194 protein-coding genes, 5 tRNA genes, 5 pseudogenes and 2 riboswitches (2 of these 206 running past the window's edge) are annotated in these 230,686 nt (G+C 69.8%); of the genes and pseudogenes, 62 read left to right on the top strand and 142 right to left on the bottom strand.

Annotation, left to right across the window (positions count from 1 at the left end):
• The 5 genes from LK06_RS24640 to LK06_RS24620 form a co-directional block, all read right to left on the bottom strand.
• On the bottom strand, window positions 1-507 hold the 5' portion of the coding sequence (locus tag LK06_RS24640) for an ABC transporter permease (protein WP_039656409.1). Its footprint begins 294 nt before the window's first position; only the first 507 of its 801 coding nucleotides appear in the window; the start codon lies at window positions 505-507; its stop codon lies off the left edge, out of view.
• A complete protein-coding gene (locus LK06_RS24635) occupies window positions 507-1,436 on the bottom strand; it encodes an ABC transporter permease (RefSeq protein ID WP_039656411.1) in 930 nt (309 codons plus the stop codon). Before LK06_RS24635 ends, LK06_RS24640 begins: the two co-directional genes overlap by 1 nt.
• The gene (locus LK06_RS24630; protein WP_234367493.1) at window positions 1,436-2,587 is read right to left on the bottom strand and encodes an ABC transporter ATP-binding protein; all 1,152 of its coding nucleotides are present in this window, start codon (window positions 2,585-2,587) and stop codon (window positions 1,436-1,438) included. The genes LK06_RS24635 and LK06_RS24630 overlap by 1 nt, the downstream gene beginning before the upstream one ends.
• Window positions 2,588-2,592: 5 nt before the next feature.
• Window positions 2,593-3,840 carry a polyamine ABC transporter substrate-binding protein gene (locus LK06_RS24625; RefSeq protein ID WP_039656414.1) on the bottom strand — a complete coding sequence of 416 codons (1,248 nt, stop codon included), beginning with the start codon at window positions 3,838-3,840 and terminating at the stop codon, window positions 2,593-2,595.
• A gap of 83 nt (window positions 3,841-3,923) precedes the next feature.
• Window positions 3,924-5,459, bottom strand: coding sequence for a gamma-aminobutyraldehyde dehydrogenase (locus tag LK06_RS24620; protein ID WP_039656416.1), 1,536 nt, complete (start codon window positions 5,457-5,459; stop codon window positions 3,924-3,926).
• A 210-nt stretch (window positions 5,460-5,669) separates the two neighbouring features.
• Here LK06_RS24620 and LK06_RS24615 point away from each other — a divergent pair, with 210 nt between their 5' ends.
• Entirely contained in the window at window positions 5,670-6,233 is a 564-nt protein-coding gene (locus LK06_RS24615) for a riboflavin biosynthesis intermediates N-glycosidase (RefSeq protein ID WP_039656417.1), read from the top strand.
• Window positions 6,234-6,656: 423 nt separating this feature from the next.
• Here LK06_RS24615 and LK06_RS34530 read toward each other — a convergent pair whose 3' ends face one another.
• Window positions 6,657-6,914 (bottom strand): DUF4190 domain-containing protein, encoded by a 258-nt coding sequence (locus LK06_RS34530; protein ID WP_234367492.1) that lies wholly within the window; start codon window positions 6,912-6,914, stop codon window positions 6,657-6,659.
• 909 nt (window positions 6,915-7,823) lie between these two features.
• On the opposite strand from LK06_RS34530, the pseudogene LK06_RS24605 reads away from it, so the two are divergent.
• Window positions 7,824-8,982, top strand: a pseudogene (locus tag LK06_RS24605) (adenosine deaminase); the annotation flags it as partial.
• A gap of 68 nt (window positions 8,983-9,050) precedes the next feature.
• A complete protein-coding gene (locus LK06_RS24600; RefSeq protein WP_039656420.1) occupies window positions 9,051-9,734 on the top strand; it encodes a glycerophosphodiester phosphodiesterase in 684 nt (227 codons plus the stop codon).
• 128 nt (window positions 9,735-9,862) lie between these two features.
• Here the strand turns inward: LK06_RS24600 and LK06_RS24595 are convergent.
• A pseudogene (locus tag LK06_RS24595) lies at window positions 9,863-10,324 on the bottom strand (hypothetical protein); the annotation flags it as partial.
• Window positions 10,325-10,404: 80 nt separating this feature from the next.
• Here LK06_RS24595 and LK06_RS24590 point away from each other — a divergent pair.
• Window positions 10,405-11,685: pseudogene (locus LK06_RS24590) on the top strand (IS701 family transposase); the annotation flags it as partial.
• Between the two features lie 262 nt (window positions 11,686-11,947).
• On the opposite strand, the gene LK06_RS24585 reads toward LK06_RS24590, so the two are convergent.
• Both LK06_RS24585 and LK06_RS24580 read right to left on the bottom strand, forming a co-directional pair.
• Entirely contained in the window at window positions 11,948-13,141 is a 1,194-nt protein-coding gene (locus LK06_RS24585; protein ID WP_039656423.1) for an ABC transporter substrate-binding protein, read from the bottom strand.
• A 206-nt stretch (window positions 13,142-13,347) separates the two neighbouring features.
• Window positions 13,348-14,787 (bottom strand): gamma-aminobutyraldehyde dehydrogenase, encoded by a 1,440-nt coding sequence (locus tag LK06_RS24580; RefSeq protein ID WP_039656425.1) that lies wholly within the window; start codon window positions 14,785-14,787, stop codon window positions 13,348-13,350.
• Between the two features lie 215 nt (window positions 14,788-15,002).
• Between LK06_RS24580 and LK06_RS24575 the strand changes: the two genes are divergently transcribed.
• The 6 genes from LK06_RS24575 to LK06_RS24550 all read left to right on the top strand — a co-directional run bounded on the left by LK06_RS24575 (window position 15,003) and on the right by LK06_RS24550 (window position 20,694).
• Entirely contained in the window at window positions 15,003-15,521 is a 519-nt protein-coding gene (locus tag LK06_RS24575; RefSeq protein WP_039656427.1) for an Lrp/AsnC family transcriptional regulator, read from the top strand.
• 19 nt (window positions 15,522-15,540) lie between these two features.
• Window positions 15,541-16,905, top strand: coding sequence for an aspartate aminotransferase family protein (locus LK06_RS24570; protein WP_039656428.1), 1,365 nt, complete (start codon window positions 15,541-15,543; stop codon window positions 16,903-16,905).
• Between the two features lie 198 nt (window positions 16,906-17,103).
• Window positions 17,104-17,844 (top strand): ABC transporter ATP-binding protein, encoded by a 741-nt coding sequence (locus LK06_RS24565; RefSeq protein ID WP_039656430.1) that lies wholly within the window; start codon window positions 17,104-17,106, stop codon window positions 17,842-17,844.
• The gene (locus LK06_RS24560; RefSeq protein WP_039656431.1) at window positions 17,826-19,214 is read left to right on the top strand and encodes a hypothetical protein; all 1,389 of its coding nucleotides are present in this window, start codon (window positions 17,826-17,828) and stop codon (window positions 19,212-19,214) included. Before LK06_RS24565 ends, LK06_RS24560 begins: the two co-directional genes overlap by 19 nt.
• 124 nt (window positions 19,215-19,338) lie before the next feature.
• Window positions 19,339-19,746 (top strand): VOC family protein, encoded by a 408-nt coding sequence (locus LK06_RS24555; protein WP_039656433.1) that lies wholly within the window; start codon window positions 19,339-19,341, stop codon window positions 19,744-19,746.
• Between the two features lie 282 nt (window positions 19,747-20,028).
• The gene (locus tag LK06_RS24550; protein ID WP_052270217.1) at window positions 20,029-20,694 is read left to right on the top strand and encodes an LAETG motif-containing sortase-dependent surface protein; all 666 of its coding nucleotides are present in this window, start codon (window positions 20,029-20,031) and stop codon (window positions 20,692-20,694) included.
• Between the two features lie 65 nt (window positions 20,695-20,759).
• Here LK06_RS24550 and LK06_RS24545 read toward each other — a convergent pair whose 3' ends face one another.
• From LK06_RS24545 to rpsB, 11 genes are all read right to left on the bottom strand, one after another.
• Entirely contained in the window at window positions 20,760-21,557 is a 798-nt protein-coding gene (locus LK06_RS24545) for a maleylpyruvate isomerase family mycothiol-dependent enzyme (protein WP_043435150.1), read from the bottom strand.
• A gap of 24 nt (window positions 21,558-21,581) precedes the next feature.
• Window positions 21,582-22,601 (bottom strand): ABC transporter ATP-binding protein, encoded by a 1,020-nt coding sequence (locus LK06_RS24540; RefSeq protein ID WP_039656436.1) that lies wholly within the window; start codon window positions 22,599-22,601, stop codon window positions 21,582-21,584.
• Window positions 22,601-24,202 carry an ABC transporter permease gene (locus LK06_RS24535; RefSeq protein ID WP_043435147.1) on the bottom strand — a complete coding sequence of 534 codons (1,602 nt, stop codon included), beginning with the start codon at window positions 24,200-24,202 and terminating at the stop codon, window positions 22,601-22,603. The genes LK06_RS24540 and LK06_RS24535 overlap by 1 nt, the downstream gene beginning before the upstream one ends.
• A 44-nt stretch (window positions 24,203-24,246) precedes the next feature.
• Window positions 24,247-25,329 carry a thiamine ABC transporter substrate-binding protein gene (locus LK06_RS24530; protein ID WP_043435144.1) on the bottom strand — a complete coding sequence of 361 codons (1,083 nt, stop codon included), beginning with the start codon at window positions 25,327-25,329 and terminating at the stop codon, window positions 24,247-24,249.
• 219 nt (window positions 25,330-25,548) lie between these two features.
• On the bottom strand, window positions 25,549-26,661 hold the full coding sequence (gene rlmN / locus LK06_RS24525; protein WP_039656442.1) for a dual-specificity RNA methyltransferase RlmN: 1,113 nt from the start codon (window positions 26,659-26,661) through the stop codon (window positions 25,549-25,551).
• A gap of 195 nt (window positions 26,662-26,856) precedes the next feature.
• Window positions 26,857-27,303: an SRPBCC family protein gene (locus LK06_RS24520; RefSeq protein ID WP_043407735.1), complete on the bottom strand. Its 447-nt coding sequence runs from the start codon at window positions 27,301-27,303 to the stop codon at window positions 26,857-26,859.
• 197 nt (window positions 27,304-27,500) lie between these two features.
• A complete protein-coding gene (locus tag LK06_RS24515; RefSeq protein ID WP_071659251.1) occupies window positions 27,501-28,634 on the bottom strand; it encodes a phosphatidate cytidylyltransferase in 1,134 nt (377 codons plus the stop codon).
• On the bottom strand, window positions 28,634-29,191 hold the full coding sequence (gene frr / locus LK06_RS24510) for a ribosome recycling factor (RefSeq protein ID WP_039656445.1): 558 nt from the start codon (window positions 29,189-29,191) through the stop codon (window positions 28,634-28,636). Before frr ends, LK06_RS24515 begins: the two co-directional genes overlap by 1 nt.
• Before the next feature lie 129 nt (window positions 29,192-29,320).
• A complete protein-coding gene (gene pyrH, locus LK06_RS24505) occupies window positions 29,321-30,079 on the bottom strand; it encodes a UMP kinase (protein WP_039656447.1) in 759 nt (252 codons plus the stop codon).
• 204 nt (window positions 30,080-30,283) lie between these two features.
• Window positions 30,284-31,120, bottom strand: a complete 837-nt coding sequence (gene tsf / locus LK06_RS24500; RefSeq protein WP_039656448.1) for a translation elongation factor Ts — start codon at window positions 31,118-31,120, stop codon at window positions 30,284-30,286.
• Between the two features lie 160 nt (window positions 31,121-31,280).
• Window positions 31,281-32,201 carry a 30S ribosomal protein S2 gene (gene rpsB, locus LK06_RS24495; RefSeq protein ID WP_043435141.1) on the bottom strand — a complete coding sequence of 307 codons (921 nt, stop codon included), beginning with the start codon at window positions 32,199-32,201 and terminating at the stop codon, window positions 31,281-31,283.
• Between the two features lie 286 nt (window positions 32,202-32,487).
• Here rpsB and LK06_RS24490 point away from each other — a divergent pair.
• Window positions 32,488-33,048, top strand: a pseudogene (locus LK06_RS24490) (M23 family metallopeptidase); the annotation flags it as partial.
• 106 nt (window positions 33,049-33,154) lie between these two features.
• Here the strand turns inward: LK06_RS24490 and LK06_RS24485 are convergent.
• The 17 genes from LK06_RS24485 to LK06_RS24405 form a co-directional block, all read right to left on the bottom strand.
• Window positions 33,155-33,712, bottom strand: coding sequence for a TetR/AcrR family transcriptional regulator (locus tag LK06_RS24485; RefSeq protein ID WP_071659250.1), 558 nt, complete (start codon window positions 33,710-33,712; stop codon window positions 33,155-33,157).
• A 93-nt stretch (window positions 33,713-33,805) separates the two neighbouring features.
• Window positions 33,806-34,648 (bottom strand): RNA polymerase sigma factor WhiG, encoded by an 843-nt coding sequence (whiG, locus tag LK06_RS24480; protein ID WP_039656453.1) that lies wholly within the window; start codon window positions 34,646-34,648, stop codon window positions 33,806-33,808.
• Between the two features lie 321 nt (window positions 34,649-34,969).
• Window positions 34,970-36,145, bottom strand: coding sequence for a DNA-processing protein DprA (gene dprA, locus LK06_RS24475; RefSeq protein ID WP_039656455.1), 1,176 nt, complete (start codon window positions 36,143-36,145; stop codon window positions 34,970-34,972).
• Window positions 36,142-37,767 (bottom strand): YifB family Mg chelatase-like AAA ATPase, encoded by a 1,626-nt coding sequence (locus LK06_RS24470; RefSeq protein ID WP_039656456.1) that lies wholly within the window; start codon window positions 37,765-37,767, stop codon window positions 36,142-36,144. Before LK06_RS24470 ends, dprA begins: the two co-directional genes overlap by 4 nt.
• Window positions 37,768-38,133 (bottom strand): YraN family protein, encoded by a 366-nt coding sequence (locus tag LK06_RS24465; protein ID WP_039656458.1) that lies wholly within the window; start codon window positions 38,131-38,133, stop codon window positions 37,768-37,770. It abuts the gene before it with no gap.
• Between the two features lie 88 nt (window positions 38,134-38,221).
• Window positions 38,222-38,530 carry a DUF2469 domain-containing protein gene (locus tag LK06_RS24460; RefSeq protein WP_018544766.1) on the bottom strand — a complete coding sequence of 103 codons (309 nt, stop codon included), beginning with the start codon at window positions 38,528-38,530 and terminating at the stop codon, window positions 38,222-38,224.
• Window positions 38,531-38,586: 56 nt separating this feature from the next.
• Entirely contained in the window at window positions 38,587-39,111 is a 525-nt protein-coding gene (locus LK06_RS24455) for an NUDIX hydrolase (protein WP_039656461.1), read from the bottom strand.
• The gene (gene lepB / locus LK06_RS24450; RefSeq protein ID WP_039656463.1) at window positions 39,101-39,889 is read right to left on the bottom strand and encodes a signal peptidase I; all 789 of its coding nucleotides are present in this window, start codon (window positions 39,887-39,889) and stop codon (window positions 39,101-39,103) included. Before lepB (LK06_RS24450) ends, LK06_RS24455 begins: the two co-directional genes overlap by 11 nt.
• A gap of 177 nt (window positions 39,890-40,066) precedes the next feature.
• A complete protein-coding gene (gene lepB, locus LK06_RS24445) occupies window positions 40,067-41,104 on the bottom strand; it encodes a signal peptidase I (RefSeq protein ID WP_174673931.1) in 1,038 nt (345 codons plus the stop codon).
• On the bottom strand, window positions 40,992-42,083 hold the full coding sequence (lepB, locus tag LK06_RS24440) for a signal peptidase I (protein WP_039656465.1): 1,092 nt from the start codon (window positions 42,081-42,083) through the stop codon (window positions 40,992-40,994). The genes lepB (LK06_RS24445) and lepB (LK06_RS24440) overlap by 113 nt, the downstream gene beginning before the upstream one ends.
• Window positions 42,076-42,777, bottom strand: coding sequence for a signal peptidase I (gene lepB, locus LK06_RS24435; RefSeq protein WP_039656467.1), 702 nt, complete (start codon window positions 42,775-42,777; stop codon window positions 42,076-42,078). The genes lepB (LK06_RS24440) and lepB (LK06_RS24435) overlap by 8 nt, the downstream gene beginning before the upstream one ends.
• A gap of 45 nt (window positions 42,778-42,822) precedes the next feature.
• A complete protein-coding gene (gene rplS, locus LK06_RS24430; protein ID WP_039656468.1) occupies window positions 42,823-43,173 on the bottom strand; it encodes a 50S ribosomal protein L19 in 351 nt (116 codons plus the stop codon).
• 135 nt (window positions 43,174-43,308) lie between these two features.
• Window positions 43,309-44,142, bottom strand: a complete 834-nt coding sequence (trmD, locus tag LK06_RS24425) for a tRNA (guanosine(37)-N1)-methyltransferase TrmD (protein WP_039656470.1) — start codon at window positions 44,140-44,142, stop codon at window positions 43,309-43,311.
• Window positions 44,142-44,702, bottom strand: coding sequence for a ribosome maturation factor RimM (gene rimM, locus LK06_RS24420; protein WP_039656472.1), 561 nt, complete (start codon window positions 44,700-44,702; stop codon window positions 44,142-44,144). The genes trmD and rimM overlap by 1 nt, the downstream gene beginning before the upstream one ends.
• A gap of 92 nt (window positions 44,703-44,794) precedes the next feature.
• Entirely contained in the window at window positions 44,795-45,034 is a 240-nt protein-coding gene (locus tag LK06_RS24415) for an RNA-binding protein (RefSeq protein ID WP_039656474.1), read from the bottom strand.
• Between the two features lie 5 nt (window positions 45,035-45,039).
• Window positions 45,040-45,459 carry a 30S ribosomal protein S16 gene (gene rpsP / locus LK06_RS24410; protein WP_039656476.1) on the bottom strand — a complete coding sequence of 140 codons (420 nt, stop codon included), beginning with the start codon at window positions 45,457-45,459 and terminating at the stop codon, window positions 45,040-45,042.
• A gap of 372 nt (window positions 45,460-45,831) precedes the next feature.
• Entirely contained in the window at window positions 45,832-46,434 is a 603-nt protein-coding gene (locus tag LK06_RS24405; protein WP_039656478.1) for a hypothetical protein, read from the bottom strand.
• 539 nt (window positions 46,435-46,973) lie between these two features.
• Here LK06_RS24405 and LK06_RS24400 point away from each other — a divergent pair.
• Complete coding sequence (locus LK06_RS24400; RefSeq protein ID WP_174673930.1) at window positions 46,974-47,885, top strand: MDR/zinc-dependent alcohol dehydrogenase-like family protein; 912 nt, start codon at window positions 46,974-46,976, stop codon at window positions 47,883-47,885.
• Window positions 47,886-48,006: 121 nt separating this feature from the next.
• Here LK06_RS24400 and ftsH read toward each other — a convergent pair whose 3' ends face one another.
• The 6 genes from ftsH to nsdA form a co-directional block, all read right to left on the bottom strand.
• Window positions 48,007-49,959: an ATP-dependent zinc metalloprotease FtsH gene (gene ftsH, locus LK06_RS24395; protein ID WP_039656482.1), complete on the bottom strand. Its 1,953-nt coding sequence runs from the start codon at window positions 49,957-49,959 to the stop codon at window positions 48,007-48,009.
• Window positions 49,960-50,050: 91 nt separating this feature from the next.
• A complete protein-coding gene (ffh, locus tag LK06_RS24390) occupies window positions 50,051-51,601 on the bottom strand; it encodes a signal recognition particle protein (RefSeq protein ID WP_039656483.1) in 1,551 nt (516 codons plus the stop codon).
• A 158-nt stretch (window positions 51,602-51,759) separates the two neighbouring features.
• Window positions 51,760-54,273: a [protein-PII] uridylyltransferase gene (locus tag LK06_RS24385; RefSeq protein ID WP_043407717.1), complete on the bottom strand. Its 2,514-nt coding sequence runs from the start codon at window positions 54,271-54,273 to the stop codon at window positions 51,760-51,762.
• A gap of 47 nt (window positions 54,274-54,320) precedes the next feature.
• Entirely contained in the window at window positions 54,321-54,659 is a 339-nt protein-coding gene (locus LK06_RS24380) for a P-II family nitrogen regulator (RefSeq protein WP_039656487.1), read from the bottom strand.
• Window positions 54,656-55,996: an ammonium transporter gene (locus LK06_RS24375; protein ID WP_039656489.1), complete on the bottom strand. Its 1,341-nt coding sequence runs from the start codon at window positions 55,994-55,996 to the stop codon at window positions 54,656-54,658. The genes LK06_RS24380 and LK06_RS24375 overlap by 4 nt, the downstream gene beginning before the upstream one ends.
• Before the next feature lie 407 nt (window positions 55,997-56,403).
• Complete coding sequence (gene nsdA / locus LK06_RS24370; protein WP_039656491.1) at window positions 56,404-57,882, bottom strand: transcriptional repressor NsdA; 1,479 nt, start codon at window positions 57,880-57,882, stop codon at window positions 56,404-56,406.
• A 456-nt stretch (window positions 57,883-58,338) separates the two neighbouring features.
• On the opposite strand from nsdA, the gene LK06_RS24365 reads away from it, so the two are divergent.
• On the top strand, window positions 58,339-59,001 hold the full coding sequence (locus tag LK06_RS24365; RefSeq protein WP_039656493.1) for a bifunctional DNA primase/polymerase: 663 nt from the start codon (window positions 58,339-58,341) through the stop codon (window positions 58,999-59,001).
• A 79-nt stretch (window positions 59,002-59,080) separates the two neighbouring features.
• On the opposite strand, the gene ftsY is transcribed toward LK06_RS24365, so the two are convergent.
• Window positions 59,081-60,286: a signal recognition particle-docking protein FtsY gene (gene ftsY / locus LK06_RS24360; protein ID WP_039656494.1), complete on the bottom strand. Its 1,206-nt coding sequence runs from the start codon at window positions 60,284-60,286 to the stop codon at window positions 59,081-59,083.
• 685 nt (window positions 60,287-60,971) lie between these two features.
• Between ftsY and LK06_RS24355 the strand changes: the two genes are divergently transcribed.
• Window positions 60,972-61,967, top strand: coding sequence for an LLM class flavin-dependent oxidoreductase (locus tag LK06_RS24355; RefSeq protein WP_039656496.1), 996 nt, complete (start codon window positions 60,972-60,974; stop codon window positions 61,965-61,967).
• A 252-nt stretch (window positions 61,968-62,219) separates the two neighbouring features.
• Here LK06_RS24355 and LK06_RS24350 read toward each other — a convergent pair whose 3' ends face one another.
• From LK06_RS24350 to LK06_RS24325, 4 genes are all read right to left on the bottom strand, one after another.
• A complete protein-coding gene (locus LK06_RS24350; RefSeq protein WP_039656498.1) occupies window positions 62,220-63,641 on the bottom strand; it encodes a sugar porter family MFS transporter in 1,422 nt (473 codons plus the stop codon).
• Window positions 63,642-63,904: 263 nt separating this feature from the next.
• Window positions 63,905-67,831, bottom strand: a complete 3,927-nt coding sequence (locus LK06_RS24345) for an AAA family ATPase (protein WP_043435139.1) — start codon at window positions 67,829-67,831, stop codon at window positions 63,905-63,907.
• 244 nt (window positions 67,832-68,075) lie between these two features.
• Complete coding sequence (locus tag LK06_RS24335) at window positions 68,076-68,279, bottom strand: hypothetical protein (RefSeq protein ID WP_023546484.1); 204 nt, start codon at window positions 68,277-68,279, stop codon at window positions 68,076-68,078.
• A gap of 382 nt (window positions 68,280-68,661) precedes the next feature.
• The gene (locus LK06_RS24325) at window positions 68,662-68,943 is read right to left on the bottom strand and encodes an acylphosphatase (protein WP_039656504.1); all 282 of its coding nucleotides are present in this window, start codon (window positions 68,941-68,943) and stop codon (window positions 68,662-68,664) included.
• A 181-nt stretch (window positions 68,944-69,124) separates the two neighbouring features.
• On the opposite strand from LK06_RS24325, the gene LK06_RS24320 reads away from it, so the two are divergent.
• On the top strand, window positions 69,125-70,339 hold the full coding sequence (locus tag LK06_RS24320; protein WP_039656506.1) for a CAP domain-containing protein: 1,215 nt from the start codon (window positions 69,125-69,127) through the stop codon (window positions 70,337-70,339).
• A 117-nt stretch (window positions 70,340-70,456) separates the two neighbouring features.
• Here the strand turns inward: LK06_RS24320 and LK06_RS24315 are convergent, their stop codons facing one another.
• Complete coding sequence (locus tag LK06_RS24315; protein WP_199806363.1) at window positions 70,457-70,852, bottom strand: cupredoxin domain-containing protein; 396 nt, start codon at window positions 70,850-70,852, stop codon at window positions 70,457-70,459.
• Between LK06_RS24315 and LK06_RS34075 the strand changes: the two genes are divergently transcribed.
• On the top strand, window positions 70,851-71,036 hold the full coding sequence (locus LK06_RS34075) for a hypothetical protein (RefSeq protein ID WP_199806364.1): 186 nt from the start codon (window positions 70,851-70,853) through the stop codon (window positions 71,034-71,036). The genes LK06_RS24315 and LK06_RS34075 overlap by 2 nt on opposite strands.
• 10 nt (window positions 71,037-71,046) lie before the next feature.
• Here the strand turns inward: LK06_RS34075 and LK06_RS24310 are convergent, their stop codons facing one another.
• Window positions 71,047-71,334 carry an SHOCT domain-containing protein gene (locus LK06_RS24310; protein WP_043407703.1) on the bottom strand — a complete coding sequence of 96 codons (288 nt, stop codon included), beginning with the start codon at window positions 71,332-71,334 and terminating at the stop codon, window positions 71,047-71,049.
• 378 nt (window positions 71,335-71,712) lie between these two features.
• Between LK06_RS24310 and LK06_RS24305 the strand changes: the two genes are divergently transcribed.
• On the top strand, window positions 71,713-72,105 hold the full coding sequence (locus tag LK06_RS24305) for a winged helix-turn-helix transcriptional regulator (protein WP_039656511.1): 393 nt from the start codon (window positions 71,713-71,715) through the stop codon (window positions 72,103-72,105).
• A 76-nt stretch (window positions 72,106-72,181) separates the two neighbouring features.
• On the opposite strand, the gene mutM is transcribed toward LK06_RS24305, so the two are convergent.
• From mutM to recG, 8 genes are all read right to left on the bottom strand, one after another.
• Window positions 72,182-73,066 carry a bifunctional DNA-formamidopyrimidine glycosylase/DNA-(apurinic or apyrimidinic site) lyase gene (mutM, locus tag LK06_RS24300; RefSeq protein ID WP_043435136.1) on the bottom strand — a complete coding sequence of 295 codons (885 nt, stop codon included), beginning with the start codon at window positions 73,064-73,066 and terminating at the stop codon, window positions 72,182-72,184.
• 93 nt (window positions 73,067-73,159) lie between these two features.
• Window positions 73,160-73,984, bottom strand: a complete 825-nt coding sequence (gene rnc, locus LK06_RS24295) for a ribonuclease III (protein ID WP_174673929.1) — start codon at window positions 73,982-73,984, stop codon at window positions 73,160-73,162.
• Window positions 73,985-73,992: 8 nt separating this feature from the next.
• Window positions 73,993-74,166 carry a 50S ribosomal protein L32 gene (rpmF, locus tag LK06_RS24290; protein WP_003951102.1) on the bottom strand — a complete coding sequence of 58 codons (174 nt, stop codon included), beginning with the start codon at window positions 74,164-74,166 and terminating at the stop codon, window positions 73,993-73,995.
• A 2-nt stretch (window positions 74,167-74,168) separates the two neighbouring features.
• On the bottom strand, window positions 74,169-74,822 hold the full coding sequence (locus tag LK06_RS24285; RefSeq protein ID WP_039656523.1) for a YceD family protein: 654 nt from the start codon (window positions 74,820-74,822) through the stop codon (window positions 74,169-74,171).
• 131 nt (window positions 74,823-74,953) lie between these two features.
• Window positions 74,954-76,018, bottom strand: a complete 1,065-nt coding sequence (locus LK06_RS24280) for a F0F1 ATP synthase subunit B (protein ID WP_039656525.1) — start codon at window positions 76,016-76,018, stop codon at window positions 74,954-74,956.
• A gap of 57 nt (window positions 76,019-76,075) precedes the next feature.
• Window positions 76,076-76,555, bottom strand: coding sequence for a pantetheine-phosphate adenylyltransferase (gene coaD, locus LK06_RS24275; RefSeq protein ID WP_039656527.1), 480 nt, complete (start codon window positions 76,553-76,555; stop codon window positions 76,076-76,078).
• A gap of 26 nt (window positions 76,556-76,581) precedes the next feature.
• On the bottom strand, window positions 76,582-77,166 hold the full coding sequence (gene rsmD / locus LK06_RS24270; protein WP_039656529.1) for a 16S rRNA (guanine(966)-N(2))-methyltransferase RsmD: 585 nt from the start codon (window positions 77,164-77,166) through the stop codon (window positions 76,582-76,584).
• A gap of 58 nt (window positions 77,167-77,224) precedes the next feature.
• Entirely contained in the window at window positions 77,225-79,456 is a 2,232-nt protein-coding gene (gene recG, locus LK06_RS24265; RefSeq protein ID WP_039656531.1) for an ATP-dependent DNA helicase RecG, read from the bottom strand.
• A gap of 198 nt (window positions 79,457-79,654) precedes the next feature.
• Between recG and LK06_RS24260 the strand changes: the two genes are divergently transcribed.
• Together LK06_RS24260 and LK06_RS24255 are read left to right on the top strand one after the other, a co-directional pair.
• Complete coding sequence (locus tag LK06_RS24260; protein WP_071659248.1) at window positions 79,655-81,493, top strand: HSP90 family protein; 1,839 nt, start codon at window positions 79,655-79,657, stop codon at window positions 81,491-81,493.
• Window positions 81,490-84,435, top strand: a complete 2,946-nt coding sequence (locus tag LK06_RS24255; protein ID WP_043435133.1) for a hypothetical protein — start codon at window positions 81,490-81,492, stop codon at window positions 84,433-84,435. Before LK06_RS24260 ends, LK06_RS24255 begins: the two co-directional genes overlap by 4 nt.
• Window positions 84,436-84,460: 25 nt before the next feature.
• On the opposite strand, the gene LK06_RS24250 is transcribed toward LK06_RS24255, so the two are convergent.
• Entirely contained in the window at window positions 84,461-86,143 is a 1,683-nt protein-coding gene (locus LK06_RS24250; protein WP_039656537.1) for a DAK2 domain-containing protein, read from the bottom strand.
• A gap of 258 nt (window positions 86,144-86,401) precedes the next feature.
• Between LK06_RS24250 and rpmB the strand changes: the two genes are divergently transcribed.
• Window positions 86,402-86,587: a 50S ribosomal protein L28 gene (gene rpmB / locus LK06_RS24245; protein WP_003993230.1), complete on the top strand. Its 186-nt coding sequence runs from the start codon at window positions 86,402-86,404 to the stop codon at window positions 86,585-86,587.
• A 125-nt stretch (window positions 86,588-86,712) separates the two neighbouring features.
• Here rpmB and thiD read toward each other — a convergent pair whose 3' ends face one another.
• Both thiD and LK06_RS24235 read right to left on the bottom strand, forming a co-directional pair.
• On the bottom strand, window positions 86,713-87,498 hold the full coding sequence (gene thiD / locus LK06_RS24240) for a bifunctional hydroxymethylpyrimidine kinase/phosphomethylpyrimidine kinase (protein ID WP_039656540.1): 786 nt from the start codon (window positions 87,496-87,498) through the stop codon (window positions 86,713-86,715).
• Complete coding sequence (locus LK06_RS24235) at window positions 87,495-88,460, bottom strand: thiamine-phosphate kinase (protein ID WP_039656542.1); 966 nt, start codon at window positions 88,458-88,460, stop codon at window positions 87,495-87,497. The genes thiD and LK06_RS24235 overlap by 4 nt, the downstream gene beginning before the upstream one ends.
• A gap of 253 nt (window positions 88,461-88,713) precedes the next feature.
• Here LK06_RS24235 and LK06_RS24230 point away from each other — a divergent pair, with 253 nt between their 5' ends.
• Together LK06_RS24230 and LK06_RS24225 are read left to right on the top strand one after the other, a co-directional pair.
• A complete protein-coding gene (locus LK06_RS24230) occupies window positions 88,714-88,947 on the top strand; it encodes an Lrp/AsnC family transcriptional regulator (protein ID WP_039656543.1) in 234 nt (77 codons plus the stop codon).
• A 20-nt stretch (window positions 88,948-88,967) separates the two neighbouring features.
• On the top strand, window positions 88,968-89,486 hold the full coding sequence (locus tag LK06_RS24225) for a DUF3515 domain-containing protein (protein WP_039656545.1): 519 nt from the start codon (window positions 88,968-88,970) through the stop codon (window positions 89,484-89,486).
• 51 nt (window positions 89,487-89,537) lie between these two features.
• Here the strand turns inward: LK06_RS24225 and LK06_RS24220 are convergent, their stop codons facing one another.
• From LK06_RS24220 to LK06_RS24210, 3 genes are all read right to left on the bottom strand, one after another.
• Entirely contained in the window at window positions 89,538-90,695 is a 1,158-nt protein-coding gene (locus LK06_RS24220; RefSeq protein WP_039656547.1) for a D-alanine--D-alanine ligase family protein, read from the bottom strand.
• A gap of 183 nt (window positions 90,696-90,878) precedes the next feature.
• Window positions 90,879-91,889 (bottom strand): NAD(P)H-dependent glycerol-3-phosphate dehydrogenase, encoded by a 1,011-nt coding sequence (locus tag LK06_RS24215; RefSeq protein ID WP_039656548.1) that lies wholly within the window; start codon window positions 91,887-91,889, stop codon window positions 90,879-90,881.
• On the bottom strand, window positions 91,886-92,650 hold the full coding sequence (locus tag LK06_RS24210; RefSeq protein ID WP_039656550.1) for a lysophospholipid acyltransferase family protein: 765 nt from the start codon (window positions 92,648-92,650) through the stop codon (window positions 91,886-91,888). Before LK06_RS24210 ends, LK06_RS24215 begins: the two co-directional genes overlap by 4 nt.
• Before the next feature lie 153 nt (window positions 92,651-92,803).
• Between LK06_RS24210 and cofC the strand changes: the two genes are divergently transcribed.
• On the top strand, window positions 92,804-93,451 hold the full coding sequence (gene cofC / locus LK06_RS24205; protein ID WP_039656551.1) for a 2-phospho-L-lactate guanylyltransferase: 648 nt from the start codon (window positions 92,804-92,806) through the stop codon (window positions 93,449-93,451).
• A 135-nt stretch (window positions 93,452-93,586) separates the two neighbouring features.
• Window positions 93,587-93,790, top strand: a complete 204-nt coding sequence (locus tag LK06_RS24200) for a hypothetical protein (protein WP_039656553.1) — start codon at window positions 93,587-93,589, stop codon at window positions 93,788-93,790.
• Window positions 93,791-93,860: 70 nt separating this feature from the next.
• Here LK06_RS24200 and LK06_RS24195 read toward each other — a convergent pair whose 3' ends face one another.
• The 4 genes from LK06_RS24195 to leuC form a co-directional block, all read right to left on the bottom strand.
• Window positions 93,861-94,532 carry an HU family DNA-binding protein gene (locus LK06_RS24195; RefSeq protein WP_039656555.1) on the bottom strand — a complete coding sequence of 224 codons (672 nt, stop codon included), beginning with the start codon at window positions 94,530-94,532 and terminating at the stop codon, window positions 93,861-93,863.
• A gap of 136 nt (window positions 94,533-94,668) precedes the next feature.
• Entirely contained in the window at window positions 94,669-94,899 is a 231-nt protein-coding gene (locus LK06_RS24190) for an SCO5555 family protein (RefSeq protein ID WP_039656557.1), read from the bottom strand.
• A gap of 298 nt (window positions 94,900-95,197) precedes the next feature.
• On the bottom strand, window positions 95,198-95,791 hold the full coding sequence (leuD, locus tag LK06_RS24185) for a 3-isopropylmalate dehydratase small subunit (protein ID WP_039656559.1): 594 nt from the start codon (window positions 95,789-95,791) through the stop codon (window positions 95,198-95,200).
• A gap of 2 nt (window positions 95,792-95,793) precedes the next feature.
• Window positions 95,794-97,230: a 3-isopropylmalate dehydratase large subunit gene (gene leuC, locus LK06_RS24180; RefSeq protein ID WP_039656561.1), complete on the bottom strand. Its 1,437-nt coding sequence runs from the start codon at window positions 97,228-97,230 to the stop codon at window positions 95,794-95,796.
• Between the two features lie 204 nt (window positions 97,231-97,434).
• Between leuC and ndgR the strand changes: the two genes are divergently transcribed.
• Window positions 97,435-98,151, top strand: a complete 717-nt coding sequence (gene ndgR / locus LK06_RS24175) for an IclR family transcriptional regulator NdgR (protein WP_039656563.1) — start codon at window positions 97,435-97,437, stop codon at window positions 98,149-98,151.
• Window positions 98,152-98,276: 125 nt separating this feature from the next.
• On the opposite strand, the gene LK06_RS24170 is transcribed toward ndgR, so the two are convergent.
• Window positions 98,277-98,801: a DUF4188 domain-containing protein gene (locus LK06_RS24170; protein WP_043435130.1), complete on the bottom strand. Its 525-nt coding sequence runs from the start codon at window positions 98,799-98,801 to the stop codon at window positions 98,277-98,279.
• An 83-nt stretch (window positions 98,802-98,884) separates the two neighbouring features.
• Here LK06_RS24170 and LK06_RS24165 point away from each other — a divergent pair, with 83 nt between their 5' ends.
• Window positions 98,885-99,529 carry a MerR family transcriptional regulator gene (locus LK06_RS24165; protein ID WP_039656566.1) on the top strand — a complete coding sequence of 215 codons (645 nt, stop codon included), beginning with the start codon at window positions 98,885-98,887 and terminating at the stop codon, window positions 99,527-99,529.
• A 60-nt stretch (window positions 99,530-99,589) separates the two neighbouring features.
• Here the strand turns inward: LK06_RS24165 and LK06_RS24160 are convergent.
• From LK06_RS24160 to LK06_RS24120, 9 genes are all read right to left on the bottom strand, one after another.
• Window positions 99,590-99,662, bottom strand: a tRNA-Glu gene (locus tag LK06_RS24160).
• 28 nt (window positions 99,663-99,690) lie between these two features.
• Window positions 99,691-99,762, bottom strand: a tRNA-Gln gene (locus tag LK06_RS24155).
• A gap of 21 nt (window positions 99,763-99,783) precedes the next feature.
• Window positions 99,784-99,856, bottom strand: a tRNA-Glu gene (locus LK06_RS24150).
• A 29-nt stretch (window positions 99,857-99,885) separates the two neighbouring features.
• A tRNA-Glu gene (locus LK06_RS24145) sits at window positions 99,886-99,958 on the bottom strand.
• A 21-nt stretch (window positions 99,959-99,979) separates the two neighbouring features.
• Window positions 99,980-100,051: transfer RNA gene (locus LK06_RS24140), tRNA-Gln, on the bottom strand.
• A 90-nt stretch (window positions 100,052-100,141) separates the two neighbouring features.
• On the bottom strand, window positions 100,142-100,873 hold the full coding sequence (locus LK06_RS24135; RefSeq protein WP_086083489.1) for an HAD family hydrolase: 732 nt from the start codon (window positions 100,871-100,873) through the stop codon (window positions 100,142-100,144).
• 145 nt (window positions 100,874-101,018) lie between these two features.
• Window positions 101,019-102,503 carry a glutamate--tRNA ligase gene (gene gltX, locus LK06_RS24130; RefSeq protein ID WP_071659247.1) on the bottom strand — a complete coding sequence of 495 codons (1,485 nt, stop codon included), beginning with the start codon at window positions 102,501-102,503 and terminating at the stop codon, window positions 101,019-101,021.
• Complete coding sequence (locus LK06_RS24125; RefSeq protein WP_043435127.1) at window positions 102,496-103,281, bottom strand: fumarylacetoacetate hydrolase family protein; 786 nt, start codon at window positions 103,279-103,281, stop codon at window positions 102,496-102,498. Before LK06_RS24125 ends, gltX begins: the two co-directional genes overlap by 8 nt.
• 422 nt (window positions 103,282-103,703) lie before the next feature.
• Window positions 103,704-103,892 carry a hypothetical protein gene (locus tag LK06_RS24120; protein ID WP_039656571.1) on the bottom strand — a complete coding sequence of 63 codons (189 nt, stop codon included), beginning with the start codon at window positions 103,890-103,892 and terminating at the stop codon, window positions 103,704-103,706.
• A 567-nt stretch (window positions 103,893-104,459) separates the two neighbouring features.
• Here LK06_RS24120 and LK06_RS24115 point away from each other — a divergent pair.
• The 8 genes from LK06_RS24115 to LK06_RS24080 all read left to right on the top strand — a co-directional run bounded on the left by LK06_RS24115 (window position 104,460) and on the right by LK06_RS24080 (window position 115,120).
• Entirely contained in the window at window positions 104,460-108,278 is a 3,819-nt protein-coding gene (locus LK06_RS24115; protein WP_174673928.1) for a sensor histidine kinase, read from the top strand.
• Window positions 108,279-108,287: 9 nt separating this feature from the next.
• Window positions 108,288-108,701 carry a roadblock/LC7 domain-containing protein gene (locus tag LK06_RS24110; RefSeq protein ID WP_039656575.1) on the top strand — a complete coding sequence of 138 codons (414 nt, stop codon included), beginning with the start codon at window positions 108,288-108,290 and terminating at the stop codon, window positions 108,699-108,701.
• 110 nt (window positions 108,702-108,811) lie between these two features.
• Window positions 108,812-109,210, top strand: a complete 399-nt coding sequence (locus tag LK06_RS24105; protein WP_039656576.1) for a DUF742 domain-containing protein — start codon at window positions 108,812-108,814, stop codon at window positions 109,208-109,210.
• Window positions 109,191-109,766, top strand: coding sequence for a GTP-binding protein (locus LK06_RS24100; RefSeq protein WP_086083487.1), 576 nt, complete (start codon window positions 109,191-109,193; stop codon window positions 109,764-109,766). Before LK06_RS24105 ends, LK06_RS24100 begins: the two co-directional genes overlap by 20 nt.
• Window positions 109,767-110,170: 404 nt before the next feature.
• The gene (locus LK06_RS24095) at window positions 110,171-113,470 is read left to right on the top strand and encodes a sensor histidine kinase (protein ID WP_174673927.1); all 3,300 of its coding nucleotides are present in this window, start codon (window positions 110,171-110,173) and stop codon (window positions 113,468-113,470) included.
• 10 nt (window positions 113,471-113,480) lie between these two features.
• Window positions 113,481-113,894: a roadblock/LC7 domain-containing protein gene (locus LK06_RS24090; RefSeq protein WP_039658182.1), complete on the top strand. Its 414-nt coding sequence runs from the start codon at window positions 113,481-113,483 to the stop codon at window positions 113,892-113,894.
• Window positions 113,895-113,988: 94 nt separating this feature from the next.
• The gene (locus tag LK06_RS24085) at window positions 113,989-114,558 is read left to right on the top strand and encodes a DUF742 domain-containing protein (protein WP_039658173.1); all 570 of its coding nucleotides are present in this window, start codon (window positions 113,989-113,991) and stop codon (window positions 114,556-114,558) included.
• Window positions 114,539-115,120 (top strand): GTP-binding protein, encoded by a 582-nt coding sequence (locus LK06_RS24080; protein ID WP_043432136.1) that lies wholly within the window; start codon window positions 114,539-114,541, stop codon window positions 115,118-115,120. The genes LK06_RS24085 and LK06_RS24080 overlap by 20 nt, the downstream gene beginning before the upstream one ends.
• Before the next feature lie 265 nt (window positions 115,121-115,385).
• On the opposite strand, the gene LK06_RS24075 is transcribed toward LK06_RS24080, so the two are convergent.
• Together LK06_RS24075 and LK06_RS24070 are read right to left on the bottom strand one after the other, a co-directional pair.
• Window positions 115,386-115,583 carry an acyl-CoA carboxylase subunit epsilon gene (locus LK06_RS24075; RefSeq protein ID WP_039653269.1) on the bottom strand — a complete coding sequence of 66 codons (198 nt, stop codon included), beginning with the start codon at window positions 115,581-115,583 and terminating at the stop codon, window positions 115,386-115,388.
• Window positions 115,584-115,640: 57 nt separating this feature from the next.
• Window positions 115,641-117,236, bottom strand: coding sequence for an acyl-CoA carboxylase subunit beta (locus LK06_RS24070; RefSeq protein ID WP_039653271.1), 1,596 nt, complete (start codon window positions 117,234-117,236; stop codon window positions 115,641-115,643).
• A 763-nt stretch (window positions 117,237-117,999) separates the two neighbouring features.
• Here LK06_RS24070 and LK06_RS24065 point away from each other — a divergent pair.
• Window positions 118,000-118,614, top strand: a complete 615-nt coding sequence (locus LK06_RS24065; protein ID WP_039653273.1) for a GPP34 family phosphoprotein — start codon at window positions 118,000-118,002, stop codon at window positions 118,612-118,614.
• A gap of 94 nt (window positions 118,615-118,708) precedes the next feature.
• Here the strand turns inward: LK06_RS24065 and cimA are convergent, their stop codons facing one another.
• The 5 genes from cimA to ureA form a co-directional block, all read right to left on the bottom strand.
• Window positions 118,709-120,319 (bottom strand): citramalate synthase, encoded by a 1,611-nt coding sequence (cimA, locus tag LK06_RS24060; RefSeq protein WP_039653274.1) that lies wholly within the window; start codon window positions 120,317-120,319, stop codon window positions 118,709-118,711.
• A gap of 471 nt (window positions 120,320-120,790) precedes the next feature.
• Window positions 120,791-121,405, bottom strand: coding sequence for a TetR/AcrR family transcriptional regulator (locus tag LK06_RS24050; protein WP_043404147.1), 615 nt, complete (start codon window positions 121,403-121,405; stop codon window positions 120,791-120,793).
• A 24-nt stretch (window positions 121,406-121,429) separates the two neighbouring features.
• On the bottom strand, window positions 121,430-122,470 hold the full coding sequence (locus LK06_RS24045) for an agmatine deiminase family protein (RefSeq protein WP_039653279.1): 1,041 nt from the start codon (window positions 122,468-122,470) through the stop codon (window positions 121,430-121,432).
• A 50-nt stretch (window positions 122,471-122,520) separates the two neighbouring features.
• Window positions 122,521-124,245: an urease subunit alpha gene (locus LK06_RS24040; RefSeq protein WP_039653282.1), complete on the bottom strand. Its 1,725-nt coding sequence runs from the start codon at window positions 124,243-124,245 to the stop codon at window positions 122,521-122,523.
• Window positions 124,242-124,964: an urease subunit gamma gene (ureA, locus tag LK06_RS24035; protein ID WP_039653285.1), complete on the bottom strand. Its 723-nt coding sequence runs from the start codon at window positions 124,962-124,964 to the stop codon at window positions 124,242-124,244. Before ureA ends, LK06_RS24040 begins: the two co-directional genes overlap by 4 nt.
• Before the next feature lie 164 nt (window positions 124,965-125,128).
• Between ureA and LK06_RS24030 the strand changes: the two genes are divergently transcribed.
• Window positions 125,129-126,571 (top strand): cytosine permease, encoded by a 1,443-nt coding sequence (locus LK06_RS24030; protein ID WP_039653287.1) that lies wholly within the window; start codon window positions 125,129-125,131, stop codon window positions 126,569-126,571.
• Window positions 126,572-126,574: 3 nt separating this feature from the next.
• Here the strand turns inward: LK06_RS24030 and LK06_RS24025 are convergent, their stop codons facing one another.
• The 5 genes from LK06_RS24025 to LK06_RS24005 all read right to left on the bottom strand — a co-directional run bounded on the left by LK06_RS24025 (window position 126,575) and on the right by LK06_RS24005 (window position 132,267).
• Window positions 126,575-127,663 (bottom strand): branched-chain amino acid aminotransferase, encoded by a 1,089-nt coding sequence (locus LK06_RS24025; RefSeq protein ID WP_043432133.1) that lies wholly within the window; start codon window positions 127,661-127,663, stop codon window positions 126,575-126,577.
• Window positions 127,664-127,905: 242 nt separating this feature from the next.
• Window positions 127,906-128,949, bottom strand: a complete 1,044-nt coding sequence (locus LK06_RS24020; RefSeq protein WP_039653291.1) for a 3-isopropylmalate dehydrogenase — start codon at window positions 128,947-128,949, stop codon at window positions 127,906-127,908.
• 103 nt (window positions 128,950-129,052) lie between these two features.
• On the bottom strand, window positions 129,053-129,184 hold the full coding sequence (locus LK06_RS34930; protein ID WP_086083484.1) for a hypothetical protein: 132 nt from the start codon (window positions 129,182-129,184) through the stop codon (window positions 129,053-129,055).
• Window positions 129,185-129,670: 486 nt separating this feature from the next.
• On the bottom strand, window positions 129,671-131,302 hold the full coding sequence (pruA, locus tag LK06_RS24010; RefSeq protein WP_043404153.1) for an L-glutamate gamma-semialdehyde dehydrogenase: 1,632 nt from the start codon (window positions 131,300-131,302) through the stop codon (window positions 129,671-129,673).
• Window positions 131,303-131,340: 38 nt separating this feature from the next.
• The gene (locus tag LK06_RS24005; protein WP_039653294.1) at window positions 131,341-132,267 is read right to left on the bottom strand and encodes a proline dehydrogenase family protein; all 927 of its coding nucleotides are present in this window, start codon (window positions 132,265-132,267) and stop codon (window positions 131,341-131,343) included.
• A gap of 164 nt (window positions 132,268-132,431) precedes the next feature.
• Between LK06_RS24005 and LK06_RS24000 the strand changes: the two genes are divergently transcribed.
• Window positions 132,432-133,646 (top strand): PucR family transcriptional regulator, encoded by a 1,215-nt coding sequence (locus LK06_RS24000; RefSeq protein WP_234367491.1) that lies wholly within the window; start codon window positions 132,432-132,434, stop codon window positions 133,644-133,646.
• Between the two features lie 5 nt (window positions 133,647-133,651).
• Here the strand turns inward: LK06_RS24000 and LK06_RS23995 are convergent, their stop codons facing one another.
• On the bottom strand, window positions 133,652-133,867 hold the full coding sequence (locus LK06_RS23995; protein ID WP_039653297.1) for a DUF397 domain-containing protein: 216 nt from the start codon (window positions 133,865-133,867) through the stop codon (window positions 133,652-133,654).
• Between the two features lie 3 nt (window positions 133,868-133,870).
• Entirely contained in the window at window positions 133,871-134,752 is an 882-nt protein-coding gene (locus LK06_RS23990) for a helix-turn-helix domain-containing protein (protein ID WP_039653299.1), read from the bottom strand.
• 204 nt (window positions 134,753-134,956) lie between these two features.
• On the opposite strand from LK06_RS23990, the gene LK06_RS23985 reads away from it, so the two are divergent.
• The gene (locus tag LK06_RS23985; RefSeq protein WP_052269956.1) at window positions 134,957-135,412 is read left to right on the top strand and encodes an ATP-binding protein; all 456 of its coding nucleotides are present in this window, start codon (window positions 134,957-134,959) and stop codon (window positions 135,410-135,412) included.
• On the opposite strand, the gene LK06_RS23980 is transcribed toward LK06_RS23985, so the two are convergent.
• Window positions 135,381-135,971, bottom strand: a complete 591-nt coding sequence (locus LK06_RS23980) for a TetR/AcrR family transcriptional regulator (RefSeq protein ID WP_039653301.1) — start codon at window positions 135,969-135,971, stop codon at window positions 135,381-135,383. The genes LK06_RS23985 and LK06_RS23980 overlap by 32 nt on opposite strands.
• A 125-nt stretch (window positions 135,972-136,096) precedes the next feature.
• Between LK06_RS23980 and LK06_RS23975 the strand changes: the two genes are divergently transcribed.
• Window positions 136,097-137,626, top strand: coding sequence for an MFS transporter (locus tag LK06_RS23975; RefSeq protein WP_039653302.1), 1,530 nt, complete (start codon window positions 136,097-136,099; stop codon window positions 137,624-137,626).
• Window positions 137,627-137,692: 66 nt separating this feature from the next.
• On the opposite strand, the gene serA is transcribed toward LK06_RS23975, so the two are convergent.
• From serA to LK06_RS23945, 6 genes are all read right to left on the bottom strand, one after another.
• Complete coding sequence (gene serA, locus LK06_RS23970) at window positions 137,693-139,282, bottom strand: phosphoglycerate dehydrogenase (RefSeq protein WP_039653304.1); 1,590 nt, start codon at window positions 139,280-139,282, stop codon at window positions 137,693-137,695.
• A 228-nt stretch (window positions 139,283-139,510) separates the two neighbouring features.
• Window positions 139,511-140,509: a ketol-acid reductoisomerase gene (ilvC, locus tag LK06_RS23965; RefSeq protein WP_039653306.1), complete on the bottom strand. Its 999-nt coding sequence runs from the start codon at window positions 140,507-140,509 to the stop codon at window positions 139,511-139,513.
• 119 nt (window positions 140,510-140,628) lie between these two features.
• The gene (gene ilvN, locus LK06_RS23960; protein WP_030614411.1) at window positions 140,629-141,153 is read right to left on the bottom strand and encodes an acetolactate synthase small subunit; all 525 of its coding nucleotides are present in this window, start codon (window positions 141,151-141,153) and stop codon (window positions 140,629-140,631) included.
• A gap of 26 nt (window positions 141,154-141,179) precedes the next feature.
• On the bottom strand, window positions 141,180-143,030 hold the full coding sequence (locus LK06_RS23955) for an acetolactate synthase large subunit (RefSeq protein ID WP_174673925.1): 1,851 nt from the start codon (window positions 143,028-143,030) through the stop codon (window positions 141,180-141,182).
• A 244-nt stretch (window positions 143,031-143,274) separates the two neighbouring features.
• Window positions 143,275-146,286 carry a putative bifunctional diguanylate cyclase/phosphodiesterase gene (locus LK06_RS23950; protein ID WP_039653311.1) on the bottom strand — a complete coding sequence of 1,004 codons (3,012 nt, stop codon included), beginning with the start codon at window positions 146,284-146,286 and terminating at the stop codon, window positions 143,275-143,277.
• A gap of 398 nt (window positions 146,287-146,684) precedes the next feature.
• Window positions 146,685-147,677, bottom strand: a complete 993-nt coding sequence (locus LK06_RS23945; RefSeq protein ID WP_043432132.1) for a 2-hydroxyacid dehydrogenase — start codon at window positions 147,675-147,677, stop codon at window positions 146,685-146,687.
• Between the two features lie 76 nt (window positions 147,678-147,753).
• On the opposite strand from LK06_RS23945, the gene LK06_RS23940 reads away from it, so the two are divergent.
• Both LK06_RS23940 and LK06_RS23935 read left to right on the top strand, forming a co-directional pair.
• A complete protein-coding gene (locus LK06_RS23940) occupies window positions 147,754-148,752 on the top strand; it encodes an aldo/keto reductase (RefSeq protein ID WP_071659085.1) in 999 nt (332 codons plus the stop codon).
• Window positions 148,753-148,956: 204 nt separating this feature from the next.
• Complete coding sequence (locus LK06_RS23935) at window positions 148,957-150,126, top strand: PQQ-dependent sugar dehydrogenase (protein ID WP_086083480.1); 1,170 nt, start codon at window positions 148,957-148,959, stop codon at window positions 150,124-150,126.
• Window positions 150,127-150,141: 15 nt separating this feature from the next.
• Here the strand turns inward: LK06_RS23935 and LK06_RS23930 are convergent, their stop codons facing one another.
• From LK06_RS23930 to LK06_RS23860, 15 genes are all read right to left on the bottom strand, one after another.
• Window positions 150,142-150,348: a DUF6191 domain-containing protein gene (locus LK06_RS23930; RefSeq protein ID WP_039653313.1), complete on the bottom strand. Its 207-nt coding sequence runs from the start codon at window positions 150,346-150,348 to the stop codon at window positions 150,142-150,144.
• Window positions 150,349-150,385: 37 nt separating this feature from the next.
• Window positions 150,386-153,457 (bottom strand): helix-turn-helix transcriptional regulator, encoded by a 3,072-nt coding sequence (locus LK06_RS23925; protein ID WP_174673924.1) that lies wholly within the window; start codon window positions 153,455-153,457, stop codon window positions 150,386-150,388.
• A 191-nt stretch (window positions 153,458-153,648) separates the two neighbouring features.
• Entirely contained in the window at window positions 153,649-153,843 is a 195-nt protein-coding gene (locus tag LK06_RS23920) for a hypothetical protein (RefSeq protein ID WP_039653315.1), read from the bottom strand.
• Between the two features lie 195 nt (window positions 153,844-154,038).
• On the bottom strand, window positions 154,039-154,668 hold the full coding sequence (locus LK06_RS23915) for a GNAT family N-acetyltransferase (RefSeq protein WP_052269955.1): 630 nt from the start codon (window positions 154,666-154,668) through the stop codon (window positions 154,039-154,041).
• Window positions 154,646-156,877, bottom strand: coding sequence for an MMPL family transporter (locus LK06_RS23910; protein ID WP_043432131.1), 2,232 nt, complete (start codon window positions 156,875-156,877; stop codon window positions 154,646-154,648). Before LK06_RS23910 ends, LK06_RS23915 begins: the two co-directional genes overlap by 23 nt.
• A 203-nt stretch (window positions 156,878-157,080) precedes the next feature.
• Window positions 157,081-157,422 carry a hypothetical protein gene (locus tag LK06_RS23905; RefSeq protein ID WP_039653319.1) on the bottom strand — a complete coding sequence of 114 codons (342 nt, stop codon included), beginning with the start codon at window positions 157,420-157,422 and terminating at the stop codon, window positions 157,081-157,083.
• 127 nt (window positions 157,423-157,549) lie between these two features.
• A complete protein-coding gene (gatB, locus tag LK06_RS23900; RefSeq protein ID WP_039653320.1) occupies window positions 157,550-159,064 on the bottom strand; it encodes an Asp-tRNA(Asn)/Glu-tRNA(Gln) amidotransferase subunit GatB in 1,515 nt (504 codons plus the stop codon).
• A 16-nt stretch (window positions 159,065-159,080) separates the two neighbouring features.
• Window positions 159,081-159,320: a hypothetical protein gene (locus tag LK06_RS23895; protein ID WP_039653322.1), complete on the bottom strand. Its 240-nt coding sequence runs from the start codon at window positions 159,318-159,320 to the stop codon at window positions 159,081-159,083.
• Window positions 159,317-160,816, bottom strand: coding sequence for an Asp-tRNA(Asn)/Glu-tRNA(Gln) amidotransferase subunit GatA (gene gatA, locus LK06_RS23890; protein WP_043432129.1), 1,500 nt, complete (start codon window positions 160,814-160,816; stop codon window positions 159,317-159,319). The genes LK06_RS23895 and gatA overlap by 4 nt, the downstream gene beginning before the upstream one ends.
• A gap of 2 nt (window positions 160,817-160,818) precedes the next feature.
• Window positions 160,819-161,115, bottom strand: a complete 297-nt coding sequence (gatC, locus tag LK06_RS23885) for an Asp-tRNA(Asn)/Glu-tRNA(Gln) amidotransferase subunit GatC (RefSeq protein WP_018531282.1) — start codon at window positions 161,113-161,115, stop codon at window positions 160,819-160,821.
• Between the two features lie 195 nt (window positions 161,116-161,310).
• Entirely contained in the window at window positions 161,311-163,551 is a 2,241-nt protein-coding gene (locus LK06_RS23880; RefSeq protein ID WP_043432127.1) for a putative bifunctional diguanylate cyclase/phosphodiesterase, read from the bottom strand.
• A 259-nt stretch (window positions 163,552-163,810) separates the two neighbouring features.
• Window positions 163,811-165,982, bottom strand: a complete 2,172-nt coding sequence (ligA, locus tag LK06_RS23875) for an NAD-dependent DNA ligase LigA (RefSeq protein ID WP_174674003.1) — start codon at window positions 165,980-165,982, stop codon at window positions 163,811-163,813.
• A 39-nt stretch (window positions 165,983-166,021) separates the two neighbouring features.
• On the bottom strand, window positions 166,022-167,011 hold the full coding sequence (locus LK06_RS23870) for a methionine synthase (RefSeq protein ID WP_039653400.1): 990 nt from the start codon (window positions 167,009-167,011) through the stop codon (window positions 166,022-166,024).
• An 85-nt stretch (window positions 167,012-167,096) separates the two neighbouring features.
• Window positions 167,097-167,795, bottom strand: a complete 699-nt coding sequence (locus LK06_RS23865; RefSeq protein WP_039653330.1) for an SDR family oxidoreductase — start codon at window positions 167,793-167,795, stop codon at window positions 167,097-167,099.
• 7 nt (window positions 167,796-167,802) lie between these two features.
• Complete coding sequence (locus LK06_RS23860; RefSeq protein WP_039653401.1) at window positions 167,803-168,342, bottom strand: LOG family protein; 540 nt, start codon at window positions 168,340-168,342, stop codon at window positions 167,803-167,805.
• 34 nt (window positions 168,343-168,376) lie between these two features.
• Between LK06_RS23860 and LK06_RS23855 the strand changes: the two genes are divergently transcribed.
• Both LK06_RS23855 and LK06_RS23850 read left to right on the top strand, forming a co-directional pair.
• Window positions 168,377-168,700, top strand: a complete 324-nt coding sequence (locus LK06_RS23855; RefSeq protein WP_039653403.1) for a DUF427 domain-containing protein — start codon at window positions 168,377-168,379, stop codon at window positions 168,698-168,700.
• A 37-nt stretch (window positions 168,701-168,737) separates the two neighbouring features.
• Window positions 168,738-169,520: an alpha/beta fold hydrolase gene (locus tag LK06_RS23850; RefSeq protein WP_039653332.1), complete on the top strand. Its 783-nt coding sequence runs from the start codon at window positions 168,738-168,740 to the stop codon at window positions 169,518-169,520.
• Window positions 169,521-169,596: 76 nt separating this feature from the next.
• On the opposite strand, the gene mnmA is transcribed toward LK06_RS23850, so the two are convergent.
• The gene (gene mnmA, locus LK06_RS23845) at window positions 169,597-170,727 is read right to left on the bottom strand and encodes a tRNA 2-thiouridine(34) synthase MnmA (protein ID WP_043404170.1); all 1,131 of its coding nucleotides are present in this window, start codon (window positions 170,725-170,727) and stop codon (window positions 169,597-169,599) included.
• Window positions 170,728-170,792: 65 nt separating this feature from the next.
• On the opposite strand from mnmA, the gene LK06_RS23840 reads away from it, so the two are divergent.
• Window positions 170,793-171,467: an N-acetylmuramoyl-L-alanine amidase gene (locus LK06_RS23840; RefSeq protein ID WP_039653405.1), complete on the top strand. Its 675-nt coding sequence runs from the start codon at window positions 170,793-170,795 to the stop codon at window positions 171,465-171,467.
• Between the two features lie 4 nt (window positions 171,468-171,471).
• Here LK06_RS23840 and LK06_RS23835 read toward each other — a convergent pair whose 3' ends face one another.
• The 3 genes from LK06_RS23835 to LK06_RS33850 all read right to left on the bottom strand — a co-directional run bounded on the left by LK06_RS23835 (window position 171,472) and on the right by LK06_RS33850 (window position 173,303).
• Window positions 171,472-172,641 carry a cysteine desulfurase family protein gene (locus LK06_RS23835; protein ID WP_039653336.1) on the bottom strand — a complete coding sequence of 390 codons (1,170 nt, stop codon included), beginning with the start codon at window positions 172,639-172,641 and terminating at the stop codon, window positions 171,472-171,474.
• A gap of 176 nt (window positions 172,642-172,817) precedes the next feature.
• Window positions 172,818-173,093, bottom strand: a complete 276-nt coding sequence (locus tag LK06_RS23830) for a hypothetical protein (protein ID WP_039653338.1) — start codon at window positions 173,091-173,093, stop codon at window positions 172,818-172,820.
• Window positions 173,094-173,135: 42 nt separating this feature from the next.
• Window positions 173,136-173,303, bottom strand: a complete 168-nt coding sequence (locus LK06_RS33850; protein WP_039653339.1) for a hypothetical protein — start codon at window positions 173,301-173,303, stop codon at window positions 173,136-173,138.
• A gap of 145 nt (window positions 173,304-173,448) precedes the next feature.
• Here LK06_RS33850 and LK06_RS23820 point away from each other — a divergent pair, with 145 nt between their 5' ends.
• The gene (locus tag LK06_RS23820) at window positions 173,449-174,075 is read left to right on the top strand and encodes a TetR family transcriptional regulator (RefSeq protein WP_039653341.1); all 627 of its coding nucleotides are present in this window, start codon (window positions 173,449-173,451) and stop codon (window positions 174,073-174,075) included.
• Window positions 174,076-174,161: 86 nt separating this feature from the next.
• Here the strand turns inward: LK06_RS23820 and LK06_RS23815 are convergent, their stop codons facing one another.
• Window positions 174,162-175,139, bottom strand: coding sequence for a helix-turn-helix transcriptional regulator (locus tag LK06_RS23815; protein WP_039653342.1), 978 nt, complete (start codon window positions 175,137-175,139; stop codon window positions 174,162-174,164).
• Window positions 175,140-175,241: 102 nt separating this feature from the next.
• Here LK06_RS23815 and LK06_RS23810 point away from each other — a divergent pair, with 102 nt between their 5' ends.
• The gene (locus LK06_RS23810; RefSeq protein WP_039653344.1) at window positions 175,242-175,844 is read left to right on the top strand and encodes a TIGR03086 family metal-binding protein; all 603 of its coding nucleotides are present in this window, start codon (window positions 175,242-175,244) and stop codon (window positions 175,842-175,844) included.
• Window positions 175,845-175,852: 8 nt separating this feature from the next.
• Here LK06_RS23810 and LK06_RS23805 read toward each other — a convergent pair whose 3' ends face one another.
• Entirely contained in the window at window positions 175,853-176,716 is an 864-nt protein-coding gene (locus LK06_RS23805; RefSeq protein ID WP_039653406.1) for a thioesterase family protein, read from the bottom strand.
• Between the two features lie 160 nt (window positions 176,717-176,876).
• Here LK06_RS23805 and LK06_RS23800 point away from each other — a divergent pair, with 160 nt between their 5' ends.
• Complete coding sequence (locus LK06_RS23800) at window positions 176,877-178,136, top strand: alpha/beta hydrolase (protein WP_039653346.1); 1,260 nt, start codon at window positions 176,877-176,879, stop codon at window positions 178,134-178,136.
• Here the strand turns inward: LK06_RS23800 and LK06_RS23795 are convergent.
• The 9 genes from LK06_RS23795 to LK06_RS23755 all read right to left on the bottom strand — a co-directional run bounded on the left by LK06_RS23795 (window position 178,045) and on the right by LK06_RS23755 (window position 188,381).
• A complete protein-coding gene (locus LK06_RS23795; protein ID WP_039653347.1) occupies window positions 178,045-178,704 on the bottom strand; it encodes a trimeric intracellular cation channel family protein in 660 nt (219 codons plus the stop codon). The two genes, LK06_RS23800 and LK06_RS23795, sit on opposite strands and share 92 nt — an antisense overlap.
• A gap of 442 nt (window positions 178,705-179,146) precedes the next feature.
• Window positions 179,147-180,451, bottom strand: a complete 1,305-nt coding sequence (locus tag LK06_RS23790; protein WP_039653408.1) for an ABC transporter ATP-binding protein — start codon at window positions 180,449-180,451, stop codon at window positions 179,147-179,149.
• Window positions 180,452-180,474: 23 nt separating this feature from the next.
• Entirely contained in the window at window positions 180,475-181,572 is a 1,098-nt protein-coding gene (locus LK06_RS23785) for an ABC transporter ATP-binding protein (protein ID WP_039653349.1), read from the bottom strand.
• Window positions 181,569-182,567 (bottom strand): ABC transporter permease, encoded by a 999-nt coding sequence (locus LK06_RS23780; RefSeq protein ID WP_039653351.1) that lies wholly within the window; start codon window positions 182,565-182,567, stop codon window positions 181,569-181,571. The genes LK06_RS23785 and LK06_RS23780 overlap by 4 nt, the downstream gene beginning before the upstream one ends.
• 110 nt (window positions 182,568-182,677) lie before the next feature.
• The gene (locus LK06_RS23775; RefSeq protein WP_039653410.1) at window positions 182,678-184,468 is read right to left on the bottom strand and encodes an ABC transporter substrate-binding protein; all 1,791 of its coding nucleotides are present in this window, start codon (window positions 184,466-184,468) and stop codon (window positions 182,678-182,680) included.
• Between the two features lie 70 nt (window positions 184,469-184,538).
• The gene (locus tag LK06_RS23770; RefSeq protein ID WP_039653353.1) at window positions 184,539-185,546 is read right to left on the bottom strand and encodes an ABC transporter permease; all 1,008 of its coding nucleotides are present in this window, start codon (window positions 185,544-185,546) and stop codon (window positions 184,539-184,541) included.
• Window positions 185,547-185,835: 289 nt separating this feature from the next.
• Window positions 185,836-186,633 carry an enhanced serine sensitivity protein SseB C-terminal domain-containing protein gene (locus LK06_RS23765; protein ID WP_275673983.1) on the bottom strand — a complete coding sequence of 266 codons (798 nt, stop codon included), beginning with the start codon at window positions 186,631-186,633 and terminating at the stop codon, window positions 185,836-185,838.
• Between the two features lie 198 nt (window positions 186,634-186,831).
• A complete protein-coding gene (locus LK06_RS23760; RefSeq protein WP_039653356.1) occupies window positions 186,832-187,623 on the bottom strand; it encodes an enhanced serine sensitivity protein SseB in 792 nt (263 codons plus the stop codon).
• A 62-nt stretch (window positions 187,624-187,685) separates the two neighbouring features.
• The gene (locus LK06_RS23755; protein ID WP_039653411.1) at window positions 187,686-188,381 is read right to left on the bottom strand and encodes an AAA family ATPase; all 696 of its coding nucleotides are present in this window, start codon (window positions 188,379-188,381) and stop codon (window positions 187,686-187,688) included.
• A 178-nt stretch (window positions 188,382-188,559) separates the two neighbouring features.
• Window positions 188,560-188,652: riboswitch (glycine riboswitch) on the top strand.
• Window positions 188,653-188,765, top strand: a riboswitch (glycine riboswitch). It abuts the riboswitch before it with no gap.
• A 43-nt stretch (window positions 188,766-188,808) separates the two neighbouring features.
• Between LK06_RS23755 and gcvT the strand changes: the two genes are divergently transcribed.
• The 4 genes from gcvT to LK06_RS23735 all read left to right on the top strand — a co-directional run bounded on the left by gcvT (window position 188,809) and on the right by LK06_RS23735 (window position 193,210).
• Window positions 188,809-189,936: a glycine cleavage system aminomethyltransferase GcvT gene (gcvT, locus tag LK06_RS23750; RefSeq protein WP_043435036.1), complete on the top strand. Its 1,128-nt coding sequence runs from the start codon at window positions 188,809-188,811 to the stop codon at window positions 189,934-189,936.
• A gap of 113 nt (window positions 189,937-190,049) precedes the next feature.
• On the top strand, window positions 190,050-190,427 hold the full coding sequence (gene gcvH, locus LK06_RS23745) for a glycine cleavage system protein GcvH (protein WP_039653360.1): 378 nt from the start codon (window positions 190,050-190,052) through the stop codon (window positions 190,425-190,427).
• Between the two features lie 25 nt (window positions 190,428-190,452).
• Window positions 190,453-191,718: a serine hydroxymethyltransferase gene (glyA, locus tag LK06_RS23740; RefSeq protein ID WP_039653362.1), complete on the top strand. Its 1,266-nt coding sequence runs from the start codon at window positions 190,453-190,455 to the stop codon at window positions 191,716-191,718.
• A gap of 124 nt (window positions 191,719-191,842) precedes the next feature.
• Window positions 191,843-193,210, top strand: a complete 1,368-nt coding sequence (locus tag LK06_RS23735) for an L-serine ammonia-lyase (protein WP_043435034.1) — start codon at window positions 191,843-191,845, stop codon at window positions 193,208-193,210.
• Between the two features lie 182 nt (window positions 193,211-193,392).
• Here the strand turns inward: LK06_RS23735 and LK06_RS23730 are convergent, their stop codons facing one another.
• Window positions 193,393-194,916, bottom strand: a complete 1,524-nt coding sequence (locus LK06_RS23730) for a CHAP domain-containing protein (RefSeq protein WP_052319031.1) — start codon at window positions 194,914-194,916, stop codon at window positions 193,393-193,395.
• Between the two features lie 471 nt (window positions 194,917-195,387).
• On the opposite strand from LK06_RS23730, the gene LK06_RS23725 reads away from it, so the two are divergent.
• A complete protein-coding gene (locus LK06_RS23725) occupies window positions 195,388-196,431 on the top strand; it encodes a phosphatidylinositol-specific phospholipase C domain-containing protein (protein ID WP_039653368.1) in 1,044 nt (347 codons plus the stop codon).
• 121 nt (window positions 196,432-196,552) lie between these two features.
• On the opposite strand, the gene LK06_RS23720 is transcribed toward LK06_RS23725, so the two are convergent.
• From LK06_RS23720 to LK06_RS23690, 7 genes are all read right to left on the bottom strand, one after another.
• Entirely contained in the window at window positions 196,553-196,765 is a 213-nt protein-coding gene (locus tag LK06_RS23720; RefSeq protein WP_039653369.1) for an EF-hand domain-containing protein, read from the bottom strand.
• Window positions 196,766-197,000: 235 nt separating this feature from the next.
• The gene (locus tag LK06_RS23715) at window positions 197,001-198,185 is read right to left on the bottom strand and encodes a YVTN family beta-propeller repeat protein (protein WP_039653371.1); all 1,185 of its coding nucleotides are present in this window, start codon (window positions 198,183-198,185) and stop codon (window positions 197,001-197,003) included.
• Complete coding sequence (locus tag LK06_RS23710; RefSeq protein ID WP_039653372.1) at window positions 198,185-198,973, bottom strand: polysaccharide deacetylase family protein; 789 nt, start codon at window positions 198,971-198,973, stop codon at window positions 198,185-198,187. The genes LK06_RS23715 and LK06_RS23710 overlap by 1 nt, the downstream gene beginning before the upstream one ends.
• A 75-nt stretch (window positions 198,974-199,048) precedes the next feature.
• On the bottom strand, window positions 199,049-199,552 hold the full coding sequence (locus tag LK06_RS23705; protein WP_039653374.1) for an ATP-binding protein: 504 nt from the start codon (window positions 199,550-199,552) through the stop codon (window positions 199,049-199,051).
• A gap of 325 nt (window positions 199,553-199,877) precedes the next feature.
• Window positions 199,878-200,645 (bottom strand): enoyl-CoA hydratase/isomerase family protein, encoded by a 768-nt coding sequence (locus tag LK06_RS23700; protein ID WP_039653376.1) that lies wholly within the window; start codon window positions 200,643-200,645, stop codon window positions 199,878-199,880.
• A gap of 403 nt (window positions 200,646-201,048) precedes the next feature.
• Window positions 201,049-202,284 (bottom strand): L,D-transpeptidase, encoded by a 1,236-nt coding sequence (locus tag LK06_RS23695; RefSeq protein WP_234367490.1) that lies wholly within the window; start codon window positions 202,282-202,284, stop codon window positions 201,049-201,051.
• A 184-nt stretch (window positions 202,285-202,468) separates the two neighbouring features.
• Window positions 202,469-203,692, bottom strand: coding sequence for a L,D-transpeptidase (locus LK06_RS23690; protein ID WP_078859031.1), 1,224 nt, complete (start codon window positions 203,690-203,692; stop codon window positions 202,469-202,471).
• A gap of 221 nt (window positions 203,693-203,913) precedes the next feature.
• Between LK06_RS23690 and glgX the strand changes: the two genes are divergently transcribed.
• From glgX to LK06_RS23665, 4 genes and pseudogenes are all read left to right on the top strand, one after another.
• Window positions 203,914-206,166: a glycogen debranching protein GlgX gene (gene glgX, locus LK06_RS23685; protein WP_174673923.1), complete on the top strand. Its 2,253-nt coding sequence runs from the start codon at window positions 203,914-203,916 to the stop codon at window positions 206,164-206,166.
• A 111-nt stretch (window positions 206,167-206,277) separates the two neighbouring features.
• On the top strand, window positions 206,278-206,784 hold the full coding sequence (locus LK06_RS23680; RefSeq protein ID WP_039653378.1) for a SigE family RNA polymerase sigma factor: 507 nt from the start codon (window positions 206,278-206,280) through the stop codon (window positions 206,782-206,784).
• Window positions 206,785-207,560: 776 nt separating this feature from the next.
• Window positions 207,561-208,250 (top strand): annotated as a pseudogene (locus LK06_RS23670) (dolichyl-phosphate beta-glucosyltransferase); the annotation flags it as partial.
• Window positions 208,251-208,300: 50 nt separating this feature from the next.
• Window positions 208,301-209,512 carry a hypothetical protein gene (locus LK06_RS23665; protein ID WP_234367629.1) on the top strand — a complete coding sequence of 404 codons (1,212 nt, stop codon included), beginning with the start codon at window positions 208,301-208,303 and terminating at the stop codon, window positions 209,510-209,512.
• 22 nt (window positions 209,513-209,534) lie between these two features.
• Here the strand turns inward: LK06_RS23665 and LK06_RS23660 are convergent, their stop codons facing one another.
• Both LK06_RS23660 and LK06_RS23655 read right to left on the bottom strand, forming a co-directional pair.
• Entirely contained in the window at window positions 209,535-211,391 is a 1,857-nt protein-coding gene (locus LK06_RS23660; RefSeq protein WP_043435027.1) for an ABC transporter ATP-binding protein, read from the bottom strand.
• Complete coding sequence (locus LK06_RS23655; protein ID WP_039653421.1) at window positions 211,388-213,214, bottom strand: ABC transporter ATP-binding protein; 1,827 nt, start codon at window positions 213,212-213,214, stop codon at window positions 211,388-211,390. Before LK06_RS23655 ends, LK06_RS23660 begins: the two co-directional genes overlap by 4 nt.
• Before the next feature lie 744 nt (window positions 213,215-213,958).
• On the opposite strand from LK06_RS23655, the gene LK06_RS23650 reads away from it, so the two are divergent.
• Together LK06_RS23650 and LK06_RS23645 are read left to right on the top strand one after the other, a co-directional pair.
• Window positions 213,959-216,013 (top strand): M4 family metallopeptidase, encoded by a 2,055-nt coding sequence (locus LK06_RS23650; protein WP_039653383.1) that lies wholly within the window; start codon window positions 213,959-213,961, stop codon window positions 216,011-216,013.
• A 358-nt stretch (window positions 216,014-216,371) separates the two neighbouring features.
• On the top strand, window positions 216,372-216,893 hold the full coding sequence (locus tag LK06_RS23645) for a DUF1990 domain-containing protein (RefSeq protein WP_039653385.1): 522 nt from the start codon (window positions 216,372-216,374) through the stop codon (window positions 216,891-216,893).
• Between the two features lie 421 nt (window positions 216,894-217,314).
• Here the strand turns inward: LK06_RS23645 and LK06_RS23640 are convergent, their stop codons facing one another.
• On the bottom strand, window positions 217,315-219,933 hold the full coding sequence (locus tag LK06_RS23640) for a glycosyltransferase family 1 protein (protein ID WP_043435025.1): 2,619 nt from the start codon (window positions 219,931-219,933) through the stop codon (window positions 217,315-217,317).
• Between the two features lie 391 nt (window positions 219,934-220,324).
• Here LK06_RS23640 and LK06_RS23635 point away from each other — a divergent pair, with 391 nt between their 5' ends.
• From LK06_RS23635 to glgB, 4 genes are all read left to right on the top strand, one after another.
• Window positions 220,325-222,451 (top strand): alpha-1,4-glucan--maltose-1-phosphate maltosyltransferase, encoded by a 2,127-nt coding sequence (locus LK06_RS23635; protein ID WP_086083474.1) that lies wholly within the window; start codon window positions 220,325-220,327, stop codon window positions 222,449-222,451.
• Window positions 222,448-224,148: a maltose alpha-D-glucosyltransferase gene (gene treS / locus LK06_RS23630; protein WP_043432665.1), complete on the top strand. Its 1,701-nt coding sequence runs from the start codon at window positions 222,448-222,450 to the stop codon at window positions 224,146-224,148. Before LK06_RS23635 ends, treS begins: the two co-directional genes overlap by 4 nt.
• 275 nt (window positions 224,149-224,423) lie before the next feature.
• Window positions 224,424-225,827, top strand: coding sequence for a maltokinase N-terminal cap-like domain-containing protein (locus tag LK06_RS23625; protein ID WP_043432663.1), 1,404 nt, complete (start codon window positions 224,424-224,426; stop codon window positions 225,825-225,827).
• A 46-nt stretch (window positions 225,828-225,873) separates the two neighbouring features.
• On the top strand, window positions 225,874-228,069 hold the full coding sequence (glgB, locus tag LK06_RS23620; RefSeq protein WP_234367489.1) for a 1,4-alpha-glucan branching enzyme: 2,196 nt from the start codon (window positions 225,874-225,876) through the stop codon (window positions 228,067-228,069).
• 112 nt (window positions 228,070-228,181) lie between these two features.
• Here glgB and LK06_RS23615 read toward each other — a convergent pair whose 3' ends face one another.
• Window positions 228,182-230,413 (bottom strand): HelD family protein, encoded by a 2,232-nt coding sequence (locus LK06_RS23615; RefSeq protein WP_052269863.1) that lies wholly within the window; start codon window positions 230,411-230,413, stop codon window positions 228,182-228,184.
• 169 nt (window positions 230,414-230,582) lie between these two features.
• Window positions 230,583-230,686: the 3' portion of a thioredoxin gene (gene trxA, locus LK06_RS23610; RefSeq protein ID WP_039651571.1), read on the bottom strand. It continues 253 nt past the right edge of the window; 104 of the gene's 357 nt are visible here — the last part of the coding sequence; the start codon falls outside the window, past its right edge; it ends in the stop codon at window positions 230,583-230,585.

The raw sequence follows: 230,686 nt of genomic DNA, 5'->3' as shown, positions 1-230,686 counted from the left end.
GGCGGCCTCCTCCAGACGGGGGTCCATCGACATCACCCGCGCCTTGACCGCGGTGACGACGAAGCTGAGGCAGAACATGATGTGCGCGATCAGGATCGTCCAGAAGCCCAGCCGGGCACCCATGTTGAGGAACAGGGTCAGCAGCGAGGCGGCCATGACGACCTCGGGCATCGCCATCGGCAGGAAGATCAGCGAGTTGACCGCGCCACGGGCACGGAAGCGGTAGCGGACCAGCGCGAAGGCGATCATCGTGCCGAGGACGGTGGCGCCGATCGTGGCGTACACCGCGATCTGGAGGCTTATGGACAGTGAGCCGCACAGGCCGGCGACACCGCACGGGTCCTTCCACGCGGCCGTGGAGAAGTGCCGCCACTCGTAGTTGAAGCGGCCCTTCGGCTTGTTGAAGGAGAACACCGTGACGACGACGTTCGGCAGCAGCAGATAGGCGAGTGTCAGAAGTCCCGCGATGACGACGAGATGGCGCTTGAGCCAGGTGACGAAGGGCATCAGACGAGATCCTCCGTCCCGGACCGGCGGATGTAGAACGTGACCATGGCCAGGATCGCGGCCATGAGGATGAAGGAGAGTGCCGCCGCCGTCGGATAGTCCAGAATCCGCAGGAACTGCGTCTGGATGACATTGCCGATCATGCGGGTGTCGGTGGAGCCGAGGAGTTCGGCGTTGACGTAGTCGCCGGCGGCCGGAATGAAGGTCAGCAGCGTGCCGGAGACCACGCCCGGCATCGACAGCGGGAAGGTCACCTTGCGGAAGGTGGTCCACGGCTTGGCGTACAGGTCGCCGGCCGCCTCGTGCAGCCGCCCGTCGATCCGCTCCAGCGAGGTGTACAGCGGAAGGATCATGAACGGCAGGAAGTTGTACGTCAGGCCGCAGACGACCGCCAGCGGAGTGGCCAGGACGCGGTGTCCGGCGGTCCAGCCGAGGACGTTGGTCAGATCCAGGATGTGCAGCGAGTTCAGCGCGTGCACGACCGGGCCGTTGTCGGCGAGGATCGTCTTCCAGGCCAGCGTGCGGATCAGGAAGCTGGTGAAGAACGGCGCGATCACCAGAACCATGATCAGGTTCCGCCAGCGACCCGCGCGGAAGGCGATCAGATAGGCCAACGGGTAGCCGAGCAGCAGGCACAAGAGGGTCGCGGCGGCGGCGTAGACGACGGAGCGCAGGAACTGCGGCCAGTAGTCGCTGATCGCGTTCCAGTAGGTCACGAAGTGCCAGGTGACCTTGTAACCGTGCTCCAGGGAGCCCGTCTGCACGGAGGTGGAGGCCTGGTAGACCAGCGGCAGCGCGAAGAAGATGATCAGCCACAGCATGCCGGGCAGCAGCAGCCAGTACGGGGTGAACCGGCCGCGCCTGCGCGAGGGCTTCTTCTCTTCTGCGGCGGTAGCGAGGGGCGGTGGCGCCTCGGTGACGGTTGACATCAGACGACCGCCTCTTCCTCGGTGCCCGCGTCGATGTCCTGTGCCGCGTCCATGCCGAAGGTGTGGGTGGGGCTCCAGTGCAGCACGACGTCGGCGCCGGGCGCGAGTCGGCTGTCCCGCTCGACGTTCTGGACGTAGACCGAAAGCTCCTCGCAGACCGGACTGTCGATCACGTACTGCGTGGAGACACCGATGAAGCTCGCGTCGGCGATCTTGCCCGTGAGGCGGTTGCGGCCCTCGGGGACGGAACCGGCGTCGTCGGCGTGCGTCAGTGCGATCTTCTCCGGGCGGATACCGACCAGCACCTTGCCGCCGGCCGTCGCCGGGGCGGAGCAGCGCTCCTTTGGCAGGACGAGCTTGCCGCCGCCCGCCTTGAGCACGATGTCGTCGCCATTCTCCGTGTCCACCTCGGCCTCGATGAGGTTGGAGGTGCCGAGGAAGTTGGCGACGAATGTGGTCTGCGGGTTCTCGTACAGGTCGGTGGGCGAGCCGAGCTGCTCGACCCGGCCCGCGTTCATCACCGCGACGGTGTCGGCCATGGTCATGGCCTCCTCCTGGTCGTGCGTGACGTGGACGAAGGTGATGCCGACCTCGGTCTGGATGCGCTTGAGCTCCAACTGCATCTGGCGGCGCAGCTTGAGGTCGAGGGCGCCGAGGGGCTCGTCGAGAAGGAGCACCTTCGGGTGGTTGATCAGCGCACGGGCCACGGCGACGCGCTGCTGCTGACCGCCCGAGAGCTGGTGCGGCTTCTTGCGTGCCTGCTCACCCAGCTGGACCAGCTCCAGCATCTCCTCCACCTGCTTCTTCACGCTCTTGATGCCGCGCCTGCGCAGGCCGAAGGCGACATTCTCGAAGATGTCCAAGTGCGGGAAGAGGGCGTAGGACTGGAAGACCGTGTTGACCGGCCGCTTGTACGGCGGCAGGTGGGTGACGTCCTGATCGCCCAGGTGCACGGTGCCGGCCGTCGGCTCTTCCAGGCCGGCGATCATGCGCAGGGTGGTCGTCTTGCCGCAGCCTGAGGCACCGAGCAGGGCGAAGAAGGAGCCCTGCGGCACGGTCAGGTCCAGCGGGTGTACGGCGGTGAAGGAGCCGTAGGTCTTGGAGATCCCGGAGAGGCGGACGTCGCCGCTGTTGTCTGTCGTCGTCTTCATCGTCGTCACGCCCCTGTGAGCTTCGCGAACTTCTCTTCGTAGGCCGTCTCTTCCTTCTGGCTCAGGGAGCGGAAGGCGTGGGACTTCGCCTGCATGGCCATGTCGGGAACGATCAGCGGGTTGTTCGCCGCCTCCTTGTCGATCTTCGCAAGGTAGGGCTTCACACCGTCGACCGGACTCACGTAGTTGATGTAGGCGGCGAGCGCGGCGGCCTGTGCGGGCTCGTAGAAGAAGTCGATCAGCCGCTCGGCGTTCGTCTTGTGCCGCGCCCTGTTCGGGATCAGCATGTTGTCCGTCGACGTCATGTAGCCGCTGTCGGGGATGACGAAGTCGACGTCCGGGCTGTCCGCCTTGAGCTGGACCACGTCGCCCGCCCAGGCGATGCAGGCCGCGAAGTCGCCCTTGGTGAGGTCGGACGTGTAGTCGTTGCCGGTGAATCGGCGGATCTGCCCCTTGTCGACCGCCTTCTGCAGGCGGGCGATCACCGCGTCGAAGTCGTCGTCGGTGAACTTCGCCGGGTCCTTGCCCATGTCGAGCAGGGTCATGCCGATGGAGTCACGCATCTCCGACAGGAAGCCGACGCGCCCCTTGAGCTTGGGGTTGTCGAGGAGGTCGGAGACCGACTTCACCTCGATGCCGTCGAGCGCCTTCTTGTTGTAGGCGATCACGGTGGAGATGCCCTGCCAGGGGTAGGAGTACGCCCTTCCCGGATCCCAGTCGGGGTTGCGGAACTGGGACGAGAGGTTGGTGTAGGCATGCGGCAGGTTGGACGGATCCAGCTTCTGAACCCATCCCAGGCGAATGAGGCGGGCGGCCAGCCAATCGGTGAGGACGATGATGTCGCGGCCGGTGTCCTGGCCCGCGGCGAGCTGCGGCTGGATCTTGCCGAAGAACTCGTTGTTGTCGTTGATGTCCTCGGTGTACTTGACCGTGATCCCGGTCCGCTTGCGGAAGGTCTCGAGCGTCGGGTGGTGCTTGCCGCTGTCGTCGACGTCGATGTACTCGGTCCAGTTGGAGAAGTTCACCACCTTCTCCTTGGCCGAGTGGTCCTCGGACGAAGTTCCGCCCTGGGTCTTGCCCGCCGGGGGGATTCCGCAGGCGGTCAGCGCCCCGAGTCCGCCGACCGCGAGCGCGCCGCCCGCGGAGGCCCGCAGCAGCGACCTGCGGGTCATGGCGGCCCGGCCATTTCGGAAACTGCGCCGCACGGCGGCCACTTGGGCCGGTGTCAGGCGATCGGGCTCGTACTGCTCCATGCGCGTGGTGCCCTTTCGGGAGGGAGGGGTCGGCCTGGTCGTGGGCCGTATCGTCACACCCGGCGACAGCCGGACTCCGGCTGCTACCGGTCCCCGAAGATGGTGCGGTGCCAGTCCTTGCGGGCCACCGCGGTGTTGTCGAACATTACGTGTTTGACCTGCGTGTACTCCTCGAAGGAATACGCCGACATGTCCTTGCCGAAGCCGGAGGCCTTGTAGCCTCCGTGCGGCATCTCGCTGATGATCGGGATGTGGTCGTTGATCCACACGCAGCCCGCCTTGATCTCGCGAGTGGCGCGGTTCGCCCGGTAGACGTTGCTGCTCCAGGCGGAGGCGGCGAGGCCGTACGGGGTGTCGTTGGCCAGCCAGATGCCCTCGTCATCGCTGTCGAATGGCAGGACGACCAGCACCGGGCCGAAGATCTCCGACTGCACGATCTCGCTGTCCTGCGGGGCGTCTGCGACGAGGGTGGGCCGGTAGTAGGCCCCCTTCTCAAGGTCGCCGCCGGGCGCCGCACCGCCGGTCACCACGCGCGCGTAGGCACGGGCACGGTCCACGAAGCCGGCGACGCGGTCCCGCTGGACGTGCGAGATGAGCGGCCCGAGGTCGGTGTCCGGGGCGCAGGGGCTCCCCAGTCGTACGGTCTCCATCAGGGCGGCCGTCCGCTCGACGAACGCCTCGTAGAGCGGACGCTGCACGTAGGCGCGCGTGGCGGCCGTGCAGTCCTGCCCGGTGTTGATGAGGGCACCGGCGACCGCGCCGTTGACTGCGGCCTCCAGATCGGCGTCGTCGAAGACGACGAAGGGGGCCTTGCCGCCCAGCTCCAGGTGCAGCCGCTTGACGGTGGCGGTCGCGATCTCGGCCACGCGCTTACCGACGGCGGTGGACCCGGTGAAGGAGGTCATGGCTACGTCCGGGTGACCGACCAGGTGCTCCCCGGCTTCCCTGCCGGCCCCGGTGACGATGTTGATCACTCCGTCCGGGATGCCCGCGTCGGTGGCGGCCTGGGCGAAGAGCAGGGAGGTCAGCGGAGTCAGCTCGGCGGGCTTGAGCACGATGGTGTTGCCCGCGGCGATCGCCGGGAGGATCTTCCAGGCGGCCATTTGGAGGGGATAGTTCCAGGGAGCGATCGACCCGATGACACCGATGGGCTCGCGGCGCACGTACGACGTGTGGTCGCCGGAGTACTCACCGGCGGACTGCCCCTGCAGATGCCGGGCGACGCCCGCGAAGAACGCGGTGTTGTCGATGGTGCCCGGCACGTCGAACTCTCGCGTGAGCTTCAGCGGCTTGCCGCACTGCAGGGACTCGGCCCGGGCCAGGTCCTCGGCACGGTCGGCGAGCACGGCGGCGAACCGGTGCAGGGCGTCCGAGCGCTCACCCGGCGTGGCGGCGGCCCAGCCGGGAAAGGCGCTGCGCGCGGCGGCGACGGCCGCGTCGACATCGTCGGTGCCGGCCAGCTCGTAGGTGAACACCTCTTCGCCCTGGGCCGGGTCGACCACGGCATGGCGGCGACCCGAGGTGCCCTTGGTCAGCCGCCCCGCGATGAACTGCGCGCCGTCCGCGAAACGGTCCTGCGCGGGAAACGGTTCCGGGATGGCGGTGCCCGGGTTGTCCATGTCGTTCTCCTCCGCCGTTCGCCCCGTCCCGATGAGGTGGGTGGCGTAGCTCCAGCTCGATTTGAGTGCCGATCCTGACAGAGCAATGGCACCCCAACAAGGGATTCCGTTGTTGCCTTTTGGTTACGCGACGGAATCTGTCGACCAGGTGTCGAGTCGAGATAGGAAAGGGCGGACGGAGTGTCCGTGGTACCTGCCACACTCGCGTGCATGGGAAAGATCGACGGGTTGGAAGCCCTGACCAGGGAGGTCCAGGCAGGCGCTCGCATCCGGTACCTCTATTTCTGGGGGCATCGGCCGCGACATGACGGACGGATCGGCGTGAGCTGTCTGAGCCAGTGGTGGCCGTCACCGTTCGTGGTGGACGGAGCCGCATACGTCACGGCCGAGCACTGGATGATGGCCTGCAAGGCGCGGCTGTTCGGTGACGCGGAGGCGGAGCACCGTGTGCTGGCCGCGAGGCATCCCGCCGAGGCCAAGAAGGCGGGGCGGCTGGTCCGGGATTTCGACGAGGCGATATGGGAGCAGGAGCGCTTCAGGATCGTGACCGAGGGCAGCATCCACAAGTTCGCCGCACACGCCGACCTGCGGACGTTCCTCCTGGGCACGCGTGACCGGGTCCTGGTGGAGGCGAGCCCCGTGGACCGCGTCTGGGGGATCGGTCTCGCCGCGGACGACGAGGCGGCGGCCGACCCCGAGCGATGGCGGGGTGCGAACCTGCTGGGTTTCGCGCTGATGGAGGCACGGGACCAGCTGGCGGGCGCGATGGCCTGACGGGCACGGGGTCTGCCGGAGCGCGGCCAGGAGGACCGGTGCGGGACGGCGGGCTCGAAGACCGGCTCGACCGTCCCGGGCGGAAAGCAGGGTGAAGGGCCCTGCGGGTGCGCCGGGCGGCTACGGAGAGGGGTGGGCGGAGGGGAAGCGCCCCGCGCCGAGCGCACACGGCGCGGGGAAGGGCCGGGGAGAGGCGGCGGTCGGTCCGCGAGTGCGGGCGGGACCGGGCCGTGCGGGCCGGGACGGCGGGGCCAGCGCCGGGCGGGACGGGAGCTGCGGGGACGGCGATCTGGGACGCGTGGTGGCCGGTACAGTCAGCGGCCGAGCCACAGGACGGACCGGTCAGCTCCGACCTGCGAGCTTGGACGCTCCGGTCAGCCCCTCGTACCGGTCGCCGGTCAACTCTCGTCCCGACGGCGCCCGTCAGGCGAACGCCGCAACGGCGAACGCGAACAATCCGAACGCCAGCACGATCCCGGTGGCTCCGCAGATGATGCCTGCCAGGGCCACACCAGGGTTGGTGGCCTCCCCCCGGCGGGCCCGCCCGCGGCCGATCGCCCCGAAGATGACCGCCAGGATGCCCAGCACCACGGCCACCGGCCACAACAGGAAGCCGACCGCCGCGAGGATGCCCAGCGCCAGGGAGGCCGTCCCCATGCCGTCGCTCGGGGCCGGCTGCATGCCCGGCCATCCATAGCCGTTCACAGCCGGCGGAGGGCCGGCGTACGACGGGTACTGCGGACCCGGGTGGGCGTGCGCCGACGGACCGCCCGGATAGCCGTACGGCACCTGTCCCGGTCCGTCCGGAGCGATGGGCGGCGGAGGCACGGGGGCCGACCCACCGTGGTGCGCGGCCGGGGGCATCGGGTGAGCGAAGCGGTTGGTGGTGACGGGCGGGCCCGGTGGAGCGAAGGGGTTGGCGGGCACCGCCGGCGGGGCCGGTGGGGTGAAGGAACTCGTGGGGGGCGCCGGCCGGAGATCCGGGTTCACCGCAGGAGCGGCTCCTGGGGGCGCGAACGGGCCAGCGGGAGTCGGCGTGAAGGCCTCGGCCGGTGTGGCCCGCGTCCCGGGGGCAGCGCCGACGGAACCGTCCGGGGCCCCCGGCGCTGAGAGCTGCGTCTGCTGGTCGTGAACCGCACCACGGCTCGGGGCTGGGGCCACGCCCGGGTCCGGCTCCGGCGGGTCCTGGATCCGAGCCGAGCCCTGGGGTACCCCCTCCCCGACCTCTTCTCCGGATCCCTGACCGGCTGCCGGGTTCCGGGCCGTACCGGTGAACAGCGTGTTCCCATCCCCGGTTCCCTGCCCTGTCGTCGGCGATGCCCAGCGGTGCGTGTCCGCGTTCCGCGTGGTCTCTCGCGGTTCCGTCCCGGAGTGCTCAACCGCCGAGCCGTGCTGCGGCACCCGCGCGGCACCGGTCCGGGCCACCGGCTCCGCCGCCGGTTTGCCCAGCGAGACCGGAGCCGCCGTAGTGGGCCGTTCCCCCGCGGTCTGCTCCGGCGGTATGGACTGCGGCACCTCGTCGGACATGCTCAAAGACCCCTCTGCTGGACGTCCCGCCATGCTACGGGCAGGTCTGGCGGTACGGCCGGGGCCTACGATGATCCCGCTTCGCCGATCAGCCGATCACCGCGCCTGGGCGATGCCTCGCTCCGATGGCGCCCACACCGGGGAGGACCCCATGACCGACAGCAGCACCGCACCCGCCGCACGCACGGCTGACCGTGATCTGCGGTCCTTCATCGCCGGGCTGCCCAAGGCCGAACTGCACGTCCACCACGTCGGCTCCGCCTCCCCGCGCATCGTTTCGGAGCTCTCCGCCCGCCACCCCGATTCCAGTGTCCCCACCGATCCCGAGGCCCTGGCCGAATACTTCACCTTCACCGACTTCGCGCACTTCATCGAGGTGTACCTGTCGGTCGTCGACCTCATCCGCACCCCCGAGGACGTCCGGCTGCTCACCTACGAGGTGGCCCGCGACCTGGCCCGGCAGCAGGTCCGGTACGCCGAGCTGACCATCACGCCCTTCTCCTCCACCCGGCGCGGCATCGACGAGCGAGGCTTCATGGACGCGATCGAGGATGCCCGGAAGGCGGCCGAGGTCGAATTCGGAACCATGTTGCGCTGGTGCTTCGACATCCCCGGTGAGGCCGGACTGGAGTCCGCCGAGGAAACCGCGAGGCTCGCCACGGACGACCGAATCCGCCCGGAGGGCCTGGTGTCGTTCGGGCTCGGCGGACCCGAGATCGGCGTGCCCCGGCCACAGTTCAAGCCGTATTTCGACCGGGCCATCGCCGCCGGTCTGCACTCCGTCCCGCACGCCGGCGAGACGACCGGCCCGGAAACGGTGTGGGACGCCCTGCACGAACTGCGCGCCGAGCGCATCGGGCACGGCACCAGCTCCGCGCAGGACCCTGACCTGCTCGCCCATCTCGCCGAGCAGCGCATCCCGCTGGAGGTCTGCCCGACGTCCAACATCGCCACCCGCGCGGTCCACACCCTGGACGAGCACCCGATCAGGGAGTTCACCCGGGCCGGAGTGCTGGTCACCATCAACTCCGACGACCCGCCGATGTTCGGCACCGACCTCAACAACGAGTACGCGGTGGCCGCCCGTCTCCTCGGTCTGGACGAACGCGGTCTGGCCGGCCTCGCCAAGAACGCCGTCGAGGCGTCCTTCCTGGATGCCGGGGACAAGGCGAGGATCGCCGCGGAGATCGACACGTACACCACCGCCTGGCTCGCTCCCTGAGAGAACCTCCCCTGACACCGCGAGGCGGCGGAACGTTGACCACACCGGGGAGCGGCGACAATGGGGCCATGCAGACCGTGACCGCCGTGGCTCACCGCGGCGCCCCCTACCACTTCCGCGAGAACACGATCGAATCACTGCGTTCCGCGCTCGACCAGGGCGCGGACGCCGTCGAAGTGGACGTACGGCTCACCCGTGACGGTGTCCCCGTACTGCTGCACGACGAGACCCTCCAGCGGCTGTGGGGGCACGACCGCCCCCTGTTCTCGCTGTCCGCCGAGGAGGTGCGCGGGCTCACGGCAGGCAGTGTGCCGACTCTGGCGGAGGCGCTGGCGGCGACCCGGGACAGCCGGGTGATGGTGGATCTGTGCGGGCGGGTCGACCGCCGGATCGCGGACCGGGTCCTGGACGTCGTCCGGCACAGCGGAGCCGGCGACCGGGTGTACTACAGCGCGGGAGCCGAGGAGATGCTCGCAGTGCGCGCCGCCGACCCGGCCGCCGAGATCGCCCTCACCTGGACGACCCTGGCCCCGCCTCGGCCCGCGCTGCTCGAAGCGCTCCGCCCCCGTTGGATCAACTACCGCTTCTCCCTGGTCGACCGGGACCTGGTGGCCCGCGTCCACCGGGACGGCCGGCTGCTGTCGGTGTGGACCCCGGACACTCGCCGCTCCCTGCGCCGCCTGCTGGACCTGGGCGTCGACTCGATCACGACCAACCGGGTCGACGTGCTGCACACTCTGCGCTCGCGGTAGGCACGGCGCGCTCCGCCGGAGGCCGGTACGGCGCCCTTCTCGCACGTCCCTTCCTTGCACCGCTTCGGGGCGCCCCCGCGCCCCTTCGGGCATCGGTGCACCCTGCCTCCCTGCGGACCGTCCCGCTGTCACCCGACGGAGGCCGGAACCGCCCGCGGTGCGCCGAGTGCCTCCAACTGCTTGATCTTCTTCCGTACGACATACAGCGGGACGATTCCGAAGATGCCGAAGGACATGTCGATCAGGCTCCACCAGAAGGGGATTCCCCGGACGGGACCGCAGATGAGGGCGAGCGGGACGATCCCGGCACAGGCAATCATCCCGAACTCGACCACCCAGATGTTGCGCACGGGGTCGCGGTACGGACCGTAGAAGGCAACCGCGATGACGAGATGGGCGAACGCCAGCCAGTCCGTGCCGTACAGGATGAAGGGGTAGTCGGCGTCGACGGTGTCGAGCCCTTCCCGCACCCGGGAGATCCAGGCGGCGAGCCCGGGCAGCTGGTCGGGAACGGACAGGGCACGCAACGCGCTCTCGGTCCACCGTAGTTCGTGGACGAGTGGGAAGGCGGTGGCCCCACTGAGGACTAGTAGTGCTTGGTCAGGTCGTCTTTGGTGGTGCGTGCCCTTCGGGTTGTGTGTCGCGTTGAGGGTGTGTGACTCCGGACGAAATGGCTGCGGTGCGTGATGAGTTGGAGGCGTTTGCTGCGGAGGTGTTCGAGCCGTTCGCGCGCAAGGACCAGCGCCGGTGGGGGCAGGTCTACCTGCGGGGACTGCTGACCGACGGCAAGCGCAAGTCGGTCGAGCCGATGGCCGCTCGCCTCGGGGAGGACGGGAACCGGCAGGCTCTGGCCCACTTCATCACCGCCAGCCCGTGGGATCCGGCCCACATCCGGGCCAGCCTGGCCTGGAGGATGGAGACGGCGATCCGCCCGACCGCGCTGGTCTTCGACGACACCGGCTTCTTGAAGGACGGCACTGCCTCGGCGTGTGTGTCGCGGCAGTACACCGGCACCGCGGGCAAGGTCACCAACTGCCAGGTGGGCGTCTCGCTGCACCTGGCCTCCGATCATGCCTCGGCAGCGGTCAACTGGCGGTTGTTCCTGCCCCGGACCTGGGACCCCGCCTCGCCGGAAGCTGACCCGGGCAAGATCGCCCGTCGTGTCACTTGCGGCATCCCGGAGGATGCCGGGCACGTGGAAAAGTGGCAGCTCGCCCTGGACATGGCCGATGAGACTCGTTCCTGGGGGATCGATGTGCCGCTGGCCATCGCAGATGCCGGATACGGCGACGCCGCGGCCTTCCGTCTCGGCCTGAACGCACGGGGCATGCGCTACGTGGTGGGCATCTCCACCACCCTGTCGGCCCAACCCGCCGACGCGGTTCCGGTGGCCGAGCCGTACTCCGGGACCGGACGGCCACCGGTGCCGAAGTACCCCGAGCCTCCGCGTTCGGTGAAAGAGCTGGTCATCGCGGCGGGCCGGAAGGCCGCACGGCCGGTCCAATGGCGGGAAGGCTCCCGGCCCGGCACCGGCCGCTCCGGCTTCAAGCGGATGTACTCCCGGTTCGTGGCCTTGCGGATCCGGCCCGCCGGGCGTCAGATCCGCCAGGCCACCGAGGGCCCGGAACTGCCCGAGTGCTGGCTGCTGGCCGAGTGGCCCGCGCGCGAGAGCGAGCCGGTCCAGTTCTGGCTGTCCGACCTGCCCGCCGACACCCCGCTGACCACCCTGGTCCGCCTGGCCAAGCTCCGCTGGCGCATCGAGCACGACTACCGCGAGATGAAGCAGGCTCTGGGGCTGGCCCACTTCGAGGGCCGGACCTGGGGCGGCTGGCACCACCACGTCACCCTCGTCTCTGCCGCCCACGCCTTCTGCACCCTGCAACGACTGGCCAGAGCCCCAAAAGACGCGGCGCCGGCCGGAGCCTCTACCAAGTCGTCCGCGAGCTGCAGACACTCCTCGCCACCTGGACCGGCGCCTGCCCCACCTGCCACCGCGACATACCCACGGCCGCACCGACCTGACCAAGCACTACTAGGCACACGACGAAGAAGACCAGCCACACGCGGATGCCCTTGAGCAGGGCGGCTCTGTCGCTCATGGCACGACCCTACGCCTCGAATTGAACGTGTTCAAAAATGACAGACCCTCAGGGGGGTGAGGCTGGTCGCTCGCCTGCCGAGGTGGCGCGACGCGCACTGCCCCGCCGGCCGGCTCAGAGACCCACGATCCTGTTCCACCGCTTCGCGAACCCCACCCGTTCCGAAGAGGTGATGTCCCGGGCGATGGCAAGACGCCTGCGCATCGCGGAGTCCGGGAAGATGAGGGGGTTGTCGGCCAGGGCCGCGGTCTCCTTGTCCTTGGCGGCGCCCAGTACCTCTCGGGCCGCGGGGACGGGGCAGACGTAGTTGACCCAGGTGGCGAGTTCGGCGGCGACCTCGGGGTCGTAGTAGTAGTCGATCAAGCGCTCGGCGTTGGTCTTGTGACGGGCCCGGTCGGGGATCATCAGGGAGTCCGACCACAGCTCGGCTCCCTCCTCGGGGATGACGAACCGGATGTCGGGGTTGTCCGCCTGGAGTTGGATGACGTCCCCGGAGTACGCCTGGCAAGCCAGCACGTCCCCGCTGACCAGGTCCTTGGTGTAGTCGTTTCCGGTGAAGCGGCGGATCTGGCCCCGACGGACCTCCCGCTCCACCTGCTCGCAGATCAGGTGGAAGTCGTCGGCGGTCCACTTGGTGATGTCCACTCCGTTGCCCTGCATCAGCAGCGCGAAAGCCTCGTCCAGACCCGACAGGAGCGTCACCCGCCCCTTGAGGTCCTTCGCCCACAGGTCCGACACGTTGTGTATCTCGCGACCGAGCCTCTTGCGGTTGTACGCGATTCCGGTGATGCCCGACTGCCACGGAACGGTGGATATGCGGCCCGGGTCGAAGGCCGGCGAGCGGAGCAACGGGTCGAGGTACTTGGCCACGTTGGGCTGGTGCGCACGGTCCATCTCCTGCACCCAGCCAAGGCGTACGAACCGGGCGCACATCCAGTCGCTGATGACGATCAGGTCGCGGCCGGTCGGCTGATGGTTCATCAGCGCGGGTGAGATCTTGCCGAAGAACTCGTCGTTGTCGTTGATCTCCTCGACGTAGTCCACGGAGATCCCCGTGTGCTTTTCGAAGGCCTCCAGTGTGGGCCTCTTATTGGGGTTGTCGTCGTCGGTGTCGATGTACAACGGCCAGTTCGCCCAGGTCAGTTTCCGGTCGGCCGTGGACTCATCGGTCACGGACCGGTCGCCGGGCGCGATGTAGGCGGCGGGCACCCCGCAGCCGGCCAGGGCACCGAGCGCGGCGGTGCCACCCAGCGCGGCCAGGAGGGAGCGGCGGGACAGCGCGGACGTACGCGAAGGAGTGTGGGACACGCGGGCAGCATGCCGTCCCGGCCCTCAAGCAGACAATCGACGCTGCGTCGAGCATGCCCGGGTCTGCCCGACACCTTGTCGATCAGCGCCGGAAGGTGTTCGGTGACAGAGCGGCCCCCGGATGGGGAGGTGTCCCGTCCGGGGGCCGCGCCCGCTGTCGTTACGGCCGGAGCGCAGGAAAGCCTGCCGGCCGGCTCACCGAGGGCCTATGCGTCCAGCGAGGTCATGACGTGCTTGATCCGCGTGTAGTCCTCGAACCCGTACGCCGACAGGTCCTTGCCATAGCCGGACTTCTTGAAGCCGCCGTGGGGCATCTCGGCGACCAGCGGGATGTGGGTGTTGATCCACACGCAGCCGAAGTCGAGCTTCCTGGACATGCGCATCGCGCGGGCGTGGTCCTTGGTCCACACCGAGGACGCGAGGGCGTACTCGACACCGTTGGCCCACTCGACGGCCTGCTCCTCGTCGGTGAAGGACTGGACGGTGATGACGGGGCCGAAGACCTCCTTCTGGATGATCTCGTCGTCCTGCTTCAGACCGGAGACGACCGTCGGGGCGTAGAAGTAGCCCTTGTCGCCGACCTGCTGGCCGCCGGCCTCCACCTTGGCGTGTGCCGGGAGGCGGTCGATGAAGCCGGATACCTGCTTGAGCTGGTTCGGGTTGTTGAGCGGGCCGAAGAGCACGTCCTCGTCGTCCGGCTGGCCGGTCTTCGTCTCGGCGGCGGCCTTGGCCAGCGCCGCGACGAACTCGTCGTGGATCGACTCCTGCACCAGCACACGGGTGGCGGCCGTGCAGTCCTGGCCGGCGTTGAAGAAGCCCGCCACGGAGATGTCCTCGACGGCCTTGGCGATGTCGGTGTCCTCGAAGACGACGACCGGGGCCTTGCCGCCCAGCTCCAGGTGGACGCGCTTGAGGTCCTTGGAGGCGGACTCGGCAACAGACATGCCGGCACGCACAGAGCCGGTGATGGAGGCCATCGCCGGGGTCGGGTGCTCGACCATCAGGCGGCCGGTGTCGCGGTCGCCGCAGATGACGTTGAAGACGCCCTTGGGGAGGATCGAGCCGATGATGTCGGCGATCAGGACGGTGGAGGCGGGGGTGGTGTCCGAGGGCTTCAGCACGACCGTGTTGCCCGCCGCGATCGCCGGCGCGAACTTCCACACCGCCATCATCATCGGGTAGTTCCACGGGGCGACCTGCGCGCACACGCCGACCGGCTCACGGCGGATGATCGACGTCATCCCCTCCATGTACTCGCCGGCCGAACGGCCCTCCAGCATCCGCGCCGCGCCCGCGAAGAAGCGGATCTGGTCGACCATCGGCGGGACCTCCTCGGAGCGGGTGAGCCCGATCGGCTTGCCCGTGTTCTCCACCTCGGCCGCGACCAGTTCCTCGGCGCGCTCCTCGAACGCGTCCGCGATCTTCAGCAGGGCCTTCTGGCGCTCGGCGGGGGTGGTGTCGCGCCAGGCCGGGAAGGCCGCGGCGGCGGCCGCCATGGCGGCGTCCACGTCCGGCTGTCCGGACAACGGCGCGGTCGCGTACGCCTCGCCCGTCGCGGGGTTGACCACCTCAGTGGTCCGTCCGTCGGCGGCGTCCCGGAACTCACCGTCGATGTAGTTACGCAGACGACGCAGCTCGGTGCTCACTGCCGGCCTCCTGATCAGGTTCGAGGGTTCGAGCTGTCCAGCCTGTCCAGCCGGTGTCGTTGAGTCCGGCTGTCCACACGCTGAGACACCCCACCCTAGTCGGCAGGCCCACGTTTTCAACACCCCCATCGCCACCACCCCTGCGAAATCCGCAAGACACGGTCTCATAAACAACGGATTTCATTGATTCGGCCTTGCGAAACTGTCGAGACGTCGTGCACAGTGAGGTCGTGGCCAGTCGAAGCGCAGACCAGAGGGACTCCTCCCGCGAGTCCAGGAACGGCACCCCCCAGTTGGACGCCGTCTCCCTCGCCATCATCCAGCAGCTCCAGGAGGACGGCCGGCGGCCGTACGCCGCGATCGGCAAGGCCGTCGGCCTCTCCGAGGCTGCCGTGCGCCAGCGCGTGCAGAAGCTGCTGGACCAGGGCGTGATGCAGATCGTCGCCGTCACGGACCCGCTCACCGTGGGCTTCCGCCGGCAGGCGATGGTCGGGATCAACGTCGAAGGCGATGTCGAATCGATCGCGGACGCGCTCACTGACATGTCGGAAGTCGAGTACGTGGTGATGACCGCGGGCTCGTTCGACATCCTCGCCGAGATCGTCTGCGAGGACGACGACCACCTGCTGGACGTCATCAACAAACGCATCCGGGCCCTGCCCGGAGTGCGCTCCACCGAGAGCTTCGTCTATCTCAAGCTCAAGAAGCAGACCTACATGTGGGGAACCCGATAACCGTGAGGACCCGATAACCGTGAGCAGCAAGGACCTCAGCCGCACCGCGTACGACCACCTGTGGATGCACTTCACCCGCATGTCCTCGTACGAGAACTCCCCCGTCCCGACCATCGTCCGGGGTGAGGGCACCTACATCTACGACGACAAGGGAAAGCGCTACCTGGACGGTCTCGCGGGTCTGTTCGTGGTCCAGGCCGGTCACGGCCGCACGGAACTGGCCGAGACGGCGTTCAAGCAGGCCCAGGAGCTGGCCTTCTTCCCGGTGTGGTCCTACGCCCATCCCAAGGCCGTCGAGCTGGCCGAGCGGCTGGCCGACCACGCGCCGGGCGACCTGAACAAGGTCTTCTTCACCACCGGTGGCGGCGAGGCCGTCGAAACCGCATGGAAGCTCGCCAAGCAGTACTTCAAGCTGACCGGCAAGCCCACCAAGCACAAGGTCATCTCCCGGGCGGTCGCCTATCACGGCACCCCGCAGGGCGCCCTGTCCATCACCGGCCTGCCGGGGCTCAAGGCTCCCTTCGAGCCGCTCGTCCCGGGCGCGCACAAGGTCCCGAACACCAACATCTACCGCGCGCCGATCTTCGGTGACGACCCGGAGGCCTTCGGTCGCTGGGCCGCCGACCAGATAGAGCAGCAGATCCTCTTCGAGGGGCCGGACACCGTCGCCGCGGTCTTCCTGGAGCCCGTGCAGAACGCCGGCGGCTGCTTCCCACCCCCGCCCGGCTACTTCCAGCGCGTGCGCGAGATCTGCGACCAGTACGACGTGCTGCTCGTGTCGGACGAGGTCATCTGCGCCTTCGGCCGCCTGGGCACGATGTTCGCCTGCGACAAGTTCGGCTACGTCCCGGACATGATCACCTGCGCCAAGGGCATGACCTCGGGCTACTCCCCGATCGGCGCCTGCATCGTCTCCGACCGCCTCGCCGAGCCGTTCTACAAGGGCGACAACACCTTCCTGCACGGCTACACCTTCGGCGGCCACCCGGTGTCGGCGGCCGTGGGTCTGGCCAACCTGGACCTGTTCGAGCGCGAGAACCTCAACCAGCACGTCCTGGACAACGAGTCGGCCTTCCTGTCGACCCTGCAGAAGCTGCACGACCTGCCCATCGTCGGCGACGTCCGGGGCAACGGCTTCTTCTACGGCATCGAACTGGTGAAGGACAAGAACACCAAGGAGTCGTTCAACGAGGAGGAGACCGAGCGCGTCCTGTACGGCTTCCTCTCCAAGGCGCTGTTCGACAACGGCCTGTACTGCCGGGCCGACGACCGCGGCGACCCGGTCGTCCAGCTCGCCCCGCCGCTGATCTCCAACCAGGAGACCTTCGACGAGATCGAGCAGATCCTGCGCGCGACGCTGACCGAGGCGTGGACCAAGCTCTGAGCCCGACTCGTCCGATCAGCTGATCAACCCCGGCCCCGGTGCCCTCCGTTCGAGTGAGAACGGCGGCCCGGGGCCGTGTGGTTCCTGGCTCCCGTCCGGGACATGCCTAGCGTGCCAGTGACCGATCGGCCCATGCCTTCGTTCCCCCGGACGGGGGAACAAGCACGGGAAAACGGATCAGAACCGAGGTGTACGCCCATGGAGGCCCCGCCGGACAACGACGTGCTCTGGGCACGCTCCCTGTACTTTCGGCACCCCGACGGCTCGCCCGGACTCGCCGGGGTCTCGCTCGGCGTGCGGGAGGGCGAGATCCTCGCCGTCGGTGGCCCGCGCGGCAGCGGCAAGACGACCCTGTTGCGCTGTCTGTCCGGTCTGGTACCGGTGCGACGCGGTGAGGTCTGGTTCAACAGCGCGCCCGTGCACACCCTGGGGCCGATCGCCCGGGAACGGCTGCGCCGGGACCGCTTCGGCTGGATCGACCCCGAGCCGGTCCTGGTCCCCGAGCTGAACGTCTGGGAGAACGCGGCGCTGCCGCTGATGCTGCGCGGTACCAGCCGCCGCCGGGCCAAAGCGGCCGCACTGGAGTGGCTGGAGCGCCTGGACGTCGGCGACAGGTCCCGCAAACGTCCGCACGAGCTGCAGCACGCCGAACGTCAGCGCGTAGCCATCGCCCGTGCGCTCGCCCCCGGTCCCACGGTCCTGTTCGCCGACGAGCCGACGGCCCCGCTGCACCACGCCGACCGCACCCACGTCCTGCGGACGCTCACCACGGCCGCCCGGTCACACGGCATCACCGTGGTGCTCGCCACGCACGATCCCGGGACGGCCGCCCTCGCCGACCGGACGGTGACCCTGTTGGACGGCCGACGCGTGCATACCGTGCACCTGCCGGACGTCCCCGACCCGGAAGGCCGGGCCGCGTGCTCGCTCTCCGTCTGACCCGCGTCGCCCGGCCCGCCGTCCAGCTGCGCCGACTGCTGGTCACACTGGCCTCCGCCGGCACCAGTTTCCTGCTCTTGTCCTGCCTCGGCTACGCACTGAACCGGCCCGAGGCGGCGGGTGCCGCCGCACTGCGCCTGGCCTGGTGCGGCGTACCGCTCGCCGCCACGGTGTACTTCGCCCTCGCGGTCGCCCGCACCGACCCGGCCACCCAGCCGCGCCCCGGGCTCTCCGCCGTCGGCCTCGGTCCGGCCCGCCTTATGGCCGTCTCGGCCCTGACCACAGCCCTGTCCTGCACCCTCGGCTCGACGCTGGCCCTCCTTGCCTTTCTCCATCTGCGCGGCGATCTGACGGCTCTGCCGTTCGATGGCGGAGCGGGGGACTTCCTGGCAACGGCGCAGCCCCTGCCCGTCCCCGCCGCCCTGACCCTGCTGGGACTGGTCCCGGCGGTCGCCTCGACCACAGTGGCACTGGCCCTGTGCCCCCGCGACCCACGACCTGCCTCCCCGGGCACCCGCAGGTACGGCCGCTTCGGGGCGTACGGCCAGTCGGCGACCCGGGAGACATTCGGCGCGTACGGGAGGTTCGGGGCGCGCCTGAAGTCAGCCGTCCGTCCAGCACGGGCGGGCGCGAACCGTGCGCCCGCCGTACCGGATGCCGCGGCCGGCCCCGAGATCTCTGTGGCGGACACCGCCCCCGTGCCCGAGTCCTCCGCCCAGGGCACCGGCTTGACCGAGGACGTGGCCGAAGAGGGGCAAAGTGCCTCGCCGCCTCCGGTCGGCCTTCCCTGGGGCATCGCCCTGCTCGCGGCCGGCCTTGCCGTACACGCGTACGCCGGCCGCACGACGCCTCCCCCCGCCCCGTCCCTCAGCGCCCTCTCCGGTGGGGCCGTCGCCGTACTCGTCGGCTGGCTGCTCACCACCGCCGGTCTCGTCCTCGCCGCCCCCGGTCTCACTCGCTTGTGCGGCCAGGTCCTCCAGTCCGTCCGGCCGGGTGCGCTCCGGCTGCTGGCCGGCCGGGTCCTCATGGCCGAGGCCGTCCGGATCGGCCGACCGCTCGGCGTGGTCTGTGCGGTGGCCTCTGCCGCCTACGCCGTGACCGCCTTCCACGAGCCCTCGGCCCCCTCTTCCGGCCCGCTGGCCACGCTCGGCGCGCTCGTCGTCGCCGGCTGCACGGTCGCGACCCTGCTGACCGCGGCCGTCGAGGCCCGCCAGTGCCGTGCCGACACCACCGCCGCGCTGCTCCGCCTCGGCGCGCCGGCCATGATGCTGCGCGGTGCCGCCGCCCTCCGCGTGACCGCCCTGCTGGCCGTGTTCGGCCCACTCACCCTGGTGGTCGCCGCGCTGGCGACCCTGCCCCTGACCCGCTGAACGAACCGGCGCGAAAAAACTTCTCCGATCGCCGATGAGTTCTGCGCGGACCGCCGGTCTACCTGACGAACGCGATCAACCGCGTAGCTCCGCACACGACGGAACCCCGACGGGAGAAGCCCTCATGTACCAGCAGATGATCTTCGTCAACCTGCCCGTGGACGACCTGGACGCGTCGAAGAAGTTCTTCACGGCACTCGGTTACACCATCAACCCGCGGTTCACCGACGAGAAGGCGGCTGCCGTGGTGATCAGTGACACCATCGTCGCGATGCTGCTCACCAAGCCGTTCTACGCGACCTTCACCAAGAAGGAGATCTCCGACGCGACCAAGACCAGCGAGGTGCTGGTCTGCCTGAGTGCCGAAAGCCGGGAGAAGGTCGATGAGTTGGCCGACAAGGCGATCGCGGCGGGTGGCACGGCGAGCGGCGAGCCCCAGGACCAGGGCTTCATGTACGGCCGAGCCTTCGACGACCTCGACGGACACACCTGGGAAGTGATGTGGATGGACCCGGCCGCCGTCGGGAGCTGATCCCGCTCGCCCGGACTGCCCTACCGGAGGGGTCCGGACCACTGCGCGTCGGATCGCACCGCCCTCGCCGGTCGGATCTGGCGGGTCATGGACACGGTCAAACGTCTCTGCGGTTAACGAGAGAGTAAAGTCAACAGCCGTTGACGGCATATGCATTGACACTACTCACGGAGCGCTTATAAACCTTTGAGCCTCCTGGGGGTGATGGTGCCTCACCTCTGGTGTCGCCCCAACTCCCCCTCACCCCCCGCAGTTAGCAATCCGCAAAGGACAAACGTGTCCATGACTCGCCGTAGCGTTCGCCGTTCCGCGCATGCCCTGGGAGTTGCCGCCGCCTCGGCCGCGGCGGTACTGGGGCTGTCGAGCTCCGCGCTCGCGTGCGCCATCAGCGACTTCAAGGCCGAAGCCACGTGCGACGGTGGTAAGGGCGACATAGTCGTTACCGACACCGACGCCTCCGGTACTGAGGCCACGGTCACCGTCTTCCTGAAGGGTGACAGCGGTGTCGAGACGCAAGTGGGCGAACAGCAGGTCAAGGGTTCAGCCGAGGGCGTTTCGGTCACCTTCCCGGAGGACTGGAAGCCCAACTCCACCTACCGCATCCACATCAAGGCGGACGGCTCCGTGGACCAGGACATCGACGGTGGCCTGACGACCCCGTCCTCCGCCTGCACGTCCGAGGAGTCCACAACCCCGCCGACGGCCTCCAAGTCGCCGTCCCCGACCGGGTCCGCAGCCCCGACGCCGTCGGCCTCAAAGTCCCGTTCCGCAGCGGCGGGTACGTCGAGCAACGCGCCCTCCCCGGCGGCCGGGGACTCGGACCTCGCCGAGACCGGTGTCAGCTCCAATACCGGCCTGATCGCGGGCGTCGCGGCCACCCTGGTGGTCGTCGGTGGTGGCGCGGTGTTCCTCGGCATGCGCCGCCGTGGGACACGCGACGACGGCTGACGCCGCTTCCGCAGACCGCCGCCGTGGCCCGCCTTGCCTTCCGGGGAGGCGGGCCACGGTCGTGCTCAGCCGAAGACGGGCCGCGACATCCAGAAGTCCAGCACCTCGCGCTCGCCCAACACGTCAAGTCCGGGGGTGTCCAGCGGCAGCCGTCGGTAGAAGGCGAGCAGGACCGAGGTGAGCGGTCCACGCAGGGCGACCGTCGCCTTCTCGTGTCCGCGGCGCCAGCGGACGCCGTCCGCCCCGAACTCCAGGAGCCATTCGGCGTTCAGAGCGGGGTCGGCGTCGGTGGCGTGGAGATGGATCGAGCGGGTCGGTCCGTCCAGCCGGTAACGCTCCTGGTCCCCCCTGCGCTGCTGGAACCACACGGTGAGATCCAGCCATTCGTCCAACGCGTCGGTGGCGACCTCCGGCGCCACCTCGAAAGGCAGCCCGGCGGCGAGGGTGGCATCGGCGCGGTGAACGGTGATCTCGTTGGCCATCCGCCTGGCCCAGAAACCGGACGTCGATGTGCCCTGCCAGCTCCACACCCTGGTGTCCGGTCCGGCCTCGCGCAACGCGGCCACGACCAGTTCGCCGGTCTCGGCCAGCCACTTGTCCAGGGCCGATGCGTCGCCCCGCTGCTCCGGTCCCCCGCGCAGCGGAATCCGGTCGGAGGGGATGTTCTCCTGCGCCCGGTCGCGCACCAGGGCGTCCACCCAGCGCAGGGCACCCCCCATGTGCCGTACGAGGTCTTCCAGCGACCAGTCGGGGCAGGTCGGCACGGTGGCTGACAGGTCGGCACCGGAGGTCACCACGTCCCTCAACTGGACGACCTGACGGGCGATTTCGTCACAGTAGCGGTCATGCGTGAGCAAAGTCATGACCCAACCCTAGGAGGGTGGTGATCAATCGAGCACGACGATTTCAGCCACATCGAATGCGACACCCACCGAAGCCCCGGTATCCGGCGCGTCCCGGAGTGCGCAGGCCGCCTCCAGGAGCGGGCCGTCCCCGGGCTGGAGGCGAACGGTCACATGCGTGCCCTTGAAGGTGCGGGCGGTCACCGTGCAGGGCAGGCCCGCATCGACCGCCACGAGCCTCACCCCGGCGGGCCGTACGAGGAGTGCGCGGCGTCCCTGTGGTGAGCCGTCCGGCACCGGTAGCTTGCCCCACGGGCTGTCGGCGACCGTACCGGCGACGGTCGCCGGGACCACGTTGTCGAAGCCGAGGAACCGGGCCACGAACGCGTCGGCGGGCCGCTGCCAGACCTCCAGGGGCGAACCGGACTGCGCAATCCGGCCGTCCCGCATCACCACCACCCGGTCGGCCAAGGCGAAGGCCTCGCCCTGGTCGTGGGTGACGGCCAGCACGGTGGTGCCCAGCCGGCCGAAGAGTTCCCTCAGTTCGACCACCAGGCGCTCTCGCAGCGAACGGTCGAGCTGGCCCAGCGGCTCGTCCAGCATGAGCAGCCGGGGCCGGGGCGCGAGTGCGCGGGCGAGGGCCACACGCTGCTGCTCACCGCCGGACAGCCCGGCCACAGCCCGCCGGGCGGCCCCCGGCAGGCCGACCAGCTCCAGCAACTGGCTCACCTCGCCATCCCGTGCGCCCTTGGCCACGCCCTGCATGCGCAGCCCGAAGGCCACGTTGGCTCCGACGTCCCGCTGCGGGAAGAGCTGGTGATCCTGGAACATCAGGCCCACACCACGCTTGTGCGCGGGCACGCCCGTTCGATCACGGCCGTCGAGCAGCACCCGCCCACGGTCCAGCGGCTGCAGTCCGGCAACCGCCCGGAGCAGCGTCGACTTGCCGCTGCCGCTCGGCCCGAGCACACACACCACCTCGTGCTCGGCGACGTCGAGGTCGACCGCGTCGAGCACGGCCCGCCCACCGAAGCGCACGGTTGCGGCCTCAAGGCTGAGCAGCATCAGAACTCCCCCGTCCGATCGGTGCGCAGCCGTTCCAGGATCAGCAGAGCCACGGCGCACACCACCATCAGAATGGTTGAAAGGGCCATGGCCTGGCCGTAGTTGAGTTCCCCTGGACGGCTGAGCAGCCGGGCCACGGCGACCGGGAGCGTCGGATTGTCAGACCGGGCGATGAACACGGTCGCCCCGAACTCGCCGAGCGAGACGGCGAACGCGAATCCGGCGGCGACCAGCAGCGCCCGCCGTACCATCGGCAGATCCACCTCGCGCCACACCCGCCAGGGCGAGGCCCCGAGTACGGCGGCCGCCTCCCTGAGCCGCTCGTCCACCGCGCGCAGCACGGGCAGCATCGTCCGTACGACGAAGGGGGCTCCCACCAACGCCTGCGCGAGCGGCACCAAGATCCAGGACTGCCGCAGGTCCAGCGGCGGCCGGTCGAGCGCGATCAGGAACCCGAAGCCGACGGTCACCGCGGACACGCCGAGCGGCAGCATCAGCAGCGCATCGAAACCCCGCACCAGCCGTCCCGCGTCCCGGCGGGCCAGTGCGGCGGCGGCGAACCCCCCGATCAGCACCGCGATCACGGTGGCGGCGAGGGCGTACTCCAGCGAGGTCCACACCGCGTGCACCGGCGCCACCAGCAAGGTACCGCCGTCGGGGTCGGTGAGCGCCCGGTAATAGCCGAAGCCGGGCGCGTCGAGGGAACGCTGGACCAGCACGGCGAGTGGTAGGACGAGCAGCAGCCCGACGGTGGCGAGGACCCCGACGAGCAGCGCCCACTGCGCGGCCCCGCGGGGCCGGCGGGCGGTCACTGATGCGTCAACCAGTCGCAGGGCCGTCTCCCGCCGCCGTAGGGTCCAGGCGTGCACGGCGAGGATCGCGCCGACCGCGACGAACTGCACGAGGGTGAGGACTGCGGCCGTGGACAGGTCGAAGATCTCGGAGGTCTGCCGGTAGATCTCCACTTCAACGGTGGCGAAGGTGGGTCCGCCGAGGATCTGCACCACGCCGAAGGAGGTGAAGGTGAACAGGAACACCATCAGGGCGGCGGCGGCCACGGCGGGCGCGAGCGCGGGCAGGGTGACCTTCCGCCACGCCGTCAGCGGCGAGACGCCCAGCATCCGGGCGGCCTCCTCCTGCCGCGGGTCGAGCTGGGCCCACAGCCCGCCGACCGTCCGTACGACGACCGCGTAGTTGAAGAAGACGTGGGCCAGCAGGATCGCCCACACGGTGGTGTCCAGCCGTACGCCCCAGAGCTGGTCAAGCAGCCCGTTGTGCCCGACCAGCGCCAGGAAGGCGGTGCCGGCGACGACGGTCGGGAGTACGAACGGAATGGTGACGACGGCCCGCAGCAGTTGTCTGCCCGGGAAGTCGAGGCGGGCGAAGACGTAGGCGGCGGGCAGTGCCAGCAGCAGGGTGAGCGCGGTGGAGGCGAGCGCCTGCCAGGTGGTGAACCAGAGCACGTGCTGGATGTCCGGCTGTGTGACGACATCCGCGATCCGCCCCAGTCGCCAGGTCCCGTCGGCCCTGAGCCCGCGCGTGACGATCGCGGTCACCGGCCAGGCGAAGAACAGCGCGAAGAACGCGACGGGCAGGACCATGAGCCCCAGCCGCGCCGCGCTCCCGCGCGCCGCACCCCGCCGGGCTACTTCAGTATCAGCGACGTCCACGACTTGACCCACTGATCACGATGGGTGGCGATGCTGCCGGGGGACATGGTCTCGGGGTCCTTGGCCGGCGGGCCGTACTTGGTGAAGTCCGGCGGTACCTGGGCACCCTTGCGCACCGGGTAGACGAACATCTTCAGCGGCATGTCCTCCTGGAACTCCTTGGTGAGCAGGAAGTCGAGGAACGCCTTGCCGCCCTTGGTGTTCGTCGCGTTGCTCAGCAGGCCCGCGTATTCGGTCTGCCGGAAGCAGGTCCCGTAGGCGACCCCGGTGGGCGCGGTGCTGGGCCGCTTCTTGGCAAAGATCACCTCGGCGGGCGGTGAGGAGGCGTACGACACCACCAGCGGCCGGTCCCCGCCGGCCTTCTTCCCCTCGGAGGAGCCGGAGAACTCCTGGTAGTAGGCCTGCTCCCAGCCGTCGACGACCTTGACTCCGTTGGCCTTGAGCTTCTTCCAGTAGTCCGGCCAGCCCTGGTCTCCGAACTTCGCCGCGCTGCCCAGCAGGAAGCCGAGGCCCGGCGAGGAGGTGGCCGCGTTCTCAGTGACGAGCAGGTTCTTGTACTCGGGCTTGGCCAGGTCAGCGAAGGACTGGGGCGGGGTCAGCTTGTGCTTGCTGAAGTACGCCTTGTCGTAGTTCACGCAGATGTCGCCGGTGTCGATGGGCGTGACGCGGTGCTTGCCCTGGTCGACACGGTACTCCGGAAGGACCAGATCGGAGCCCTTCGCCTGGTAGGGCTGGAACAGGCCGTTGTCGAGGGCCCGGGACAGCAGGGTGTTGTCGACGCCGAAGAAGACGTCGCCCTGCGGATGGTCCTTGGTGAGGATCGCCTTGTTGACGGCCTGCCCGGCATCGCCGTCCCTGAGGACCCTGACCCGGTATCCGGACTGCTTCTCGAAGTCCTTGATGACGTTCTTGGACACGCTCCACGATGCGTGGCTGACCAGGGTCACGGTCTTGGAGTCCGCGGACTTCTTGGCGTCGGTCGAGCCGCACGCGGTGAGCGCGGGCAGCGCGACCAGGCCGAGACCGACCGTCACGGCCACGAGGTTCTTGGTGTGCACTGGATGTCCTCCTGGGGTTGACCAGGAAGAGACGCGGCCCTGCCCGGGCTCCTCGAAGGAGACCAGGCAGGGCGCAACAGCTTGAGCGAAGACCGAACTTCCTACCCAGAATGACCTGGGCGAGGTTCAGAGGGTCTGCGGCCCGGTTGCCGCACTCTCAGCGCTGTGGCGCTCCCCTGTCGGAATATGAAGATGTGAGAATACGTGGACGGAGTCAGGTTACCGCTCGGTGGCCGCGAGCTGACCACATGCCCCGTCGATCTCCTGACCGCGGGTGTCCCGGATGGTGACGGGCACACCGTGCGCCGCGATGGCCTCGACGAACGCCTTCTCGTCCGCCGGCCTGGAGGCCGTCCACTTGGACCCCGGGGTCGGGTTGAGCGGGATGAGGTTGACGTGCACGGGCTTGCCCCTGAGCAGCCGGCCGAGCCGGTCGCCGCGCCAGGCCTGGTCGTTGATGTCCCGGATCAGGGCGTACTCGATGGACAGCCGGCGTCCGGACTTCGCCGCGTATTCGAAGCCGGCGTCCAGCACCTCGCGCACCTTCCACCGGGTGTTCACGGGCACCAGGGTGTCGCGCAACTCGTCGTCGGGGGCGTGCAGGGAGATCGCCAACCGGCACCTGAAGCCCTCGTCGGCGAACCGGTGGATGGCCGGCACGAGTCCGACGGTCGAGACGGTGATGCCCCGCTGCGAGAGCCCGAGTCCGTCGGGAGCCGGGTCCGTCAGTGCCCGAATCGCCCGCACGACCCGGTTGTAGTTGGCGAGCGGCTCACCCATGCCCATGAAGACGATGTTGGACAGCCGGGCCGGCCCCCCGGGTACCTCGCCGTCGCGCAGGGCACGCATCCCGTCCACGATCTGGTGGACGATCTCGGCGGTGGACAGATTCCGGTCCAGCCCCGCCTGCCCCGTGGCACAGAACGGGCAGTTCATCCCGCATCCCGCCTGCGAGCTGATGCACATGGTCACCCGGTCCGGGTAGCGCATCAGCACGGACTCCACCAGCGTGCCGTCGAACAGCCTCCACAGCGTCTTGCGCGTGGTCCCCTGGTCCGTCGACAGGTGCCGGACGACGGTCATCAGCTCCGGGAACAACGCTTCCCTGAGTTTGCCGCGCGACCCGGCGGGAATGTCGGTCCACTGTTCCGGGTCGTGCGCGTACCGCGCGAAGTACTGCTGCGAGAGCTGTTTGGCGCGGAAGGGCTTCTCACCGATCTCAGCCACCGCGTCCTTGCGCTCGGCGGGCGTGAGGTCGGCGAGGTGCCGCGGCGGCTTCTTGGCTCCGCGCGGGGCGGCGAAGGTGAGTTCTCCGGGGGCTGGGCGTGCCACGGTCGGGTGACTCCTCAGGACGACGGGGCCTCGCACCCCCGCGTCGGCGGGGGCCACGGCACAGCGATGCCGGAGCGGGGAGACCTCACAGGGCAGCCCCGCGAGGGCGGGAACGAATCAGGGGCCCACGGCTGGGCGCCACGGGCCCCTCCAGGGTACCCGCTCCCTGTCAACACCGACTCGCCGTGAACCGGGCTACCCTCCGGTGTGCTCCAGGTGCTCCTTGAGCAGACGCTCGTTGTGCGGCAGTTCCTTGCGGACCTGTGGGCGCACGACCAGGGGCACCAGCACTTTGCCGATGCCGTGGCCCTCGAAGTCCAGGTCCATGGTCACGCGGGTGCGGCCGTCGGCGAGCGGTGTGACCTCGCCGTGGACGAGGCCCCGGACCGGGCCGTCGATACCGCGCATGCCCCAGGTGCGTGGGGGTTCGAACTCGGTGATCCGCATGGTCATCGGCATGTCACGGCGGCCGACGTGCCGAGTGATCCGGAGCCGGGACCCCAGAGCCAGCGGGCCGTCGTCCAGCTGCTCGACCGACACCGCGCTCTGCTGCCATTCCGGCAGACGGTTGGGATCGGTCACGTACGCCCAGACGTCACCGGGCGTCCGGTCGATGTCTATCTCCTCGTGGAAGGCGGACATGGCGCCCTCCTTTCAGCTGTCTCCCGAGGCCCCGGCACGGAGACCGGAGGGCCCTGTGCCCAGAATGGTCCCCCTCGTACGACCGTACGACCATCGCGGCCGTGCACACACGCCCGAGTGCGCCGGAGCCGGGACGGCGACGGGCCCCCGCCCTGTGCACAGGACAGAGGCCCGCAAGCCGTACGGAGCGCGGAAACTCACGCGGAGCCGACGAACCCCACCATCAGCAGCCACACCACGGGAGCCGTGGGCAGCAGCGAGTCCAGCCGGTCCATGATGCCGCCGTGTCCGGGGAGCAAGGTGCCCATGTCCTTGATGCCCAGGTCGCGCTTGATCATGGACTCGCCGAGGTCGCCCAGGGTGGCACTGGCCGCGACCGCGAGGCCCAGCAGCAGTCCCTGCCACCAGGTACCGCCGTCGATCAGGAACTGCATGCACAGTGCGCCTGCGACCATCGCGAACAGCACCGCGCCCAGCAGACCCTCCCGGGTCTTGCCGGGGCTGATGCGCGGGGCGAGCTTGTGTTTGCCGAAGCGCCAGCCGACGGCGTAGGCGCCCGTGTCGCTGACGACCGTCAGGAGCAGGAAGGTCAGGACCCGCCAGGGTCCGTCGTCAGCGGCGAGCAGCAGCGCGACGAAGGTGGCCAGGAAGGGCACGTAGAAGGCTGCGAAGACACCGGCCGTGACGTCCTTGAGGTAATCCTCCGGTGGCTCGGTCATGCGCCAGACCAGGACTGCCAGGGCCGTCAGTGCCATGGCCACCCAGGCGCCCTCGGCGCCGCGCACGTAGCCGGCGACCACCATCGCCGCACCACCCACCGCGAGCGGTACCAGCGGTGCCCTGATGCCCTTGCGTTCCTGCAGTCTGCTGGTCAGCTCCCACAGGCCGACGACGACCGCGACCGCTATCACGCCGACGAATACGGCCTTGACGATGAACAGGGACGCGACGATCACCACACCGAGTCCGACACCGACCCCTATGGCCGCGCTCAGGTCACGACCCGCGCTCTTCTTCTGCGGCGCCGGCGGCGGCTGCGGGGCGTCGGGCATGGGCTCCGGATTCTGGGTCTCAGCCGGGACCGGCCGGTCCTGGAAGGTCTCGTCTCGGAACAGGGGACCACTCAGCAGAGCGGCCCCCCGGTCGTCGTCCTGGTCTCCGCCGTATGCGGGCAGGTCGGACGCGATGGGCATGGGGCGAGTCTGCGGCGCCTCAGGCGCATCGTACGCGGGACCCGCCGGGGCAGCCCCCTGGACAGGCCCACCCACGGTGTGCCCCCAGTACCCGGCCTGCCCGGCCGGTGACGGCGCCCCCCAGGAAGAGTCGCTCATCAGACTTCGAGCAGCTCCGCTTCCTTGTGCTTGAGGAGCTCGTCCACCTGGGCGACGTACTTCGCCGTCAGGTCGTCGAGCTCCTTCTCCGCACGACGCCCCTCGTCCTCACCGACCTCGCCGTCCTTGATCAGCTTGTCGATGGCGTCCTTGGCCTTGCGGCGCACGGAGCGGATGGAGACCTTCGCGTCCTCGCCCTTGCCCTTGGCGACCTTGATGTACTCGCGGCGGCGCTCCTCGGTGAGTTCGGGGAACACCACCCGAATGATGTTGCCGTCGTTGCTGGGGTTGACGCCCAGGTCGGAGTCGCGGATGGCCTGCTCGATATTGCGCAGTGCGCTCTTGTCGAACGGCGTCACGACCGCCATGCGCGGCTCCGGCACGGAGAACGAGGCCAGCTGGTTGATCGGCGTAGGGGCACCGTAGTAGTCGGCCACGATCTTGTTGAACATCGCCGGGTGCGCACGGCCGGTGCGGATCGCGGCGAAGTCCTCCTTGGCGACCACGACGGCCTTCTCCATCTTCTCCTCGGCTTCGAGGAGGGTCTCTTCGATCACCACTTGCTCCTGCGTGTCTTGAGTAAGGCCCGGCTGCAGTTCCTGTGTCGGGCGGCGGCCGGCTGCGTCGCGTCTTCTTCCTGCACGGTTCCCGACCGGCAGGACATTGTCCATCCCCCAGCGGGGGCATCAGCCCTGGCTGGCTTGCTCACCCACCAACGTGCCGATCTTCTCACCCTTGACGGCGCGGGCGATGTTGCCCTCCGCGAGAAGCTCGAAGACGAGGATCGGGAGCTTGTTGTCGCGGCACAGCGTGATGGCCGTGGCGTCGGCGACCTTGAGGTCGCGGGTGATGACCTCGCCATAGCCGAGAGCGTCGAACTTCACGGCGTCCGGGTTGGCCTTGGGGTCGGAGTCGTAGACCCCGTCCACACCGTTCTTGCCCATGAGCAGCGCCTCGGCGTCGATCTCCAGGGCGCGCTGGGCGGCGGTGGTGTCAGTGGAGAAGTACGGCATTCCCATACCGGCGCCGAAGATGACCACACGGCCCTTCTCCAGGTGGCGCACGGCACGCAGCGGGATGTACGGCTCGGCGACCTGGCCCATGGTGATGGCGGTCTGCACCCGGCTGTCGATGCCTTCCTTCTCCAGGAAGTCCTGCAGGGCGAGGCAGTTCATCACCGTGCCGAGCATGCCCATGTAGTCGGAGCGGGCGCGGTCCATGCCCCGCTGCTGGAGTTCGGCACCGCGGAAGAAGTTGCCGCCACCGATGACTACCGCGATCTGGGCCCCGTCACGGACGACGGAGGCGATCTCCCGGGCGATCTTGTGGACCACGTCCGGGTCGACGCCCAGGCCCCCGCCGCCGGAGAATGCCTCTCCGGACAGCTTCAGCAGAAACCGGCCGGGTACTTTGCCGTCGTCGCTCTTCTGGGCCTTGGTGGTCATGGGAGATCCCGCCTCTTTCACGTGTTGCACATACGAAGAAGGCCACTGCCGGTGGGGTCGCTCTTCGCTCCCATACGCGGCAATGGCCTCCTCGTCAGATCTGCTGCCGCCCGTCGCACGCCCGGATGTGGCGGCGTGCGTGGACGACTGCGGTCGACCCTATCGGGATTTCTCCACGGTTCGGGTGTCGATCGCGGTACGGACTCAGATGCCGACCTTGATGCGCGCGAAGCGCTTCAGGGTGACACCGGCCTCGTCCAACACCTTCTGGACCGACTTCTTGTTGTCGAGCGCGTAGGGCTGGCCCAGCAGGGTGGCGTCCTTGAAGAAGCCGTTGAGGCGACCCTCGACGATCTTGGTGATCGCGGCCTCGGGCTTGCCCTCGGCGCGAGTGGTCTCCTCGGCGATGCGACGCTCGGACTCGACGATGTCGGCCGGGACGTCCTCCTTGGCCAGGTACCTCGGCGCGAAGGCGGCGATGTGCTGGGCGATGCCCTTGGCGACCTCGGCGTTCGGCTTGTCGAACTCGACCAGGACACCGATCTGCGGGGGCAGGTCGGGCATGGTGCGGTGCATGTAGGCGGTGACGTAGCCGTCGGCGTACTGGGCGAAGCGGTCCAGGACGATCTTCTCGCCGAGGTTGGCGTTGGCCTCGTCCACGAACGCACGGACAGTCTTGCCGGGCTCGATCTCGGAGGCGAGCAGCGCCTCGATGTCGGCCGGGTTCGTCTTGCCGACGTGCTCGGCGATGGCCTTGGCCACGGCCTGGAACTTGTCGCCCTTGGCGACGAAGTCCGTCTCGCACTTCAGCTCGACGAGGACGCCGGAGGAGTTGTCGTCGGCGATGATGGACACCACGGCGCCGTTCTCGGCGGAGCGGCCCTCGCGCTTGGCAACGCCCTTCTGGCCCTTGATGCGCAGCGCCTCGACAGCCTTGTCGACGTTGCCCTCGGCCTCGTCCAGCGCCTTCTTGCAGTCCATCATGCCGGCGCCGGTGAGCTCACGGAGCTTCTTGACGTCGGCGGCGGTGTAGTTCGCCATGAGTCAGTGAGTCTTTCTCGAAGTCTGGAAGATCTTCAGATCCGCACGGTTCGCGATCCACATGGAGCCACGGAACGCGTACGCGATGCCGACCTGCGGGTGAACAGCGGGGGCGGACTTGATGTCACCGCCCCCGCTGTCAAACGCTGACGGACCGGCGTCAGGCCTTCTCGCCCTCGGCAGGCTTCTCGGCCTCGGCAGCCTTCTCGCCCTCGGCGGCCTTCTCAGCCTCGGCAGGCTTCTCGGCCTCGGTAGGCTTCTCGGCCTCGGCGGCCTTCTCGGCCTCGGCAGCCGGAGCCTCGTCCTTCTTCTCACCCTCGAGCAGGTCGCGCTCCCACTCGGCGAGCGGCTCGCCCGCGGCCTTCTCACCCTTCTCGCCGGTGGCGACACCGGAACGGGCGATGAGGCCCTCGGCGACAGCGTCGGCGATCACACGGGTGAGCAGGGTGACGGAGCGGATCGCGTCGTCGTTGCCCGGGATCTTGTAGTCGACCTCGTCGGGGTCGCAGTTGGTGTCGAGGATCGCGACGACCGGAATGTTCAGCTTCCGGGCCTCACCGACCGCGATGTGCTCCTTCTTGGTGTCCACGATCCAGACGGCGCTGGGCACCTTCTGCATCTCGCGGATACCACCGAGGGTCTTCTCCAGCTTGGCCTTCTCGCGGGAGAGGACCAGGAGCTCCTTCTTGGTCAGACCGGAGGACGCGACGTCCTCGAAGTCGATCTGCTCCAGCTCCTTCAGGCGCTGCAGACGCTTGTAGACGGTCGAGAAGTTGGTGAGCATGCCGCCCAGCCAGCGCTGGTTGACGTAGGGCATGCCGACGCGGGTGGCCTGCTCGGCGATGGCCTCCTGCGCCTGCTTCTTCGTGCCGACGAACATGACCGTACCGCCGTGGGCGACGGTCTCCTTGACGAACTCGTAGGCGCGGTCGATGTACGACAGCGACTGGAGCAGGTCGATGATGTAGATGCCGTTGCGCTCGGTGAAGATGAAGCGCTTCATCTTCGGGTTCCAGCGACGGGTCTGGTGACCGAAGTGGACGCCGCTCTCCAGCAGCTCCCGCATCGTGACGACGGCCATAGCCGTATCTCCTTGAATTCCTCGGTTGTGCCGCGTCCACCGGACGGCGGACGCGCCTGACGCCCACTGCGCGCCGTGCCGCGAAGGACCGAGAGGCGCTTGGTACGAACCGTTTCCGGGTGCCGTACCGGGGCGTGCGAAGTCGACCCGGTGACCCGGATCGCCAGAAGAAGTGTACGGGACCGGCAGGGCACCAGGTGACGCCACTGTCCACAACCGGGCAGGCATCCACAGGGTCCGCCCGTGATCGGCCGGGTCACGGGACGGTGTTCGCATGCGACAAGCGATGCGTTATATCTCGTTATGGGCGATCTTCCTGCTGGGACCGGCGGTGGCCGCGCTCACCCCTCTGGCTTGGGCGGCTCCCCGCCCCCCAGCACCGCCGGCACGCGCACAGGCCTCGGTCCCGGCGATCGGCCGCACCTGGCCGGTGGGGTTTCGCCCGCCGATCCTGCGGGGCTGGGAGCCGCCGGCCACGGTGTACGGCCCCGGCCACCGGGGGGTGGACCTGGGAGCACCGACCGGAGCCCCGGTACGCGCGGTGGCACCGGGCCGGGTGCTGTTCGCGGGGCGCGTGGCGGGGAGGGGTGTCGTATCCCTGAAGCTTGCGGGAACCGCCTTGCGGACCACGTACGAGCCGGTGCGCCCGTCGGTGCGGAAGGGGGACGAGGTGACAGCGGGGGAGGTGGTGGGCCTGGTGGAGCCGACGGGCTCGCACTGCGGGACAGCCACCTGCGTGCACTGGGGGCTACTGAAGCACGAAACCTACCTGGACCCGCTGTCCCTGCTGCCGCCCTGGTTACTCCGCAAAGGACCGTCGCGGCTGCTGCCGGTACGGGGAGTGCCGCGAGCGGACGTACCGCGGGAGGCTACGCCTCAGCAGGGGGTACCCAGGGACGGTACGGATCCGGCCCCCGCAACAGCCCGACCAGAAAACGGAGCCGGAACCGGGATCACCCCTTGATCCCCCACAGGGCCATGCCCACCGCAGTGTCCGTGACCACCGCGGGATCCTCAGCCGCACCGAGCTCGATCCGCCGCACCGCCGCGTCCACCACCCCCTGCAACAGCATGGCCGCCAGCTGGGGCTGTGCATGCCCCAGCTCCCCCAGCGCCTCGACGATCATTGCGACCAGCCCTCCGTGGGCCGCCCTGATCTTCTCCCGCGCCCCCGCGTCCAGCTCGCTCGCGGAGATCGCGACGACCGCCCGATGCCGCCGGTCCCCCACCAGCGCCAGCTGCCGCCGGACGTACGCCTCGACCTTGCCTTCGGGAGAGTCGGCGTGCTCCATGGCAGATGCCACTTCCGCCGCCCACAGCGGGAAGTCTGCCTCGCACAGTTCTTCGACCACGGCCGCACGGGATCGGAAGTACTCGTACACGGACGACCGTGCCAGCCCCGTCCGCTCGGCGAGCGCAGGAAAGGTCAGCGCTTCCGTCCCACCTTCGGACAGCAGTGACCGAGCCGCGTCCAGTAGGGCGGCTCGTTGCATAGACCGGTGCTCGGCCACGGAGGCCGCTCGAATCCTTGGCACGTCAACCACTTTACGGACGAGCGCCCGCGCAGGGGAGCCGACTCGACGACCGGCCTGCAGCACGGGCCCTCAGCGCCCGAAACTTGCCAGCTTGGCCCGCAGCTGCAGCACCGACTTGGTGTGGATCTGACTGACCCTGCTCTCGGTGACGCCGAGCACATTGCCGATCTCAGCGAGAGTGAGCCCCTCGTAGTAGTACAGAGTGACGACCGTCTTCTCCCGCTCGGGCAGCGTGTTGATCGCCCGTGCGAGGAACCGCCGCAGCTCCCGGTCCTCGGCCACCTCGACCGGGTTGTCCGCCGCGGTGTCCTCCAGGGTGTCCATGAGACTGAGCCGATCCCCACCCTCTCCGCCGACGTGTAGCAACTCCTCCAGAGCGACCACATTGGCCAACGACAACTGGCTGAACACTGCGTGCAGTTCGTCGACCTCCATGCCCAATTCCACGGCAACCTCACCCTCGGACGGGGTGCGGTGCAGCCGGGCCTCCAGAGTGGCGTAGGCGCGCTCGACGTTCCGTGCCTTCTGCCGGACCGAGCGGGGGATCCAGTCCAGTGCCCGCAGCTCGTCGATCATCGCGCCGCGGATCCGGGTGATGGCATACGTCTCGAACTTGATCTCCCGTCCGATGTCGAACTTCTCGATCGCGTCGATCAACCCGAACACCCCGGACGAAACGAAGTCCGCCTGTTCCACATTGGAGGGCAGGCCGACGCTCACCCGCCCCGCGACGTATTTCACGAGCGGCGAGTAGTGCAGGATCAGCTGCTCCCGCAGCCGGTCGTCCCCCGTCGCCTTGTACGACCGCCACAGTTCGTCGAGCGTCGAGGGAGCGGGCGGCCGCACGCTGCCACCGTCGCGGGCGGCTGGGGGGAGCGCCGCCCGGTCGGACCCGGAGGTGTGCTGGGGCATTCGTCGCCTTGTGCCGTTCTGCCGTGAAGTGCCGTGAAGTGCTGCGAAGTGGGGGTGAGTGGGGATCGTGCGGTGAAGTGGGCTGGCTGGGTGAGCTGTCGGTCTGATGGTGAGTTGACGTGGTCTGCGTCGCCACCTTCGTGAGCGTAGCGTGACTGAGGTGTCGCGGTGTGCGAACAGCGAGGCTCCACCCGTGCGCGGGGCCCGGCGGACGACCGGGGGCGCACGCTCCACGGGTCGCTCTGTGTGACCAGTCGCAGCGCCAACTCCGGGAAACCTCAAGGGCGTCGGGCGTTCCCCCGGACGGCCGAACACGCTCGGTCAGCATGGATCACGAGTGCTCCGGACCGAGGTCATCGCCTGGCGTGTCAACTTCCAGTCATCGCCGTGTCGTTCGACGTATCCAAGTGCTCGGAGTTCGTACAGTCTCGCGATCGCCTCGTCCCGGCTGGTCACTGCGCCGAGCGCGATCTCCCTGACGGGGCCGGCGCGATTGCCGGGCAGGGCGGCAAGGACCGCCTGGGCCGCCGGTTCCAGCAAGTCGCGCGGGAGAACAGGACCCCGCCGGACCGGGGCCAGCTCTCCCATACCGCCCACGAGTTCGATGACTTCCGCCGCGTCGGTTACCAGGACCGCCTCCCCGCGCAGCAGTTCGTGCACGCCGGCGGAGCAACCGCTGGTGACCGGTCCGGGCACTCCCATGGTGAACCGTCCGAGACGCTGCGCAGCCCGCACGGTGGCGAGCGAGCCGCTGCGGCAAGCCGCCTCCACGACGACCGTGCCCCTGGTCAGCGCGGCGATTACCCGGTTGCGGAGGATGAACCGGCTCGGTGTTGGGTGGTCCCCCGGCGGCAACTCGCCCACGATAAGTCCCTGTTCCGCGATCCGGTCGATGAGCGCGGCGTTGCCGGGCGGGTAGACACGGTCGACACCGCAGGCCAGGACCGCGACGGTGGCTCCATGAGCGGCGAGGGCGCCTCGGTGCGCGGCACCATCGATGCCGTAGGCGCCGCCGGACACCACCACCCACCCGTGTTCGGCGAGCCCGGCGGAGAGAGTGGCCGCGACATGGGCGCCGTAGTCGGTGCAGGCCCGCGCACCCACTACGGCGACGGACCGCAGTGCCCACATCCGCAGATCGGGCCGCCCACGCACCCAGAGCCCAATGGGCCTGGCGTCCTTGAGATCGTCGAGCTGGCTGGGCCACTCGGGGTCCCCTGGGTTCACGAACCGCGCCCCGACGGCGTGCGCCAACGCCAGGTCCCGCTCCGGCTCGGCGCGCCGAGCCCGCGCGACGAGCCCGGCCCACCGTGCCCCGCTCGCCCCCGGCAACGGCTCGCCGCCCGCGAGTAGCCGCCGCACCACCTCCCGCACACCGAACTCCCGTACCCACCGCCCGCCGGTCTCGTCACCGGGCTCGATGACCCGGCAGAGGACGACCCTGCCGAGCGGTCCGCCGACGGAGCCGGAGCCCTCGGACGTGTCAGCGGCCGTCATGTCAGTGCCCCGATGGCCATGGGCACCCCTCGGGGGATGCCGGTGCGCAGCTGAAGCGCCAGGGCGACGTCGGTCGCGTCCGGCCGGTCGTGCCCCACAAGGTCGGCGACCGTCCATGCGACGCGTAGCACCCGGTCGATCCCGCGGGCCGTGAGCACGCCCCGCTCCAGGCTGCGCTCGGCTTCGTCCAGTGCGCCGGTGACCGCGTGGTAGCGGCCGCGCAGTTCCCGGCCGGGTACTTCGCTGTTGGTACGCCACGGGGTTCCGGCGAGTCGGACCGCGGCCCGCGCCCGAGCCCGCCGCACCCGGTCTGCCACGGTCGCGGTGGACTCGCCCCGGGCACCGGGTTCGGTGAGCTGGGCCCGGGTGACCGGATCGACCTCGACACGCAGGTCCACCCGGTCCAGCAACGGGCCGGAGAGCCGCGCCTGGTACCGGCGGATCGCCGACGGCGGGCATTCACACGGGGAGTCGCGCATCGAAAATCGCCCGCACGGACAAGGATTGGCCGCGAGCACCATCAGGAAGCGCGCCGGGAATCGGACCACTCCCGCGCTGCGTGCGATCACGACGTGTCCCGATTCCAGGGGCTGGCGCAGGGCATCGAGGCTCCGGCTCCGGAACTCGGGTGCCTCGTCCAGGAACAGCACGCCCCGATGGGCGAGGGACACCGCACCCGGACGTGCGACGCCGGGGCCGCCACCGACCAGTGACTGCATGGTGGCTGAGTGGTGTGGGGCGCAGTACGGAGCGACGTCGATGAGCGGTTTGCCGGGCGGCAGCAGACCGGCCACCGAGTGCACCGCCGTGACCTCCAGTGACTCCTCTCTGGTGAGCGGGGGAAGGACGGCGGGCAGACGTTCGGCGAGCATGGTCTTGCCCGCGCCGGGCGGCCCCTCCAGGAACAGGTGGTGCCCGCCGGCGGCGGCCACCTCCACGGCGGTGCGGGCAGAAGTCTGGCCCACGACGTCCGCCAGGTCGTGCTCATGGTCGTGTTGTGCCTCGCCGACGTGGTGCACGCCGGTCGAAGCACCCGTGCCCGGCATGCGCAGACCGGCCAGGAGGGGGTCCACGCGGCCCTGTCCGACCGGTTCCTCCTCCGGGACGGGCTCGTCGGCCAGCACCGCGACCAACTGCCTCAGGCTGCGGACCCCGAGCACGGAGACGCCTGGGACCAGCGAGGCCTCGGCGGCAGCGCACTCAGGTACGACCACCTGCTCGTAGCCTGCCTCAGCGGCGGCCAGCACCGCGGGCAGGATGCCCCGCACCGGCCGCACCCGGCCGTCCAGACCGAGCTCCCCGATCATGACGATGTCGGCGAGGACCCGGGGATCGATCCGCGCTGCGGCGCCGAGCACCGCACAAGCGACGGCCAGATCGAAGCCCGAGCCGGCCTTGGGCACCGACGCTGGGCTGAGTCCGACGGTGAGCTTCTTCTGCGGCCACTCGCCGCCCGAGTTGACCACCGCGGCCCGGACCCGGTCGCGGCTCTCGGACAGGCTCTTGTCGGGCAGGCCGACCAGGGTGAAGGCCGCGACCCCGGGTTCGAGGTCGGCCTGGACCTCGACGGCCACCCCCTCGACGCCGACCAGCGCCACCGAACAGGTGCGGGCGAATCCCATTCAGGCCACCCCCCGCACATGCTCGACGGACGGTGCGCCCCGGCGGGGCAGAAGGACGCCGAGCAGGTCGATGCGGACGCCTCCCGCTGGGGCTCCGCCGTGACCGTGAACCCATAACTCGGCGAGATGGCGCAGCCTGGCGACCTTCCCCGAGGTGACCGCGGCCATGGGGTGCTCGTAGGAACTGCTTCTGCGGGTCTTCACCTCGCACACGACCAGGACGTCGCCGTCCCTCGCCACGATGTCGATCTCGCCGGTCCTGCCGCAGCGCCAGTTGCGCTCCAGGACCGTCATGCCGGCCCGGGCCAGCCATCGCGCGGCCAGGTCCTCGCCGTACTTGCCGAGTGCACTGCGTGCCCTGCTCATGTCGGCACCACCTCCGGTGCCAACGGTCACGCATCACGTCCCCAATTGTTGATCTTGGTGGACTGCTCAGCGGTTGTGGAAAACTCCGTCACCCGCTGGGGAGCTCCAAGTCGCTCTTATTCAGCTCCTCGATATTCACGTCCTTGAACGTGAGGACCCTCACCTGCTTCACGAAGCGGGCCGGTCGATACATGTCCCAGACCCAGGCGTCGGCCATGGTCACCTCGAAGAACACTTCACCCTGGACCGAGTGGACCTGCATCTCGTAGTCGTTGGTGAGGTAGAAGCGCCGTTCCGTCTCGATCACGTATTTGAACAGACCGACGACGTCTCGGTACTCCCGGTAGAGCTTCAGCTCCATCTCGGTCTCGTACTTTTCGAGGTCCTCGGCGCTCATGGCATGTTCCCCTTCAGCCGTGCGATCCCACCATTGTGCGCCAGTCGCGGGGGCCCTCAGACGATTTCCGTGTTGAGAGTGACGGGACTGGCCGGGGGACCTTCGTCGAGCAGCGTACGCAGCAGCTCGGCGAGTCTGGTCGGATACACCGTCTCATGTGCCCGGGACAGTTCCTGGCACGTCCACCAGCGCGCTCCGGCGACGCTGCGCCGCTCCAACTCAGTCAACCCGGTCGCCGCAACCGCCGTCCGGGTCGTACGGGCCAGGTAGTACCACTCATCCTGGTCCCAACGGAGGCCGGCGAACGGAAAGGAACACCGGCGCCGCCACAGCACGGGACCAAGGTCGACGCCGGTGATCCCGGTCTCCTCGAAGAGCTCCCGCAGCGCGGCCTGCGCGCGCGTCTCGACACCCTCCACACCACCGCCAGGTGTGAACCACCAGGTGTCGGACGGATCATCCGGCTCGTGGCCCCGCAGAAGGAGGATGCGGTCCGCAGGGTCGAGCAGCACCACCCGTGCCACCCTGCGCGGACCACCCTCGGACGGCTCCCCGCCGGCCGGGGTGCTCTCAGCGGGCACCGGTCGGCTCCGGGCGGGTGGTACGGCCTCGGGCGCGGTCCAACAGCTTGACGATCGGGCCGTAGGCTGCACCGGCGAGGATCAGGACGGTACCGGCGGCGATCAGCAGTTCGATCGTGCGCAGCGGGCCGGGCCGGGAGAGGGCGCCCAGGGCCTCGAAGCCGACCGGACGCTTGACCATGCCCTTCCAGGGCCACACGACGGCGTCCACCCGGGCGGACACGGCGTCGCGGGAGACCGTGCCCTTGGCCGCGTCGGTCAGGTGGGCCGTGGAGTCCAAGGAGCCCTGGCGTTCGTCCCCAAGGAGGAAGAGCCGTCCCTTGGGGACGGTCACCGTCGGGAAGTTCGTGATCTCGGCCAGACTGCCCTTGGGCAGGTACGTCTCGTCGATCTGCTTGCCGTTGACGGTCAGTTTGCCGTCGGTGCAGCAGGAGACAGTGTCGCCGCCGACGGCGACGACCCGCTTGACCACCTTGGCGTTGCTGACCCACCTCTTGTCCTCGAAGACGACCACGTCACCGCGCCGCACCTGGCCACCGTCGACGCGCTGGGCGAGCACGCGGTCCCCGGCATCGATGGTCGGGGTCATGGAGCTGGTGGGCACGGTGTACGGCCGGTAGACCACCGCTGCCCAGGCGAATCCGCCGAGGAACAGGCCCAGGCCGAGGGCCACGGCCAGCCCGGACAGCCGCTGTCCGATCCGGCTTCCGCCGGCCTGGGCCCCGCTGCTTGTGCCGCCGCTGCGCGGGGCCGTACGCGTCGTGCTCTCGCCACCCATGGACCCGCACCCTACCTGCCGGTACCGGACCGGGGCAGCCCCTCTTTCACGCCCCGGTCGCGGTCTCCACGAAGAGTCCTTCGGGAACGCAGCTGCGGAATCGGGCCGTGGAAGAAGGCTCCCGGAAACGGAGCCGTAACGGCCGACCGCTGGAGCCGACCCGTGGAACCGACCGGCTCACCGATTCCCGGAGGTCTTCTTCTGCTCCACCGTGGTGCGCAGCCGATCCGCCCTCCTACGCCGCCAGACCACCACCGGCAGCACCGCCGCGACGGCCACGCCCTCCGGGGCCACCGTCAGGGACGCCCCTGCGGAGGACTGCTGGTCGAGGCCGGGCTGGTCGAAAGTGTCGGGGATCGGCAGGGTGCCCCAGCGGTTGATAGGCCAGGCCCTGACGATGGCACGACCGACGACCTTGTTCACAGGCACCATGCCGTGGTTCTTGTCGGACTGGTTGTAGCGGGAGTCCCGGGAGTTCTGGCGGTGGTCGCCCATCACCCAGATGTAGCCCTTGGGAATCTTCACCTTGAACTGGCCGCCCACGTCGTCCACGCTGCACGGTGTGTTGCCCGGGTAGACGTACGGCTCGTTCAGTGCCTTGCCATTGACCTTCAGCGGGCCGCTGTTCAAGCACTCGACCGTGTCACCGCCGACGCCGATGACACGCTTGATCAGGTCCTTCTCATTGGCCGACGGCATCAGGCCGATCCAGCTGAGGACCTTCTGCAAGGGATTGGGGTTCGGCGTGGGCTCGCCCGCGAGCCAGTTGTCCGGGTCATGGAAGACGACGATCTCGCCGCGCTCGGGCTCGGAGCCGAACCACGGGGTGAGCTTGTCGACCAAGACGCGGTCACCCACCTGCAGGGTGTTCTCCATCGAGGCGGAGGGGATGGAGAACGCCTGGACCAGGAAGGTCTTGATCAGTAGCGCGAGGACCAGCGCGATGCCGATCAGGATCGGCAGTTCCTTCCAGAAGGAGCGCTGCGGCTTCTTCTGCTTGCCGCCCTCTGGCTCCTCCGCATCCTCTGCGCCCTTCGAGTCGGCTCCCCCGGCCCGGGGTCGCTGCTCGTCCGCTGGCGTGCCCTCGCCACCGGCCGCCTCGTCATTCCCGGAGGTCATGGCGCCGTCCGGTCGAGGGACGTCCGCTTCCACGGGGTTCCCACGGTGCTCTTCGTCGTCGAATCCCGACCGTGCGCCTACCGCCACGTCCCCCACGCCAACTCCTTACTCTGTGCCGCCGCCTGCAACGCACCCGGCGCAGGCCCACCACTCCCATAACGAGCGGGAGTTCCGCAGGGGTCGGGAGCTGGGTCATTCCGTTCGGATCCGCGGAGCCAACCCTATGCGACAGGTGGGGGCCCGCAGTCGCCCCCGACACGGAGTGCGCAACGCTTGCGAAGGTTTTAGGTTCCTCCAGACGCGTCCAGTGACCGATCGGCCAGCCGATGACCATGGCCCGACCGACCACCGAGTCCTCGGAGACGGTGCCGCCGTAGGGCGTGTTCTGGTGGACGCGGGAGTCCGCGGAGTCGTCACGGTGGTCACCCATCACCCACAGTCGCCCCTTGGGGACGGTGATGTCGAACGGCATGGCGGAGGGTGCGTTCCCCGGATAGAGGTAGTCACCTTCGGTGAGCGGTACGCCGTTGACGGTGACACGGCCCTGTGCGTCGCAGCACTTGACGTGATCACCGCCAACCCCGATGACCCGTTTGATCAGGTCCTTCTCATTGTCGGAGGGCAGCAAGCCGATGAAGGCGAGGCCTTCTTTGAGCTGCTTGATCACGACCGGGTCGTTCTTCTTCGTGGTCTCCTCGTCCCCCAACCAGCCGCCTGGATCGTGGAACACCACGACGTCCCCGCGCTGCGGGGTGGAGCCGAACCAAGGGGTGAACTTGTCCACCAGCACGCGGTCGCCGATCCGGATCGTCTGCTCCATCGACCCGGAGGGGATCACGAACGCCTGGACCAGGAAGGTCTTGAGGACCAGCGCGATGAGGACGGCGACGCCGATCAGAAGAGGAATCTCCCGAACGGCTGAACGCCTGCGCTTGCGCTTGACCCTGCGCTGCAGTTTGCGCCGTTCCGCACGCGTGCGGCCGCCGCCGGGCGTGGAGGTGCGGCGGACTCCGGTCGGCAGCAGGTCGTCGGCGGGGGTGTCGGGCGCCCCGCGTGGCTTTCCGCGGTTACCCATGGGCGTCCTCCGTCGCAGCAGCGGGCACCCGCGCGTAGGCGGACGGCCGTGTCAGGTGTGTCCACCGGTCGTACGGCCATACGATCCAGTCGGCCCGGCCGATGACGTCCCCGACAGGGATCATGCCGCCTCCCGGTGAGCCCAGGTGGTCGCGGGAGTCGCTGGAGTCGCCGCGGTGATCACCGAGGACGAACAGGCGGCCCGGGGGCACGACGATGTCGAAGGGCACTTCGGAAGCGCTGTCCCCGGGATAGAGGAACGCCGTCTCGTCGACCTGCCGGCCGTTCACCTCGATCCTCCCCTCCCTGTCACAGCAGACCACGTGATCTCCCCCCACGCCGACGACGCGCTTGACATAGTCCGCGTCCCCGAAATACCCGGTGCCGTCGAACACGATCACGTCGCCGCGCCGCGGGTGGGCACCGAAACGGTACGCCAACTTGTTTACGAGAACGCGGTCGCCGATCCTCAAACCCTGTTCCATGGATCCGCTCGGAATCTGGAACGGTTGCACCACGAAAGAGTTGAGGAGCAGCAAAAAGACCAGGCAGACGAAGAGGGTGAGGGTGATCCGGCCGCCCGGCAGCCAGTCGGCGAACCGCGCCACCAACGCAGAACGCGACCGCCCCTCCCTGCCCGGGGACTCCGGGCGGGAGGAGCGGTCGCGTTCCGTCGGCTGTGCTTCGGTGTCCATCGGGGCCAGATGCTATACGGCCCCGCTGTGACGCCGGGGAAGCGCTCAGCTCTCGCGCTTCTCCTTGATCTTCGCGGCCTTGCCGCGCAGCTCACGGAGGTAGTACAGCTTGGCGCGACGCACGTCACCGCGGGTGACGAGCTCGATCTTCTCGACGATCGGGGTGTGCACCGGGAAGGTGCGCTCGACGCCGACGGAGAACGAGACCTTGCGGACCGTGAAGGTCTCGCGGACACCGGAGCCCTGGCGACGGATCACAACGCCCTTGAACTGCTGCACACGGGAGCGGTTGCCCTCGATGACGCGGACGTGGACGTTGACGGTGTCGCCCGGACGGAAGGCCGGGATGTCGCTGCGCAGCGACGCGACGTCGACGGAGTCGAGCAGGTGAGACATTTCGTCTGCTTTCTTCGTTGATGCCACAGGTCATCAACGGAAACTAGGTGTACAGGAGGTATGCCGTACGCATCGGAGCGCGCGTCGTGTCCCCCTGTGGCAGGGGCGCACGCCGGCTGGACGCACAGCAGCGGCCTATTCTTCCACGCCCTCGGCGCGGCGCCAAAATCGGCCGTACCGCTCCCCACTGGGATCCGGTTCCCAGCCCAGGATGGACAGCATCTCGCGGTCCTTCTTGTCGAAGGCCTTGGGGTCGCACCGCTCGATGAGATCCGGCCGGTTGGCCGTCGTGCGCCGGAAGGCCTCGTCGCGGCGCCAGCGGGCGATCTTGCCGTGGTGGCCGCTGAGCAGCACGTCCGGGATGCCCCGGCCACGCCAGAGAGGCGGCTTGGTGTAGACCGGACCTTCCAGGAGGTTGGCCATGGCGCCGGGTGCGAAGGAGTCGTCACGGTGCGATTCGGCGTTGCCTAGAACGCCGGGCAGTAGCCGGGCCACGGCCTCCGTGACGACGAGCACGGCCGCCTCGCCGCCGGCCAGCACGTAGTCCCCGATGGAGACCTCGTAGACGGGCATGCGGGTCGCGTACTCGTCCATGACGCGCCGGTCGATACCCTCGTAGCGGGCCGGCGTGAAGATCAGCCAGGGACGCTCGGAGAGCTCAACGGCCAGTTCCTGGGTGAAGGGCCGACCGCTGGGCGTGGGCACGATCAGGGCGGGCGCGTGCGCGCCGGTCTCGTAACCGTCGGCGAGGGCCGTGTCCAGGGCGTCACCCCAGGGCCCGGTCTTCATGACCATGCCTGGACCACCGCCGTACGGCGTGTCATCGACGGTGTTGTGCCGGTCGTAGGTCCAGTCCCGCAGGTCGTGCACGTGCACGTTCAGCTGCCCGCGCGCGCGGGCCTTGCCCACCAAGGAGACGTCCAGCGGGTTCAGGTACTCGGGGAAGATCGTGATGACGTCGAGACGCATTACGACGCGTCCTTCGAGTCCGCCGCGCCCCGGGAGGACGCGATCTCCGCCTGGTCATCGATCAGGCCCGGTGGAGGCGCGATGACCGCCCGCTGCTCCTCCAGGTCGATCTCGGTGACGATCTCTTCCACGAAGGGGATCATCACTTCACTGCCGTCCGGGCGCTCCACGATGAACAGGTCTTGGGAGGGCAGGTGCGAGACCTCGGTGATGCGACCGACCTCCGCACCGTCCTCGGTGACCACGTCGAGGTCGATGAGCTGGTGGTCGTAGTACTCGTCCTCGCCCTCGGGGAGCTCCTCGGGGTCCACCTCCGCGATCAGCAGGGTGTTGCGCAGGGCCTCGGCGGCGTTGCGGTCATCGACACCCTCGAAACGCAGCAGGAGGCGACCGCTGTGGACGCGGCCGGTGGCAATGGTGAGCGGCCCGGTGGAGGCCGGGTCGGTGGCCAGAACGGCGCCGGGGGCGAGCCGCAGCTCCGGCTCGTCGGTGCGTACCTCCACGGTGACCTCGCCCTTGATGCCGTGGGCGCGGCCGATCCGTGCGACTACCAGCTGCACGTGTCCAAGTCTCCTGTCATCTCCTGTCATACGACTACGGGCCGGGGACGGCCCAGTGGCCCTCCCCGGCCCGAGCCGGTTGCGATGAAGCGTCAGCGGACGTGGTCCACGTCGACCAGGTCAACGCGGACACCGCGGCCACCGATGGCGCCCACGACGGTACGCAGGGCGCGTGCGGTGCGGCCGTTGCGGCCGATCACCTTACCGAGGTCGTCGGGGTGGACCCGGACCTCAAGCACACTCCCGCGGCGCAGGTTGCGCGAGGCGACCTGCACATCGTCAGGGTTGTCGACGATGCCCTTCACGAGGTGCTCAAGCGCCTCTTCGAGCATGCTGCTCAGGCCCCGGTCGACTCGGACTCAGCCGCGGCCTCGTCCTTCTTCTCAGCCTTCTTCTTCTGGGTGATCGCCTCACCCTTGCCCTCGCTGTCACCGCCGAGAGCCTCGAACGACGGACGGGCCGACTTCGGCTCGGCAACGAGCAGCGGCGCGGGGGCCGGCTCGCCCTTGTACTTCTGCCAGTCGCCGGTCTTCTTCAGGATGGCGAGGACGGGCTCGGTCGGCTGGGCGCCAACGGAGAGCCAGTACGCCACGCGCTCGGCGTCCACCTCGATGACCGACGGGTTGTAGGTCGGGTGGTACTTGCCGATCTCCTCGATGGCCCGGCCGTCACGGCGGGTACGGGAGTCGGCGACGACGATGCGGTAGTGAGGCGAACGGATCTTGCCCAGACGCTTCAGCTTGATCTTGACTGCCACGGGAGTGGATTCTCCTGGATTTGACGTGGTTGGGCACGGCGCGTCGCCGCGTGGGGTTGCGGTACCCGAGTGCCCGATGGACGCGTCAGCCGGAGGAGAGAGGGGTCCTGTACGGCTGTCGAGTACAGCTAGCCATTGTGCCATACCCCGCGGAGGGCTTCCGGTCGAGGGTGGGTGAGCTGTGCACGGGCACACCTGAGCGGCACCCGGCGTGACGCTGAGCGCACGCCGGGTGCGCCGCCCGGTGCTGTGAAGTTGCCCGCCGCGCCCGCCGCCCGTGCCGCCCAGGGCCCAGGCCCTGGAGAGCACCAGGGGAGGCGCGGCCGCCCGTCGGTTGCGAACCGGCTGCGGCTGCCACGAGCAGCCGCAGTGTCAGCTCGCCGCCGCCCCCACTACCTCGGGGATCCGGAACGGCTTGCCGCAGCCGCCGCAGACGATCGGGGCCTGGGCCAGGACCGACGGGACCACCCGGACGTTGCGACCACAGTCACAGACCGCCTTGACCCGGACACCTCCACCGGAGGAGCCGTGCCGGGCGGCCGGACCGCGGAAGGTACGGGAGGTGTCCGCTGAGGTGGCCGCCGTGTGCGCCTTCAGCGCACGCTGCAGCCTCTCGATGGTCGGGCGGTAGCGCCGCTTCGCCTCGGCGTTGAGCGTGACCAGCGAGAAGCCGCTGCTGGGATGCGGTTCCTCCGGATGGTCCAGGCCCAGCTCCTCGGCGATCGCGAGGAATCTGCGGTTGTGGTAGCGGCCGGCCCGGGAGGTGTCGCGGATTCCGCGGGCAGCGGCGATGCCGTGGACTGCCTCATGGAGCAGTCGCTCGAAGGAGAGTTCGTGACCGCATGCGGACGACGACTCCCCGATCAGGGACTCTGGTGCGGCAAGGTCAGGCAACTCGGGGTGGTACCGCTGAATGTCGGCCCACGCCTGCGCCAGCTCTGCGGCGAGAACAGGTGGTGTCTGTGTCGTGCTCACGTAATGACAACGAGCGGGGGTGCCGCTGTGTTCCTATTCCGGGGCATCCCAAATAATTTGCACGTACCCGTCAGTTGGCACTGATGCGTCCTGACGAGGGCGGGTGCGTTGATCTGCGGATAAGCCACGCAGCTCCTACCAAGCCGGTGCGTAATTGGCGCTACGACACCGCCGAAGGGCCTTGGCACGGCTGTGGCCGGCGAGCGCGCAAGAGGTGTTTCGGCCGCTCTCGGCACGGGGCCTCACCATGCTCAGCGTCCGTGACGGTCGTGACGTTACCGCGTGCTGCGGCGCCCCCCGGCACCGGCCCGTCCACCCGGAGCGGACACCGTACGGCCCCCCAGATTGCCGGGATGTGAAATCTCGCCACCCGGGCGATCGTCCCCCAAGCCGGGCCACACGACCCCTGGACGGCGCCGCGAGCCGGGAGTTACCTGGCTTACGTGGGAAGTGCGCACGCACGGCAAGTGCGCGCACGCACGGCACGGGGGCCACACAACCGGGCACGGCGGACTGTCGTCGGATTGGGGCGCTTACCTATGACACCTACGCTCGTGCGCCAGCACCGGCCACACGCGGACTCGGCACCCCGCATGGACCTGTGCGCACGCGCGCGTGACTGGTCGGAGATCCAGGAGCGGATGCTCGTCCCGCTCTACGAGGCCGTCTACGAACGGCTCGAAGTGGGCCCCACCACCCGGCTGCTGGGCCTGCGCTGCGGTTCCGGGCTCGCCCTGCTGATGGCGGCCGTCAGAGGGGCCGCGGTCACCGGTGTCGACTCCTCCCCGGAGCGGCTCGCCCTCGCGCGCGAACGGCTGTTGCCGGACACACCGCACGGCAGCGGCGTCAGAGACGACGGGCATGGCAGGGGAGGCACGGGCGGCAGGTACACCACGCGCACGCACACGGCCGTGGAACTCATCGCGGGCTCACCCGCGGACGCAGCCGGCACCAAGACGGACGCCTACACGCTGGTGACCGTCTTCGAGCCGGTCGGCTGCATCCCGGGCGACGCCGAGGGACTCGGTGAACTGCTGGTAGAGGCGCTGCCGCTGGCGGGTCACGGAGCCGCCGTGGTGCTGGCCGGCTGGGGCCCCCCAGAACGCTGCGCCACGTCTTCGGTGTTGCGGGTGGCCACCGAACTGGTCGATCCCCTGGGCAGCGCGCACAGTTGGCGGCCCGCCCACCGGGACGACCTGGAGGAGGCCGCCGAACGGGTCGGGCTCCGGCCGGACGGCTCGGGCCGGGTCGTCTGCCCGTTCGGGTACGCCGATCTGGGCAGCGCCGTACGCGGACTGCTGTCAACGGGCCTGTTCGACGCGGCGATCGAAGCGACCGACGCCAAGCAGGTCGACAAGGAGTTGACCGAGGCCTTGCATCCGCACCGGCGCCCGGACGGGACCGTGTGGATGCCGAACGTCTTCCGTTACCTCATAGCCCGGGTGCCCTGAGCCCCCAGCACCTGCTTGGTGGTTCCTCTCTTCAGCGCCTTCTCCGCGGCGGCCTCGGTCCCCGGGCCCCTCGACCCGGGCCCCTCAACGCGGATGTCCTGAACGCAGCAACCCCGCGTGCTTAGGCCTCGTCGTCCGCATCGGTGTCCTTGGTCAGGCGCGTGATGCCCGCGATGCGGTAGGCGTCCGACTCCTCCAGCGTCTCGCTCTCCAACAGCGCCCGGGCGAGGGCGTCCAGTTGACCGCGGTGGTCGCGGAGTTTGCGACGGGCCTCCTCGTAGCACTCGTCAACGATCCGCCGCATCTCGGTGTCGATCGCATCGAGGGTCTGCGGCGCGGCGGCGAGGCCGTAGGCCTGCTGGGCGTCGTTCGGGAGCGCGGACAGGCGGCCGACCTGCTCGCTCATTCCCCAGCGGGAGACCATCCCGCGGGCGATGTTCGTGACCTGTTCCAGGTCGCTCTCCGAGCCGGTGGTGATCACACCGTAGACGACCTGTTCGGCCGCCATCCCGCCGAGCGCGCCGATGATCCGGCCGCGCAGGTACTCCTCGGTGTACGCGTACTTGTCCGCGTCCGGGGTGGAGAGGGTGACGCCGAGTGCCCGACCGCGCGGGACGATAGTGACCTTGCGGACGGGGTCGGCACCCGGCTGGAGCATGCCGAGCAGGGCGTGTCCGCTCTCGTGGTAGGCGGTACGCCGCCGCTCGTCCTCGGGCATGACCAGCGCGCGTTCCGCGCCGAGCTGGATCTTCTCCAGGGCCTCGGAGAAGTCTGACCGGGTCACCACCGGCTGCTTCCGCTTCACCGCGAGCAGAGCGGCCTCGTTGGCGAGGTTGGCCAGTTCGGCACCGGTCATGCCGGGGGTCGTGCGGGCCACCTGGGCCAGGTCCACGTCGGCGGCGAGCGGGATGTCGCGGGTGTGGATCTCCAGAATGGCCTCGCGGCCGCCGCGGTCCGGTGGCGAGACCTGGACGATCCGGTCGAAGCGGCCGGGGCGGGTGAGCGCCGGGTCGAGGATGTCGGCACGGTTGGTGGCAGCGATGACGACGACACCCTCCGCACCCGAAAAGCCGTCCATCTCGGTGAGGATCTGGTTCAGGGTCTGCTCGCGCTCGTCGTGCCCGCCCATCCCGGAGCCGCCCGCGCGGGCCCGGCCGATGGTGTCGATCTCGTCGATGAAGATGATCGACGGAGCGACCTTGCGGGCCTCTGCGAACAGCTCCCGTACCCGGGAGGCACCGACGCCCACGATCATCTCGATGAACCCGGAGGCCGACGCAGAGAAGAACGGCACCCCCGCCTCGCCCGCGACCGCGCGCGCGAGCAGCGTCTTTCCGGTGCCGGGTGCTCCGGCGAGCAGCACACCGCGCGGCATCTTGGCGCCCATGCGGCGATAGGCGTCGGGGTTCTTCAGGAAGTCGACGACGTCGTTGAGCTCGCCCGCGACCTCGTCGATGCCAGCCACGTCGGCGAACGTGGTGCGCTTCTCCCCCGGCACCAGCTCGACCGGCTTCGGTGCTGCCTTGCGCCCCAGCATGCCGCCCGCGCCGCCGAGCCCCGCCCTCATCCGCCGTGCGATGAGGACCCACACGACGACCAGCAGCAGCATCGGTGCCAGTGAGATCAGGAGGTTGGCGAGGAAGCTGCGGTGCTGGACGACGGGCACGGCGGTGACCGTGACGTCGTGCTTGGTCAGGTTCGCCCAGAGGTCGTCGTCCGCGAAGGACGGGCGCTCGGTGTTGAACTTGGTGTACTTCCCGCCGCCGTCGGGGTTCTCCTGCTCCCTCTTGAGCTGGCCCTGGATCGAGTCGCCCTTGGCGTAGATCTTGGCGACGTTGCCATCGTTCACCTGTTTGCTGAACTCGGTGTACGAGATCGTCGGCTCGTTGGCCTGGTCGAAATAGGACAACACCAGGTTGGCGACCAGGTACACGACCAGCGCGGTGAGGATCAGCCGCCACCAGCCGCCGCGCATCCTCCGCCCGCCGGACGGCCGCTGGGACGGTTCCTCGGGCGCGCCCTCGGTACGCCAAGGCTGGTCCGGCGACTTGCGGGACGGCGCGGGGTTGGTCATATCCGGACGGTACGACACCGGTCCAGGACCGGCACGCGCAAGGGCGCCCTTCCGCGCGGAGGACGCCCCTGACGAGGTACGGCGAGCGTGGTCAGCCCATGAACTTCTTGAACTCGTCCGGCAGCTCGAAGTCCTGGCCGCCCTGCTGCGGCAGCCCGAACGCGTTGCCGGCCTGGGCCGCAGCCTCACGACGCTGGGCCGCCTCCAGCTCCTGCTGCTTGCGCTTCATGGGGTTGCCCGAGCGCTGCTTGCCCTTGGCCTTCTTCGGCTGCTTCTTCTGCCGGCCGGGACCGCCGCCCATCCCGGGGATACCCGGCATGCCCGGCATGCCGCCGCCCTGGGCCATCCGGGACATCATCTTGCGGGCTTCGAAGAACCGCTCGACGAGGTTCTTCACCGCACTGATCTCGACGCCTGAGCCCTTGGCGATGCGGGCGCGACGGGATCCGTTGATGATCGTGGGGTCCTGGCGCTCCGTCGGGGTCATCGACTTGATGATCGCGGCGGTGCGGTCGACGTCCCGCTCGTCCAGGTTGTTGATCTGGTCCTTGATCTGCCCCATGCCCGGGAGCATGCCGAGCAGCTTGGAAATGGAGCCCATCTTGCGGACCTGTTCCATCTGGGACAGGAAGTCGTCCAGGGTGAAGTCCTGGCCCTTCTTGGACGCCAGCTTCGAGGCCATCTTGGCGGCCTCTTCCTGGCTGAAGGTCTTCTCCGCCTGCTCGATCAGGGTGAGCAGGTCACCCATGTCGAGGATGCGGGAGGCCATCCGGTCCGGGTGGAAGGCGTCGAAGTCGTCCAGCTTCTCGCCGTTCGACGCGAACATGATCGGCTTGCCGGTGATCTGCCGGATGGACAGGGCCGCACCACCGCGGGCGTCACCGTCGAGCTTGGAGAGGACCACACCGTCGAAGCCGACGCCGTCGCGGAAGGCCTCGGCCGTGTTGACGGCGTCCTGACCGATCATCGCGTCAACGACAAACAGGATCTCGTCCGGGGAGACCGCGTCGCGGATGTCCGCGGCCTGCTGCATCATCTCCGCGTCGATACCGAGGCGGCCGGCGGTGTCCACGATCACGATGTCGTGGACCCTGGCCTTCGCGAACTCGATCGAGTCCTGGGCAACCTTCACCGGGTCGCCGACGCCGTTGCCCGGCTCGGGCGCGTAGACGGCGACGCCCGCGCGCTCGGCGACGACACTGAGCTGGTTGACGGCGTTCGGGCGCTGCAGGTCACAGGCGACCAGCAGCGGCGAGTGGCCCTGCTCCTTGAGCCAGCGGCCGAGCTTGCCGGCCAGGGTGGTCTTACCAGCACCCTGCAGACCAGCGAGCATGATCACGGTGGGGGGCTGCTTGGCGAAGCGGAGCCGCCGGGTCTCGCCCCCGAGGATGGTGACCAGTTCCTCGTTGACGATCTTGAGGACCTGCTGGGCCGGGTTGAGGGCCCGCGAGACTTCGGCACCGAGCGCGCGTTCCTTGACGTTCTTGATGAACGTGCGTACGACAGGCAGGGCCACGTCCGCTTCGAGCAGCGCGATGCGAATTTCGCGGGCCGTGGCGTCGATGTCCGCCTCGGACAACCGCCCCTTGCCGCGCAAGCTCTTGAAAGTCGCTGAGAGGCGATCGGAGAGAGTATCGAACACGGTGGCGTCGGTCCTCGGAGTCGGAGTCGTTTTGGGCTGCCCTCCAGGGTATCCGGCCGCGCAAGCGATTCGTCCCCGCCCGTTGTGTCCAGCGGGCGGGGACGGCGAGCCCGGACCGGCCGGGAGCGCTCACCGTGCGCGATCGCGCGACCGTGAGGTCACGCCCGAAGCGTCTCCTCCAGCTTCCGCGCCACCGCCGCCGCCTCCCCGTCCGGCAGGGGCGCGCCCTCCGCTCCGGTGACGTAGAAGGCGTCCACGGCGTTCGCACCCAGCGTCGAGGCATGCGCGCTGCGCACCCGTACGCGCGCGTCCTCCAGCGCCCGGCCGATGCGGAACAGCAGCCCGGGGGCGTCCTGGGCGCGGACCTCGATCACCGTGGCCAGGCGGGAAGCCGCCGGGTGGACCGTGACGCGCGGCGGGGGCGGGACGACTCCACGACGGCGGGGATAGGCCGCGTCGCGTTCGGCGAGGCGGACCGCGATGTCCAAGGAGCCGTCCAGGGCCCGGACCAGATCGGCGCGCAGTCGGGCCGCCTGGGGCAGGGAGCCGTATTCGGCTGCGACCCGCCAGTTCAGGAGCAGCAACGGAGCGTCGTCGACGGCATCGGGCAGGCGCAGGGTCCGCAGCTCGGCGGTCCGGACGGTGAGACGGTGCACGGCAAGGACTCCGGCGACCGCGGGCAGCACACCGGGCTGGTCCGGAACGGCGATGAGCAACTCGACGCCGAGTGGCTCGGGTGCGCCTGTGGGCTCCTCCGCCGCGACCGGCTCCTTCTGGGCACGCAACGCGAGGACCGGGCCGCTGGTGCGGAACGCCTCGACTGCGAGCCGTTCCTGCTCGGCGGTGGGCGCGACCGGCTCGGGCTCGTCGGGGACGTCCCCGGCGAGGACGGCCGAGACCCGCTTGACCAGGTCGGCGACCAGCGAACCGCGCCAGGAGGACCAGGCGGCCGGGCCGGTGGCCAGGGCGTCCGCCTCGGTGAGGGCGTGCAACAGCTCCAGGGTGCCCTGCGAACCGACGGCCTCGGCGACCGAACGGACGGTAGCCGGATCCTCCAGATCGCGCCGGGTAGCGGTCTCGATCAACAGCAGATGGTGGCGCACGAGCGTCGAGAGCACACCGACGTCGGCGGTGTCGAAACCGATCCGGGCCGCCACGTCCTTGGCGATGATCTCGCCGGCCACGGAGTGGTCGCCGGGCCAGCCCTTCCCGATATCGTGCAGCAGCGCGGCGATCAGGAGGAGGTCGGGGCGGCTGACTCGGCGGGTGAGCTCGGAGGCACGGACGGCCGTCTCGATCAGGTGGCGGTCGACGGTCCAGACGTGCACGGCGTTGCGCTGGGGGCGGCAGCGGACCCGCTCCCAGTCGGGGAGGAGACGGGTGACCAGGCCCTCGGCTTCCAGTGCCTCCCACACCTCGACGGTGGGACGGCCGGAGCCGAGCAGGGTGACGAGCTGTTCGCGGGCCTCGGCCGGCCAGGGAACGGGCAGGGGGCGGGTGGTGGCGACCATGCGCCGTACGGCGTGCAGGGAGAGCGGAAGACCCGCCTGTGCGGCGGCTGCCGCGGCGCGCAACGGGAGTACCGGATCGCGTTCGGGACGCGCGGCGCGGGCGAGTACCACCTCGCCCTCCTGCTCCACCACTCCTTCGGCGAGCGGGGAGCGTTCGGCGGCCGCCCTGCCGCCCCCCGGTGCCCTCCCGTCGCCCGTCACCGCCCTTCTGAGGAAGTCGCTCCGATCCCTCGCCAGCTTGCGCAGGCGCGGACGGACGGCACGTGACCGCAGCACACGTCCCACTTCACGCCAGGTGACATCGCTGGCGTAGGAGATGACACGCGCAGACTCGTACACCTGCCGCAGCAGGGTGTCGGCGTCCAGCAGCCCCAGCTCGGCCGCCACCTGATCCTGCTCCTGCAGGGCGAGCCGGTCAGTGGCGCGGCCGGTGGCCAGGTGCAGGGCGTCCCGTACGTCGAGCAGGCGGCGGCGGGCGTCCGCGAGTCCCTCGCGCGGGGCGTCGGCCAGCCAGGAGGCGGCCACGGCGCGCAGGGCGGTGGCGTCACGGAGGCCGCCCCGGGCCTCCTTGAGGTCGGGTTCCAGGAGGTATTGCAGTTCGCCCTGCCGTTCGGCGCGCTCGGCGCACAGTTCCCGGAGTTCCGGGAGGCGCTTGGGGGCCTGGTTGCGCCAGTCGGCGAGTACGGCGGTGCGCAGTCCGGTGGTGAGTCCGAGGTCACCGGCGAGGTGGCGGGCGTCCAGCAGGCCGAGGTGGACCTTCAGGTCCTCCCCGGCCGTCTTGCGGGCCTCGACGGGTGTGCGGACGGAGTGGTCGAGGGCGAGGCCGAGGTCCCAGACCGGGTACCAGAGGCGGTCGGCCAGGGCTGCGACCGCACCGGTGTCGGAGCCGTTGTGCAGCAGCAGAAGGTCGAGGTCGCTGCGCGGGGACAGCTCGCCGCGGCCGTAGCCACCGACGGCGACGAGCGAGACGCCGCCGCTGACGCCTTGGCTCTCCGCCGCTGCCGTGAACAGTCCGGCGAGCCAGTCGTCGGTCAGTTCGGCGAGGGCGGCACGGCGCGGCGGCCCGGACCGCGCTCCCTGAGTGAGGAGGCGCAGCCGGGCCGCCGCGTAGCCGCTGGGTCCCGAGTCTTCCGTTCCCGTTCGCACATCCGTACCCGTCACCCAGCGACTCCTGTCCTTCTGCTGTTACCTCGGGACGCTCTGCCGTGTCAGAGCGCGTCCGGACCACGCTCGCCGGTGCGGACCCGTACGGCCGTCTCGACCGGCAGGGACCAGACCTTGCCGTCGCCGATCTTGCCGGTGCGGGCCGCCTTGACGACGACCTCGATCAGCTGCTCGGCGTCGTCGTCCTCGGCCAGCACCTCGATGCGGATCTTGGGCACCAGGTCGACGGTGTACTCGGCACCACGGTAGACCTCGGTGTGGCCTCGTTGCCGGCCGTAACCGCTGGCCTCGGTGACCGTCAGCCCGTGGACCCCGAAGGCCTGCAGGGCCTCCTTGATCTCGTCGAGCCGGTGGGGCTTGACGACGGCGGTGATGAGCTTCATGCGTCCACCTTCCTGGTCTGTGCGGCAGCCAGGGCCGGAGCCGCGGCGGTCCCGCCGACCCCGCCGCCTGCGCCACTGAAGTCGTATGCGGTCTCGGCGTGTTCGGCCTGGTCGATACCGGAGATCTCCTCGTCCTCGGTGACTCGCATACCCATGGTCTTGTCGAGCAGGAAGGCCAGGACCGCGGAGGCGATCAGGGAGTAGGCGAGGACCGCGAAGACACCGGCGCACTGCTTCCACAGCTGGGTGAAGGAGTGATCGCCGTAGAAGACGCCCGTGGCAGCGGACTGGCCCTTGCCGGTGGCGAAGAAGCCGATGAGCAGCGAGCCGATGATGCCGCCGACCATGTGGACACCGACGACGTCGAGGGAGTCGTCGTAGCCGAACTTGAACTTCAGGCCCACGGCCGCGGCACAGGCGACACCGGCGATGGCACCCACGGCGATCGCGCCGAGCGGGGAGACGGCACCGCCGGACGGGGTGATGGCGACCAGACCGGCGACCGCGCCGGAGGCGGCGCCCAGCGTAGTGAATGCGCCGTGGCGGATCTTCTCGTAGGCGAGCCAGGCCAACATGGCGGCGGCGGTGGCGACCTGTGTGTTGACGAACATCAGCGCGCCGACGCCGTCACTGTTGCCGAGCCAGGAACCCGCGTTGAAGCCGAACCAGCCGAACCAGAGCAGACCGGCGCCGAGCATGACCCACGGGAGGTTGTGCGGGCGCATCGGGTCCTTCTTGAAGCCGATGCGCTTGCCGATGACGAGGATCACGCCCAGAGCACCGGCACCGGCGTTGATGTGCACCGCCGTACCACCGGCGAAGTCGATCACACCGAGCTTGTAGGCCCAGCCGTCGGCGCCCCAGACCCAGTGGGCCACCGGGACGTAGACGATCGTGACCCACAGGGCGATGAAGAGCGCCCAGGCCGAGAACTTGACCCGGTCCGCCAGGGCACCGCTTATCAGGGCCGGCGTGATGATGGCGAACATCAGCTGGAAGACCATGAAGACGAAGATCGGGATGGTGGTGCCGTCCCAGAGCTCCGTCAACCCGATGTTGCTGAGGCCGAGCCAGTCGGAGTTCCAGCCGATGACGCTGGAGCCGGAGCCGAAGGCGAGTGAGAAGCCGTAGAGCACCCAAAGGATCGTGACGATCCCCAGGCTGATGAAGCTCATCATCAGCATGTTCAGGGTGCTCTTGACCCGGACCATGCCTCCGTAGAAGAAGGCCAGGCCCGGGGTCATGAGCATCACCAGGGCGGAACAGATGAGCATGAAACCTGTGTCGGCGGACGACAACTTGGGTGCGTCCGCCGCAAGCATGATGGCTGGTGCCATCGGCGTCTCCTCGTCGGTTGGTGCGGCCCCGTGCGGGTCGGTGCCTGAGCGGTCCGGTCAGTGAGGGGTGGGCCGGTTATGCGCCACGAGATTGGCGCAGCGCGGTTTCGGTGGGGGCCCCTCGTTGTTTCACCGGGGTGACGAAGACGCCGGGCGTGTTACACGTCCATGAACTGCCAGATGCGGGGCGCGCCGATCGTTATCGTGGCGCAACCTTCGGTGAGGGCACCGCGGCCGGGCGCAGCGGAGACTACGGCGGCGGGCAAGGAGCCGCGAGAGCGGCGTCGTCCTGGGTGCGGACAACGGGCCGGCCGCGGCGGGCCTCTCCGATGACCTGGCATGGGGGAGCCGAGTCGGGCAGTTCGGGAGGACCGGCCGCGGCCGGGGTTCGGGGGCGCCGGGGCGCGTCAGACCGCCTCGGCAGTCTCGGGTAGGTCGACGGCGAGCTGATCGGTGAGATCGACCACTTGGGTGAGGTCGCCGTAGTCACGGACGGCCGCGTCGACCGTCTTTCGGATACGAGTGTTCACACGCTCGGAGCGGACCTTCCTGGCGGTCTCCATGGCCTGCGAGGCGTACTCCGTGCTGCGCTCGGGCTCACGCTGCAGCAGGTGCACCGTGGCCATGCCGATCAGGTTGAGTGCGTACGACCGCTGGTGCTCGGGATCCTTGGCGAAAAGCTCCACCGCCCGCTGCATGAGCGGCTCGGCGAGGGACGCGTAGGCCGGGCTGCGGCCGGCTACATAGGCGAGATCGCGGAAGGAGTGGGAGTTCTCGCCGTGCAGTTCGGCCTCGGAGAAGAAGCGGATCCAGTCCGGGTCCGGCTCGTCCCACTCGTCGACCTCGGCAAAGGTGTCCTCGGCCATGCGGACCGCACGCTTGGTCCTGCCTGGCTGCCCCATGTTGGCGTAGGCGCGAGCCTCCATCGCATACAGCATGGACTGGGTGCGCGGGCTCGCGCAGTCGCGGCTGCCGTACTGGGCCAGGTGGATCAGTTCCAGGGCGTCGTCGGGCCTGCCGAGGTGGATCATCTGGCGGCTCATACTGGAGAGGACGTACGAGCCGAGCGGCTTGTCACCGGCTTCCTTCGCCGCGTGCAGGGCGAGGACGAAGTACTTCTGCGCAGTGGGCTGGAGGCCCACGTCGTACGACATCCAACCCGCCAGTTCCGCGAGTTCGGCGGCAACCTTGAACAGTGTGCGGGTGGTGGCCGCGGGCTGGGACTCCTGGAGAAGTTCGGTGACCTCGTGCAGCTGGCCGACCACCGCCTTGCGGCGCAGACCGCCGCCGCACTGGGCGTCCCACTGACGGAACATGCGCGTGGTGGACTCCAGCAGGTCCAGCTCGGGCTTGGACAGCCGGCCCGGCCCGCGGGAGTGAAGGGCGGACTCGGGACCAGCCGGAACCCGGGCGGTCGGGACGGGGACGAGCCAGCGTTGCATGGGCTCGATGAGGGACGGGCCGGCGGCCAGTGCCAGCGAGGTGCCGAGGAAACCGCGCCGGGCAAGCATCAGGTCGCTGCGCGAGAACTCACTGAGCAGGGCGATCGCCTGCGGTCCGGTCCAGGGGAGGTCGACCCCGGACACGGAGGGTGACTGGCGGGCGGCACGCAGCCCGAGGTCCTCGGTGGAGACCACGCAGCCGAAACGCTCGGAGAACAGCTCCGAAAGGATGCGCGGAATCGGTTCGCGCGGATTCTCCCCGTCCAGCCAGCGCCGTACGCGCGAGGTGTCGGTGGAGATGTGGTTGGCGCCCAGCTGACGTGCCCGGCGGTTCACTTGGCGGGCCAGCTCGCCCTTGGACCAACCGCTGCGCACGAACCACGAGCCCAGCAGCTCGTTGGAACGCTTGGCAGCGTTTGTCCCGCTTCCGCCATTGCCGCTCACTGGAACGCCCCCATCCCTGAAACCACTTGTCGCCGAGTGCGCCAAGCCCTATCAGAATGCCGGTAAATACGGCCGGCCGTCCGCCAGTTCTCACCCTTCGAACGAGCTGGCGACTTGCCTCCGGCATACCCACGAGTGCACACGCCTCCGGGACTGGACACTCACAGTAATCCCACGATCACCCGCCCAGCCACGGCAATCTCGGAAACGCCACCATTCGCCACCCCTTCGAATGAACTCACGATCGCCGCAACGCGATTCACTTGACAGAGGGCGACCGGAAGTGAGCGGAGTGGCGCACACGGGGGCGCACGCCCCACGAAGTGCCACCCGACGTACCCCAAGGCGCTGCACTGGCCTCGCGTCGCCGAGGGCAAGCGGAGCCGTAGCGTTACGTTCCGCTTCCGTCTCGTTCCGTGTCGTAACCACCGGCGCGCTGGACCCGTTGGAGGGGGCATGGGCTTCACGATCGGCGGCATTCGCGAGATCCGCACGGGCACACGTCGGCGCGGCCGGGCCTCGGAGTGCACCGCCGTCGCCGAATTCACCGGACTGTGGGGGTGGGACGTGGTGCCGGGCGCACGGGCCGCGGCGGGCACCTGCTCCTGCGGACACGCCGACTGCCCGGCACCGGGCGCGCATCCGCTGGACTTCGCGCCCCAGGTTCAAGGCGGGGTCACACTGGACGAGGTGAGCCGGGCCTGGGCGGAGTTCCCGGGTGCGGCGGTCATGCTGCCGGTCGGCCGGTCGTTCGATGTCATCGAGGTCTCGGAGTCCGCCGGCCGTCGCGCCCTGGTCCGCCTGGAGCGCATGGGCCTCCCCCTCGGTCCGGTGATCGCGACACCGGACGGCCGGGCCCACTTCTTCGTCGCGGCCGGCGCAGCCGCCGAACTCCCCCGGCTGCTGTACCGCATGGGCTGGGACGATCCCTCCTCGCTGGACCTGCACGGCCTCGGCCCGGGTACGTACATCACCGCGCCGCCCTCCGACCGGGGCGGCCTCGGCCCGGTGCGCTGGCTACGCCCGCCCGCGCTGGACTCGGCGACACGGCCTCCTGCGGCACGGTTGCTGCTGGGCACACTGGCGTATGTGGCACACCGGTCGCGGGCCAGGGCCTGACCGCACCGTACAAAGCGAAGCGCCCGACCCCAACTGCACCGTGGGGCGGGCGCTTCTCGTCGGCCGGGAGTGCGCCCGGTCAGTCGCCGATGAGCGCGTCCACGAACGCCTCCGGCTCGAACGGCGCCAGATCGTCCGCGCCCTCGCCGAGCCCGACCAGTTTGACCGGCACCCCCAGTTCGCGCTGGACCGCGACGACGATGCCGCCCTTGGCCGTACCGTCCAGCTTGGTCAGCACGATGCCGGAGATGTCCACGACCTCGGCAAACACCCGGGCCTGCACCAGGCCGTTCTGACCGGTGGTGGCATCGAGGACGAGCAGTACCTCGTCCAGCGGCGCGTGCTTCTCCACGACGCGCTTGACCTTGCCCAGTTCGTCCATGAGGCCGGTCTTGGTGTGCAGACGGCCGGCAGTGTCGATGAGGACGACGTCGACCCCCATCTCCTTGCCCTCCTTGACCGCGTCGAAGGCGACGGAGGCGGGGTCGCCCTGCTCGGGGCCGCGCACGGTGTAGGCGCCCACCCGCTCGCCCCAGGTCTGCAACTGGTCGGCGGCGGCGGCCCGGAAGGTGTCGGCAGCGCCAAGCACGACACTGCGGCCATCGGCGACCAGGACCCGCGCGAGCTTCCCGGTGGTGGTGGTCTTCCCGGTGCCGTTGACGCCGACAACCATCACGATGCCGGGCCTGCGATCCTCGGGCTCGGTCTTCACCATGCGGTCGACATCGGTGCCGACCAGCTTGAGCAGCTCCTCGCGCAGCAGGCCACGCAGTTCCTCGGGCGTACGGGTACCGAGCACCTTCACGCGCTCGCGCAGCCGCTCGACCAGTTCCTGGGTCGGCTGCACGCCGACGTCGGCGGTAAGGAGCGTGTCCTCGATCTCCTCCCAGGTGTCCTCGTCGAGGTGCTCGCGGGAGAGCAGCGTGAGCAGGCCCTTGCCCAGGGCGTTCTGCGAGCGGGACAGGCGGGCGCGCAGGCGGATCAGCCGCCCTGCGGTGGGCTCCGGGATCTCGATCTCGGGAGCCTCGACAGATGGGGGCTCCTCCACGGCGACCGACGCGGGGCCGCCGCCTGGGAGATCCACCTCCTCGATCGTCCGGCGCGGTTCGTCGCGCGGCGTCTCGGCCTCATCGCCGACGTGCGGCTCGGCCGGGGGCGCGGTGATGTCGGGCGTCTTCGGCGGCGGCGGAGGCAGCGGCTTCTTGCGCCGGCTGCCCACGATCAGCCCGCCGATCGCGCCGAGCACGACCACGGCGATGACTACAGCAAGGATGACGGTTTCCATAACCCGACCAGTATCGGCCATGAAGGGTGGCCAATCGAAGAAGCTGCGACCCCGTGACGGTACGCGTGCAGGCCATCACGCCGTACCCGAGCGTCTCGACCGGAGTCGCTCTTGATCTGCGCCCTTGCCTCCATCAGGAGTGTTTCGGCAGGTCAGCCGAGGCCGTGGCCAGCGCTCGCGCTGCGACTCCACACCGTGGGGTGTTCCGAGGCACCCCACTGCTGACCGGAGGCTGCGAGAGCACGGCGCGCCCCGGTGGCCGGTGCCCGAGGCCACGTGGACGCGTGTCCCGTCACCGGCACGGGCCCTCGACGAACCACGGCGGCCCTCGTGCGCTGAGCCGCTCACACCCGGGTCACGGGCCCGTCGACACCGGTATCCGTCGGCATGCCGAGATGGTCGGGGGCACGCCCTCGGCTGGGCCGCGGCGATCACGAGCTCGGGCCCGCTGCATCCGGCGCTCCGAAGCCCCCCTCGACGGGCTCGGCAGACCTGGTTCAGCCCGCCGAGTCCGCCGGGGGCCGAGCTCCGTGGACGTCTGAGGCGGCCGCCGCCCTGCGGGGCCGGCCGCCGGTGTCGGGCACGGGCCCGGTCACCCCGCGAGCCCGCCGTCCCACCATGGCCATCTGACGAAACGTCAGCTACGGTCCCCTCGGCACCGCATCGCACCGGAGGGGGACTTCCCATGCCCGTCACGGTCGTACGCTTCAACCTCGCCGAGCCCGGCGCGACTCCCGCCTCTCTCGCCGACCGCTACCGGACCGCCCTGGAGATGGCCGCATACGCGGACGAGCACGGGATCAGCACCGTGCAGACCGAGGAACACCACGGAGCGGACGACAACTGGTTGCCGTCGCCGTTCGCCTTCGCCGGGGCGGTGTTCGGCGCGACCCGCCGCATCACGGTGACGGTGTCCGCGGCGATCGGTCCGCTGCACGATCCGCTGCGGCTGGCCGAGGACATCGCCGTCCTGGACCTGCTCAGCGGCGGGCGACTGGTGACCGTGGCCGGAATCGGATACCGGCCCGAGGAGTACGCCCTGTTCGACGTCGACTTCGCGCGACGGGGCCGACTCCAGGACGAACTGCTGGAAACCCTTCTGAAGGCGTGGACGGGCGAGGAGTTCGAGTACCGGGGCCGGAGGGTACGGCTCACCCCCCGCCCGTGCACCCATCCGCACCCCCCGCTGTTGGTCGGCGGCTCCTCGAAGGCAGCCGCCCGCCGGGCCGCCCGGCTGGGACTGCCGTTCTTCCCGAGCGCCCATCTGCCCGAGCTGGAGGCGTACTACAAGGAGCGGCTCGCCGAGTACGGCACGGAGGGCTGGACCATGATGCCCGCCGCCGAGACCCCGCTCCTCCACCTGTCCGAGGAACCGGACCGCGCCTGGGCCCGCTACGGCGAGCACTTCCTGCACGAAGCCCGGACCTACGACTCCTGGCAGCCGGCCCGGACCCGCTCGGCGGTGCGGTCGACCGCCGGAACCCTCGCGGAGCTGCGCGCCGAGGGGGTGTACCGCGTTCTCACTCCGCAGGAGTGCGTGGCACAGGACCTGGAGAGCATGGTGCTGCACCCTCTGGCGGGCGGGATGCCCGTGGAGGAGGGGTGGCGCAGCCTCAGGCTGTTCGCGGAACAGGTACTCCCGGCACTGCGGCATCGAACCGCTCGGCCAGAGCGCGACTGAGCCGCTGCGGTAGCCCGTCCCGGTCGGTGCGCCGTACCGCGCGCCGCGCCCAGGAGGGCCGGCCGCGCGCGGAGGTGCCTGACGGCGCCGGCGTCGGGGGCGGCATCCGGGACCTGCCCGGACCCGGGGCCGGTACGGCACCGCCGCCCCCGGGTCCGGGCAGGTCCCGGGCCGGGGGCGGCGGACGGTACGAGGAGAGGGCAGCGGGGACTTGGCCCTTCTCCCCGGTCTCGGGAAACCCCGCTATGAGGGTCAGCCCATCTCCTCCAGGGTCTTGCCCTTCGTCTCCTTGACGAACTTCAGGACGAACGGGACGGAGAGGGCGGCGAAGACCGTGTAGATCACATAGGTCGCGGAGAGGTTCCAGTCGGACAGCGACGGGAAGCTCGCGGTGATGGCCCAGTTGGCGATCCACTGCGCGGAGGCGGCGACGCCGAGCGCGGCGGCGCGGATCCGGTTCGGGAACATCTCACCGAGCATGACCCAGACGACCACGCCCCAGGACAGGGCGAAGAAGAGGACGAACAGGTGCGCGGCGACCAAGGCGATCCAGCCCTGGGCGGCCGGCAGCTTGCCGTCGACCAGGTGGTAGCTGAACGCCCAGGCCTCCAGCGCGAGCCCCACGGCCATGCCGACCGAGCCGATGATGGCGAGCGGCCTGCGGCCGATGCGGTCCACGAAGATCATCGCGATCACGGTGCCGACGATGTTGATGATCGACGTCGTGAAGGAGTAGAAGAACGAGTCCGCCGGGTCGACGCCGACCGACTGCCACAACGTCGAGGAGTAGTAGAACGCGACGTTGATGCCGACGAACTGCTGGAAGACCGACAGGCCGATGCCGACCCAGACGATCGGCTTGAAGAAGAAGGAGCCGCCGAGCAGGTCGCGGAAGCTGGACCTCTCCTCGCGGTTCATCGCGGACTCGATCTCCTGGACGCGGGCGTCCAGGTCGACCTGCTCGCCCTCGACCTCGGCGAGGATCCTGCGGGCGCGGTCGCGCTTGCCGACGGAGATCAGGAAGCGCGGGGACTCGGGGATCACGAAGGAGAGCAGGCCGTAGAGGAGGGCCGGGATGACCATCACGCCGAGCATGACCTGCCAGACCTCCAGGCCCATCAGGGTGCCGCGCTGCTTGCCGCCCGCGGCGTTCAGCAGACCCCAGTTGACCAGCTGGGAGATGGCGATGCCGACGACGATCGCGGCTTGCTGGAAGGAACCGAGCCGACCGCGGTAGGCGGGCGGGGCGACCTCGGCGATGTAGGCGGGGCCGATGACAGAGGCCATGCCGATGGCGAAGCCACCGACGACGCGCCAGAGGGCGAGGTCCCAGAGCGCGAAGGGCAGTGCGGAGCCGATAGCGCTGATCGTGAACAGGACTGCGGCGATCTGCATGCAGCGGATTCGGCCGATCCGGTCCGCTATCCGGCCGGCGGTCGCGGCACCGACGGCACAGCCGACCAGAGCGATGGCGATGACCTGGGCGAGGGCCGCGGAGCCGATGTCATAGCGGTCGCGGATGGCCTCGACTGCGCCGTTGATCACGGAACTGTCGTAGCCGAAGAGGAAGCCGCCCATGGCGGCAGCCGCCGCAATGAAGATGACGTGCCCGAGATGATGCTCGGGGTGAGTCGTCCTGGCTCCTGTCTGAGGCGCCTGCGCTGTGCTGGTCACGTGTGTCTCCTGGGGCCACGGCAACGCTGCCGCGGGTGGGGGGCGAGCCCTTCGCGGCATGACCGGCTCTCCGCCGGTCCCGGTGGTGCACACACAGGCGCGCCACTCACACCTGAAGGTCAAAGCAACGTTCCAGAGACTATGTCTTCAAGACTCGAAGTCAAGACCATGATCTGTGTGAGCTTTCAGATATAGAAGCCTTAACAATCTTCAAGAAGTGAAGATCCAAGGGCAGGTCATGAGGTTGATCTCGCCAAGGGTTGCTAGCGAAGCCGCTGAGAGATGACCTTTGACACCCCATCACCCTGCATGGACACGCCGTAGAGGGCGTCGGCAACCTCCATGGTGCGCTTCTGGTGCGTGATCACGATCAGCTGCGAGGCCTCCTGCAGCTCCTGCATGATCCGGATCAGTCGCTGGAGATTGGTGTCGTCGAGCGCGGCCTCGACCTCGTCCATGACGTAGAACGGACTCGGCCGCGCCTTGAAGATCGACACCAGCAGCGCGACGGCCGTCAGCGAGCGTTCACCGCCCGAGAGGAGGGAAAGCCGCTTGACCTTCTTGCCCGGTGGACGCGCCTCAACGTCCACGCCGGTGGTGAGCATGTGGTCGGGGTCGGTGAGGACGAGTCGTCCCTCGCCCCCCGGAAACAGGCGCCCGAAGACGCCCTCGAACTCACGGGCGGTATCGCGGTAGGCCTCGGTGAAGACCTGTTCGACGCGTTCGTCCACCTCCTTGACCACCTGGAGCAGGTCCGCACGGGTCTTCCTCAGGTCTTCCAGCTGCTCGCTGAGGAACTTGTGGCGTTCCTCCAGCGCCGCGAACTCCTCCAGCGCCAGCGGGTTGACCTTGCCCAGCTGCTGGTACGCCCGCTCGGCGGCCTTGAGCCGCTTCTCCTGCTCGGCGCGCACGAACGGGCGGGGCTGGTTCCCTGAGCGGGATCCCTCGACGGTGCCGTCGTCGAGACCGGCCTCCGGTTGCTGCCCGTCGTCGGCGCGGAGCGAGGGGGGTACGGGCTGGTCGGGCCCGTACTCCGCCACCAGCCCTGCCGGCTCGACGCCCAGCTCCTCCAGTGCCTTCGTCTCCAGTTGCTCGATCCGCAGCCGTTTTTCGGCACCGAGCACCTCGCCCCGGTGCACCGAGTCCGTCAGTTTGTCGAGTTCGGCCTTCAGCTCACGGCCGGCCGTGCGTGCGGCGGCCAGCTCCCGCTCGCTTCGGACCTTGGTGGCCTCGGCGGCGGTGCGTTCCCGCTCGGCCCGGACGAGGGAAACCTCGACATGCGCGAGCAGCTGACGGGCACCGCAACCCACGGCCTCCGCCACGGCCGCTTCGTGCCGCAGCCGGACCCGGCGCTGCTCGGCACGCGCGCGTGCCTCGCGTTCGGCACGGGCAGCACGGTCCAGCGAGTCGGCCCTCCCGGCGAGGCCTTTGACCCGCTCCTCATGCGTACGGACCTGGAGCCGGGCCTCCATCTCAGTCTGGCGCGCATTGGCCCCGTCGGCGGCGAGCCGGTCCCGCACCGAGGTGTCCGGTTCCTCGTCGGCCGGCGTCTCCTCCGCCACAGCGAGCCGTTCGGCCAGTTCCTCGGCCTCCTGTGCGGCCCGCTCCCACGCCCCCTGCGCCCGCTCGGCCGCCGCGGCGGAACGTTCGGCCTCGTCGGCGGCGCCACGAGCCTGCCCGGCGAGCCGTCCGAGTCGCTGGGCCACGGCCGACTTCTCCCGGTCGGCGGCCCTGCGCCGCTCCTCCAGCCCCTCCAGGAGGGCGACCGCGTCCGTGTGCCGCCCGGCCGCCAGCCGCTGTTCCTCGACCAGCTGGGCGCAGTGCACCTCCAGCTCGGCCAGTTCGGCCACAGCCTCGTCCACGGACGCCTGCACCTCCAGCAGACTGGGCGCCCCAGCCGAGCCGCCCTGCGCGAAGTGTGCACCGAGCAGATCGCCCTCGGCGGTCACCGCGGTCAGTTCCGGATGGGCGTAGACCAGGTCCTCGGCGTCCTCCAGCGTGCCCACGACCACGATCCCGTGCAGCAGCCGGCGTACGGCGGGCATCAGCTCGGCGGGGCCGCGGACGAGGCCTGCGGCGAAGCGGGCGCCGTCCAGGTGAGCGCCCGTCCCGGAGGGGGCGGGCGTGCTTCCGACGCGGTCGACGCACATGCCGCCGGGCAGACCGGCCGCTGCTCCGGCTGCTCCGGACCCGCACGGCTCTCGGCCGGCGCCGACGACACCACGGGCGGCCAGCACACCGTTCGGAGCGGCGCCATCGCCGTGCACCTGCACACCACCCGAAGCGGCGCCATCGCCCTCTGCCTGCGCAGCCACGGTGCTGGGGGCGTTCCTTTGCGCGGGCGCGCTCACGGACCTGTGCGCGGGCGCGCCCGCGGAATCACCGACGCCCCCGCCCACGCCCACGGACGCACCAGCCGCACCACGGGTGTCCGCCGCGCCCGGGCTTCCGTTCGCCTCCGGCGCCTCCAGGGCTCCCGCCAGCAGCAGTGTCGCCCGGCCGCCGTCCTGTTTGCGCAGGAGCCTGATCGCCTCCGCCGCCGACGCCGGTGTCGTCACGGCGACGGCGTCCGCCGCCGCCCCGAAAGCAGCGGCCAGGGCGACCTCGTCGCCCGGGGTGACCGTCAGCAGCTGCGCGGCCGAGCCGAGCACACCGGTGAGGCGGTCCCGAGCGCCGAGCAGTGCTCCGGTGCCGTCCTTCCGGCGCAGTCCGAGGGCCAGAGCCTCGTGGCGGGCCTGGGTGGCGGCGCGGCGGCGTTCGGCCGCGGTGACCGCCTCACGGGCGGCGCTCAGGGCGGCTTCCGCCTCCACCAGCTGCCGTTTGGCCGCATCGTGCTGTTCGGCCAGGTTCGCGTCATCGGCATCGAGGCCGTCGACCTCGACCTTCAGCGTCTCGTACTCCTTCTGGGCGTGCACCGCGCGCTCCTGGGCTTCGTCGCGGGCCGTGGCCAACCGGTCGATCTCGGCCTGGGCGGAGGCAGCACGCGAGCGGGCCGCGTTGACCTGCCCGAAGAGCCGGGCCAGACCCTCGCGGCGGTCGGCGATGGCCCGGGCGACGTCCTTCAGCCGGCGCTCCTCGACAGCCAGCTCCCGTTCCAGTTCGGCGCGGTGGGCGACGGTGTCGTCCAGAGCGTGGCGGGCCGCTTCCAGAGCCGCCTCCAACTCGGCCTCCTGCTCACGGACACGGGCGGCCTCGCGCTCCAGGTCCTCGGGATCACGGCCGCGCCGCTCCTCGGGGGGCGCGGAGGTGGCGCTCTTCACCCGGGCGTCGGCCAGCGAGGCGGTGCCCCGGACGCGTTCGGCCAACTGGGACAGCTCGTACCAGGTCTGCTGGGCGCGCTGGAGACGTGGGGTGAGCTGCCGTACCTCGTCCTCCAGCAGGGCCTCGCGCTGGAGTGCGGCCTTCAGTTCCCGCTCGGCGGTTTCCTTGCGTTCCTTCAGGGCCGCCTCGTCGGCGATCTCAACCTGAAGGGCTTCCCGCAGGCTGACCAGGTCATCAGCGAGCAGACGCAGACGCACGTCGCGGAGGTCGGCCTGGATGACGGCGGCGCGGCGGGCGACCGCCGCCTGGCGGCCCAGGGGTTTGAGCTGGCGGCGCAGCTCGTCGGTGAGGTCCTGCACGCGGGCGAGGTTGGCCTGCATCGCATCCAGCTTCCGCAGCGCCTTCTCCTTGCGCTTGCGGTGCTTGAGAACGCCCGCCGCCTCCTCGATGAAGGCGCGGCGGCCCATCGGATCGGCATGCAGCACGGAGTCGAGCTGCCCCTGGCCGACGATGACGTGCATCTCACGGCCGATGCCGGAGTCGGAGAGAAGTTCCTGGATGTCCAAGAGTCGGCAGGTATCGCCGTTGATCTGGTACTCGCTGCCACCGTTGCGGAACATGATCCGCGTGATGGTGACCTCGGCGTACTCGATGGGCAGGGCACCGTCGGAGTTGTCGATGGTCAGGGACACCTCGGCCCGCCCGAGCGGGGGGCGGCCGGTGGTGCCGGCGAAGATGACGTCCTCCATCTTGCCGCCGCGCAGTGACTTCGCGCCCTGTTCGCCCATGACCCAGCTGAGTGCGTCCACGACGTTGGACTTGCCCGAGCCGTTCGGGCCGACGACGCATGTGATGCCCGGTTCGAACCGGAGTGTGGTCGCTGAGGCGAACGACTTGAACCCGCGGAGGGTCAGGGCCTTGAGGTGCACGCCGCTGGACTTTACCGGCCGCCGCTATCTCACTCCATGAACCCTCACAACCGCGCGGTTTCGCCATTGAACATGTAGGGCAGACCAAACGTTAAAGACAGTGAAAGGATGCGCGGGGAAAAGAAAGAAGGGACGCCGAAGCGTCCCTTGCAACTCTGATGACTGGGTTCCAGACGTTTGATCAACTAAGCGGCTGATACGGCAGCCCAATCACTGCGACTACTGTCGTGGAGCAATGCAGTGATCAGGTGAGCGCAGGCTCCGCCTGGTGTGCGTCGATGCTCTCCATGATCCTGTCCTGAGAGGCGGCAGCCGTCAGCGCGTCGTTCTCCGCCTGGATCCGTACGAGCTCGGACTCCAGGTCCTGCACGCGCTGCTGCAGCCGTCGCATCTCGGCGAGGAGTCGAGGGTCGGAGCCGCCGACGTAACCGAGAAGCGCCTTTGCCATGATGGATGGTCCTCCACACTGAGTGACCGACCGATGCGGTGTGGGTCGTGAGGGATTCGCACCCGCGGTGCCTGGCACGTCCGGGTGTTGCTCTGCTGTTCCGCCATGCCAAACAGCTAGGGTGCGCGGGGCTTTCAGCGTCTCACCAAAAAGTTTGACGGTCAACACGATCACGCCCTGCGTTGGCGGGCAAACCGGGGCGCGCGGCCGGGAAATCGGCGGCGCTGCACGTCGTCCGGGGCCCTCAGGGCGTGGCGATCAGCTGTACCAGCGGAGCCTGCCACGCCGGGCCGTAGTTGGCAACCACCAGGTCGTTCCTGCTCTCCGCATGTGTCACCGGCAGCTCGCTGCACCCCGAAGCGCGGGGCACCACGGAAGCGGCTCAGCGGATGGCGAAGCCGTCGTAGCCGCCGCGAGGTGTGTCCCAGATCTCGGTGACCCCATCCACGCGTCCGGGCGTGTCGTCGCCCTGGAGCCAATCGAGCAGCCCCTCACAGCCTCGCCGAGACCCCTCCGCGACCACCTGGACCCGGCCGTCGGCCAAATTGAGAGCAAAACCACTCAGGCCGCCAATCTCCAGTGCCTTGGCCCGCGTGAACCAGCGAAAACCCACACCCTGCACGCGTCCACGCACCCAGGCGACCAGTCGTACATCCTCGCTCATGGATGCAACCTAACCGGCCGATGTCGCTCGGGACACATTGCCCCTCACTGGCATGCGGTACCGTCCCCACCCAATGAATCCCAAATGAAACTCACTCGATCGAGTGAGTTGAGTTGACCGCAGGGAGCCAGTCCCCGCGCAGGCACCGGTCAACCGCGAGCACGAGGAAGAGGGCAAGAACATGGGACGCCACCGACGCCCCGCCGCCGGCAGTGACGACCCGCAGCACTCGTCCGCGGGCGGACGGCCATCCGGCGGCCGGCCGCACCGGCAGGTCCCCAGGGGCATCGCGCCCTATCTGAACCCCGAGGCCTATGCCGAGGCCACTGCCAGGGCCCAGGCCTACCTGTTCGCGGAGGACAACCCCTCGCCGTCCGCCGATTCGGCGGACGGCGGCTTCGCCCCGGTCGGCGGCCCCTCCCGCCACCACCGGCGCAGGAAGAAGGCCGGGCGACCGGTGCGCACGAGCCTGCTCGGGGTCTCGGCAGCCGTGGCCCTCGGCACCGCAGCAGTGGCCACGGGCGTGGTGCCGGGTCTACAGGACTACAAGCTCGGCGGCGACACGAACACCACCGGCGGCAACCAGGTACAGGCCGCGGTCTCGCCCGGCAACACGGCCGTCGAGCAGGGCGGTACCTCGGGCAGCGCGGACAGTCGCGAGGGCGGGGGCGCGACCAGCCGGGGGACCGAACGCCCGCCGTCTCCGAGCCGGTCCTCGGCCTCCGCGTCGCCCTCCCCCTCGAAGCCTGCCTCAGCCAAGCCCAGTCCGTCCCACAAGGCCGCCGCGTCACCCACAGCAAGCCCTTCGCGGAAGGCCACTGCGTCGCACAAAGCGAGCACCCCGCAGAAGGCCAGCCCGTCACACACGGCAAGCACCCCGCAGGAGGCCAGCCCGTCACGGACGGCCACCCGGACGCCGACGCCGGCGGCCACGCCCTCCCCGGCGCCGAAGATCACCCCTTCACGTACGGCAGCCAAACCGCCGATAGCAGCCGCCGCACCGGTGACGATATCGAAGGAGGCCGCCGCGGAGGCGGAGGTGCTCAAGCTGGTCAACGAGGAGCGGGCCAAGGTCGGATGCAGCGCGCTGTCGGCGAACTCCTCGCTGACCGGCCTGGCCGAGGCATTCAGCGACGACATGGCGGCGAGGGGCTTCTTCGACCACACCGACCCGGACGGCGCCACGCCGTGGGACCGGGCCGCGAAGGCCGGCATCACCGACCTCGGCGGTGAGAACATCGCCCGCGGCCAGGCCACCCCGGCGGCCGTGATGGAGGCCTGGATGAACAGCCCAGGCCACCGCGCGAACATCCTGAACTGCGACTTCAAGACGCTCGGCGTCGGAGTGCACTTCGGCCCGGGCGGACCCTGGTGGACCCAGGACTTCGGCTACTGAGACGACGGCCGCTCCCTCTCGCACCCGGTCAGGCTTCGGCTCAGTGGCGCTCGGCTCCTTCGGGCGGGCGCTCGGTGCCCACCCCACTCATCCGGCGGCATCCACCGGTTGCACCGCTCAACCGGTGACATCCAGCTCCGCGTACATGCCGGCCGCGTAGTGGTCCGGATAGTTGCAGAGCAGCTCGTAGCGGCCCGGCCGGAGCGTCACCGTGGTCCAGGCCGCCGCACCGGAGGCGATGCCGTGTCCGGCGCCCGCGCCGCACGTGCGTGACGCCTCTCCGAGGCTGCCCGCTTCCGACACGCGGCCGGTCGGGCCGGTGGCACGTTCTCCGGCACCCTGGCCCGCCGGAAGCGGCAACACGACCACCTCGTGCACGAGTGCTCCCGTGTTGACCACCCGGATGGTCACCCTTCCTGCCGGGACCTTCGCGGGATGGGCCACCAGATACATCGCGTCCATGCCGTGCCAACCGGGTCGGCTGTGATCCGGGCGGCCCATCATGTGCCCCATGTCCCCGACGGTCACGTCCACCACGCTGCCTGCCGCAGCCGGAGGGGCGCAGCGTGCGCTCCGCCTCTGGGAATCCGGTGTCGACCCATGGAAGGCATCGGACGCGGCCAGCAGACCCGTGGTGGCGACGCCGAGGACCACGGCTGCCGCCACCACGGCGATCGCCAGCCACCTCGCCCGGTGACGCCCCGGCTTCACCGGTGTTCCCGCAGCGTCGTGAGCCGGCGTTTGTACTCGTCCTCGTCGATCTCCCCACGTGCGAACCGCTCAGCGAGCAGGTTCTCGGCCCGCCTGTCCTGCCCCCCGCCGTCGCGGGATTCGCCGGACGGCCATTGCGGCCCGGGCTGCTGGTGGTGCCGCGTACCACTGAAGTAGCGCACCAGCGCGACGCCGCCGCCGATCAGGACGGCCCAGAACAGGACCATGAGCACGGTCATCACGAACCAGCCCCCCCAGCCCCATCCGTCGTTGTACCACATCATGTCGCTCACTCCCCTGGGCCGGCGGCTGTGCCGATCCCAGGATGGAACGCTGCACCTTCGGCCGACCTGGGCCGTAGTTCCCCGTAGAGGGGCCGGTGGGCCCAACGCCCGGTACGCTGGACCGCGCCCGTGCCGGCCGGCGAAGCCGACTCAGCCGCAGTTCACCGTGTTCCACCACGTGACCACAGGTCGCAGGCCACCTGCACGCGCGGTCACCTGGCCGCCTAGGGCTCCGGCCGACCCCGGTCCCCACGCGGCGACCCACCCGCGCGCGACCACCTTCGCGGTCTCCGTCACCCGGCGCCCGAGGCGCTCCGGCGCCATCCATGAGATAGTGCAACCTAGTGGTTAGCGCTGTGCACGCGTACCCTTGGCGTTATGACCGTCACCACCCAGGACCACGACGACCTTCCGTACAGCGTCTTCGCCAAGGCCTGCCCTTCGCGCGGCACGCTGGAGCACGTCACGGGCCGCTGGGGCGGACTGACACTCGGCGCACTGTACGAGGGTTCGCTGCGCTTCAACGAACTGCGCCGCCACGTCGACGGGGTGAGCGAGAAGATGTTGTCGCAGACACTGCACGCCCTGGAGCGCGACGGGCTGGTGCACCGCGAAGCTCAGCCGACGAACCCGCCCCGCGTGGACTACCGGCTCACTCCCCTGGGCCACCAGGTCACGGAGCGTCTGCTGGCACTCATCCACTGCGTGGAAGGTTCGATGGACCAGGTGCTGGCCGCCCGCGAGGCGTACGACGCCAGGCCGTTGCCGTAGGCGCGGACGCCGACGGCAGAACCGGAGCCTGACACCGGCTGCGGTGGCCACCACGAGAAGAACACGGCGGACGGGCTCAGCGCGGTCCGGTCGGTCCGGCCGCCGTCCGGGCTCGCGGCGGTCGCTGGCACTTCGGGCAGAAGTAGCTGGAGCGGTTCATCCAGGGGCGGCGGCGCACGGACGTACCGCACCGTTTGCAGGGCAGACCCTCGCGGCCGTACGCGTCCAGGGAACGGTCGAAGTAGCCGGACTCACCGTTGACGTTGACATACAGGCTGTCGAAACTGGTGCCTCCGACGGCGAGGGCCTCGTTCATCACATCCCGTACCTGACCCAGGAGTTCAGCCGTGACCGGGCGGGTGAAGCTCGCCGTCGGACGCTCGTAGTGGATGCGGGCGCGCCACAGCGCCTCGTCCGCGTAGATGTTGCCCACTCCGCTGATCAACGACTGGTCCAGCAGAGCCCGTTTGATGGTCGTGCGCTTGCGGCGCAGGGCCTGGTGGAAGGCCTCCTCGTCGAACAGCGGGTCGAGCGGATCACGCGCGATGTGCGCGATGACGTCGGGCAGGCCGTCAGGGGTGTTGTCGTGCAACGACAGCCCGCCGAAGGTCCGCTGGTCGACGAAGCGGAGTTCCGTGCCGAGCCCGTCGGCGAACCGGATCCTGATGCGCAGATGCCGCTCGTCCGGTGCCTCGTGCGGCTGTACCAGCAGCTGGCCGCTCATCCCCAGGTGCGCCAGGACGGACTGATCCGTCTCCTCCAGCGGCAACCACAGATACTTGCCGCGCCGGTGGGGCGTCCCGATGTGCCGGCCCTTGAGCCGGTGCGCGAAGTCGTCGGCGCCCGCGACATGCCGTCGTACGGCACGCGGGTGCAGCACCTCGACCTCGGCGACGGCGCGATGAGCGACCCACCGCTCCAGACCGCGCCGGACGACCTCGACCTCGGGCAACTCGGGCATCGGGACCCCCGTACACACAGCGCTGGGTGGACGATCCGAGCGCCCGCTCCGGGCTTCTCGGGCTCGGAGCGGGCGCTCGGGTACTGCTGCAGGTCAGGTGGTGGTGGACGAAGACTCACCTTGCTTGACGGCCTCGGCCGCCTTGGCACGCTCGTCCGCCGCCGCCCGGATGGACCGCCAGGCGGACTCGGCGGCCTGCTGCTCCGCCTCCTTCTTGCTGCGGCCGGTGCCGGTGCCGTACGAGACGCCTCCGACGCGGGCGGCAGCAGTGAAGGTCTTCTCGTGGTCGGGGCCGGTCTCCGTGACCAGGTACTCGGGTACGCCGAGCCCCTCGATCGCGGTCAGCTCCTGCAGGGACGTCTTCCAGTCCAGGCCCGCGCCGAGGCTGGAGGACTTCTCGATCAGCGGGTCGAAGAGCCGGTGCACCAGCTCGGACGCCGCGTCGAGGCCCTGGTCGAGATAGACCGCGCCGATCACCGCTTCCAGGGTGTCGGCGAGGATGGACGCCTTGTCCCGGCCGCCCGTGCCCTCTTCACCACGGCCCAGCCGGATGAAGGAGCCCAGGTCGAGGCCACGGCCGACCTGTGCCAACGCACGCGAGTTGACCACCGCGGCCCGCAGCTTGGCCAGCTGGCCCTCGGGCAGGTCGGGGTGGGTGCGGTACAGCGTGTCCGTGACGACGAGGCCGAGGACGGAGTCCCCGAGGAACTCCAGCCGCTCGTTCGTCGGCAGACCGCCGTTCTCGTATGCGTAGGAACGGTGGGTCAGCGCACGCACCAGAAGGGCGGACTCGACGCGGTAGCCGAGCCGCCCTTCCAGAAGCGTGTGGGACGAGGCCTGGTTGCCCAATTTCTTCTTGGCGGGTGCGCTCACGTTGGCGTCTTCCGCCTTCTTGGGACTGGACACAGTGCCTCTCACCAGCCCGCTCAGACTTCGAGGACCTGGCGCTTGTTGTAGGTGCCGCAAGACGGGCACGCAATGTGCTGCTGCTTGGGCTCGTGGCAGCGCTCGCACGCAACCAGGGTGGGGACCGCAGCCTTCCACTGCGACCGGCGGTGGCGCGTGTTGCTGCGCGACATCTTCCGCTTCGGAACAGCCACGGCTACTTCTCCTGCTTCTCGGCGGCGCGTGCTGATCGGGGCGCGTCGCCGCTCATCTCGTCCTTCTCGCCGTCCGTCGTCGAATCGGCGAGTCCCTGCAAAGCCGCCCAACGGATGTCGACGGCGTCGTGGTGGTGGTCCGGGTCGTCCGCGAGCCGCGCTCCGCACTCGGAGCACAGACCCGGGCAGTCTTCCCGGCACACCGGCTGCATCGGCAGTGCGAGCACCACCGCATCGCGCAGCAGAGGTTCGAGGTCGATCAGACCGTCCTCGATGAAGAGCCTGCCCTCGTCGTCCTCGGCGTCGTCGCCCGGCTCCGCAATCACACGGCCCCGGTCGTCGGCGTCAGGGTACGAGAACATCTCCTGGAAGTCCGCTTCGAGCTCCAGCCCGACCGGCTCCAGACACCTTACGCACTCCCCTTCGGCCTGTGCACGGGCGGTGCCTGTGACGAGCACCCCTTCCATGACCGACTCAAGCCGGAGTTCGAGCTCCACCGGGGCACCTTCCGGCACTCCGATGACTCCCTGGATACCGAGATCTCGGGGAGCGTCGATCTCGCGGGTCAGGCGCTGCAGCGCACCAGGACGCCGTCCCAGCTCGTGAGTATCGATCACGAGGGGATTGCGGTGGTCGAGGCGGGCGTTGGAAGCCATTCCTGCTTTCGATCTACGAACTCGGAGGGACGCTGTCCGTCGGTGTTCCGGGCAGCGGTGATCGCGGACATACACGCGACCGAAGGGCCAGGATACTGGACCTTTCGCTCAGGGCCCAATCCGGTACACGGCTACAGGCCCCGGCCCTGTTCGTACGCCCTCAACTGCTCCGCACTGATCATGCCGGTGTCGAAGAGGCTGGTCTCGTCGAGAGCGTAACCCTGCTGGGGCTGCTGCGGGGCCTGCTGCTGATGGACCTGCTGGGGATCGTAGCCGGGCTGCTGGTCGTAGCCCTGGTAGGCGTAGGGATCGGCCTGCTGGTAGCCGTACGGGTCCTGCTGGGTGTCGTAGGCGGACTGCTGCGGGAAGCCCGCGTAGGGGTCCGGCTGCTGCTGATAACCATAGGCTGGCTGCGGCTCGTACGACGGCTCCGCTGACGGCTCCGGCTCCCGCTGGACCGGCTGCCCGGACGAGGTGTCCGTGAGCCCGGCGAGGTCGGCGAGGTAGTCGGCGTCGCTGGAGTGCTGGAAGGTCGTGGTGTCGTCGGCGAGGGCACCGAGGTCGTCGGTGGCGATCCGGCCGTGCAGCTTCTGCCGCCCGCGTCCGACGGCTTCCAGGGTCTTGGCGAGGACCGCCTCGAAGGCGCCGAGCTTGGTGTCGACGTAGGCGTCGGCGTCACGGCGCAGGGTCTCCGGGTCGTGGCTGCGCTCGGGTGCGTCTTCGTCCTCGTAGCCCTCCTCGTCCAGGCCGGGGCCGGTACCAAGCAGCTTCTCCCTGCCCCGGCCGACCGAACCGAGGGTCTTGGTGAGGACGACCTCGAAGTTGGCGAGCTTGGAGTCGACGTAGTCGTCGGCCTCGGCACGGACCTCCTCGGCCTCCTTGCGGGCCTCGGCGAGGATCCGATCGGCCTCGGCCTGGGAGCGGCGGGCGATCTCGGTGTCCGAGATCAGCGAGCCGCGCTCGGCGTGCGCGTCGCCGATGATCCGCTCGGCCTCCAGCCGAGCCCGCTCGACCATCTGCTCGCGGCCACCGATCAGCTCCTGCGCCTGCGCGAGGGATCCGGGCAGTGCCTGGCGCACCTCTTCCAGCATCGCGAGCAGCTCGGCACGGTTGATCACACAGGACGCCGACATGGGCATGGCCCGGGCGCCGGCGACCGCGGAGACGATCTCGTCGAGCTTCTTCTGCACGTCCACCTGTGCTCGCCACTCTCTACAGCCGGGTTGGAGACGGACGGGACGACTGTAGCCCCATCAGTCCTTGCGCAGGCGCTCGTTCAAGGCCTCCAGGACCTGGGAGGGCACCAGGTGGGAGACATCACCACCCCAGGCCGCGACTTCCTTGACCAAGGATGAGGACAGGAAGCTGTACGTGGGGTTGGTGGGCACGAACAGCGTTTCGACGCCGGTGAGGCCGTTGTTCATCTGCGCCATCTGGAGTTCGTAGTCGAAGTCGCTGACGGCACGCAGGCCCTTGACGATGGCGGGGATGTCGCGCTGCTTGCAGAAGTCGACCAGAAGGCCGTGGAAGGCCTCCACCCGGACGTTGGCGTAGTCGGCGGTCACCTCGCGGATCAGCTCGATCCGCTCCTCGACCCCGAACAGGCCCTTCTTGGACTTGTTGATCATCACCGCGACATAGACCTCGTCGTACAGACGAGAGGCACGGGCGATGATGTCGAGGTGTCCGTTGGTGATCGGGTCGAACGACCCGGGACAGACGGCGCGGCGCACTAGTGATCCCTCGCTCTCCGGTCCGGTCATCGTGCGTCTTCGCACGTAGCGGCGGCGCGACCGTACCAAAACGTTCCCTCGCCGTAGCGACGGGCCCGGATCGCCTCGAAGCCGTCCGGCCAACGGAATTCGCCACCCCTGGTGCTGCGCTCCACGGTGACGAGGGCTTCCCCGGCGAGCCAGCCCTCCGTGCGGAGTGTGAGCAGAATCTCCCGAAGATCGTCGTCGGAGACGGCGTACGGGGGGTCCAGGAAGACGAGGTCGTAGGGCTCGCCCGGGGGTACGGCCCGGACGACCTGTTCTGCCCTACCCGCCCTCACCTCGGCCCCGGCAAGACCCAGGTTCTTCACGTTTTCCCGGACCGTCCTCGCCGCCCGCGCGTCCGCCTCCACGAGCAGGGAGTGGGCTGCGCCCCGGGACAGGGCTTCCAGGCCCACGGCTCCTGAGCCCGCGTACAGGTCAAGGACCCGTTCGCCGTCCAGGGGGCCGCCGAGAAGGGACTGCCAGGTGGAGAAGAGGGCCTCGCGTGCGCGGTCTGAAGTGGGCCGGGTGCCTGCCGGCGGTACGGCGAGGCGACGTCCGCCGGCTGTGCCGGCGATCACGCGGGTCATTTCGCGAATCCTTCTCCTGGGCAGCTTTACGGAATCAGTCTGGCAGGCGGCGGCGGTTCTAGCCCTTCTCCAGGTACTGCTCCCTCTCTTCGTCGAGGAGGGCGTCCAGGGCCGTGCGCAGGCCGGGCAGCCGCTGCAGCCCCGGATCGGCCGCCACGACTGTCGTCGCTTCCTGTCGCGCCTCCGCGATGACCTCCTCGTCCTCGATGACTGCCAGCACCCGCAGGCTGGACCGGGCGCCGGACTGGGCCTGGCCCAGGACGTCTCCCTCCCGGCGCTGCTCCAGGTCGATGCGGGAGAGTTCGAAACCGTCGAGGGTGGAGGCCACGGCGCCCAGGCGCTGACGGGCCGCGGTGGCCTCGGGCACCTCGGTGACCAGGAGGCACAGCCCCGGGGCCGAACCACGGCCGACCCGGCCACGCAGCTGGTGGAGCTGGGACACCCCGAAGCGGTCGGCATCCATGATCACCATGACCGTGGCGTTGGGGACGTTGACACCGACCTCGATGACCGTGGTGGCAACCAGGACGTCGGTCTCGCCCGCCGCGAAGCGGCGCATCACCGCGTCCTTGTCGTCAGGGTGCATCCTGCCGTGCAGGACCTCCACCCGCAGGCCCTGCAGCGGTCCCTTGCCCAGGTCGTCGGCCACGTCGAGGACGGCCAGCGGGGGACGCTTCTCCGCCTCGTCCTCCGGGGACTTCTTCCGGCTCGCCTTCTTCGGGTCGTCCTCCTCGTCGCCGATGCGGGGGCAGACGACGTACGCCTGGTGACCGTCCGCCACTTCCTCGCGCACCCGTTCCCAGGCGCGGGACAGGAAGTGGGGCTTGTCGGCGGCCGGGACGACATGGCTGGCGATCGGGGAGCGGCCGGCCGGGAGCTGGTCGAGGACCGAGGTCTCCAGGTCACCGAAGACCGTCATGGCGACGGTGCGCGGGATGGGGGTCGCGGTCATGACGAGGAGGTGCGGCGGTTGTCTGCCCTTGCCGCGCAGGGCGTCGCGCTGCTCCACGCCGAAGCGGTGCTGCTCGTCCACGACCACCAGGCCCAGATCGTGGAACTGCACCTTGTCCTCGATCAACGCGTGGGTGCCGATGACGAGGCCGGCCTCGCCGGTGACCAGGTCCAGCAGGGCCTGGCGGCGGGCCGCGGTGCCCATCGAGCCGGTGAGCAGGACCACCTTCGTGGCGTGCTCGGCGCCGCCCAGCATGCCTCCCTCGGCCAGTTCCCCCATCATCTCGGTGATCGAGCGGTGGTGTTGCTGAGCGAGAACCTCAGTGGGCGCCAGCATGACCGCCTGGCCGCCCGCGTCCACCACGGCGAGCATGGCGCGCAGGGCGACGAGCGTCTTGCCGGAGCCGACCTCGCCCTGTAGCAGCCGGTGCATGGGGTGGTCGGTGGCGAGGTCGGCGAAGATCTCCCCGGAGACCTTCCGCTGGCCCTCGGTGAGGCTGAAGGGCAGACGGTCGTCGAAGGCGGCGAGGATACCGTCCGGCTTCGGGACGCGGGGTACGGCGGGGAGCTGGGTGTCGGCGTAGCGACGGCGAGCCAGGGCGACCTGGAGGACGAAGGCCTCGTCCCACTTGAGGCGGGTGCGGGCGTCGGCGATGTCCGCCTTGGTGTGCGGTTGGTGGATCTTCAGTAGGGCCTCGGGCAGGGGCAGCAGGCCGCGGCCCTCACGGAGGTTGCCGGGGAGGGGGTCCAGCGCGTCTTGCGCGCTGGGCAGTACCGTCTGGACCGCCTTGGCGATCTTCCAGGACTCCAGTTTGGCAGTGGCCGGATAGATGGGGATCAGGGCACCGGCCCATGTCTCGACCGCCTCCTCGCCGTCGCCGCGGAGCAACGCATAGGCAGGGTGAGCGAGTTGGAGTCGGCGGTTGAAGACCGAGACCTTTCCGGCGAACATCGCGCGGGTCCCCGGCAGCAGTTCCTTGTGGGGCTTATGCACGCCGTTGCCGAAGAACACCAGCTGAAGCCGGCCGCTGCCGTCGGTGATCGTGACTTCGAGGCGCTGGCCCTTGCCGCGCGGCGCCTTGGCCGAGGCGAAGGCGTGCAGCCGGGCGTCGGCGACCTGGGCCACCACCGTGACGTGCTCGTCCATGGGCAGGTCGGCGAGGTGGGTGAGCTGACCGCGCTCCTCGTACCTGCGCGGATAGTGATGCAGGAGGTCGCCGACGGTGTGCAGGCCGAGGTGCTCGGCCATCACCTTCGCAGTGGCGGGGCCGAGCACCGACTTCAGCGGTTGTCGCAGGGGTTGCTTCGGTGGTTCTTCCAGTGCGGGCACGAGATCCATTGCACACCACACCACCGACAATCCCGTAGACGCCGCTGGAGAAATTCGCCCCAAGCGACTGCAGAGGTCTTGGAAACCCCTGGTCAGGTGGGCAGTTCCGACCCTAAGATGGCGCGCTCCGGCCATCCCCTGCGGTCACCGCCCCACCCGGGACCGCCCGACCCCGCGCCGCGCACTCCCCCCTCCGGCGCAGTGACGATGGACTCCCAGACCTCACAGTCATCCCAGTCATCTCATACACCTCATACACCTCATACATTCCAGGTCGACCTGCGCGGTCTGGTGGACCTGCTGTCCCACCACCTCTACTCCAGCCCCAGGGTCTATCTGCGCGAACTGCTGCAGAACGCCGTGGACGCCATCACCGCCCGACGGGCGGTGGAGCCGGACGCCCCGGCCCTGGTCCGGCTCCACGCGGTCGACGGCGGCCTACGGGTGGAGGACAGCGGCATCGGGCTCACCGAGTCGGACGTGCACAACCTGCTGGCAACCATCGGCCGCAGCTCCAAACGGGCCGAAGGCCTGCAGGAGGCGCGGTCGGACTTCCTCGGCCAGTTCGGCATCGGACTGCTCGCCTGCTTCGTGGTCGCCGAGCGGATCAGAGTGGTCAGCCGCAGCGCCCGTACACCCGACGCCCGACCGGTGGAATGGACGGCCCTCGACGACGGGTCGTACACCGTGCGCACCTTGCCCAGTGCGGAGCGGCCCGAGCCGGGCACGACCGTGTACCTGTCCGCGCGGGCCGGGGCGGCCGAGTGGCTGGCACCCGAGCGGGTCCGCACCCTGGCCCGGGACTTCGGTTCCCTGCTTCCGTACGACGTCCGGTTGGGCGGGGAGCGGATCACGGACCTGCCCGCGCCCTGGGACCGCGCGTATCCGAGTCCCGCCACGAGACGGGTGGCACTGGCTCGGCACTGCCACGAGCTGTTCGGGTTCACACCATTGGACTCGATCGACCTGGACGTGCCGCTGGCCGGTGTCCGCGGGGTGGCCTATGTGCTGCCGTCCGCGGTCAGCCCGGCCCAGCGGGCCACCCACCGGGTGCACCTGAAGGGCATGCTGCTGACCGAACGGGCCGAACAGCTGCTCCCCGACTGGGCATTCTTCGTGCGCTGTGTGCTGGACACCGACAGCCTGCGGCCCACGGCCTCGCGCGAGTCGCTGTACGAGGACGAGACGCTCGCAGCCGTGCGGGAGGCGCTCGGCGAAAGGATCCGGTCTTGGCTGACCGGACTCGCCGCCGGCGATCCGGAACGGCTGGCAGCCTTCCTGGCGGTCCACCACCTGGGGGTGAAGTCCCTCGCCCGGCACGACGGCGACATGTTGCGCACGATGCTGCCGTGGCTGCCCTTCGAGACCACCGACGGGCAGCTGTCCCTGGAAGAGTTCGCCCAGCGGCACCCCGTGGTGCACTTCACACGGACCGTCGAGGAGTACCGGCAGGTCGCGCCGATCGCCTCCGCACAGGGCGTCGGGGTCGTCAACGGCGGTTACACGTACGACAGCGAACTGGTGGAGGCGCTGCCGCGGGTACGGCCCACAACGGTCGTCGCCGAGCTTGACGCGGACACCGTGACCGCACACCTGGACGCGGTCGACCCGGGCGAGGAACTGGCCCTGTCCGGCTTCCTGGCGGCGGCCCGGGCGAAGCTCGACCCCCTCGGTTGCGACGTCGTCCTGCGTGCTTTCCACCCACTGTCCGTGCCCGCGCTGCACCTGGACGACCGGGCGGCCCGGCACGAGCAGGCCCGTGCGACGGCCGAGGAGGAAGCCGACGACCTGTGGGCGGGCATCCTGGGCTCGCTGCGCGGCAGCGCCCCCCGCGCCCGCCTGGTGCTCAACCATCTCAACCCGCTGGTCCGGCGGATTGGTTCACTCAGGGACCCGGAACTGATCGGCACCGCCACCGAGTCGCTGTACGGGCAGGCGCTGCTGATGGCGCAGCGCCCGCTCCGGCCGGCCGACTCGGCGCTGCTCAACCGGGCGTTCATCGGGCTGCTCGAATGGGCGACCCACGGGGAGGAGGACGGACGGTGAACGAGATCACCGACTTCGATGCGCTCCGCCGGGCGATAGCGGACAACTCCGAGCAGCCGGAGGGCCCGGCCCGCAACGCACGCGCGGAGCAGCTACTCGCCGCAGCCGAGCGGCTGGACGCCCCACTCGCCGTGATCGAGGCACTCGGGCACCAACTGAAGGTCTACAACTACAGCTCCGAGAAGGACAAGATGTTCGTCCCCTTCGCGCGGCTGCTGCGCTTGTGGGACGAACGGCCCGAGGACTTCGACGCGTACGAGACGCACTCACTGCACTGGGTGTTCAAGTGGATGTCAGCCGGCATGCTGGACCAGCCGCACATCCCGCTCGCCTCCGTGGAGAAGTGGCTCGGCGAGATGGAGCACCGTTACCGGCTCGCCGGGCACTCCGAACGCGCCGTGCGCTGCGCCGAGTTCAGTGTGGCAGCGCACATCGGCGACCTGGCTCGGGCGGAGCGGGCCTCTACCGCGTGGCTGGCTGCCGACCGGGACCGGATGGCCGACTGCCACGCCTGCGAGCTGCACGGGCAGGGCACCTGGCAGGTGACGTGCGGCCGGGACGCGCAGGCGCTGGAACTGTGGCGGCCGGTGCTGGAGGGCGAGTACAGCTGCGCGCACGAGCCACACACCGTCCTCGCCTCCTCGCTGGTCCCGCTACTGCGCCTCGGCCGGGTGGCGGAGGCCCGGGCACACCACCTGCGCGGCTTTCGGCTGGTGCGCCCGATGGAGAGCATGCGCGGCGCCTACGCCGACCACGTGGAGTTCTGCGCGCTGACCGGCAACGAGGCCCGCGGCCTGGAACTGCTCGCCGAGCGGCCGGCGTACTTCACGGACACCGGGCACCCCCGCAGCCGGCTCGACTTCATGGCCGTCGTGACACTGCTCGCGGACCGGCTGACCGGGCTGGGCCTCGGTGACCAGCGGGTGCCGGGACCGCCCGGGCGGACCTGGACGGCACGGGAACTCGGCGCACACGCGCGCGCGGAGGCGACAGAACTGGCCGAGCAGTTCGACCGTCGCAACGGAACCACGTACATCGGTGACCGGATACGCGCACGTATGGCGCAGCGCCCGCTGGTGGAACGCCTGCCGCTGGGGGTGCGCGCGGTGCGCACCGGGCCGGCCCCGGTGGTCGCGCCCCCGGCACCCGAGGTGTCCGGCGGCCCCGACCTGGCCGGTCTGCTCGCCGAGGCCCGGCGGCTGTCGGACGCCCTGCGACCGAACGCTGTCGAGGCGTGGGCGGCAGTCGCGCGCGCCGCGCGGGACGACGAGCTGGAGCCGCGCGACCGTGCTGAGATCGCCGACCACGAGGCCATGGCCCGCGGCGCCGAGGGCGTCGAGCTGTTCGAGCGGGCCTCGGCGCTGTACGCCGCGGCAGGCGACCCCGGAGAGGCGCTGGCGGCACGCGCCCGGGGGGCTTACGTCCGCGCGCTGCGGGGCGAGGTGGACGCGGCCCTGGCCACGGTCACGGGCCTGCACGACGAGGCGCTCGCGCTGTACGCCGACGGCACCACCGGAGTACGGCAGACGGCGTCGGTGGTGATGAGCCGGGCACGGATACTGCTGCGACGGGTACACGGGTGTTCCGCGGGCGGCTCCGCCCAGGCGGCGCGCGCGGAGGCCGATCGGGCAGCGCGCGAGGTACTGGCACTGGTCGACGGGCGGACCGGCGGCGACGTCCGGATGGCCGCCCGGGCCGCGGAGGCCCGGGCGATGCTCGCCGAACTGGCCGCGCACGGCGGAGACGCCCCACGGGCCGCGGAGCTGTTCAGGCGGGCCGCCCGTGAGTGCGTGGACGCCGGGATTCCGTGGTTCGCGGTCGAATACGAGGCGCAGGTCGCCGCTCTGGCCCACGAGGCCGGTGACCTGGCCGGGGCCGAGCAGGCACTACGGGCTGCCCTGGAGCACGGCGGGCCCTGCGTGGAGCCGGTCGGGCGCGCACAGCTGCACCTTCAGCTCGCGGAGGTGATCGGCGGCCGGGGTGCGACCGGGGAGGCGGCGGAGCACGCGCTTGAGGCCGCGCACTGGGCCGACGAGGCCGGTGAGGGCGCCACACTGGGTGCCTGGGCGCGGCAGCTGCTCGGCGGATTCCTGCTGCGGCAGCAACGCTGCGCGGAGGCGGCCGAGGTACTGGAGTCGGCACTGTGCGATCTGTCCGCGGGGACGCACGGCGACGGCGCCGTGGTGCAGGCACTGTGGTGGCTCGGCGACTGCCTGAGCCAGTTGGGCGACCACCGGGCGGCTGCCGAGCGCCGGCTGCGGGCTGCGGAGATCGCCCGGCACTGGCCGGAGCAGCAGGACCACGCCACACTCGCGCACCTCGCCGCCGAGTCTCTGGGCAACGCTGGCCTGCCGGAGGAGGCGGACCAGGCGTATGCACGCGCGGGCGAGTTGTGGCGCGCTCTGGACAACCCGCGCTTCCTCGTCCGTTCCCTGCGCGCCCGCGGCTGGCTGGCGTTGCGCGGGAAGTCCGGGGCGGAGCGCGCACGGGAGCTGATGGCGGAGGCGGTGCGCGAGTGCGAGCGCGCGTTGCAGGCCGCCACGGAAGCGGCCCGGGGCAACCAGCTCACGGCCGAACTGGCCAACACCCACCGTCAGTTCGGCGACCTGCTGGCCCGTTCGGCGGCCGGGCAGGCCGAAGCGGGCGAAGAGGGCGAAGAGGGCGCGATCCAGGCCTCGCTCGAAGCGGCGCTGGTCCACATGGACCGGGCGGCCACGCTGTTCGCAGCGCTCGGCGCCGATGGGCGGCATGGCCGTACCGGTGCCGAACTCGCCGCCGGATGGCTGGCGTCCGACCTGGGGAGACACGCGGAGGCGGTGGCACGCGCGCGCGGCGTGCTCGCGGCCTGCGCAGGCGCCGGCGCGGAGGGTGACGACGGCGATGAGACCGTCCGGGCGCGGCGGGCGGAGGCGTCCCAGTTGCTGCGGACGGCGGGCGGGTGACCCGTCCCGCCGTCTGTTCGGCGCGCTATTCCACGCCGATGAGCAGCAGTGCTCCCTGCCGGCCACCCTGGTACACCACCGTGTCCACGGCCAGGTAGGACTCGCGCACGCGTGCCTGGAGGTGTCTGGCGATCGTCTCGGGCGCATCGTCGCCGATGACGAGGGTGACCAGCTCGCCGCCGGCCTGGAGCATGCGGTCCAGGACGGTCTCGGCGGTTGCGGTGACGTCCGGGCCGATCACCGCCACATCGCCGTCGATCAGGCCCAGGACGTCCCCGGCCTGGCAGATGCCAGCCGTCGTCCAGGACTGGTGTTCGGCGACGACGACCTCGGCGTACCGGGTGGCGCCCGCCGCCGAGGTCATCTGGACGACGTCCTCGTCGAACCGGCGCGCGGCCTCGTGCACGGCGAGCGCGGCGATGCCCTGGACGGCCGACCGGGTCGGGATCAGGGCCACGCGGATGCCCTCGGCGCGGGCCTGCTCGGCCGCGGCGGCGGCTGTGTGACGCAGCTCGGCGTCGTTGGGCAGCAGCACGACCTCGCGTGCGTGGGCACGCCGTACCGCCTGCACCAGTTCGCCGCTGGCGGGCGGCTCCCCGGGGCGCGCGAGGACGGTGGTGGCGCCCGCTTCGGTGTACAGGCCGGCCAGCCCCTCACCTGGCACGACGGCGACGACCGCACGCTGGGCGCGCTCGCGCGTCGGTCGCTCAGCCCCAGTGTGCACATCGCCAAGGCCGAAGTGGGTGATCTTGATCCGGTACGGCCGCCCGGCCTCCACACCCGCTTCCACGGCGGCGCCTGCGTCGTCAACGTGCACGTGCACGTTCCACAGTCCGTCGCCGCCGACCACGACGAGGGACTCCCCGAGGGCGTCGAGTCGCTCACGGAGCCGGGCCACTGCCGTGTCGCCTGCCTCCAGGAGATAGATCACCTCGAAGGCGGGCCCGCCGGCCTCGGCGGCGGCGACGCACAGCCCGGCGCCGGGGACGGTCACGGGCGCGTGACCACCTGCAACGGGCTCCGGGACCTTCGGGACCTCACGCACCGCTTCCCCCGTGAACGCCTCCACCAGGGACCCCAGCACCGCCACCAGCCCCCGTCCGCCGGCGTCGACCACCCCGGCCTGTTGCAGCACGGCCAGCTGACCCGGTGTGGCCGCCAGAGCCGCTCGCGCACCCTCGTAGGCCGCCCGCGCGACTGCCGCACAGTCGCCCTCGGCCCGCTCCGCTGCGTTGGCGGCGGCCGAGGCGACAGTGAGCACCGTGCCCTCGACGGGGTGGGCCACGGCCTGCCGGGCGGAGTCGGCGGCCCGGCGCAGGGCCAGCCTCAGCCGCCCGCCTTCCAGGTGCGGCGGCTCGCGCCCGGCGTCGTCGGCGGCGAGCACCTGCGCCATCCCACGCAGCAGCTGCGCGAGGATCGTCCCGGAGTTGCCCCGGGCCCCGATGAGTGCCCCGTGGGCCATGGCGTGCACCGCGTCCGCGAGGGACGGCTCCCCGCAGCCCGTCTCGTACCCTTCGAACACGGCCTCCACGGCCGTCACCGCCGACTCCCACGTCATGTAGAGGTTCGTTCCGGTGTCACCGTCCGCGACCGGGTAGACGTTGATCGCGTCGATCTCGGCGCGGGCCCGGCCCAGTGCCCGCAGGGCCAGACCGCACCAGGTGCGCACCGCGAGAGCATCGAAGAATGTCTGCGGCACCTGCGCCACCTGCGCCTCCCTGAGCTGGCTGGACGTGGGACGCAGCGTAGACCCCGAAGTGGTGTCCACCGGAAGAGGGCCGGGAGCGGGCCCCTGAGCTGCCATGGTAGTTTCGTTGAACGGGAGCAGGCGTTGTATGCTGCTCCGGTTGCCCGATCCTGATCGGGCCGTTCCCCTGGCAGCGCCACTCAGATCTCAGGTCTCAAGACCTCGATCCCGGCATGCCGGGATTATCCGTAAGTGCATCTGAAGTCTTTGGAGTGACCCGTGGCTGCCAACTGCGACGTCTGCGGCAAGGGGCCGGGCTTCGGCAACAACATCTCGCACTCGCACCGCCGTACGTCTCGCCGCTGGAACCCGAACATCCAGCGTGTGCGTACCGTGGTCGGCGGGACGCCGAAGCGCGTGAACGCCTGCACCTCGTGCATCAAGGCCGGCAAGGTCTCGCGCTGACGCACAACCCCGCCCCATAGTTCCGTTCGGGGCGGGGGACCCCATCGCGCGCGGCCACTACCGGTTCGCTGCAAGAGCCGGTCCACCTCCTGGTGGACCGGCTTTCTGCCGTGCTCGGCACGACCTCAGCCACGCAGCCGCCACCCGTGGTCCACCGGCCCGATCCCCGCGCCCAGCGCGAACCCGCCCGCGATCGCCCCGGTGACGTACTCCTTGGCCCGTATGACGGCCTCCGGCACGGTCAGCCCCTTCGCCAGCCCCGCCGCGATCGCGGAGGCCAGTGTGCAGCCCGTGCCGTGCGTGTGCCGGTTGCCGTGGCGCGGGGCCCTCAGCCGGTGCTCCTCCGAGCCGTCCGTCAACAGGTCCACGGCGTCTCCGGGCAAGTGTCCGCCCTTGATCAGCACCCAGCGCGGCCCATGAGACAGCACGGCCGCCGCCGCCCGGCTCAGATCATCTTCCGACTCGACCCGCACCCCCGTCAGTTGGGCCACCTCGTCGAGGTTCGGAGTCGCCACGGTCGCCACCGGCAGCAACGTGGTGCGGACCGAGTCCAGCGCGGCGGTCGCCAGCAGCGCGTCGCCGTGCTTCGAGACGCCCACCGGGTCCACCACGGCCGGCGCGCGGGTTCCGGAGATCAATGCGGCAACCGCCTCGACCAGTTCGGCCGAGGCCAGCATCCCCGTCTTCACGGCCTGCACGCCGATGTCGTCCACGACACTGCGGTACTGGGCCCGTACCGCCTCCACCGGCAGTTCCCAGGCGCCTTGCACGCCCACGGAGTTCTGCGCGGTCACCGCCGTGATCACGCTCATCCCGTGTACGCCGAGCGCCAGCATCGTCTTCAGGTCGGCCTGGATCCCGGCTCCGCCGCCGGAGTCCGAACCCGCCACGGTGAGCACCCTCGGGATCACGACTCGATGTCCCCGAAGTGATCCCAGCCGCCCTTGCTCGTCCAGGGGGCCCCGTCGACCGTCACCTGGGGCAGCGCGGACGGGTTGAGGACCTCGCCGATGACCTTCCAACGGGCCGGCAGCTTGGCGTCCGGCGGGAAGGTCGCCACGATCGCGTGGTCCTCTCCGCCGGTCAGCACCCACTGCAGCGGATCCACGCCGACGGCCTGCCCGATGTCGTTCATCTGCGTCGGAATATCGATCGCACCGGACCGGATGTCAATGCGGACCTTGCTGGCCTCGGCGATATGCCCGAGGTCGGCGATCAGCCCGTCGCTCACGTCGCACATCGCGGTGGCGCCGAGCCCGGCGGCGGCCGGACCCGCGTGGTAGGGCGGTTCGGGACGCCGGTGGGCCTCGACGAAGGCGCGGGGCGAGCGGAAGCCCCGGGAGAGCACCGCGTAACCGGCCGCGGACCAGCCCAGCCAACCCGTGACGGCCACGATGTCGCCGGGCTGGGCTCCGGCCCGGGTCACCGGCTCCTGGTTGCGCAGGTCACCGAGCGCGGTGATCGACACCATGATCGTGTCACCGCGTACGACGTCCCCGCCGACCACACAGGCCCCGGCCACCTGGCACTCGTCGCGCAGCCCGTCCATGAGCTCGCTGGGCCAGCTGACCGGGAGTTCGGCCGGGACGACCAGGCCGAGCAGCAGCGCAGTCGGGACTGCGCCCATGGCGGCGATGTCCGCGAGGTTCTGCGCCGCCGCCTTGCGGCCGACGTCGTAGGCGGTGGACCAGTCACGACGGAAGTGCCGGCCCTCCAACAGGATGTCGGTACTCGCCACCACCCGGCGGTCTGGCGCGGCGACCACCGCGGCGTCGTCGCCGGGGCCGATCCGGACCGCCGGGGTGGTGGTGAGACGGGAGGTGAGCTCCCTGATGAGCCCGAACTCCCCGAGCTCACCAACAGTGCCCTTCATTTCCCTTGGCTCCCCTTCTCTCCCATGCCGTGTCCGTCGTGCGCCGCCCCCGTCACGGCCCACTCGCGCATCATCAGTGTCCCCGATACGGTCGAGATGACCGCCGATACGGTCCAGATGACCGTCAACTTCCGTCGTGCCCGCAGCCTGGCGCGCGAGCTCGGCCTCCACGGGTCTCCCCCAGGGGGTCGGCAACGCGATACCGTGGCGTTCCTTTTCCCCACATGATCCTCGTGGCCGCCCTGGAGGTTCCGTGGTACAGGCGTACATTCTGATCCAGACGGAGGTCGGCAAGGCGTCGACCGTCGCCGAGACGATCAGCAAGATCCCTGGAGTGATCCAGGCCGAGGACGTAACGGGACCGTACGACGTCATCGTGCGCGCCCGGGCCGACACGGTCGACGACCTCGGTCGCATGGTGGTCGCCAAAGTCCAGCAAGTGGACGGCATCACCCGCACCCTGACCTGTCCGGTCGTGCATCTGTAGCCCCCGTCTACCCTTGGCCGGTGAACATCTTCCGTCACCGGCCTCTCGGCCTGCTCGCGCCCGCGCTGTTGATCGCGGCAGCGGGCTGCTCCACAGCAGACGACAGCACCACGGTGGCGGTTCCCAGCCCCGACGCGAAGACGGCGAAGGTGTGCCGGGATCTGCACCGGGTACTGCCGCAGAAGCTCGACGGACGGAGCCGCAACGACCCCGCGCCCCGGTCCGCCTACACGGCGGGCTGGGGAAACCCGGCGATCATACTGCGCTGTGGTGTCGTTCGGCCGCCGAAGATGATCGATCCCAAGGTGTCCGAGGGGAACGACCCGGACGCCGTCCCCGGTGCGGTGAACGGCGTGGACTGGCTGATGGAGAAACAGGGCGACGGCACCTGGCGGTTCACCACGGCGAACCGGGTGGCTTATGTGCAGGTGAGCCTGCCCGTGGGCATGTCCGCGCAGCAGGAGGGAACCTCGGTACTCACCGGCCTCGCCGCCTCCGTCAGGAAGGCGATCCCCCAGGGGATCGCCTCCATGCGGTGACGGCACGCACGGCCGGGCCCGCGCACCCGGGCCGGCGGGGCCCGGGCGAGGTCAGCGCAGCCCGGTCGGGCGGCGCAGCGCGGCCTGCACCAGGCGGTCGATCAGCTCCGGGTAGCTGACGCCGGTGGCCTGCCACATCTGCGGGTACATCGAGATCGGTGTGAAGCCAGGCAGTGTGTTGATCTCATTGATCACGAACTCGCCGTCCTCGGTGAGGAAGAAGTCCGCGCGCACCAGGCCCTCGCAGGAGGCTGCCTCGAACGCGTCGACCGCCAGACTCCGGACCTCGGCGGTCTCCTCGTCGGTCAGCGGCGCCGGGACGAGTCCGGGCGTGGAGTCGATGTACTTGGCCTCGAAGTCGTAGTACGCGTGCGCGTCCGGCGGAGGGATCTCGGCGGGGACGGAGGCCCGCGGCCCGTCCTCGAATTCCAGGACGCCGCACTCGATCTCACGGCCCCGCAGCGCGGCCTCGATGAGGATCTTCGGGTCGTGCGACTGGGCCTCGGCGATCGCCTCGTCCAGGCCGGAGAGGTCGTCGACCTTGGTGATGCCGATGGAGGAGCCCGCACGCGCGGGCTTCACGAACAACGGCCAGCCGTGCTCGCCGGCGAAGTCGATGATCTTCTTGCGTGCGGCGGACTCCTCCCGGGCCCATTCGCGGGGCCGGATCACCAGGTACGGGCCGACCTTGAGCCCGAAGGAGGTGAACACCCGCTTCATGTACTCCTTGTCCTGGCCGACGGCCGAGGCGAGCACACCGGAGCCCACGTACGGCACACCGGACAGCTCCAGCAGGCCCTGGAGGGTACCGTCCTCACCGTAGGGGCCGTGGAGCACCGGGAACACCACGTCGACCTCGCCGAGTGCCTTGGGCACGGAGCCCGGCTCGGTGTAGACGACCTCCCGGCTGGCCGGGTCGACGGGGAGCACCACACCGCCTTCGAGTGACTCCGCCAGTTGCTCGACGGCGGGTACCCGGCGGTCGCTGATCGCCATCCGCTCCGGCTCGTCGGCCGTCAGCACCCAACGCCCTTCCCGGGTGATGCCGATCGGCAGGACGTCGTACTTCGTCCGGTCGATGGCTTTGAGGACGGCGCCGGCCGTGACCGTGGAGATCCCGTGTTCGGAGCTGCGCCCGCCGAACACGACGGCCACACGCGGCTTGCGCGGCGGCTGCTCGGGGTTCTGGGGGAGGTTCTCGGTGCTCATATCGCGTTGAGAGTACCCGTTGGTACCCCCCAAGTCAGCGCCCGCTCCGGGCCGGTCGCGCAACGTCGCACGGACGGTCGCGCAACGTCGCGTCCGCGGTCGCGCTGCGTCACCCGGACGCGGGCGTGGTGCCGTACGGGGCGGCACCACACCGGCGGCGCTGCGGTAGCGGTGTGAGGAGGCTCAGTGCCGCTCCGGCTTGGCGCTGCGCGCCATCAGCTCCTTGACGGCGGCCACCGGCGACTTGCCCTCGTGGACGATGGCGACGACCGTCTCGGTGATGGGCATGTCGACGCCGTGCCGGCGGGCCAGATCCAGCACCGACTCGCAGGACTTGACGCCCTCGGCGGTCTGCCTGGTGACCGCGATCGTCTCCTGAAGCGTCATCCCCTTGCCGAGGTTGGTGCCGAAGGTGTGGTTGCGGGACAACGGCGAGGAGCAGGTGGCCACCAGATCGCCGAGTCCGGCGAGTCCGGAGAAGGTGAGCGGGTCGGCACCGAGCGCCATGCCGAGCCGGGTGGTCTCGGCCAGACCCCGGGTGATGAGCGAGCCCTTGGCGTTGTCGCCGAGCCCCATGCCGTCGGCGATGCCGACCGCGAGACCGATGACGTTCTTGACCGCGCCGCCGAGTTCGCAGCCCACCACGTCGGTGTTGGTGTACGGCCGGAAGTACGGGGTGTGGCAGGCGACCTGCAGGCGCTGGGCGACCGCCTCGTCGGTGCAGGCGACCACGGCCGCAGCGGGCATGCGGGCGGCGATTTCGCGGGCCAGGTTGGGCCCGGTGACAACGGCGATGCGGTCGGCGCCGGTCTTGGCGACGTCTTCGACGACCTCGCTCATGCGCATAGTGGAACCGAGTTCGACGCCCTTCATCAGGGAGACGAGCACAGTGCCCGGCGCGAGCAGCGGGGTCCACTCGGTGAGGTTGGCGCGCAGGGTCTGGGAGGGGACCGCGAGAACGGTGAAGTCGGCTTCCTTGAGGGCCTCGGCCGCGTCACAGGTGGCGCGCAGGTTCTCCGGGAGCTCGACACCCGGCAAGTAGTCGGGGTTGGTCCGGGTGGAGTTGACCGCCTCGGCCAGTTGGGGACGGCGGGCCCACAGGGTGACGTCACAACCCGCGTCGGCGAGGACCATGCCGAACGCGGTGCCCCACGAGCCGGTGCCCATGACGGCTGCCTGGACAGGCTTGCTCACTTGCCGCTCTCCTGTTCCCCGCCGGCCTGCGCCTGGGTACGGCGCCGCTGTTCGATCCGCTCGCGACGGGGGTCGTAGGGCGTCTCGGGTGCCTTCTCTCCGCGGATCTCCTCCAGCAGGCGGGTGATGGCGGCCATGATGGCCTCGGTCGCCTCCTTGAGCAGTTCCGGGGTCATCTCCTTGCCGTAGAAACGCGTCAGGTCCACGGGTGGGCCCGCCAGCACGTGGTGGGTCTTGCGCGGGAAGAGGTCCGGTCTCCTGGCGTACGGCGGTAGCAGTTCGTTGGCGCCCCACTGGGCGATCGGAATGACCGGGCATTTCGTCTGCAGCGCCACACGGGCGGCGCCGGTCTTGCCGGTCATGGGCCAGCCGTCCGGGTCGCGGGTGAGGGTGCCCTCGGGGTAGAAGGCGACGCACTCGCCGCGTTCCACGGCGTCGATCGCGGCCCGGAAGGCGCTCAGCGCGTCCGCGCTCTCGCGGTAGACGGGAATCTGCCCGGTACCCCGCATGGCGGCGCCGATGAATCCCTTCTTGAAAAGTCCGCTCTTCGCCAGGAAACGCGGAACCCGCCCGGTGTTGTACTGGTAGTGCGCATATGCGAAGGGATCCGCGTGGGAATTGTGGTTCACCACAGTGATAAATCCGCCCTTGGCCGGAATGTGCTCCATTCCGCGCCAGTCCCGCTTGATCAGAACCACCAGCGGTGGTTTGCAGATCACCGCGGCGAAGCGGTACCAGAAGCCGATTCTGCGGCGGGGCACAGGGACACCTTCCTCTAGGACTGCCACCCCGGCTGGGGCCGCACAAGTGTCACCCGGGGCCGCCGGTCTGTCGAGAACACCGTACGCCCCGCCCCCCGAGCCGCAGGCTGCCCCAGGTGACAATGGGCGCGACGAGGGAGGGACGGTACACGGGTGCAGTGGACCTTGGTCATTCCGCTCAAGCCCCTGGCACGGGCCAAGAGCAGGCTGGCGGACACCGCCGCGAACGGGCTGCGGCCGAGCCTGGCGCTCGCGTTCGCACAGGACACGGTGGCCGCGGCGCTGGCCTGTCCGGTGGTGATGGATGTGGCAGTCGTCACGGACGACGAGTTGGCCGCACACGAGCTATCGGCGCTGGGCGCGCGAATCGTCCCGGACACGCGTGCGGGCGGCCTGAACGCCGCGCTGGCGCACGGCGCCACCGTCGTCCGGCAGGACCGCCCGGGTGCTGCGGTCGCCGCTCTGAACGCCGATCTGCCCGCGCTGCGCCCACCGGAACTGTCCCGGGTGCTCACCGCGGCGACGGAATTCCCCCGAGCCTTCGTGCCGGATGCGGCCGAGGTCGGCACCACACTGCTGGCCGCAATGCCCGGCCGGGACCTGCGGCCCGCCTTCGGTGCCGGTTCCCGGGCCCGGCACCGGGTGTCGGGCGCGACGGAACTCCTCCTGGCGGACGTCGATTCGGTGCGGCAGGACGTGGACACCGGGGACGATCTGCGTGTCGCGCTGGCTCTCGGAGTGGGCCCGTACACGGCGGTGGTGTCGGCGGGCCTGCTGATGCCGGGGCCCGAAAGTCGCTGAGGCCGACGCTGGAACGGCTTCTCGGGGAACGCCGGGACGTCGCGGCCGACTCCGCCCGTCCACCGGCGGCGCACGGATCCCGAGGCGGGGCAGGCAACCGCGGAAGACTGGTGCCGCGGTACTAGGCTGGACGTCATGCAGGCGACCGCGTACACCTTTGATCCGGACACCCACAGCGGGCAGGTGCTGCTCGACGACGGCACGCCGGTGCCCTTCGGTACGGCGGCGTTCGACAAGGGCGGGCTGCGGCTGCTGCGGCCCGGACAGCGGGTGCGGATCGAGACCGAGGGCGCGGGGGACGGCCTGCGGATCACCCTGATCACGCTCCACACCCTGTAACGCCCTCGCACACGCCGCGGGCCGGGCTCCCCGAAGGAGTCCGGCCCGGCGCGTGAGTGCCTCAGTGGCCTTACGAGGCCTTGCGGGCGCTGGCCTTCTTGGCGGTGGTCTTGCGGGCCGTCGACTTCTTGGCCGGGGCCTTCTTGGCGGTGACCTTCTTCGCGGGGGCCTTCTTGGCCGCGGCCTTCTTCGCCGTGGTCTTCTTGGCCGTGGCCTTCTTCGCGGCGGCGGCCTTGGCGGTCGCCGTGGTCTTCTTCGCGGGGGCCTTCTTGGCCGCGGCCTTCTTCGCGGTGACCTTCTTCGCCGTGGTCTTCTTCGCCGCTGCCTTCTTGGCCGCTGCCTTCTTCGCGGCGGCGGCCTTGGCGGTCTTCTTCGCGGCTGCCTTCTTGACCGTCGCGGAAGCACCACCAGTCAGGCTGCCCTTGGGGGCCTTCTTGACGGCGACCTCGCCGCTGCGCGGCAGCTTCTTCGAGCCGCTCACCAGGTCCTTGAAACCCTGTCCCGCGCGGAAGCGGGGCACCGAGGTCTTCCTGACCCGAACCCGCTCGCCCGTCTGGGGGTTGCGGGCGTAGCGAGCGGGGCGGTCGACCTTCTCGAAGGACCCGAAGCCGGTGACCGAGACCCGGTCGCCCGCGACGACCGCGCGGACGATGGCGTCCAGGACCGCGTCGACAGCATCGGCGGCCTGCTGGCGACCGCCCATCTTGTCGGCAATCGCTTCTACGAGCTGCGCCTTGTTCACGTCTTCCCCTTCGGAGACATCGCCGGAACGAAAGTGTTCAAGCTTTTTCGCACGTTAGGCAGATATATACCGCAAATCAAACACGAAACGGGCTTATCACCCTTGTGCCGCAACGGACTCGGCTACCCCGGACTGTTCAGCGGCCCCCGTCGGGGATCCGTCCCTCGTCAAGGTCCGCGGTGAACCGTTCGAGCCGCCTTGCCGCGTCGGCGAGATCGTGCTTGGCCGCGGCCGTAATGACCAGCAGCTTCCGGGTCAGCGCCATCCGTACGCCCTCCGGGACTTGCAGTGCGCGCACCCTTGTGTGCGCTTCCTTGAGCTGGTTCGCGACCGCCGCATAGAGCTGGAGTTGGCCGTCGTGTTCCATGCACAGATTGTGCCATCTGGGGCGAGTTGTCGCCTGCGCAGGGTGCAACTGCCGCCCCCAACAACCCTCCCGGGCCATCCACAGGGTTTACCGACGACGGTCACGAACATCGCCAATCTCCTTCCCGACATGGATAGTTGAGTGGAAGGAGTGGCGCACGCGGGGCCGTTCGGGTGCAGAAACGTCCGTACCCCCGATCGTGGCGATCGGGGGTACGGACGGAGTGTTGAGGTGGCCGAAACCCGACCCGTTCGGCGTGCGCCGGTCAGAGCGGATTCAGAGCGGTATCAGAGCGCGATCACGCCTGAAGCGTCCGCGGCTTGTGGAGGGGGCGTCCGGCTTCGAAGGCGGCGACGTCGGCCTCGTTCCGGAGCGTGATGGAGATGTCGTCGAGGCCGTTGAGCAGCCGCCAGCGGGAGTTCTCGTCCAGCTCGAAGGAGGCGGTGATACCGGTCGTGCGCACCTCCCGGGCCTGAAGGTCGACGGTGATTCCGGCGGCGGGGTCCTGTTCGGTCAGCTCCCACAGGGCGTCCACGACCTTCTGCTCCAGGACCACCGTGAGCAGGCCGTTCTTCAGCGAGTTGCCCCGGAAGATGTCCGCGAAGCGGGAGGAGATCACGGCCTTGAAACCGAAGTTCTGCAGCGCCCAGACGGCGTGCTCACGGGAGGAGCCGGTGCCGAAGTCGGGGCCTGCTACCAGGACCGTGGCTCCCTGCCGCTCGGGGCGGTTGAGCACGAACTCCGGGTCCTTGCGCCAGGCCTCGAACAGGCCGTCCTCAAAGCCGTCCCGGGTTACCTTCTTGAGCCAGTGAGCAGGGATGATCTGGTCGGTGTCGACGTTGCTGCGGCGCAGCGGAACGGCCCGGCCGGTGTGGGTGGTGAAGGCTTCCATGGTTATCGGACTCCAGCAGGCGTGCGGGCGGCGTTGTCGTCGGTCAGGTCGGCCGGGGAGGCCAGGCGGCCCAGGACGGCGGTGGCGGCTGCCACCTGCGGCGACACCAGGTGGGTACGACCGCCCTTGCCCTGCCGGCCCTCGAAGTTGCGGTTGGAGGTGGAGGCGGAGCGCTCGCCCGGGGCCAGCTGGTCGGGATTCATGCCCAGGCACATCGAGCAGCCCGCGTGCCGCCATTCGGCGCCGGCCTCCTTGAAGACCACGTCCAGGCCCTCGGAAACGGCCTGGAGTCCGACTCGCGCCGAGCCCGGGACGACCAGCATCCGTACGCCGTCGGCGACTTTGCGGCTCCGCAGGATCGCGGCGGCGGCGCGCAAGTCCTCGATGCGGCCGTTGGTGCAGGAGCCTACGAAGACGGTGTCCACCCTGATGGAGCGCAGCGCCTGACCGGCCTCCAACCCCATGTATTCCAGGGCCTTTTCGGCGGCGAAGCGCTCCGATGCGTCGTCGTACGAAGCCGGGTCGGGGACGGATGCCGAAAGGGGTGCGCCCTGGCCGGGATTGGTGCCCCAGGTGACGAACGGGGACAGTTCGGCGGCGTCGATGACGACCTCGGCGTCGAAGACCGCGTCGTCGTCGGTGCGTAGGGTCTTCCAGTACTCCACCGCGGCGCCCCAGTCGGCGCCCTCGGGGGCGTGTGCGCGGCCCTTGAGGTAGGCGAAGGTGGTTTCGTCGGGGGCGATCATGCCCGCGCGGGCGCCGGCCTCGATCGACATGTTGCAGATGGTCATGCGGGCCTCCATCGAGAGCTTCTCGATGGCGGAGCCACGGTACTCCAGGATGTAGCCCTGGCCTCCTCCGGTGCCGATCCTCGCGATGATCGCCAGGATCAGGTCCTTAGCGGTGACGCCCTCGGGCAGCTCCCCCTCGACGGTGATGGCCATGGTCTTCGGACGGGCCATCGGCAGCGTCTGGGTGGCCAGCACATGCTCGACCTGCGAGGTGCCGATGCCGAACGCCAGCGCGCCGAACGCGCCGTGCGTGGAGGTGTGCGAGTCGCCGCAGACCACGGTGGCGCCCGGCTGGGTCAGACCCAGCTGAGGGCCGACGACGTGCACGACGCCCTGCTCGACGTCGCCGAGCGGATGCAGGCGTACCCCGAACTCGGCGCAGTTCTTGCGCAGCGTCTCCAGCTGGGCGCGGGAGACCGGGTCGGCGATGGGCTTGTCGATGTCGAGGGTGGGGGTGTTGTGATCTTCGGTCGCGATGGTGAGGTCGAGGCGGCGCACCTTCCGGCCGTTCTTGCGCAGCCCGTCGAAAGCCTGCGGGCTGGTCACCTCGTGCAGCAGGTGCAGATCGATGTAGAGGAGGTCGGGCTCGCCCTCGGCGCGCCGGACGACGTGGTCGTCCCAGACCTTCTCCGCGAGTGTCCTACCCATCGCTTTCCCTCCGGCCGGCGAACGTCCACCGGCCCAACTAGAGATCTTGAGGAAGCGGCGGCCGCCCTTTCCGTCCCCTGGAGTCGTGGTTTTGGGCATCCACCGCCGGGCCCCTTGGGGTGCGGGCCGCTTGTGGTCCCAGGGTGGCGCGTTCCACGGAAAATTGAACTTGCGTTTCACAGAGTGAGACGCAAGTATCGTTGCATGGACAACAGTAGCGGCGTCGGCGTTCTGGACAAGGCGGCCCTCGTCCTGAGCGCTCTGGAGTCCGGTCCGGCCACCCTCGCGGGTCTGGTCGGCGCCACCGGACTGGCACGACCCACGGCCCACCGCCTGGCCGTGGCCCTGGAACACCACCGCATGGTGGCACGCGACATGCAAGGCCGGTTCATCCTCGGCCCGCGCCTCGCGGAGCTCGCGGCTGCGGCCGGCGAAGACCGCCTGCTCGCGACGGCGGGCCCCGTACTCACCCACCTCCGCGACATCACCGGTGAGAGTGCACAGCTCTACCGGCGCCAGGGTGACATGCGGATCTGCGTGGCCGCGGCGGAGCGCCTGTCCGGCCTGCGGGACACCGTCCCGGTCGGCTCCACACTCACCATGAAGGCCGGGTCCTCAGCACAGATCCTGCTCGCCTGGGAGGAGCCCGAGCGCCTGCACCGCGGCCTGCAGGGGGCCCGCTTCACGGCGACGGCCCTGTCGGGTGTACGACGGCGCGGCTGGGCCCAGTCCATCGGTGAGCGGGAACCGGGCGTCGCGTCCGTCTCGGCTCCCGTGCGCGGCCCCTCCAACCGCGTGGTGGCCGCCGTCTCCGTCTCGGGGCCCATCGAGCGCCTGACGCGCCACCCGGGTCGCATGCACGCCCAGGCGGTCATCGACGCCGCGGCCCGCCTGTCGGAAGCGCTGCGCCGCTCGGGCTGAGCCGCCCCCGGAAACCGGGAGGGCCGGCCTCAACGCCGCGGCAGGCCCTCCCTCGCTTCCCCGCTTCCCGGTTCCCCCCACTCACGCTCCTCCCCTCTTCCGCGTCAGACGGTCTCCCGTCCCCGTCAGGCGGTCTTCCCGGTCGCCTCGGCCTCCTTCGACCGGTAGGCGAACCGGTCCTTCGCGTACCGGCCCCGCTTGTCCAGCGGCACCTGCCCGTACGCGGCGGCCAGTCCGAACGCCGGCATGTCCCCGTAGATCGCCTCGTAGGACCCTTCCGGCACCACGTACGCCTCGTGCCAGATGCCCACCCCTCCACGCAGCCTGCCGCTGCGCTCCTTGCGGTTGAACAGCGCCCAGGCCTTGTGGTGGAAGGCGTCCGGCGCGGTGGCGTAGGCGTAGAGCTTCTCCTTGGACTCCCAGTACTGCACGACGTAGTACGTGCGGGGAGACGCAGTCAGCAGGACCCGGTTGCGCAGGCCTCGCGCGGGTTCCCGCTCCAGTTCCCGCAGCATGCGGAACATCGCCAGCATCACGGGCAGCCACAGGTGTACGGCCCGGAAGCGGTTGATGCGCATGCCGATCAGCAGGACCGCCACCTCACCTTCGGCATTCGCGGTGGTACGACCTGAGACGATCCGGTTCGACATCGGGACTCCCCCTCATCGGCGAGCGGCACTATCCAAGCCATGGATGCTTGGACAGTGCCGTTATCCAAGAAGGAGCGCAAGGGATGCGGCTTGCCGAGCTGAGCAGACGCAGTGGTGTGTCCACCGCGACGATCAAGTACTACCTGCGTGAGGGGCTGCTCCCGCCGGGCCGCCAGCTCAACACCACGACCGCGGAGTACGACGCGGAGCACCTGCGCCGGCTGCAACTGGTGCGCGCGATGATCCAGGTCGGCGGACTGCCGGTGGCCACGGTCCGGGAGGTACTGGGGCACGTCGACGACGATTCCCTGGGCCGGACCCTGCGGATGGGTGCGGCTTTGTGGGCACTGCCGCAGGTGCCGGAGCCGGACGAGGACGACGCGTTCGTGCGGGCGGCACACCAGGAGGCGGGCGCGTTGCTGGAGACCCTCGGCTGGTCCAACGCCAAGCTGCTGACGACCGTGTCCCCCGCGTACCGCTCCCTGGTAGTGGCGGTGGCCGCGTTCCGCCGGCTCGGCTACGACTGGGATGCCGAACTTCTGGTGTCATACGCCAAGTTGATGCACGAGGCAGCCAGACTCGACCTGGACAACGTGGAGACTTACCCCTCGGAGGCGGAGAAGGTGGAGACCGCGGTGCTCAGCGCGGTCCTGGTGGAGCCAATGCTGCAGGCCCTGCACCGACTGGCCCAGGAGGAGGAGTCGGCGCGGCGCTACGGCTTCGAGTGAACCGCGGGAGCGGAGACACACGAAAGGCCTCCCACCGGAGTGGGAGGCCTTCCATATACGTACCCCCGACCGGATTCGAACCGGCGCTACCGCCTTGAGAGGGCGGCGTGCTAGGCCGCTACACAACGGGGGCGTGGACACTGCGTTTCCGCAGGTCCGAGCTGGTCTACCTGGACTCGAACCAAGACTAACTGAACCAGAATCAGTCGTGCTGCCAATTACACCATAGACCAATGATGGTTTAGACCAGTCAGTACCCCCGACCGGATTCGAACCGGCGCTACCGCCTTGAGAGGGCGGCGTGCTAGGCCGCTACACAACGGGGGCCCTAGCGATCCCGACAAGACCGGGACCAGTACCCCCGACCGGATTCGAACCGGCGCTACCGCCTTGAGAGGGCGGCGTGCTAGGCCGCTACACAACGGGGGCTTTGCAGATAAGCTCTGCGAGCTGGCCTACCTGGACTCGAACCAAGACTAACTGAACCAGAATCAGTCGTGCTGCCAATTACACCATAGGCCACTGGAACTCAAGCCCCTGCGGGGTTCTCGTTCTAGCTTGCTCCTCGGGGCTCCGGCCTTCCGGCCCGCTCCCCTCGGCGCAGGAAGAACATTACCTGAAGGTGGACGGGGCTCCAAAACGGGTATCTGAGCGGACGAGCGCGGGGAGTTCGGCGAGGGTCGAGATCCGGTGTGCCACGACCTCCCCGACGGCTCGGGCGTAGGCTGCCCCGCGGTCGATCCACACCGACAGCAACCCGGCCTCGACGGCACCCCTGCCGTCGATCTCCGGATGGTCGCCGACGTACGCCACCTCCTGCGGAGGCAGGCCCAGCGCCTCGCAGGCCGCCAGGAAGGCCCCGGCCTCCGGCTTGGACACACCCAGCTCGGCCGCGCACAGCACGACCTCGAAACGGTCGCGGACGCCGAGCGTGCGCAGCTTGGGCTCCTGGACGGTGAGGCTGGAGTTGGACAGCACCGCATGCCGGTGGCTGGTGGCGAGGGCCTCCAGAGCCGGCAGGACGTCCGGGAACAGGCTCCAGGCGGCCTCGTAGTGCGCGATGTACCGCTGGAACCACGCATCGGCCTCGGCGTCACCCAGTTGCTCGTCCAGGAACACACGGACCCGGTCACGACGCTGCTCCGGGAAGGTGGCCTCTCCGGCTGCGTACCGCGCCCACTGCTGGTCGGTGACCTCCCGCCACCGCACCAGGGCCGCCTCCGCACCACCGTACGCGGCCAGGAGCCCCTCGGCCGCCAGGTGCGCCCCCATGCCCTGCCGATCGGCGGTCGTGTAGTCAAAGAGAGTGTCGTCGACGTCCCATACCACGGCCTGGATCTTCATGATCCGAACGTAACCCGGAGATGCGCAGTGCGTCCGGGGAACGCCGGACGGCGCCGCGATCCGGGCCTGGGGGAGGCGCCGGTCGGCCCACCCGACGGGGGCGGCACCCGGAACCCGGGTGCCGCCCCCGTCGGAAACCGCTCGGTTACGCGGCCAGCTTCGCCAGTGCCGCGTCGATGCGGCTCAGCGTGCGCTCCTTGCCCAGGACCTCCAGGGACTCGAAGAGCGGCAGGCCGACGGTGCGACCGGTGACGGCTACACGGACCGGGGCCTGCGCCTTGCCGAGCTTGAGGCTGTGGGCCTCACCGGCTGCCAGGACGGCCTCCTTGAGGGACTCGGCGGAGGTCCAGTCGGCCGACTCCAGCTTCTCGCGGGCCGTGCGGAGCAAGGCGTCGGAGCCCTCCTTCATCGCCTTGGTCCACGAGGCCTCGTCGAGAACCGGCTCCGGTAGGAACAGGAAGTCGACGTTGTCGGTGATCTCGGAGAGGACCTTCAGGCGGGTCTGGGCGTGCGGGGCGATGGCCTGCCACTTGGCCTCGTCGAAGGCCTCCGGCGCCCAGGGGGCGAACGGGGCCTTGAGCCAGGGACGGCAGCGCTCGGTGAACTCCTTCGCATCCAGCATCCGGATGTGGTCGGCGTTGATCGCCTCGCACTTCTTCAGGTCGAAGCGCGCCGGGTTGGGGTTCACGTCCGCGATGTCGAAGGCGGCGACCATGTCGTCGATCGTGAAGATGTCCTTGTCCGCCGAGAGCGACCAGCCCAACAGCGAGAGGTAGTTGAGCAGGCCCTCGGGCAAGAACCCCCGCTCGCGGTAGAGGTTGAGCGAGGACTGCGGGTCGCGCTTGGAGAGCTTCTTGTTGCCCTCACCCATCACGTACGGCAGGTGACCGAAGGCGGGGATCTGCTTGGCGATGCCCAGCTCGATCAGCGCCCGGTAGAGGGCGATCTGGCGGGGCGTGGAGGAGAGCAGGTCCTCGCCGCGCAGGACGTGGGTGATCTCCATCAGAGCGTCGTCGACAGGGTTCACCAGGGTGTACAGCGGAGCGCCGTTCGCGCGGACGATGCCGTAGTCCGGGACGTTCTCCGGGGTGAAGGCCAGCTCGCCCCGGACCAGGTCGGTGAAGGTGATCGTCTCGTCCGGCATGCGGAACCGGACGATCGGAGCCCGACCCTCGGCCTCGTACTGCTCGACCTGCTCGGCGGTGAGGTCACGACAGTGGCCGTCGTAGCCGGACGGCTTGCCGGCCGCACGGGCGGCTTCACGACGGGTGTCCAGCTCTTCCTGCGAGCAGTAGCAGTGGTAGGCGTGGCCGCCGTCGAGGAGCTTCCGCGCGATGTCGGCATACAGGTCCATGCGCTGCGACTGGCGGTACGGTGCGTGCGGGCCGCCGACCTCGGGCCCCTCGTCCCAGTCGAAGCCGAGCCAGCGCATCGCGTCGAGCAGCTGGTTGTACGACTCCTCCGAGTCGCGGGCCGCGTCGGTGTCCTCGATGCGGAAGACCAGGGTGCCCTGGTGGTGCCGGGCGAACGCCCAGTTGAACAGGGCGGTGCGGACCAGGCCCACGTGGGGGTTACCGGTGGGCGAGGGGCAGAAACGGACGCGAACGGGTGAGCCGGGTGCGCTAGCCACGCTTGACAACCTTGTTGGTGAGAGTGCCGATGCCTTCGATGGTGACGGCGACCTCGTCGCCGACGTTGAGGGGGCCGACCCCTGCCGGGGTGCCGGTGAGGATGACGTCGCCGGGGAGCAGGGTCATGGCCTCGGAGATGGTGACGACCAGGTCCTCGATGGGGTGGATCATCTCGCTCGTACGGCCCAGCTGACGTTGTTCACCGTTGACCGTGAGCTGGAGGGTGAGGTCGTTCGCACGGGCCAGGTCCAGGTCCGTCTCCACCCAGGGGCCGAGCGGGCAGGCGGTGTCGAAGCCCTTGGCGCGGGCCCACTGCTTCTCGCGACGCTGGACGTCACGGGCGGTGACGTCGTTGGCGCAGGTGTAACCGAAGATCACGTCCCTGACGCGCTCGCGCGGCACCTCGCGACACATGCGGCCGATGACGATCGCCAGCTCGCCCTCGTGGTGCAGTTCCCGGGAGAACGGCGGGTACTGGATGTCATCGCCGGTTCCGACCACGGAGGTGGAGGGCTTGAGGAAGGCGAACGGGGCCTCGGGCACCTCGTGGCCCAGCTCGCGCGTGTGCTCGGCGTAGTTGCGACCGAAGGCCACGACCTTGCTGGGGAGGACCGGCGGGAGCAGCCTGACCTTGCTCAGCGGCACCTTCGTCCCGGACAACTCGTGTTCCGCGAACGGGATGCCCTTGATGATGTCGAGGACGAGTTCGTCCTGCTTCTCGCCCTCGACCGCGCCGAAGGCAACGTTCCCGTCGATGGAGAACCTGGCGATGCGCACGGGATCCTTGCGCCCCTCACTGAGAACCGGCGTACTGACGCCCCAGGTTAACCGGTCGGACGGCCCCGCGTTCGGCTGGTACGGCCGCCGGTCAGGTGCTTTCCGTGCCCGGAACCGGCGTGCGGGAGACCCGGCAATCCGGCACCGACCGGAGCGGGGCCCGCGCCCGTGGTGCTGTCGCGCGGGCCCCCCTTCCTTCACTCGCCGCGCCAGGGCGCCCCGGTTACTCGGGGTGCCGCCCCGCACGGAGACCGCACGCCCATGGGGAACGCGCCCGGGGGACCGCCATGAGCGGCTGGTCCTCCGGGCGCGTTCCCCTGGTGCCACCGTCTTGCCGGGGCGGTCCTGTCCCCCTGCACCGGGATCCGACGGCCCGCCTCGACGGGTCTGCCCGTGTCTGTGACGGCGCGCCGTCCGGCCGGCTATGCGCCGACCGCGGCACCGACCGGGATCTCCATCAGAACGGTGCGCCTGGGGTTGGCCGTCTGAGCGGGGAGGTCGACGGAGTGCTCCGGAAGCTCGGGCGTGCCCAGTGCTCCGGCGTCCTCAAGATGCGCCAGGGTCGTGCGCCGCGGGTTGGCTATGTTGCGGAACATCGTCGTCGTCTTCACCGTTGTCGTCCTGTGCCCTCTAGTCGAGCGGGTTGGCAGAGTCGCCACTGCTGTAAAGCGTCAGGCTAAACATCCGATTCCCCACCGCAAGCGCCAACCGTTCACGATCGGCGTGTGAGTTTCCTCACGATCCCGCAGGCAAACCGGTCAATTCCGGCCGCCAACACACCTCGACGAAAAGGACATTGGCCCCCTGAAGCCATCATTCCGCTCCTGATCATGGCGACTGGGACACGTGCCACCGAGGGGCGACTGGGGCTGATCCACCCGTTATGCACCAGATCGCCTTCTACGTCTGGTGATGTGGCACGCACATTGCGTCACGGAGGTCACAGCTCGGTTCACTGCTCTTGTTGGAGATCCAGCACTGTGCTGGAATTCCACGGACCGCCGCAGGATCGAGCCGGCGCACAGGGGGCGCTACAGCGCCGAGTGGCGGCGAGACAGGGGGATCCAGCGCCGGTACTCAAGACCATCGGGGGGCGTATTCAGGGCGCTCTCCACGACGCCAACACCGTGTCCCTTCGTTCACGCGGAGGGGCGCCTGGTCCAGAGGTTGCGACGCTAGTGCAGGGACGTTTCAAGAGGGATGGCAGCGCTTCGGCAGAGCCGGAGTCGCACGGCGGAACCGACCGCGGTTCCTCGCCCCAGCACGCCCAGAGCCAGGGCCCGGCCCCGTCCGGAGACGGCGGTGAGCGGGGCGGACGCACCGGTGCGTCCGCCCCGCCGAACTCGCCGGTCCCGCCGGGAACCGTGAAGCCCGACACCCCCACACCGACAGTGGAGCCCGGCAAGGGCCCGACCGGTACCGGTTCGCGCCTTGCCCTGCGCAACTGGCGCATCTCCACGCGCCTGGTGTCGCTGCTCGCGCTGCCCGTGGTCGCGGCCACCACGCTGGGCGCGCTACGCATCAACGAGTCCATGGACGACATCCAGCAGCTCGACAACATGAAGCTGCTGACCCAGATGACCAAGCAGGCCACCGAGCTGGCCGCCGCCCTCCAGGAGGAGCGCGACCAGTCCGCGGGCCCGCTGGCTCACGGCGGACTGAAGTCGACCGACTACACGGTCAAGGGCTACCAGGAGAAGACCGACCACGCCCGCGACAACTTCCTCACCGCCTCCGAACAGATCGACACGGCCAGCAAGAACGGCAACCTGCAGGGTGTCCGTGACGCCCTCGTCGGCATCGTCCACCAGCTGGACGACCTGGCCAAGATCCGCAAGAACGCGTACCAGTCGAAGAACAACGCGACCCAGACGGTCGAGTCCTACCACCGGCTCATCACTCAGCTCATCGGCCTGTCCCAGGACATGGCCGAGGCGTCCAGCAACCCGGAGATGATCTCGCGCACCCGCGCCCTGGCGGCCTTCTCCACCGCCAAGGAGTACGCCTCCGTGCAGCGCGCCATGATCGCCGCCGCGCTGCCGGCGACCACCTCCTCCAAGGGGCACCTCTCAAAGAACGACCAGCTCTACGGCGAGGCGGCGTACGAGAGCGAGGCCTCCGAACTCGCGATCTTCCGGAAGATCTACGCCGACCAGAACGCGGAGGCGCTCCTCAAGCCGATCGAGGAGGGCAACCCCACGATCAAGGCCGCCAACACCTACGCCAAGCGTGCCTTCGCATCGCCGGACGGCATCGAGTCGCTGCCGGCGCGTTCGTACCGCGACTGGCTGGACACCAGCGTGACCAAGATCCAGCAGATGAAGAACATCGAGCACTCGCTGCTGGAGGACATGGAGCAGAAGGCCCGTGAGCTGAAGGCCTCCTCCGAGCAGGACGCGATCATCTCCGGTGCGCTGATCCTCATCGTCCTCGGTATCTCGCTGGTCGGCGCGTTCGTCGTGGCCCGATCCATGATCCGCTCGCTGCGCCGGCTGCAGGAGACGGCGACCAAGGTCGCCCAGGACCGCCTGCCCGAGCTGGTCAAGCAGCTGTCCGAGTCCGACCCCCAGGACGTCGACACCTCCGTCGAGTCGGTCGGTGTGCACTCCCGGGACGAGATCGGTCAGGTGGCCGCGGCCTTCGACGACGTGCACCGCGAGGCGGTCCGCCTCGCCGCCGAGCAGGCGCTGCTGCGGGGCAACGTCAACGCGATGTTCACCAACCTCTCCCGCCGCTCCCAGGGTCTGATCCAGCGCCAGCTGTCGCTGATCTCCGAGTTGGAGTCCCGCGAGGCCGACCCGGACCAGCTGTCCTCGCTGTTCAAGCTGGACCACCTCGCCACGCGTATGCGTCGTAACGGCGAGAACCTCCTCGTCCTCGCGGGTGAAGAGCCCGGCCGCCGCTGGACCCGCCCGGTCCCGCTGGTCGACGTGCTCCGCGCCGCCGCGTCCGAGGTGGAGCAGTACGAGCGCATCGAACTGGCCTCGGTACCCACCACCGAGGTCGCTGGCCGAGTCGTCAACGACCTCGTGCACCTGCTCGCCGAGCTACTGGAGAACGCCACCTCGTTCTCCTCGCCGCAGACCAAGGTCAAGGTCACTGGTCACGCGCTGCCCGACGGCCGCGTGCTGATCGAGATCCACGACACCGGTATCGGACTGTCGCCGGAGGACCTGGCCGCGATCAACGAGCGGCTGGCCTCGCCGCCCACCGTGGACGTCTCCGTCTCCCGCCGCATGGGCCTCTTCGTGGTCGGCCGGCTCTCCCAGCGACACGGCATCCGCATCCAGCTGCGCCCGTCCGACTCCGGTGGTACGACCGCGCTGGTCATGCTGCCCGTGGACGTCGCCCAGGGCGGCAAGAAGCCCGGTCAGGGCAAGCCGGGCGCACCCGCCCCCACAGGTGGCCCCGCTGCCGCACAAGCTGCGGCCGGTGCCGCCGCAGCCCGGCGCGCGAGCACCGGAAACGGCCAGGGAGGCGGTCCGCTCGGTGCCGGTAGCGGCCCGCGCGGTCAGGTCGGCGCCGGACAGGGGCCCCGGGCGGCGCTGCCTGGCGCGGGCCAGGGCGGCCGTCCGGGTGCGCCGGGCGGAGCGCGTGGTCCCCAGGGCGGTCCCGGGTCCTCCCAGCAGAACCGGCCGCCGGCCGGTACGGGTGCGGGTGGCTTCGGCTCCCCCGCGCCGAATGCCCAGCAAGGTCTACCCACCACGCATCCGGGCGGACAGCAGGACTTCTTCGGCGGCCGTGGGTCGCAGCGGACCGGTGGCCCCGCGGAGCTGGGCCGCCAGCCCCAGCTCCCGCCGCGCGGCGGCGCGCGGGCCGAACTGCCCGGCGGTGAGGCGCAGTCGCGCACCGCGGACTGGGGCGGCAGCCAGGCGCCGCTGCCACGGGCTGCGCAGGACGCTCCGCGCGGCCACGAAGAGCAGGATCCGGCGCACACCGCGCCCATGCCGCGCGTGGACGACCGGCAGGGTCCGGGTTCGACCGCGGACATACCCCGGATCGACGACGTTCCGGCCGCCACGGGCGAATTCCCGCATGCCGACTTCAATGGCTTCAACGACTCGCAGAACACGGGCCAGTTCGCCCACCCGGACAACTCCCAGTCGGGTGAGTTCGCGCGGCCCGACGGCTCCCAGCACACCGGGCAGTTCGCACAGCCGGATGCCGGGCAGCAGACGGGTCAGTTCGCACAGCCCGACGCCGCCCACCAGGATGACCGGTTCGGGCCCCGGCCCGACGACCGCCAGGGCTCCGGTCCGTTCGTCCGCTCCGACGTCTTCGGCCAGTCGGTACCCGAGCAGCAGAACGACCCCCAGCAGACGGGGCAGTTCGAGGCTCAGCAGGCGTACCGCGACTCCTTCAATGGCGGCTTCGACGGCAGCTCCACCGGCCGGCACGCCTTGCCCGGCCGCCAGGAACCCGCGCAGACGGGCCAGTTCGAGCGCCCGCAGCCGGCCGGCCGCAACGACTTCGGTGCCCCGCGGCAGCCGGCCCCGCAGCAGCGCACGGCCGGCCAGGAACCCGGCGGCCGGAGCGTCGCACGTCGGCCCGGTGAAGGGCGCGGCCCGAGCGACGGCCGTACCCCGCTGTACGACACCCTGGAAACCAACTGGTTCCACGGCGGTGCGCAGCAGGAGAGCGCGCCCGCGGCGCAGCAGCCGCAGGCGCCTGCCCCGGCTCCACAGCCCTCCGCCTCGAACACCGGTTCCTGGCGTACCTCGCCGAACGACGATCTCGTCCGGCAGGCAGAACGCGTCCGGCAGCCCTCCGCGGGTGGCGTCACCACCTCGGGTCTGCCGCGCCGCGTGCCCCGGGCGAACCTCGTCCCGGGCACGGCACAGCAGCAACAGCACCAAGCCGGTCCGCAGGTCTCGCGTGCGCCTGACGACGTACGTGGACGGCTGACCAATCTCCGTCGGGGCATCGCTCAGGGCCGTCAGGCCGGCAACGGCCAGACCGGCAGCTTCCCGAGCCCCACTCACCAGCAGGAGCGTTAGTTGAGTTCGATGAGCCAGGCGGCACAGAACCTGAACTGGTTGATCACCAACTTTGTGGACAACACCCCCGGGGTGTCCCACACCGTGGTGGTCTCCGCCGACGGCCTTCTGCTGGCGATGTCCGAAGGCTTCCCACGGGACCGTGCCGACCAGCTGGCGGCGGTCGCCTCCGGGCTGACCTCGCTCACGGCCGGGGCGTCCCGGATCTTCGAGGGCGGCAACGTGGCGCAGACGGTCGTCGAGATGGAGCGCGGGTTCCTCTTCCTGATGTCGGTCTCGGACGGGTCGTCGCTCGCGGTCCTGGCCCACCCAGAGGCAGACATCGGCCTCGTCGGCTACGAGATGGCGTTGCTCGTCGACCGTGCGGGTGCGGTACTCACCCCGGACCTGCGCGCCGAACTCCAGGGCAGTCTGCTCCACTGACCGCCCCCGGCACCAACCGCCTCACACCCCACCGTCCGGCCGCCATAGTCCCCCCACCGGCCCCGTCAGACGGCCAGCCCGACCGACTTGCTGTCCCGCCCGGAGGATTCATGACACCGCCCACCGCCCACCCTGATCCGTACGCCGAGTCGTACGGGGATGAGGGCGACCAGCCTCTGGTGAGGCCGTACGCGATGACCGGTGGCCGGACCCGGCCGCGCTACCAGCTCGCGATAGAGGCGCTGATCAGCACCACGGCCGACCCGGCAGCGCTCATGGGGCTGCTCCCGGAGCACCAGCGCATCTGTCACCTGTGCCGTGAGGTCAAGTCGGTCGCGGAGGTTTCCGCACTGCTAGCCATGCCACTCGGTGTGGCCCGGATCCTGGTCGCCGACCTCGCCGAGGCCGGCCTGGTTGCCGTCCACCAGCCGGGGGGCGACGAGAACAACGGCGGCGCTCCGGACGTGACGCTGCTTGAAAGGGTGCTCAGTGGACTTCGCAAGCTCTGACGCGGGCCGGGCTACCACCTCCGCGAAGATCGTGGTGGCGGGCGGCTTCGGCGTGGGCAAAACCACGTTCGTCGGCGCCGTCTCGGAGATCAACCCGCTGCGCACAGAGGCCGTCATGACGTCCGCTTCGGCCGGCATCGACGACCTGACCCACACCGGGGACAAGACCACCACCACGGTGGCCATGGACTTCGGCCGCATCACCCTGGACCAGGACCTGATCCTGTACCTCTTCGGTACCCCGGGACAGGACCGCTTCTGGTTCATGTGGGACGACCTGGTGCGCGGCGCCATCGGCGCCGTGGTGCTCGTGGACACCCGACGTCTCGCCGACTGCTTCCCCGCGGTCGACTACTTCGAGAACAGCGGTCTGCCCTTCGTCATCGCCCTCAACGGCTTCGACGGCCAGCAGCCCTACAACCCCGACGAAGTACGCGAGGCCCTCCAGATCGGCCCCGACGCCCCGATCATCACGACCGACGCCCGGCACCGCGCCGATGCCAAGAGTGCGCTGATCACGCTGGTGGAGCACGCCCTGATGGCGCGTCTGAAGTAGCACACAAGGACGACGAGCCGTAGGGCAGTTGTCGTAAATGGAACGGAGCCGGCTGTGGCCTTTGACACGGTCGGCTCCGGTGTTCATAACAGTTCGGCAGAGGAATCGCCCGGCGTCACCACGCGACGCGGTCGGGCGGTGCCGCTGTGCTCACAAACACCCCGCCATTTGCCGTGGCTCGCTCTTTATGACCGTTTTATCTGGGACCTACATCGCTGCTGTTCAGAGGTTTCCACTGTTTGGAAGTGCACTGGTCCACGTGCTGGAATGCCTGAACTGCCCAGTGGTCAAGGATGTACTGAGCGCGCCACGTACCGAGTGCGTACTGAGTGGTCGATAACGAACCGGGCTCTGAAGGACTGCGGCACGACGTAGGTGCCGACCGCCGAGAGGTTGTTGGTCGAGTGAGGCGAAGCAAGAACGGTCCCGAGCCGTCGGCACGGGGCAACTTCACCCCGCCGCCGCGCGCTGCGGCGCCTGCCCCTGTCTCCGACGTGGAGCCGGAGGTCACTCCCGCGTCGAGCGGCGGCCGTTTCTCCCCTCGCAACTGGCGGGTGCCCACCCGGCTGAACGCGATCCTCCTCATACCCGTGGTAGTCGGCCTCGTCATGGGCGGCTTCCAGGTCAAGAACTCGATCGACACCTGGCAGCAGGCCCGCGACGCCGAGAACACCGCCCGCCTGGTGCGCGCCGCCCTCACCTACGCCGACGCCGTGGAGAACGAGCGTGACGTCACTGCGGCGCCGCTGCTGCTGAACAAGAAGGACAGCAAGAGCAGGGCAGTCGTCGACAACGCCCGCAAAGCCACAGACCAGGCCGCCGACGCGTTCGACCAGGCCGCGCAGAAGATGCCGGACAAGGCCGGCCTGAAGCGGCGACTGAAGCTGTTCCGCGAGGCCGAGCCCAAGCTGGCACAGCTGCGGCAGAACGCCTACACCTCCAAGGTCCACGGTGTGGAGACCGAAGAGGGGTACGTAGAGATCGCCCACCCCCTGATGGAGTTCGCCAACGAGCTCGGTCTGGGCACCGGCAACATCACCTCCTACGGCCGTACCGTCTACGCCATCTCGCTGACCAAGGCCGCGCTGTCGTTGGAACGGTCGATCGGCACACATCTGCTGGTCAACCCCGGCCCGGACGCTCCCAACCTGGCGACCCAGCGGGTGTCGCTGTCCTCGTACGCCTACTTGGAGCGCATCGCCCTGGAGGAGTACCTCGGCGGTGGCACCGAAGCCGACGCGCAGAACCTCACCGACGCGCAGAAGAAGATCAAGCAGGACGCCGCCAAGTTGGCCGAGGAGGCCGCGGCGAACACCCCGAACTACGTCGCCCCGCCGTCCGACCCGTCCAAGATGGTCGCGGCTCTGGCCATGCTGCAGGACACCAGCGCCACCACCCGTGACGCGCTCACCGCCCAGGGCATCACCGCCCAGAACTGGTGGGCGGTCAACACGCTCAAGTACAAGGCTTACCGCCAGATCGAGTCGGATCTCGCCGACAGGGCGGTGAACGAGGCCTCGGCCATCGCCGACGACGCCAAGACTTCTGCGATCACCACCGGTGCAGTAGTCGTGATCGCCCTGCTGTTCGCGTTCATCCTGGCCGGTGCCGTGGCTCGCCAGATGAGCCGCTCGATGCGCCAGCTACGCAACGCCGCCTTCGGCATCGCCGAGCAGCGTCTGCCGATGCTGGTCGACCAGCTCTCGCGCACCGACCCCGGCCGGGTCGACACCCGGGTCGCCCCGATCCCGATCCACACCAAGGACGAGATCGGCGAGGTCGCCCGCGCCTTCGACCAGGTTCACCGCGAGGCGGTCCGGCTCGCCTCCGAGCAGGCCCTGCTGCGGGGCAACATCAACGCGATCTTCACCAACCTCTCCCGCCGCAACCAGTCGCTGATCGAGGGACAGCTGACCCTGATCACCGACCTGGAGAACAACGAGGCCGACCCGGACCAGTTGGAGAACCTCTTCAGGCTGGACCACCTGGCCACCCGTATGCGCCGCAACGGTGAGAACCTCCTGGTCCTCGCCGGCGAGGAGCCCGGACGCCGCTGGGACCAGCCGGTCCCCCTCGTCGACGTCCTGCGAGCCGCTTCCTCCGAGGTGGAGCAGTACGAGCGCATCGAGCTGTCCGGCGTGCCGGAGGCCGAGATCCACGGCCGTGCGGTCACCGACCTCGTGCACCTGCTGGCCGAGCTGCTGGAGAACGCCACCACGTTCTCCTCCCCGCAGACCAAGGTCCGGGTGACCGCGACCCGGCTCCCCGACGGCCGCATCATGATCGAGATCCATGACAAGGGCATCGGTCTGACGGCCGAGGACTTCGCGGACATCAACCACAAACTGGCCAACCCGCCGACCGTGGACGCCGCGATCTCGCAGCGCATGGGCCTGTTCGTGGTCGGCCGACTGTCCGACCGGCACGGCGTCCGGGTCCAGTTGCGTCCCTCGGGTGAGCAGGCCGGCACCACCTCCCTGGTGATGCTGCCGGACGCGATCACGCACGGCGGTGGCGGCGAGACACCACTGGACGGCGAGGAGTTCACCGTCTCGCAGATCATCCCGGAGCAGCAGTTCCAGGGTGAGGACTTCGCCCATCCGCATCCGATGCGCACCGCCGCCGAATTCGGCTTCGACGACAGCCAGTACGTGGAGGTCCCCGACGACATCCGCGACCTGGACCCCGTCGGCCGTTCCCTGATGCGCGAGGAACGTCGCGCCACTCTCGAGTCCCAGGTCCAGGGCGAGCAGTCCGAACAACCGCAGCAGGACGGTACCGAGGCTCCGGCCGGTTACCCGGACGAGTTCGAGACGCAACAGGGCTACGACGGAAGCGGCACGGGCTACTCCGAGCAGCCGTACCAGGAACAGCAGCCCGCGTACGAGGAGCAACAGCACTCCGCGTACCAGGAGTCGCACGAGCAGTCGTACGAGCAGCAGAGCGAGCAGTCGTACGACGAGCGGTTCTACGCCACGGACAGCGGCCTGCTGCAGAACAACGGCTTCCCCGCGGAAGGCGGTTACCCGGATCCGGCGTACTCGGAGCACGGCCAGGGGGAGCAGGCTCCTGCCCACACCCAGGCCTCCGACGGCTTCGGCTCCTACGACGCCCAGTCCTACCAGGACGACTGGCCGCAGCAGAACGCCTACCAGAACGGCTATCCGGGCCAGTACGCTCCGGAAACGGAATCGGCCCAGGCCGCTGACGCAAGTGACCGGAACCGCGTAGGCTTCGACAGTCCGGAACCGGACTCTCCCGCCGCCCACGAGCTGACCGACGCCGGGCTGCCCCGTCGCGGATCCGCCGCGAGTGGTTCCAACGGCGCGGGTGGGGCGAACGGAACGGCGCGCGCGCAGCGGGAGGCGCCGGCTCCCGGACCGGACAACGCGCTGGACGACAGCGGCGACAGCGGCTGGCGTTCGGCGAACGACGAGCGGTGGCAGCAGGCCTCCCAGCTGCGGAAGCCCAAGGCAGGCGGGGTCACCGCCTCCGGCCTGCCACGGCGGGTGCCCAAGGCCAATCTGGTCGAGGGTTCCGCCGAAACCACTCCCCAGGGAGGCCCACAGGTCTCCCGCGCCCCGGAGGACGTCCGGGGCAGGCTGAGCAACCTGCGTCGGGGCGTCCAGCGCGGACGCAGCGCAGGCAGTGAAACGAACGGCCAGGGCTTCGGTCCTGATAGCACCTACAACCAGGAGCGTTAGTGTGAGCCCGATGAGCCAGGCGGCACAGAACCTGAACTGGTTGATCACCAACTTCGTGGACAACACCCCGGGGGTGTCCCACACGGTGGTGGTCTCCGCCGACGGACTCCTTCTGGCGATGTCCGAAGGCTTCCCCCGCGACCGCGCCGACCAGCTCGCGGCCGTCGCCTCCGGTCTGACTTCGCTGACCGCCGGTGCCTCGCGCATCTTCGAGGGCGGCAGCGTGAACCAGACGGTCGTGGAGATGGAGCGGGGATTCCTCTTCATCATGTCCATCTCCGACGGTTCGTCGCTCGCTGTCCTGGCCCACCCGGAGGCGGACATCGGCCTCATCGGGTACGAGATGGCCCTTCTGGTGGACCGCGCGGGCTCGGTCCTGACCCCTGATCTCCGTGCGGAGCTCCAGGGAAGCCTTCTCAACTAGCAAGCGGACCGTGCGGATTCGTGTCCCGGGGCCGTAAGGTTTCGGGACGCGGCTCCACAGGGATGGGTGCCCGGCACAGTCGGAGGAGGAGAAAGTGGCAACACCCCCAGGAGGTTCGACCTCGGGCAACTGGTCCTACGGCCCTGCCCAGGGCCAGGACGACGGCTCGGCGAACCGGTACAACTTCCCCTCCGCCCCCAGCCACCGGCAGCCGTACGCCCCGCAGGGCCCCGGCCCTTCGCCGTACGCTCAGCCCTCGGCCCCGCGCATCCAGCCGGTGCAACCACAGCGCCGGCCCGAACCGGCGCCGGCGACGGCGTCGAACAACCCCTTGGTGCGTCCGTACGCCATGACCGGCGGCCGGACCCGCCCGCGCTACCAGCTCGCCATCGAGGCGCTGGTGCACACCACCGCTGCTCCGCACCAGATGCAGGGCCAGCTGCCCGAGCATCAGCGGATCTGCAATCTGTGCCGGGAAATCAAATCGGTGGCCGAGATTTCGGCCCTGCTGACGATCCCCCTCGGCGTGGCCAGGATCCTCGTCGCCGACTTGGCGGAGGCGGGCCTGGTCGCCATCCATCAGCCCGGCGGCGACGAGAACGCCGGTGGCCAGCCAGACGTGACACTGCTCGAAAGGGTGCTCAGTGGACTTCGCAAGCTCTAGCGGCGGTCCTTCCCGCTCCACCACCTCCGCGAAGATCGTGGTGGCGGGCGGCTTCGGCGTGGGCAAAACCACGTTCGTCGGCGCCGTCTCGGAGATCAACCCGCTGCGCACAGAGGCCGTCATGACGTCCGCTTCGGCCGGCATCGACGACCTGACCCACACCGGGGACAAGACCACCACCACGGTGGCCATGGACTTCGGCCGCATCACCCTGGACCAGGACCTGATCCTGTACCTCTTCGGTACCCCGGGACAGGACCGCTTCTGGTTCATGTGGGACGACCTGGTGCGCGGCGCCATCGGCGCCGTGGTGCTCGTGGACACCCGACGTCTCGCCGACTGCTTCCCCGCGGTCGACTACTTCGAGAACAGCGGTCTGCCCTTCGTCATCGCCCTCAACGGCTTCGACGGCCAGCAGCCCTACAACCCCGACGAAGTACGCGAGGCCCTCCAGATCGGCCCCGATACCCCGATCATCACGACCGACGCCCGGCACCGCGCCGATGCCAAGAGTGCGCTGATCACGCTGGTGGAGCACGCCCTGATGGCGCGTCTCCGCTGACCGGGCCAGCGGCCATCGGGCTGCCCCTGCGGTCGTACACCGCCCGCGGGGGTGGCCCGTGACTTCCCGTGCGGTCCCCCGTGCCCCTTCGTGGGGCACGGGGGATTTCCTTTCGACCGCGCCCCGACCTCGCCGGCCAGCGCCCCCGGGCGGGTACCCGACTTCTCCGGCCCCGCCGGAACCTGTGTGCACCTGTGCAGCACTGCAGCACGAAGGGCCCCTCCACGAAGGAGGGGCCCTTTCGGGAACCGGCGGGCGCTGTGGCCTAGCCGTGCCAGCTGTGCGGCGCCCGGAACCCGGGCTCGCGCTCCAGGCGGCGCCAGCCGGCCTTGGGGCGACCACGGTGGGTGTGGGCCGAAGCCGTCGGCCGGGCGGCCGCACGGGCCAGGAGGACCGCCGTGATGGCAGCGACTTCCTCGGGCTCGGCATGGCCCTTCTCGACGCGGATGTCAGGAGTGCTCATGAGTGTCAGTCTCCGGGAGAGAGAGGTCCGCGGGGTTGCCGCGACGGGTCCGCTCGGTTACTGCGGGGGATTGCCGTGCTTGCGGGAGGGGAGGTCAGCGTGCTTGGTGTGCAGCATCGCCAGGGACTTCACCAGCACCTCGCGCGTCTCGGCCGGGTCGATGACGTCGTCCACCAGGCCGCGCTCGGCGGCGTAGTAGGGGTGCATCAGCTCGGCCTTGTACTCCTTGACCATCTTCTGGCGCATGGCCTCGGGGTCCTCCGCGCCGGCGATCTGACGGCGGAAGATCACGTTGGCGGCGCCCTCAGCACCCATCACGGCGATCTCGTTGGTCGGCCAGGCGTAGGTCAGGTCGGCGCCGATCGACTGGGAGTCCATGACGATGTAGGCACCTCCGTACGCCTTGCGCAGGATCAGCGAAATCCTCGGCACGGTCGCGTTGCAGTAGGCGTACAGCAGCTTCGCGCCGTGGCGGATGATTCCGCCGTGCTCCTGATCGACGCCCGGGAGGAACCCGGGGACGTCCAGGAAGGTGATGATCGGAATGTTAAAAGCGTCACACATCTGAACGAAACGCGCAGCTTTTTCGCTGGCCTCGATGTCCAGGACGCCCGCCAGCACCTGCGGCTGGTTGGCGATGATGCCGACGACCTGGCCGTCGAGACGCCCCAGGGCGCAGATGATGTTGCGGGCCCAGCGCTCGTGGACCTCCAGGTACTCGCCGTCGTCGACGATCTCCTCGATGACCTTCGCCATGTCGTAGGGCCGGTTGCCGTCGGCCGGGACCAGATCAAGGAGCACGTCGCTGCGGCGGTCCACCGGATCCGCGGACTCCGCCCGGGGCGGGTTCTCGCGGTTGTTCTGCGGTAGCAGCGACAACAGGTACCGCACCTCGGCGATGCAGGTCTCCTCGTCGTCGTAGGCGAAGTGGCACACGCCGGAGGTCTCGGCGTGGACGTCGGCGCCGCCGAGCCCGTTCTGGGTGATCTCCTCGCCGGTGACGGCCTTGACCACGTCCGGGCCGGTGATGAACATCTGCGAGGTCTCGCGGACCATGAAGACGAAGTCGGTCAGGGCGGGGCTGTAGGCCGCGCCGCCGGCGCACGGGCCGAGCATCACCGAGATCTGCGGGATGACGCCGCTCGCCTTGGTGTTGCGCTGGAAGATGCCGCCGTAGCCCGCGAGGGCGGAGACGCCCTCCTGGATACGGGCCCCTGCGCCGTCGTTGAGGGAGACCAGGGGCGCTCCGGCCGCAATGGCCATGTCCATGATCTTGTGGATCTTGGTGGCGTGGGCCTCGCCCAGCGCACCGCCGAAGATCCGGAAGTCATGGGCGTAGACGAAGACCGTACGCCCCTCGACCGTGCCCCAGCCGGTGATCACACCGTCGGTGTACGGCTTCTTCGCTTCCAGCCCGAACCCGGTCGCCCGGTGCCGGCGGAGCTGCTCGACCTCCTGGAAGGACCCCGGGTCCAGGAGCAGCTCGATCCGCTCCCGCGCCGTGAGCTTGCCCTTGGCGTGCTGCGCCTCGGTCGCCTTCTCGCTCGGACCCGCCACGACCTGCGTGCGAATCTCGTGCAGCTCGGCGACCCGTCCGCGTGCGTCCGTCGGCTCGCCTGCCGGCTCACCCGTCTTCTCTTCCACAACGGTCATGTAGTGACCTTACGAAGGACACCGACGAAAGCGAGCCGTCGACTCTGTACAGTCTCCGGCCCGTTTTCCTGGTACCAGTGAACAGAACCACGGCGGCGTGCAGCCGTTCCGACTGCTCAGAAGGCTCCCGCGTTGTAGGTGTGCCACAAAGTCGTCACCCGAGAGCCCCCTCACTTTCGCGGGCCGAACATCCCACCCCCGGAGTGACATGAAGGCCTCGGACGGCGGTCCGCCGGTTGGGCCTGGGCCCTGTCAGGATGACACAGAGGGACCAGCGGACGGCCACGGGCACGGGCACGGTGGGTGTGCCGCATCAACACCGACACGCCCGCGGCACGGCGTCCACCCCGGTTCAGCGGCTGGCCTCGGCCGTCGGCGGCCCCGTCCCGCCCGTCCGACGGCACACCGCCGGTGGGCGTTGTGGACGACACCGTGTTCCGCCCGGCCAGCCACTGAACCGGGGCAGCCTCGGCAACCGCGGCACGGGGTTCACCGGCCCGCCCGGGCGCCGGGCGCACGGCCCAGCCGTCCTCCCCCGAGGGATCCTGCTGAGCGGCGGCAGCCGGCTGGCTGCGCGACGATGAAGGCACCCGGCGGCTCCGCCGGACTGCTCACCGAGGGAGCGGATCATGCGCGAGTTCCTGGTCCGGACCACTGCCTCCCCCTGCGGTGCCGGCGGGCAGGGGGGTGCCCTGTGCCGCGCGGCCGGTATCCGACGCGAACGGGCCGGGCCGGCCCCGGCCCGGCGGCCCTGGAGACCGGTATGACCACACCACAGGATCTGTACCTGGTCAGCCTGGACGTCCCCCGCAGCCATCCCGGCGGCCGTCCCGTCGAGCAGGGCGACCTGGCGTTGGCGCTCGCCGGGGCCGAGCTGATCGACCTCCTCCGTGCCCGGGCCCTCACCCTGGCGGACGGGCGCGTTGTGCCTGGGCCGCCGCTGACCACGGGTGACCGGCTGCTGGACGAGGCGGGGGCGGAGCTCGTCCGGCAGGAACCCTACGAGACGGTCGAGGACTGGTTGTGGCGTCGCGGGCACGGACTGGCCACGGTCTACCACGACGTCCTGTACGCCGAAGGGCAGCTCACCGGGAGGCGCCGGCACTGGCTGTCCCGCCCGAGCCGGGACGACACCCCGGCCGACACCCCCGCCCGCCGGCACGCGGCCGATCGCTGGTGGGCCCACGAGCCCGTCCTCGCCGACCTCGCCGCCACCCTGGGCATCGAGCACGAGCGGCCGCCCGAGGAGGAGCCCGACGACGAGGCGGTCGTCACCGTGCTGGTGGCGGTCGGCGATGCGGTGACCGAACTGGAGGCCGTACGCGAGCGGCGCCGCATCGAGAACGTGGCGTTCGACAACATCTGGCGGGCACCCTGATCCGGCCGGTGACCGGCCGGATCAGGGTGCCCGGCCACGGTCAACCGGTGACCGGCCCCGCTTCGGCGCCGTCCGTCCGGCGCCTCCGCCGGACCTACTGAGCCGGTGCCACTCCCGCGCGGAGCAGGCCGTACGTGTACGCGTCCTCCAGGGCCTGCCAGGAAGCGGCGATGACGTTGTCCGCGACACCCACCGTGGACCACTCGGCCGAGCCGTCCGACGTGGAGATCAGCACCCGGGTGGTGGACTGGGTGCCGTGCTTGCCCTCCAGGATCCGGACCTTGTAGTCGACCAGGTCCAACTTGGCGAGCTGCGGGTAGATCTTCTCCAGTGCGACCCGCAGGGCACGGTCGAGGGCGTTCACCGGGCCGTTGCCCTCCGCGGTGGCGACGATGCGCTCGCTCTTCGCCCACAGCTTGACCGTGGCCTCGTTGGCGTGGCTGCCGTCGGGGCGGTCTTCGACGATGGCCCGCCAGGACTCGACCTCGAAGTACTTCAGCGGCCTGCCCTCGGCCTCGGCGCGGAGGAGGAGCTCGAAGGAGGCGTCGGCGGCTTCGTAGGTGTAGCCCCTCAGTTCACGTTCCTTCACCCGCTCGACCACCCGGCCGACGAGCTCGCGGTCGCCACCCAGATCGACGCCGAGCTCCTTGCCCTTCAGCTCGATGGAGGCTCGGCCCGCCATGTCGGAGACCAGCATGCGCATGGTGTTGCCGACCTGCTCGGGGTCGATGTGCTGGTACAGGTCGGGGTCGACCTTGATGGCCGAGGCGTGCAGGCCTGCCTTGTGTGCGAAGGCGGAGAGGCCGACGTAGGGCTGGTGCGTGGAGGGGGTGAGATTGACGACCTCGGCGATGGCGTGGGAGATGCGGGTCATCTCCCGCAGCCGGCCCTCGGGCAGCACCTGCTTGCCGTACTTGAGCTCCAGGGCCGCGACGACCGGGAAGAGGTTGGCGTTGCCGACGCGTTCACCGTAGCCGTTGGCCGTGCACTGCACGTGGGTCGCGCCCGCGTCGACCGCCGCGAGGGTGTTCGCGACCGCGCAGCCGGTGTCGTCCTGGGCGTGGATGCCGAGCCGGGCACCGGTGTCGGCGAGGACCGTGGACACGACCGCGTGGACCTGGGCGGGGAGCATGCCTCCGTTGGTGTCGCAGAGGATCACGACATCGGCACCGGCCTCCGCAGCCGCGCGGACGACCGCCTTGGCGTATTCGGGGTTGGCGCGGTAGCCGTCGAAGAAGTGCTCGCAGTCGACGAACACCCGACGGCCTTGCGATCGCAGATACGCGACGGTGTCCCGGACCATCTCCAGGTTCTCGTCCAGGGTGGTGCGCAGAGCCAGTTCCACGTGCCGGTCGTGCGACTTGGCGACCAGGGTGACCACCGGGGCCCCGGACTCAACGAGCGCCCGGACCTGCGGGTCGTCTGCGGCCCTGGTACCGGCACGGCGGGTGGCACCGAAGGCGACGAGCTGGGCGTGCTTGAAGTCGATCTCCTGCCGGGCGCGGGCGAAGAACTCCGTGTCCCGGGGGTTCGCGCCGGGCCAGCCGCCCTCGATGAAGCCCACGCCGAATTCGTCCAGGTGCCGTGCGATGGCGAGCTTGTCCGCGACGGTGAGGTTGATGCCCTCGCGCTGCGCGCCGTCGCGCAGCGTGGTGTCGAAGACGTGGAACGAGTCGTCGAGCTCGCTGGTTGCGGTCTCGGTCATGGTCTCAAGGCTCCTGTTGTGAATCTTCGGTCTTACCGGAACATCCGGCTCCACCGTCCCCTGGCACTCCCCCGCGCTCGGTTCCCGGCTGAGGATGGGCCGGAAAACGAAAAAACCTCTCGCGGGTGCGAGAGGTCTGCGCGCGGGTCGAGGACGACGGTGGCCACCCGCACCTGGTCGTGCGAGGTGGTCACTGCGGACCGGCGCGCCTGCTGCCCATAATCATGGCGAACGAGAGCACGGGGGAAGTGTGGCACAGCACCACCCCCGGCTCACCACCCGTCTCAGGATGCGGTCGCAGGACTGGACTCACGGGTCCCTCGGCAGCCGCCCCGGGCCCGGGTACGGGTCCTCCGGCGCCCGCACGGCGCTGCCTAGCGCAAGGGCTGCGCCAGCAGCGCGGGGCACGCTCTTCCCCTGGGCTGTCCCACGAACCGCCGTGTCCGTCCGGTGGCGGAAGGGACGAGTGGTTCACCCGGATGGAGGTGCCAGCAGGGTCTCGGCGACGAACTCCCGCACATGGGACAGCACCTGTTCCCGGTCCGTGCCGCGCAGACCGATCGCCACGTGGATCGAGAAGCCGTCGAGGAGGGCACGCAACCGGGCGGCGAAGCGGTCGGGGTCGACCGGGCGGAACTCGCCGCGCGAGATGCCCTCGGCGAGCAGGGCCGCCAGGTCGCGGTGCCAGGCCCCCTCGATGGCGGCCTGACGGTCGCGGCCGTCGGCATCGGCGTTCTTGGAGCGGTTCCACACCTCCAGCCAGAGCGTCCAGTGCGGGTCGCCGTGCCGGTCGGGGACGTACAGGTCGATGTAGGCGTCGAGACGTTCGCGTGCCGAACCGCTCCGGGTGAGCAGGCGACCGCGCTCGGCGCCGAGGCGGCCCTCGCTCCACTCCAGAGTCTGCAGCAGCAGCTCGTCCTTGGAGTGGAAGTAGTAGAGGAGATGGCCGCTGCTCATGCCGACCTCGTGGCCGAGCGCCGCCATGGTGAGCTTCTCCAGGCCACGCTCGGCGATCATCGCCATGGCGGCTGCCAGTACCTCCTCGCGCGACGGCGCGTTCCTGCGCGCGCGGGCCGCCTTGGCCATCTCCCGCTCATCTCCTCGCCCTGATCACACCTTCGGCTGCTGCTGGGTGATGCAGTGGATACCGCCGCCACCCGCGAAGATCGTACGTGCGTCGACGAGGGTGACGGTCCGCTCGGGGAAGAGACGGCGGAAGATCCCGGCGGCCGTCTCGTCGCGCGGGTCGTCGAAGCCGCACAGTACGAGGCCGCCGTTGCACAGGTAGTGGTTGATGTAGGAGTAGTCGACCCAGTGGCCGTCGGCCTCCAGAACGGTCGGGGCCGGCACTTCCACGACCTCCAGACGACGGCCGCGTGCGTCGGTGGCCGACTTCAGGATGCCGATGACCTCGCGGGTCACCTCGTGGTCCGGGTGGGCCGGGTCGGGCTGGTGGTGCGCGACCACGACACCGGGGCGGGCGAAGGCGGTGACGATGTCGACGTGGCCGAGGGTGCCGAAGCCGTGGGGCGGGTAGTCGCCGGTCAGGCCGCGTGGCAGCCAGATCGCCTTGCTGGTGCCGAGGTGGGCGTGGATCTCGGCCTCGACCTCGCTCCTGGACCAGTGCGGGTTGCGCTCGGGGCCGAGCTGCACGGTCTCGGTGAGCAGGACGGTGCCCTCACCGTCGACGTGGATCGCGCCGCCCTCGTTGACCAGCTTCGAGGCGTAGGTCGTGGCGCCGGCCAGGTCCGAGACATGAGCTGCGATCTTGGAATCGTGCTCCCAGCGGGCCCAGCCCTGGGCCCCCCAACCGTTGAACGTCCAATCCACGGCGGCCAGTTCGCCGCTGCCGTTGGTGAGGAACGTGGGGCCGATGTCGCGCATCCAGGCGTCGTCGAGGTCGCGCTCGACGGTGTCGATGTCCGGACCGAGCAGTGCCTTCGCGTCCGCCGACTGGCCGGGACCGCATACGACCGTCACCGGTTCGAAACGGCGGACGGCGCGGGCGACGGACGCCCAGGCGGTACGGGAGGCGGCGAGGTCGTCCGGATCGTCGAAGGTCGGGTTGGGGCCCGGCCACGCCATCCAGGTGCGCTCGTGCGGGGTCCACTCGGCAGGCATGCGGAAGCCGTCGGCGGCGGGGGTGGTCATAGGGGGTCCTTGTCTGACGGAGGCTGACGAACGTCACCGCGGGGCGAACGTCACAGGAAATAGAGACGGTTGAGGGAGACCGTGGCAGCGGGCTCGGAACGCAGCGGATCGCCGTCGAGGGTGACCAGGCCGGTGCGCTGGTCGACGTCGACCGCGCCGACACGGGCGTTCAGACGCAGGTCCGCGGGGCCGATGCCACGGGTGCCGCGCACGGCGACCCGGCGGCGGCGCGTGGGCATCGTGTCACCGCCCTGGTCGACGGCGGCCTGGGCGACGAAGGCGACGGAGATGTCGGCGGCCGTGGCGCCGTACGAGCCGAACTGTGGTCCGAGAACCAGGGGTTCGCAGGTGTCGGTGGCCGCGTTGGGATCGCCGGTGACGCCGTACGCGGGGAAGCCGGCCTTGAGGACGAGCTGCGGCTTGGCGCCGAAGTACTCCGGGCGCCACAGCACGATGTCGGCCAGCTTGCCGGTCTCGATGGAGCCGACCTCGTGCGAGAGTCCGTGGGCGATGGCCGGGTTGATGGTCAGCTTGGCCAGGTAGCGCAGTACCCGGGCGTTGTCGTCGCCCTCGCCGTCACCTGCCATGGGGCCCAGCTCGGCCTTCATCTTGCCGGCCATGGCGAACGTGCGACGGACCGTCTCGCCGGCCCGGCCCATGCCCTGGGCGTCGGAGGAGGTGATCCCGATCGCGCCCAGGTCGTGCAACACGTCCTCGGCGCCCATGGTGCCGGCCCGGATGCGGTCGCGGGCCATGGCCGCGTCGCCGGGCAGGTCGGTCTTGAGGTCGTGGACGGAGACGATCATGCCGTAGTGCTCGGCGACCGCGTCCCGACCGAAGGGCAGGGTGGGATTGGTGGAAGAGCCGATGACATTCGGGACGCCGGCCATCTTGAGCACATTGGGCACGTGCCCGCCACCGCAGCCCTCGATGTGGAAGGCGTGGATCGTGCGCCCCTGAAGCACCTTCAGGGTGTCCTCCACGGACAGGCACTCGTTCAGGCCGTCGCTGTGCAGGGCGACCTGGACGTCGTGCTCCTCGGCCACCCGTAGAGCGGTGTCCAGGGCCCGGGTGTGGGCGCCCATGTCCTCGTGCACCTTGAAACCGCAGGCACCGCCCTCGGCGAGTGCCTCGATCAGCGGCGCCTGCGACGAGGACGAGCCCCGGCCGAGGAAACCGATGTTGACCGGCCAGGCGTCGAAGGCGCCGAAGGCGTGGCGCAGTGCCCAGGGCGAGTTGACGCCGACGCCCCAGACCGGACCGAACTCCTGCCCGATGATCGTGGTCACGCCGGAGGCGAGGGAGGCCTCCATGATGCGCGGCGACAGCAGGTGGACATGGGTGTCGACGGCACCGGCGGTGGCGATGAGCCCCTCGCCGGACACGATGGAGGTGCCGGTGCCGACGACGACGTCGACCCCGTCGAGGGTGTCCGGGTTGCCGGCTCGCCCGATGGCGCAGATGCGGCCCTCACGGATGCCGATGGAGACCTTGCGGATGCCCTGGGTCGCGTCGATCACGACGACGTTGCTGATCACGACGTCGCAGGTGTCACGGACGGCGGCGGCCTTGAGGTGCAGTCCGTCGCGGGCCGTCTTGCCGAAGCCGGCCAGGAACTCGTCGCCGTACCGCTGCGAGTCGGACTCGACACGGATGGTCAGACCCGAGTCGCCGAGGCGGATGCGGTCCCCGGTACGGGGGCCGTGGGTGGCCGCGTAGGCGTGCGGGTCGACCCGGACCGCCCGGCTCACCTCTCGTCCTTTAGAGCGGCTCATCGCTCTTCGTCTCCTTCCGGCACAGCGGGGTTCGTGACGGCGTGCGTGACTCCGAGGTATCCGCAGGCCGCCGCCCTGCGCAGGGCCTCTTCCTGTGCGCCGGGTGCGTCCAGTGGCCCGTCGACCAGACCGGCGAAGCCGATGGCGACGCGCTCGCCGCCGATCGGGACCAGCCCCACCTCCTCGCGCTGCCCCGGCCCGAAGCGGACCGAGGACCCTGCGGGTACCGCGAGCCGCATGCCGTAGGCGGCCGGGCGGTCGAAGTCGAGGCGTGGGTTGGCCTCGAAGAAGTGGAAGTGGGAGGTGACGGAGATGGGCACGGTGGCGGTGTTGGTGACCTGGACCCGCAGGACCGGCCGGGGGTCGGCGTGTTCGGACGCGGGCAGCAGCGCGCCCGGGGCGTCCTCGCCGAGGCCACCGCCGATGGGATCGGAGACCACCGCGAGCCGGGAGCCGTCGTCGAAGACAGCCTCGACCATCACCTCGGTGACGACGTCGGCGACCCCCGGCAGGACGTCCTCGGGACCGAGCACCGACCGGGCGGCTTCGATGGCCTCCACGAGCCGCCTGCCGTCCCGGGCCGCCTCGCAAACGGTGTCCGCGATCAACGCGGTGGCCTCCGGCACGTTCAGCCGCAGACCGCGCGCCCGGCGTGCCCGCGCTAGCTCGGCGGCCCCGAAGAGCAGCAGCCGGTCACGTTCCGTGGGGGTGAGTCTCACGATGCGGCACCTCCTTGCCCTACCAAGTTAGAGCATCACTCTAAACGCAGAATTCCTGAAACAGAAGCATTGACCGGGACCGAGGCTTCGCGCCACATTGAACGTCGCTCAAATCGCATTGAGCGTCGCTCAAACCACCTGGCGGCCGTCGAAGGAGACCAGCCATGCCGATCGAACAGCACGGCGTCGACACCATCCCGGACGAGGAGCGGACCAGCGGTCCGCGCGACCTCGTCTCGATCCTGCTCGGATCCAACCTCTGCCTCGGGGTGATCATCTTCGGCTGGCTGCCGCCGTCGTTCGGGCTCGATTGGTGGTCCTCGGTCAGCTCCATCGTGGTCGGCACGGTGGTCGGCACCGCCGTGACCGCCCCACTGGCCCTGATCTCACTGCGTACCGCGACCAACCTCTCCACCTCCTCCGGCGCCCAGTTCGGCGTCCGCGGCCGACTGGTCGGCTCGGTGGTCGGTCTGCTGCTGGCGCTGGGCTACACCGCGCTGACGGTGTGGATCGGCGGGGACGTGATGCTCAGTGTGCTCGGCCGGATGTTCGGGCTGACCGCGAACGGGGGGTCGTACGCCGTCGTCTACACGGTGCTCGCCGCGGCCACGGTCGCCGGCGCCGTCTACGGCTACCGGGTACTGCTCGCCATGTCCAAGGTGCTGGCCATCGGCATGAGCGCGCTGCTCGCCCTCGGCATCCTCGCCTACGCCCCCCACTTCACCACGTCGGCTCTGCCGGACGCGGGCGGTTATCTGCTCGGGTCCTTCTGGCCGACCTGGCTGCTCGCGGCGGTGGCGGCCGGCCTGTCCGGACCGATCGCCTTCATCACCCTGCTCGGCGACTACACCCGCTACATCTCCCCCGCCCGTCACTCCGGCCGCCGCGTCCTGCACGCCACCTGGCTCGGTCTGGTTCTCGGGCTGCTGGTGCCGCAGTTGTTCGGCACCTTCACGGCGTACGGCGCGCACGCGGCCCTCGACTACGCGGGCCCGCTGGTCGCAGCCTCCCCCACCTGGTACCTGGTCCCGCTGCTCCTGTCCGCCTCCGCCGGCTCGGTCGGCAACGCGGGCCTGATGCTGTACTCGATGGGCCTGGACCTGGACGCCATCCTGCCCCGGGCGTCGCGTGCCCGGGCCACCTACACCGTCGCGGCCGTCGCCACCGCCTGTGTCTTCGCCGGTCACTACGCCTGGGACGCGCAGTCGGCGATGACGTCCTTCGTCCTCCTGCTCACCGCGATCGGCACCCCGTGGGCGGTCATCACCCTGATCGGCTTCGCCCGCTGCCGCGGGGTGTACGACGCCGATGCCCTGCAGGTCTTCAACCGCCGTTCCCGGGGCGGGATCTACTGGTACCGGGCGGGCTGGAACCTGCGGGCCACCGTCTCCTGGACGGCCGGTGCCGTGGTCGGTCTGCTGGCGGTGTCGCTGCCGTCGTACCAGGGCCCGCTGCTGACGCTGACCGGTGGCGTGGACTGCAGCTTCCTGCTGTCGGGCGCGGTGGGCGGAGCGGTGTACCTGTTGCTGACGCTCTCCCCGGAACGCGGCAGGGCCGCTGCGGACACGGAGTCCGGAGCGGCCCTGAGCCTGAGCGCCGAGCGGTAGCCCTCAGCCCAACGTGTGCATCCAGCCGTGCTTGTCCTCGGTGGTGCCGCGCTGGATGTCGAGGAGAGCCTGGCGCAGCCGGAGCGTGACGTCGCCGGGTTCTCCGTTGCCCTGCCGCCACTCGGTGCCGTCCCTCTTGACCGTGCCGACCGGGGTGATCACGGCCGCGGTGCCGCAGGCGAAGACCTCGGTGAGGGTGCCGTTCTCGACGTCGCGCTGCCACTGGTCGACGGAGACCCGGCCTTCCTCGGACTCGTAGCCGAGGTCACGGGCGACGGCGAGCAGGGAGTCGCGGGTGACGCCCTCCAAGATGGAGCCGGTCAGCGCCGGCGTGATGATCTTGTTGCCGTACACGAAGTACAGGTTCATGCCGCCGAGTTCCTCGACCCACCGGTGCTCCACGGCGTCGAGGTAGCAGACCTGGTCGCAGCCCTTGGCGGCGGCCTCGGCCTGGGCGAGCAGGGAGGCAGCGTAGTTGCCGCCGGTCTTCGCGTCGCCCATGCCGCCGGGGACGGCACGGACCCGGTCCTCGGAGACCCAGATCGACACCGGCTTCACACCGCCGGGGAAGTAGGCGCCGGCCGGGGAGGCGATCACGATGAACAGATACTCGTTGGCGGGCTTGACGCCGAGCCCGACCTCAGTGGCGATCATGAATGGCCGCAGGTAGAGGGATTCCTCACCGCCGTGCGTGGGCACCCAGTCCTTGTCCTGCCGGACCAGGGCGTCACAGGCCTCGACGAACGTCTCGACCGGCAGCTCGGGCATGGCGAGGCGGCGTGCGGACCGCTGGAAACGCCTGGCGTTCTGGTCCGGGCGGAAGGTGGCGACCGAGCCGTCGGGCTGACGGTAGGCCTTCAGCCCCTCGAAGATCTCCTGCGCGTAGTGCAGCACGTTGGTGGCCGGGTCGAGAGGGATCGGCGCGTACGGAACGAGCTGGCCGTCGTGCCATCCGCGGCCCTCGGTCCACTTGATCGTCACCATGTGGTCGGTGAAGTGGCGGCCGAATCCGGGGTTGGCCAGGATCGCCTCGCGCTCCGCGGCGGCCAGTGGATGGGCGGACGGCTTGAGCTCGATCGTGGGCGTCGTCATGTGGTTGTCCTTCACCGGTTGTAGTGGCAGGCCGCGCTCACGCCCACACTGCCAGTCGCCAGTGCTAGGACGTCCGAGCTTTCCCTCATGCCGCGGCTCCGCGTTCGATTATCGCGCGGGGGCTGCGGCGGACGGAATGGGGGTGAGAGCGGCCCAGGGGTCGATGGTGGCACCCGGCGGGGACATGGGGAAGCCGCCGGGCGATCGCTGCCCCGGCGGCTTGGAGGGTGTCGAGCGCCGGGTCAGCCGGCTACTCGGGCGGCGAGCGCGTCGCCGATCTGCACGGTGGTGCGCGCACCTTGCGCAGAACGCTCGGTGAGGTCGGCGGCAACGGCCGCGTCGATCCGGTCAGCCTCGGTGTCGTAACCGAGGTGGCGCAGCAGCAGGGCGACGGACAGGACCGTGGCGGTGGGGTCGGCCTTGCCCTGGCCCGCGATGTCCGGGGCGGAGCCGTGGACCGGCTCGAACATGGACGGGAACTCCCGGCCGGGGTTGATGTTGCCGGAGGCGGCCACGCCGATACCACCGGAGACGGCCGCGGCGAGGTCGGTGATGATGTCGCCGAAGAGGTTGTCGGTGACGATGACGTCGAACCGCTCGGGCTGGGTGACCAGGAAGATCGTGGCCGCGTCGACATGCAGGTAGTCGGTGGTGACCTCCGGGAACTCCTGGGCCACCCGGTGGAAGGTGTTCGTCCACAGATGCCCGGCGAAGGTCAGCACATTGTTCTTGTGGACCAGCGTGAGCTTCTTGCGCGCGCGGGCCTGGGCGCGGCCGAAGGCGTCCCGGACCACGCGCTCGACCCCGTAGGCCGTGTTGACGGAGACCTCGGTGGCGACTTCGTCCGCGGTGCCCTGGCGGATGGTGCCGCCATTGCCCGTGTAGGGGCCCTCGGTGCCCTCGCGGACGACCACGAAATCGATCTCCGGCTGGCCGGCGAGCGGCGTGGTGACGCCCGGAAGGAGCTTCGACGGACGCAGGTTGACGTGGTGGTCGAAGGCGAAGCGGAGCTTGAGCAGGAAGCCGCGCTCCAGCACGCCGGAGGGGACGCTCGGGTCACCGATGGCTCCGAGCAGGATGGCGTCGTGCTGCTTCAGCGCCGCGAGGTCGGCGTTGGTGAGGGTCTCACCGGTGGCGTGGTAGCGCTTGGCACCGAAGTCGTACTCCTTGGTCTCCAGCTTCACATCCTGCGGCAGGACGGCGGAGAGGACCTTCAGACCCTCGGCCACGACCTCCTGGCCGATGCCGTCACCGGGGATCACTGCGAGATTGATGCTGCGAGACATGCGGGCACCCTACTCCTTGTCCCAGGGAATGACATGCGCCGTCCGCGATGCGGACACCCGACGGAGGGCGGCCTTCGGGGCGCGGTTACTGGTCCAGAGCAGGTCAGTGGCCGGTCTCGCCGCCGTTGTCCCGGCGGTCGAGGGCACGCTGGAGGGCGGCTGCGGCGTTCCTGCGGTCGGACTCGCTCGTGCGGGTGACGTGGCGGACTCGACGGCGGACGGTCGTTTCGGGCATGAGGGATCGACTCCTTCGGCGAACGGGGAGCGCGGAAAGTAGAAGCGAAACGGGCAAAGCAGGTGAAAGCTGAGGGAAAAGGTGCGGGAGGAAAGGGATGACGAGACCTCCCACCGCCTCGGGGAACGGGAGGCGCCCCCCGGCAGAGGTGGGGGTGTCGGCCGCAGGGGTTGCCTGCACGGGCCCGGCTCACGACCGTCATGCGCTGGATCGAGCGAGACGTTCGGCTTCTACAAAGCTAAAGGAACTGGCCGCGCCTGTCTGCTCAATTACTCGGACTTCCTACTATCTGAGACGGGCTTACCTCGTTCGAGGGAACGCAGGGTGCGGATCAGGGCCCGGACGGCGGCTGTCACCCCTTTCCTCCGCGGCAATGCCGCCCCCTCCCCGGCAATGTCGACGTCTTCCCCGCGGCGCCGGAATTGGCGACGGGCCGGGAAGCCCGCTCGGTGGCAGGCTTCCCGGCCCGTGGTCGGGAGGGGCTGATCAGCCCATGTGCGGGTAGGTGTAGTCGGTCGGCGGGACCAGGGTCTCCTTGATAGCGCGGGTCAGCGTCCAGCGCAGGAGGTTCTGGGGAGCCCCGGCCTTGTCGTTGGTGCCGGAGGCACGGCCGCCGCCGAAGGGCTGCTGGCCGACGACGGCACCGGTCGACTTGTCGTTGATGTAGAAGTTGCCCGCGGCGAAGCGGAGCTTGTCCATCGTGTACGCGGCGGCGGCACGGTCGCCCGCGATGACCGAACCGGTCAGCGCGTAGTCGGAGACGGACTCCATCTGGGTCAGCATCTCGTCGTACTGGTCGTCCTCGTAGACGTGCACGGCGAGGAACGGGCCGAAGTACTCGGTGGTGAAGACCTCGTTCTCCGGGTCGGTGCACTCGACGACGGTCGGGCGGACGAAGTAGCCGACCGAGTCGTCGTAACTGCCGCCGGCCACGATGGTGCAGGACGGGTCCTGCTGGGCGCGGTCGATGGCCGCCTTGTTCTTGGCGAAGGAACGCTCGTCGATGACCGCACCCATGAAGTTGGACAGGTCGGTGACGTCACCCATGGTGAGGTAGTCGACCTCGGCGGCGAACTCCTCCTTGAAGCCCGAGTTCCAGATGGACGCCGGAATGTACGCGCGGGAGGTCGCGCTGCACTTCTGGCCCTGGTACTCGAAGGCACCGCGGGTCAGGGCGGTCTTCAGGATGGCGCGGTCGGCGCTCGGGTGAGCGACCACGAAGTCCTTGCCACCGGTCTCACCGACCAGGCGCGGGTAGGAGCGGTACTTCTCGATGTTGTTGCCGACCGTCTTCCACAGGTACTGGAAGGTCTTGGTCGAGCCGGTGAAGTGGATGCCGGCCAGGTCCCGGTGCTCCAGGGCGACCTCGGAGACCTCGATGCCGTCGCCGGTGACGAGGTTGATGACGCCCTTGGGCAGGCCCGCCTCCTCCAGCAGCTGCATGAGCAGGACGGCCGCGTGGGTCTGGGTCGGGGACGGCTTCCAGACCACCACGTTGCCCATGAGGGCGGGGGCGGTGGGGAGGTTGGCGGCGATCGCGCTGAAGTTGAACGGCGTGATCGCGTAGACGAAGCCCTCCAGCGGGCGGTGGTCCAGGCGGTTCCAGACACCCGGGGAGTTCGCCGGGGGCTGCTCGGCGAGGATCTGGCGGGCGTAGTGGACGTTGAAGCGCCAGAAGTCGACGAGCTCACAGGGGCTGTCGATCTCCGCCTGCTGGGCGGTCTTGGACTGGCCGAGCATGGTGGAGGCGGCGATCGTCTCGCGCCACGGACCGGCCAGCAGCTCGGCGGCGCGCAGGATGATCGCGGCACGGTCGTCGAAGGACATCGCGCGCCAGGCCGGTGCGGCAGCGAGGGCCGCGTCGATGGCGTCCTGCGCGTCCTGCTGGGTGGCGTTGCGCAGGGTGCCGAGCACGGCCTTGTGGTTGTGCGGCTGCACCACCTGGATGGCCTCGCCGCCGCCCATCCGCTTCTCACCGCCGATGGTCATCGGCAGGTCGACCGGGTTCTCGGCCAGCTCCTTGAGCTTGGCCTCCAGCCTCGCGCGCTCCGGCGAGCCGGGGGCGTAGCCGTGCACCGGCTCGTTGACGGGGGTGGGGACCTGGGTCACAGCGTCCATGAGATCCGTACTCCTTGTACGTGAGCGGGTGTTCGGGCTCAGCCCTTGCTGACCATGCTGCGCATGAAGAAGCGCAGGTTCGCGGGCTTCTCGGCGAGACGGCGCATGAAGTAGCCGTACCAGTCGGTTCCGTAGGCCGTGTAGACGCGCATGCGGTGGCCCTCGGCGGCCAGCCGCAGGTGCTCGTCGCTGCGGATGCCGTACAGCATCTGGAACTCGTACTCGTCGAGCTTGCGGCCGGCCTGGTGGGCCAGCTCCTGGGCGATGGCGATCAGGCGCGGGTCGTGGGACCCGATCATCGGGTAACCCTCGCCCTCCATCAGGGTCTTCAAGATGCGGACGTACGCCTTGTCGATCTCGTGCTTCTGCTGGTACGCGACCTCGGCGGGCTCCTTGTAGGCGCCCTTCACCAGGCGCACCCGGCTGCCGGCGTCGGCGAGGCGGCGGGCGTCGGCCTCGGTGCGGAAGAGGTAGGCCTGGATCACGCAACCGGTCTGCGGGAAGTCCTTCCGCAGCTCCTCGTGGATGGCGAACATCGAGTCGAGGGTGGTGTGGTCCTCGGCGTCGAGGGTCACGGTGGTGCCGATGGCGGCGGCCGCCTCGACGACCGGGCGGACGTTGGCGAGGGCCAGCTCGTGGCCGCCCTCCAGCGCCTGGCCGAACATGGAGAGCTTGACGGACATCTCGACGCGCTCGCCGAGCTCCAGCTCCTTCAGCCGGTCGATCAGCGCCAGGTAGGCGTCCCGGGCGGCGGCGGCCTGCTCAGGGCTGGTGATGTCCTCGCCGACGACGTCCATCGTCAGCTCCAGGCCCTTGGCCGTCAGGCCCTCGATGATCGGCACGATGTCGTCGACGGTCTCACCCGGTATGAAGCGGTCGACGACCTGCTTGGTCACCGGGGCCGCCGAGATCAGGCGTCGCATCCGGTCGCTGCGCGACGCGGCGAGAATCACGGGACCCAGCACGGGGCACCTCCACATACCAACCCATACGAGGCCGCTACCCGACTATCCGGGTACGGCACGGAGAACCACCGTGAAACCTAAGGATCTCTCCGATCCTCGGCCATCGACAGCTGTCACGCATCCGTGCCCCGGATCTCAGACAGATGTATGAGGGGGGCCGGAAAATGGGGGAGAATGCATGCGTGGTGGCGGATTACAAGGGTGACTACCAGGAGCTGGTGGACGAGATCTCGGAGCTCCTGGGTGTTCCGGCGACCCTGGAGAACCGCGACTTCGAGTTGATCGCCTTCGGCGCGTACGACAGCGAGGACGAGCTGGATCCCTCGGCGCTGGACCCGGTGCGCACCCGTTCGATCCTCACCCGGCGCTCCACGACCGGGGTCCGGACCTGGTTCGAGGGCTTCGGTATCACCCGCGCGACCGGACCGGTCCGGATCCCGCCGAGCCCGGAGGCTGGGGTGTACCGCGGCCGGATCTGCCTGCCGGTACGCCACCGGGGCGTGGTGCTGGGGTACGTCTGGCTGCTGGACGGCGATCCCGGGCCGACGGACGCGCAGCTGGTCTCCGCCATGCGGGTGGCGGACCGGATCGGCGCGCTGCTCGCGGACGAGGCGGCGGCCGGGGCCGGGCTGAGCCGGGAGCTGCGGGCGGTGCTCACTGCGGAACGCGGCTGGCAGCGGGACATGGCGGTGGCCGAGCTGCGCACCGCCCTGGGGGCCCGCGCGGACGGCCCGCACACCCTGGTCTGCGTCGCCCCCTGGCCCTCGGCCGACCCGGACGAGGGCCCCTCCCCGCGCACGGTCCCGCACGCCACGGCACTGTGCACGCTGCCGTGGGGGCGGACGGACCACAGCCTCGCGGTCCTGGTCCGGCTCCGCTCGACGGACGCGGGGACTCCCGCACTGACCGCGGCCACGCGGTTGCTGAAGGAGGCGGAGGGCACGCGCGCGGGCCGTTCGGGGGCCGGGGGGCCGGCGGCCGGGGTCGGCGAGCCCCGGACCGGCCTCGCCGAGCTGGGCACGGTGTGGCAGGAGGCCGCCGCCGCCGCGCGGGCCGCGCTCGCCGAGCCGCGGTTCGGGCCGGTGGCGGAGTGGCGGCGCATCGGACCGTACCGGATGCTGACCGCGCTGCCTCCGGAGTCGGTCCAGGACCCCGTGGTCGGCACCCTGCTCGCCCCCGCCCACCGGGAGCTGACCCGTACCGCCGAGGCCTACCTCGACTGCGCGGGCCAGGCCGGCCGTACGGCCGCCGAGCTGGGCATCCACCGCCAGACGCTGTACTACCGCTTGTCCCGGGTGGAACAGCTGACCGGCCTGGACCTGGACGACGGCGAGGACCGGCTGCTGCTGCACATGGCGCTGAAGCGGGCGCGGCTCTGAGCCCGTCAGACGTCTCGGCCCCCGGCCAGGTGCGCCACGAACTCCGCCCAGGAACGAGGGGCAAGAAGCAGGGCGGGCCCCGTGGGGTTCTTGGAGTCACGGACGGCGACGCGGGCGGCTATGGAGGCCACTTCCAGGCAGTTCTGGCCCGCGTCGCTGTGGGAGGACTTCGTCCAGGCGCAGTCGAGGGCGAGTTCGGAGGCCGTGAGGCGCGGGTGCATGGTCTACAGCTCTCGTTCTAGTCGGGACAGGAACTCGGGCGTGTCCTCGGGAGGCAGCGCTGACGCTGTCATGGCGTTGAACCGGCGGGTGAACCGGTCGACTTCGCGCGGCTTGTCCGAGGTGGATACGGAGCCCCAGGCACTGTCGGTCTGGACACGCGGCGGCAGTTCGCTGCCGAAATCGAGAATGGCGAAGTCGTTGACCGAGCGGTAGCTGGGTCGGAAGGGTAGAACCTGAATGGTGACGTGGTCCCGTCCCGAGAGCTCCTGGATACGTGCGAACTGCTCACGCATGACGTCGGCGCCCCCGATGGGGTACCGCAAGGCGGCCTCCCCGAGGATGACGTGCAGCTTGACCGGGTTTCCTCGGGTGAGCACCTCCTGGCGCTTCATTCGCAACTCCACGCTGCTTCGGATGAATTCGGACGTGTACTCCTCGATCGGCTTCTGCACCTCATGCACGACACGCGCATAGCGCTCGGTCTGAAGCAGGCCGTACACGAGGGTGGGATGGTACGCCTTCATCGACAGGGCCTCGGGTTCGAGCCCGACGAAGCCCGGCATCCCCGCGGGCATGAGCCCCCGGTACTGCGTCAACCAGTCCTGGTTCGCCGACTCCCGGTTGAGGTTGATCATCGACTCGATGACCCCCTCGTCCGTGACGCCGTATTTCTCCAGCAGCTTGCGCAGATCGCCGACGTTGCGGAAGTTCAGCGAACCCGACTCGATCCGCTGCAACGAGGCCTCCGAGATGCGTAGTCCCACGACGGCCTGCCTTCGGGTGAGACCGCCGCCGCGGTCTCCCAGACCACAGTTCTCGCGTAACTGACGGAGCTGCAAGCCGAGTTCGAGTCGTTGTGCCGTGCGTCCGCGTTTGGCCGCCATGTGCACTCCTTTGCGCTGCCGTGCGTGCCGGTGACCACCGTGTGCAGAGTGTGACATCGCGTGCGTTGCTCGCGCAGCCGTTTGCACAGAACCAGGCATAGTCCACTTTCCAACTCACTGATTAATCAGGCGAGTTTCGATTGATGTCGAGTGGAACGGCCCGTCACCGTGGTTGAACAGCAACTGCACGAAACGGAGCCCCCCATGTCCCCCACCCCCACCTCCCTCACCCACGACTGGTCGATGAGCTACCCGATGACCGCCCGCAGCGTTCGCCTGGCCCGCCTCCACGTCCGCCGCCACCTCACCCTCTGGAACTGGACCGGCGACATCGAGGACGCCGTGCTCGTCACGTCGGAGCTGGTCACCAACGCGGTGCTGCACGGCAGGGCCCCCGGCCACGAACTGTGGTTGCGACTGGCCGAACTGGAGGACGGCGGGCTGCTCGTCGACGTGTCGGACCCGGTACCGGCGTTCCCCGAGCCGGGCGGCAGGAAGGTTGGCGGTGAGAGTGGCCGCGGCCTCCTCCTCGTCGGCCGGCTCGCGGAGGAACTCGACTGGTTCCTGCGGGCGGAGGTCGGCAAGACGGTCCGGGCGCGGCTCGGCACGGCCGCGCCCGGCCGACCGGTCAGCCCTGGTTGGCGTTCGCGGCCTCGATGATCCGCCGTAGCCCCTCGGCGAGCGCGGCCCCGTCGGGTGCGGTCTTCGGGTCGAAGGTCCACTGGGCGATGAGGCCCGTCATGAGGACCGTGTAGAAGGCACCGAGCGTGTCGACGGCGTCTTCCGGCACGTCCTCCTCGCGTCCCCCCATCAAGAGGGCGACGAAGCCGCGCGAGGCCTCCCGTTGGGCGCGCGCGAGGTGGTCGCGCACCTCGGGCAACTGATCACCCATGACCGCGATCTCCGCGCTGAGCCGCCAGAACGAGCCGGGTTCGCGCATGGTGGCGACGATGTTCGACCACACCTCCCGGAACCGCTCCAGGGAGCCCGGCGCGGCGCCGGACCCGGCGCCGGCGTCCCCAGCGAACGCCGCGGACGCCCCCTCCACCAGCGACACGTACGCCTGCGCCAGCAACGCGTCCTTCGAGCCGTAGTGATAGCCGATCGAGGCCAGGTTCGTCCCCGACTCCTTGACGATGTCCCGCGCGGTGGTGCGTGCGAAGCCCTTCTCCAACAGGCAGCGCTTGGCGCCTTCTAGCAGATCCTCACGGTGTCCCATGCCTGTCACCCTACTCCGCGATCCATACGGCCGTCCTAGACACATGATTTGCACATGCGTCCCATACATTCGTCTCATACATTCGTCCTAGACAAGCGTTTGATACGCGCGTACATTCCTGCCTCATGGCACATCTGACGAGCACCGCCCCGACCGGTCCCCCGCCCTCCCCGACCCGTGCCGGACGCCGCGAGTGGACCGCTCTCGGCGTACTGATGCTCCCGCTGCTGCTGGTTTCCATGGACGTCTCGGTCCTGTACTTCGCGACCCCCGCGATCAGCGCCGACCTGCGGCCGAGCGGCACCCAGCAGCTGTGGATCTTCGACGTCTACGGCTTCGTCCTGGCCGGCCTGCTGATGACGATGGGCTCGCTCGGCGACCGCATCGGCCGTCGCAGGCTCCTGCTCATGGGGGCGGCGGCCTTCGGGTGCGCCTCGCTCCTCGCCGCCTCCGCGAACAGCGCCGAGACCCTGATCGCGGCCCGTGCGGTCCTGGGCGTCGGGGGCGCGACTCTGATGCCGTCGACCATGGGTCTGCTGCGCACGATGTTCACCGACCCGGCACAGCGCGCGAAAGCGATCGGGCTGTGGTCCGGCGTGATGACCAGCGGCATCGCCCTCGGCTCGGTGATGAGCGGCATCCTGGTCCAGCACTTCTGGTGGGGCTCGGTCTTCCTGGTCAACCTGCCCGCGATGCTCTTGCTCCTGCTGCTCGGCCCGGTGCTGCTGCCCGAGTCGAGGAACCCCGAACCCGGCCGGTTCGACTGGGTGAGCGTCCCGCTGTCGATGGCCGCCGTACTCCCGGTGATCTACGGGCTGAAGGAGATCCCGTCCGAGGGCTGGCACCCGCTGTACGTCGTCTCGGTCGCCCTCGGCCTGTTCTTCGCGGCCCTGTTCGTCCACCGGCAGCGCACCACCGGCTCACCGTTGGTCCCGCCGGCCCTGCTCAAGGGCCGCGGCTTCGCCCCGGCGCTCGTCCTGACCCTCGTCTCGGCGTTCGGGATGATGGGCTCGGCCATCTTCACCACGCAGTACCTGCAGTCGGTCCTCGGCAAGAGCCCGCTGTCGGCGGCCTTGTGGAGCCTGCTGCCCTCGGTGTTCCTCTCGGTCGCCGCTCCCCTCACCACGCACCTCGTCCAACGGGGCGTCCACCAGGGACACGTCGTCGCCGGCGGCTTCACGGCCATGGCTGCCGGTTTCGCAACGCTCGCCTTCACCGGTACGGATTCGCTGTGGCTGGTGTTGGCCGGGGCGGGAGTCCTCGCCTCCGGCTTGGTCGCGATCATGTCCCAGCTGACCGACTTGGCCATGGGCAGCGCCCCGGCGGAGCGGGCGGGCACGGCATCCTCCCTGCTGGAGACCGGCACCGAGTTCGGCGGCGCGCTGGGCATGGCAGTACTCGGCTCCATCGGTAGTGCCCTCTACCGGCACGAGATGCCTGCCACCGCACCGGCCGGGGCCCGCCAGACCCTCGGCGGTGCCCTCGCCACGGCCGCTCACCTACCGGACCGCACCGGTGCGTCCCTGCTCGCCACGGCCCGGGAGGCGTTCACCGGTGGAATGCGCGGAGCGGCCATCGCCGGGGCGACGGTGCTGGCACTGGCCGCACTGGGGGCGGCGGTGGCACTGCGCCGGATCGGGACCGGGGAGGAGTAGGGGACGCAGGAGAGCGCCGGACGGGCCGAGGAGGGGACCTCGACCCGTCCGGCGCTCTCCGGGTTCTCAGACCAGGTTCACCGACCGGGCCGACGTGGCCCCGATCTCCGTCGCCACTTCGGTCAGCACGCCGGGGGCCACCGTGTCGTCCACGGTGAGCACCGCGAGCGCCTCACCACCCGCCGCCGCACGGGCGACCTGCATGCCGGCGATATTGACGCCCGCCTCGCCGAGGATGCGGCCGACGGTGCCGACGACACCCGGGCGGTCCTCGTAGCGCAGCACGACCATGTGGTCGGCGAGCGCAAGATCGACGTCGTAGTCGCCGACCGCGACGATCTTCTGGACGTGCTTGGGGCCGGCCAGCGTCCCGGAGACCGACACCTCCTCGCCGCTGCCCAGCGTGCCCCGCACGGTCACCACGTTGCGGTGGTCGGCCGACTCGGAACTGGTGGTCAGCCGGACCTCGACGCCGCGCTCCTGAGCGAACAGCGGGGCGTTGACGTAGGACACCGTCTCGTCGACGACGTCCTCGAACACGCCCTTGAGCGCGGACAGCTCCAGTACCTTCACGTCGTGCTGGGTGATCTCGCCGTAGACCTCGACGTCGAGGCGGACCGCGACCTCACCCGTGAGCGCGGTGAAGATACGGCCGAGGCGCTCGGCGAGCGGCAGACCCGGCTTGACGTCCTCGGCGATGACCCCGCCCTGGACGTTGACGGCGTCCGGCACCAGCTCACCGGCGAGGGCGAGGCGGACCGACCTGGCGACGGCGATGCCGGCCTTCTCCTGCGCCTCGTCGGTCGAGGCACCCAGGTGCGGGGTGCAGACGACCTGGTCCAACTCGAACAGCGGCGAGTCGGTGCACGGCTCCTTGGCGTACACGTCCAGGCCGGCGCCGGCGACCCGGCCCTCCTTCAGCGCCGCATACAGCGCCTCCTCGTCCACGATGCCGCCGCGGGCGGCGTTGACGATGCGCACGCTCGGCTTGACCTTGCGCAGCGCCTCGTCGCCGATGAGGCCGAGTGTCTCAGGGGTCTTGGGCAGGTGGACGGTGATGAAGTCGGAGACCTCCAGCAGCTCGTCCAGGGAGAGCACCTTGACGCCCATCTGCGCGGCCCGCGCGGGCTGCACGTAGGGGTCGTAGGCGACCACCTTCATGCCGAAGGCAGACATGCGCTGCGCGACGAGGGCACCGATACGGCCGAGGCCGACGACGCCGAGGGTCTTCTCGGCGAGCTCGACACCGGTGTACTTGCTGCGCTTCCATTCGCCGTTCTTCAGCGCGGTGTTGGCCTGCGGGATGTTGCGTGCGCTGGCCAGCAGCAGACCGCAGGCCAACTCGGCGGCGGTCACGATGTTGGAGGTGGGGGCGTTGACGACCATCACGCCGGCCTTGGTGGCGGCGGAGACGTCGACGTTGTCCAGGCCGACGCCGGCTCGCGCGACGACCTTGAGCTTCTTCGCCGCGGCGATGGCCTCGGCGTCGACCTTGGTGGCAGAACGGATCAGGATGGCGTCGACGTCGGCGATGGCGGGGAGCAGTGCTGCACGGTCGGCTCCGTTGCAGCGCCGGATCTCGAAGTCCGGGCCCAGTGCGTCGACGGTCGCGGGCGAAAGCTCTTCGGCGATGAGTACGACGGGTTTCGAGCTCACGTGAGGTCCTCACAAGTCCAATGCGGACGGCCGTCCCGACGGCCGCTGGCGGTGGAGGGGGCTAGCCGCGGAAGACGCACGACGCTGTGGGCCTGACGCGTGTTGTGCAGCAGTCTAGTGGCGTGGCGGAGGTCGTCTTGCGCCTCTGCGGAAGGATCACCCGTCCGTGGCTGGACGGGGTGGACAACGGGGGCCGGGGCTGCCCGCCCCGACCCCCTGGTGTGAGACTTACGCCTCCTCGTTGACCCAGCTCATCAGCTTGCGCAGCTGCTTGCCGGTGGTCTCCAGCAGGTGCTCGGAGTCCTGCTGCTTGTACTCGTTGTACTTCTTCAGACCGCTGTGGTACTCCTCCATCCAGTTCTTGGCGAACGTACCGTCCTGGATCTCGGCGAGGACCTTCTTCATCTCGGCCTTGGTGGCGTCGGTGATGATGCGCGGGCCGGTGATGTAGTCGCCCCACTCGGCGGTCTCCGAGACGGACCAGCGCATCTTCTCCAGGCCGCCCTCGTACATGAGGTCGACGATCAGCTTCAGCTCGTGCAGGCACTCGAAGTAGGCGATCTCCGGCTGGTAGCCGGCCTCGGTCAGGGTCTCGAAGCCGGCCTTCACCAGCGCGGCCGTACCGCCGCAGAGAACGGCCTGCTCACCGAACAGGTCGGTCTCGGTCTCCTCGGTGAAGGTGGTCTTGATGACGCCGGCGCGGGTGCCACCGATGCCCTTGGCGTAGGACAGGGCGAGAGCGAAGGCGTTGCCGGAGGCGTCCTGCTCGACGGCGACGATGCAGGGCACGCCGCGACCCTCCTCGTACTGGCGGCGGACCAGGTGGCCCGGGCCCTTCGGGGCGACCATGCACACGTCGACGCCGGCCGGGGGCTTGATGAAGCCGAAGCGGATGTTGAAGCCGTGACCGAAGAACAGCGCGTCGCCGTCCTTCAGGTTCGGGGCGATGGACTCCTCGTAGACCTGGGCCTGGATCGGGTCCGGGACCAGGATCATGATGACGTCGGCCTCGGCAGCGGCTTCGGCCGGGGTGACCACACGCAGGCCCTGCTCCTCGGCCTTGGCCTTGGACTTGGAGCCCTCGTGCAGACCGACCCGCACGTCGACACCCGAGTCACGGAGCGACAGGGCGTGGGCGTGGCCCTGGCTGCCGTAGCCGATGACCGCGACCTTGCGGCCCTGGATGATGGACAGGTCGGCGTCAGCGTCGTAGAACAGCTCGGCCACTTTGGGTTCTCTCCTTGGTGTGCAGGTGATGCGTCCCACCGTATGACGGCGGGCAGGCAGGAAGTCTCAGGGTCTCGGCATACGGGCGGCCGGGGGACGCCGGCCGCCCGTGTCCAGCCTTACGCGGATCGGTCCAGGGCGCGCAGCGAGCGGTCCGTGATCGAACGGGCGCCACGGCCGATCGCGATCGTGCCGGACTGGACCAGCTCCTTGATGCCGTACGGCTCCAGCATCTTGAGCATGGCGGACAGCTTGTCGCTGGAACCGGTGGCCTCGATGGTCACGGCTTCCGGGGAGACATCGACGGTCTTGGCGCGGAACAGCTGGACGATCTCCACGATCTGGGAGCGGGTCTCGTTGTCGGCGCGGACCTTCACCAGAACGAGTTCACGCTGAACGGCCTGACCGGGCTCCAACTCGACGATCTTCAGTACGTTGACGAGCTTGTTGAGCTGCTTGGTGACCTGCTCCAGCGGAAGGTCCTCGACGTTCACCACGATGGTGATGCGGGAGATGTCGGGGTGCTCGGTGACACCGACCGCGAGCGAGTCGATGTTGAACCCGCGGCGGGAGAACAGAGCGGCGATCCGGGCGAGGATGCCCGGCGTGTTCTCCACCAGGACGGAGAGCGTGTGCTTGGACATGTGTGTGCTCTTCCTTGCCAGTCTCGTCAGTCGTCTTCGTTGTCGCCGAAGTCAGGGCGGACGTCCCGGGCGGCCATGATCTCGTCGTTGGAGGTGCCGGCGGCGACCATCGGCCACACCATCGCGTCCTCGTGGACGATGAAGTCGACGACGACCGGGCGGTCGTTGATGGAGTTCGCCTCCGCGATGACCTTGTCCAGGTCCTCGGGACGCTCGCAGCGCAGGCCCACGCACCCCATCGCCTCGGAGAGCTTCACGAAGTCCGGCACGCGCGTGCCCCTGGCCTGTGGGTTGACGTCCTCCGGGCCGCTGTGCAGCACGGTGTTGGAGTAGCGCTGGTTGTAGAACAGCGTCTGCCACTGGCGGACCATTCCGAGGGCGCCGTTGTTGATGACGGCCACCTTGATCGGAATGTTGTTCAGAGCGCAGGTGGTCAGTTCCTGGTTGGTCATCTGGAAGCAGCCGTCACCGTCGATCGCCCAGACCATCCGGTCCGGCATGCCGGCCTTGGCGCCCATCGCGGCCGGGACCGCGTAGCCCATGGTTCCGGCGCCACCGGAATTCAGCCAGGTGGCGGGCTGCTCGTACTGGACGAAGTGGGCGGCCCACATCTGGTGCTGGCCGACTCCCGCCGCGAAGACCGTTCCCTCAGGAGCCAGTTGGCCGATCCGCTCGATGACCTGCTGCGGGGAGAGCGAGCCGTCCTCGGGCTGGTCGTAGCCGAGCGGGTAGGTATCGCGCCAGCGGTTGAGGTCGCTCCACCAGGCGGTGTAGTCGCCCTTGTGACCCTCGCTGTGCTCCTTCTGCACGGCCTGGACCAGGTCGGCGATGACCTCGCGGGCGTCCCCGACGATCGGCACGTCGGCGACGCGGTTCTTGCCGATCTCGGCCGGGTCGATGTCCGCGTGCACGATCTTGGCGTACGGGGCGAAACTGTCCAGCTTGCCGGTGACGCGGTCGTCGAAGCGGGCACCGAGGGCGACGATCAGGTCGGCCTTCTGCAGCGCGGTGACGGCGGTGACCGCACCGTGCATGCCCGGCATTCCCACATGCAGCGGGTGGCTGTCGGGGAATGCGCCGAGCGCCATCAAAGTGGTGGTGACGGGCGCTCCGGTGATTTCGGCGAGGACCTTCAGCTCGGCGGTGGCCTGCGCCTTGAGGACGCCACCGCCGACGTAGAGGACGGGACGCCTGGCGGTGGTGATCAGCTTCGCCGCTTCGCGGATCTGCTTGGCGTGCGGCTTGGTCACCGGACGGTAGCCGGGCAGGTCCATCACCGGCGGCCAGGAGAAGGTGGTCTTCGCCTGGAGGGCGTCCTTGGCGATGTCGACCAGAACCGGTCCCGGACGCCCCGTGGAGGCGATGTGGAAGGCCTGCGCGATGACCCGCGGGATGTCCGCGGCCTTGGTGACAAGGAAGTTGTGCTTGGTGATCGGCATGGTGATGCCGACGATGTCCGCTTCCTGGAAGGCATCTGTGCCGATGGACGAGGACGCCACCTGGCCGGTGATCGCCACCATCGGCACCGAGTCCATGTGCGCATCGGCGATCGGCGTGACCAGATTCGTCGCACCGGGGCCGGACGTGGCCATGCAGACGCCGACCTTCCCGGTGGCCTGCGCGTAACCCGTGGCCGCGTGGCCGGCGCCCTGTTCGTGGCGGACCAGGACGTGCCGCACCCGGGTGGAATCCATCAGCGGGTCGTACGCCGGGAGGATCGCACCACCGGGAATGCCGAATACCGTGTCCGCGCCGACCTCCTCAAGGGAGCGGATGAGGGACCGCGCACCCGTGACGTGCTCGACGGGTGCGGACTGCTGTCCTCCGGAACGGGGCCGCGGCTGCGGATGGTGGGCCCCGGTGGCCTGCTCGGTCATCGGCATTCTCTTCTCGATGCTGAGGGTTTTTGCGAGGTTCGGGCGGAGTTCAAGCGCTGCACGAACGGCACTCGTGCAACAAAAAACCCCTCGTGCCGTAAGGCAAGCGAGGGGAGCGCGCCGGTGAAGGTCGCTGGGGATTCCGGATCGCCCTCCGGTGGGTCCCAGCTCAGCCGACGCGCGTTCCAAGTACGAGAATTCGGGTGCGCATGGCACTGACCCTCCCCCCGGCACGCACTACGTGTCAAGTGGGTGGGACAGGCGTCTCAGAATGTGAACGAAGGGAACTGCCGCCTCCGAAGACAGCTGGAACACCTCCCGCATACACCCCCGCGCTCTTGCCCGCGAACGCCGGTTCGGCCGGGGCATGCGGCACGGGATAGTGGCCGGATCCGAGCGCCCGGCGTAACCGGTACTCGTCCAGCGGACCCGCGAAGGCTGCTCCCTGACCGTGTGTGCAGCCCATCGCACGTAGGGCGGCCACCTGTTCGGGGAGGTCGACGCCCTCGGCCACGGACTGCAGCCCGAGGTCGCCGGCGATGCGCAGCAGGCCACCAGTGATCTTGTGCAGCCGTGCGGACTCCACGATCCCGTCGACCAGGCCGCGGTCAAGCTTGAGGATGTCCACGGGAAGCCGCCTGAGGGCCGTGACGGCCGCGTATCCGCTGCCGAAGCCGTCCAGCGCGATCCGCACCCCGAGTCTGCTGAGCGCGGCCAGACGCCGCTCCAGCTCTTCCAGGCAGAGCCCGGGTTCCGTCTCGGACACCTCGATGACCAGGGCCCCGGGCGGCAGCCCCTTCCGGGTCAGCAGCACCTCCACGGAGCCCGGCGGAATCGAGCGGTCCAGCAGCCGCCGGGCGCTCACCCGCACGATCACGGGTACCACGAGCCCGGTCGCGGCCCGCTCGGCAGCCTGCTTCACGGCCTCCCGGAGGAGCCAACCGTCCAGTTCGGCGGTCTTGCCGCCGCCCTCGGTCACCCGCAGGAACTCGGTCGGGGTGAACAGCACGCCCTGGGAGGAGCGCCACCGCGCCTGCGCCGAGACCGCTGTGATCCGGCCACTGTCCAGACACACCACCGGCTGGTGCAGCAGCGTGAACTCACCGTCGTGCAGCGCGGCACGCAGCCGGGTGGCCAGCTCCGCCTTGCGTACGACGTCCTGCTGCATCTGCGGCCGGTACAGCTCCACCCGACCCTTCCCGGCCGATTTCGCCCGGTACATCGCGAGGTCGGCATTGCGCAACAACGCGCCGGCGTCGAGGCCCGGTTCGGCGAAGGCGACACCGATGGAGGCGTTCACCCGGACGTCGTTGCCGCCGATGGCGTACGGCTGGGACAGGGTTCCCCTGAGGCGGTCGGCGAGCTCCAAGATATTCCGTTCCCGGGCGGCACGATCGCGGGTGCCGTCCCCGGCGATCAGCGCCGCGAACTCGTCGCCGCCCAGCCGGGACGCGGTGTCGCCCTGCCGGACCGCGTCCTGGAGCCTGCGGGCGGCCTGGACCAGCAGTTCGTCCCCGGCCTGGTGCCCGATCGTGTCATTGACGGCCTTGAAGCCGTCCAGGTCGATGAAGAGCACGGCCGTACCCCGCAGGGCGGCACCCCGGTCGGTGGCACGGCGGCCGGACAGAGCCTGCTGCACGCGCCGGGTGAACAGCGCGCGGTTGGGCAGGTCGGTCAGTGGGTCGTGTTCGGCGTTGTGCTGCAACTGCGCCTGCAGTCGCACTCTTTCGGTCACGTCGCGGCTGTTGAAGATGAGCCCGCCATGGTGCCGGTTGACGGTGGACTCGACGTTGAGCCAGCCACCGGCGCCGGAGCGGAACCGGCACTCGATGCGGGTGGTGGGCTCGTCCAGTGGATTGGCAGCGAGGAAGCGGCGCACCTCGTGCACCACACAGCCCAGATCCTCCGGGTGGATGAGCGCGGCCAGTTCGGTGCCCACCAGTTCCTCGGCGGACCGGCCGTAGACCCCGGCAGCGGCCGGGGAGACGTACCGGAGGATGCCGTTCGGTGCTGCAATCATGATGACGTCACTGGAGCCCTGCACCAGGGAGCGGAAGTGGTTCTCCTTCTGCGCCAGTTCCTGGGTGAGGGTGATGTTGTCCAGCAGCATGATGCCCTGGCGGATGACGAGCGCGAGCACGACGCCCCCCGCGGTGACCAGCACGACGTGGTCGGGCCTTCGGCCGTTGAGGACGTTGTACAGGATGCCCAGGGTGCACACCGCGGCGGCGAGGTACGGGGCGAGCGCGGCGAGGGAGCCGGTGATCGGCCGGCCTGCCAGGTAGCGGCGGTGATCGCGGCCCTCGGTGAGTACGGGCACGTGCGGGTGGGCCGTGTTCCGCTGTCCGGGCAGGTGCTCGTGGACGACGCGCGTGCGTCCGTCGGGTACGTGCGCCTCCCGTGCGTCCCGGTGCCGGGGAGCGGCCCACGGGGCGTAGGCGAGCAGCAGCGAGCCGGCGAACCAGCCCGCGTCCAGCAGTTGTCCGGAGCGGTAGCTGCTGTGCAGCAGGGGCGAGGTGAACAGTGCGTCACACATCACGGTGAGCGCGAGCGCACCGATCGCGGTGTTCACGGCCGTGCGGTTGCCCGGGGCGCGGCGGAAATGCAGCGCGAGCACCATGCTGACGAGCGCGATGTCGAGCAGCGGGTACGCGAGTGACAGTGCGGTGTGCGCCACGCTCGGGCCGTCGAAACGGGCCGCCTGGGCGAGCGCGAGGCTCCACGAGAGGGTCAGCAGCGAGCCGCCGATCAGCCAGGCGTCCAGCGTCAGGCAGATCCACCCTGCCCTGGTCACCGGCCGTTTGGCGAGGACCAGCAGGCCCACGATGGCGGGGGGCGCGAAGCACAGGAAGAACAGGTCGGCGTAGCTGGGGCTGGGTACCGGCCGCCCCAGGACGACCTCGTACCAGCCCCAGACCAGGTTGCCGAGGGCCGCCATGGCCGAGGAGAGGGCGAACAGCAGCCAGGCGGAGCGGAAGCGCACGCGCGCATTCCGGGCGTACAGGAAACAGGAGACGGCGGCGACGCCTGCTGCGGCGCTCAACCCGAAATCTCCCATGATCAGCCTGAGCTCGTCCGCGCCCCAGCCGAAGGCTGCACCGACGGCGTAGCCGGCGCAGACCAGGGCGACAATGAGTTGCTCCGTCAGGCGCGCGCTCCCATGGGGGGCCGGGCGGCCGGGCGGCAGCGCCTCGTGCGGGTGCGGTGCACGCACCGCTTCGTCGGAGCCGGTCGTCACCGTGGGGAGCGCGCTCACCGGGGCCTCCCGCTCCGCGCCGCTCCCGCATCCCTGCGGTCCCGGTGCGCTGGGTGCGTCTGCCTCCTGCGACCGCTGTGCCTGCGCTGGTGGTGACAGTGGTGGCCGGTGTGGTGGCTGGTGTGATGGCCGCGTCTGCGCGCGGCCGTGCGCCAGGGTCGCCGTCGGCGGCTCCGCCGCGTCGGATCGTTCGTCCATAGGCCGTGCATCGCCCGTCGCCCCCCTCACAGATCTGAAGTGTCCATCCCCGGCGCCGAACGGTCGGCGGCGCAGCCCCTGTCCGGGACGATACACCAGGATCGTCACTCAGGGACATAGCGTCTCTACGCTCCGTGACGACCAGGGAGAACGCCGACACACACCGCGCCCGAAAGGTCGCGGAGGGTGCCGGAAACGGATTACTGCCCGTTTACTCCCGTCGTGCCGCCCCCCGCTGTGCCGCCCCCCGTCGTGAGGATCACGTTCCGCAGGGGCTCCCGGTTCACGAAACGGGTGATCTGGTCGGCGAGGAGCCGCTTGGCGCGCGGCAGGAAGGCCGAGGAGGGACCACCCACGTGCGGGCTGATCAGCAGGCCAGGCGCCCGCCACAGGGGATGTCCGGGCGGCAGCGGCTCCGGGTCGGTCACATCCAGGGCTGCGGTGATCCGTCCGGTCTCCAGCTCGGCGAGCAGCGCCTTGGTGTCGACGACGGGCCCTCGCGCGACGTTGACCAACAGTGCGCCGTCCTTCATCCGCGCGAGGAAGCCCGCGTTGACGAGGCCCCTCGTGGCCCCGGTGAGCGGGGTGCAGATGATCACCACATCCGCGTCCGGAAGCAGTGAGAGCACTTCGGTGATCGGGTGCACGAGACCGCGCGCCGTGGTGCGCTCAGAGCGCGCGACGCGCGCCACCCGCGCAAGTTCAAAGGGTGTGAGCCGGTCCTCGATGGCGGCACCGATCGCGCCGTAGCCGACGATGAGAACGCTCTTGTCGGCGAGGGAGGGATGGAACGCGCTCGCCCAGCGCTCCTCCTGTTGGGCCCGGACGAAGCCCGGGATGCCGCGCAGGGAGGCCAGGGTGAGGGCGAGCGCGAGTTCGGCGGTGCTCGACTCGTGCACCCCGCGCGCGTTGCACAAGCGCACGCCCGGCACGATGGACGACAGGTGCCCCGTCATGTCGTCGACGCCCGCGGTGAGTGTCTGGATGACCTGCACATGGGTCAGCTGCTTCAGCGGACGCACCTTGACCGAATACCGCTTCATGTACGGCACCACGTAGACGGCACAGTCCGCGGGGTCGCCCGGAAAGGCCTGTTCGCCGTCCTCGCCCCCGTCCCAGAACAGATACCTCAGCCCCTCGGGAAGCCCCTCGATCTCCTCGGGCGGAATGGGAAGCCACGCGTCTGCAGTCATGGCATGGAGGCTATGTCAGGGACGCGATAGCGCAGAGGTTAGGTTGGGGGCAGGGCAGAGGGAGGTTCACGAGCAGGTGGAGCGCAGGAGGATCGGCGCGGGGGCGCTCACGGTGGGGGCCGTCGGACTCGGATGTATGCCGATGAGCTGGGCGTACAGCAGGTCCCGACAGCGGGGCGACGCGTCGCTGAGAACCGTTCACCGAGCGTTGGACCTGGGCTCGTCCCTGCTGGACACCGCGGACATGTACGGTCCGTTCACCAATGAGCTGCTGCTGGGCCGGGTACTCAAGGAGCGCCGGGAGGACGCCTTCGTGTCCACGAAGGTGGGGCTGCTGGTGGGCGAGCAGCACATCGTGGCCAACGGCCGCCCGGGATACGTGAAGCGGGCCTGCGACGCCTCGCTGCGGCGCCTGCAGACGGATGTGATCGACCTCTACCAGTTGCACTGCGCCGATCCCGAGGTTCCCGTGGAGGAGACGTGGGGCGCGATGGCCGAGTTGGTCCGGGCCGGGAAGGTCCGGGCGCTGGGCCTGTGCGCGGTGGGGGCACGCGGCGGGCGCCGCTCGGGCATCAGGCTGCACGACACCACCCTGCGCCAGCTGCAGCGGGTCCAGCAGGTGTTCCCGGTGAGCGCGGTGCAGGCGGAGCTGTCGGTGTGGTCACCGGAGGCGTTGGACGCGCTGTTGCCGTGGTGCGAGGCCCGAGGCGTGGGTTTCCTCGCGGCGATGCCACTGGGCAGCGGCTTCCTGACCGGCACGCTGACCCCCGGCGAAGGCTTCGAACCGGACGACGTGCGCGCCCGCCATCCGCGTTTCACCGCCGAGATGATGGCGGCCAACCAGCCGATCGTCGCGGGTCTGCGCCGGATCGCGCGCCGGCACGGCGGCGACGTTACCCCGGCCCAGGTGGCGCTGGCCTGGGTGTTGGCCCAGGGCCGCCACGTGATCGCCCTGCCGGGCACCAAGCGTGAGGGCTGGGCGACGCAGAACGCGGCCGCGGCCGGGCTGCGGCTGACCGAGCACGACGTGGCGGAGGTGTCCCAGCTGCCGTCGGCGCGGGGATCGTGGGACTGACGAGAGCCTGGGACGGACAGGGATCTGCGCCTGACCGCGATCGTGGTGCCCACGGGGATCCGAGCCGGACAGGGGCGTGAGGGCTGACGGGCGTCATGGGTCTGGGAGGTCATGGCGAGCCGTTGCCGTGGAACGGGAGCCCGAGCCACGGGAGCGGGGTATGAGTGGAAGTACCTGCCGCTGGATCACCGCCGGAAAGGGATCATGATCGTGCAACGCCGAGCTGTGTCGGCCGTACTGACCGCGGCCGCCCTCCTGCTGACGGCCGGGTGCTCCTCCGGCGGAGGGGGAATCCCGGGCATCGGAGGGAACACGGTGCCGAACGGTACGGCGCCCCACACCGCGGCGTCCGGCCGGGTCACTGAGCCGACCCCGCCGGCCAAGGGCTCGGTACGGGTACTGCGCACGGTGGCCGAGGGGCTCAAGACGCCCTGGGGGCTGGCCCCGCTCCCGGACGGCGATCTGTTGGTCTCCTCCCGGGACGAGGGGACGATCACCCGGATCGACGGGAAGACCGGCCAGAAGACCGAGCTGGGCACCGTGTCCGGGGTCTCCCCGGCCGGCGAGGGCGGTCTGCTGGGCATCGCTCTGTCCCCCGACTACGCCTCGGACCACATGGTCTACGCCTACTTCACCTCGGCCTCGGACAATCGCATCGTCCGCGTGCGCTACGACGACCAGAAGCCGCCCGGCGGACAACTGAGCGCCCCGGACACGGTGTTCAAGGGCATTCCCAAGGGTTACGTGCACAACGGCGGCCGGATCGCGTTCGGCCCGGACGGGATGCTGTACGCGGGTACCGGTGAGAGCGGCCGACGGGCGCTGGCGCAGGACAAGAGGTCCCTGGGCGGCAAGATCCTGCGCCTGACCCCGGAGGGCGAGCCGGCTCCGGGCAATCCGTTTCCTGACTCCCCCGTGTACTCCTACGGTCACCGGAACGTCGAGGGGCTGGCCTGGGACGACAGACAGCGGCTGTTCGCCTCGGAATTCGGCCAGGACACCTGGGACGAACTGAACGCGATCAAGCCCGGCGACAACTACGGCTGGCCGGACGCCGAGGGGAAGTCGTCAAACCCGGCGTTCCACAACCCGGTCGCCCAGTGGCACACCGACGAAGCCTCCCCCAGTGGCATCGCCTACGTCGACGGAGTGATCTGGATGGCTGCCCTGAAGGGGCAGCGGCTGTGGCGCATCCCGCTGAAGGGCATCCAGGCCTCGGCCGCCCCCCAGGCGTTTCTCACGGGCAAGTACGGCCGTCTTCGTACGGTGGTCGCCGCGGGCGGCAACAAGGTCTGGCTGGTGACGAGCAACACGGACGGTCGTGGATCGCCGAGGAAGGGGGACGACCGGGTGCTGGAGGTGGAGGTGACGTAGCACCCGCGCATCCGCTCATGTCCCTTCCGGCTCGTCCTCCGGCTTCGGTACGCTCGGCGGCGGTCCGGACAGCCGTATGAGGGCCGTCCCGGACGCGAGGTCGATGGGGCCGCGTCCGGGGTCACCGTCGCCCACGTCCTCACGGGTCAGTTCCAGCCTGTTCTGCTCGTCCCGAGTGTGTTTGCGACCGGGCGCGAACAGTTCCTCGAAGGCATTGAACACGGCTTCTCCCCACTGCCGGTTTCCTCCAGCGTATGTCTTACCCGGTCGGTTGGGCAGCGAGCGTCTCGGGCGGGAACAGCCCCAGCCGGTGGGCCAGCGCCGCCGCTTCGCCCCGGCCCGAGACGTCGAGTTTCCCCAGGATGTTGGAGACGTGGACACTCGCGGTCTTCGGCGAGATGAACAGCTCCTGGGCTATCTGGCGGTTGGTGCGGCCGGCCGCGACCAGGCGCAGGACCTCCTGCTCCCGGCTGGTGAGGCCGAGAGCCGCGGCCGGGTCGGCGGGGGCGAGTGCCTGCCGTGGGACACGGTTCAGCGGGAGGCGGGCGCGCTGGGCGAGTAGGGCGACCTCCGCGGCCAGGGGCCGGGCGTCGAGGTGGGCGGCGACCGAGCCGGCCAGTCGGAGCAGTTCCGCCGCACGGTCGCGCTCGCCGTCGCCCCCCTTGGCCAGCAGCGCTCCGGCGAGACGGTGACGGACCCGGGCGAGGTCGTAGGGACGGTCCAGGCGTTCGAAGGCGGTGACCGCCGACGACCAGGTGTCTACACTGTCCTGGGCCTCGGCCCGCAGCAGTTCGGCGCGGGTCCACTGGCCGTAGGCATGCCAGAGCGGGACTCCCGTGGTCAGGTTCCGCGCGGCTTCGGCGAGCCGGTCGAGGTTCTCGGCACGGTCGGTCCGGGCGGCGGGCGGGGTACGGGCGTCGGCCTCGGCGATGGCGGCGGCCAGCAGCAGCGGCCAGCCGTAGCGGTGGGTGCCGGGCGGGAAGCCGGTGTCGAGGGCCCGGCGCAGTTCGGCGCGAACGTCTGCGATGCGGCCCTCTCCGGCGGCCACACCGATGGCAATGCGGGCCAGCAGCAGCGAGTGCTGGGGCATGGGGTCGTGGGTGCCGTAGTGGGCGCGGGCGGTAGCGAGCTGCCGCCCGGTCTCACCGAGTTCTCCGCGGGCCAGGGCGAGGTGGGCCAGGCGCACGGCCCCGGCACCGCGGGGCTTGGCGCTGTGGCCGACCCGAGCTGCATGCCCGGCGGCCTCGGCAGCCTCCTGCCACTGGCCGAGCGAGTACAGCGCCTCGGACAGATTGCTCCACATCCAGGCCTCGGAGTCCAGTAGTCCGTACGTGCGGGCGAAGGCGATGCCTTCACGCAGGACGGGTACGGCCTCCCGGTCACGGCCGACGCTCTGCAGTTCGGACGGCAGGTTCACATAGGCGCGGCCCGCGACATGGTGCACGCCCTCCGCGAGGGTGTCCCGCAGGACCTGCCGCAGCTCCCCGAAGCCGGTCTCCGGATCGCCGGAATCCACCATGAGGCAGCCGAGAGTGAGGCGGGCGTGCAGTTCCGTGTCCCGGGCGCCGACCATGTGCGCGTACCTGACGGCCCGCTCGGCGGCGGCGAAGGCCTCGGGACCGGGCCGGTGCAGCATGGACCAGTTGGCGGCGAGTGCCAACACCTCCGCGTGCATCTCCGAGGGCGGCAGGCCGCGCACGAGGTCCTGGGCGATGGCCAGTTCCCGCCACCCGTCACCGCGGGCCAGGGCCTGGACGAGTCGGGAACGCTGCACCCAGAACCAGGCGGCGCGGATGGGGTCCGGTTCGTCCTCCAACAGGCGCAGGGCCCGCTTGGTGATCTTCAGTGCGCGTTCGCGTTCGCCGCCGAACCGGCCCGCCACGGACGCCTCGGCCATCAGGTCGAGGTAGCGCAGCGGACTACCGGCCGGGGCTCCGCCGCTCGAAGGGCAGCCCTCGCCGCAGTCGACCGGGCGCAGGGCGGAGCGCACCTCGTCGGAAACGCTGTCCCACAGCTCCATCGCCCTTTCCAGAAGACCGAGCTGTTCGGTGTAGGCGTGGCGCCGGCGGGCGACGACGGAGGCATCCAGGACGACGGGCAGGGCTTTGGCGGCGTCGTGGGCGTGGTACCAGTAGCTGGCCAGGCGCATCACACGGGCGTCGTCCGCGACGAGCGCGGGATCGGCCTCCAGGGCTTGGGCGTAGCGGCGGTTGAGCCGGGAGCGTTCACCGGGCAGGAGGTCGTCGGCGACGGCCTCGCGGACCAGTGAGTGTCGGAAGCGGTAACCGTCACCGGCCGGAGTGACGGTGAGGATGTTGGCGCCGACGGCCGCCCGGAGCGCCTCGATGAGGTCGTCCTCGGTGAGCCCGGCGACGGCGGCGATCAACCGGTACTCCACGGTGGAGCCGCCTTCGGCGACAACCCGGGCGACCCGCTGAGCGCTCTCGGGCAGCGCCTCGACACGGACCAGGAGCAGGTCGCGCAGGGAGTCGGTCAGACCGGTGCAGTTGCCCACGCAGCCGGCGACGGCGAGTTCCTCGACGAAGAAGGCGTTGCCGTCACTGCGTTCGAAGATCTCGTCCACCTGGGCGGGATCGGGTTCGGCGGCCAGGATGCCGGCGATCTGGCGGCCGACCTCCTCTCGGGTGAAGCGGGCGAGTTCGATGCGGCGGACGGTGCGCAGGCGGTCGAGTTCGGCGAGCAGCGGGCGCAGCGGGTGGCGACGGTGGATGTCGTCGGAACGGTAGGTGGCGAGAACGAGAAGACGACCGGCGCGCACCGTGCGGAACAGGTAGGCGAGCAGGTGACGGGTGGAGGCGTCGGCCCAGTGCAGGTCCTCAAGCACGAGCACGACCGGGCGTGCGGCGGCGACCCGCTCCAGCAGTCGCACGGTGAGTTCGAAGAGGCGGGCCATGCCCTGCTCGTCATGCCGGCCCGCGGTGGCCTCGCCCAGTTCGGGCAGCAACCGGGCCAGTTCCTCCTCCTGGCCGGTCGCCGCGGCGGCGAAGTCCTCGGGCAGGGCCTCGCGCAGGGCGCGCAGGGCGGTGGAGAAAGGAGCGAAGGGCAGCCCGTCGGCGCCGATCTCCACGCAGCCACCGAGCGCCACGACCGCACCGCGGTGCGCCGCGGCCGTGGTGAACTCCTCGACGAGTCGGGTCTTGCCGACGCCCGCCTCGCCGCCGAGCAGCAACGCCTGCGGCTCTCCCGCGGTGCCGGACGCCAGGGAGGCGTCCCTGGCGGCACGGGTGAGCGCGTCGTTCAAAGTGGCCAGTTCGTCGGTGCGACCGACGAACACGGGACTGACGGACCTGGTCTCCACGGGCCCGAGCATCGCACGAGGTCCCGAGGGAACGGCAGCGGTTTTCCACAGCTTCGGTGCGATGGTCCTACCAGCGACCGGAAGGGGCGGGCCGACCGGCGGAAGGGTCGTACGACTCTGCCGGGGAGCCGTACGACCCTGGGGCGGAGGGTGGCCGACCCCCGTACGGTCGCCCTCCGCCCTGTCCGCGGCCGGGCCGGCGGTCACGCGGCGCGCGGGAGCCGGCGCCTGCGGGAGCGACCGGTATGCGGTTCGGCGGCTGCGTCACCGTGGCCGGCAGCCCCGCGACGGCGGCGGGCGGCGCGTGGTGTCCGGGCGGCGGCGCGGGCCAGGCGCTCCCGCTCGGCCTCGCGGATCAGTTCGGCGGAACGCATCCGGTGGTACTCGATCTCGAACATGGCGTGTCCTTCGGGGAGAGGCGGTGTGGTGCTTCGCTTTCTGCGATGCCTCCACCTTCGTCTCCCAGGGGGGTGCGCCACATCGGGAGAGTTCCGCATCTTCGGCCCGCCGGCCGACCGCATGCACGGGTAAGGGGCCTTAGGTCACCCCGACGGTGCGCGCAGATTCCCTAAGGCCCCCCGACGTGCGGCTTCTCAGTCGGCCGCGGCGGGCCGGGCAGTGCGCTCGGAATGCTCTTGGGGGATCCCCCCATGGCTGGTGTGCGAGGCATGTCCGCGTGCGGCGCGCCACTCGGGGGCGAGCACCGCCCAGATCTCCGTGCTGGTGCGCACGCCGCGGTGCGGGTAGTTCTCGCGCAGCACGCCCTCACGGGTCATGCCGAGCCGCCGGGCCACGTTGATGCTGGGCTCGTTGGCGGACGACACGTGCCATTCCACCCGATGCATACGGCGCTCTTCGAAGGCCCAGTCGAGCAGCACCCGCATCCCGCGCGTGACCAGCCCGCGCCCGGCCGCCGCGGGTTCCAGCCAGCAGCCGGCCTCGCAGACCCCGCTCGGGGTGTCCCAGACCCGGAACAACAGCCCGCCGACGAGTTTGCCGTCCAGCCGGATCCCGTGCACGCCACCACCGTCGGCGGCGCGTTTGCCGGCGTACGACGTCAGCCAGGCCCGGGCGCCGTCCAGATCGGAGACCACGTCCGGCAGCCCGACGTGCCGGCCGATGAACTCGCGTCCCCGGTCGATGCTGGCAAGCAGTTCCTCTGCGTGCCAGACCTCCAGAGGCACGAGTTCGGCACCGTCGTCACCCAGGGATATCGCGTACATCGCGCTGCCGTTCCTTCCGCAGTTCGTCCACCGAGACGTCGCCGAGCCTCTCATGGGCGGCGTGGCACTCGGGCGGCTCGATGCTGATGCGCGGCAGCCTGCGCTCCAGCCAGCCCGGCAGCCACCAGTTGGCGGCGCCGAGCAGGTGCATCAGGGCGGGGACGAGCAGGGTGCGCAGCACGAAGGCGTCCAGGGCGACAGCGGCGGCCAGTGCGATGCCGAACATGGCGATCACGCGGTCGCCGCTGAGCACGAAGGCGAGGAAGACCGAGATCATGATGACCGCGGCGGAGTTGATCACCCGGCTGGTTTCGGCCAGGCCCACGCGGACGGCGCGCCGGTTGTCGCCGGTCTCCAGCCATTCCTCGTACATCCGGCTGACCAGGAAGACCTGGTAGTCCATGGAGAGTCCGAACAGGACCGAGACCATGATCACCGGCAGGAAGGGCTCGATGGGGCCGGCGCGTCCCAGTCCGAGCAGGTCACTGCCCCAGCCCCACTGGAAGACGGCGACGACGATGCCGAACGCGGCGGCGACGGCGGCGATGTTCATCGCCCCGGCCTTGAGCGGGATGCCGAGCGAACGGAAGGCGACGAGCAGCAAGAGGCAGCCGAGCCCGATGACCGTACCGACGAACAGCGGCAGCTTGCCGACGATCACCGCCGCGAAGTCGTCGTAGCCGGCCGTCACCCCGCCGACCTGGACGTCCAGGGAGGTACCCCGCTCCGCGCGGGGCAGTACCTCGGTGCGCAGCCGGTTCACGAGCTGGCTGGTCGACTGCGACTGGGGCGCGGAGTCCGGGACGACGGTGAGGTAGGCCGTGTCCCCACCGGTCGCGTAGGTGACCGGGGTGACGGAAGAGACACCCGGTGTGTCGCGCAAGGTGGTGTCGAGGTTGTCCAGGGCGAGCCTGTCGTCCGCGCCGTCCACCCGTGTCACCAGTGTCAGCGGCCCGTTCACTCCGGGACCGAAGCCCTCTGCGAGCAGGTCGTAGGCCTGGCGGGTGGTGGAGGCGCGGGGGTCGTTGCCCTGGTCGGAGGTGCCGAGGCGGAGGGAGAGGGTCGGCAGGGCGAGCAGGGCGATGGCGGCGACGGCGAGCGAGCCGAGTAGCTTGGGGCGGCGCTCGACCAGTGCGGACCAGCGGGCGGCGAGGCCGGCGGGCAGCTCCGGTCCCGGCCCGTGGTCGGCGAGTCGGCGCCGCTCGCGTCGGCTGAGCGCGCGCGGACCGATGTACGAGAGCAGCGCGGGCAGCAGGGTGACGGAGGCCGCCACGGTCAGCACAACGGTCAGACAGGCGGCCACGGCGACCCCGTTGAGGAAGCTCAACCGGAGTATGAGCATGCCGAGCAGCGCGATGCACACCGTCGCGCCCGCGAACACGACCGCGCGTCCGGTGGTGGCGACGGCGTTCGTGGTGGCGTCGGCGACACTCAGGCCGCGTTTCAGGCCGCGCCGGTGCCTGGTCACGATGAAGAGCGCGTAGTCGATGCCGACGCCGAGGCCGATCAGCATGCCGAGCATGGGGGCGAAGTCAGCGACGGTCATGGCATGCCCGAGCAGACCGATCCCGGCGTAGGCGGTACCGACGCCGACCAACGCGGTGGCGATCGGCAGCAGCGAGGCGGCGAGCGAGCCGAAGGCGAGGAACAACACGACGGCTGCGACGGCCACGCCGACCACCTCGGCGGTGTGGCCGCGCGGTGACTCGGTGAGCCCGACGGCGGTGCCGCCCAGCTCCACCTGGAGCCCGTCGCCTCCGGCGGCCTTGGCGGTCCGCACCACGGACTGCGCCTCGGCCGCGCCGATGTCCTCGGCCTGTTGGGTGAAGGTGACGGTGGCGTAGGCCGTGCGGCCGTCAGCGCTGATCCGGTGGCCGCCCTGACCGCTGTACGGACCGGACACCGATGCCACTCCGGGCAACTCGGCGATCCGGTCCAGGGTGCCGGTCATGGTCTGCTCGACGTCGGCGTCACGGACCGTGCCGTCGGTCGTGTGCCAGACGACGGTGTCGGTGTCCCCGCCCAGGTGCGGGAAACCCTTCTTGAGTAGTTCGGCCGCATGGCCGGATTCGGTCCCGGGAACCCCGTAGTCGTTCGAGTACGCCGAACCGGCCGCGGCTCCGGCAGCGGTGACCCCGCCGAAGGCGAGGAGCCACAGCAGGACGGTGATCAGGCGATGCCGGACACACCAACGGGCGAGGGCTGCCACGGACGTGCTCCCAGGGGACGATTTTTGGATCTTTGACCGGGAACGATCGTCGAGAGACTGAACAGCCCGCAAAGAACGTATGAGCAATCTCAGGACACTCTTGCAGGCGAAAATGATCGTTTGCCGTGTTCGTGTCGTTATTCACAGCAGTGCGAGAGACGTCACAGGACGCCCCGGCGGATCCTGTCGCCCGAAGGCTGCGTTCAGCCGGACTGGTCTCCGAGCGCCATGAGCATCACCCCGAGGATCAACAGCCACAGGGCCCTGCGGGTCCGGCCCCGGTGCCCGAGGGTCGCGGCGACGGCGCACACGAGGGCACCGAGCGCATAGGCGGCCGGCACGAGCGCCGGAGCGGAACGGGTGAGCCGGAGCAGTGCGGCGGCCAGCCCGGCGAGGGTGAGCAGGGTTCCGGCAACGGTGGCGACCCAGCGAGCCCGCCGGGGGTCCCCGGCGGCCACGTCCCGTTCCTCTCGCTCGTCCCCTTCGCCCTGATCACATTCCCCGGATATCCCGAGCTCGGCCTCGGAAGGGGTACGTCCACTCATGGCGGGTGAGCGTATCGCCTCCGGCTGGGAAACCGGGCACGCACGGGGGCACCGCCGCGGGGGCCGCGTGCAGAGGGGTACGGCCCCGGAGGGGATCCTCCGGGGCCGTACTGCGTGGGGTGTGGGTTCAGCCTTCGCCGACGCCCAGCTTCTGCAGGATCAGTTCCTTGACGCGGGCCGCGTCGGCCTGACCGCGAGTGGCCTTCATGACCGCGCCGACCAGGGCGCCGGCTGCGGCGACCTTGCCGCCGCGGATCTTGTCCGCGATGGCCGGGTTGCCCGCGATGGCCTCGTCCACGGCGGCGGTCAGCGCTCCCTCGTCGGACACCACCTTCAGGCCGCGCTGGTCGACGACCTCCTCCGGGGTGCCTTCGCCCGCGAGGACACCTTCGATGACCTGACGTGCGAGCTTGTCGTTCAGGTCGCCGTTCGCGACCAGCTCGGTGACCCGGGCCACCTGCTGCGGTGTGATCGGCAGCTCGTCCAGGGCCTTGCCGGACTCGTTGGCGCTGCGTGCGAGTTCACCCATCCACCACTTGCGGGCGGCAGCCGCGTCGGCGCCGGCGACGATCGTGGCGACGATCGGGTCCAGGGCACCGGCGTTGAGGATCGCCTGCATGTCGGTGGTGGAGATGCCCCATTCGGTGAGCAGCCGGGTGCGGCGGACCAGTGGCAGCTCGGGCAGGGCCGCCCGGATCTCCTCGACCCACTCGCGCGACGGTGCCACGGGGACGAGGTCGGGCTCCGGGAAGTACCGGTAGTCCTCGGCCTCCTCCTTCACACGGCCCGAGGTGGTGGACCCGGTGTCCTCGTGGAAGTGGCGGGTCTCCTGGACGATCTTGCCGCCGCCGGAGAGGACGCCCGCGTGCCGCTGGACCTCGTACCGGGCCGCACGCTCCACCGAGCGCAGGGAGTTGACGTTCTTGGTCTCGCTCCGGGTGCCGAACGTGTCGCTGCCCTTGGGCATCAGTGACAGGTTCACGTCGCAGCGCATCTGGCCCATCTCCATGCGGGCCTCGGACACGCCGAGGGCGCGGATGACCTCGCGCAGTTCACGGACGTAGGCCCGGGCGACCTCGGGAGCGCGCTCGCCCGCGCCGACGATCGGCTTGGTGACGATCTCGATGAGCGGGATGCCCGCACGGTTGTAGTCGAGGAGGGAGTGCGAGGCGCCGTGGATACGGCCCGTCGCGCCGCCGACGTGCGTCGACTTGCCGGTGTCCTCCTCCATGTGGGCGCGCTCGATCTCCACGCGGAAGACCTCGCCGTCCTCCAACTGCACATCGAGGTAGCCGTTGAAGGCGATCGGTTCGTCGTATTGGGAGGTCTGGAAGTTCTTCGGCATGTCCGGATAGAAGTAGTTCTTCCGGGCGAAGCGGCACCATTCGGCGATCTCGCAGTTCAGCGCGAGACCGATCTTGATCGCGGACTCGACGCCGGTCGCGTTGACGACCGGAAGCGCGCCGGGCAGGCCGAGGCAGACGGGGCAGGTCTGGCTGTTGGCGTCCGCACCGAGCGCGGTCGAGCAACCGCAGAACATCTTGGTCTTGGTGCCGAGTTCGACATGGACCTCAAGGCCCATGACGGGGTCGTACGACGCAAGCGCGTCCTCGTACGACACCAGGTCGGTCGTGGTGGTCACGGTGAAAACTTCCCTCTCAGCCCAGCAGGACGTCGTCGTCGCCCAACCGCTTCAGCTCGCGGTAGAGGATGGCGAGGCCGGTGACGATCGCAGCGGCGGACACCGTGGCGTCGATCAACCGCAGCGTGTCGTTCTCCAGCCGCGCCTTCTTGATCTGCTTGACGACGCTCACCGCGCCGAACGCGGTGGTGGCCATGGACAGGTACGTACCGGACTTGGACTTCTTGAAGCCCTTGGCCTTGGTCAGTGCGCTCACAGCGACGGAGCCTCCTCCAGCAGCGGGTGCCCCCACTTTTCCACGAAGGCGGCCTCGACGGCGGCGCCGACCTTGTACAGCCGGTCGTCCTTCAGCGCCGGGGCGATGATCTGCAGGCCCACCGGAAGGTTGTCCTCCGGCGCGAGTCCGCACGGCAGGGACATCGCCGCGTTGCCCGCCAGGTTGGTCGGGATGGTGCACAGGTCGGCGAGGTACATCGCCATCGGGTCGTCGGCACGCTCACCGATCGCGAAGGCGGTCGTCGGGGTCGTCGGGGAGACGATCACGTCGACCTGCTCGAAGGCCTTCTCGAAGTCGCGCGTGATGAGCGTGCGTACCTTCTGCGCGGAGCCGTAGTAGGCGTCGTAGTAGCCGGAGCTCAGGGCATAGGTGCCGAGCATGATGCGGCGCTTGACCTCGGGGCCGAAGCCCGCCTCACGGGTGAGGGAGGTGACCTCCTCCGCCGAGTGCTCGCCGTCGTCGCCGGCCCTCAGACCGTAGCGCAGGCCATCGAAACGGGCGAGGTTGGAGGAGCACTCCGAGGGAGCGATCAGGTAGTACGCCGACAGGGCGAGGTCGAAGGACGGGCAGTCCAGCTCGACGATCTCGGCGCCCAGTTCCCTCAGCAGTTCAACGGACTCGTCGAAGCGCTGGATGACGCCGGCCTGGTAGCCCTCGCCGCGGAACTGCTGGACCACGCCGACGCGCATTCCCTGGACGCTGCCGTTGCGGGCGGCCTCGACGACCGGTGGGACCGGTGCGTCGATGGAGGTGGAGTCGAGCGGGTCGTGTCCGGCGATGACCTCGTGCAGCAGGGCCGCGTCCAGGACCGTACGGGCGCAGGGGCCGCCCTGGTCGAGGGAAGACGAGAACGCCACCATGCCGTAGCGGGACACCGCGCCGTACGTCGGCTTGACGCCGACCGTGCCGGTGACGGCCGCGGGCTGGCGGATGGAGCCGCCGGTGTCGGTGCCGATGGCCAGGGGCGCCTCGAAGGCAGCGAGTGCGGCCGAGGAGCCGCCGCCGGAGCCGCCGGGGATCCTGGTGAGGTCCCACGGGTTTCCGGTCGGCCCGTAGGCGCTGTTCTCGGTGGAGGACCCCATGGCGAACTCGTCCATGTTGGTCTTGCCGAGGATGACGACGTCGGCGGCCTTGAGCCGCTTGGTGAGCGTGGCGTCGTACGGCGGGATCCAGCCCTCAAGGATCTTGGAGCCGACGGTCGTGGGCACGCCCTCGGTGGTGAAGATGTCCTTCAGTGCGAGCGGAACGCCGGCCAGCGGGCCGAGCTTCTCGCCACGGGCCCGCTTCTCGTCCACCGCGCGGGCCTGGGCGAGAGCACCCTCGCGGTCGAGGTGCAGGAAGGCGTGCACCTTCTCGTCCACGGCCTCGATCCGGGCGAGGTGGGCCTCGGCGACCTCGACGGCGGTCAACTCGCCGGAGGCGATCTTCGCGGCGGTCTGGGCCGCGGTGAGCTTGATGATGGTGCTGTCCGTCATGGTCAGTCCTCCCCCAGGATCTGCGGCACCTTGAAACGCTGCTGCTCCTGGGCCGGGGCGCCGGAGAGCGCCTGCTCGGGGGTGAGCGAGGGACGGACCTCGTCCGCGCGCATGACGTTCGTCAGCGGGAGCGGGTGCGAGGTCGGCGGTACGTCTTGGTCGGCGACCTCGCTGACGCGTGCGACCGCGCCAATGATGTCGTCCAGCTGGCCTGCGAAGTGGTCGAGTTCTTCGGGCTTCAGCTCCAGACGCGCCAGCCGGGCGAGGTGGGCGACCTCCTCGCGCGTGATGCCAGGCATGCAGCGATCCTCTGGGGTGAGTGCGTGTCGTTTGGGCCCAATCCTATGGGGCCGCGCCGGGTGCCCGTGAAACGGCTGACCCGGACCCCGGCGAGTACGACCACGGGCACGGCGTCCGTCCCGGAATCCGCCCCTGACGAAGCGGTCGCCGCGGCCAGGCGCGACGGCACCGGTAGCGCGTGGCCACCGCGACTACTACTCGGCGGCCGGCAGTGCCGCCCGGGGCCGCTGCCAGCCACGCGACCCCCGCGCACGCAGCCATGCCGTCGTCTCCTCGGGCGGCATCGCTGCGGCAACCAGCCAGCCCTGTACGGCGTCACAGCCCAGGTCCCGCAGCCGCTCCCAGGTTTCGTCGTCCTCCACGCCCTCGGCGACGACCAGCAAACCGAGCGAATGGGCCAGGTCGACCGTGCAGCGCACGATCTCCGCGTCCTCGGTGTCGACGGCCAGCCGGGCAACGAAGGAACGGTCGATCTTCAGCTCGCTGACCGGCAACCGCCGCAGATGGACCAGGGACGAGTACCCCGTGCCGAAGTCGTCCAGGGACATCTTCACACCGTGCCCGGTGAGTCCGGCGAGGGTGTCGGCGGCCTGCTGCGGATCCTCCAGCAGGACGTGTTCGGTTATCTCCAGCTGGAGCGCTCCGGCCGGGACCCCGTGCCGGGCCAACCGGGCGGCGACCGAGCCGGCGAACCCCGGCGTGTGGACATCGCGCGGGGAGACGTTCACGGCGACCGGCACACGCAACCCCTGCGCCCGCCAACGGGCAACCTGCGCGAGCGCGGTCTCCAGGACGTACTCCGTCAGATAGGGCATCAACCCGGAGGACTCGGCGATCGCTATGAACTCGTCCGGCGGCACCTTCCCGCGCTCGGGATGCACCCAGCGCACCAGTGCCTCCAGCCCTGCGACCTGCCCGTCGAAACGGACCTTGGGCTGGTAGTGAAGCTCTACGTCGTTCGCCTCCAACGCCCGCCGCAGATCGCCCAGGAGACCAAGCCGGTCCGGGGTGTTGGAGTCCCTCTTGGACTCGTACGCCTCCACGCCCGTACGGTCCCTCTTCGCCTGGTACATCGCCACGTCGGCCCGACGCAGCAGCCCTTCCGCGTCGAGCGCATGGTCAGGGAAGACGGCGACACCCGCACTGGCCTCCAGCACAAGGGTGAGCCCGTCCAGGTCCAGGGGCGAGCTGAGCGCGGTGACGAGACTGCGGGCGGCGCGGGTGGCCGAGGTGGTGGAGTCTGCTACCGGCAGTAACACGGCGAACTCGTCGCCGCCGAGCCGGGCGGCCTCGGCGCCGCGCGGCAGCGCGAGCCGCAGCCGGTCGGCTATCTGGAGCAACAGCCGGTCACCGGCGAGATGACCGAGGGTGTCGTTCACCGACCGGAACCGGTCGAGGTCGATCAGCATGAGGGCAGCACGGGCACCGATGCGTTCGGCGTCGTCGAGAGCAGTCCAGATCCGCTCCAGCAGCCACTGCCGGTTGGGCAGCCCGGTCAGCAGATCACGCAGTTGCTCCTCGGCGCGGGCGTGCGCCATCCACAGGGTGGAGTCGAGAGCGATGAGCGGGATGGCGAACAGCGGCAACAAGACCGGCTGGGCGTCCGCGACAACGCAGAGCAGGGGCGCGATCCCGAGCAGCGCGACGGCGACGAGGCCCTGTCTGACCAAGGCGGAGCGGTCGATGGCGGGGACCCTGCCGCCGCGTGGGGCATGCAGGTACCACAGCAGGCCGCGGCTGACGGCGAGGTAGGTGGCGGCGGCGAGCACGACCTCGGGTGCGGTGGTGATGCTCCAGCTGTCCGGCCGCCAGGGCTCCTCAACACTCGGGATCCTGCCGAACGCGCTGAGCAGCAGAGCGCCGGCGCCGATGCCGAGGATGTCGACCGCGCCATGCAGTACGCCCTGCCGCCAGTCGTGTCGTCGGGCGATGCCGACCAGGACGACGACCGTGAGGCTCACCAGGCCTGCGGGCACCCAGCCGTACAGCAGCAGAACGGCGAGGGTGAGGGCGACGCCGGAACCGGTGCCGCTCCACCAGCGGGCGCGGCCCAGCATGACGAGGTGGCAGACGATGATGCCGGTGAGCAGGGCCAGCGACCAACCGACCGTACCGCTGGGGAAGAGGGCGTGCTGGTCGGCGAAGGCGCGGTAGAAGCCGGCGCCCAGGACGAATCCGGCCGCTGCCACGACGGAGGCGGGCGGTGCGGGCCAGGACAGGTGGCGTTCGGACCCGGCGCCCACCGGGCCAGGGGCAGACTCGATGGCCAGGGATGTGGGAGGCCGCGCCTTGGTACCGACGGCCGGCCCCGACAGGCGTGCCTGACCGCCGGTCCACCCGCAACCGCGACCCGTCCGCCGGTTCCCCCGCCATCCGCCCGCACGGCGGCGCAGACGCAGCCGTGAGTCCGGGGCGACGCTCTCGGTCGGTTCCATTCCCGTCCCTCTCACAGCCGGCGGTACCCACGCCACGCGGCCCGATGCCCGACAGCCATCAGCGGCTCCGCGTCGAAGAAACCTTCCCCGCGCCTCTGGTGGGCAGGGGGATGCCCCGGCCGCAGCTGGACACGGCAGGCGCACCCCTCAACAGTAGGCCGCAGAAGGCTTCCACGGGCACCGGTCGTCGACGGTTGCCCGAATAGGCACGGGCCACCCGTATGCAACTGATATGCGCCGATCGGGTGGCCTTCAACCGCTACTCCCCGGTCGGAAGTGCGACTTCGGCCGCGGCTTCGGGGCCTTGCTCCAAAAGGACGGCGAAACCGTCCTCGTTCAGAACCGGAACCTTGAGCTGCATGGCCTTGTCGTATTTCGATCCAGGGTTGTCACCCACAACAACGAACGAGGTCTTCTTGGAAACCGAACCGGTCACCTTCGCGCCTCGGCTCTGCAGGGCCTCCTTGGCACCGTCCCGGGTGGAATTCTCCAGAGTGCCGGTGACGACGACCGTGAGCCCCTCCAGCGGGCGCGGCCCCTCGTCCTCGCCGGAAGACTGCTCCTCCAGCGGGACTCCGGCGGCCTTCCATTTGCGGACGATCTCACGGTGCCACTCCTCGGCGAACCATTCCTTGAGCGCGGCGGCGATGACCGGGCCGACGCCGTCGGTGGTCGCGAGCTCCTCCTCGGTGGCCTGTTCGATGCGGTCGACGGACCGGAACGCGCGGGCGAGGGCCTGGGCGGCCACCGGCCCCACGTGTCGAATCGACAGGCCGTTCAGGAAGCGGGCCAGCGGACGCCGCTTGGCCGCCTCGATGTTCTCCAGCAGGGCGAGGGTGTTCTTCTTGGGTTCGCCCTTCTGGTTGGCGAACACGGTGACGACCTTCTCCTCGCCCGTCCTGGGGTCCCGCTTGGGCAGACCGCTGTCCGGGTCGAGGACATAGGCCTTGATGGGCAGCAGCCTGTCCACCGTCAGGTCGAACAGGTCGCCCTCGTCCACCAGCGGCGGATCGGCCGGCTCCAGCGGGCGGGTGAGCGCGGCGGCGGCCACCTCGCCGAAGTGCTCGATGTCCAGGCACTCGCGGCCCGCGAGGTAGGACACCCGCTCGCGCAACTGTGCCGGGCAGGTACGGGCGTTCGGGCAGCGGAGGTCGATGTCGCCCTCCTTCATGGGCCGGAGCGGCGTACCGCACTCGGGGCACTCGCCCGGCATCACGAACTCCCGCTCGCTGCCGTCCCTGAGGTCAGCCACCGGACCGAGGATCTCCGGGATGACGTCACCGGCCTTGCGGATGACGACCGTGTCGCCGATGAGCACGCCCTTGGCCTTGACGACCTCCTGGTTGTGCAGGGTGGCGAACTCCACCTCGCTGCCGGCCACCGTGACCGGCTCGACGTGGGCGTAGGGCGTGACGCGGCCGGTGCGGCCGACGCCCACCTTGATGTCGATGAGCTTGGTGTTGGCCTCCTCCGGCGCGTACTTGTAGGCGATGGCCCAGCGGGGCGCCCGCGCGGTGGAGCCAAGACGGCCCTGGAGGCGGATCTCGTCCAGTTTGACGACGACTCCGTCGATCTCGTGCTCGACGGAGTGGCGGTTCTCGCCGTAGTACGCGATGAATTCCCGTACGCCGTCGAGGTCGTTGACCACGCGGTTGTGCCGCGAGGTGGGCAGGCCCCAGGTCCCCAGCAGTTCATAGGCGTGGGAGAGGCGGGTCATGCCCGTGAATCCCTCCAGCGCACCGATGCCGTGGACGACCATGCGCAGCGGACGGGTGGCGGTGACGCGCGGGTCCTTCTGGCGCAGCGAACCCGCGGCGGCGTTGCGGGGGTTGGCGAACGGTTTGTCACCGGCCGCGACCAGACGTTCGTTGAGTTCGAGGAACTTCTCCATCGGGAAGTAGACCTCGCCGCGGACCTCCACCAGATCCGGGACCTCGGCGCCGTGCAGCCGGTCCGGGATATCCGCGATCGTCCGGACGTTCGGGGTGATGTCCTCCCCGGTGCGGCCATCACCCCGCGTGGCCGCGCGGATGAGGCGACCGTGCTCGTAGGTGAGGTTGACCGCGAGGCCGTCGACCTTCAGCTCGCACAGGAAGTGGTACTCCTGGTCGCCCAGGTCACGGGCGATCCGATCGGCCCAGGCGGCGAGTTCGTCGTCGTTGAACGTGTTGTCCAGCGACAGCATCCGCTGGCGGTGCTCGACCGCCGAGAACTCCGTCTGGTACGACCCCGCGACCTTCTGGGTCGGCGAGTCAGGGGTGCGCAGCGCCGGATACTCCTCCTCCAGGGCCTGCAGAGTCTTCAGGAGCTGGTCGAACTCCGCGTCACTGATGACGGGAGCGTCCTTCACGTAGTACCGGAAGCGGTGCTCCTCGACCTGCTCCGCCAGCTGCGCGTGCTTGTTGCGGGCCTCGGCGGGCACCGCCGTCATCTCCGCCTGCTTGTCGCCGGCCACCGTGTTGTCCTCCCGTTACTCTGGGTTGTCCGCGAGGGATCTCGCCGCCCGGACGCAGTGGGCGAGCACCTGGCGCGCGTAGGCGGGGGAAGCACCCGCCAGCCCACATGCCGGGGTGACCGTGACCGCCTCCGCGAGCAGCCCCGGACCCAGCCCCAACCTGCGCCACAGCGTCCTGACACCCATGACGCTACCGGCAGGGTCTGACAACGGGCCGTCCGTGCCCGGCACGACACCGGCGAACAGCCGCGTGCCGGCCTCGATGGCCTCCCCGATCGCCTCGTCGTCACGCTCGGTGAGCAGTGCGGCGTCGCAGGAGACCGCTGCCACCCCGGCCCTCCGCAGCAGCGCGAAGGGGACGTCCGGTGCGCAGGAGTGCACGGCCACCGGTCCCCCGTCGTGCACCCCGACGACGTCCCGCAGCGTCGCTTCGACGGTCTGCCGGTCCACGGCCCGGTGTGTGCGGTAGCCGCTGGCGGTGCGGACCCTCCCGCGCAGGACGGGGGTGAGGGACGGCTCATCGAGCTGCAGCACGATCCGGGCACCGGGGACCCGGCGCCGCACCTCAGCGAGGTGCAGCCGCAGCCCCTCGATGAGGGAGGCTGCCAGGTCACGGCATGCGCCGGGGTCGGAGAGCGCGACCTCGCCGTTCTTCAGCTCCAGTGCGGCAGCCAGGGTCCACGGGCCGACGGCCTGCACCTTGAGATCCCCCCGGTACCCCTGGGTGAACTCCTCCAGGGCGTCCAGGTCCTCCCCCAGCCAGGACCGGGCCCGCTTGGTGTCCCGGCCCGGCCGGTCCCCGATCCGCCAGCCGCTGGGCTCCACGCGCGCGTACAACTCGACCAGCATCCCGGCGGTGCGGCCGATCATGTCGGCTCCGGGGCCCCGCGCGGGCAGCTCGGCCAGGAACGGAAAGTCTTCCACGCTACCGGTGACGGTTTTGGCGGCCTCCCGCGCGTCGGTGCCGGGCATGGACCCGACGCCGGTGGCGGCAGCAAAGCGCATGTTGTCGTTCACGGGGTGAAGCCTACGTAGACGCCGCCGGGCCCGGGTCCGGCAGACCGGTCCCCGCCGGGCCGGTGCCGGGCGGTCAGCGCCCCGGCCGCACCGTCAGGTCGTTGACCTCCGCGTCCGCCGGCAGGTCCAACGCCATCAGGATCGTCGTGGCGACGGACTCCGGGTCGATCCACCGCGAGGCGTCGTACTCCCTGCCCTCCTGCCGGTGGACCTTGGCCTGCATGGGGCTCGCCGTACGGCCGGGATAGATGGAGGTGACCCGGACCCCGCCCGCGTGCTCCTCCTGGCGCAGAGCGTCGGCGAGGGCCTTCAGACCGTGCTTGGAGGCGGCGTACGCGGACCAGCCGGCATGGGCGTTCAGTCCGGAACCCGAGTTGACGAAGATCACATGGCCGCGTGCCGTACGCAGCTGGGGCAGGAGGTGCCGGGTCAGCTCGGCGGGGGCGACCAGGTTGACGTTGAGCTGGTGGTGCCAGGACTTCGGGGTGAGGTCGCCCACCGCGCCGAGCTCGACGACCCCGGCGACGTGCAAGAGGGAGTCCACCCGGTCCGGAAGCGTCTGGTGGGAGAACGCCCAGGACAGCCTGTCCGGGTCCGCGAGGTCGCCGACCAGCGTGCGCGCCCCGGGGAACGCGGTCGCGAGGTGCTTCGCCCGGCCCGCGTCACGCGCGTGCAGCACGAGATCGTCCCCGCGCTCGTGCAGACGGCGGGCCACGGCCGCGCCGATGCCGGAGCCGGCCCCGGTGATCACATGAGTAGCCATGCCCGCCATGCTCGCATCAGCGGACGCCCAGCCGCTCCTGTAGGTGGGCCAGGGCCCCGGCCGGCTGCTCGGCGAAGAACACCAGCTCGGACAGGGGACGCGGCAGGAAGCCCTCATCCTCCATGCGAAGGAACTGCGCACGCAGGCCGTCATAGAAGCCGGCGGTGTTCAACAACACGACCGGCTTCTCGGTGCGGCCGTGCTTCTTCAGCTCCAGGATCTCGGTGGCCTCGTCCAGCGTGCCGGTACCGCCCACCATGATCACCACCGCGTCCGCCCTCTCCAGCAGCAGCTTCTTGCGTTCGGCGAGATCGGCGGCGATGACCATCTCGTCGGCGCCGGGCCGCGCCTTGTTCGCCAGGAACTCCACGGAAACGCCCAGGAGTCTGCCGCCCGACGCGTGCACACCGTCAGCGACCACCTTCATCAGGCCGACGTCGGAGCCACCCCAGACCAGGGTGTGGCCGCCCTTGCCGATCAGCTCCGCGAACTCGCGCGCCGGACGCGTGTAACGCTCGTCGAGGTCGGCGGCGGAGAGGAAGACGCAGATGTTCATGACGCCCACCGTACGGCTCCCCTACCGTACGACCATGGCCCAAGGACACACGATCACCATCGAGCAGGGCGAGCGGCACGTGCGTGCGGTGCACGGCGACCAGGTGCTCGCAGAGACCGGACGAGCCCTGGAACTGCGCGAGACGGGGTGTCCGACGCGCTACTACATCCCCGCCGACGACGTGCGCACCGACCTGCTGACGCCGTCCGAGACCCACACCTACTGCCCCTTCAAGGGCACGGCCTCGTACTGGTCGCTGCCCGGCGCACCGGATCTGGTGTGGGCGTACCCGGACCCGAAGCCGGACGTGGCCGCGATCAGGGATCACTTCTGCTTCTACGACGTCGACGTGTCGTGACCGACGAGTCGTCTCCCGTGCGGCAGTCTGCACGGACATGGACGAGATGACGACTTCCCGAGACGGCACCCGCCTCGCGTACGACGTGATCGGCCAGGGGCCCATGGTGATCCTGGTGAGCGGCGCCCTGTCCACCGGCGGCACCATGATGCCCCTGGCGACGCGGCTCTCGGACCGCTGCACGGCCGTCGTCTACGACCGCCGGGGCCGCGGTGAGAGCGGCGACACGCGACCGTACGCGGTAGCCCGTGAGGTGGAGGACCTCGCCGCGCTGGTCGACGCGGTGGGCGGCGAAGCGGCACTCTTCGGGGTCTCCTCCGGTGGCGCACTAGTGTTGGAGGCCGCCGCGAGCGGGGTGCCGGTCCGTCAGGCGGCGGTGTACGAGGTGCCGTTCGCCGACTTCCTGGAGGGTGGCGCCGAGCGGGAGGCGCGGTACAAGGAGCAGTTGGGCCAGGCGCTCGCGGAGGGTCGGCCCGGGGAGGCGGTGGAACTCTTCCTCCGGTTGACGGGCCTCGGCGAGGAGGTGATCCGGGGTGCCCGCCAGTCCCCCATGTGGGCCGGCCTGGAGGCCGTCGCGCCGAGCCTCGCCCACGACGACGCAGTCATGGGTGACGGCCTCCTGCCCCGGGAGCGGGTGGCCGCGATCTCCGTGCCCGTGCTGTCCGTCGCGGGCGGGGCGAGCCCGGGCTTCATGCGCGAGGCGTCCCGGGCGATCGCGGAGGCGGTGCCGCTGGGTACCCACCGCGTGCTGGAGGGGCAGACCCACATGGTGGAGCCCGAGGTGCTGGGGCCGGTGCTGACGGACTTCTTCACCGGGTGACCCGGGCGGCGCACCTGTCCACCGCCACTGCTGCCGCTCCCGCCGGCGCACCACCGCCCTGCCGCGAGCCCACTGGTCACCCCACCGCGGCTGTCGCGCGGGTGGTCGACGCGATCGTCGCCGAGCCCACCACGCGGGTGCCGTCATACAGGACGATCGCCTGACCCGGGGCGACCCCGCGAACCGGCTCGGTGAAAACGACGTGCAGCTCACTGCCGACCGGCTCCGCGGTGACCTCGCTCTCGCCGCCGTGCGCACGGAGTTGGGCCGTGTAGGTGCCGGGGCCGGTGGGGGCGGTGCCGCACCAGCGGGGCTTGATCGCGGTGAGTGCGGTGACGTCCAGCGCGGCGACCGGGCCGACGGTGACCGTGTTGGTGACGGGGGAGATGTCGAGTACGTAGCGCGGCTTGCCGTCGGGGGCCGGGGTGCCGATGCGTAGCCCCTTGCGCTGGCCGATGGTGAAGCCGTAGGCGCCCTCGTGGGTGCCGAGCCTGGTGCCGGACTCGTCGACGATGTCGCCCTCGGCCTTGCCGAGCCGCTGCGCCAGGAAGCCCTGGGTGTCGCCGTCGGCGATGAAGCAGATGTCGTGCGAGTCGGGCTTCTTGGCCACCGCGATTCCCCGGCGCTCGGCCTCGGCGCGGATCTCCTCCTTGGTGGTGACCGTGTCGCCGAGCGGGAACATCGCGTGAGCGAGCTGTTTCTCGTCCAGGACACCGAGGACGTACGACTGGTCCTTGGCCATGTCGGAGGCGCGGTGCAGCTCGCGGGAGCCGTCCGCGCGCACGATCACCTTGGCGTAGTGGCCGGTGCAGACGGCGTCGAAGCCGAGGGCCAGCGCCTTGTCCAGCAGCGCGGCGAACTTGATCTTCTCATTGCAGCGCAGGCACGGGTTGGGGGTGCGACCGGCTTCGTACTCGGCGATGAAGTCCTCGACGACGTCCTCACGGAAGCGGTCGGCGAGGTCCCAGACGTAGAACGGGATGCCGATGACGTCGGCCGCCCGGCGGGCGTCGCGTGAGTCCTCGATGGTGCAGCAGCCCCGCGCGCCGGTACGGAAGGACTGCGGGTTCGCGGAGAGCGCGAGGTGGACGCCGGTGACCTCGTGGCCGGCTTCCGCGGCGCGCGCGGCGGCGACGGCGGAGTCGACTCCGCCGGACATGGCGGCGAGGACGCGGAGGGGGCGGGTGCGCTGCGGGGTGTCAGTCATAGCTCTTCCAGGGTACGGGGCGCGGGAACCGGGGCCGCCGGACATCCGTTGGAGACCACGTGCGGGTGGGGAGCGAAGATCGTGCGGGGGCGAAGGACGACACGGACCGACGGCTGGGCCGGCGCGCCCTGCTGGTCGGCGGAGCCGCGGCTGCCGTGGGTACAACGGTGCTGGCCAGGCGGGAGGTGTCCCGGCTGTGGTGGCGGCTGCCTGGCGTGGAGAGGCCCCGGGTCGCCGGGGCGGTGGACTTCCGCGGAGCGCGCTGGGTGGCGGCCTCCGCCGCGAACTGGCGCAGGGCGAACCGACCCGACGACTATCCGATCGACCGCGTGGTCATCCACGTCACCCAGGGGAGCTACGCGTCGGCGGTGAAGGTCTTCCGGGACCCCTCTTACGGGGCGGCGGCGCACTACATCGTGCGCAAGGACGGTCGGCTCACCCAGCTGGTCCGGGAACTGGACGTGGCCTTCCACGCGGGGAACAGGCAGTACAACGAGCGGAGCGTCGGCATAGAGCACGAGGGCTTCGTGACGGAGGCCTCGTCCTTCACCGACGCCATGTACGCGACCTCAGCACGGCTGACCGCGGCGATCTGCAGCCGGTACGGCCTGCCCGTGGACCGGGATCACATCATCGGCCACGTCCAGGTGCCGGGCACCGACCACACGGACCCCGGGCCGCACTGGGACTGGCACCGGTACATGCGGCTGGTACGCCGGGCCGGTACCGCACCGCGCTGAACGGTTACGTGAGGCCCGCCGCCCGCGCCCGCTCCACCGCGGGCCCGATCGCCTCGGCCACCGCTTGGACGTCCGCCTCGGTCGAGGTGTGGCCGAGGGAAAAGCGCAGTGTGCCACGGGCCAGTTCCGGATCGGTGCCGGTGGCGAGCAGGACGTGGCTGGGCTGGGCGACACCCGCGGTGCAGGCGGATCCGGTGGAGCATTCGATGCCCCGGGCGTCCAGCAGGAGCAGCAGGGAGTCGCCCTCGCAGCCGGGGAAGGTGAAGTGCGCGTTGGCCGGGAGGCGGCCCTCGGGTGCCGGATCGCCGCCGAGGATCACGTCCGGCACGGCGCTGCGGACGGCGTCGATCAACTGGTCGCGCAGGGCACCGATCTCGCGTGCGAACCACTCGCGCTGTCCGGCCGCGAGCCGGCCGGCGACGGCGAAGGAGGCGATGGCCGGGACGTCGAGGGTGCCGGAGCGGACGTGGCGTTCCTGACCGCCGCCGTGCAGGACGGGCACCGGCGTGTACTCGCGGCCGAGCAGCAGGGCGCCGATGCCGTAGGGGCCGCCGATCTTGTGGCCGGAGACGGTCATCGCGGCAAGGCCGGAGGCGGCGAAATCGACCGGCACTTGACCGAGGGCCTGAACCGCGTCGGCGTGCAGCGGGATACCGAATTCCGCGGCCACACTGGCGAGTTCACGGACCGGCAGGACGGTGCCGATCTCGTTGTTGGCCCACATCACGGTGGCCAGGGCGACATCATCCGGGTTACGGGCGATGGCCTCGCGCAGTGCCTCGGGATGCACCCGGCCGTAGGAGTCGACGGGAAGGTAGTCGACGGTGGCGCCCTCGTGTTCGCCGAGCCAGTGCACGGCGTCGAGGACCGCGTGGTGCTCAACGGGGCTGACCAGGATGCGGGTCCGGGCCGGGTCGGCGTCCCGGCGGGACCAGTACAGGCCCTTGACGGCCAGGTTGTCGGCCTCGGTGCCGCCGGAGGTGAAGACGACCTCGCTGGGGCGGGCGCCCAACGCTTCCGCGAGGGTCTCGCGGGACTCTTCGACCGTTCGGCGGGCTTTGCGGCCGGAGGCATGCAGCGAGGATGCGTTGCCCGTGATGCTCAGCTGGGCGGTCAGCGCCTCCGCCGCCTCCGGGAGCATCGGGGTCGTGGCGGCGTGGTCGAGGTAAGCCATGGTGCGGCCGATTCTACGGGCCCGTTGCGGTGGGCTACGGCAGTGCACCCCGTATGCGCCACCGGCATGCGCCACACGGGCCCCGCCGGCCCGGCGCCCGGCGCGGCGGGCCTTGCCCCGTCGCCCTCGGGGCTCCCGCTCGGGGACCGGGTCGGATGCGGCTGCTCAGCGGTCGGCTACAGGCTCCACGAGACCGTGTGGGTCAACTGCATCGCGATCACCAGGACCGCCAGGTCGGCGACGCCCAGGGTGAGACCCAGGTACGCACGACCGCGGCGGACGGTGCCGCGCCAGAGGGACACACCGGCCAGGGCGATGGCGATCGGCCCCAGGAAGACATTGAGGACGAGCAGGCCGAGGAGGCCGAGGATGAAGGACGCCACGGCCATCCCGTCGGCGTCACGCGTTCCCGTACGGGTGGTGCGGCCGTTGGTCGGTGCGGTGAGTTGCATGGTGCTCAGCTCCTGGAACTCGATTCCGGGCGATCGGGACGATCAGTGGGCCGAGGTGTGGTGCTGGCGGCCGTGGTGCTCGCGGACCGCGAAGATGCCGAGCCAGACGGCGATGACGGCAGCCAGGGCGGCGGTGACGCTCAGCGGTGCATGGGCGACGGTGCCCAGCACCACACCGAGCAGCATGAGTGCGGCGACGAGGAACAGCATGGGATCGAACCCCCCTCCGGGATGCCTCGTGTCTTGCCTCGCATAAAGCTTCGGTGAACAGTTGTAGTAACAGTTGTTCACTGACCTTGAGTCTAGCGCGTTCGACGGCTTTCCAATTCCAGAGAACAGTTGTTAACTGGATGACATGAGTCACACCCTCGGTGTCCGGCAGGCCAGGAAGCAGAAGACCCGGCAGGCGTTCCTCGAAGCGGCGCTCGCGTTGCTGGAGGATCAGAGCCTGAGCAGCCTGGGCCTGCGCGAGGTCACCCGAGCCGTCGGCGTCGCCCCGACGGCCTTCTACCGGCACTTCCGGTCAACCGCGGACCTCGGCGTGGCCCTGGTCGACGAGGCACTGGGCAGCCTCCATGCGATGGTGCGGACGACGGTGTCCACGACGGGCGACGGCGAGGAACGCATCAGGCGCGCCATCGAGCTGATTGCCCGTCATGTGGACACCTACCCGGCGCACGTCCGTTTCATCGCCCGCGAGCGGCACGGCGGGGTGCAGCCGGTGCGCGAGGCCATCCGGGCCCAACTGGGCCGGTTCGCGGAGGAGGTGAAGGTCGGACTGGCCGCGGACCCCGAGGCCGGGGGCTGGAACGACGACGACCTGCTGATGCTCGCGCACCTCTACGTCGACCTGATGCTCAGCACCGCCTCCCTGTTCCTGGAGGCGCTGGAGGCCCCGCAGGAGGAGCGGGAACGGGTGACGCAACTCGCCACCCGGCAGCTGCGGCTCATCAGCATCGGCCGCAGTCACTGGCTGGACTGACAGGGGCTGGCCCCGCTGGGCCTGCTCTGCGGACGACCCATCGACCGACGCACCAACCGCCCGACCTTGGGGCCTGCCCTGGAAGCTCAGCTCCGGGCCCGGCCCGCCCCCTGGTACAGACCCGTGACGGAACGCGCCGCCGCCAGCAGTTCCGCCCGGGCCTCGGGAGGCTCCAGCACTTCCACTTGGTCTGAGAACGCGAGGAGTTGGCGCACCGCCCGGAGCACCGGGTACGACAGCCTGGCGGTGACCCACTCGCTCTCGCCGTCATCGTCGACGCCGTCCGTCAGCTGCGGGCCGGCCATCCGCCGGAACATGTCGAGGCGCTCGCGCCGGACCCGGACGGTGACCTCGACACCGTTCTCGCGGTCCTCCACCTGGCGGCGCAACTCGGCCCAGACGTCGGCGAGTTCGACACTCGGCCGGCGCCGTACCGACTCCTCCAACAGGCGGGCGGAGCGCACCCGGTCGGCCCGGAACAGCCGTGGCCGACCACGCCGGTCGGCGACGAGGTACCAGATACCGGCCTTGGCGACCAGGCCGTAGGGGTCCACGGTGTAGGTCCGCGGCTCGCGCTCCCCGCTGTGTCGGTAGCGGAGCCTGAGGCGCCGGTCAGAGAACACCGAGTCCTGCAGTACCTCCAGGTCGACGGCCTGTTGCGGGCCGCTCCGCCACCGGGTGGCGTCGACCAGGATGCGGCGGCTGGTGACGTCGGCGGCCGGCCGGTGCGGCGCCGGGAGCGCAGCCATCACCTTGCGCAGGGCCGAACCGAGGGCCGCGTCCAGACCCAGGGCGGCGTGCGCACCCTGCGCGGCCAGGACGAACAGGGCGCGGGACTCGTCGGCCGTCAGTCCGGTGACGTCCGTGCGGAATCCAGCGAGGAGTTCGATGCCGCCGTGCCTGCCGCGCTCTGCGTAGACCGGGACGCCCGCAGCCGACAGCGCCTCGACGTCCCGGTAGACGGTGCGGACCGACACCTCCAACCGGTCGGCGAGTTCACGCGCGGGGACACGCCCTCGGGTCTGCAGGAGCAGCAGGATCGACAGCAGCCGGCCGGACTTCACGCCCCCAGCATCCCGCCGCACCAAAGCCTTGCGCAAATGTTGACGTGTTCTGTCAGGTTATTGCTGGATCCTCGGCCCTACCGACACAACGGAAGGCACGTGATGACCACTCACCCCGCTTACCAGGACCCGCGCCCCGCCTACACCCGCGCCACCGGACAGGCGGCGGCACTCATCAGGACGGTGCGCCCGGAGCAACTCGACGGCCCCACACCCTGCGCCGCATTCGACGTACGCGACCTGCTGAGCCACATCGTCGGCGGCACCCGGCGGATCGCGGTCATCGGCGAGGGCGGCGACGGGCTCGCGGTGCACCCGTTCGCCGAGGGCGTCGGGGACGCCGAGTGGGCGTCCGCCTACGAGGAGGTGCGCACCCGGGTGCTGAAGGCCTGGGAGCCTGACGAGCGGATGGCGTCCTCGGTGCGCGTCCCCTGGGGCGAGGTCCCGGGACACACGGCTCTCTCCGGCTACGTCATGGAGATCGTCACGCACACCTGGGATCTCTCCGAGGGCCTCGGCCATCCGCTCCCGCTCGATCCGGAACTGGCCGGATTCGCCCTCACCACCGCCCGCGCGTTGCTGCCCGACAGTCGCCCGCGCGACGCGCAGACCCCGTTCGACGCGCGCCGGGAAGCCCCCGCAGGTGCCGGTGTCTACGAGCAGTTGGCGGCCTGGATGGGGCGCACCCCGCTGACCCGGGACTGAGACCCGGCTCAGCCGAGCCGGACCCGGGCCAGCTGGCGGGACTGGGCGACCAGGCGGTCCGCACTGTCCCAGACCTCGGCATCCTCCTCCAGAAAGCCGCCGGCCAGGTTGCGGGTCGCAATGGACACCCGCAACGGGCCGGGGGCCGGTCGGTGGCGGACGTGGACGGTGAGTTCCACCGTGGGAACCCAGCCCTTGAGGCCGATCTCGAAAGCGGTGGGAGGCAGGGCGTCCACCGTGAGCAGCAGCGAGAGCGGGTCGGCGTCCCGGCCGTCGGCGAGCCCGAACCAGGCCCTCATCTCGCCCTTGCCGGAGGGCGCGCCGAGCGCCCAGCCGAGGGTGGCAGGGTCCAGCCTGAGCATCAGACGCTCGGTGATGGCCGAGCTGCCCGGCACCGGGACCGGCGAGTTGTCGGCGCCGAAGCACTGCTCCATGGGCGGGATGGCGGGCGGCTTCGCCGTCGTGCGGACGTCGTCGGGGAGGGTGGCGAGGTCACCGTAGGAGGCCAGGACACGGATGCGTTCGACCTCGTTGCCCTCGTCGTCGTACTGCAGGAGCGAGGCCTGGCCGGTGGAGAGGGTACGGCCGGTACGGACCTGCTGCGTGCGGACGACCGCCGGGCCGGGCTGGGAGGCGGTCAGATAGTGCGCGGAGACGGTGAAGGGGTCGGGGTGCGGAAGGGCGTCCGCAAGCGCCCGGCCGAGCACGGCCAGCAAGTAGCCGCCGTTGACCGCGTTGATGATCGTCCAGCCGTCCGAGAGGCTGATGTCGTAGACCCCCGACTCACGCCGGGTGACCGTGGTGTCCCGGTCGAACTCACTGTCGCCGATCACGGCCGTCCGCGCGGCCGGTACGGAAGCTGCTTCTGGCATGGACGAACGGTACAACAGGAAACTACTAAGCGGTAGCTTTTCCTCTGGACAGTTCCCTGACCTCGACACACTCCCGCCTCCGAGTGAGATTCCGACAATTTCTCGGTAAGTGTCCGGACACGTCCACAACCCCGGTGCACGGATATCCCTCTATGAGGACATGAGCCTCACCGGGACTACGTTCCTCTACACGACCATCGTGCTGACAGTGGTCGCCCTCGCACTGCCGCTCACCCTGTGGTCTCGGGTCCGCGGACCCCAGCCGTTGCGCGCCGTGGCCAGGCTCTTGATGCTGCTGTTCGCCCAGGGCACGGCGGTCACGCTGGTCTTCGTCCTGGTCAACAACCAGAACAACCTGTACGACAACTGGGCCGACCTGCTCGGCACCGGCAACCACGTCGAGCAGGCCACCGACCTCGGCCAGGACGGCACCGGCGGGATTGCGGTGAAACGACTGCCCAAGGTCAGACAGACCTTCAGACCAGCGGGAGGTCCCCGGATGCACGCGTCCGGCGGCGTACGCGTCACCCAGCTCAGAGGCCGGGTCTCGGGAGTGAACGCAGAGGTCTACGTCTGGCTGCCGCCGCAGTACAGCGAGCCGGCCTACCGCCACCGGAAGTTCCCGGTGGTGGAACTGCTGTCGGGCTACCCGGGTTCGGCGAAGGCGTGGTTCGGGTCACTGAAGGCCCACGAGCAGTTGCTGCCACTGATGCGGAGCGGACGGGTGGCGCCCTTCATCCTGGTCGCTCCGCGCACCAACCTGCTGGCCAGCGTCGACACCGGCTGCGCGAACATTCCCGGTCAGGTCAACGCCGACAGCTGGCTCAGCCTCGACGTACCGAAGATGATCACGGACAACTTCCGGGCCCAGCCGGCACCGCAGGGCTGGGCGGTGGCGGGGTACTCAGCAGGCGCCCACTGCGCGGCCAAGCTGGCCGTCGCCCACCCCGACCGCTACCGAGCGGCCGTGAGTCTGTCCGGGTACAACGATCCGATCGGCGAGCGCAACTCCCTCGCCGCCCAGACTCCCGCGCTGCGCGCCGCGAACAACCCCTACCTGCTGCTGCGGAACGCCCCCGTGCCGCCCCGGGTCGCGCTCTACCTCTCCGGCGAGTCCGGCGACGGCTACGAGGCCGGCATGGCCCTGGAGTCAGTCGCCAAGGCGCCGACCACCGTGCACGTGCAGTTCCTGCCGCGGAGCGCCGGCGGCCACAACATGGCGCTGTGGCGGCCACAGGTCACCCCGGCCTTCCGCTGGCTCACCCTACAGATGGGACAGGGCCGCGCCCCGGGGCAGGCCGGCTCCCGGACCGGGTCCGGCACCGGGCCTACTCCTCGGTCACCGTCGAACGACGGTTCCACGCACGCGGCGCTCGCCAGTGGAACCGCATGGCGAGCAGCCGCAACGCGAAGGCGGTGACCGCCGCGAGGCCACTGGTGAACGTGGTCAGGGCGGCATAGTGGATGCACAGCGCGACCATCGTGGCGCCCACGATCGCCGGAACCGCGTACAGATCACGGTCCCAGCGCAGCAGCGAAGGGACCTCGTTGGCCAGGACGTCCCGCAGCACACCGCCGCCGACGGCGGTGGCGAGACCCAGCGCCGCGGACGCGGTCACACCGAGGCCATAGCTGTACGCCTTGGTCGTACCGGTGACGCAGAACAGGCCGAGACCGGCCGCGTCGAACACGAGCACCGCGGCCTGGATGCGTTCCACGTGCGGGTGCAGGAAGAAGACGACGAGCGCGGCGAGCAGCGGGGTGAGGAAGTACCCGAGGTCCGTGAAGGCGGCCGGGGGCACGGCGCCGATCACGAGGTCGCGGAAGACCCCTCCCCCCAGCGCGGTCACCTCGGCGAGGACGGCGATGCCGAAGACGTCGAAGTTCTTCCGGACGGCAAGGAGCGCACCGGAGATCGCAAACACGAAGATGCCGACGACATCGAGCGTGTGCTGAACGGAGGGACTGAAGAACGTCTGGAGCTGCACCCTGACATTGTCTCCTGTCAGACCGCCTGAACCTTACAAAGCCAGGCCCACAGGATGAGTTTCCTTGCACACAACAGTCGAGGCCGACAAGCCGTCCCGCCGCGGACGCCCGAAATTGGGGTGCTTCCGCAACACCCCCACCACTCAATTGACCGTTCACTGTCAACACTTCTACGGTCCCCGCTGCCCCACGACCCGCCGGAGCGGGAGCCGGACCACTCAGCAGCCGGACCACTCAGCAGGGGGAATGCGTGCGCGAACCCGAACTGCAGCACCACCGTGCTGGCAGGGGCACCGCCGGACTTCCGGCGACCGGCGTCGGATGGAAGTCACCGGGCGACCAGCCACTGGCCCGGCCCCGCCACCGCGTGTGCCCCGGCAGTCCTGGACTGCCGGGGCACACGCGGTGGCGGACTCTCGTCACCCGTCCTCGGTGACCGCCCTACTTGTCCTCGTCGACCGTGGGTTCACCGGAGTCGGAGCCCGTTTCCGTCGAGCGCGCAGAGGACGCGTCCGAGGAAACTTCAACACCGGCTTCAGGGCCCGCCTCCGGCGATTCCCCGGACGCCGTTTCGGAGGCGGCTTCCCGGTCCTCGGCCCCTGCCCCTTCCGCACCGGTCCGGTCCGGGGTCGTCCCGGCCGCCTCCTTGGCCGCCGACAGCAGAACCGTGTCCTGGGGCGCCTGGTCCTCGAAGTTCTCCGGGTGGTGGCAGGCGACGCGCTGACCGGGCTTCAACTCCACGAGCGGCGGCTCGGTGGTCCCGCAGATCTCCGTCGCCTTCCAGCACCGGGTGTGGAATCGGCAGCCGCTCGGCGGGGAGATCGGCGAGGGTACATCGCCCTTGAGCAGGATGCGCTCGCTCTTGGCGTTCCTTCGCTTCGGGTCCGGAATCGGGACTGCCGACATCAACGCCTTGGTGTAGGGGTGCATCGGCGCCTTGTACAGCGAGTCCCGGTCGGCCAGCTCGACGATCTTGCCGAGGTACATCACCGCGATCCGGTCCGAGACGTGCCGGACGACCGACAGGTCGTGCGCGATGATCACGTATGTCAGGCCCAGCTCCTCCTGGAGGTCGTCCATGAGGTTGACGACCTGGGCCTGGATCGACACGTCCAGGGCGGACACCGGCTCGTCGGCGACGACCAGCTTCGGCTTCAGAGCCAGCGCCCGGGCGATGCCGATGCGCTGGCGCTGACCGCCGGAGAACTCGTGCGGGTAGCGGTTGTAGTGCTCGGGGTTGAGGCCCACGACCGACAGCAGCCGCTGCACTTCCTTCTTGATGCCGCCCTCGGGCGTGACGCCCTGGAGCCGGAAGGGAGCGCCGACGATGGTGCCGATGGTGTGGCGCGGGTTCAGCGACGAGTACGGATCCTGGAAGATCATCTGCACGTCACGGCGCATCGGGCGCATCCCGCCGACGCCGAGGTGGGTGATGTCCTTGCCCTCGAACTCGATGCTGCCGGCGGTCGGCTCCAGGAGCCGGGTGATCAGCCGGCCCATCGTCGACTTGCCGCAACCCGACTCGCCGACGACGCCGAGGGTCTCGCCGGAGCGGACTTCGAAGTCGAGCCCATCCACCGCGCGCACCGCGCCGACCTGCCGCTGCAGCAGCCCCTTCTTGATGGGGAAGTGCTTCTGCAGCCCGGTCACCTTCAGGAGCACTTCGCCGGGTGCGACCTCCTTGGTGAGAGTGGCCGTCCCGGAGTCCTTCGCCTCCGTGCCCTCGCTCTGTGCAGGGATGGTCACGGGCTTGTCCTCTGCGTTCTCACTCACAGCTTCGGCGCAATCTCTTCGGTCCAGATCCGCTCCCGCTGCTCCTGCGTCATGTGGCACGCGGCCCAGTGCTGGCTGCCGACCTCGGTCAGCTCCGGACGGACCGTGCGCGTGACGTTGTCCTTCGGGATGTCGGCGTACGGGCAGCGGGGGTTGAAGGCGCAGCCGGACGGGACGTTGATCAGGGAGGGCGGGGATCCCTTGACCGGGGTGAGGCGATCCTGCTGCTCCCGGTCGAGGCGCGGCATCGAACCGAGCAGCCCCCAGGTGTAGGGGTGGCGGGGTTCGTAGAACACCTTGTCGGCCGGGCCACGCTCGACACAGCGACCGCCGTACATCACCAGGATGTCGTCGGCCAGTTCGGCGACGACGCCCAGGTCGTGCGTGATGATGATGACCGCGGAGCCGAACTCCTTCTGCAGGTCCCGCATCAGGTCGAGGATCTGCGCCTGGACGGTCACGTCGAGGGCGGTCGTCGGCTCGTCCGCGATGAGTAGCTCAGGGTTGTTGACCAGCGACATCGCGATCATCGCGCGCTGGCGCATGCCACCGGAGAACTCGTGCGGGTAGTTGTCCACCCGCTTGTCCGGCTGGGGAATGCCCACGCGGTCGAGCATCTCGACCGCCCGCTTGCGCGCGGTCTTCTTGTCGACGTTGTGGTGGATCCGGTACGCCTCCACGATCTGCTGGCCGATCGTGTAGTACGGGTGCAGCGCGGACAGCGGGTCCTGGAAGATCATTGCCATCTCGCGGCCGCGCATCTTGCGCACCCGGTCGGGGTCGGCCGACAGCAGTTCAGTGCCGTTCAGCCAGATCTCGCCGGAGATCTGCGCCTTGCGCTTGCCGTACTGACCCGTGGTGTGCAGGCCCATGATGCCGAGCGAGGTGACCGACTTGCCGGAGCCGGACTCGCCCACGATGCCAAGGGTCTTGCCCTTCTCCAGCGTGAAGCTGAGTCCGTCGACGGACTTGACCAGACCGTCGTCCGTCGGGAAGTGCACCTTGAGGTCACGCACTTCGAGGAACGATGTGGGCGCGGCCGAGTCGCTGGTGGGCTCGCCCACGGCCGCTCCGCTCTTGCTGAGTTCGGTCATGAGAGCCTCACTCGGGGGTCGATCACGGCGTACAGGACGTCCACCACGAGGTTGGCGATGAGCACCGCGACAGAGGTGATCAGGGTGACGCCCAGGATGAAGGGCAGGTCCTGGTTCTTGATCGCGTCGAGCACTTTCTGGCCGAGGCCGGGCAGGCTGAACGTGGTCTCGGTCAGGATCGCACCGCCGATGAGGGCACCGAGGTCCATGCCGAGCATGGTCAGGATGGGGGTCATCGTCGAGCGCATGGCGTGCTTGCCGATGACGACCTGCTCCTTGAGGCCCTTGGCGCGGGCGGTGCGGATGTAGTCCTCGCCGAGGATCTCCAGCATGGTGGCGCGGGTGATGCGCGCGTACATCGCCGCGTAGAGGAAGGCGAGGGTGATCCAGGGCAGGATCATGCCGCCGAGCCAGCCGGTAACGCTGTCGCTCAGAGGAACGTATTCCCCGTTGATCCAGCCCAGTCCGTAGGAGAAGACCGCAAGGCTGAGCAGACCGGTGAAGTAGATCGGGAGGGACACCCCGCCCAGGGCGACGACCATCGCACCGCGGTCCCACAGGCTGCCCCGCTTGAGTGCGGAGAGCACACCCGCCGAGACGCCGAAGACCAGCCACAACACGGCGGCACCGAGCGCGAGACCCAGGGTCACCGGGAAGCGGTCGGTCAGTACCGGCCAGACGGCCTGCTCACTGCGGAAGGAGTAGCCGAAGCACGGTGCGGCGCAGTGGGTGACGTCACCGCCGGCCGCGTAGGTGCGGCCCACGAAGATGCCCTTGAAGAAGTCCCAGACCTGAAGGTAGACCGGGTCGCCCAGGCCGAGCTTCACCCGCACGGCTTCCACGGCCGCAGGGTCGGCCTGCTTGCCCACGAAGCTCGTGGCGATGTCCACGCCTGCCCACTTGGGGACGAGGAAGAAGATGCTGAAGACCACCAGGATGATGACCACCAGCATCACTGCGGCGGCGAACAGCCGCCTGATGAGGTAAGCGAGCACAGCTTACGGCCCGCCGCGGATCGTGGGCCGCCGGAGGTCTTCCGGCGGCCCACGCTCTCGCCGCGCCGGCCTTCACCTGCCTTTCGTGCCGTACGGCGGGTGTGCCGGGGTTACTTCGAGGACTTCAGGCCCAGGTTGACGAAGTCGTACATACCGCTGTACGCGTTCGTCGAGTACACGTTGGCCAGTCGCGAGGAGCGCCAGTTGATGAACTTCTCGAAGGTGAAGGGCAGGTAGTAGCCACCCTCCATCACCTTGTGGTTGATCTCCGTGGAGATGCTCGTCTGCTTCGCCGGGTCGGTCGCCTTGATGTACTGGTCGAACAGCCCGTCGATCGTCTTGTCCTTGACCAGGGCGAAGTTGTTGTTACCGCTCTGCAGGATGTACTTGCTGTCCCACAGCGGCAGACCGTAGCCCTGGACGCTCGGGAAGTCCGGGCCCCAGCCCATGATGATGATGCCGTAGCCCTTCTTCTTCACGTTGGCGGGGCTACCGATGATGCCGGCGGTCTGCGAACCGTCGTACTGGTCGATCTGCGCGTCGATGCCGACCTTCTTCAGCGACGCCTGCAGGGACTGGGCGGTGGCCACCTCGACCGGCTTGTTGTTGCGGACCGCGATGGTGGTGCTGAAGCCGTTGGGCTTGCCGCAGGCCTTCAGCTCGTCCTTGGCCTTGGCCACGTTGCCGTTCTTGTTGGCACCGGCGATCTGGTACGGGTCGTACTTCTGGCCCTCGGCACCCGGCACGGACGGCGGGAGCATGTTGGTGCCGATGTCACCACCGGCGACCGGGCCACCGCGAGCGGTCTGCAGCGACACGTGGTCGGCGCCGTAGATCACGGCCTTGCGGCAGTGGATGTTGTCGAACGGCTTCACGCTCTGCGGGAAGACCGCGTAGCGGACGTAGCCGGAGACCGGGTTGTCCAGGTTGCCCTTGTGCTGCTTCAGGGCGATGGTGCGGCCCTGCGGCGACAGGCCGGTCTGGTTGAGGTCCAGGTCGTAGTCGCCGGCGATCAGGCGCTGGTCCATGTCGTTGGCGTTCGTGAAGAACTTGACGCTGATCTTGTCCGGGTACGCCTTGCGGACCGGGTCCGAGGACGCCTTCCAATTGGTGTTGCGCACCAGGACGATGCCCTTGCCCGGGCTGTACGACTGGAACTTGTACGGACCGTCGGAGAAGGGGTGCAGCGAGTACTTGGACTTGGTGTCCTTGTCCTGGCGGACCGGCGACGCCGAGGGCAGCGCGATCATCTGCCGGAAGTCCGAGTTGGCCTGCGGCAGGTGGAAGACGATCGTCTTGTCGTCGGGCGTGGAGATCGCCTTCAGACCCAGGTGGTCAGCGGAGGTGTCCTTGTAGGGGCCCTTGTACGTGCCCTTGGGGTCGAGCACGTTCTTGAGGTAGACCGGGCCGCCGGAGAGGACGTCCTGCGCCCACATCCGCTCAATGCCGTACTTGACGTCCTTGGAGGTGAGCGGCTTGCCGTCCTCCCAGGTGAGGCCGTCGCGCAGGGTGAAGGTGTAGGTCTTGCCGTCGTCCGAGACCTTGCCCATGTCGGTGGCGAGGTCCGGCTGCAGCTCGGCACCCGCCTTGCCCGGCTCGGTCTTGTAGGTGACCAGCTGACGGCTGTAGTAGCGCATGAAGTTCCACGCCATGCCGTAGTAGCCACGGGTGGTGTCCCACGAGTCGGCGTCCTGCGTGCTCGCGAACTTCAGCTCGCCGCCCTTCTTGGCCAGCGAGGCCTGGGCGACCTTGTTGTTCGCCGCGTCGAAGCCGGCCGCGCCGTTCTTCGAACCGCCGCTGTCCTTGCCGCCGCCGCACGCCGCCGTGGTCAGCAGCCCGGCGACCACGACGGCAGCGGCCATGGCCTGCTTGCGCCGCCCTGAGGTGCGTTGGGTAGTCACGATCTCGGATCCTCCGGATTTGATGAGAGGCCCCGTGAGCAGTGCCACGGGTCGCTTGGGGTAAAGCAGTTCAGCGGGAGCCCTTCGGGTCCAGCGCGTCACGCACGCCGTCGCCGAAGAGGTTGAAGGCAAGAACGGTGATGAAGATCGCCACACCCGGGATCACCATGTACATCGGGTCCGAGTCGTAGTAGTCGATCGCGTTCGAGAGCATCTGCCCCCAGGAGGCCGTGGGCGGCTTGACGCCCACGCCCAGGAAGCTGAGCGCTGCCTCGGTAAGGATGTTGGTGGGGATCATCATCGTCGTGTACACGACGATCGGCGCGACGAGGTTGGGCAGCAACTCCTTGAAGAGGATGTAGAGCCGACCAGCGCCGAGCGAGCGAGCGGCCTCGACGTACTCGCGTTCCCGCAGTGACAGCGTCTGACCGCGGACCACACGTCCGATGTAGGGCCAGCCGAAGAAGCCGATGACCAGGATCATGACGAACAGGCGCACGCCTGTACCGCTGAGGCCCAACATCTCGTTCGGCATGACGGAGACCAGCGCGATGATGAACAGCAGCTGCGGGAAGGCGAGGAGACCGTCCATGACACGGCTGATGACCGAGTCGACCCAGCCGCCGAAGAAGCCGGCCAGAACTCCGAGCACCGTGCCCAGCACCACCGCGACCAGGGCGGACAGGAAGCCGACGAGCAGGGAGATGCGGGCACCGTAGACGACGCGCGCGAAGATGTCGCGGCCGTTGACCGGTTCGACTCCGAGGAGGTGGTCGCCGCTGATGCCGCCCAGGGACCCCCTGGGCGTTCCGAACAGCGGGTCGATCAGGGACTCGTGGTAGGCATCCGGGTCCTGCCCGATCAGGCTCGTGATCAACGGCGCGAGCACCGCGATCACAATGAGGAGGAGAACAACGATGCCGCCGGCCAGGGCGAGCTTGTCCCGCTTCAGACGCTCCCATGCGATCCGCCCCAGGGAACGCCCCTGAACGGCCTTCGCATTGGTGGCGGCAACCGCCGCTTGCTCGGCCGCAGCCGCGGCCGCTTCCGCGGTCGGCTCGTGCAATGGTGCCGTCATTAGGCTGGGACCCCTCTCAACCGGCGGTAACCGGCCCGTACTTGCCGCTGGTAGCGGCATCAATCAGTCCTTCGTACGCAGGGGCCGCGCCCCTTGAAGGGGGAGTCTTCAATGCTGATGCGATCAGCCGCCAGCCTTGACGGTGAATGGATGCGCAACCGTGATGCAAGCTGGGGATTCCCGTTATGCGGACAGTACGTCACGGCGACCGGACAAGAGTAAGCCGAACAACGCCGGAGCAAAAAGGGCAATCAGGACAAGAGGAACTCGTGTGTCCCGTGAATCCTGCTCAGTAGCCGCCGCGCACCGGCGGATAGCCGTACCCGGCGGCAGGGGCCTGCGGCTGGGGCGGGGCCTGGAACCCGGGACGGGGCTGAGGTTGCGGTGGACCCACGTGGGCCTCGCGGTCGTAGAACGGGCGCGCGCTGGCCCGCATCCACATCACCACCGGGTCGTAGTCGTCGGTCATCGCGACCGTCGACACCGGGAGCCCCTCCGGCACCACCCCGATGGACTGCTGCATCATCGCGCGCACCGAGTCCACCGCGGCGGGCGAGGTGTCGTACACGTCCAGGCCGATGGCGAGGTACGGCGCCCCGAGCGCCGGCTGCACCCAGGCACGGCGCAGGGAGCGCAAGGCGGGGGTGCGGTGGGCATTCTGCGCGAGCAGGGCGTAGAACTGCGGAATCTCGATAACGGGCTCAGTGAGGCGCAGGGGGCCGGCGGGCTGACGTCCCAGGCCGGTGGCCAGACGGCGCAGGTCGAGCCAGGGAACGCCGACACCGCCGCCCGGGGCGTGCGGGTTGAGCCAGAGACCGTAGTGGTCGGGGTAGAGGGTGCGGGCCACGTCGAGTCCGTCGACGACCTCGTAGGAGCGGTTCCAGCCGCTGACGGATAGTTCCTGGGCGGAGGTCACACAGGGGGCGTAGTGGAAGCCCTCGACCTCCATGTCCCCGTACTGGGCATCCGGGGAACCGGCCTGGCCGTGCCAGAGGAGCATCCAGATCTGGCCGGAGGACGGGGTGGCGAGGGCGCGCAGCAGTGCCTCGTACGCGTCGTAGCGTCCGGGCGTGACCTGGCGCAGCATGTGCTCGACGCTGCCACTGTGGCTCGCGCTCACCTGTCGTACCGGCCCTTCTTCGGAAGCCCCTCGTTCAAAGACAGCTTAAGCGCCCACTGGGGTGAGGCCTGGGGTTCGTGCACGCGTACGAATCGTCCGTGACCGGCCGTGTCCCGTTTGCGGCCGGGACCCACACCGGACACGGCCGTGCGGCGCTCGGGTACGTCAGTGGCCGTACTGGTAGAAGGGCCGGACGTGGTTCTTCAGCCACTCGGCCACCGGGTCCTCGGTCACGTCCAGGAGGACCAGGTTGACCGGCCACGGCACCGGCACCCTGCCCAGGGCGCGGCCGAGGGCCTCCAGGGGGCGAGCGCGCAGGTCGCCCTCCCACTGCGACAGTTCCACGCCCACGAACATCACCGGGTCTGCCGTCTCGACGGCGGCCAGGCAGCGGCGGGCCGTGACGACCACGCCGGTCTCGGCGAACTCGGCGGAGGCGGCGGAGAGGAAGTCGACCGGGTCGTCCTGCCAGTCGGGCTCGAAGAGACGGACCCGGCCGCCGCTGCTGGGGCCGTCGAGCGGGGTGCGGGGCCCACGGCACAGTTCGGCGACCGCCTCGGGTGGCAGGGGGATGCCGACCACACCGCCCGGGTTCACGGCCATGCCCGCCTGCGGGGGAAGCCCGCGGGCGAACTCCACGGCAGGTGCGATGGTGTACGACATGTGGGAACCGGAGACCTGACGGAGCTGCTCCTCGGAGCTGAACACCGGAACGTACGCCTGGCCGTCGATCTCCAGCGTGGGCAGGTCCAGTTGGCCGCTGTCCGGGCCCCCGCCGCTGGGCAGTGGGATCCACAGGAAGCTCCGGCCGAGAACCTCGATGATCCGGCTGCCCGCGGACGGGATGCCGAGGGAGGCCGACAGCACCTCCTCCAGTTCATTGCCGGGCCAACCGCCGTGCGGGTGGGGGTGTGCCTGTGCGGGGAAGCCCGCGGGAACGTCCGCCGGGAAGTCCATCTGCTCTACCGCCTGCTGGGAACCGCTGTTGTGGAGAAGAAGGCTAGCGGGTGACGGTGACATCACCGAGGGCGAGTGCCGGCTGACCCGGCTCGGCCTAAGAAGCCGATGCGCTTCAGGGTGTCCGCCGCAGCCCGGTCCAGCAGCACAGCCGAGCCGCAGCCGACAGGCACCCGGCCCCGCTCGACCGCGCCGAGCAGGCGGGCCGTCGTACGGCAGTGGCGGCGGAAGGCGTGGCGGGAGACCCCCCGGCCACGCTGGCGTTGGCCCGCCCGGGCGGCCTCGGGAGCGACGTCGAGCAACAGCAGGTGCAGGATGCCGCCGCGGCGGCGGGCCGCACGGGCGAGCCAGCCGCGCACCCAGCCCTGGGTACCGCAATCGTGCACAACGACGGCCTCCTCGGCGCGCAAGGCGTGCCACAGCCGGCTGTAGTGGACGAGGCGCACCAGGGGGCGGTAGAGCGCGTACGGCAGTAAGCGGGGCAGCCGGGCGGCGAAGCGCTCACGGGTGTCCTGGGAATCGACGCACTGGCCGACGGCCGTGCGGTGCATCAGCGTGGACTTTCCGCTGCCGGGCAGGCCGGTGACCACGACCACGTCACGGGCACCGAAGTCCAGGGCCCGGGGGCTGCGGCCGGCTCGGCCGCGCAGATCGCGGACGACCGCGGAGGAAGGCTCGGAGCAGCTCTCATGGGCCGGGGCGAAGGGCTGCCCCGACACCACGGCACCGGCGGTGACGTACCCGGTGGTCCTCTTCACCATGATCGTCCTCCCCTACGGACTTGGCCGTTCCCGTGCCCACCACACGTAAAGGGAGGGTAATGAGGCGATGTCGGTGGTTCGGTGCGCATACCGCCACGGCTCGGTTACAGATGTGACCCTGACGGGCGGGGCCACGGCGTGCAATGATGTGCCGGCCAACTGCATACCGGCCGCTTGAATCCGCGCGGGAGAGTCCCCAGGCCGCTGGGGCGCCGAAGGAGCAAGTCCCTCCCTTGAATCTCTCAGGCCCCGTTACCGCGCGGGCGAGGCACATCTGAAAAGCGGGCTGCTGTGACAGTGGCTCCACCCAAGGTGCAAGCCGTGGTCGTCCCCGTGGCGGTCGTGGCGAACCTCTCAGGTTCCGATGACAGATGGGGAGGAACGTTCCTCGCCCCGTCCGCCTTCCCTGGGAGACGACCGACCGATGAGCAGTACCGAACCCACTGAACTCCGTCATACTGCGCTGGATGCGCTGCACCGCTCGCTCGGTGCGACGATGACCGACTTCGCCGGCTGGGACATGCCCCTGCGTTACGGCTCCGAGCGCGACGAGCACATCGCGGTGCGGACCAAGGCTGGCCTGTTCGACCTCTCCCACATGGGTGAGATCACCGTGACCGGCTCCGAGGCTGCCGTCTTCCTGAACCACGCCCTGGTCGGCAACATCGCCTCGGTCGGCGTCGGTCGTGCCCGCTACACCATGATCTGCCAGGCCGACGGCGGCATCCTGGACGACCTGATCGTCTACCGGCTGGCCGAGACCGAGTACATGGTCGTGGCCAACGCCTCCAACGCCCAGGTGGTGCTGGACGCACTGACCGAACGGGCCGCCGGTTTCGATGCGGAGGTACGTGACGACCGGGACGCCTACGCGCTGATCGCGGTGCAGGGCCCCGAGTCCCCCGGCATCCTGAAGTCCCTGACGGACGCGGACCTGGACGGCCTCAAGTACTACGCGGGTCTGCCCGGTACGGTCGCCGGTGTCCCGGCCCTCATCGCCCGCACCGGCTACACCGGCGAGGACGGCTTCGAGCTGTTCGTGAAGCCGGAGCACGTCGTGCGGCTATGGCAGGCCCTGACCGAGGCGGGCGAGGGCGTCGGCCTGGTGCCGTGCGGCCTGTCCTGCCGGGACACACTGCGCCTGGAGGCAGGCATGCCGCTGTACGGGCACGAGCTGAACACCTCCCTCACCCCCTTCGACGCCGGCCTCGGCCGCGTGGTCAAGTTCGAGAAGGCGGGTGACTTCGTTGGACGGGACGCGCTGGCGAAGGCCGCCGAGCGCGCTGCTTCCCAGCCGCCCCGGGTCCTGGTCGGCCTGATCGCCGAAGGCCGCCGAGTGCCGCGCGCCGGGTACTCCGTGGTCGCCGGCGGCGAGGTGATCGGCGAGGTCACCTCCGGAGCTCCCTCCCCCACCCTGGGCAAGCCGATCGCCATGGCCTATGTCGACGCGGCGCACGCAGCGCCGGGCACCGCGGGTGTCGGCGTGGACATCCGGGGCAGCCACGAGCCGTACCAGGTCGTGGCGCTGCCGTTCTACAAGCGCCAGAAGTGACACTGAGCGCGGAACGTCCCCTGACGTGACTCTGCGCACACTTCCCTGCTCACGAGCAGTTCCAGCAGTCCCCCCTTCATCAGCCCTCCCGCGCGTACAGGAGAATCCAGGTCATGAGCAACCCCCAGCAGCTGCGCTACAGCAAGGAGCACGAGTGGCTGTCGGCCGCCGAGAACGGCGTCTCGACGGTCGGCATCACCGAGTTCGCGGCCAACGCGCTCGGCGATGTCGTCTACGCCCAGCTCCCCGAGGTCGGCTCCACGGTGTCCGCGGGCGAGACCGTGGGCGAGTTGGAGTCGACGAAGTCGGTATCCGACCTGTACTCGCCGGTCACCGGTGAGGTCACCGAGATCAACGAGGATGTCGTCAACGACCCTTCGCTGGTGAACTCCGCCCCCTTCGAAGACGGCTGGCTGTTCAAGGTACGCGTCACGGAGGAGCCGGCCGACCTGCTCTCCGCCGACGAGTACGCCGCCCACGCCGCCGGCTGAAGAGTCCTGAAGGAGTCGTAGCCGTATGACTGTCCTGAACACCCCCCTGCACGAGCTGGACCCGGAGATCGCCGCCGCGGTCGACGCCGAGCTCAGCCGCCAGCAGTCCACGCTGGAGATGATCGCGTCCGAGAACTTCGCGCCGCTCGCGGTGATGGAGGCGCAGGGCTCGGTCCTCACCAACAAGTACGCCGAGGGCTACCCGGGCCGCCGCTACTACGGCGGCTGCGAGCACGTCGACGTCGCCGAGCAGATCGCCATCGACCGGATCAAGGAGCTGTTCGGCGCCGAGTACGCCAACGTGCAGCCCCACTCCGGTGCCTCCGCCAACCAGGCGGCGCTGTTCGCGCTGGCCCAGCCCGGGGACACCATCCTCGGCCTGGACCTGGCGCACGGCGGCCACCTGACCCACGGGATGCGGCTGAACTTCTCCGGCAAGCAGTTCCACGTGGTCGCGTACCACGTGGACGTGGAGACCGGCCTGGTCGACATGGCCGAAGTCGAGCGGCTCGCCAAGGAGCACCGCCCGAAGGTGATCATCGCCGGCTGGTCGGCCTACCCGCGGCAACTGGACTTCGCCGAGTTCCGCCGGATCGCCGACGAGGTCGAGGCCCACCTGTGGGTCGACATGGCGCACTTCGCGGGCCTGGTCGCCGCCGGTCTCCACCCGAACCCGGTGCAGTACGCGGACGTGGTCACCTCCACCACCCACAAGACCCTCGGCGGCCCGCGCGGCGGCATCATCCTCGCGAAGAAGGCCTTCGCCAAGAAGCTGAACTCGTCCGTCTTCCCGGGCTTCCAGGGCGGTCCCCTGGAGCACGTGATCGCGGCCAAGGCCGTCTCCTTCAAGGTCGCGGCGGGCGAAGAGTTCAAAGAGCGCCAGCGCCGGACCGTGGACGGTGCTCGCATCCTCGCCGAGCGTCTGACGGCGTCCGACGCCCGCGCGGCCGGCGTGAACGTCCTGTCCGGCGGCACCGACGTGCACTTGATCCTGGTCGACCTGCGCGAGTCCGAGCTGGACGGCCAGCAGGCCGAGGACCGCCTCCACGAGGTCGGGATCACCGTCAACCGCAACGCCGTCCCGAACGACCCGCGCCCCCCGATGGTCACCTCGGGCCTGAGGATCGGCACGCCCGCGCTCGCGACCCGCGGCTTCACGGCCGAGGACTTCGCCGAGGTCGCGGACGTGATCGCCGAGGCGCTCAAGCCGTCCTACGACGCCGAGGCCCTCAAGACGCGGGTGAAGGCGCTCGCCGACAAGCACCCGCTGTACCCGGGTCTGAACAAGTAGGTCACCGCACCAGCAGGTCACCTCTGGTGGGGCACCGCGCACACTGGACACACCGGTGGCGCGGTGCCCGCCCCCTGCACCGCCCAGCACCACCCAAGCACCACCCCGCATTGAGGAGTCACCCGTGGCCATCTCGGTCTTCGACCTGTTCTCGATCGGCATCGGCCCGTCCAGCTCCCACACGGTCGGCCCGATGCGCGCAGCACGCATGTTCGCCCGCCGGCTGCGCAACGAGGGTCTGCTCGACTCCGTCGCGTCCCTGCGCTGCGCGCTGTACGGATCGCTCGGGGCAACCGGCCACGGCCACGGCACTCCGAAGGCGGTCCTCCTCGGCCTGGAAGGCGCCTCGCCGCGCACGGTGGACGTGGAAACGGCCGACGAGCGGGTGGAGAAGATCAGACAGTTGGAGCGTCTGTCGCTCCTCGGCGAGCACGAGATTCCGTTCTCCTACGGCGAGGACCTGGTGCTGCACCGCCGCAAGGCCCTGCCGTACCACGCCAACGGCATGGCCGTCTGGGCGTACGACGCGTCCGGCGCGGAACTGCTGTCGAAGACCTACTACTCGGTCGGCGGCGGCTTCGTCGTGGACGAGGACGCGGTCGGCGCGGACCGCATCAAGCTGGACGACACGGTGTTGAAGTACCCCTTCCGCACGGGCGACGAACTGCTGCGCCTGGCCAAGGAGACGGGCCTGTCGATCTCTTCGCTGATGTTCGAGAACGAGCGGGCCTGGCGCACGGAGGAGGAGATCCGGGCCGGACTCCTGGAGATCTGGCGGGTGATGCGCGCGTGCGTGCAGCGCGGCATGTCACGCGAGGGCATCCTGCCCGGCGGTCTGAAGGTCCGCCGCCGCGCGGCCGTCTCGGCCCGTCAACTGCGCGCCGAGGGGGACCCGCTGGCGCACGCGATGGAGTGGATCACGCTCTACGCGATGGCGGTGAACGAGGAGAACGCGGCCGGCGGCCGGGTCGTCACCGCCCCGACCAACGGCGCAGCCGGAATCATCCCCGCAGTCCTGCACTACTACATCAACTTCGTACCGGGCGCCGACGAGGACGGCGTGGTGAGGTTTCTGCTGGCTGCGGGCGCGATCGGCATGCTCTTCAAGGAGAACGCCTCCATCTCCGGCGCCGAGGTCGGCTGCCAGGGCGAGGTGGGCTCCGCCTGTTCGATGGCCGCGGGCGCGCTGGCGGAGGTGCTCGGCGGCTCCCCCGAGCAGGTCGAGAACGCGGCCGAGATCGGCATGGAGCACAACCTCGGCCTCACCTGCGACCCGGTCGGCGGCCTGGTCCAGATTCCCTGCATCGAACGCAACGGCATGGCCGCGGTGAAGGCCGTCACGGCGGCCCGGATGGCGATGCGCGGCGACGGCTCCCACAAGGTGTCCCTGGACAAGGTCATCAAGACCATGAAGGACACGGGTGCCGACATGTCGGTGAAGTACAAGGAGACGGCCCGGGGCGGACTCGCGGTGAACATCATCGAGTGCTAGGGAAACAGGCCTTTCCCGGTGCGTTCGTGTCCTGCGGTCCCGGGCGGCGTGGACCGGGGTGAGGCAGGCGGCCCGGCCGCACCCGTGATCGGTGGCAGGTCGTGTGACCAGGAAGCGGATTCCCTCACTGGAGTACCAACGACGTCTGCGCACGGCAGGGCACACCCGGGTCCTCGACCGGTTCAGGTGATCAGGCTCTGGACAGCGTCAACGGGAGAGCCGAGATCGGCCGGTTGCCACGTGGTCAGGGCGTTCCCGTTTCCCCAGTAGGTCTCGTGGAGAAGGTCATCGGCTGTCCCGGTGTACACGTGCTGCACGGAGTCGGAGGTGATCTGGGACGAAACGCTGTTCACCGCCGATCCGAGGCTGGCGATCTGCCACGTCGTAAGGCTGTTCCCACCGCCCCAGTAGGTTTCGTGGACGGTACCGTCAGCGTTGCCGGCATAGATGTGCTGTACGCCGGTGGAGATCTGGGTACTGATTCCCTTGACGGGCGAGCTGAAGTGCGCGGCCTGCCACGTGGTCAACGAATTGCCGTTCCCCCAGTACGTCTCGTAGACGCTGCCCCCTTGGCTGCCGGAGTAGACGTGCTGGACGGTGTCCGGAGTGATGCGCGAGTCCACGGAGGTCACCGCCGATCCGAGGCTGGCGATCTGCCACGTCGTCAGGGCATTGCCTCCGCCCCAATAGCTCTCGTGGACGGTGCCGGCCTGGGTCCCGGAGTAGACGTGTTGCACACCGTTGTCCACCTGGGTGGAAAGGGCGTTGACGCTGCTGCCGAAGCTGGCGATCTGCCACGTGGTCAGGGAGTTCCCGCTCCCCCAGTACGTCTCGTGCACAGTGCCGTTCGACGCTCCGGTGTAGACGTGTTGCACGCCATCGGGCGTGATCTGTGTGGAGATGGAGGTGACGGGCGACCCGATGCTCGCAACCTGCCACGTCGTCAGGGCGTTGCCTCCGCCCCAGTAGGTCTCGTGGACGGTGCCGGCCTGGGTCCCGGAGTAGACGTGGAAGACACCGTTGGAGGTTCGGGCCGAAACGGCAGTCACCGGCGACCCGAGGCTGGCGATCTGCCACGTCGTCAGGGCGTTGCCTCCGCCCCAGTAGGTCTCGTGGACGGTGCCGTCGGCGGCACCGGCGAAGATGTGCTGGATCCCTTGCAGGCCAGTGCCTCCGCCACCGGACGAGAGGTCTTTGAAGTGGATGTAGCCCGAGGCCGAACTGACGGGGACCGTGTGTTCGCCCCAGTGGCCGGTGTAGTCGGAGTTGTAATCCTCGATGGTCACGGTCGAGTCGCTGTTGACCGACTCGACCCAGGCGACGTGTTGCGGTGAGGACGTCCAGTAGATCGCGCCAAGAGCCGGGGTCATGTTGACCGCATAGCCGCGAGCGCTGGCGTCCGGTCCCCAAGCGGAGGCGTTGTCGTGGAACGGCATCTCGAAGCCGTTGACCGAGTGCAGCATCCACGCCGCATATGACGTGCACTCGCGGTTGTACTCACCCCAATTGTCCAAGACGCTGTCCATGGGTGTGGGCGGCGCCCACTGCGCGGGGTAGGTGTCAGTGCCTGCAGCCGCCGTCGCGGCAGCGGACACGGTGATGATCGCTGTGGTGCCGAGCAAGGCGAGTACCAGGGCAAGTCTGCCGATGGCTGCTGTGACACGCGAACCGACGTCTCTCGACCGGTCTCCTTGGGCGTTGTTCATCCGGTTCCCCCCTCAGACGGCGGTGGCCGCGTGGGCCGCATCGCTACAGCAGGTGATGCTATCCAACACACAGTGATCATCTACGTAAGTCCGGCAAACCGACCTCAGGGGCAAGGCCGTCGCCAGGCAGACGATCCACGACGCACAAAGTGGTCCGACGCAGCGGCCGACGGCTGAACAGCAGCTCCCCGACCATCAGATCCGGCCGGACCGTCCCGGCGATCTCGACCGGCGCCTTGGGCGCTCGCCCTGCACGACGCGGACGACCTCGTGGAAGAACGGTTCGACGCGACGCCGCCGAGCGGGGCCGTGCCACGCCGAGGGAAGGCAGCCAGGCCTGGTCACGGAATGGTCTGCGGCTCGCGCTCGGGCTTGCCCGCCTTGTTACTGATGTCCCGTCAGGGGCTACCGCGCAGTAACCGGCTCCCCCTACGCTGTCGTCAACTTGACCTCGAATAAGGGGAGTTCGGCATGCTCAAGATTCGCTTGGTGAGACGGCTGGCGGCGCTCGCGGGTGCCGCCGCCCTGATGACAGTGGTTCCGGGCACCCCCGCCCAGGCCGCGTCGCCGAAGTTCTCCGAGACGACGGCGATCGGCACGCACAACGCGTACGAGAAGTCCAAGTACACCTATTTCGCACAGGCGTTGGACTCAGGCGCCTCACTGCTGGAGCTGGATGTGTACGTCGACACCATCAGCCATCGCTGGCGGGTCAGCCACAGCAACCCCTGGGGGGACAACAACAACTGCGAGGCCGCGAAGAACCCGGACGAGTTGTACAGCAAGAGCCGCAACCAGGATCTCGGCAGCTGCCTGGACAACATGGCCGCCTGGAACCAGCTGCACCCCGACCACCCTCCGATCGTCATCAAGGTCGAGATGAAGGTGGGCTTCTACGACAAGGGGGGTCTCGGTCCCGACGAGTTCGACACGCTCGTCTCCCAGAAACTGGGCAGCAGCGTGTACAAGCCCGCGGACCTGCTGGACGGCACGTACCCCTCCCTCGATGCCGCGGCCAAGGCCAACGCCTGGCCGACCCGCGACTCCCTCAAGGGCAAGTTCCTGTTCGAGCTGATCCCGGGCACGGTGGAGCAGGCCAACCCGTTCGACCATTACTGGACGGACGAGGAGTACGCGGACCATCTGCGGAACCTGTATGCGGCCGGCGACATCTCAGCGGCCGAGGCGTTCCCGGCCGTGCTCGGGGCCCAGAACGGCGATCCACGCGTCAGCCGCTACGACTCCTCGATCCGACCGTGGTTCGTGTTCTTCGACGGTGACGCGGCCACCTACGTCAACAACGGCTACGACACGTCGTTCTACTCGGCACACCACTACATCCTGATCACGACGGACGCCGCCGGCGTGTCCCCCGCCATCTCCTCCACGGACCCGACGGACGCCGAAGTCGCCGCCCGGCTTTCACTGCTGGCCAAGGATCACGCGAGCCTCATCACCTCGGACTGGGCGACGAAACCGGCATCGGTGCTCGGCTCGGTGACCACCCGGGGCTGACACCTCGCACCGGCGAACGATTGCCGCACACCGGTGGGATCAGCGGAGCGAGGAGGGGGGCAAGCAACAAAGGGGGTGCCCCTCCCCCGTTTCCGCGGGACGGACACCCCCTTCGGGCAGGTCACTTGTTCAGGTAGGCCCAGAACTCGTCGAACGACAGGACCTTGTCGCCGTTGAGGTCGCGGGTCCTGATGATGGCCTCTGCCACCGCGTCGGTGACGTTCCAGTCACCCCCCTGGGCCAGGGCGGACTTGAACTCGGCTGCGGTGATGACCCCGTCACCGTTCGCGTCGATCCGCTGGAACTGCTTGCGTGCTTCCTCGATGTCCGCCACCGATCCGCCCCTTTTACTCGTGTTTCTCATGCCGTGCTGGCGTACTGACGCTGGTCAGATTAACGGCCTTGGCGGACCCTCGGCGCCGCGGCCACCCGTCCATCGGCCCAGGGACCAGTGGTTCCGGAGCTCCCGGGGTCCGAGGGTCCAGGGACCCAGGGACCCAGGGACCCAGGGACCCAGACTGGCGTCTGGAACACCCACACGCGAGGGGCGGCGCTTCAACGTTCCCGCGTCAGCGGAAGATGCCGGTGTGGCCGAGTGAATAGCGACCCGGCTGGGGGTACACGGCTAGCCCGTGCGGGCCCCTGCCGACCTTGATGCGGGCCAGTTCGGTGCCGGTGCGGGTGTCGATGGCGTACACCTCGGCGTTGTACCGGCCGGACAGCCAGAGGACCTTGCCGTCCGCTGAGACCCCGCCCATGTCCGGACTGCCGCCACCAGGCAGACGCCACTTCTTGGTGAGCCGGTTCCGGGTGAAGTCAAAGACGGAGATGGAGCCTTCGCCCCGGTTGGAGATGTACATCTCGCGGGAGTCGCGGCTGATGTAGAGACCGTGGCAGCCTTTGCCCGTGTAGAGGAACCGGGGCTTGGCGAAGGTGTCGCCATCCAGGATCCACATTCCGTCGGCCACCATGTCGGCGATGTAGAACAGTTTGCCGTCCGGAGAGATCTTGACGTCCTGCGGCTTCGCGCCCGCGTACGGAAGTTTCTGCTGTGCGACCACCTTCATCTGGACGGTGTCGACCTTGAGCAGTTCACCGCTGAACTCGCAGGAAACGATGAAGTAGCGGCCGTCGGCGGAGAAGTCGGCGTGGTTGACGCCGTAGCAGTTGACCGGCACCGCCTTGACCACCTTCATGGTGTGCGCGTCGCGGAACACGAGTTGACGGTCCATGGAGGCCATCACGACAGCGTGTTTGCCGTCGGGGGTGAAGTACAGGTTGTAGGGGTCGTGCACGGCGACCGGCTTACCCGGCTTGCCGGTCTTCGGGTCGATCGGGGTGAGGGAGTTACCGAGGTCGTTGTTGACCCAGAGGGTCTTCAGGTCCCAGGACGGCACGACGTGCTGCGGCTGGCGGCCGACCGGGATGGTCTCGATGACCTGGTACGTCTTGGGGTCGATAACGGTGACGGTGTTGGATTCGGTGTTGGGCACGTACACCCGGGAGGGGAAGTCCTTGACCACGGGTGAGAGCTGGTTCGGGCGGTCGGCGGCGTAGACGTCGGCCGGATCCTCCACCGGCGGCATCCCCGGCAGGACGTTCACCTTCGGCTTCTTCGCCTGTGCCGGAACCGGGGCCCCGCTACCGAGGGCCTCGTTCTCTTGGTGTTGTCTCCCACCGCAGGCGGACAGCAGCGTCAGGGCGGTGACGGCGACTCCGGCGGCTAGCAGGCGGGCGGCTTTCGTGGTTCGCATCAGCTGAGCAGCTCCGTGGTGGTGACCGCGCGCAGTCCGCGGCGGCCGAGTTCGTGAAGGACATCGGGGAGGGCGGCGACCGTGTCCTGGTATCCGAAGTGCAGACTCACCACCGACCCATGACGCACGTCGGCGAGCACGTTGCGGGTGACGGCCGCGGCGCCGGGCCGGGTGTAGTCGAGCGAGTCGACGTCGTACGACAGCACGTGCGGGTAGCCGGCCGCGCGGGCCAGCCGGGCGACGAGCGGGGAGGCGGTCGGGGCGCGGGAGGGACGGAACCAGGTGCCGATGGAGCCGGTGAGTCGCTTGAGCCGGTCGGCGCACTCGGTGATCTCCTTGCGGGCGTCCGGTTCGGCCAGGGCGTTCACGGAGATGTGCCGCTGGGTGTGGTTGCCGAGGTCGTGGCCGCCGTCGAGGATGCGCCGGGCGATACCGGGGTGCTCGTCCAACCAGGTGCCGACGGCGAGCACGGTGAGCCGGGCACCCAGCTCCTCGGCCACGCCGAGCAGGGAGTGGGCGAGGCCGGGGTCGCCCTGGCCGTGGAAGGTGAGGGCGACCTGGGCACGGGTGCGCGGGCCGTGGCTGATCTGGACGGGTTGCCCGGGGTAGCCGCGGGGGGCCGGGGCAGCCCGAGCGGCGGGCGAGGACCCGGGAGCAGACGGCGGGGTCGGGGTGGTGGGCGGGGCGGCCGGGCCCGAGCCGCAACCGGCGGCGAGCGCGCCGCCGGCGACAAGCCCGGCGCCCGTGCGCAGCACCCCACGTCGGTTGATGGTGGTCACCCGCACCATTTAAGAGGTAATAGGGTGGAAAACCGCAGATTAGCCCGTTTAGGGGTATTTCGGATTGCAGGCCGGCAGTGGGCGCTAGCGGTCGGCGACCCGCATCTCGAACCAGGTCGTCTTGCCACGCGGCAACAGGTCCACGCCCCACCGGTCAGAAAGCTTGTCGACCAGGAACAGCCCTCGACCGCTGACGTCCATCTCCTGAACCGGCATCAGACAGGGCAGGCCGCGCGAGGGATCACGGACCTCCACTCGGATCCAGCCGGTGCGGCGGCGCATCCGGAGACCGAAGACGCGGGCGCCGGTGTGGCGTACGGCGTTGCCGACGAGCTCCGACACGAGCAGGACGGCGTCCTCGGCGAGTTTGGGGCTCAGCCGCCAGGTGCGTAAGACGACGACCTGAACGAGCCGACGAGCCGTGGCCGCGGACTCCGGGCGGGAGGGCAGCGGCACCTCCGTCTCCGCTGGATCACCGAACAGTTCGAGCGCCTTGAGCGCCTGCTCGTCCTCCGCCGCGGGCGACCAGCGTGCCGCGGCTGCACGGCAGTGTCCCCGCGGCTGTTCGATGCCCTCCAGCCCCGCCATGCCCCCATGATGGCGGCCCAAAGCCGTCTTGGGGGCCGTTCCGAAGGAATACGCCCCCTGCACGCCCCCGCCCCACCCCCATCGAATGGCATATGCCGAAGGCATTCCGAGGTTCGGTGCAGCCCCCTTGACCTGCGACAACGCCTCATCCTCGGGCAATCGTCAGCCTCCCTCGACGAGGCAGGCTTAAGGGTTCCTTAAGGTTCCCATAATCCGCCCCTTCGAGGGACCGGGATGAGACGTCGCGTCAATTGCAAGAGTTCCTGGGGAATTACCAGGAAGTTCACGCCGCTGTCGCCCGGTGGAGCGCGGCCGGGAAGGACGGTCAGCGGAACTTGGCCTTTCCCGGGCCTTCCTCCACGAAGCTACGCATACCCCGCTCACGGTCTTCGGTGGCGAACAGACCCGCGAACCAGTTCCGTTCGACAGCGAGCCCGGTGTCGATGTCGGTCTCCAGTCCGGTGTCGACCGATTCCTTCGCCGCGCGCAGCGCGATCGCCGGCCCCTGAGCGAGCTTCGCGGCCCAGGCGTGTGCCTGCTCGTACACGTCGGCGGCCGGGACGATCCGGTCCACCAGTCCGATGGCGAGGGCCTCGTCGGCCCGGACCTGACGGCCGGTGAAGATCAGGTCCTTGGCCTTGGAGGGGCCGACCAGCCTGGACAGCCGCTGGGTGCCACCGGCCCCCGGGATGAGACCGAGCAGGATCTCGGGCTGGCCGAGCTTGGCGTTGTCCGCGGCGATGCGGTAGTCGGCACACAGGGCCAGTTCGCAGCCGCCGCCGAGCGCGTAGCCGGTGATGGCGGCCACAACGGGCTTGGGGATGCGGGCCACGGCGGTGAAGGAATCCTGCAGGGCGCGGGCGCGCAGGACCATCGCGGTGTGGTCCATGTCCTGCATCTCCTTGATGTCCGCGCCCGCTGCGAACACCCGCTCGCCACCGTAGATCACCACGGCGCGCACGTCGTCGCGGCGCGTGGCCTCCTCGGCGAGTTCCTTCAGTCGGTCCTGCGTGGCGATGTCCAGCGCGTTCATCGGCGGACGCTCCAGACGCAGGGTTCCGACACCTTCGGCAACTTCGAGAGTGACGGTCATGCAGGTCAGGTTAACGGGGACTAACGCGGCAACCGCGCCTGGGGTGCACAGCGGCTGCAACGTCTGAGTGATCAGGTACCTGTGCTGTTCAGGGCGGTCCGGTGAGGGGCCCACCCGTCACCGCACAGGCTCTCCGTCGCCGTCCCGCCAGCCGTACGCCGACTTCCCCGACACCCGTAACCCCCGAGTCACCTCCGGCAGCCGCGCCCCGGCACCAGCATCTCCGCGGCCCCGAAACGAACCGACGCACGCTCCGCCACCCCACAGCGGTCAGACCGTCACCATCCGCCTCCCTCGGGACGAGGACGTAGCACCGCCGACGTCCGCTGCAGCGCGCCCCTTCAACGTCAGTGGACGAGTTCAACGTCAGTGGACGAGAACGGCGCGGGGCCTCAGCGACGGCTCACTTCGTCCACTCGGTCCACGGCATGTTCCAGCCGTTGAGCCCGTTGGACGGGGACACCGTGCGGTCGTTGGAGTTCTTCACGACCAGCACGTCGCCGATGATCGAGTGGTTGAAGAACCAGGCAGCCGGAACGCCGCTGTCGTAACCCCCGCGGACGTCGCGCAGGCCGACGCAGCCGTGGCTGGAGTTGTAGTTGCCGAAGGCCCCGCCGCCCCAGTAGTTGCCGTGCACGAAGGTTCCGGAGTCGGTCAGGCGGATGGCGTGCGGGACGTCCTTGATGTCGTACTCGCTGCCGTATCCGACCGTCTCGCTGTTCATCCGGGTGACGGTGAACTTCTGGCTCATGACCATCTGACCGTTCCAGGTGTCATAACCGGGCTTGCCGGTGGTGACCGGGATGGTCTTGATCACCTTGCCGTCCTGGGTGACCTTCATCGTGTGCTTCTTGGCGTCCACGTAGGACACCTGGTTGCGGCCGATGGTGAACTTCACCGTCTTGTGCTGCTTGCCGTAGACGCCGTCGCGTCCCTCGACGCCGTCCAGGTTGAGGTCGACGGTGACCTTGGTGCCGGCCTTCCAGTACTTCTCGGGACGGAAGTCCAGCCGGTCGTTGCCGAACCAGTGGCCCTCGACATCCACCGGCGGCTCGGTCTTGATCGTGACCGCCTTCTTGACGGCGTCGGGGTGGGTGATGCCCCGGGTGAAGCGGAGGGAGAACGGCATGCCGACACCGACGGTGGAACCGTCCTCTGGGGTGAAGTAGCCGACGAAGGTGTTCTGCGGGGTCAGCGTGGTGAACGTGGAGTCCTCAGCGGCCTGGCGGCCCGCGGAGTCTTTGGCAACCGCGTGCACGGTGTACTTGGTGCCGGCGGCCAGGTGGGTCGACGGCGTCCAGGACGCACCCCCGCCGGCCAGGGTCCCGTCGACCTTCGTGCCCTTCTCGTCCTTGACGGTGACTTCGGTCAGCTTGCCCCCCGCGACGCTGACCTTGAGGGTTCCGCTGGTGTCCACGCCCGTGGCACCGGACTGGGGAGAAATACTGACAGCGGCCGTCGACTGCTTGCTCTGCTGGGTGCTCGAGCCCTTGTCCTTGCCGTTCCCCGAGCCGGAACCCGAGCCACCGCCCCCGCCGCAGGCGGTGAGGGCGACCAACAGGGCAGCGGCCACCAACCCCAGCCCCTTTCGGCCTCGCCGCCCCGCCACCGACGTCCCCGATATCGGCCGCACGTTCAACTCGTACTCCCCTCGCCGGACCTGATCAGGCCCGCCCCGCCACATTCGTGCGCGCATAGTAACCGCCGGATTTCGGACAGGGTGTCAGCCGAATGTCACCGTTCCGTCGCAACTTCCACCCGGTACCGTTACCCCGCCCCCAGACCCGGCCCCCCTCACCCGGTGGACCCCGCCCATCCCCTGCTCACTTCACCGCGCTGCCCGCCTTCCAGTCCCTCCAGGTCATGTTCCAGCCGCCCAGACCGTTGTCAGGTGCGACCGTCCGGTCCTCGCTGTGCACGATCTCGATGACGTCACCGACGAGGCTGCGGTCGAAGAACCAGCCCGCGGGGGTGTCCGAGCCACCGCCCTTGACGTCCCGGAGGCCCACGCAGCCGTGGCTGGCGTTGACCCGGCCAGGGGCGTCCGGAGCCCAGTAGTTGCCGTGCAGGAAGGTTCCGGAGTCGGTCAGCTTCATGGCGTGCGGGACGTCGGGGATGTCGTACTCGCCGCCGAAGCCCACCGTACGGCTGTTCATGCGGGTGACCTCCAGCATGTCCATCACCACCATCTTGCCGTTGTAGGTCGGATGCGCGGGAGCACCCGCGGTGATCGGCACGGTGGCGAGGAGCCGTCCGTCGCGCCGTACCTCCATGGTGTGCTCGGCCGCGTCGACCAGCGAGACCTGGCTACGGCCGACGGTGAAGGAGAACGTCTTGTCCTGCAAGCCGTAGATTCCGCGCGCGCCCTCGACGTCCCGCAGGTCCAGGTCGACCGTGACCTCGGTGCCGGGCTTCCAGTAGTGCTCGGGGCGGAAGTCCAGGCGCCCCTTGCCGAACCAGTGCGGTCGGATCTCGACGGGCGGCCGAGCGGTGACATGGACGGCGCGTTCGACGGCGGCACGGTCCCCGATCTCCCGGCTGAAGGAAAGGGAGACGATCATCCCGGTGCCGACGGTGGCACGGTTCTCGGGGGTGACATAACCGATGAAACGTTCCGCGGGGACGTAGGTGGTGAAGGTGGCGTGCCGCGCCGAGCGGTGACCGTGGGAGTCCAGTGCCACCGCGTCCACGGTGTACTTGGCGGCGAGCGCCAGCCGGTCCTCGTCGGGCCGCCAGGTCAGGCCGTCATCACTGATGTGTCCGGGGACCGGTGCGTTCTGCGCGTCCTGCGACCTGACCACGGTCACCTTCTCCAGGCGCCCGTCGGGCACCCGCACCCGCAGCAGTCCGCCGGGGCGAACGGCCTTGCTGCCGTCGGCCGGGGTGACCCGGATGACGTCCCCGGGGGCGGGAGGCCCGCCGAACGCCCCGCCCGGGCCCAGCGGGCCGGAGCCCTGCGACGAGCAGCCGGCGAGCAGCCCCGCCCATGTCAGTACCGCGGCCAGCGCCGCTCCCACGCGCCGTGCGCGTCGTTGTACGTGCCTCACACGGGGCTCAACGACCGGGCCCGCTAGGGGGAAACGTGAGTGCGACCCATGCGCTGGGCAGAACAGAGGGAGGACGACACGTTGGGGAGCCGCCGCGCCCACGTCGGAGCCGTCGGGGCGCGGCCGTACCGGGTGGCTGAGCGTACCCGCAGGCAGGTTCAGCCACCCGGCGCGGCCGACTGCGCCGCCCCGGGGCGAGCCACTGGAAGAGGGGCCGACAGGTGACGAGCGCAGCGGAGCAGCGGGCACCGGCCGGGGAGCAGGTCACCGGGAAGGGGCAGCCGGCGGCGGTGAACGGCACCCGGCGGGCCGTACCGCCGGCCCCCACCGTGTGGCCGGGTGCTCCTACCCCGCTGGGGGCCCGGTTCCGGATCGGCCCGGACGGGGCCGCCGGCACCAACTTCGCGTTGTGGGCGGCCGGGGCGGAGGCGGTCCGCGTGTGCCTGTTCGACGAGCGGGGCCGGGAAACGCAGCTTCCGCTCACCGAACTGACGCAGGAGATCTGGCACGGCTTCGTCCCAGGCGTGATGCCCGGGCAGCGGTACGGCTACCGGGTCGACGGCCGCTGGGACCCGTGGACCGGCGCCCGCTGGAATCCGGCGAAGCTGCTGCTGGACCCGTACGCGCGGGCGGTGGACGGCGAGTATGCGGCGTGCGGACTGGCGCCGGAGCTGTACGGGCACGTCCGGGACTGGCCCGATCAGCGTGTGGCGGACACCGTACGGGACGAACGCGACTCAGCACCGTACGTACCGAAGGGCGTCGTGGTCCACGATGACGACGACTGGTCCGACGACCGCCGTCCCAAGACGCCGTGGGCGGACTCGGTGATCTACGAATTGCACGTCAGGGGGTTCACCCGGCGGCATCCCGGCATCCCCGGGGAACTGCGCGGCACGTACGCGGGACTGGCGCACCCGGCCGCGATCGAGCACCTGACGCGGCTGGGCGTCACCGCCGTCGAACTGCTCCCCGTGCACCAGTTCGCGCACGAGGACCACCTGCTGCGCCGGGGCCTGACCAACTACTGGGGATACAACTCCATCGGGTACTTCGCGCCGCACGCCGCCTACGCGGCCTCCGGTACGGCGGGACAGCAGGTCGGCGAGTTCAAGCGGATGGTGCGCGCGTTGCACGCGGCGGGCATCGAGGTCATCCTCGACGTGGTCTACAACCACACCGCGGAGGCCGGCGAGTTGGGTCCCACCCTGTCGTTGAAGGGCATCGACAACCGCGGCTACTACCGGCTCCAGAACGACGCCCGCAGGTACGCCGACTACACCGGCTGCGGCAACACCCTGCACGTCGTGCAGCCCCAGGCGCTGCGTCTGATCACCGACTCGCTGCGCTACTGGGTGACGGAGATGGGTGTGGACGGATTCCGATTTGACCTGGCGGCGGCGCTCGCCCGCTCGATGCACGACGTCGACATGCTCTCCCCCTTCCTGGCGGTCATCGCACAGGACCCGGTGCTGCGCCGGGTGAAACTGATCGCCGAACCGTGGGACATCGGCTCGGGCGGTTACCAGGTCGGCGCGTTCCCACCGCTGTGGACGGAGTGGAACGACCGCTACCGCAACGCCGTCCGGGACTTCTGGCGGCACGCCCTGCCGGACGTCCGCGAGATGGGCTACCGCCTCTCCGGATCCAGCGATCTGTACGCCTGGGGCGGCCGACGCCCCTACGCCTCGGTCAACTTCGTCACCGCGCACGACGGTTTCACCCTGCGCGACCTGGTGTCGTACGAGCGCAAGCACAACGACGCCAACGGCGAGGGCAACCGGGACGGCACCGACGACAACCGTTCCTGGAACTGCGGTGCGGAGGGCGAGACGGACGACGAGCGCGTGCGGGCGCTGCGGCGCAGGCAGCTCAGGAACCTCCTGACCACCCTGCTCCTGTCCACCGGTGTGCCGATGCTGGTGGCGGGCGACGAACTCGGGCGTACCCAGGGCGGCAACAACAACGCCTACTGTCAGGACAACGAGATCGGCTGGCTGGATTGGAGCCTGCTGGAGGAGCCGGGGTGGCGCGCGCTGTTCGAGTTGACCTCCCGGCTGATCGCCCTGCGTCACCGGCACCCGGTGCTGCGCCGGCGAGCGTTCTTCTCCGGCCGGGCGCACTCGGCGGACGGGTTGCGCGACCTGGCCTGGTTCACGTCCCTGGGCGCAGAGATGACCGAGGGCGACTGGTACGCACCCGCAGCCACGCTCGGCATGTACCTCTCCGGACGGGACATCCCCGGCCGGGACGCGCGAGGCCTGCCGGTCGTGGACGACAGCTTCCTCGCGGTACTGCACGCCGGCGACCGGCCGACGGGTTTCGTCCTGCCGGGCCCGCCGTGGGCCGAGGGGTACGAGGTGGTCGTGGACACCTCGCGGGAGGACCAGGCCGAGGCGCCGGGTACGGTCCACCAGGCAGGTGCTGAGATCACCGTGCCGGCGCGGGCCGTGCTGCTACTGCGGGTCGCATGACGCCACGTCCGTTCCCGTGTGACGCGAATCACGTTCGCCGGGTGCAGCACGGAAGGGGGCCCAGCGCCTTTCCCACGGTGAGGACAGCCGGCGAGAACGGGGATCGTGAGAATGGAGCAGGCCAGAGCCGGTGAGTACGACGCATTCGTGGTAGCCCGCTGGTCGGTGTTGTTCCATCTGGCCCGTCTGCTCACCGGAGGGGACCGCCACCGGGCCGAGGATCTGCTGCAGGAGTCCTTGGTCAAGCTGTGGTTCGTCTGGCCGAAGGTCGCCGACGAGGCGCCGGAGGCGTATGTGCGCAAGGTGCTGGCGCGGGCGGCGGCCCGTTCGGCACGCCGGCGCTGGTGGGGCGAGCGGCCCGTGGCGGACCTGCCCGAGGTGGCGGCGTCCGGTGACCTGTCGGCGACGGTGGCCGAGCGGTCCTTTCTGGAGGCGGCACTGGCACAGCTGACGCCCCAGCAGCGGGCCGCCGTGGTGCTGCGCTACTACCAGGACCTGCCGGACCGGCAGGTCGCCGAGGTCCTGGGCTGCCCGGTCGGTACGGCCCGGTCCCATGCGGCGCGTGGCGTGGCCCGACTGCGTCGCCTCCTGGCCGACGCCATCGAATCGGTGGGGTGAGGGAGACCATGGGGTACAGGGAGCGCTGGGAGTACTGGAAGCAAACAGACCAGGCAGACCAGGCAGACCGCAAGAGTCCTCTGGGGCACGTGGGTCACCGGGACCGCTTCGAACAGCAGCTGGCTCAGTTGATGCACAGCACACAGGAGCGGACTCCTTTCGAGACCCGGCACCAGGAAGGGATCCGCAACCGGGTAAGGGCCCTCCGCCGGTTGCGCGCGACACGCCGGGCCGCCGGTTGCGCCCTGGCGGTGGCCGGACTGGGCCTCGGGCTGTTCCTGTGGCCGCACGGCCACACCGGTGACCGGCCGAGCGCACCGCACCCGCGGCCCGCGACCAGGCCGACGGACGGTTCGGCTCCGAAGATGTCGCCGGCCCCGTCGCAGACACCGAGCGCACCGCCACCGTCGTTCCCGAGGACGCACTCCTCGGCACCACGCCTTCCCACGACGCGCCCTCCGACCCCGGAGCACACCGCGGCGGCCACCGTTCCGCCGACAGCCGACGGAAGCTCAGTCACGGTCACACAGGTGCCGGCCACGACGTCGGCCAGCGCCCCGGCGTTGCCGTCTCACTGACCGTCGCCGGTGGTCGGCCCATGCGGCCGGCGCACACCGTCCACCGTCCTCCTCGACCGTGCCGGCGCATGCCCGGCAGCCAAAGAGAGCACAGGGAGTCACGTGACAGACATCCGGTCGGACCGAACCCCAGCCGTGATACCGGTGCCCCGGTGCGGATCCGAACCAGAGGTGCATCGTGCGGAACCCGTCCTGGACATGGCCGTGCCGGTGTTCAACGAGGAGAAGAACCTGGAGCCGAACGTCCGGCGGCTGCACGCGCATCTGCGGGACACCTTCCCGTACCCGTTCCGGATCACCATCGCCGACAACGCCAGTACCGACCACACTCCGGCCCTAGCCGCCCGACTCAGCGCCGAACTGCCCGAGGTGACCTCGATCCGACTGTCCGAAAAGGGGCGCGGCCGGGCGCTGCGGGCGGCCTGGTCAGGGTCTGAGGCGCCCGTGTTGGCCTATCTCGACATCGATCTGTCCACCGGGCTCAACGCTGTGCTACCGCTGACCGCCCCATTGCTCTCGGGCCACTCCGACCTGGCCATCGGCACCCGTCTGGCCCCTGGTGCCCGGGTGGTGCGCGCGGCCAAGCGCGAGGTCATATCCCGCTGCTACAACGCCCTGCTGCGTTGCATCCTCGCCGTCGGCTTCTCCGACGCGCAGTGCGGTTTCAAGGCGCTCCGGCGCGATACCGCCGAGCAGTTGCTGCCGCTGGTGCAGGACGGGGAGTGGTTCTTCGACACCGAACTGCTGGTGCTCGCCGAGCGGGCGGGCCTCAGGATCCACGAGGTTCCGGTGGACTGGGTGGACGACCCCGACAGCAGCGTCGACATCCTCGCCACCGCGCTGGCCGACCTGCGCGGGATCCTGCGGATGCGCCGCGACCTGGGCCGCCGTCGTCCGCGTGGCAAAGCCGCGACGCGGTGACCGCGGCCCTGCCCCGGATACAGTCTCCGGTCCCCCGGCCCGGCTCCCGTCTCCGTGCCGCAGCACGCCGCCACGGGCCCGTACTCGCCGTGTACGGCACGCTCAAGCTGGCCGGTTTCTGTTCGTTCATGTACCTGTTGTCCTCCGCCGGGGACTACCGCGCCAAGGACCCCCGGTTCGGCGGCGGGGCACACGCCTGGGACGTGCTGGCCACCTGGGACGGCTGGTGGTACCAACAGATCGCCCTGCACGGCTACGACCCGAAGCTCGTCCCGGTCCCCGGCGCCACCGGCCTGATCACGCTGGAGGGCAACTCGGCGGCGTTCTTCCCGCTCTACCCGGCCGCGATGCGGCTGACCTCCGCGGTCACCGGTCTCGGCCCGTACGGCGCCGGGCTGCTCGTCTCGATCCTCGCCGCCTTCGCCGCCGCCCTCGGTATCTACACCGTGGCCGAACGGCTCGGCGGCCGGCGGGCCGGGCTGGCCGCGGCCGGACTGTGGGCGGTATGGCCGGGCTCGGGAGTGGAGTGGGCGGTCTACTCGGACTCCCTGTACGTGGCCCTGGCCACCTGGGCCTGCCACGCCGTCATGACCCGCCGCTGGCTCACCGCCGGCGTGTTGACCCTCACCGCCGGCCTCAACCGGCCAACGGCCGGGGCGCTGATCGCTGCCCTCGCCGTCGCCGCGCTGCTCTCACTGCGGCGAGGCGAAGACCGTGTCCTGCGCCCGATACTCGCCATGGCGCTAGCCCCGCTGGGCCTACTGGGCTACCTGCTCTGGGTCGGCGACCGCATGAGCGATCCGATGGGCTACTTCAAGCTGCAGTCCGGCGCCTGGGCGCACCGCTTCGACTACGGCAGGCAGACCCTGGACGTGCTGGCATCGGCACCGGTGGGGCACTTCACCTATCTGTTCGCCTTTCCCTTCGCGGACGTCATCTCGGTCGGTGTCGTCCTGCTGGCGTTCGCGCTGCTGCCGCTGCTGCTGCGGCTTCGTCCACCCGCGATGCTGATCGTGTACACCGTTCTCACGCTCGCCCTGGTGCTCGGCAGCCAGCAGATCTTCGCCAATGTCTCGCGCTATCTGCTGCCCTGCTTCCCCCTGTTCCTGCCGCTCGCGCTCGCGATGCGCAGGCTGAGCCTGCCGGTGCAATGCACGGTCCTCGGTATCGCGGCCCTGGCCTCCGGCTCGTACGCGGGCTACGCCCTGTTCGAACTGGGCGTGCCGTGATCCCGCTCGGTGGGCCGCCCCGCTACACCAGGCTCTCCCGCCATGCCCGGTGCAGTTCCGCGAACCTGCCCGAGCCGGCGATGAGTTCGTCCGGGTGCCCGTCCTCCACGATCCGGCCCTGCTCCATCACCAGCACCCGGTCGGCGATCTCCACGGTCGACAGCCGGTGCGCGATCACGACCGCCGTACGGCCCTTCAGTACCGTCGCCATCGCCTGCTGCACCGCCCGCTCGCCCGGGATGTCGAGGGAGCTGGTCGCCTCGTCCAGGATCAGCACGGCGGGGTCGGCGAGCAACGCTCGGGCGAAGGCAACCAGTTGGCGCTGCCCGGCCGAGATGCGGCCACCGCGCTTGCGGACGTCGGTGTCGTAGCCATCGGGCAGGGCGCTGATGAACGCGTGCGCGCCAATCGCCTTCGCGGCCCGCTCGATCTCCTCCCGGGTGGCCTCGGGCCGGCCGATGGCGATGTTGTCCGCGACCGTACCGGAGAACAGGAACGCCTCCTGGGTCACCATGACGACTCCGCGCCGCAGTTCGGGCGAGGACAGCTCGCGCAGGTCGACCCCGTCCAGCAGGACGCGGCCGTCGGAGGGGTCGTAGAAGCGGGCGAGGAGTCTGGCGAGCGTGGACTTGCCCGCGCCGGTGGAGCCGACGACGGCGACCGTCTGCCCGGCCGGGATGGTCAGTTCGAAGGCGGGCAGCACTTCGCCGCAGGTGCGGTAGGCGAAGCGGACGTCGTCGAAGACGACCTCGCGGCCGGGGAAACTGCCGTCGAGCGGGCGGAGTTCGCGGGGCGTGGCCGGTTCCGGCACCGAAGGGGTCTGTGCCAGCAGCCCGGCGATCTTCTCCAGGGAGGCGGCGGCCGACTGGTAGGAGTTCAGAAACATGCCGAGGCGGTCGATCGGGTCGTACAGCCGCCGCAGGTACAGCACCGCCGCTGCCAGCACACCCAGTTCCAGTGAGCCAGACGCCACCCGGTAGGCGCCCCACAGGACCATGCCCGCCACCGCCGTGTTGGCCACCAGCCGCGAGCCGACCACGTAGCGGGCCATCTCCAGCAGCGCGTCACCGTTGGTGCGCTCGTGCCGCCGGTTGAGGACGGCGAACTCGGTGTCGTTCGCCGCTTCCCGGCGGAAGGCGCGCACCGGGCGGATGCCGTTCATCGTCTCCACGAACTTCACGATCACCGCGGCGATCGCCGTGGACCGCGCCCGGTACACCCGTCCGGCACGCTTGCGGTAGATCCGCACGAGCAGGTACAGCGGCGCGAACGAGGCCACCGCGACCGCGCCGAGGCTGAGGTCCAGCCAGAGCAGCAAGGCGGAGATGTAGACGAAGGACAGTACGACGGTCACCAGTTCCTGCAACCCGTCGTCGAGGAGTTCGCGCAGTGACTCGACGTCCGTGGTGGAGCGCGAGATCAGTCGGCCCGAGGTGTACCGCTCGTGAAAGTCGACGCTCAGCGCTTGTGCGTGGCGGAAGATCCGACCGCGCAGGTCCAGCAGCACGTCCTGGCTGACCCGGGCGGAGGCCTCGATGAACGCGAACTGCAGCGCGCCTGAGGCGAGGGCGCACAGCAGGTAGCCGACGGCGACCGCGATCAGCGGACCCTGGCGGTGCTCCCGGAACGCCGGTACGGCGTTGTCGAGGGCGTAGGCCACCAGCAACGGGCCCGTCTGCACGGCCGCCTGTTGCAGCAGGAGCAGGAGCGTGGTGAGGGCGACACGACCCTTCAGCGGCGCGAGCAACGAGCGCAGCAGGGCGACCGTGGCGCCCGGCGGGGTGGGCAGGACGTCCTGGTCGAAGGGGTCGCCCGTGTCCTGCCGGCGGGCCTGTTCGTCGTCCTCGGCGACCACGGGGGCGGAGGCGGTGGCGGTCAACGGGATCCCTCCTGTTCCCCTGACATCAGCTGGGCGTATTCGGTGTTGGTGTGGAGGAGTTCCTGATGGGTGCCGACGGCGGTGATCCGACCGTCCGACAGCAGCGCGACGCGGTCGGCGAGCAGCACGGTGGAGGGGCGGTGGGCCACGATCAGCGCGGTGGTGTCGGCGAGGACCTGCCGCAGCGCCGCCTCCACAGCGGCCTCCGTGTGCACGTCCAAGGCGGACAGCGGGTCGTCCAACACCAGGAACTCGGGGCGGCCGACCACCGCGCGGGCCAGCGCGAGGCGCTGCCGCTGACCGCCGGACAGGCTGAGGCCCTGCTCGCCGACGCGGGTTTCGGCGCCCTGCGGGAGGGCGTGCGCGAACTCGGCCTGGGCCACGGCGAGTGCGTGGTCCAGGGCTGCCCTTTCCGCACCGTCCGCGGCGCCCATGAGCACGTTCTCACCGACGCTGGTGGAGAACAGGGTCGGTTCCTCGAAGGCGACGGCGACCCTGGCACGGAGTTCCTCCCGGGGTATCGCGGTGATGTCGACGCCGTTCAGGGTGATCCGGCCCGAGGTGACTTCGTGCAGGCGGGGGACGAGTGCGGTGAGCGTCGTCTTGCCGCTACCGGTGGCACCGACGAGGGCCATGGACTCACCGGGCCGGATGTGAAGATCGATGTGGTGCAGGAGCGGCGGGGAGCCGGGTGGGGCGTCCGGGTAGCGGAACCGGACGTTCTCGAACCGGAGACCGGCGCTGGTACCCGTGCCGACCGAGGACAAGAGGGTCTGTCCGTGTTCGGGGAACGTCGGCCGGGTGCCGCGTACGCCCGGTGCCGTACTCGTTTCCGGCGTCTCGTCCATCACCTCGAAGTACCGCTCGGTGGCCGTCGCCGCCTCCTGGCTCATGGCCAACAGGAAACCGATCGAGTCCACCGGCCACCGCAGCGCGAGTGCCGTGCTCAGGAAGGCGACCAGCGTGCCCGCGGACAAGTCTCCGTCGGCCACCCGCACCACACCCAGCACCAGCGCCGTCCCGATCGCGGCCTCGGGCAGGGTCACGATGACGCCCCAGATGGTGGCCAGCAGCCGTGCCTTGCGCAACTCGGTGCCGCGCAGGGCGTCCGACAGTTCGCGGAAGGCCCGCGCCTGGCTGCGGTGACGGCCGAAACCCTTGATGATGCGAATGCCGAGCACGCTTTCCTCGACCACGGTGGCCAGATCCCCGACCTGGTCCTGCGCGCGCCGTGCGGCCTGCGCATACCGCCGCTCGAACAACACGCAGGTCCACATCACGGGGAGCGCGGGCCCGAGAACAACCAGCCCCAACGCCCAGTCCTGGAGCAGCATGATCACCATGCCGACGAGGATCGTCACGCTGTTGACCAGCAGGAACGTCAGTGGGAAGGCGAGGAACATGCGCAGCAGCATCAGATCGGTCGTGCCGCGCGAGAGCAGTTGGCCGGAGGCCCAGCGGTCGTGGAAGGCCACGGGCAGCCGCTGCAGATGACGGTACAGGTCAGCCCGCATCTCCGCCTCGACCCCGGACAGCGGACGGGCCACGAGCCAGCGTCTTATCCCGAACAGGACCGCCTCGGCCACACCGAGCAGCAGCAGGTACAGCGCGCCGCGCCATACCCCCGCAGGATCCCGGTCGGCGACCGGTCCGTCGACCATCCACTTGAGGACGAGTGGGATCACCAGTCCCGTGCAGGAGGCGACGACCGCGACGACCGCCGCGGTGAACAACCGGACGCGGACGGGGCGGACGTACGGCCACAGCCGCAGCAGGGTGCGCGCGGCGGACCGCTCCTCGGTGGTTGCACGTGTCGTTGGCATCACCGTGAGCGTACGGACCAACACTGACATCGCCCACTGGGTTTTGGCCGGACCTCGGTCCTCCGTTGGTCCTACGACCTTCCTATCCGAGTGGTCGGAGCCGGGGAGCCGGGGAGCGTGAGGCGTATCGGGGCAGCGTCCGGGGCGGTCGTAGGGCGGCATCAACCGATCGGGGGATGCCGGTTCGAGCGGTCCGGGCGATGTGCCGGGCCGCTCCCGCCCGAGACCCTCACGGCATGCCACCCGTCATCGAAGCCACCGATATGCGCAAGCCGTGGGGCCCGGAGAACCGCTGCGTTGGCCCAGCGGCCCGCGGAGTTGCTCGCCCTTGTCGCTCCCACGTGAACTCCCGCCGGTTCACATGGTCCAGGGCCGGTGTCACGGCCGGCCGGGTGCGCCGTCGCGGCAATCGCTGACGAACCCTCGGCCAACGGTCTCGGCCACCGGGCCGCTCGGCGTGCGCACCCGACAACCCCGCCGCCAACAGTTCGCATACCGAACATGAACATCCGGTCAACGAACCATTTCCGGCCAACCTTCTGACGCGGTCCTGACAGATGACGTGATCACCTGTCACTCTTCCCAGACCGACTCACAGCAACCCCACAGCTTCTGCACGCCTTGCGTGAGCCGGTCCGTACCTGCACGTGGATCTGTACAACACCCTGTTCTGCCCGGACGCCCCAACCCACCGTCCGGTCTCCCCTGGCCGCGCGACCCGCGGTCATGCAGAAGGAGTCAGTGTTGAGAAGCAATTCCTCTCGCGGACGCACCTCCCACACCCCGCACCGCACCATCCGGCACCGCCGCACCGCAACCGTCGCCCTCGCCGGTGTCGCCGCCCTGATCGCGGCCGCCGTCCAGACGGGCGTCGCCAGTGCCGCACCGGCGAAGCCGCAGGCCGGCAAGGCCAACCCGGCCCATATGGCGCTCAAGCTCACCCCCTCGCAGCGTGCCGAGCTGATACGTGACGCCGATGCGGCCAAGGCAGCCACCGCCCGGTCGATCGGCCTCGGTAGCAAGGAGAAGCTGGTCGTCCGGGACGTCGTCAAGGACGCCAACGGAACCCTTCACACCCGCTACGAGCGCACGTACGCCGGCTTGCCGGTCCTCGGTGGCGACCTGGTCGTGGACAGTTCCAAGGCGGGCGTGACCATGGACGTCATCAAGGCCACCGACGCACGGCTGAAGGTCACCCACCTCACCCCGGCCGTGTCGAAGACGGCGGCTGAGAAGCAGGGCGTGCGAAGCGCCAAGGCCCTCGGCGGCACCAAGTCTGCCGCCGACTCCGTCCGCAAGGTCATTTGGGCGGCGAACGGCAAGCCCGTCCTCGCCTACGAGACCGTGATCGGCGGGCTCCAGGACGACGGCACCCCGAACCAGCTCCACGTCATCACCGACGCCGCCACCGGCAAGAAGCTCCACGAGTACCAGGGCATCCAGACCGGTATCGGCAACACCCAGTACAGCGGCCAGGTGTCGCTGACCACCGCCCACTCGGGTTCGACGTACACACTGACCGACAACACGCGCGGCGGCCACAAGACGTACAACCTCAACCACGGCTCCTCGGGCACCGGTTCGCTGTTCTCTCAGTCCAGCGACACCTGGGGCAACGGCAGCACGTCCAACGCGGCCACCGCGGGTGCGGACGCCGCCTACGGCGCCCAGGAGACCTGGGACTTCTACAAGAACACCTTCAACCGCAGCGGCATCCGCGACGACGGGGTCGGCGCCTACTCGCGCGTCCACTACGGGAACTCGTACGTCAACGCGTTCTGGGACGACAGCTGCTTCTGCATGACCTACGGCGACGGCTCCGGCAACGCCGACCCGCTGACCTCCCTCGACGTCGCGGGGCACGAGATGAGCCACGGAGTCACCTCCAACACCGCCGGCCTCAACTACAGCGGCGAGTCGGGCGGCCTCAACGAGGCCACCAGCGACATCATGGGCACCGGCGTGGAGTTCTACGCCCACAACGCCTCCGACCCCGGTGACTACCTCATCGGCGAAAAGATCAACATCAACGGCGACGGAACCCCGCTGCGCTACATGGACAAGCCCAGCAAGGACGGTAACTCCGCGGACAGTTGGTACTCCGGCGTCGGCAACCTCAACGTCCACTACTCCTCCGGCGTCGCCAACCACTTCTTCTACCTCCTCTCCGAGGGCAGCGGCGCCAAGGTGATCAACGGGGTCAGCTACAACTCGCCCACCTCCGACGGACTTCCGGTCACCGGCATCGGCCGGGACAAGGCACTGCAGATCTGGTACCGGGCGCTGACCACCAAGTGGACGTCCACCACCAACTACGCCGGCGCCCGTTCCGGCACCCTGGCTGCGGCCGGCGAGCTCTACGGCACCTCCAGCGCCGCGTACAAGGCGGTGCAGGACGCCTGGGCGGCCGTCAACGTCGGCTCCCGGTCGGGCGGTGGCGGCGGTGGCGGCACCTCGTACGAGAACGACAACCCGGTGTCGATCCCGGACGACGGACCGGCCGTCACCTCCAGCATCACCGTGTCGGGCAGGAGCGGCAACGCACCGAGCAACCTGAAGGTGGGCGTCGACATCACGCACACCTGGCGGGGCGACCTGGTGATCGATCTCATCGGTCCCTCGGGCACCGCGTACCGCCTGAAGAACTTCAGCTCCTCCGACTCGGCGGACAACGTCAACGAGACCTACACGGTCAACGCCTCCGCCGAACCTGCCAACGGCACCTGGAAGTTGCGGGTGCAGGATCAGGCCGCGTGGGACACCGGAACGCTCAACGACTGGAAGCTGACGTTCCCGTAGACCGCGCACCGCGGGCCCAAAGACACGGGGGCCGCCCGGGGGTCGAGCACTCCCGGGCGGTCCCCGTTCACCGGCCGGTCCCGCCACCGAACGTCCCGCCGCCCGGCCGCCCTGTCCGGCGCAGCCCGGACCACCCTGGTCCCTGCGGGCACAGGACGCCACAGCCGGCGCCGGCGCCGGCGCCGGCGCCGAGGAGACGGTGTTACCGTCTCCGGCAGCACCGGGTGTGGCACGGTGGCAGTGGCCCGGTCGGCGGTCATCTGCGCCCGGACCCGGACAGACGCCCTGCGCCCCGCGCCTGGCTCTCGCCCGGACCCGGAGGGAACGCAGTGCGGGAATCGCCCTACTCTTGTGACCCATGTCCCCGGTGCCCTTCACCTACGAGCCGGTCGGCGCGACCCGCGACGAACTGGCCTTCTGCCCGCCCGGCTTCCACCCGATGCTGGTCCGAACCCGCATCGGCGAGGGCCAGGAGGTGTTCCGGCGTGCCGCCGAGGCAGTCCTCACCTGGGAGATGCACCGTGCGCTGGGCGTCGGCATCGACGCCGACGCCGACCGCGCGGCCCCCGGCGTCGATGTGACGGTCACCCTCGCCGGCCTGATAAAGGCGCCCTGCCGCATCGTGTGGACGGTCGAGGAATCCCGCCGGGCCGGCTGGGCCTACGGCACCCTGCGGGGCCATCCGGAATGCGGGGAAGAGGCGTTCATCGTAGACCGCACGGGCGACGGCACGGTCTGGCTGACGACCGCGGCCTTCAGCCGCGGTCAGAAGTGGTACGCGAAGGCCGGTGGCCCGGCGACCCGGGGACTGCAGCACGCGTACGCCCGGCGCTGCGGGACGGTCCTACGCAAGTTGTGCGCTCGGCCCGACGGGCACTGACCTCCCCGTCCTCCCGCCGCACCACCCGGAGGGGTCCGAGGGCGCGGGGTCGTCTGACCTGCAGCAGCCTGTGTCGATGCCCCGAATGCCACCGCGCGCAGGAGCCTGCGCCGGCCGTCAGGGCAACGCCCGCGGGGACGGGGTTCGAAGGCTCCGACGGAACCCCGGCGCGGCGGTGGGACACCTCCTCGCTGCCGGCGCGGCGGGCGTCCGTCGGGGTGCGAGGGCAGGAGCAGGGCCCCATCGGGCACTGACGAGTGACACGACGACCGGTCCCCACCGGACCGGAACCGCACCGGGTGGCAGGCTGAGCCGTACCGCTCGACCAGTCCTACGCCTTCGTCCAGGACATCGCCACCCGCAGGACACCCGCCAGAGGACGCTCGGACCCCTCAGTCACACCCCCGGTGGGTCCCGCCGCTCAGCGCAGCAGCACCCCCGCCCCCTCCACCACCTCCTCCGGCGGTACCGCCGCCAGCCCCAACTCGGCGGCGGAGGCCAGCAGGCGGTGGGACGGGAGAATGCGGACTGTGTAGCCATAGGCACCGGTGCGGTCCAGGGCCAGGGGGCCCTCGTACAGCAGGCGGCCCTCCAAGTCCGGGGCTCCGGTCGGCTTCAGCGGAACCACCGTCGCGTCGGTGATGCGGTCCTCGGCGTCCACCCGGCCCGATACCGCCTGGACCTCGACATCGTCCGGAGTCAGCTCGCCCAGGCCGACACGGACCCTGAGCCCCACGGTGGTGCCCAACTCCGCCGTGGCCGTCGGCGCGGTCGTCTCCACGTGGTCCACGCTCACCCCGGGCCAGGCCGCCCGCACCCGGGTCTTCCAGGCGGCCAGTTCCCTCGCCACGTCCGGGGTCAGTGCCCGGTGTGCCTGCGCTGCGGGCACGTAGAGCCGGCCGACGTACTCGCGGACCATGCGGCCCGCCAGCACCTTGGGACCGAGCAGGGTGAGGGTCTGACGGACCATCTCGATCCAGCGGTCGGGCAGTCCGCCGCGTCCGCGCTCATAGAAGCACGGGGCCACCCGTCGCTCCAGGAGGTCGTACAGCGCTGCCGCCTCGATGTCGTCACGCCGGTCGGAACCGGTGTCGGCGCCGTCCGCGGTCGGAATGGCCCAGCCGAAGTCCGGCCGGAACCACTCGTCCCACCAACCGTCCAGAACCGAGAGGTTGAGGCAACCGTTGAGCGCGGCCTTCATACCGGACGTGCCGCAGGCCTCCAGGGGGCGCAAGGGGTTGTTCAGCCACACGTCACAGCCGGGGTAGAGCTTCTGCGCCATCCCCATGCCGTAGTCGGGGAGGAAGACGATGCGGTGGCGGACCCGCGGGTCGTCGGCGAACCGGACCAGCTCCTGGACCAGGCGCTTGCCGCTGTCGTCCGCCGGGTGTGCCTTGCCCGCGACCACGATCTGGATCGGCCGCTCCGGATGTGACAGCAGCTCCATCAGACGGTCACGGTCTCGGAGCATCAACGTCAAGCGCTTGTACGACGGGACCCTGCGGGCGAAGCCGATCGTCAAGACCTCCGGATCGAGGACATTGTCGATCCAGCCCAACTCGGCGTTGCCGGCTCCTCGTTGCTGCCAGGAGGCATGCAGTCGCGCCCGCACCTCCACCACCAGCTGCTCACGCAGGGTGCGGCGCAGCTCCCAGACCTCCTGGTCCGGGATGTCCGCGACCGAGTCCCAGCGTTCGGAGCCGCCCACCGCCAGTGCGTCCTCGGCCCGTTGGGCACCGATCTGCCGGGCACCCAGCCGGAACACCTCCGGCGCCACCCAGGTCGGCGCGTGCACTCCATTGGTCACAGAAGTGATCGGCACCTCCTCGGCGTCGAATCCCGGCCACAGCCCCGCGAACATCTCGCGGCTGACCTGACCGTGCAACAGCGACACCCCGTTGGCCCGCTGCGCCAACCGGAGCCCCATCACGGCCATGTTGAACAGGTTCGGCTCGCCGCCCGGGTACGTCTCCTTGCCCAGCGCCAGGATCCGGCGCACGTCGATGCCGGGGAGTTCGGCGTCTGGACCGAAGTGCCGGACGACCAGCTCCCGGTCGAAGCGGTCGATGCCCGCGGGAACCGGGGTGTGCGTGGTGAACACCGTCCCGCCGCGCACCGCCTCCAGGGCCGCGTCGAAGTCCAGTCCAGCAGAGCACAATTCGGCGATCCGTTCGAGACCGAGGAACCCGGCATGCCCTTCGTTGGTGTGGAACACCTCCGGCTCCGGGTGCCCGGTGAGCCGGCAGTACATCCGTACCGCCCGCACACCCCCTATGCCGAGCAGCATCTCCTGCAACAGTCGGTGCTCGCTGCCGCCGCCGTAGAGCCGGTCGGTGACTCCGCGTTCGCCGAGGTCGTTCTCCTCCACGTCCGAATCGAGCATCAGCAGCGGCACCCGGCCCACCTGAGCCAGCCAGATGCGGGCGTGCAGCGCCTTGCCGCCCGGCAGGGCGAGCGAGACCTGTGCCGGGGCGCCATCGGCCTGAGTCAACTGGCGGAGGGGCAGCTCGTTGGGGTCGAGCACCGGATAGTGCTCCTGCTGCCAGCCGTCGCGGGACAGACTCTGCCGGAAGTACCCGTGTCGGTAAAGCAGTCCCACCCCGATCAACGGTACGCCGAGGTCGCTGGCCGCCTTCAGATGGTCGCCGGCGAGGATGCCGAGGCCGCCCGAGTACTGGGGCAGCGCCGCCGTGATGCCGAACTCCGGGGAGAAGTAGGCGACGGCGGCGGGCAGGCCGTCGGTCTGCGACTGGTACCAGCGCTCGCCGGCCAGATAGTCGTCGAGGTCATCCGCGACCGCGGTCAGACGGCGCCGGAAGCGCCGGTCCCCGGCCAGTTCGGCCAGTCGTGCCGGGCACACCCTGCCCAGCAGCCGCACCGGGTCGCCCTCGGCGGCGGCCCAGGCTTCGGGATCGATGGATTGGAACAGGTCGCGCGTTTCCGTGTGCCAGGACCAGCGCAGATTGCGCGCCAGGTCACTCAGCGGCCGGAGGGGGGCGGGGAGAACGGGACGGACGGTGAACCGACGAATCGCCTTCACATTCCACCTCGGACGCGTTACGGGGTGAGACGCACCGCGCCGTACGTCTCGTCGTCACCTTCGACGGTAGTGGTTACCGGGGCGTCGTTGGGGACGTAGGGGGCGGGGTGTCGAGGCGTACCGGGCGCGGGCCAGGGGCGCATCCGGCCGGAGGGGGGTGCCGGCAGGACCGGGACGGGGTGCGGAACCGGCCTGTGAGCGCCCAGGAATACGTGACCGGTCTTGCGCGTGGAGACACGGATGAGTAGTTACCAGTGTGCCGGATTGCCCACCCGAAAAGGGTGGGAAGGCTCCTCCGGTACGCACCTCACAGGCATACCCCAGCACATCCGCAGGACCCACTCCCCATACCCATCCGCCCACAGCCAGGTTGACGCGGACAGGAGCGGTCATGCCCGCCAGGCACCACTCGTCAGCACCCCCGACAAGTAACAAGGCGGCCGGGCGGAAATCCGCCACATCCGCCGCAGCGAAGGCCGGGCGCACGTCCCGGCCCGCCCCGTCCCCAGCCGGTGCCGGTGCCGGTGCCGGTGCCGGCACCACCGTCGGCCGTATCCCCGTCCTCGACGTGCGTCCCGTGGTCCAGCACGGGCGCAGGCCCGCCAAAGCAGTAGCCGGTGAAGCGTTCGAGGTGTCGGCCACCGTGTTCCGGGAGGGACACGACGCCGTCGCGGCGAACGTGGTGCTGCGCGACCCGGCGGGCAGGCCCGGTCCCTGGACGCCGATGCGGGAACTCGCCCCGGGCACCGACCGCTGGGGCGCCATGGTCACGGCGGGCGAACCCGGCCGCTTCACCTACACGGTGGAGGCCTGGTCCGACCCGCTCGGCACCTGGCGGCAGCACGCCCTGATCAAGATCCCGGCGGGCATCGACACCGGCCTGGTCCTGGAGGAGGGTGCCCTGCTGTACGAACGTGCGGCCGGTGGAGTCCCCAGCTCACAACGGTCGTCCGTGCTGGAGGCGGTGGCGGCCCTGCGGGACGAGGGCCGCCCACCCGCCTCCCGGCTGGCCGCGGTGTTGGCGCCGGAGGTGGAGGCGTTGCTGGCCCGGTATCCGCTGCGGGAGCTGGTCACCGCGTCCGACCCGATGCCGCTGCTGGTGGAGCGGGAACGCGCCCTGTATGGCTCCTGGTACGAGTTCTTCCCGCGTTCGGAGGGCACTGTCGAGCAGCCGCACGGCACCTTGCGCACGGCTGCCCGCCGGCTGGGGCCGATCGCGGACATGGGCTTCGACGTGGTGTACCTGCCGCCCGTGCACCCGATCGGCACCACGTTCCGCAAGGGACCCAACAACAGCCTTGCCGCGGGCCCGCAGGACGTGGGCGTGCCGTGGGCGATCGGTTCCCCGGAGGGCGGGCACGATGCGGTCCACCCGGACCTGGGCACGGTGGAGGACTTCGGCTTCTTCGTCGGCGAGGCGAATCGGCTGGGTTTGGAGGTTGCCCTGGACTTCGCGTTGCAGTGCTCGCCGGACCATCCTTGGGTGCACAAGCATCCGGAGTGGTTCCCTCACCGGCCGGACGGCTCGATCGCGTACGCGGAGAACCCGCCGAAGAAGTACCAGGACATCTATCCCGTCGCCTTCGACGCTGACCTGGACGGTCTGGTCGCGGAGTCGGTGCGGATCCTGCGGCACTGGATGGGGCACGGGGTCCGGATCTTCCGCGTCGACAACCCGCACACCAAGCCGGTGGTGTTCTGGGAGCGGGTCATCTCGGAGGTCAACCGCAGGGACCCGGACGTGATCTTCCTGGCGGAGGCCTTCACCCGCCCGGCGATGATGCACGCCCTGGCGCAGATCGGTTTCCAGCAGTCGTACACGTACTTCACCTGGCGCAACGGCAAGCAGGAGCTGACGGAGTACCTGACGGAGCTGTCCGGTGAGGCGGCGGCCTACATGCGGCCGAACCTGTTCGCCAACACCCCCGACATCCTGCACGCCTACCTCCAGCACGGTGGACGGCCGGCCTTCGAGGTCCGGGCGGTGCTCGCCGCCACCCTCTCCCCGGCGTGGGGCATCTACAGCGGCTACGAACTGTGCGAGAACACCCCGCTCCACGAGGGCAGCGAGGAGTACCGGGACTCGGAGAAGTACCAGCTCAAGCCACGCGACTGGGAGGCCGCCGCGCGCACCGGGCGGACCATCGCCCCGCTCATCACCAAGCTGAACACCATCCGGCGGCAGCACCCCGCGCTGCAACGCCTGCGGAACCTACGCTTCCACCAGACCGACAACGACGCGGTGATCGCCTACAGCAAGAGCACCGCAGCGGACACGGTCATCGTGGTCGTCAATCTCGATCCCCACCACACCCAGGAGGCCACGGTCTCGTTGGACATGCCGCAACTCGGCCTGGACTGGCACACCGCCCTGTCCGTGCACGACGAACTGACGGGCGAGACGTATCACTGGGGCAGGGCCAACTACGTGCGTCTCGAACCGGGTCACAGGCCCGCGCATATCTTCACCGTCCTGCGACCGTCCACCCCGCAGATCGGAGGGTCACCCACAACATGATCGTCAACGAACCCGTCCCGGACACCTTCGAGGACACTCCGGCGGGAGACCGGGACCCGGACTGGTTCAAACGCGCCGTCTTCTACGAGGTCCTGGTCCGTTCCTTCCAGGACAGCAACGGCGACGGCATCGGCGACCTGAAGGGCCTGACCGCCAAACTCGACTATCTGCAGTGGCTGGGCGTGGACTGCCTGTGGCTTCCGCCGTTCTTCAAGTCACCGCTGCGGGACGGTGGTTACGACGTCTCCGACTACACCTCCGTGCTGCCCGAATTCGGTGACCTCGCCGACTTCGTGGAGTTCGTGGACGCCGCGCACCAGCGCGGTATCCGCGTGATCATCGACTTCGTCATGAACCACACCAGCGACCAGCACCCGTGGTTCCAGGAGTCGAGACGGGATCCGGACGGTCCGTACGGGGACTACTACGTCTGGGCCGACGACGACAAGCAGTTCCCGGGCGCGCGGATCATCTTCGTCGACACCGAGGCCTCCAACTGGACGTACGACCCGGTACGCAAGCAGTACTACTGGCATCGCTTCTTCTCGCACCAGCCGGACCTCAACTACGAGAACCCGGCCGTGCAGGAGGAGATCATCTCCGCGCTGAAGTTCTGGCTGGATCTCGGCATCGACGGGTTCCGGCTGGACGCGGTGCCCTACCTGTACCAACAGGAAGGCACCAACTGCGAGAATCTGCCGGCGACCCACGAGTTCCTCAGGCGGGTGCGCAAGGAGATCGACGCCCAGTACCCCGACAAGGTGCTGCTGGCGGAGGCCAACCAGTGGCCGGAGGACGTGGTCGACTACTTCGGCGACTACGCCGCCGGCGGCGACGAGTGCCACATGGCGTTCCACTTCCCCGTGATGCCACGCATCTTCATGGCCGTACGACGCGAGTCCCGCTACCCCGTCTCCGAGATCCTCGCCAAGACACCGGCCATCCCCTCCGGTTGCCAGTGGGGCATCTTCCTGCGCAATCACGACGAGCTGACCCTCGAAATGGTCACCGACGAGGAACGCGACTACATGTGGGCCGAGTACGCCAAGGACCCACGGATGCGCGCCAACATCGGCATCCGCCGCCGGCTCGCGCCCCTGCTCGACAACGACCGCAACCAGATCGAGCTGTTCACCGCGCTGCTGCTCTCCCTGCCCGGCTCGCCCATCCTCTACTACGGTGACGAGATCGGCATGGGGGACAACATCTGGCTCGGCGACCGCGACGCCGTACGCACCCCCATGCAGTGGACCCCCGACCGCAACGCCGGCTTCTCGTCCTGCGATCCAGGACGCCTCTACCTCCCCACGATCATGGACCCGGTCTACGGCTACCAGGTCACCAACGTCGAAGCCTCCATGTCCTCCCCGTCCAGCCTGCTGCACTGGACGCGCCGCATGATCGAGATCCGCAAGCAGAATCCCGCCTTCGGACTGGGGACCTACACCGAACTACCCTCGTCCAACCCGGCAGTGCTCGCCTTCCTGCGCGAGTACGAGGACGACCTCGTCCTGTGCGTCCACAACTTCTCCCGCTTCGCCCAGCCCACCGAGCTGGACCTGAGCCGGTTCGGCGGGAGGTACCCGATCGAGCTGTTCGGCGGGGTGCGTTTCCCGGCGGTCGGCGAACTGCCGTACCTGCTCACCCTCGCCGGGCACGGCTTCTACTGGTTCGGGCTGCGCCGCGAGGCGGCCTAGTGCCCCGGGCGGGACGGTTTCCCCCGTCCCGCCCGGGGCACTCATCCCTCACGCCCCGATGTCCCGGGGGAGGGACCTGGACCTGGACCCTCCCCGGCCGAAGCGGGGATTCCTGGCTACAGGACTCGGCCACGGCAAGCGGTCGGGTCCCGCGCGATCAGCACCAGCCGGGTTGGAACCAGCCCGGTCGACGTCGACGTCAAGGAGACAGCGCGTGCTTGGTTCTCGCCACGCGCCGGGTGCAGCCGACCAGTTCTCCCGGGTCAGGTGACGCCATGGCGAAAGCAGTCACCCCTTCTAGCGCCACCGCTCCCCACCGGCTCCTCGCCTCGCTGGATCCCCTGCTGCGAACATGGCTGCCCAGCCAGCGCTGGTTCGCGGGCAAGGGACGCCCGGTCACCGGGTTCACCGCCGTGGCCGCCACCGAACTGCTGCCCCCCGGCCACCGCAGGCTGGGCCTGTATCACCTGATCCTGCGCATCCACCAGCCGCCGGTGCCAGGTGCGCCGCCGCACCCCGGCGACTGCTACCAGCTCCTCATAGGCGTGCGCGAGACGCTGCCGCCCCGGCTGGCGCCCGCGCTGATCGGACACCTGGAAGACGGGCCGCTCGCCGGACACGCGGCGTACGAGGCCCTGTACGACCCCCGGCCCGCCGAAGTGCTCCTGGAGGGGCTGCGCTCCCAGGCCCGCATCGGCGGGCTGCGGTTCGAGCGCGATCCGCGCCAGGAGATCCGCGGGGGTCTCGTGGCCCGGCTGATGACCGCCGAGCAGTCCAACTCCTCGATCGTTTACGGAGACACGTTCATCCTGAAGCTCTTACGCCGGGTCGTGCCCGGTATCAACCCCGACCTGGAGATACCCCTCGCCCTGGCCCGCGCGGGCTGCCCCCGGGTACCCGCGCCGGTCGCATGGCTGCGGGCCGGATTGGGCGGGGACACCGGGGAGTCCTGTGTCTTGGCCGTGCTCCAGCCGTTCGTGAGTGGCGCCACCGACGGCTGGGAGCTGGCGCTCCGGGAGCTCGCCAAGGGGGAGGACTTCGCCGTCGAGGCGCAGGCGCTGGGCCGGGCCACCGCGGAGGTGCACACCGCCCTCGCCCGCGCGCTGCCGACGGTCACCGTCGGCCACACCCAACTGGGCTCACTGGTCGACGGCATGACCGAGCGACTGGCGGCGGCCGTCCGGGCGGTGCCGGCGTTGCGGTCGTACGAGCCCGGGCTGCGCTCGGCGTACCGAGCGCTGTCCGCCCTCGGCGCCGGAGGCCGTACCTGGACCGCCCAGCGGGTGCACGGCGACCTGCACCTCGGGCAGTGCCTGCGCTCACCGTCCGGCGACTGGTTGCTGATCGACTTCGAGGGCGAGCCGGCCCGACCGCTGGCCGAGCGCCGTACGCCGCAGCCGCCGGTGCGGGACGTCGCGGGGATGCTTCGCTCCTTCGACTACGCCGCCCACTCCGCGACTCCGCCCGTCCCGGGCTGGGCGAGCACCTGCCGGGCCGCCTACTGCTCGGGGTACGCGGAGGTGTCCGGCCGTGATCCGCGCACCGATCCGGTGCTGCTGCGGGCGTACGAGACCGACAAGGCGGTCTACGAGGTCGTCTACGAGGCCCGGCACCGCCCCGACTGGCTCCCCGTACCGCTCTCGGCGATCCGCCGCCTCGCCACGTGCGATCCGGCCTGACCCGCCCCGCTCCGCCCGACCCGACCCTCGCCCGGGAGACTCGCTCGTGACGTCCAAGAAGCCGGCCGCCCTGGCCCCCGCCGCCGTCGACACCGCTGATCGCGAGCGGCTGCTCAACGGCGCCCATCACGACCCGCACTCCGTCCTCGGTGCCCACCCGGTCCCGGGTGGAGTCGCCGTGCGGGCGTTCCGCCCGTCCGCGCGAACGGTCACCGTGGACTGCGGACGTCTGCGGGCGGAACTACACGACGACGGGGACGGCTTCTTCTCGGGGCTGCTCCCCCTCGCCGAGATCCCCTCCTACCGGCTGCTCGTGGCGTACGACGGCACGGTCCACGAGACCGAGGACGCCTACCGGTTCCCGCCCACCCTCGGTGAGCTGGACCTGCACCTGATCGGCGAGGGCCGGCACGAACAGTTGTGGCGAGCGCTCGGCGCGCACGTCACCACCCAGCAGGGCGTGCCCGGCACCCGGTTCGCGGTGTGGGCGCCAAACGCACGGGGGGTCCGGGTCACGGGCGGCTTCTCCTTCTGGGACGGCACCGGCTTTCCGATGCGCTCTCTCGGCTCCACGGGTGTCTGGGAACTGTTCGTACCGGGCATCGGTGAGGGGGAGCCGTACAAGTTCGAGATCACGTCCCGGGACGGCCGCCGGTTCCTCAAGGCGGACCCGATGGCACGGCGTGCCGAGGTGCCGCCGGACACGGCTTCGATCGTGCACGCCTCGCACCACGAGTGGGGTGACGGAGGGTGGATGGCCCGCCGTGGTGATACTCCGGTGCACGAAGCGCCGTTCTCCGTGTACGAGGTTCACCTGCCCTCCTGGCGCCCTGGGCTGGACTACCGCCGGCTGGCCAAGGAGCTTCCCGCCTACGTCAGCACGATGGGTTTCACGCACGTGGAGCTGATGCCGGTCGCCGAGCATCCCTTCGGCGGCTCCTGGGGCTACCAGGTCACCTCCTACTACGCCCCCACCTCCCGGCTGGGTACACCGGACGACTTCAAGTACCTGGTCGACGCGCTGCACCAGGCCGGCATCGGCGTGATCATGGACTGGGTACCGGCGCACTTCCCCAAGGACGACTGGGCCCTGGCCCGCTTCGACGGCGACCCGCTCTACGAACCCGGGGACTCCCGACGCGCCGAGCATCCCGACTGGGGCACGTACGAGTTCGACTACGGCCGCACCGAGGTCCGCAACTTCCTCGTCGCCAACGCCGTCTACTGGTGCGAGGAGTTCCACATCGACGGCCTGCGCGTGGACGCCGTCGCCTCGATGCTCTACCTCGACTACTCACGCGACTCCGGCCAGTGGGAACCGAACGTCTTCGGCGGCCGGGAGAACCTCGACGCCATGGCCTTCCTGCAGGAGATGAACGCCACCGTCTACCGACGCTGCCCCGGCGTGGTCACCATCGCCGAGGAATCCACGGCGTGGGACGGCGTGACCCGGCCCACCGACAGCGGCGGACTCGGCTTCGGCCTGAAGTGGAACATGGGCTGGATGCACGACTCGCTCCAGTACATGCAGAAGGAGCCGGTGCACCGCAAGTACCACCACAACGAGATGACGTTCTCGATGGTCTACGCCTACAGCGAGAACTACGTCCTGCCGATCTCCCACGACGAAGTCGTCCACGGCAAGCAGTCCCTGGTGTCGAAGATGCCGGGCGACTGGTGGCAGCGGCGCGCCAACCACCGCGCCTACCTGGGCTTCATGTGGGCCCACCCGGGCAAACAACTACTCTTCATGGGCCAGGAGTTCGCCCAAGGCGCCGAATGGAACGAGGCACACGGCCCCGACTGGTGGCTGCTCGATGCGTCCTACGGCGGCGGGGCCGACCACCGGGGAGTGCGGGACCTGGTCCGGAATCTGAACGCGCTGTACCGGGTGACGCCCGCGCTGTGGCAGCAGGACGCCGACCCGGACGGCTTCCAGTGGATCACCGGGGACGCGGCGGACGACAACGTCTTCGCCTTCCTGCGCCGCGATGCCGACGGCAACCTGCTGCTCGCCGTCTCCCACCTGGCCCCGCTGGTCCGACCCGACTACCGCCTCGGCGTTCCCGAGCACGTACCGGCCTGGCTGGAAGTGCTCAACACCGATGCCAGCGGCTACGGCGGCAGCGGCGTCACCAACCCGGACGTCGTCAAACCAGAGCCCCACCCCTGGCACGGCCGCCCGGCGAGCATCCGGCTGACCCTGCCGCCACTGGCGACGGTGTGGCTGCGACCGGCTTGACGCATCCCCGCAGACACCGGCCGTCGCACACCGGCCCGTGCGGGAACCTCCCCCGGAGCAGGTCCAGAGGCCCAGCCGGCACCCGGGGCCCTGGTGCCGGCTGGGCCCACCGTCATTCCCCGTCGGTCAGGCCCGGCGGCAGTGCACCGGAGTGCAGCACCCCCAGCCTCTGGGTGGCCCGGGTCAGCGCGACGTACAGGTCGCTCGTGCCGTACCGGGCCGGCTCAACCACCAGGACCGAGTCGAATTCGAGACCCTTGGCCTGACGTGGGTCGAGCAGTACGACGGTGCGTGTCAGGTCGGGCCCGGCACCTACCGTGACCCCGTCGAGGCGGGCGGCCAGCGAGCGGTGCAGCTCACGCGGGGCGATGACCGCCAGCCGCCCCTCGGCGGGGGCGAGTTCGGCGACCGCCCCGGCCACGGCGCCGGGCAGGTCGGCCAGGGCCCGGCGCACCCACGGCCGTACCCCGGTCGACCGGACGGAGCTGGGCGGGTTGAAGTCCGGGCGCTCGGCCCGGACGACGGCCGCGGCAAGGTCCATGATCTCCGACGGGGTGCGGTAGTTGACGCCGAGGCGGGCGTGCTCCCACCGGTCTTCGACGTAGGGGCCCAGGATGTCCGACCAGGAGCCGACGCCGGCCGCCTCCGAGGTCTGCACGGGGTCGCCGACCAAGGTCATCGAGCGGGTGGGACTGCGCCGCATCAGCAGCCGCCAGGCCATCGGTGACAGTTCCTGCGCCTCGTCGACGATGATGTGTCCGAACGCCCAGGTGCGGTCGGCCGCGGCCCGCTCGGCGGCACTGCGGTGGTCGGCCTCCTCCTGCCGCTCCGCGAAGCGCTCGGCGTCGATGATGTCGTGCGCGGACAGCACCTCCGAGCCTTCGGGATCGCTCTCCTCCTTGTCCTCGAACTCATAGGTTCGGGAGGCGTAGGAGACGTCCAGTACGCCCTGCGCGTAGGCGACCTGGGTCCGGCGTTCCCGCTCGGCGCCGGCCCTGGCCGTCCGGTCGTCCTCGCCAAGCAGTTCGGCCGCTTCGTCGAGGAGGGGTACATCGGCGAGGGTCCAGGCACGGGTGACCGGGCGGCGGATCACGTCGGCGTCCTCCTTCGCCACGTGGCCGTCCGGTTCTGCCAGGAAGCCGGCGACCAACTGCCGCGGGGTCAGCACGGGCCACAACCGGTCGATGGCGTCCCAGACTTCGGGGTTCTCGGCGAGTTCGTCGCGGATCTGGGTGAGGTCGGAGGCGTCGAGCAGGCTGCTGCCGTCGTACGGGTCGGTGCCCACGCGCTCGGCGTACAGCTCGGTGAGGGTGTTGAGGATGTGTCCCTCGAAGTGCTCGCGGGCCGCATTGTGGGGCAGTCCGGCCGCACGGGTGCGTTCCCGGGCGACGCCCACCAGGCCGTCGTCCAGCATCAGCACCTCTCGGTCGTGCTCGACCGCGATGACCGGATCGGGCAGTTCCTGGCGGTCGCGCACGACGGCGGCGAGCACGCCGGCCATCTCGGCGCGGCCCTTCACCTCGGCCGCCTCCGGGGTGTCCGTGGCGGTCGCGGTGACGCCGGGGAACAACTCGCCCACCGTGGCCAGCAACACCCCGGTCTCACCGAGGGAGGGCAGTACCTCTCCGATGTAGCCGAGGAAGGCCGGGTTGGGGCCGACGATGAGGACGGCCCGGCGGGCCAGCAGTTCCCGGTACTCGTAGAGGAGGTAGGCCGCGCGGTGCAGGGCGACCGCGGTCTTGCCAGTGCCGGGACCGCCTTCCACGACGAGCACCCCGCGGTGGGGCGCCCGGATGATCTCGTCCTGCTCGGCCTGGATGGTCTGCACGATGTCGCTCATCCGGCCGGTGCGTGCCGAGTTCAGCGCCGCCAGCAGGACGGCGTCCCCGGTGGGGTCCTCGTGTCCGGTGCGGGTGGCGTCGCCGAGGTCGAGGATCTCGTCGTGCAGGGAGGTCACGGTCCGGCCCTGGGTGGCGATGTGCCGGCGGCGGCGCAGTCCCATCGGGGTGTGCCCGGTGGCCAGGTAGAAGGGGCGGGCGACGTCGGCCCGCCAGTCGATGAGGATCGGGGTGCGCTCGGTGTCGTCCTCGCGCAGGCCGATCCGGCCGATGTGGTGGCTGGTGCCGTCGCAGAGGTCGATCCGGCCGAAGCAGATCGAGCCGTCCACGGCGTTCAGCGCGGCGAGCAGCCCCGAGCGCTCGGTGACCAGGATGTCCCGCTCCAGCCGGGCCTGCATGGGCTTGTCACCCTGGGCGAGCGCGTCCGCGACCGAGGTCCGGGCCTCGCCGCGCAGCACGTCCGCGCGCGCGTACAGTCCGTCGATGAATTCCTGCTCGCGCTGCAATTCATCGTCCGGAAAATCGGTGTTTGACAATTCCACTCCCGCCCGGATATACTGCGCTCATTGAACTTTCCGCGCCTTCCTAAATTGAAGTCGCGAACCACTGAATATACGCAAAGAAATCCCCCGAGCGCAATTGCTCGGGGGATTTCTTTGTGGGTGGATCGGTTTCTTACAGCACGTCGGCCAGTTCCTCCCGCAGGCGCCGCTTGGGCCGCGCCCCCACCATCGACCGGACCGGCTCGCCGTTCCGGAACACCATCAGGGTCGGCGTCG

This window comes from Streptomyces pluripotens (assembly GCF_000802245.2).
Taxonomy (GTDB): domain Bacteria; phylum Actinomycetota; class Actinomycetes; order Streptomycetales; family Streptomycetaceae; genus Streptomyces; species Streptomyces pluripotens.
Note: the sequence above shows the minus strand (reverse complement) of the source record. Positions and strands in the feature narration are given on the sequence as shown.

What these genes read in the sequence shown, in the direction of transcription:
- LK06_RS24635 (WP_039656411.1), bottom strand. Translation starts at nt 1,436, where the DNA reads ATGTCAACCGTCACCGAGGCGCCACCGCCCCTCGCTACCGCCGCAGAA.
- LK06_RS24630 (WP_234367493.1), bottom strand. Translation starts at nt 2,587, where the DNA reads ATGAAGACGACGACAGACAACAGCGGCGACGTCCGCCTCTCCGGGATC.
- LK06_RS24625 (WP_039656414.1), bottom strand. Translation starts at nt 3,840, where the DNA reads ATGGAGCAGTACGAGCCCGATCGCCTGACACCGGCCCAAGTGGCCGCC.
- LK06_RS24620 (WP_039656416.1), bottom strand. Translation starts at nt 5,459, where the DNA reads ATGGACAACCCGGGCACCGCCATCCCGGAACCGTTTCCCGCGCAGGAC.
- LK06_RS24615 (WP_039656417.1), top strand. Translation starts at nt 5,670, where the DNA reads ATGGGAAAGATCGACGGGTTGGAAGCCCTGACCAGGGAGGTCCAGGCA.
- LK06_RS34530 (WP_234367492.1), bottom strand. Translation starts at nt 6,914, where the DNA reads ATGCAGCCGGCCCCGAGCGACGGCATGGGGACGGCCTCCCTGGCGCTG.
- LK06_RS24600 (WP_039656420.1), top strand. Translation starts at nt 9,051, where the DNA reads ATGCAGACCGTGACCGCCGTGGCTCACCGCGGCGCCCCCTACCACTTC.
- LK06_RS24565 (WP_039656430.1), top strand. Translation starts at nt 17,104, where the DNA reads ATGGAGGCCCCGCCGGACAACGACGTGCTCTGGGCACGCTCCCTGTAC.
- LK06_RS24555 (WP_039656433.1), top strand. Translation starts at nt 19,339, where the DNA reads ATGTACCAGCAGATGATCTTCGTCAACCTGCCCGTGGACGACCTGGAC.
- LK06_RS24550 (WP_052270217.1), top strand. Translation starts at nt 20,029, where the DNA reads ATGACTCGCCGTAGCGTTCGCCGTTCCGCGCATGCCCTGGGAGTTGCC.
- LK06_RS24545 (WP_043435150.1), bottom strand. Translation starts at nt 21,557, where the DNA reads ATGACTTTGCTCACGCATGACCGCTACTGTGACGAAATCGCCCGTCAG.
- LK06_RS24540 (WP_039656436.1), bottom strand. Translation starts at nt 22,601, where the DNA reads ATGCTGCTCAGCCTTGAGGCCGCAACCGTGCGCTTCGGTGGGCGGGCC.
- LK06_RS24535 (WP_043435147.1), bottom strand. Translation starts at nt 24,202, where the DNA reads ATGGTCCTGCCCGTCGCGTTCTTCGCGCTGTTCTTCGCCTGGCCGGTG.
- LK06_RS24520 (WP_043407735.1), bottom strand. Translation starts at nt 27,303, where the DNA reads ATGTCCGCCTTCCACGAGGAGATAGACATCGACCGGACGCCCGGTGAC.
- LK06_RS24515 (WP_071659251.1), bottom strand. Translation starts at nt 28,634, where the DNA reads ATGAGCGACTCTTCCTGGGGGGCGCCGTCACCGGCCGGGCAGGCCGGG.
- pyrH (WP_039656447.1), bottom strand. Translation starts at nt 30,079, where the DNA reads ATGACCACCAAGGCCCAGAAGAGCGACGACGGCAAAGTACCCGGCCGG.
- tsf (WP_039656448.1), bottom strand. Translation starts at nt 31,120, where the DNA reads ATGGCGAACTACACCGCCGCCGACGTCAAGAAGCTCCGTGAGCTCACC.
- rpsB (WP_043435141.1), bottom strand. Translation starts at nt 32,201, where the DNA reads ATGGCCGTCGTCACGATGCGGGAGCTGCTGGAGAGCGGCGTCCACTTC.
- whiG (WP_039656453.1), bottom strand. Translation starts at nt 34,648, where the DNA reads ATGCCCCAGCACACCTCCGGGTCCGACCGGGCGGCGCTCCCCCCAGCC.
- dprA (WP_039656455.1), bottom strand. Translation starts at nt 36,145, where the DNA reads ATGACGGCCGCTGACACGTCCGAGGGCTCCGGCTCCGTCGGCGGACCG.
- LK06_RS24470 (WP_039656456.1), bottom strand. Translation starts at nt 37,767, where the DNA reads ATGGGATTCGCCCGCACCTGTTCGGTGGCGCTGGTCGGCGTCGAGGGG.
- LK06_RS24465 (WP_039656458.1), bottom strand. Translation starts at nt 38,133, where the DNA reads ATGAGCAGGGCACGCAGTGCACTCGGCAAGTACGGCGAGGACCTGGCC.
- LK06_RS24460 (WP_018544766.1), bottom strand. Translation starts at nt 38,530, where the DNA reads ATGAGCGCCGAGGACCTCGAAAAGTACGAGACCGAGATGGAGCTGAAG.
- lepB (WP_039656463.1), bottom strand. Translation starts at nt 39,889, where the DNA reads ATGGGTGGCGAGAGCACGACGCGTACGGCCCCGCGCAGCGGCGGCACA.
- lepB (WP_039656465.1), bottom strand. Translation starts at nt 42,083, where the DNA reads ATGGGTAACCGCGGAAAGCCACGCGGGGCGCCCGACACCCCCGCCGAC.
- lepB (WP_039656467.1), bottom strand. Translation starts at nt 42,777, where the DNA reads ATGGACACCGAAGCACAGCCGACGGAACGCGACCGCTCCTCCCGCCCG.
- rplS (WP_039656468.1), bottom strand. Translation starts at nt 43,173, where the DNA reads ATGTCTCACCTGCTCGACTCCGTCGACGTCGCGTCGCTGCGCAGCGAC.
- trmD (WP_039656470.1), bottom strand. Translation starts at nt 44,142, where the DNA reads ATGCGTCTCGACGTCATCACGATCTTCCCCGAGTACCTGAACCCGCTG.
- LK06_RS24415 (WP_039656474.1), bottom strand. Translation starts at nt 45,034, where the DNA reads ATGCTCGAAGAGGCGCTTGAGCACCTCGTGAAGGGCATCGTCGACAAC.
- LK06_RS24400 (WP_174673930.1), top strand. Translation starts at nt 46,974, where the DNA reads ATGACACCTACGCTCGTGCGCCAGCACCGGCCACACGCGGACTCGGCA.
- ftsH (WP_039656482.1), bottom strand. Translation starts at nt 49,959, where the DNA reads ATGACCAACCCCGCGCCGTCCCGCAAGTCGCCGGACCAGCCTTGGCGT.
- LK06_RS24380 (WP_039656487.1), bottom strand. Translation starts at nt 54,659, where the DNA reads ATGAAGCTCATCACCGCCGTCGTCAAGCCCCACCGGCTCGACGAGATC.
- LK06_RS24375 (WP_039656489.1), bottom strand. Translation starts at nt 55,996, where the DNA reads ATGGCACCAGCCATCATGCTTGCGGCGGACGCACCCAAGTTGTCGTCC.
- LK06_RS24365 (WP_039656493.1), top strand. Translation starts at nt 58,339, where the DNA reads ATGGGCTTCACGATCGGCGGCATTCGCGAGATCCGCACGGGCACACGT.
- ftsY (WP_039656494.1), bottom strand. Translation starts at nt 60,286, where the DNA reads ATGGAAACCGTCATCCTTGCTGTAGTCATCGCCGTGGTCGTGCTCGGC.
- LK06_RS24355 (WP_039656496.1), top strand. Translation starts at nt 60,972, where the DNA reads ATGCCCGTCACGGTCGTACGCTTCAACCTCGCCGAGCCCGGCGCGACT.
- LK06_RS24335 (WP_023546484.1), bottom strand. Translation starts at nt 68,279, where the DNA reads ATGGCAAAGGCGCTTCTCGGTTACGTCGGCGGCTCCGACCCTCGACTC.
- LK06_RS24325 (WP_039656504.1), bottom strand. Translation starts at nt 68,943, where the DNA reads ATGAGCGAGGATGTACGACTGGTCGCCTGGGTGCGTGGACGCGTGCAG.
- LK06_RS24320 (WP_039656506.1), top strand. Translation starts at nt 69,125, where the DNA reads ATGGGACGCCACCGACGCCCCGCCGCCGGCAGTGACGACCCGCAGCAC.
- LK06_RS34075 (WP_199806364.1), top strand. Translation starts at nt 70,851, where the DNA reads ATGTCCCCGACGGTCACGTCCACCACGCTGCCTGCCGCAGCCGGAGGG.
- LK06_RS24315 (WP_199806363.1), bottom strand. Translation starts at nt 70,852, where the DNA reads ATGGGGCACATGATGGGCCGCCCGGATCACAGCCGACCCGGTTGGCAC.
- LK06_RS24310 (WP_043407703.1), bottom strand. Translation starts at nt 71,334, where the DNA reads ATGATGTGGTACAACGACGGATGGGGCTGGGGGGGCTGGTTCGTGATG.
- LK06_RS24305 (WP_039656511.1), top strand. Translation starts at nt 71,713, where the DNA reads ATGACCGTCACCACCCAGGACCACGACGACCTTCCGTACAGCGTCTTC.
- mutM (WP_043435136.1), bottom strand. Translation starts at nt 73,066, where the DNA reads ATGCCCGAGTTGCCCGAGGTCGAGGTCGTCCGGCGCGGTCTGGAGCGG.
- LK06_RS24285 (WP_039656523.1), bottom strand. Translation starts at nt 74,822, where the DNA reads ATGGCTTCCAACGCCCGCCTCGACCACCGCAATCCCCTCGTGATCGAT.
- rsmD (WP_039656529.1), bottom strand. Translation starts at nt 77,166, where the DNA reads ATGACCCGCGTGATCGCCGGCACAGCCGGCGGACGTCGCCTCGCCGTA.
- recG (WP_039656531.1), bottom strand. Translation starts at nt 79,456, where the DNA reads ATGGATCTCGTGCCCGCACTGGAAGAACCACCGAAGCAACCCCTGCGA.
- LK06_RS24260 (WP_071659248.1), top strand. Translation starts at nt 79,655, where the DNA reads ATGGACTCCCAGACCTCACAGTCATCCCAGTCATCTCATACACCTCAT.
- LK06_RS24235 (WP_039656542.1), bottom strand. Translation starts at nt 88,460, where the DNA reads ATGAAGGGCACTGTTGGTGAGCTCGGGGAGTTCGGGCTCATCAGGGAG.
- LK06_RS24220 (WP_039656547.1), bottom strand. Translation starts at nt 90,695, where the DNA reads ATGAGCACCGAGAACCTCCCCCAGAACCCCGAGCAGCCGCCGCGCAAG.
- LK06_RS24200 (WP_039656553.1), top strand. Translation starts at nt 93,587, where the DNA reads ATGCAGGCGACCGCGTACACCTTTGATCCGGACACCCACAGCGGGCAG.
- LK06_RS24190 (WP_039656557.1), bottom strand. Translation starts at nt 94,899, where the DNA reads ATGGAACACGACGGCCAACTCCAGCTCTATGCGGCGGTCGCGAACCAG.
- leuD (WP_039656559.1), bottom strand. Translation starts at nt 95,791, where the DNA reads ATGGAAGCCTTCACCACCCACACCGGCCGGGCCGTTCCGCTGCGCCGC.
- leuC (WP_039656561.1), bottom strand. Translation starts at nt 97,230, where the DNA reads ATGGGTAGGACACTCGCGGAGAAGGTCTGGGACGACCACGTCGTCCGG.
- ndgR (WP_039656563.1), top strand. Translation starts at nt 97,435, where the DNA reads ATGGACAACAGTAGCGGCGTCGGCGTTCTGGACAAGGCGGCCCTCGTC.
- LK06_RS24170 (WP_043435130.1), bottom strand. Translation starts at nt 98,801, where the DNA reads ATGTCGAACCGGATCGTCTCAGGTCGTACCACCGCGAATGCCGAAGGT.
- LK06_RS24165 (WP_039656566.1), top strand. Translation starts at nt 98,885, where the DNA reads ATGCGGCTTGCCGAGCTGAGCAGACGCAGTGGTGTGTCCACCGCGACG.
- LK06_RS24135 (WP_086083489.1), bottom strand. Translation starts at nt 100,873, where the DNA reads ATGAAGATCCAGGCCGTGGTATGGGACGTCGACGACACTCTCTTTGAC.
- LK06_RS24110 (WP_039656575.1), top strand. Translation starts at nt 108,288, where the DNA reads ATGAGCCAGGCGGCACAGAACCTGAACTGGTTGATCACCAACTTTGTG.
- LK06_RS24105 (WP_039656576.1), top strand. Translation starts at nt 108,812, where the DNA reads ATGACACCGCCCACCGCCCACCCTGATCCGTACGCCGAGTCGTACGGG.
- LK06_RS24090 (WP_039658182.1), top strand. Translation starts at nt 113,481, where the DNA reads ATGAGCCAGGCGGCACAGAACCTGAACTGGTTGATCACCAACTTCGTG.
- LK06_RS24075 (WP_039653269.1), bottom strand. Translation starts at nt 115,583, where the DNA reads ATGAGCACTCCTGACATCCGCGTCGAGAAGGGCCATGCCGAGCCCGAG.
- LK06_RS24070 (WP_039653271.1), bottom strand. Translation starts at nt 117,236, where the DNA reads ATGACCGTTGTGGAAGAGAAGACGGGTGAGCCGGCAGGCGAGCCGACG.
- LK06_RS24065 (WP_039653273.1), top strand. Translation starts at nt 118,000, where the DNA reads ATGACCACACCACAGGATCTGTACCTGGTCAGCCTGGACGTCCCCCGC.
- cimA (WP_039653274.1), bottom strand. Translation starts at nt 120,319, where the DNA reads ATGACCGAGACCGCAACCAGCGAGCTCGACGACTCGTTCCACGTCTTC.
- LK06_RS24050 (WP_043404147.1), bottom strand. Translation starts at nt 121,405, where the DNA reads ATGGCCAAGGCGGCCCGCGCGCGCAGGAACGCGCCGTCGCGCGAGGAG.
- LK06_RS24045 (WP_039653279.1), bottom strand. Translation starts at nt 122,470, where the DNA reads ATGACCACCCCCGCCGCCGACGGCTTCCGCATGCCTGCCGAGTGGACC.
- LK06_RS24040 (WP_039653282.1), bottom strand. Translation starts at nt 124,245, where the DNA reads ATGAGCCGCTCTAAAGGACGAGAGGTGAGCCGGGCGGTCCGGGTCGAC.
- LK06_RS24030 (WP_039653287.1), top strand. Translation starts at nt 125,129, where the DNA reads ATGCCGATCGAACAGCACGGCGTCGACACCATCCCGGACGAGGAGCGG.
- LK06_RS24025 (WP_043432133.1), bottom strand. Translation starts at nt 127,663, where the DNA reads ATGACGACGCCCACGATCGAGCTCAAGCCGTCCGCCCATCCACTGGCC.
- LK06_RS24020 (WP_039653291.1), bottom strand. Translation starts at nt 128,949, where the DNA reads ATGTCTCGCAGCATCAATCTCGCAGTGATCCCCGGTGACGGCATCGGC.
- LK06_RS34930 (WP_086083484.1), bottom strand. Translation starts at nt 129,184, where the DNA reads ATGCCCGAAACGACCGTCCGCCGTCGAGTCCGCCACGTCACCCGCACG.
- pruA (WP_043404153.1), bottom strand. Translation starts at nt 131,302, where the DNA reads ATGGACGCTGTGACCCAGGTCCCCACCCCCGTCAACGAGCCGGTGCAC.
- LK06_RS24000 (WP_234367491.1), top strand. Translation starts at nt 132,432, where the DNA reads ATGGGGGAGAATGCATGCGTGGTGGCGGATTACAAGGGTGACTACCAG.
- LK06_RS23995 (WP_039653297.1), bottom strand. Translation starts at nt 133,867, where the DNA reads ATGCACCCGCGCCTCACGGCCTCCGAACTCGCCCTCGACTGCGCCTGG.
- LK06_RS23990 (WP_039653299.1), bottom strand. Translation starts at nt 134,752, where the DNA reads ATGGCGGCCAAACGCGGACGCACGGCACAACGACTCGAACTCGGCTTG.
- LK06_RS23985 (WP_052269956.1), top strand. Translation starts at nt 134,957, where the DNA reads ATGTCCCCCACCCCCACCTCCCTCACCCACGACTGGTCGATGAGCTAC.
- LK06_RS23980 (WP_039653301.1), bottom strand. Translation starts at nt 135,971, where the DNA reads ATGGGACACCGTGAGGATCTGCTAGAAGGCGCCAAGCGCTGCCTGTTG.
- LK06_RS23975 (WP_039653302.1), top strand. Translation starts at nt 136,097, where the DNA reads ATGGCACATCTGACGAGCACCGCCCCGACCGGTCCCCCGCCCTCCCCG.
- ilvN (WP_030614411.1), bottom strand. Translation starts at nt 141,153, where the DNA reads ATGTCCAAGCACACGCTCTCCGTCCTGGTGGAGAACACGCCGGGCATC.
- LK06_RS23955 (WP_174673925.1), bottom strand. Translation starts at nt 143,030, where the DNA reads ATGACCGAGCAGGCCACCGGGGCCCACCATCCGCAGCCGCGGCCCCGT.
- LK06_RS23945 (WP_043432132.1), bottom strand. Translation starts at nt 147,677, where the DNA reads ATGACTGCAGACGCGTGGCTTCCCATTCCGCCCGAGGAGATCGAGGGG.
- LK06_RS23935 (WP_086083480.1), top strand. Translation starts at nt 148,957, where the DNA reads ATGATCGTGCAACGCCGAGCTGTGTCGGCCGTACTGACCGCGGCCGCC.
- LK06_RS23925 (WP_174673924.1), bottom strand. Translation starts at nt 153,457, where the DNA reads ATGCTCGGGCCCGTGGAGACCAGGTCCGTCAGTCCCGTGTTCGTCGGT.
- LK06_RS23920 (WP_039653315.1), bottom strand. Translation starts at nt 153,843, where the DNA reads ATGTTCGAGATCGAGTACCACCGGATGCGTTCCGCCGAACTGATCCGC.
- LK06_RS23915 (WP_052269955.1), bottom strand. Translation starts at nt 154,668, where the DNA reads ATGTACGCGATATCCCTGGGTGACGACGGTGCCGAACTCGTGCCTCTG.
- LK06_RS23905 (WP_039653319.1), bottom strand. Translation starts at nt 157,422, where the DNA reads ATGAGTGGACGTACCCCTTCCGAGGCCGAGCTCGGGATATCCGGGGAA.
- gatA (WP_043432129.1), bottom strand. Translation starts at nt 160,816, where the DNA reads ATGACGGACAGCACCATCATCAAGCTCACCGCGGCCCAGACCGCCGCG.
- gatC (WP_018531282.1), bottom strand. Translation starts at nt 161,115, where the DNA reads ATGCCTGGCATCACGCGCGAGGAGGTCGCCCACCTCGCCCGGCTGGCG.
- LK06_RS23880 (WP_043432127.1), bottom strand. Translation starts at nt 163,551, where the DNA reads ATGGAACCGACCGAGAGCGTCGCCCCGGACTCACGGCTGCGTCTGCGC.
- ligA (WP_174674003.1), bottom strand. Translation starts at nt 165,982, where the DNA reads ATGACGGCGGTGCCCGCCGAGGCCCGCAACAAGCACGCGCAGCTGGCG.
- LK06_RS23870 (WP_039653400.1), bottom strand. Translation starts at nt 167,011, where the DNA reads ATGCGCTTTGCTGCCGCCACCGGCGTCGGGTCCATGCCCGGCACCGAC.
- LK06_RS23865 (WP_039653330.1), bottom strand. Translation starts at nt 167,795, where the DNA reads ATGGCGGGCATGGCTACTCATGTGATCACCGGGGCCGGCTCCGGCATC.
- LK06_RS23860 (WP_039653401.1), bottom strand. Translation starts at nt 168,342, where the DNA reads ATGAACATCTGCGTCTTCCTCTCCGCCGCCGACCTCGACGAGCGTTAC.
- LK06_RS23855 (WP_039653403.1), top strand. Translation starts at nt 168,377, where the DNA reads ATGGCCCAAGGACACACGATCACCATCGAGCAGGGCGAGCGGCACGTG.
- LK06_RS23850 (WP_039653332.1), top strand. Translation starts at nt 168,738, where the DNA reads ATGGACGAGATGACGACTTCCCGAGACGGCACCCGCCTCGCGTACGAC.
- mnmA (WP_043404170.1), bottom strand. Translation starts at nt 170,727, where the DNA reads ATGACTGACACCCCGCAGCGCACCCGCCCCCTCCGCGTCCTCGCCGCC.
- LK06_RS23835 (WP_039653336.1), bottom strand. Translation starts at nt 172,641, where the DNA reads ATGGCTTACCTCGACCACGCCGCCACGACCCCGATGCTCCCGGAGGCG.
- LK06_RS23830 (WP_039653338.1), bottom strand. Translation starts at nt 173,093, where the DNA reads ATGCAACTCACCGCACCGACCAACGGCCGCACCACCCGTACGGGAACG.
- LK06_RS33850 (WP_039653339.1), bottom strand. Translation starts at nt 173,303, where the DNA reads ATGCTGTTCCTCGTCGCCGCACTCATGCTGCTCGGTGTGGTGCTGGGC.
- LK06_RS23820 (WP_039653341.1), top strand. Translation starts at nt 173,449, where the DNA reads ATGAGTCACACCCTCGGTGTCCGGCAGGCCAGGAAGCAGAAGACCCGG.
- LK06_RS23810 (WP_039653344.1), top strand. Translation starts at nt 175,242, where the DNA reads ATGACCACTCACCCCGCTTACCAGGACCCGCGCCCCGCCTACACCCGC.
- LK06_RS23805 (WP_039653406.1), bottom strand. Translation starts at nt 176,716, where the DNA reads ATGCCAGAAGCAGCTTCCGTACCGGCCGCGCGGACGGCCGTGATCGGC.
- LK06_RS23800 (WP_039653346.1), top strand. Translation starts at nt 176,877, where the DNA reads ATGAGCCTCACCGGGACTACGTTCCTCTACACGACCATCGTGCTGACA.
- LK06_RS23785 (WP_039653349.1), bottom strand. Translation starts at nt 181,572, where the DNA reads ATGACCGAACTCAGCAAGAGCGGAGCGGCCGTGGGCGAGCCCACCAGC.
- LK06_RS23770 (WP_039653353.1), bottom strand. Translation starts at nt 185,546, where the DNA reads ATGACGGCACCATTGCACGAGCCGACCGCGGAAGCGGCCGCGGCTGCG.
- LK06_RS23765 (WP_275673983.1), bottom strand. Translation starts at nt 186,633, where the DNA reads ATGCTGCGCCAGGTCACGCCCGGACGCTACGACGCGTACGAGGCACTG.
- LK06_RS23760 (WP_039653356.1), bottom strand. Translation starts at nt 187,623, where the DNA reads ATGGACTTCCCGGCGGACGTTCCCGCGGGCTTCCCCGCACAGGCACAC.
- gcvT (WP_043435036.1), top strand. Translation starts at nt 188,809, where the DNA reads ATGAGCAGTACCGAACCCACTGAACTCCGTCATACTGCGCTGGATGCG.
- gcvH (WP_039653360.1), top strand. Translation starts at nt 190,050, where the DNA reads ATGAGCAACCCCCAGCAGCTGCGCTACAGCAAGGAGCACGAGTGGCTG.
- glyA (WP_039653362.1), top strand. Translation starts at nt 190,453, where the DNA reads ATGACTGTCCTGAACACCCCCCTGCACGAGCTGGACCCGGAGATCGCC.
- LK06_RS23730 (WP_052319031.1), bottom strand. Translation starts at nt 194,916, where the DNA reads ATGAACAACGCCCAAGGAGACCGGTCGAGAGACGTCGGTTCGCGTGTC.
- LK06_RS23725 (WP_039653368.1), top strand. Translation starts at nt 195,388, where the DNA reads ATGCTCAAGATTCGCTTGGTGAGACGGCTGGCGGCGCTCGCGGGTGCC.
- LK06_RS23715 (WP_039653371.1), bottom strand. Translation starts at nt 198,185, where the DNA reads ATGCGAACCACGAAAGCCGCCCGCCTGCTAGCCGCCGGAGTCGCCGTC.
- LK06_RS23710 (WP_039653372.1), bottom strand. Translation starts at nt 198,973, where the DNA reads ATGGTGCGGGTGACCACCATCAACCGACGTGGGGTGCTGCGCACGGGC.
- LK06_RS23705 (WP_039653374.1), bottom strand. Translation starts at nt 199,552, where the DNA reads ATGGCGGGGCTGGAGGGCATCGAACAGCCGCGGGGACACTGCCGTGCA.
- LK06_RS23700 (WP_039653376.1), bottom strand. Translation starts at nt 200,645, where the DNA reads ATGACCGTCACTCTCGAAGTTGCCGAAGGTGTCGGAACCCTGCGTCTG.
- LK06_RS23680 (WP_039653378.1), top strand. Translation starts at nt 206,278, where the DNA reads ATGGAGCAGGCCAGAGCCGGTGAGTACGACGCATTCGTGGTAGCCCGC.
- LK06_RS23655 (WP_039653421.1), bottom strand. Translation starts at nt 213,214, where the DNA reads ATGCCAACGACACGTGCAACCACCGAGGAGCGGTCCGCCGCGCGCACC.
- LK06_RS23645 (WP_039653385.1), top strand. Translation starts at nt 216,372, where the DNA reads ATGTCCCCGGTGCCCTTCACCTACGAGCCGGTCGGCGCGACCCGCGAC.
- LK06_RS23635 (WP_086083474.1), top strand. Translation starts at nt 220,325, where the DNA reads ATGCCCGCCAGGCACCACTCGTCAGCACCCCCGACAAGTAACAAGGCG.
- treS (WP_043432665.1), top strand. Translation starts at nt 222,448, where the DNA reads ATGATCGTCAACGAACCCGTCCCGGACACCTTCGAGGACACTCCGGCG.
- LK06_RS23625 (WP_043432663.1), top strand. Translation starts at nt 224,424, where the DNA reads ATGGCGAAAGCAGTCACCCCTTCTAGCGCCACCGCTCCCCACCGGCTC.